Source organism: Hydrogenophaga sp. (assembly GCF_025699295.1).
Classification (GTDB): Bacteria; Pseudomonadota; Gammaproteobacteria; order Burkholderiales; family Burkholderiaceae_C; genus Hydrogenophaga.
Map to the genome: position 1 here is coordinate 1 of NZ_JAILWB010000001.1, position 226393 is coordinate 226393.

Sequence of the window (226393 nt, forward strand, 5' to 3'; positions counted from 1 at the left end):
TTTTGGCCGCAACCCGAAGGGAAGGGGTTGAAAACAGCGCCACTCTTCGTTGCACGCCTAGGCCAGATGCCCAGTCTGGCCGTCGTCGCGCGCCTCGATTGGCGCTGTTTTCAACCCCTTCGCACTGGGAAAAATAGTGTGAACAGGCCCTAGAGCTTCATGCGCAGCAGTCGCTGGAGCGGCTTCCCACGCGGCGAGTGAGGGAACAGCACGCCTGCCAGCTTGCCGGGGTCCAGATTGAAGCTCTCTGCACACGCCGCGACGATGAGCGAATCCAGCGTCAGTGTGGGCCGCAGGTCGCGCCCTTCGAGCAGGTTGCCACTGGCCAGGCCCGGCCAGTCAGCAACGATGCGGCCTCCCTGCACCGCGCCGCCGGCCATCATCGCGACGGCGCCGGTGCCGTGATCGGTCCCGCCGGTGCCATTCGCCGCGACCGTGCGGCCGAACTCGGTGGCCACCAGCACGACGGTTTCAGCCCAGACAGCGCCAAGCCCATCGCGCAGTCCAGCGAGCATGCCGTCCAGGCCCTTGAGTTGAGCCGCCAGGCGCGCATGCTGCCCGCTGTGCGTGTCCCACCCATTGGTCTCGATCATCGCAATCCGTGGACCATCCGGCCGCGCGAGAAAGCCCGCCGCCATGCGGCCCAGTACTGCAGGGTCCTGTCGATTGCCCTCTCCGGCGCTCATGCCACCGGCCATGCCGCGCGCCTCGAGTGCGGAGGACCACAGGGCATGAAGCCTGGCATCGTCGGCGTACAACTGCGCGACCCGCAGGAGCAGATCCTCATTCGCCTTTGGCAGCGCGGAGGGTGCATACGAACTCACTTCGACGGCGCCACGCATTGCCACCGGCACCGAGGGAGAGAAGGCCATGGCCGCCTTGCCCGCTGGGGGCATGGCGCCCAGGAGCCGGTTCAACCAGCCGTCCTTCAGCTGGTAGGGTGCGCTGCCACCGGTTTCAAGAACGTTCTGGCCGTCGAAGTGCGAGCGTTCACGGTAAGGCGAAGCGACGGCGTGAAAGAAGGTCGCATGACCCGCCGCGTACATCTCGCGCATGTTCACCAGCGACGGATGCAGGGCAAAGGTTCCATCGAGCTTCAGCGCGTTTTCGGGGGCAATGGCAAGGCCACCGCGCAGGCTCGCGTAGGCAGGCTCCGCGTAAGGGATGACCGTGTTCAGACCATCGGCTGCGCCGCGCTGGATGATGAAGATGAAACGCCTTTCGGTGCGCGCTTGCGCGAACACCAGACGTGGCACGGCAAGCAGCGCGGTTGCGCCCAGAAAGCTGCGTCGATCGAGGCCCATGCTCATCTCCTGAGAAAGTCCGGGGAAACCAGAAGCAGTGCGAGAGCGGTCGTGCCGCTCTCGGCCCGGGCAATGGCACCGGCCGTGGCCGGACTCAATGCCCCAGGCAGGGCCTTCGGGCCAAGCAGCCGCGCATCGACCCCATTGCCCGCCTGTTCGGCCATCCGCTGTGCGGCTTCCACGCGGCGCAGCAGTGCGTCAGGCGCGGCCCAGGTCCCCTCGATGTCGTCGTACCCGGCTGGAGAACCCGGCCGCCACACTGGCTGCCCCAATTGATTCATCAGATGGATCGCCTGCGTGGCGGGAAGCTCGCGGCGTTCAAGCGCGCGCAGGCTCGAGACCGCCCATTCCCATGGGGCTTTGAACTTCGCGTGGCCGGGCTGCCACGCCTCTGTGGACGCGATCAGCTCGCGGTAGACCGCGGCCAGCTCTCCGTTCGTGCGGGCAAACGTGTCCGACAGGCGCTCCACGAGCGCCGCCGGGGGATCGTCGGCGACGAAGTGGCGTGCAAGCTTGGTCGCGATGTGCCGGGCTGTTTGCGGCGACGTTGCAGCATCGTGAATGATGGCGCGGGCCTGTTGCTCACCGCCCTCTGCGTAGGTGCGTCCCAGCACCGTGCGTGAACCGGGTTCGTGCAAGGCCGGGACAAACCTGAATGTGCCTTGCCCGCCGTCCCGGCTTTCGTCATTGGGCAGCGTCCATCCCGTGAGCGCGCGTGCGAATTCGGTGACGTCTTCCTGCGTGTATCCGCTGCGCACCCCGAGTGTGTGCAGTTCAAGAATCTCCCGAGCCAGGTTTTCGTTGAGCCCGGCGGCGCGTTGCTGGCGGCGCCGGGCCAGCGGACTGCCGGGGCCGGTGGACTGCGCCTGGTCCAGGTACAGCAACATGGCCGGGTGCCGAACGGCCGCCAGGAGCAGATCCTCGAACGTGCCGAGGATATTCGGGCGTATGGCATCCGCCTCAAAGCCCCCCGCGAGTCCGATGACCAGCAGCTTGTCCACCGACACGGCAAAGTGGTTCGCCCAGAAATGAACCAGTCGCTCCATGAATGGCGTGGAAGTCTGGAGAGCACTGTTCATGCGGGCGCCCACGGCGGCCACATAGTCGTCGCGTCCCGCCCGGAGGTAGGCTTCACGGATGCCGCTGCGCTGCCCTTGCGGCGCCTGTCGCGCCTCACGCTGCTGGGTCAGCCACAGGTCAAGCAGCCGGGGCGTTCGCCGCACCGAAGCCCACGGCGCGGGCGCGGCCTCATAGGTGTCGAACTGGGTGAGCAGCCAGCGCCGCGGGTCGGCGGGAATGGCTTCGTCTGGCCGGGCACCGAGGCCGAACCGGTTCAAGGCTATCGCCGGAGCGTGCATACGTTCACCTTGTGACGTCGTGGGTTTCCGCAAGTGCCCAGCCAGTATCCGCGCGTCGAACCTCTGAATTGTGGAAGTTTGATGGAAGTGCGCGCCCAGGGCCGCCGCTGATGGGCGGCCCTGCCCGCGAATCAGTCCGCCGCCGACGCCGCGTGCGGGTTGCCCATGGCCGCGCGCCGCGCCACCTCGCGCTTCGCATACGCCGTGGGCGACAGGCCCGACCACCGGCGAAAGGCGCGGGCGAACACCTTGTCGGACTCGTAGCCCGCGTCCTGCGCCACCTTCGCCAGCGGCTGGTGGCCGGCCTCCAGTTGCTCCGCCGCCAGCGCCATGCGGTGGCCGCCCAGGTAGCCCATGGGCGCGTCACCCACCAGGGTCTTGAAGCGCTCGCTGAAGCGCGAGCGCGACATGGCGGCCTCGCACGCGAGGGCTTCCACGCTCCAGCCGCGCGCGGGTTCGCGGTGCATCGCGGCGATGGCGCGGGCGATGGCGGGGTCGGACAGGCCACGCCACCAGCCGGCCTCGGTGGCGCCGATGGCGCGCAGCAGATGCTCGCGCAGGATGTTGACCAGCAGCAGCTCGCCCATGCGGCTGGCCGAGAGGCGCCAGCCCTGGGGCGAACTCATCGCCCTGCGCGACGACCCGCTGGAGCTGCGCAACCTCTGGGACGACCCGGCCAGCCTGCCGCTGCGGCGCGAACTCATGGAACGGCTGGCGCGCGCCATGCTGTCGGCGGCGGACCAGAGCCCGTATCCGGGGGCTGCGGCGTAGAGAAATCTGCCCGAGGCTTCGGTCACGCGCCGTCGGGCTCCTGCATCCACGCGGGAATGTCTCGCTGGCCATGCAGCACGCGCCACACATCGATGTGGGCCGGGTGCTCGGCGTAGAACACGAGGTATGGGTATCGCGTCAGTGGCCAGACGCGCAGACCTGACAGATTGAGTTCGTGGGCGTAACGCGGGGAGCCAATGGCCGGGTGACGGCCAATGTGAGCGTAGGCCTTCTCCAGCGCGTCGATGAAGCCCGACGCGGCCTGCACGGCCCCCTCACCCAGGTAGTAGGCAATGATCTCGTCAACATCCCGATTGGCTTGCTCACGCGGGATGACTGCCTTGACCTTCATCTCCGGGCGTCGGCTTCGGCGCTCTTGCGCACCCGGTCGCGCAGGCCTGCGAAGTAGCGGGCATCGGCTGGCGCTGCCGGGCTTGACGCCACGCCTGCCATCAGCAAGCCACGCAATTGCAGGCGATCCTGATCCTTGCGGATCAACTCGCGCACGTACTCGCTGCTGGTGCCGTAGCCACGCTGGCTGACCTGTTCATCCACAAAGGACTTCAGGGTGTCGGGGAGAGAGATGTTCATCGTGCTCATGGGGCAAGCGTAGGCAATTTGGCAAAATTTGGCAAGATCCGTATTGCACCACACCGAAAAAGTCCCCCGCCCCACCCAGCCGGGCCCGTCGAAGACCAGGGCCTGTTCACACTATTTTTCCAAGATGCGTTGCGGATCAAGAAGGCCATGCGCAAGGCGCGAAACGCAGCCGGGCCGGTGGCCCGGCGAGGCTTCGCAACGCCGCGCATGGCCTTTTTGGCCGCAACCCCTTCGCACTGGGAAAAATAGTGTGAACAGGCCCTACACCAGCGAACGCAACCAGGCCGCGCAGTCCTGCGAGGCCTGCACCGGCCAGTGCACGGTGAGGGTGGTGTCGCCGCGGCGCACTTCCACGCGGATGTCCTGGCCGCCCGCCGGGGTCTGGCCGAACAGGCGCGCCCAGAAGCCCGGACTTCGTGCGGCACGCGCGGGTGCCATGGCTGCGGCCAGCGGTGCGGGTTCGTGGCGCACGGTGGTGGGCGGTGCCACAGCGGGTGCGGATGAGCCGGCGGCCGGCGTCGCAACGGCAGCTTCCGCCGCCACCGCGAGGGGCTCCACCACCGCCGCACCCGTGCCCGCCAGGCGCGCCGCCGCGTTCACGCCGAACTCGTCCCACATGCGGTCGGCCTTGGTCTTCATCACGCCCAGGCCGAAGGTGCCCATGCGGCCGAGCACGTCCACCTTGACCTTCACGCGCAGTTCGGTACCGCCGCCCTCGCGTTCGGCCAGCCACATCTCGCTGGCCTGCTTGAGCGAACTGGCCACCGAGGCATCCTCGCCCGTGCCCTCGGCGCGCAGGTAGCGCGGCTCGTCGCGTTCGGCGATGCGCGTCTTGAGTTTGAAGCGCGCGCTGATGAAGGCGATCTTCACCTTCATCACGGCGACGTACTCGTCCTCGCTGATGACGTCGATGGATTCCATGCCGGGCACGCAGGCGCCCATGGCGTTCGGGTCGAGCAGCAGGGCCCAGACGCGCGCGGGGGGCGCGTCGAGCAACAGGGTCTTTTCAATTTCCACGCATCTTCTCCGCGGCGTTCAAGATGGATTCGACGATCTGGGTGTAGCCGGTGCAGCGGCAGAGGTTGCCGTTGAGGCCGTGGCGCACCTCGTCTTCGCTGGGCGACGGGTTGTTCGCCAGCATCGCGCACGAGGTCATGAGGAAGCCCGGCGTGCAGTAGCCGCACTGCAGGCCGCCGCACTGCATGAAGCTTTCCTGCAGCGGGTGCAGCTGTTCGCCCTGCGCCAGGCCTTCCACGGTGGTGATGGCGCGCCCCTGCGCCTGCACGGCCAGGCTCAGGCAGGACTTGACGACCTGGCCATCGACCAGCACCGAGCAGGCGCCGCAGATGCCGGTTTCGCAACCGCGCTTGGTGCCGGTGAGGTGCAGGTCGTCGCGCAGGAAGTCGGACAGCAGGCGCCGCGCGGGCACGGTGGCCTGCACAGCCTCGCCGTTGACGGTGAGTTCGATGGGATGCTGGCTCATGGCTTATTCCTCGGGCAGGCCGAACAGGCCGGCGATGTTGCGCTGCGCGACCACACGCACCATGGCGCGGCGGAAGTCGGCGTCGCCGCGCGCGTCGGACACGGGGTCAATGTCGGCCGCGGCGATGGCCGCAGCCTCGGCCGCCACCTCGGGCGTGATGGTCTTGCCGGCCAGAAAGGCCTCGGCGCGCGGCAGGCGCACGGGGATCGGGGTGGAGGCGCCGACGGCGATGCGCGCCTCGGTGCAGACAGCGCCCTGGCGCCGCGCCACCAGCGCCACGCTGACCAGTGGCCGGTGCTCGGCCGCGGTGCGCAGGAATCGCGCGTACCGGCCCGTCGCGTCGGCAGCCATCGCGGGCACGCGGATCTCGCTCAGCAGTTCGTCGGGCTCCAGCGCGGTCGTGTAGTAGTCGACGAGAAAGTCCGGCATGGCCAGCACCCGCTCGCCGCGTGCGCTGCTCAGCACCACCTGCGCGTCCAGCGCCAGCAGGCAGCCCGGCGGGTCGGTGGAAGGGTCGGCGTAGCAGAGGTTGCCGCCGATCGTGCCCTGGTTGCGCACCTGCGGGTTGGCCACGCGCGATGCCATGCTGGCCAGCATGGGCCAGCGTTCGCGCACCAGGGGCGATGCAGCCACTTCGGCATGCGGCGTGAGCGCGCCAATGCGCAGGCCACCCTGCGCGTCCAGCGCGATGCCGCGCAGGTGCTGCAGGCGGCCCAGCGACACCAGGTGCGTGGGCGTGAGCATGCGCTGTCGCATGCCCAGCAGCAGCGCCGTGCCGCCGGCGATCACGCGGCACTCGTCGCCCAGGTCGGCCAGCATGCGGCTGGCTTCGGTCACGCTGGCGGGTTCGAGGAAATCGAAATCAAGCACGCGCGGGCTCCTTCAAGGCTTGCAAGCCCGCCAGCACTTTCTGCGGCGTGATCGGCAGGTCGGTGATGCGCACGCCGACCGCGTCGTACACGGCGTTGGCGATCGCCGGTGCGCCCGGCAGGATGGCGGTCTCGCTCGCGCCTTTGGCACCGTGCGGGCCGTTGGGTTCGTTCGACTCGACCAGCCCGCCGCGCAGCATGGGCACGGCATCGGCGGTGGGCATGTTGTAGTCGGCGAAGTTGCCGTTCATGATCCGGCCGCCTTCGAGCTGCAGCTGCTCGTAGAGCGTCCAGCCCATGGCCTGCACGGTCGCGCCGTTGGTCTGTCCGTGGATGGCCAGCGGATTGAGCGCCTTGCCGCAGTCGTCGCTGACGAAGCTGTCGATCACCGTGACCTGGCCGGTCTGCGTGTCCACCTCGACCTCGACCGCCTGCGCGGCGAAGGAATAGGCCGGCGCGATGTTGCCGTAGACCTGGTCGTCGTGCATCCGGGTCTTTGCATCCCAGCTGCCCAGCACCTGGATGCCCTCGCCGCCGTGGCGCCAGATGTGCTGGCGCGCCACCTCGGCCAGCGTGCGGCGCTGCTGCGGCTGCTCGCGCAGGTGGATGAAGCCGTCGGCCAACACGAGCTGGTCGGCTGGGGCGTCCAGCATCTGCGCGGCCACGGCGAAGAGCTTGTCGCGCGCGGCGTGCGCGGCCACGATGGCGGCGTTGCCCGCGGCCATGGTCACGCGCGAGGCCAGCGAGCCGATGCAGAAGGGTGCGGCGTCGGTGTCGGGCGCCATCACCTGCACGTGCGCCAGAGGCAGCTGCAGTTCGTGCGCAACGATCTGGCTGAGCATGGTCATCGCGCCCTGCCCCATGTCGCCTTCGCTGCAATGCACCATCAGGCGGCCGTCCTCGTTGACCTTGATCATCACGGTGGAGCCGTCCCAGTTTCCGATGGTGCGGTTGCCGCTCACGTGCATGGCCGCGGCCATGCCCACGCCGCGCCGGCGCACGCCGGTCTGCGGCGTGCGCGCGCGCTTGGTGGCCCAACCGATCGCTTCGGTGCACTGGGCGATGCACTCCAGCAGGCCGGTGCTGCCGACCTCCCAGCCGTGCACCGAGGTCTCGCCGCGCCCGATGGCGTTGCGTTGGTGGATCTCCACCGGATCCAGGCCCAGCTGTTCGGCCATGGTGTGGATGTGGCTGTTGAGCGCGAACAGCATCTGCGTGCCGCCGAAGCCACGGAACGCGCCGTGGGGAGGCGTGTGCGTGTAGGCCATGACGGCGTGCGAGCGCACGTTCTTCAGGCGGTGCATGTTGTCGCTGCGCATGGCGCTGACGTGCATGACCTCGGGCGAGAGGCCGCAGTAGGCGCCGCAGTCGGCGACGATGCGCACGTCCTTGGCCACGATCAGGCCGTCGCGCGACATGCCCAGCCTGAGCGTGATGCGCTCGGGCACGCTGGAGCACGCGGCCTGGAAGTCTTCCAGGCGGTTGTTGACCAGGCGCACCGGGCGGCCGGTTTTCAGGGCGAGCAATCCGGCAACGAGCTGGTTGTCGTCCTCGATGATCTTGCCGCCGAAGCCACCGCCCACGGTGGCCGCGAGCACGCGCACGCGCGAGACCGGCAGCTCCAGCACGGCGGCCAGGCGCGCGCGCGCCAGGAACACCGACTGCGTCGACGTCCAGACCTGCAGGCGCCCGTCCGCGTCGATCGACGCCACCGTGGCCATGGGCTCCAGGTAACCGGGGTACTGGGCGTGCGTGGTGTAGGTGGCCTCGTGAACCAGGTCGGCCTGCGCGAAGCCCTCCTCCACGCTGCCGCGCTCGAAACGGATCTCGTGCGCCACGTTGCCGCGGCCCGGGTGCACGCCGGGTGCGGCGGCGTCCAGCGCCTCCTCTGGGGTGAGGATGGCGGGCAGCTCTTCGTACTCGACCTCGATCAGGTCCAGCGCGTCGCGCGCGATCTCGTCCGAGGTGGCGGCCACGGCCGCCACCTCTTCACCGGCGAAGCGCACCACGCCGTCGGCCAGGATGGGCCGCTCCTTGTGGTGCACGCCCCAGCGCGTGGCCGGCGCATCGGCGCTGGTGAGCACCGCCTTGACACCGGGCAGCGCGCGCGCGGCGGCGGTGTCGATGCGCACGATGCGCGCATGCGGGTACGGGCTGCGCAGGATCTTGCCGTGCAGCATGCCGGCGAGCTGGATGTCGCCGGCGTACAGCGCGCGGCCGAGCACCTTGGCGCGCGCGTTGACCTGCGGCGTGTCCCGCCCGAGGGTGGATTCGCTCATGACCGTCAGTCCGCCGTGATGCCGAGCTCTTTGATCAGCTTGCCCATCACCTGGTACTCCGATGCGTTGGTCTTGCCCAGCACATCGGGGGCACCGCCGGCCGGCAATGCGCCGAAGGTGGCCATTTTCTCGATCACGTCGGGCATCTTCAGGATTTCATTGAGGTGGCCATTGAGCAGCTTCACCACCTCGGGTGGTGTGCCCTTGGGCGCGAAGAAGCCGTTCCAGGCGCCAACCACCACGTCCTTGTAGCCCTGCTCGACCAGCGTCGGCACGTTGGGTGCCAGTACGGAGCGCTGCGCGTCGCCGATGGCCAGCGGGATCAACCTGCCCTGTGCAAAGTACTGCGTGACGGGCCCGAGCGTGACCCAGGCAGTGTCCACATGTCCAGCGACCACGTCGTTCACCGATGGGCCAACGCCCCGGTAGGGCACGTGCATGATCTTCGCGCCGGCCGAGCGGTTCAGCCACTCGGCCACCACGTGCATGGGCGATCCGGCACCTGGGCTGGCGTAGGTCAGGGCCTTGCCGCCCTTGGCCGCAGCCACCAGGGCTGGTACGGTCTTCACACCTGCACTGGGATGCGCCACCAGCACCAGCGGCTGCGTGGCGGTCTTGATGATGGGCTCGAAGCCGTTCAGCACGTCGTAGCTGGCCGAAGGCGAGAGCTTGAGCACGAAAGGCGCCGTGGTGAACGGGTTGGGCGTGAACAGCAGCGTGTAGCCGTCCGCCTGGGCGCGACCTACGTACGTGTTACCCACCGTGCCACCGGCACCGGGCTTGTTCTCGATGATCACCGTCTGCTTCAGGCGCTGTGAGAGCTTGTCGGCAAACATGCGCGCCATGGCATCGGTGTCGCCACCCGGCGGGTAGCCCACCACCACACTGATCGGGCGCTCGGGATAGGTCTGGGCGGCCGCGGCTCCCGCGAACAAGGCCGTGCTGGCCAGGGCGGCGGCCATCCACTGTCGACGATCCAATTTCATCTTGCACTCCTGTGACGCTGATTCATGCCAGTTGTCGGGTCCGGTCCGGTCGGCGGTCCGGTGCCGGTCTTGTTTCATATCGGAAACCTATGTTCACAATAGAGACAGATGCATGGTAGATCGGTGTCGTTGATCGATCAACAACGAAAACCCGAGATCTAACACTTTGTTGCAATTTAATTGACTGATCAACGACGGTTTGGCGCCAGGGCGATGCGCAAGACCCCGGTGAGCCGCCAGAATCCCGCCATGCGACACGAACTGAGAGACCACACGCCACTCACCCCGCCCGCGCCACCAGAAGACGGGGCCTGCCCCTGGGCCGACCTGCCGCCCGATGGCGACGCGCTGGCGGTGCACGATTTCCTGACCACCCTGTTCAGCCACACCAGCAACGCGCTGCGCCGCGCGATCACCCTGCCCTACGCGGAACGCTACGAGCTGTCGGTGTCGGAGTGGCGCATCCTCTCGGTGCTCGCGCACGCCGGCACCCTGCCCTTTGCCGATCTGGTGGAGCAGGCGGCGGCCGACAAGGCGCAGGTCAGCCGCACGCTGCGCCTGCTGGACGAGCGCGGGCTGGTGGTGGTCGAAACGCCGGACACAGGCACGAAAAGCCGCAAGGGCCTGGTCTGCCGGATGACGGCCAAGGGCCAGGCGCTGTACGAACAGGTGATGCCCGAGGCGCGGCGCAGCCAGGCGGCGATGATCCTCACGCTCAGCCGCGAGGAACGCAGCACCCTGTACACCGTGCTGGGCAAGCTGCGGCGCCAGTGCGAGGCCGCTGCCGGGAGCTGAAAACCCAGGCGCCGGTGTCGCGCCTCAGATGTCGAGCACGAGCCGCGCGCTCTTGCAGCCCGAGACGCAGACCATCATGGCCTTGTTGGCCGCGCGCTCGGCGTCGGTGAGCACCATGTCGCGGTGGTCGGGCTCGCCTTCGAGCACCTTGGTCTCGCACGAGCCGCAGATGCCTTCCTCGCAGCTGAATGGCACGTCGGCCTTGATCTCGATCAGGCGCCTGTGCAGCGTGGTGTCGGGCGTGACCTCGAAGGTCTGGCCGCTGCGGCGCAGCTCGACCGTGAAGCTGGTCTTCGCATCGTCCGAGGCCGCCACTTCCACCGCGGTGAAGCGTTCGATGTGGGCGTGGCTGTGGCCCAGTGCGGCGCAGGTCTTCTCGAAGCTGTCGAGCATCACCGCCGGGCCGCAGGCGTAGTAGTGCTCGCTGGCTGCGGGCTCGCGCCGGCCCAGCAGGGCTCGGAGGTCGGGCGGTCCGCCCTGCTCATCGTCGAAGTGCCAGGTGACGGGCACGCCCAGGGCCTCGATCTCGGCCACGAAGGCCGCGCTCTTGCGCGAACGCGCGAAGTACAGGAATTCGAAGCTCTTGCCGAGGTCCTTGAGGCGCCGCGCCATGCACAGCACGGGCGTGACGCCGATGCCACCGGCCACCAGCACCGAGTGCGTGGCGTCCTCGTGCAGCGCAAAGAGGTTGCGCGGCACGCTGATGGTGATGCGCATGCCCACGCGCAGTTGCTCGTGCACGCAGCGCGAGCCGCCGCGGCTGGCGCGGTCTTTCAGCACGCCCACCACGTAGCGGTGGCGCTCCTGGCTGTTGTTGCACAACGAGTAGCTGCGCACCATACCGTTGGGCAGGTGCAGGTCGATGTGGGAGCCGGCCGCGAACGCGGGAAACACGACGTCCGGTGCCGGCCGCAGGTCCACGCTGATGATGTCGTCGGCCTCGTACCGCAGCGTGTGGACCCAGGCCTGCAAGGTGGTGATCGTGCTCATCCGGATGATTCTCACACGGCCTTGTCGAGCTGGGCCTTGGCCAGGTTGCGCAGGTGGCGGCGCAGCCTGACGATGCCCATGTCGTGCGCGTACAGGTGCTCGCGCTTGTTGGCGTCGGGCTCCATGTTCTCCACCGCCACGCGGTCCTGCTCGAGCACGTTCCAGTGGCGCTCTTCCAGGCGGTTCTTGTACAGGAAGCGCCAGGTGTCGCGCTGCCAGCCGCTCACGCGGCGGCAGCGCCAGTGGAACACGCCCGAGCTGCGGTTGCTGATGGGCGTGTAGCTGCCGATGATGGTGAAGTTGCCGCCGGGGCCGCCGGTCTTGGGGTACGGGATCTCCAGGCGCATCCAGTGAATGCCCAGGTCCAGCCACTCGGTCCAGTCGAAGTTGACGCCGCGCTGGCCCTTCTTCTCGAAGCAGAAGCCGTTGGGGATGTCGCGGATCTGGAACTCGGCCTGGCTGTCGCCCTCGCTCATGGTGTGCGACTGCTTGTGCAGGTACACGCCGTGCATCGGGTCCATCACGTTGTCCACCACGTAGCGGTAGTCGCCGCCCCACTCGGTGTAGCAGAGGAAGTGCGACCACTCGGGCGAGGTGAGTTCCTCCGGCAGTTGCAGTGCGGGCGCCTCGTCCAGGATGGGGTTGCTGGCGTTGTAGAGAAAGATGGCGCCGGCGGCTTCGGCGGCGTGGAACATGCGCGCGGGGCGCGAGCCTTCGAGCTTGCAGCCCGGGCTGCCGGGCACGCGGGTGACGGTGCCGTCGCAGCGCACTTCAACGCCGTGGTACGGGCAGGCCAGGCGGTCGCCCAGGTTCACGCCCAGCGACAGTGGCGCGCCGCGGTGCGGGCAGTGGTCTTCCAGTGCGTGCACCTGGCCGGTCTGGTCGCGCCAGATGGCGATCTTGTAGCCCAGGCGGCGGATCGAGATCGGGCTGTCCTTGACGAAGCCGGACGGGCAGACCGGGAACCACAGGTCCTTGAGGCCGACTTCGAGGACGGCGTCGACCGGGTCGAGCTGGACATTGATGACAGAGGTATCCATGGACGTTTCTCCTGGCGGATGGGCTTGGGGATCGCTCGGTGGCGCTCAGGCGCCGAGGCGGGCCATTTCCTGCTGGAAGGACGCGGCCGTCCAGCGCTGGCCGTTGGGACCGGAGGGACCCGCGTCATTGAGGTAGTTCACCAGGCCTTCCAGGTCGTGGATGCCCTGGGCGTAGGCGCGCTCGATCGAGTCGCCCAGCAGACCCTCGTAATTGGTCGGCGGCGCGGTGCGCGCCTGGTGGGTTTCGTTGTACAGGTCAGGGGTGCGCATGGCATGTCTCCTTCGGTGTCATTCCGTGGGGGGCTTGGGCTTGTCGGTCATGAACTTGCCGCTGGGCGCGGGCGCGTTCACCTGGCGGCGGGTGTTGCCGTCGATGCCGCCCTTGATGGCCCATTCGGCAAACACGGTCGGGCCGGGCGTGAATTCGCGCGGCTGCCAGTCGGCGGTGAGTTCGTCCTCGTCGGTGTAGTACTCCACCAGGGCGCCGGCCGGGCTCTCGAAGTACCAGAAGATGGCCGAGGAGATCGGGTGGCGGCCCGGGCCGAGTTCGGTGCTCCAGCCGCAGCGCGACATGTGCATGCCGCCGCCGAACACCTCGTGCACGTCGCGCACGGCGAAGGCCACGTGGTTCAGGCCCTTGCGCGGCTCGGGCGGTTGCAGCAGGAACAGGTCGTGGTGGCCGCCTTCGGGTGCACAGCGCAGGAACAGGCCGCGCTCGGGGTAGCGGTCGGAGACGGCGAAGTCCAGCAGCTCGGTGTAGAACGCGCCGGTGGCCTTCAGGTTGGTCACGAAGAACACCACGTGGCCGACCTCGATCGGCGTGGCGCGGTCGTAGGCCGGGCTGCGCTGGTTCACGCGCAGGCGTTCGCTCCAGGTGTTGGTGCGTGCGCAATCGATCGCCACCGGGCGCTTTTTCGTGAGTTGCAGGCGGATCGCCAGGCCATTGGGGTCGGTGCAGCCGACGCGGCCGTCGGCCTCCACGAAACCGGGCCGGTCCTTGAGGCGGCTGCGGTAGCGCGCCAGGCTCTCGGCTGTGTCCACGCCCCAGACCACCTCGCGCAGCGTCGGGTCAGGCTCGACGCCGGCGGGCAGGCCGGGCGTGTCGGAATGGGCCACCACCACGCGGCAGCCGTTGAGCGATTCGAACACCAGTTCCTGCGGCGCTTCTTCCACCAGCGCGAGGCCCCAGTCGAGGAAGAACTGGCGGCAGCGCATCAGGTCGGTGGCGCCGAAGGTGATCTGGTCAATGCCCAATACGCTCATCTGTCGTCCTTGAAGTGCCTGCCCGCTGCGACGGATCAGACGTTTCTTTAGTAAATCCTTGTTTCTTACTTGAAACAGTTTGGATTCTACCGACAAATGCCAAGCATGGGAAGTGGCTTCGCAGAGTAATTTGCTCGGTCTTGTGCCCTGGAGCGCTCGCGGCGCCCGCTCACCCCGACGCCTGTTCAGGCCATGGTTTGCCGGCCGCTGTCGGTGGACAGCCCCTCGGGCCGGTGCACCGGCATGTCCCAGCCGCGCTGCCGGTTCGTCTCGGCCGAGATGTCGATGCGCGGCGCGTGCGTGGTGACGCTGCCGAAGATGGTGGCGAACGAGGCGTCGGCGGCGTCGCGGCCGGTGCCGATGCGCACGAAGCCCATGGGAATGGCCGTGCCCGAGGGATCGAAGATGTACCAGCGGTGGCCGACGTAGGCCTCCACATAGGCGTGGAAATCGGTCGGGCCCAGGGCCGGGTCGGCGCCGAAGTCGATCGCGGTGGTGAAGCGCGCGGGAATGTTGAGCGCGCGACAGAACGCGATCATGAGGTGAGCGAAATCGCGGCACACGCCCTTGTGGTCGTTGAGCGTGTCCAGCGCCGAGGTCATGGAGTTGCTGGTGTTGGACTCGAATTTGACCTGGCTCTGCACCCACTGCTGTATCGCCTGCACGCGGCGGTAGCCCTGCGGCAAATGGCCAAACAGGTTGTTGGCCATGGCGGTCACGCAGTCGGACTGGCAGTAGCGGCTGGGATAGATGTAGGCCAGGGCGTCGGGTGGCAACTGGGCCACCGGCGTCTCGAACACGCTGTCGGGCGACGCCACGTGGTGTTCGATGTCCAGCGTGGCGCGGTAGCGCAGCGTCAGCGAGCCGGGGCTGGCCGTCAGGCGCAGGGTGCGTGTGCGCGTGGCGGGGTCGGTGTGCATCACCAGCGGCACGGGCTGGCTCACCTGCAGTTCCTCCCACACCACGGTCTGCTGCGGCGACTGCGCGGCCTGCACGTTGAAGATGAAATCGGCGCCGGGCGGCTGGATTTCGTACTGGAGATCGATCGCGAGATGAAGGTGGACCATGCAGGGATCATGGGGGCAAACAGCAACCGCGGGTAGACGTATGCTGCAAGACCATGCGCGCGCTGCTGAACACCTTCTCCTGGCAGGAACTGCGGCACCACCCCTGGCGCAACGCCTCGGCGGTGGTGGCCGTCATGCTGGGCGTGGCGCTGGCGTTTGCCGTGCACCTGATCAACGCATCCGCCCTGGCCGAGTTCTCCAGCGCGGTGAGTGCGGTTAACGGCGAGCCCGACGTGGAACTGCGCGCGCGCCAGGGCGCGCTAGACGACCGCCTGCTGGCGCAGGTGGCCGCGCACCCCGGCGTGGCGCTGGCCAGCCCGGTGCTGGAGCAGCCGCTGCGGCTGGCCGCGCCCGACGGCACGCCCGTGGCCGCGAAGCTGCTGGGCGTGGACGCGCTGGTGGTCGCCGGCCTCTCGCCGGCCCTCATGCCGGTGGCCGATCAAGCCCCCGCAGGCGAACCGGGCACGCGGCGCTTCGACCTGTTCGCGCCGGACGCGGTCTTCCTCAACGCGGCGGCGCAGCAGCTGTTCGCGAACCAGACGGCGCTGCCGCTGCCGGCGGGCCTGGCGCTGCCCGCACTGCGCATCGCCGGGCGGGTGAACGCCCCGGGCGCGCCGCTGCTGGTGATGGACGTGGCCGCCGCGCAGGCGCTCACGCAGCGCGTGGGCGAGCTCAGCCGCATCGACCTGCGCCTGGCGCCCGGTGCGCGCGCCGACGAGGTGCTGGCCGCGCTGCAGTTGCCGCCGAACGTGATCGCGCAACGGCCCGAACAGGCCGGCGAGCGCGTGAGCAACCTCTCGCGCGCGTACCGGGTCAACCTCACGGTGCTGGCGCTGGTGGCCCTGTTCACCGGGGCCTTCCTGGTGTTCTCTGTGCTGTCGCTCTCGGTGGCGCGGCGCCAGCCGCAGTTCGCCATGCTGGGCGTGCTGGGCCTCTCGGCCCGAGAACGGCTGCGGCTGGTGCTGGCCGAGTCCGCCCTGCTCGGCCTGCTGGGCAGCGTGATCGGCATCGCGCTGGGCACGGCGCTGGCCGCGCTGGCGCTGCGCCTGCTCGGTGGCGACCTGGGCGGGGGTTATTTCCCGGGGGTCGCGCCACCGCTGCTGTGGAGCCCGCTGGCGGCGGCGGTGTACCTGCTGCTGGGCGTGGCCGCGGCGCTGGTGGGCGGCTGGTGGCCGGCGCGCGCCACCGCGCGCATGGCGCCGGCCCTGGCGCTCAAGGGCCTGGGCGCGCCCACGCCGAGTGGCGCGCGCCGCCACACGCTGGCGCTGGGCCTGGTGGTGCTGGCCGGCGTGCTGGCCTGGGCGCCGCCGGTGATGGGCATCCCGCTGGCGGCCTATGTGTCGGTCGGCCTGCTGCTGGTGGGCGGCATCGCGGCGCTGCCGCTGGCCGTGGGCGCGCTGCTGGACCGCATCGCGCCGCACATCGCGCGCCACGCCCTGCCGGTGCTCGCGGTGGAGCGCGCGCGCCGCCTGCGCGAGACCGCCGCCGTGGCCACCAGCGGTGTGGTGGCCAGCCTGGCGCTGTCGGTCGCGCTCACGGTAATGGTGGCGAGCTTTCGCGACTCGGTCACGCAATGGCTCGACGCGGTGCTGCCCGCGCAACTGTATGTGCGCAGCGCGGGTGGCGTGGGTGACACGAACCACCTGCCGCCGGACTTCGTGGCGGCGGTTGCGCGCGTCGACGGCGTGGCCCGCGTCGACACGCTGCGCGCCACGCCGGTGCAGCTGGACCCCGCGCGGCCCGCCGTGGCTCTGCTCTCGCGCCCGCTGGTGACCGCGCCCGGGCGCGCGCTGGGCCTGCCGCTGGTGGGCAACCCCCTGCCCGTTCCCGACGGCACGCAGGCGGTGCCGGTGTACGTGAGCGAGGCCATGGTGGACCTGTACGGCGCGCGCGCCGGCACCTGGCTGCCCGATCTGGCCCAGGCCTTTGCAGGCCCGCAGGCGCGCGGCGTGCGCTTCTTCGTCGCCGGCGTGTGGCGCGACTACGCGCGCCAGCACGGCAGCGTGGTGATGGACCGCGCCGACTTCGTGCGCCTGACCGGCGACGAGCGCGTGAACGACCTCGCGCTGCACCTGGACGACACCGCCGACGAGAACGCGGTGCGCGAGCGCATCCGCGCGCTGGCCGCGCAGCACGGTGCAGGTGACCGGATCGAATTCGCCTCGGTCGGCCAGATCCGCGCCACCTCGCTGCGCATTTTCGACCGCAGCTTCGCCGTCACCGTGTGGCTGCAGGCGGTGGCCATCGGCATCGGCCTGTTCGGCGTGGCCGCCAGCTTCAGCGCGCAGGTGCTGGCACGCCGGCGCGAGTTCGGCCTGCTGGCGCACCTGGGCCTCACGCGCGGGCAGATCCTGGGCGTGGTCGCACTCGAAGGCCTGGCCTGGACGCTGCTCGGCGCGCTCGCCGGCCTCGCGCTCGGCCTGGCCGTGAGCCTGGTGCTGGTGCACGTGGTCAACCCGCAAAGCTTCCACTGGACCATGGACCTGGTGCTGCCCTGGGCACGGCTGCTCGCGCTGTGCGCCGCCGTGGTGGTGGCCGGCACACTCACCGCCTGGCTGGCCGGCCAGGCGGCGGCTGGCCGCGACGCGGTGCGGGCGGTGAAGGAGGACTGGTGAACCGGTTGCGCCGTCTTCTGCTTGCCTCGGCGGGTGCGCTGGCGCTGCCACACGCCCGCGCCCAGCACCGCCCCGGCTATGCCCTCCAGCCGCGCCCGCTCGTGTTCCCGCGCGACCACGGCACACACAACGAGACGCGCACCGAGTGGTGGTACCTCACCGGCCATGCGACGAACGCGCAGGGTCGCGCGTTCGGCTTCCAGGTCACCTTCTTCCGCAGCCGTGTGGACGGCACGCAGGACTTGCAGAGCCGGCTGGCGGCGAAGCAGCTGCTGTTCGCGCACGCGGCCATCACCGACGTACAGGGCGGCCGGCTGCTGCACGACCAGCGCATCGCGCGCTGGAACGGCGAGCCCCCGGCGCAAGCCGAGCGCGGCGTGTTCGCCAGTGCCGAAGACACGCACGTGGTGCTGCGCGACTGGTCGCTGCGGCGCGCGCCCGACGGCAGCTACGCCGCGCGCGTCAACGGTGACGAACTGCGCATCGAGCTGAGCGCCGTGCCGCAGCAAGCCTGGCTGCTGCAGGGCGAGGACGGTTTCTCGCGCAAGGGGCCCGACCCCGCGCAGGCCAGCTTCTACGTGAGCCAGCCGCAACTGGCCGTGCGCGGCACGCTGGGCGTCAAGGGCGAGCAGTTCCAGGTGAATGGCATGGCCTGGCTGGACCACGAATGGAGCGAGGCCCTGCTGCACCCCGAAGCCGTGGGCTGGGACTGGATCGGCATGAACCTGTTCGACGGCCACTGCGTGACCGCCTTCCAGCTGCGCCGCAAGGACGGCAGCAAGGTCTGGGCCGGCGGCTCCTTCCGCGCCGCAGGCAGCGCGCAAAGCCCGACCGACATCTACCGCTTCCGCCCGGGCGAGGTCGACTTCAAGCCTCAGCGCTGGTGGACCAGCCCGCTCACGCGCGCGCGCTACCCGGTGGAGTGGTTGATCCGCACGCCGGCCGATTTCTACACCGTCAAGGCCGTCATCGACCCGCAGGAACTCGACAGCCGCGCGAGCACCGGCACGGTGTACTGGGAAGGCCTGTCCGACCTGTTCGACAGCAACGGCAAGGCCGTGGGGCGTGGTTACCTGGAGATGACGGGCTACGCGCAGCGGCTGGTGCTGTAAGCGCCGCTGGCGGGGTTCAGCGCTCGCTGAACGCGAGCTGCGCGCCCAGGCCGGCGAAGGCGCCCGAGAAGCCGCGGCGCAGCCAGTCCTGCACGCGCGGCGAGTCGATGACCGCGCGGCGGAACGCATGGGCCAGCAGGCCGTAGACCACGAACACGCCAAAGGTCATGGCCATGAACACGCCACTGAGCAGCAGCAACTGCCCCAGCGGCGCGGCCGCGGCCGGGTCGACGAACTGCGGCAGAAAAGCCAGGAAGAAGATGGTGAGCTTGGGGTTCAGGATGTTGAGCAGGAAAGCCTTGAGCATGAGGCTCGGCGCGCTGCGCTGCGCGCCACCTTCCTGCACCACGAAGGCCGAACGGTCGCGCCAGGTGGCCACCGCGAGGTACAGCAGATAGGCCACGCCCGCGTACTTCAGCAACTGGAACGCCAGCGCGCTGGTGTGCATGACGGCGGCCAGGCCCAGCACCGTGGCCAGCAGGTGGGGCACGATGCCCAGCGTGCAGCCTAGCGAGGCGAACAGACTGGCCCGGCGCCCCTGCACCAATCCCGCGGAGACGGTGAAGACCACACCCGTGCCGGGAATGAGCACGACGATCAGCGAGGTGATCAGGAATTCGAAGGTGATCATGGCGGTTGCTCCTGTGAAGGACCGCCATGGTGCCACAGGCGCTTCAGCGTTGCGCGTCCACCTGCCACTCGCGGAAGAAGCGGATGCGTTCCCCGTGGTCCGGGTGGCTGGCGATGGCGATGGGCAGTGAGGCGCCGCGCGCGCCATCGTCGCTGTCGTCGCCACGGCCCTGCGCGGGTTTGGGCCCCCCTTCGCCGTCTTCCCCGTCTTCCTTCAGCATTCGCTCGAAGAAGACGACCATGGCCGATGGCGGGATGCCGCTGGCGTGCAGCAGCCGCGCGGCATGCGCGTCGGCGCGGCGTTCGGCGTCGCGCGAATAGGCCTGGGTGGCCAGGGTGGCGGGCACGGTGGCAAGGAAACCGCTGGCGTCGCCGAGCACCACGCCCACCAGTGCGCTGATGAGGCTGGCGCGCACCATCAGGTCGAGGCCGTCGCGGTGTTCCACATGGCCGAGTTCGTGCGCGAGCACGCCCACGATGGCATCGGGCTGGTCGTGCAGCAGTTCCACCAGTTCGTCGGTCATGACGATGAAGCCGCCCGGCAGGGCGAAGGCGTTGGCACCGAGCACGGGCGAGGCGTGGAACGCCAGTTCCCAGTGCGGCGCGTCCCCCTGCGGGTAGGCGCGTTCCACCAGCGCGGTGAAGCGCTGGCGCAGATCCTCCTGCTGTTTCTGCGGCAGCTCGCTCGGGCCGAGGAACAGGCGGTCCAGCTGCCGCAGGCTCTGCTGGCCGATGCGGGTGTCCAGCGAGTCAGGCACCTGGTGCGCCAGCGTCTGGCTCAGCCAGGGCACGCCCCAGACCCAGGCTGCCGCGAGGAACACCACCGAACCGGCCATGGCCACGAGCGTGGCGCGCCAGCTCTGCATCCAGCCCACCACGGCGCCCTCGCGCTGGCCGCTGGCCCGCCACCAGGCGTCCCACCCGGCGGCGTCGGCGTGCTGGATCAGGCCACCATCGGGCAGCTCGGTCTGGCGCTGCCCGTGGGTGCGGCGCTCGGGCCAGCGCACACGCGCCAGCGGGTAGCGCCGCTGCTCGCCGTCGGCGGCGTGCAGCAACAGCTCGGCGCCTTCGATGCGCAGCGTGACCGCCCTGGCCCTGGGCGAACGGCCATCGAACCAGTGCGTCTCGATCGGGCCGGCGCCGTCCATCAAAGCCCCATGTCCATGCCGAAGAAGTCGCCGGCGGCATCGCCCAGCACGCCCTTGTTCGACTGTTGCGCGCGCGAGAGCCATTGGTCCACCGGGCCTTGGACTTCCAGCGACAAGGCCTCGAGCTTCACGCGCGCGGCGCGCACCTTGGCAAACGGCCAGTAGAGGCCGAGCGTGACGATGATGAGCAGCCAGTTGACCAGGGTGACGCGGAACAGGTCGCGAAAGCGCAGCGCGCTGGCGAAGGCGATCTTCGGGCTCTGCGTGCCGCTCCACGACAGGTTCTGCAGGCGCGCGCCGAAGTACGGCATGGTGACCAGCGGCAGCAGCAGGTAGGCCAGACCCGCGCCCGTGGCCAGCAGCACGATGCCGAGCACGCCGGGGCGCACCGCGCCACTGAGCACCGCGCGCACGCCGCTCTGGCCACCCATCACGAGGAAAAACAGCGCGAACAGCAGCGCCGCCGCGATTACGCCCACCAGCAGGCTGACCAGGCCGGTCTTGAGGAACAGCAGGTAGAAGCGGCCATTGCCCACGCGCAGCTGCGTGCGCTCCTGCGCGAACGCGTAGCCGCCGTGCTGGTAGCGCTTGATGCGTGCCAGCAGCCAGGGCAGCAGCACGATGAACGCCAGCACAGTGACGCCAATGATCTGCATGCCGCGCTGCGCCTCATCGGGCGCCATCTGCTCGCCCTCCTGCACCGCGGGCAGGAACAGCACGAAGGCCAGCGCGGGCAGGAAGAACGGCAGCAGGCTCAGGTAGGCCGACAACAGATCGCCCTGGAAAGACAGGCGCACACCGCGCCAGCTGGTGTTGCGCAGGCGGAACTGCAGCGAGGCGCGCCAGAGCGCGGGCCACAGCAGCATGAACACCACGACGGCCAGCCAGGCCATGGCGGGCAGGAAGTTCGACACAGCCCAGTAGCCCACGCCCAGCAGGAGGATCAGCAGGTAGCCGCGGAACATCTTCCAGGGGTCGGCGTGAAAGCCCAGCGGGTCGCCACCGACCAGCGTGTTGTTCTGGAAGTAGGCGATGCGCCGCGCGCGCGCGAAGGGCACATAGAGCGTGAAGGTCACCAGCGTGAGCAGCAGGTTGACGATCCAGATGCGGAAGTACTCGCTGCCCGAACCGGTGAAGCGGATGTCGAGCGTCTGCCGTGCTTGCTGCGCGGGCGCATCCACCAGCGCCTCGGTGGGCGCGAAATCGTCCTGTTGTGCCATCCCCATCCCTCTTGAAGTTGAAAATTTTGGGCGCATCCTAGCATTGCCCTGCGCGGCGCACCGGCCACCGCCCGCCCGCCATCCCGAAACCCGGCACACTCTCGCCCATGGCCTCCTCCACCCCTTCAGACCGATCCCCGGCTTCCTCCCCCACATCGCTCGGCGGCCTGCTGCCGTTCATGCGGCCCTACCGCACGCAGATCGGACTGGCCGCGCTGTTCCTGGTGCTCGCGGCGGTCGCCACGCTGCTGTTTCCGGTGGCGCTGCGCGGCCTGATCGACAGCGGCCTGGTGGCCGACGACCGCAGCGCGCAGGCCATGGGCTTGCGTGGCCACTTCCTCGAACTGTTCGCCGTGGCCGTGGCGCTGGGCCTGTTCTCGGCCGCGCGCTTCTACCTGGTGAGCTGGCTGGGCGAGCGCATCACGGCCGACCTGCGCAACGCGGTCTATAGCCATGTGCTGCGGCAGAGCCCGCAGTTCTTCGAGACCACGCAGACCGGCGAGGTGCTCTCGCGCCTGACCACCGACACCACGCTGGTGCAGACCGTGGTGGGTTCGTCGCTCTCCATGGGCCTGCGCAACGGCGTGATGGGGCTGGGCGCGCTGATCATGCTGGTGTGGACCAACCCTTACGTGATGCTGCAGGTGCTGCTGATCATCCTGCTGGTGGTGCTGCCCAGCATGTGGTTCGGGCGGCGGGTGCGCAAGCTCTCACGCGCCAGCCAGGACCGCGTGGCCGATTCCAGCGCGATCGCGGCCGAGGTGCTCAACGCCATTCCCATCGTGCAGAGCTACACCGCCGAAGACCGCGAGGCACGGCGCTTCGGTGATTCGACCGAGAGCGCCTTCCACACCGCCATCCGCCGCTCCAGGGCGCGCGCCGGCATGGTCGCCTTCATCATCATCAGCACCGCCGCGCTGCTGCTCTGGGGCCTGTACCAGGGCACGCAGGCGGTGCTGGCGGGCACGATCACGCCCGGGCATCTGGGGCAGACGGTCGTGTACATCATCATCCTGGCGGGCGCGGTGGCGGTGCTGGGCGAGGTGTACGGCGACCTGCTGCGCGCCGCGGGCGCCAGCGAACGGCTGATGGAACTGCTGGCGAGCGCATCACCCGTGCAGTCGCCCGCGCAGCCGCTGCAGGCACCAGCGCCGCAGGGCGGCAGCGCGCTGGTGTTCGACGACATCAGCTTCCACTACCCCTCACGCCCTGCGCAGCCCGCGCTCAGCGGCTTCACGCTGGACGTGCAACCCGGGCAGACGGTGGCACTGGTGGGCCCCAGCGGCGCGGGCAAGACCACCGTGTTCGGCCTGCTGCTGCGCTATTACGACCCGGCCATCGGCACGATCCGCCTGGACGGCGTGCCGATCCATCAGATGAGCCTGCACGACCTGCGCAACCGCATCGGCATCGTGCCGCAGGACCCGGTGATCTTCTCCAGCAGCGCGATGGAAAACATCCGCTACGGCAAACCCGATGCCAGCGACGACGAGGTGCGCGCCGCCGCCACCGCTGCATTCGCCGAGGAGTTCATCCACAAGCTGCCCGAAGGCTACGACACCTTCCTGGGTGAACGCGGCGTGCGGCTCTCGGGCGGACAGCGCCAGCGCATCGCGATCGCGCGCGCCATGCTGAAGAACCCGCCGCTGCTGCTGCTCGACGAAGCCACCAGCGCGCTGGACGCACAGAGCGAGCGCATGGTTCAGGCGGCGCTGGAATCGGCCATGAAGGACCGCACAACGCTGGTGATCGCGCACCGCCTGGCCACGGTGCAACAGGCCGACCGCATCGTGGTACTCGACCACGGCCGCCTGGTGGAACAGGGCACGCACGCCGAGCTGATCGCCCAGGGCGGCATCTACGCCGGGCTGGCGGCGCTGCAGTTCCAGGCCTGAGCCAGGGAGTCTCTTGGAAAACCTCGACGACTTCATCGCCTTCCTGCGCGTGGCGGAGGCAGGCGGATTTTCTGCGGCCGAACGCACGACAGGCATACCCAAGTCGCGGCTCAGCCGGCGAGTTGCCGAACTTGAACAGAAGCTGGGTGTGCGCCTTGCGCAGCGCTCATCACACGCCTTTCACCTCACCGATGTCGGAGAACAGGTCTATCGGCACGCGCGAGCCATCGCGGACGAGGCGGAGGCGGTGCAGGTGACGGTCAGCGAAACGCAGGTCGAGCCACGCGGCCTGATTCGCGTGAGCTCGTCCTTGCTCACGGGAGAACGCTTCCTGGCCCGCTGGCTGAGCGAGTTCATGGTCCTTCATCCGAAGGTACGCATATCGCTCGATCTCTCAAATCATTTCGTCGATCTTCTGGCTGAACGCTTCGATCTGGCCATCCGCGTCTCTGGTACGCCCCTCGCGGCCGCAGATGTTGTGGCCCGCCAGATCAGCACAGGAAAAATGGTACTGGTCGCGAGCCCGGAAATTCTGGCGCGGCACGGCGTTCCCAGGTCGCCCATCGATCTGGAACGCTTCCCGCTCGTGGCACAAGGCAATGCCGAGAATGTCCGCCCCTGGATGTTCCGGGAATCCGATGGACGCGATCTGACCTATTTTCCCCAGCCGCGGTTCGTCAGCGACAACCTGATCGCCGTGCGCGAAGCAGCACTCGCCGGCGTGGGGGTTGCTCAGATGCCGCTCGAAGCATGCGACGAAGCGCTGCGCCACGGATCGTTGAGCGAACTGTTGCCCCAGCACGCACCTGCGGCCTCGACGGTGTATGCGATCTACCCCAGCCGGCGCGGGGTGACTTCAGCGGTTCGAACCTTGATCGCGTTCCTGGAGGACAGGTTTCAGTCAATGGGTTGAGGGCGTTCCATTTCTGGAACTGCCCATCGCGTTTCTGACGCCTACCCGTTCGGCAGGCACGTGGCTATCGTTCCCCTCCTGATCAAACACGAAAGGGAAACGATCATGAAACTGTCTGGAAAGGTCGCGGTGGTCACCGGCGGGTCGCGGGGCATTGGCGCCGCCATCGCGCGCAAGCTCGCCACGGAAGGCGCCCACGCCGCCATCTTTTGTCGCAGCAATGGAGCGGCGGCTGAATCAACGGTGCGAGCCATCCGGGAAGCGGGCGGCACAGCAAGCCTTGTCCTGGTGGACGTGGCAGATGAGGTTGCGGTTCGATCCGCCATGCGCGACGTCGCCTCGACGTTCGGACGCATCGATGTGCTGGTGAACAACGCCGGCATTTTTGAATCAGCCCCCTTAGGGCAAATCAGCCGACAGTCTTTTCAGGACCAGTTCTCCACAAACGCATGGAGCGTGCTTGCGACCACCCAAGCCGCGCTCGATCACTTTCCTTCAACTGGCGGCGCCATCGTCAACGTCTCCAGCAGTCTCGCAGTCCGGCCCGAGCCAGAAGCAGTGGCCTACTCTGCCAGCAAGGCTGCCGTGGACAGCTTGACACTCGGCTGTGCGATCGAACTGGGTGCGCGCAGCATTCGCGTCAACGCCGTGGCACCAGCGATCACGCGCACAGACATGACGGCGGACATTCCAACCCAACAATTGCAGGACGAAGTGCGCCTTACTCCGCTTGGTCGACTGGCTGAACCGGACGACATCGCCGATGTGGTCGCCTTCCTGTGCTCGAACGACGCACGCTGGATCACGGGGCGAAGCATTCTGGTGGACGGTGGCAGGGTCTAGCGAACGCCTCACGCCAGCTGCCGCAGCTCCCGCAGCGCCACCGACACGGGCGCGAGATCAGGTGCCTGGTCCGCAATGCTTTCGTGCATGGCGTTGATGCGTTCGATCGCCCTGGCGTGGCGCTCCTGCCATGCGGCCAGCGACTGCTGGCTGCTCAGCAGGGACAGGACGAGTTGCCCGGCGATCGAGTAGACGTCGTCGCGCGCGCTGGCGCGCGCCTGGGTCTGCCACAGCGAGTCGGTCGGCAGCTTGCCGATGCGCTGGCGCCAGCGGTCCAGGCCCAGCGTGCTCTCGACCGCGAAGTAGGTGCGCGCGGCCTGCTCCAGCGAGCTGCCCGCCTGGGTCGCGACGTCCACCAGATCGAGCACCGGATACAGGTGGTCGAGCACGGTCAGGTCGTCGGCGAGCTGGGCGTCCACGCCGGCCTGCACCAGACGATCGCTGGCGGCCTTCCACTGCTCGCGCGCGCCCGCCGGAAGCCACTGTTCGACGTGCTGGCGCAGCGTCTGTGCCGCCGGGCGGTACTTGGCGATCAGGGTGGGCAGGTCGCCCTGGCCGCGGTGGCGCAGCATCCAGCGGCTGGCGCGCTGGGTGATGGCGGCGAGCTGCGTGAGCAGGCTCAGTTGCAGTTCGCTGGTGACCTTGAGGTCCAGCGCGTCGATGCGGTCCCAGATCGGTTCGAGCGCGAACACCTCGCGCGCCAGCGTGTAGGCGCTGACCACGTCGGCAGCGGTGCAGGAGGCCTCGTTGGCGAGGAAGTTGACGAAGGTCGCGCCCATGCGGTTGACCACCGCATTGGTCATGTAGGTGGCGATGATCTCGCGCTTGAGCGGGTGCCGCGCGATGAACTCGCCATGGCGCTCGCCCAGGACGGCGGGGAAATACATCGTGAGCACGCGGGCATAGAACGGGTCGTCGGGCAGGCTGCTGGCGCAGAGCTCGTCGAACAGGTTCATCTTGGCATAGGCCATCAGCACGGCGTTCTCCGGGCGGGTCAGGCCCCTGCCCTCGCGCTTGCGTCGGGCCAGTTCGTCGTCGGCAGGCAGGAACTCGATGGCGCGCTTGAGCAGGCCGATCTGCTCGAGCCAGCGCATGAGGTTCTGCTGGCCGTCGAGCAGGTAGACCGGACGCGCGGCCGCGAGTTCGATCTGCTGGGTCTGGTAGTAGTTGTCCTGCAGCACGAGCTGGCCGACCTCGTCCGTCATGCTCGCGAGCAGCTCGTTGCGGCTGTCCTGCGTGAGCGCGCCGGCCTCCTGCACCGCACCGAGCAGGATCTTGATATTGACCTCGTGGTCGGAGCAGTCCACGCCGGCGGAGTTGTCGATCGCATCGGTGTAGATCAGCCCGCCCGCGTGCGCAAACTCGATGCGGCCATTCTGCGTGCAGCCGAGGTTGCCGCCTTCGCCGAACACCTTGCAGCGCAGTTCGTTGCCGTTGACGCGGAAGGCGTCGCCGGCCTTGTCGCCCACCTGCGTGTGGCTCTCGAAACTGGCCTTGACGTAGGTACCGATGCCGCCGTTGTAGAGCAGGTCAACCGGGGCCTTGAGGATGGCGTTGAGCAAATCGTTGGGCGCCATCTCGGTGGCGTCGGTGCCGATCACGGCGCGCGCCTGCGCGCTCAGCGCGATCGACTTGGCGCTGCGCGGGAACACGCCACCACCCTGGCTGATCAGGCGCTTGTCATAGTCGGCCCAGCTGGAGCGCGGCAATTTGAAGAGGCGCTCGCGCTCGGCGTGGCTCGTGGCCACGTCCGGATCGGGGTCGATGAAGATGTGCCGGTGGTCAAAGGCCAGCACCAGCTTGATCTGCGTGGACAGCAGCATGCCGTTGCCAAACACGTCGCCCGACATGTCGCCGATACCGGCCACGGTAAAGGGTTGGGTCTGCGTGTCCACGCCCAGACCGCGGAAATGGCGCTTGACCGATTCCCAGGCGCCGCGCGCGGTGATGCCCATCTTCTTGTGGTCGTAGCCAACCGAGCCACCGGAGGCGAAGGCGTCGCCGAGCCAGAAACCGTATTCCGCGCTCACGCCGTTGGCAATGTCGCTGAAGGTGGCCGTACCCTTGTCGGCCGCCACCACCAGGTAGGGATCGTCCTCGTCGTGGCGCACCACGTCGGGCGGCGGCACGACCACGCCCTTGACCAGGTTGTCGGTGACGTCAAGCAGGCCCGAGAGGAAGGTTTTGTAGCAGGCCACGCCTTCGGCCAGCCAGGCTTCGCGCTCGCTCGCGGGCGGGGCCTTCTTGAGCACGAAGCCGCCCTTGGACCCAACCGGCACGATCACCGTGTTCTTGACCATCTGCGCCTTGACCAGGCCGAGGATCTCGGTGCGGAAGTCCTCGCGCCGGTCCGACCAGCGCAGACCGCCACGCGCGACCTTGCCGCCGCGCAGGTGCACGCCCTCGACGCGGGGCGAGTACACCCAGATCTCGAACAGCGGCCTGGGTTCGGGCACGTTGGGGATGTCGCGCGGGCTGAGCTTGAAACTCATGCAGGACTTGCCGCGCTGGTAGACGTTGGTGCGCAGTGTCGCGTTGATGGTGCTGAGAAACTGGCGCAGCACACGGTCCTCTTCCAGGCTGGCCACGTCGGCCAGCAGGGATTCGAGCGTGTGCACACTGGCTTCGGTGCGCTCGTCGCGGCGTTCGCCCTGCGCCGGATCGAAGCGGATCGCGAACAGCTGTGCCAGTCCCTGCGCAATGGCGGGATTGTTGTTGAGCGTGTCTTCGATGTAGCTCTGGCTGAAGGCGAATCCCAGCTGCTTGAAGTAGCGCACGTAGGCGCGCAGCACGGCAATGCCGCGCGCATCCAGCTCGGTGGTGAGCACCAGGCGGTTGAGTGCATCGCTCTCGACCTCCTGGCGCCAGACCGCCTGGAACAGCTGCTCGAAACGCTCCCGCAGGCGTGCGACGTCGATCGGCTGGGTGAACTGCAGGCCCCAGTCGTGGATCCAGAGGTCCTTCTCGGCCAGGTGGTAGGGATGCTCGTCGATCACCCGCGCACCCATGGATTCCAGCACCGGCAAGGCGTCGGAGAGCACGATCTTGTGCGTGGCGTAGGTCTTGAAGCGCAACTGTCCGCCGCGGCTGTAGAGCTTGAGCGCCAGCGGCTGGGCAGGCCCGAGGCCGTTGAGGATCGCCGCGTCTTCGGCCGCCGTTTCGGCGTCGAAGTCTTCGCGGTAGGCGGTCGGGAACGCGGCCACCAGCGCCTGCAGACCGCTGGCGCCGCGTCCGCTGCGCGCCAGCAGCACGGCGTTCACGCCATCGATCCAGCGCTTGCAGGCCTGGGCCACGCGGGCTTCGAGCTGGGCCACGTCCACCTGGGTGGGCAGCAGGTCCCTGGCGCGCACGATGTAGTGGATGCGCGCAAGCGCACTGTCGGTGAGCATGGGGGTGAACTCCACCGAGGCGGCGTCGAAGGCTTCCGTGAACAGCGCGCCGAGCTTGACGCGCAGCTCGGTGGTGTACACATCGCGCGGCACGTACACCAGCAACGAGGCAAGCCGGCCGAACACGCCCCGGCGCACGAACAGGCGCACGCGCTGGCGTTCCTGCAGGCGCAGGATGCCCATGGCGTGCTGCTCCAGCGTGGCTGCGTCGATCTGCAGCATCTCTTCGCGCGGGTAAGTCTCCAGAATGGCCTGCAGGGCCTTGTGCGCATGGCTGCCATGCACCACGCCAGCGTTGGCCATGACGCGCGCGACGTTCTGCCGCACGACCGGAATCTGCTCCACCGAAGCCGCGTAGGCAGCCGAGGTGTACAGGCCGAGAAAGCGGCTCTCCCCCACCGGCTGGCCGGCGGCGTCCAGGCGCTTGACGCTGATGGCATCGAGCCATGCCGGGCGGTGCACGGTGGAACGGCTCATGGCCTTGGTCGAGAGCACCAGGCCAGGGTCCGACTCGAAACGTTCGATGGGCGTGGCCGGCAGAGGCTGTGCACCCTTCGCCTTGAGCAGGCCCAGTGCGCTGCCGGGCACCGGCACCAGGGCACCACCCTGGAGCTCGAAGTCCTCGGCGGCCAGGAATGTGAAATGCCCCTGCTCCAGCCAGCTCAGGAAGGCTTTGGCTTCATCCGCCACGGCGGCGTCCAGCGCAGTGAACCCGGCATTGAGTACCTGCACGCGCGAGAGCATGGGACGCCAGTCCTGTACCGCCAGGCGCACGTCCTGCAGGGTGTCCAGGATCGTCTGGATCAGGGCAATGCCTTCGGGGTCGGCCACCAGCCGGTCGCACTCGACCAGGATGCACGAGACCACCTGACCTGCACTGCCACCCTGAGGCGCCGCCGCGGCGATCTCGCTGACCTGCCCGTCGGCGTCGCGCACGACGCGCAACAGGGGGTGCACGATCCAGTGCACGGTGCGTCCACTGCGGTTGACCGCCATGCCCACCGAGTCGACCAGGAACGGCATGTCAGGGTGCACGATCTGCAACACGTGTGTGTCGGCCTCACGACCCTGCCCCAGCGCCGACGGTGACAGGCTGCGCACCCGCACTTCGCCCGCAGGCGTGGAGCGCAACAGGGTTTCATGCGCGGTCGCCATCGCCTGCAGCAGGGCCGGATCGCGGTTGCGCATTTCCTCGGGGTCGGCGGCGGCGAAGTAGAGGTCCTGAAAGCTCGGGTTCATGGTCGGTGTCCCGTTGTTGCGGTGTTGGGAGGGAGAGATGCGCGCGATTCTAGGATCGCTCCCGGCACGCGCAGGGCCCCAGAAAAGGATTGCATGGACCCATGCCATGCCATCATGCGCAGAACGCATGATGCCCCCATGACACGGCCTCGGCCAAGAAAAAACCCCGCAAGGCGGGGTTTTGCGGGAGAGCAGGTCTGGCCCTACTGCAGCGTTTCCTTGATCGCCGGCAGCATGGCCAGGGGCAACACGTCGATGCCCTCTTCCAGCAACTCCAGCGCCTCCTGGGGGCTGGCCTGGCCGCGGATGTGGCGGTGCGCGACCTCGCCATGGTGCATGGCACGGGCTTCGTCCGCGAAGCGTTCCCCCACGTCCTCGGACTGCGCCACCACCTCGCGCAGCGCGCGCAGCACGCGCGCCTGCAGGGCCGCCAGCTCCGGGTGGGCAGGCGCCTGGTTGCTCACGACGGCCAAGGCCGTGCCGTCGGCGGGTGCTGCGCCGCCGTCCCGCGCGCGCGCACCCCGCAGATTGAGACGGGGAGCCGAGAGCTTCTTCTCGATGCGCGCATCGCCACACAGCGGACACGTCACCATCCCACGTTCCAGCTGGCTCGTGTAATCGTCTTCGGAGCCGAACCAGCCTTCAAACGGGTGCTGGTGCGCGCATTGCAGGTTGAGGACCTTCATGGAACGGATTGTCCGGCATCCGTCGCGACATTGCCGGGCCTCCATTCCAGAACCCATTCGCCGCGCAGCACATTCTGCAGCCACATCGATCCGATGAGGGTCTTGCAGTCGATCACCTCGCCGCTGAAACACCAGGCCTGCAGCTCGGCCGGGGTGGCGGCGAACACGTCCAGGAACTCGCCCTTGTCGAGCTGGCGCTCGCCGTGTGTGAGCCCGCGCGCGAACCAGATGTCGATGACTTCGTCGGAGTACGCGATGGTGGGGGCGAGCCGCCCGGCAAAGGCCCACTCGCGCGCGGTGTAGCCGGTTTCTTCCAGCAGCTCGCGCTGCGCGCAGGCCAGGCTGCCCTCGCCGGCATCGAACTTGCCGGCGGGAAATTCGGTCATGACCGCCTGCATGGGGTGGCGGAACTGACGCTCCAGGACCACCCGGCCATCGTCGAGCAGGCCGATCACCATCACGGCGCCGGGATGCAGCACGAACTCGCGCGTCGCCTCGCCGCCGTCGGGCAGGCGCACGGTGTCGCGCACCACGTGCAGGAAATGACCCCGCAGCAACTCGGCACGCGCCAACGGGGTCTCCCGCAGGTGGCTTTCGTTGTCGTTCATCCGCGTCGCCGGTACAGGTAGCGATAGACGAAGCCGGGAAATGCCAGTGTGATGAAAAGGGCGCCGGTAGTGGCGTAGAACTCCCATCCCTGAGGCGCGATCTGCCCTGCACGCTGTTCCAGCGCCATGCCCAATCCGCCGACCAGCAGGTACAGCAGTACCAGCTCGGCCGCGCGCATCCACAAGGTCTTGTGGGGCGCGCGCCGGGGCAGCACCGCCAGCCAGCGCTCGTTCACGAAGGGCAGGTTGGCGGCAATGAAGGCGGTGATCAGCACCAGCCAGACGGAGAAGGTGTGTGTCATGGAACGGTGTGTGAGCCGATGACCGCCGGCAAGTTCACCGGTGTTGGCGGACAGGACCTCAGGCGAACAGCTGCGCCACGGCCTGCGCACACAGCGTCATCAGGCCGCCGGGCACAATGCCCAGCACCAGCACCAGGGCACCGTTGAGCGAGAGCACGGAACGCGCGTCGATGCCGGCCTCGATCGCGGCGGTCTGCGTGGGGGCGTCGAAGTACATGATCTTGACCACGCGCAGGTAGTAGAAAGCGCCGACCAGCGACATGACCACCGCGAACACGGCCAGGCCCACATAAAACGCGCCGCTGGAGGCCAGCAGTGCCTGCAGCACCGACAGCTTGGCGTAGAAACCCACCAGCGGAGGCACACCGGCCAGCGAGAACATGCAGATGGCCATGACGCCGGCGTACAGCGGGCTGCGCTGGTTCAGGCCGGCCAGGTCGCTCACGTTTTCCGATTCGAAACCGCTGCGCGACAGCAGCAGGATCACGCCGAAGGTGCCCAGCGTGGTGAGCACGTAGGTGACAACGTAGAACATGGACGAGCCGTAGGCGTTGGCCATGTTGCCGCTGTCCAGTCCATTGCCGCCCTGCACCACGCCGGCCAGCAGGCCCAGCAGCATGAAGCCCATCTGCGCGATGGTCGAGAACGCGAGCATGCGCTTGAGGTTGCTCTGCGCGATGGCGGCGAGGTTGCCCACCAGCAGCGACATGACGGCGAGCACGGCCAGCATCTGCTGCCAGTCCACCGCGAGCGGTTGCAGGCCTTCGACCAGCAGCCGGATCACGATCGCGAACGCAGCCAGCTTGGGTGCGCCACCGATCATGAGCGTGACGGCCGTGGGCGCGCCGTGGTAGACGTCGGGCACCCACATGTGGAACGGCACCACGCCGAGCTTGAAGGCCAGGCCGGCGACCACGAACACCAGGCCCAGCGTGAGCACCTGGGCCGAACCCTTGAGCGTGGCGCCGCCGCCGGCGATGGCCTTGAGCACCTCGGCCACGTCGAGCGAACCGGTGGCGCCATAGACCATGGACAGACCGTAGAGCAGGAAGCCGCTGGCCAGCGCACCCAGCACGAAGTACTTCATGGCCGCCTCGGTGGCCTGCACGTCGTCGCGGCGCAGCGCCACCAGCGCGTAGCTGGAGAGCGTGAGCAGTTCCAGGCCGAGATAGATCACCAGGAAGTTGTGACCCGAGATCATGACGAACATGCCGAGCAGCGCGAACATGGCCAGCGTGAACAGCTCACCGCCGCGCAGCATGTCACGCTGCGCCGAGTAGGCACGGCCATAGACCAGCGTGACCATCACGGCGATGGTGGCAAAGCACTTGAGCCAGTTGCCCATGGGGTCGCTGACGATCATGCCGCCGAAGCCGTCGATGGTGTTGCCCGAAGCCGCCGCAGTGCCCTGCAGCAGCGCGACCACGGCCAGCGTGAGCAGGGTCAGGCCGTAGGTGGCACCCCGCAGCGGCGTCTTCACCGCCAGATCGACCAGCGCGATCACGCAGGCCATGGTCAGCAGAAGAATTTCCGGGTAAGCCGCGACCCAGCTGAGCTTGTCAATCATGTGAGCGTTCTCTTGTATGGCGTGCCCGGGAGGCTCAGTTCAGTTTGGAGATGGCGACGTGGCGCAGCAGTTCGGCCACGGACGCGTCCATCACGTCGGTGAAGGGCTTGGGGTAGACGCCCATGTACAGCACGGCGATCGCCAGCACACCCAGCACCAGGAACTCGCGCTTGTTGATATCGGTCAGCGCCTTGACGTTGTCGTTGCCCACGCTGCCGAGGTAGACACGCTTGTACATCCAGAGCGAGTACGCGGCGCCGAAGATCAGGGCCGTGGCGGCCAGCAGACCGATCCAGAAGTTGGCCTTTACCGCCGCGATGATCACCATCCATTCACCGACAAAACCGGCCGTGCCCGGCAGGCCGCAGTTGGCCATGGTGAACAGCAGCGCGAAAGCGGCGAAGTTGGGCATGGTGTTGACCACGCCACCGTAGTCGGCGATCTCGCGCGAATGCACGCGGTCGTACAGCACGCCGATGCCCAGGAACATCGCGGCCGAGACGAAGCCGTGCGCGATCATCTGCACGATGGCGCCGGAGACGCCGAGGTCGCTGAAGACGAAGAAGCCCAGGGTGACGAAGCCCATGTGCGCGACAGACGAATAGGCCACGAGCTTTTTCATGTCCTGCTGCACCATGGCGACCAGGCCGACGTAGATCACGGCGATGAGCGAGAGCGCGATCATCAGCCAGGCCCATTCGTGCGAGGCATCCGGCAGGATGGGCAACGAGAAGCGCAGGAAGCCATAGGCACCCAGCTTGAGCATGATGGCCGCCAGCACGGCAGAGCCACCGGTGGGGGCTTCGACGTGCACATCGGGCAACCAGGTGTGCACCGGCCACATCGGCACCTTCACCGCGAAGGCTGCGAAGAAGGCGAAGAACAGCAGGGTCTGCGCAGTGCCGCCCAGCGGCAGCTGGTACCAGTCGGCCAGCGCGAAGCTGCCACCGGAGACGGTGTACAGGTAGATCAGGGCCACCAGCATGAGCAGCGAGCCCAGCAGCGTGTACAGGAAGAACTTGAAGGCCGCATAGATCTTGTTCGGGCCGCCCCAGATACCGATGATCAGGTACATCGGGATCAGCGTGGCTTCGAAGAAGACGTAGAACAGCATCGCGTCCTGCGCGCTGAAGACGCCGATCATCAGCCCCGAGAGGATGAGGAACGCCCCCATGTACTGGTTGACGCGGGAAGTGATCGACTCCCAGCTGGCCACGATCACCACCACGTTGATGAAGGCGGTCAGCAGCACCAGCCACAGCGAGATGCCGTCCACGCCCAGGTGGTAGTGCACGTTGAAGTGCTCGATCCAGACGCTCTTCTCGACGAACTGCATCGCGGCGGTGCCGATCTCGAAGCCGCTGTAGAGAGGCACCGTCACGATCAGGCCGGCGATGGCGCCCACCAGCGCGATCCAGCGCACCACGTGGGCCTGGTCGTCGCGGCCCAGGGCCAGCAGCACGACGCCAAAGAGGATCGGCGTCCAGATTGCAAGGCTCAGCAAACCCATCTTTTTATCCCTCTTCTTATTTGGCGAGCCAGACGAAATACGTCATGAACAGCAGCACGCCCACGATCATGAGCAACGCGTAGTGGTAGAGGTAGCCGGTCTGCGCGCGGCGCACCACGGCGGACACCGCGCCCACGATCTTCCAGCTGGCGTTGACCACGCCGCCTTCGATCACGCCACGGTCACCGCCCTTCCACAGGCCGACACCCAAGCCACGCGCGGCCCTGGCGAGCACGTTCTCGTTGAACCAGTCCATGTAGTACTTGTTTTCCAGCACCACCACGATCGGGCGCAGCGCGCGGCCGATGGCGGCCGGCAATGCCGGGTTGATCAGGTACATGTACCAGGCACACACCGCGCCGGCCAGTGCGAGGTACAGCGGCGGCGTGGAGAAGCCATGCAGGGCCATGGCCAGCGGGCCGTGGAAGATCTCGGCGAACTTCGCCATCGCGGGATGGGCCACGGTGTCGATGGTGATCGCATCCTTCAGGAACTCACCGAACAGCATGGGCTGGATCGTCATGTAGCCGATCACCACCGAAGGAATCGCCAGCAGCAGCAGGGGCACTGTGACCACCCAGGGCGATTCGTGGGGCTTGCCGTCGCCATGCCCGTGGTCGCCACCATGGTGGTCATCGTGGTGACCGTGGTGTGCGTCCGGGTTCTGGTCGTAGCGCTCCTGGCCGTGGAACACCAGGAAGTACAGCCGGAACGAGTAGAACGAGGTGACGAACACGCCGGCCAGCACCGCGAAGTACGCGAAACCCGAAGCCGGCAAGTTGCTGAAGTGCACCGCCTCGATGATGCTGTCCTTGGAATAGAAGCCGGCGAACAGCGGCGTGCCGATCAGCGCCAGTGTGCCCAGCAGCGAGGTGATCCAGGTGATGGGCATGTACTTGCGCACGCCGCCCATCCAGCGGATGTCCTGGTTGTGGTGCAGGCCCATGATGACCGAGCCGGCCGCGAGGAACAGCAGCGCCTTGAAGAAGGCGTGGGTCATGAGGTGGAACACGGCCACCGAGTAGGCCGAGGCGCCCAGCGCCACCGTCATGTAGCCCAGCTGCGACAGCGTGGAATAGGCCACAACGCGCTTGATGTCGTTCTGGATGATGCCCAGGAAGCCCATGAACAGCGCAGTGATGGCGCCTATCACCAGGATGAAGTTCAGCGCCGTGTCCGACAGTTCGAACAGCGGGGACATGCGCGCGACCATGAAGATGCCTGCCGTCACCATGGTGGCGGCGTGGATCAGGGCCGAAATGGGTGTGGGGCCTTCCATGGAGTCCGGCAGCCAGACGTGCAGCGGGAACTGCGCGCTCTTGCCCATGGCGCCAATGAACAGGCAGATGCAGATCACCGTGATCAGCAACCAGTCGGTTCCCGGAAAGCCCAACTGGCCGAGTTCGGGTGCCTTGGCGAACACCTCGGCGTAGTTCATGGTGCCGGTGTAGGCCACGATGAGGCCGATGCCGAGGATGAAACCGAAGTCGCCCACGCGGTTGACCAGGAAAGCCTTCATGTTGGCAAAGATCGCCGTGGGCTTGTTGAACCAGAAGCCGATCAGCAGATAGGACACCAGGCCCACCGCCTCCCAGCCGAAGAACAGCTGCAGGAGGTTGTTGCTCATGACCAGCATGAGCATGGAAAAGGTGAACAGGGAGATGTAGGCGAAGAAGCGGTTGTAGCCCTCGTCCTCCTCCATATAGCCGATGGTGTAGAGGTGCACCATCAGCGAGACGAAGGTGACCACCACCATCATCATGGCCGTCAGACCGTCGACCAGGAAGCCGATCTCCATCTTCAGGCCGCCCACCACCATCCAGGTGTAGATCGTCTCGTTGAAACGCGCGCCGTCGATCGCCACGCTCTTGAGCGTCGAGGCTGACAGGATGAACGCGATCAGCACGCCCAGAATGGTGAGCGTGTGCGAGGCGCGGCGCCCGATGATGTTGCCGCCGAAAGTGGTGCCCAGGATGCCGGCGAGCGCCGCGCCCACCAGCGGGGCCAGCGGGACGGCGAGCAGGGTGCTTGCAGAGAGGGTGGTGCTCATGGGGTTCTTGCCTGAGTTCTCGTGTGGGGTGGCCCTGGCCTCATCAACCCTTGAGGGTGTTGAGCTCTTCGACGCTGATCGACGACTTGTTGCGGAACAGCAGCACCAGAATGGCCAGACCGATCGCCGATTCGGCGGCGGCCACGGTCAGGATGAAAAACACAAAGACCTGGCCGTGCATGTCACCCAGGAAATGCGAGAAGGCCACGAAGTTCATGTTCACGGCCAGCAGCATCAGCTCGATGGCCATGAGCAGCACGATGAGGTTCTTGCGGTTGAGGAAGATGCCCACGACCGAGATCGCGAACAGGATCGCGCCCACGGCGAGAAAATGGCCCAGGGTGACAGTCATGGCTTGTTGCTCTCCTCGGTACTGGCCGCATCGCCGGCGGAAACGGCTTTCTGCGTGGCGGCCATCGGCACCACCACCAGCCGGTCGCTGGCGCGCACGTGCACCTGCAGGCTGGGGTTGATGGCCTTGCTGTCCTTGCGCTGGCGCAGCGTGAGCGCGATGGCGGCGATCATCGCCACCAGCAGGATCACGGCAGCCACCTCGATCGGGTACAGGTACTCGGTGTAGAGCAGCACACCAAGTTCACGGGTGTTGGAATAGCCGGCCGCATTGACACCCGCGCCCGCCGCTTCGGGGCTGGACGTGATGGATGGGAAGCCGGCCCAGAGCACCGCAATGAGTTCGGCTGCCACGAACACGCCCAGCAGGGCGGCCAGCGGGAAGTGCCTCCAGAAGCCCTGGCGCACCGCGTCCATGTTGATGTCGAGCATCATCACCACGAACAGGAACAGCACCATTACCGCACCAAGGTACACCAGCACCAGCGTGATGCCGAGGAACTCGGCCTTGAGCAGCAGCCACAGCGCGGCGGCCTGTGAGAACGCCAGCATGAGGTACAGCACCGCATGCACCGGGTTGCGCGCGGTGATCACGCGGTAGCCGGCAAACAGCAGCACCGCGGCGAACAGGTAGAAAAAGCCGGTCTGGTAGTCCATGTCTTGGTTCGGCGTTGAGCGTTCTGCGTTGAGCGTTTCGGTTCGGGAAGGTGAGTGACGCTGAACGCACAACGCTCAGCGCCCGACCTCCATCAGCGGTAAGGGGCGTCGGAGGCCCGGGCGGCGGCGATCTCGGATTCGTAGCGATCACCCACGGCCAGCAGCATCTCCTTGGTGAAGTACAGGTCGCCGCGCTTCTCGCCGTGGTACTCGAAAATGTGTGTCTCGACGATGGAGTCGACCGGGCAGCTCTCTTCGCAGAAGCCACAGAAGATGCACTTGGTCAGGTCGATGTCGTAGCGCGTGGTGCGCCGCGAACCATCGTCGCGCACGTCGGACTCGATGGTGATCGCCAGCGCCGGACACACCGCTTCGCAGAGCTTGCAGGCAATGCAACGCTCTTCGCCGTTTTCGTAGCGGCGCAGCGCGTGCAGGCCACGGAAGCGCGGCGACAGCGGCGTTTTCTCCTCCGGGAACTGCACCGTGATCTTGCGCTTGAACGCATAGCGGCCGGTCAGGGCCATGCCCTTGAACAGCTCCACCAGAAGGAAACTGTTGAAGAAATCGCGAAAGGAGAAAGGGGCAACGGCGGTGGTGGTGGACATGATGGTCATTCGCCCGGTCTTATTTCCAGATGTTCCACGGCGTCTGCATCAGTGCACCCACGAGCAGCAACCAGATCAGCGTGACGGGAATGAAGATCTTCCAGCCCAGACGCATGATCTGGTCGTAACGGAAGCGCGGGAAGGTGGCGCGGATCCAGATGAACATGGACACCACGACGAAGGTCTTGACGCCCAGCCAGATCCAGCCCGGCACCCAGTTGAACAAGGCGCTGTCGATCGGTGGCAGCCAGCCGCCCAGGAACAGCAGCACCGCGAGCACGGACACCAGCCACATGCTGGCGTACTCCGCGAGGAAGAAGATGGCGAAGCCCATGCCGGAGTACTCGACCATATGGCCTGCCACGATCTCGGCCTCGCCCTCGACCACGTCGAACGGGTGGCGGTTGGTCTCGGCCACGCCGGAGATCAGGTAGACAAAGAAGATCGGCAACAGCGGCAGCCAGTTCCACGACAGGAAGTTCAGGCCCATGCCCGCACCGATGCCGCGCGCCTGCGAGGCAACGATCTCGCCCAGATGCAGGCTGCCCGCGGTCATCACGACGACCAGGAAGCAGAAGCCGATGGCAATCTCGTAGCTCACCATCTGCGCCGAGGCGCGCAGCGCGCCCAGGAAGGCGTACTTCGAGTTGGACGCCCAGCCCGCGATGATCACGCCATAGACCTCGATCGAGGTGATGGCCAGCACCACCAGAAGACCGGCGTTCACGTTGGCGATCACGGCTTCGGGGCCGAACGGAATGGCCACCCACGCGGCCAGCGCCGGCATGATGGCCATGATGGGGCCCAGGCGGAACAGGCCGTTGCTTGCCGCGCTCGGGCGGATCAGCTCCTTGGTCAGCAGTTTGAGCGCATCGGCGATCGGCTGCAGCAGACCGAGCGGCCCGACCCGATTGGGTCCGTGGCGCACCTGGATCCATCCCAGCAGCTTGCGCTCCCACAGCGTGAGGTAGGCCACGGCACCCATCAGGGGTGCGAGCACGGCAACGATCTTGATCAGGTTCCAGATGACGGGCCACGCGGCAGTGGTCCACCACGGGGCGGCGATCAGGCCCAGACCGCCGTTGTACATCGCATCGATCACGCAGCGGCTCCTTCCACGGCTTGAGCGGTCCGCGCGTCGGCGGTCAGTTGCAGGGCGGTCGAGCGGCGCACCAGGCCGTCGAGCTGGTAGATGGACGCCACGCACGGTGGCGCGGCAGCCGGACTGGTGTCGACGGTCGCGCTGCCGTCATTGGACAGGCGCGCGCCGTCCACCAGATCGCCCGAACTCACACCGGGCAGGGTCGCCGCCAGCACGGCTTGCGACGAATCGGCGTCGAAGCCGGGCAACTCCAGCAAGTTGCCCAGCACACGCAGCACCTTCCAGCCCGGGCGCGTGTCACCCAGCGGCCGCACGACGGCGTGGAAGCCCTGCAGGCGGCCTTCAGCGTTGACGAAGGAGCCCGATGTTTCGGTGAACGGTGCAATGGGCAGCAGCACATCGCTCACGTCGAGGTTGGTCTTGAACGGGCTGAGCGTGACGACCATGCCACCCGACGCCAGGGCGCCGGTACCTGCGGCAGCGTCAAACGCCGGCTCGGTGTTGAGAAGGATCGTGGCCTTGAGTGCGCCGCCGAGCATCTGGCCAGCGTTCAGACCGCCCTGCCCCGGTACCGCGTTGACCAGTTGCGCACCCACGGTGTTGGCGGCCTCGCTGAGATAGCCCACGCTGGCACCGGTCTGCTGCGCGATCCAGTTCGCCAGCGCCAGCAGGCTCGACGCCTTGCCATGGTGCGCGGCCGCGTTACCCAGCAGAATGGCCTTGCGCTCGCCGCCCAGCAGCGATTTCGCCACCGCACGTTGCGCATCGTTCACGTCGGCGGCGACCGGTGCAGTGGCACCTGTCTCGGCGGCCACGGCCGCTGCGATGCCGGCCAGCGCGGAAACCCAGATCGAGCTGTCGGCCAGCACCACGTGCTTCAGCGGCATGGCCCAGTCCTGCGCTGCGGCGTTGAGCACGTTGACCTGCGCGCCCTTGCGCTGCGCCTGGCGGATGCGCTGCGCAAACAGCGGGTGGTCCTTGCGCAGGTTGGAGCCCACCACGAGCACGCGCTGCAGCGTGGACAGAGCGGCAATCGGCATGCCCAACCAGCGCGCGGCGCCCGCGGTGGCGGTGTTCGAAAAATCCGCGTGGCGCAGGCGGCTGTCGATGTTCTGGCTGCCCAGACCACGCACCAGGGCACCTGCCAGTGCCAGTTCCTCGACCGTGCTGTGCGGGCTGGCGAGTACGCCGATGGCGCCTGCCCCATGCTCGGCCCTGACCTGCCTGAGGCCATTGGCCACGTATTCGAGCGCGGTCTGCCAGTCGACCGTCTGCCACTCACCACCCTGTTTGAGCATGGGCGCGGTCAAGCGGTCTTCGCTGTTGACGGCCTCGTACGAAAAGCGGTCGCGGTCGGCGATCCAGCATTCGTTGACGGCCTCGTTCTCCAGCGGCACCACTCGCATGACCTTGTGGTTTTTCACCTGCACGATCAGGTTGGCACCGGTCGAGTCGTGCGGACTCACGCTCTTGCGGCGTGAGAGTTCCCAGGTGCGCGCGCTGTAGCGAAAGGGTTTGCTGGTGAGCGCGCCCACAGGGCAGATGTCGATCATGTTGCCCGAGAGTTCGGAATCCACCGTGTCGCCGACGAAGGTCTCGATTTCGGCGTGCTCGCCTCGGTGCGACATGCCCAGCTCCATCACGCCGGCCACTTCCTGGCCAAAGCGCACGCAGCGGGTGCAGTGAATGCAACGGCTCATCTCTTCCATCGAGATCAGCGGGCCCACGTCCTTGTGGAACACCACGCGCTTCTCTTCCTCGTAGCGCGAACCGGAGCCGCCATAGCCGACGGCCAGATCCTGCAACTGGCATTCGCCGCCCTGGTCGCAGATCGGGCAATCCAGCGGGTGGTTGATCAGCAGGAACTCCATCACCGACTGCTGGGCCTTGATCGCCTTGTCGCTCTTGGTGCGCACGATCATGCCTTGCGTGACCGGCGTGGCGCAGGCCGGCATGGGCTTGGGCGCCTTCTCGACGTCGACCAGGCACATGCGGCAGTTGGCCGCGATGGACAGCTTCTTGTGGTAGCAGAAGTGGGGCACATAGGTGCCGGCCTTCTCGGCCGCATGCATGACCATGCTGCCGGCGGGCACTTCCACCTTCTTGCCGTCGAGTTCGATTTCGATCATGGTGTTTCTTGTCGTCAGACGGCCTGGGCCGGCGTGTTCGCGGCGTTGATCTTCGCCTCGAACTCGTGCCGGAAGTGTTTGATCATGGCGCGCACCGGCATGGCCGCCGCATCGCCCAGGGCGCAGATGGTGCGGCCCATGATGTTCTCGGCCACGTTGTCGAGCAATGCCATGTCGGCCGGTTTTCCGAGGCCACGATCAATGCGGTCGACCATGCGCCAGAGCCAGCCCGTGCCTTCGCGGCAGGGCGTGCACTGGCCGCAGGACTCGTGCATGTAGAAGTAGGACAGGCGCTTGAGGGATTCGACCATGCAGCGCGAGTCGTCCATCACGATGACCGCGCCCGAACCCAGCATGGAGCCGGCCTTGGCGATGGAGTCATAGTCCATCGTGCACTCCATCATGATGTGCGCGGGCAGCACCGGCGCGGACGAGCCGCCCGGAATCACGGCCTTGAGGGTACGTCCCTTGCGCACGCCACCAGCGAGTTCGAGCAGCTTGCTGAACGGCGTGCCGAGTGGCACTTCGTAGTTGCCCGGTAACTCCACGTCGCCACTGACCGAATAGATCTTGGTGCCACCGTTGTTCGGCTTGCCGCACTCAAGGTAGGCCTGGCCGCCGTTGCGGATGATCCAGGGCACCGCCGCGAAGGTCTCGGTGTTGTTGATGGTGGTGGGCTTGCCGTACAGACCGAAGCTGGCCGGGAACGGTGGCTTGAAGCGGGGCTGGCCCTTCTTGCCTTCGAGCGATTCGAGCAGCGCGGTTTCTTCGCCACAGATGTAGGCGCCGAAGCCATGGGCGGCGTGCAGCTGGAAGTTGAAGCCACTGCCCATGATGGCGTCGCCCAGGAAGCCAGCGGCACGCGCCTCTTCCAGCGCAACCTCGAAGCGGTCGTAGGCCTCGAAGATCTCGCCGTGGATGTAGTTGTAGCCCACGCTGATGCCCATGGCATAGGCTGCAATGGCCATGCCCTCGATCACGATGTGCGGGTTGTAGAGCAGGATGTCGCGGTCCTTGCAGGTGCCCGGTTCGCCTTCGTCCGAGTTGCACACCAGGTACTTCTGGCCCGGGAACTGGCGTGGCATGAAGCTCCACTTGAGGCCGGTCGGAAAACCCGCGCCGCCGCGGCCGCGCAGCGCCGACTCCTTGAGCGTGGCAATGACCTGGTCCTGCGTCATGCCCACGACCGGCGGGTCGCCCGCAGGTGGCGCGCCGTCCTGGCCGAGCACCTTGCGCAGCGCCTGATAGCCACCCCGGGCCACGTAGTCCTTCAACGACCAGTTGCTGCCATCGAGGCCGGCGTAGATCTGCGGCTCGATGTGGCGGCCATGGAAGCAGGTCTGCACACCGGTGGCGCGAAACTGGGCGAGGATCTGATCGGCGTTCATGCTTGTCCTTCCGACGCACGCAGGCCTTCGATCAGCTGATCGAGCTTGTCGTTGCTCATGAAGCTGCACATGTGGCGGTCGTTCACCAGCATCACTGGTGAATCGGCGCAGGCGCCCAGGCATTCGCTCTGCTGCAGCGTGAACAGGCCATCGGCCGTGGTCTCGCCCATGTGGATTCCCAGCTTCTGCTCCAGGTGGTGCAGGGCCTTGCTGCCGTCGCGCAGCTGGCACGGCAGGTTGGTGCAGACGTTGAGCTTGAACTTGCCCAGCGGCTGCTGGTTGTACATGTTGTAGAAGGTCGTGACCTCGTGCACCGCGATTGGCTCCATGCGCAGATAGGCCGCGAGTGCGGCCTCGGCGGCCGTGCTCACGTGGCCCTGCTCCTGCTGGATGATGGCCAGGCAGGCCATCACGGCCGACTGGCGCTGCTCGTCGGGATATTTCGCGACCTCGCGGTCGAAGCGCTGGATCGTCGCGTCCGAAAAGGACACGGGCGTGGCGGCGGTGCTCATCGGTCGATTTCTCCGAAAACGATGTCCATGGTGCCGATGATGGCCACCGCGTCGGCCAGCATGTGGCCACGGGCCATCTCGTCCATGGTCGCAAGGTGCGCGAAACCGGGCGCACGGATCTTCAGGCGGTAGGGTTTGTTGGCACCATCGCTCACGAGGTAGATGCCGAACTCGCCCTTGGGATGCTCCACCGCCGCATAGGCCTCACCCTCGGGCACATGAAAACCTTCGGTGAAGAGCTTGAAGTGATGGATCAGCTCCTCCATGTTGGCCTTCATGGACTCGCGCGAGGGCGCCGCCACCTTGTGGTTGTCGGTGATCACCGGGCCGGGGTTGGCGCGCAGCCACTTCACGCATTGCTCGATGATGCGGTTGGACTGCTTCATCTCCTCCATGCGTACGAGATACCGGTCGTAGCAGTCGCCGGTCTTGCCCACGGGGATGTCGAAGTCCATCTGACCGTAAACGTCATAGGGTTGCTTCTTGCGCAGGTCCCACGCAATGCCGGAGCCACGCAGCATCGGGCCGGTCATGCCCAGATTGAGTGCGCGCTCGGGCGTGACCACACCGATACCGACGGTGCGTTGTTTCCAGATACGGTTGTCGGTCAGCAGCGTGTGGTACTCGGCCAGGTAGGTCGGGAAACGTTTCGTGAAGTCGTCGATGAAATCGAGCAGCGAACCCTGGCGGTTGGTGTTCATCTGCTCCATCGCGCGCGCATTGCGGATCTTGCTGTGCTTGTACTGCGGCATGGTGTCCGGCAGATCACGGTAGACACCGCCAGGACGGAAATAGGCAGCGTGCATGCGCGCACCCGAGACCGCTTCGTACATGTCGAACAGGTCTTCGCGCTCGCGGAACGCGTAGATCAGGATGGTGGAGCTGCCACAGTCGTTGCCGTGCGAACCGAGCCACATCAGGTGATTGAGCAGGCGGGTGATTTCGCTGAACATCACGCGGATGTACTGCGCGCGAATCGGCACCTCGATGCCCAGCAACTTCTCGATCGCCAGGCAATAGGCGTGCTCGTTGCTCATCATGGACACGTAATCGAGACGGTCCATGTAGGGCAACGACTGGATGTAGGTCTTGTGCTCAGCCAGCTTCTCGGTGGCGCGGTGCAGCAAGCCGATGTGCGGATCGGCGCGCTGCACGACCTCACCGTCGAGTTCCAGCACGAGGCGCAGCACGCCGTGCGCGGCCGGATGCTGCGGGCCGAAGTTCAGTGTGTAGTTCTTGATCTCTGCCATGTCGGTTCGCCCTGCCGCTTCAGTGCAGGCCGCCGTAGTTGTCTTCGCGGATGATGCGCGGCGTGATCTCGCGCGGCTCGATGGTCACCGGCTCGTAGATGACGCGCTGTCGCTCGGCGTCATAGCGCATCTCCACATGGCCCGACAACGGGAAGTCCTTGCGGAACGGGTGGCCGATGAAGCCGTAGTCGGTCAGGATGCGGCGCAGGTCGTCATGGCCCTCGAACACGATGCCGTACAGGTCGAACGCTTCGCGCTCGTACCAGTTGGCCGAGGCCCACAGCGACGTGACGGAGGGCAACACAGGGAAGTCATCCTCGGGACAGAACACACGCACGCGCACGCGGTGGTTGTGCGTGACCGACAGCAGATGCACCACGGCGGCGAAGCGCTGTCCTTCCCAGCGCCCCTCGCCATAGGTCTGGTAGTCCATGCCACAGAGATCGACGAGCTGCTCGAAGCACGCCTGCGGCGCATCGCGCAAGGTCCGCATGACGGTCAGGTAGTCGGCGGCGCGCACGACAAGAGTGAGCTCCCCGCGCACCACATCGATGGCCTGGGCCTGGGCACCCAGCAAGGCAGCCAGGGTGTTCTTCAACACCTCTGGCTCGACAGCGTGCGAGGTCGTGGCGGAATCGGTCATGGTCATTCTTTCGGGGCCAAAGGCAAGCGGCGGATCCGGGAAACGGCCCGCTCAGGCGCGGGCGATGGTCTGGGTGCGGCGGATCTTCTGCTGCAGCTGGATGATCCCGTACAGCAGGGCCTCGGCCGTGGGCGGACAACCCGGCACGTACACGTCCACCGGCACGATGCGGTCACAGCCACGCACGACCGAGTAGCTGTAGTGGTAGTAGCCACCACCATTGGCGCATGAGCCCATGGAAAGCACCCAGCGCGGCTCTGCCATCTGGTCATAGACCTTGCGCAGCGCCGGCGCCATCTTGTTGCACAGGGTACCGGCCACGATCATCAGGTCGGACTGGCGCGGGCTGGCGCGAAACACCTCGGAGCCGAAGCGCCCGATGTCGTAGCGTGCAGCTGCCGCATGCATCATCTCGACCGCGCAGCAGGCCAGACCGAAGGTCATGGGCCACAGCGAGCCGGTCTTGGCCCAATTCACCACCGAGTCGTAGCTCGTGGTGACGAAACCTTCCTTGAATACGCCTTCAATCATGTACCGCTCCGGTGCGTTCGTCGCCTGTGTGTACCGATGTCATTCCCAATCCAGCGCACCCTTCTTCCACTCGTAGGCAAACCCCACGGTGAGGATGACCAGGAAGACCACGCCTGCGAAGAAGCCGGTGGCACCAATGTCTGCAAAGGCCACGGCCCAGGGGATGAGGAATGCGATTTCGAGGTCGAACAAGATGAAGAGGATGGCCACGAGGTAGTAGCGCACATCGAACTTCATGCGCGCGTCTTCGAAAGCTTCGAAGCCGCATTCGTAGGGTGAGTTCTTCTCGGCGTCCGGCAGGTTGGGACCCAGGAGATAGCCCAGCACCTGCGGAATGATCCCGACGGCAACACCCACCAAGATGAACAGAAGTACGGGGAGGTATTGTTCGAGACTCATCTTGGTCGATTCCGCTGACACGGCGTGGGACCGTGTTGTTCCAAAGATTGGTGCCGACGGCGAGACTCGAACTCGCACAGCTTTCGCCACTACCCCCTCAAGATAGCGTGTCTACCAATTTCACCACGTCGGCTGGGTCTGCAATGACGGGCTCGCGAGGAATGGTGCGAGCCCTGCTGACAACCCAAGGAGTTTACCCCGAAACCGCCCTGCTTTTTGCAGCGCAGCAGGGGATTTTCATGCGGCGCCGGCCGCCAGGCAGCGCATGCTGCACGCCGCCTCCGGCGGCCCTACTTGGCCGGGATCTGCGCCGCTCCCGTCGCCGGCGCGGTGACGGGAGCGGGAACGTCCGCGGGCGCGGCAGCGGGTGCTGGCGTGTTGCCCGGGATTTGCTGTGCGGCTTCTGCGGGTTGCGTCGCGGGCGCCATGTTGCCTTCGAGCACGCTGCCCGAACTGGGCTCGGTACGCAGATTGCCGAAGTAAGCCAGGCCCAGGGTGCAACCCAGGAACACCGCAGCTAGCACTGCCGTGGTGCGCGAGAGGAAGTTGGCGCCCCCCGATGCGCCGAACAGGCTGGCGGAGCCGGAACCGCCGCCGCCAAAGGCAGCTCCCGCATCGGCACCTTTGCCGTGCTGCATGAGGATCAGGCCGATCATGCCCAGCGCGGAAAGGATCTGCACCGCCAGCAGGATGGTCAACAAAGCATTCATTTCTTTCTCCGGGTATCTGTTGTCGCCGTGTCGCTCAGGACACAACAAGGATTCAAGCAGCCGAGGCCACGATGTGAAGGAAGTCGGCCGCCTTGAGCGACGCGCCGCCGATCAGGCCGCCGTCGATGTCGGCCTGCGCCAGCAGGCTGGCGGCATTCGCCGCGTTCATGCTGCCCCCATAGAGGATGTGCACGCGCTCGGGATGCTGGGTTGCCGCGGCCAGTTGGGCACGCAGCACGGCGTGCACCTGTTGCGCCTGCTCGGGCGATGCGGTCTTGCCGGTGCCGATGGCCCACACGGGCTCGTAGGCCACCACGATTTCGCTGGTGCAATGTGCGACGGCGTGGATCACGGCCGCGAGCTGGCGTTTGACCACGGCCTCGGTCTGGCCGGCTTCGCGCTCGGCCAGGGTTTCACCCACGCAGACGATAGGGGTCACACCGCCGGCAAGAGCGCGCTGCGCCTTGGCGGCCACGACCACGTCGGTCTCGCCATGGTACTGACGCCGCTCCGAATGCCCCACGATGGCATAGCGGCAGCCGAAGTCCTTGAGCATGGCCACCGAGACCTCACCGGTGTAGGCCCCGCTCTCGTGGCTGGAGACGTCCTGTGCGCCCCAGGCGATCGGACTGCCCTGGAGCAATCCGGCCAGTTGTGGCAGATAGGGCGCGGGCACGCACAAGGCCATATCGGATGCGGGTACCTTGCCACCCAATCCGTCGAGCATGGCCTTCACGAGCGCCTCGTTCGCGGCCAGCGAGCCGTTCATCTTCCAGTTGCCTGCGATCAGTTTTCTCATGACGGTTTCTTCTACGAGCTGCTCAGACCCAGCTCAACACGAGCTTGCCCACATGCTGGTTGGATTCCATCAGCGCGTGGGCCTCGGCGGCCTGCGCGGCAGGAAACACCTGGTGGATCACCGGCTGGATGCGCCCTTCGGCCAGCAAGGGCCAGACGTGCGTGCGCAGCGAAGCGGCGATCGCCGTCTTGAACGCCACCGGCCGCGGGCGCAGCGTCGACCCCGTGATGGTCAGGCGCCGGCGCAGCACCAGGCCGGCATTGAACTCGGCCTTGATACCGCCCTGCACCGCGATGATCACCAGCCTGCCGTCCTCTGCCAGGCATTCGATCTCCCGCGCCACGTAGGCACCCGCGACCATGTCCAGAATCACGTCGACCCCTCTCTGGGCGGTGAGTTCGGCCAGTACGGCGACGAAATCCTGGGTCTTGTAGTTGATGGCGTGGTCGGCGCCGAGCTTGAGGCAGGCAGCGCACTTGTCGTCGCTGCCCGCGGTGGCAATCACGCGCGCACCCAGGGCCCTGGCCATCTGGATCGCGGTCACACCAATGCCGCTGGTGCCACCCTGTACCAGCAAGGTTTCTCCCGCCTGCAGGCGGCCACGATCGAACACATTGCTCCAGACGGTGAAGAACGTCTCGGGCAACGAGGCGGCGGCCACGTCGTCCAGTCCCTCGGGCACCGGCAGGCACTGGCCCACGGGGGCCACGCACCACTGCGCATAGCCGCCACCCGCGACCAGTGCGCACACGCGCTCGCCGGCTTTCAGGCCCGCCGCGGCCATGGCCGCCTCATCACCGGACTCGATCACACCAGCCACCTCGAGACCGGGAATATCGGACGCGCCAGGCGGCACCGGGTAGTTGCCGGTGCGCTGCAGCACATCAGGGCGGTTCACGCCCGATGCACTCACGCGGATCAGCACCTCGCCCGCGCCCGGCACCGGCACCGGGCGTTCGCCCAGGCGCAATACCTCCGGCGCGCCAAAGGCGCTGATCTCGACCGCTTGCATGACCGACGGCATCACGGCTGTTGCTGTTGCTGCGCCGCTTGCTCACCACTGTTGCGCTCGGCCAGGGCCTTCATGGACAGCTTGACGCGGCCCTTCTCGTCGGTCTCGAGCACCTTCACCCGCACGACCTGACCTTCGCTCAGGTAGTCGGTGACTTTCTCGACGCGCTCGTGCGCGATCTGACTGATGTGCAGCAGGCCGTCCTTGCCCGGCAGCAGGTTGATCAGGGCACCGAAGTCCAGGATCTTGGTGACCGGGCCTTCGTAGACCTTGCCCACTTCCACTTCGGCCGTGATCTGCTCGATGCGGCGCTTGGCCTCGTCGGCCTTGGCCGCGTCGGTCGAGGCGATGGTGATGGTGCCGTCTTCGTCGATGTTGATCTGCGTGCCGGTCTCTTCGGTCAGCGCGCGAATGACGGAGCCGCCCTTGCCGATCACGTCGCGGATCTTCTCGGGGTTGATCTTCATGGTGAAGAGCTTGGGTGCGAAATTGGACACCTCGGTCTTGGCCTCGCCCATGGCTTCCTGCATCTTGCCCAGGATGTGCATGCGCGCTTCCTTGGCCTGCGCCAGTGCAACCTGCATGATTTCCTTGGTGATGCCCTGGATCTTGATGTCCATCTGCAGCGCCGAAATGCCGTTGGTGGTACCGGCCACCTTGAAGTCCATGTCGCCGAGGTGGTCCTCGTCACCCAGGATGTCGGTCAGCACGGCAAAGCGATTGCCGTCCTTGATCAGACCCATGGCGATGCCGGCCACGTGGGCCTTCATCGGTACACCGGCGTCCATCAGCGCCAGGCAGCCACCACAGACCGAAGCCATCGACGAGGAGCCGTTGGACTCGGTGATTTCCGACACCACGCGCATGGTGTAGGGGAAGTCTTCCTTGCTTGGCAGCGCGGCGATCAGCGCGCGCTTGGCCAGGCGGCCATGGCCGATCTCGCGGCGCTTCGGGGTGCCGAAACGACCGGCTTCGCCGGTGGCGAAGGGGGGCATGTTGTAGTGCAGCATGAAGCGGTCTTCGAACTCGCCGGCCAGTGCGTCGATGCGCTGGGCGTCGCGGTCGGTGCCCAACGTGGCAACCACCAGCGCCTGCGTCTCACCGCGGGTGAACAGGGCTGAGCCGTGGGTGCGCGGCAGCACGCCGTTGCGGATTTCGATGGCACGCACGGTGCGCGTGTCGCGACCGTCGATGCGGGGCTCGCCGGCCAGAATCTGGCCGCGCACGATCCCGGCTTCGATCTCGAACAGCAGGGCTTCCACGGCCACGCTGTCGAACTCCACGCCTTCGGCCTTCAGGCCGGCCATGACGTCGGCATAGGCGGTGCGGCAAGCCTGGGTACGGGCCTGCTTGTTGCGGATCTGGTAGGCGGCTTCGAGCTTCGCCTTGGCCAGGCCTTCGACCTTGGCGATCAGGGGCTCGTCCTTGGCCGGCGGCTGCCAGTCCCAGGCGGGTTTGCCGGCGTCGCGCACCAGGTCATTAATGGCAGCGATGGCAATCTTGCCCATGTCGTGACCATAGACCACGGCGCCCAGCATCACCTCTTCTGACAACTGGTCGGCTTCGGACTCCACCATCAGCACGGCGGCTTCGGTACCGGCGACCACCAGGTCAAGCTGGCTGTCCTTCAACTGGGTCTGGCCCGGGTTGAGCACGTACTCGCCATTCACATAGCCCACGCGCGCGGCGCCGATCGGGCCGTTGAACGGAATGCCGCTGATGGACAGTGCGGCGGAAGTGGCGATCATCGCCGCGATGTCGGCCTGCACTTCAGGGTTCAGGCTGACGACGTGCACGATGACCTGCACTTCGTTGTAGAAGCCTTCGGGGAACAGCGGGCGGATCGGGCGGTCGATCAGGCGGCAGGTCAGCGTCTCGAGTTCGCTGGGGCGGCCTTCGCGCTTGAAGAAGCTGCCGGGGATCTTGCCGGCGGCATAGGACTTCTCGGTGTAATCGACGGTCAGCGGGAAGAAGTCCTGGCCGGCCTTCGCTTCGGTTTTGGCGACCACGGTGGCCAGCACCACGGTGTCGTCGATGTTGACCAGCACGGCACCCGTGGCCTGGCGCGCGACTTCGCCGGTTTCCATCGTGACCTGATGGGGGCCCCACTGGAAGCTCTTGGTGACTTTGTTGAACATGCTCATGGTGTCTCTCCGTTAAACGCCTCCGCCGATGGCGGATGGCTCAGCGTGCAGCGTGGCTGCACAAAACCCGGAGGCACAACCCAGAACACGATGCCATTCCAGAAAGGCTGCGCGGCGCACAACCCGTTTGGAATGACACAGCTTCGCTCTGTTGTCGGGACTCCGGAATCAAAAATGGCGAGCGACAAGCAAAAAACGCCCGAGCCAGCGAACCAACTCAGGCGTTTCGTGCGTCACGGCTGGCCCACTTACTTGCGCAGGCCCAGCTTCTTGATCAGGGCAAGGTAGCGCTCGGCATCCTTGGACTTCAGGTAGTCGAGCAGCTTGCGACGGCGGCTCACCATGCGCAGCAGGCCACGGCGGCCGTGGTGATCCTTGGCATGGGTCTTGAAGTGGGGGGTCAGCTCGTTGATGCGGGCGGTCAGCAGTGCAACCTGCACTTCGGGGCTGCCGGTGTCGTTGGCGGCGCGGGCGTTGGCCGCGACCACTTCGGCTTTGATGGACTGGGCGATCATGTCGGTTTCCTTGGCCAGTTGCCTGGCGTTACGTGCGTCCCGTCGCAGCCGGCAGGCGCCGAACCGGGTTCGGCACCTCAGGCCGCAGCGGGCGTGAAGTTGCCATCCGTGAAGACAGCAACCGGGAATTATAGACCAGAAGGGCCCGGCCAGACCTCAGAGAGCCTGCCAGCGTCGCAGGCGATCCGCCCCCTGCACCAGGCGGTCCGTGTCCCGGCTGGCAAAGCACCAGCGCAACCAGCCAGCCGCCTCGGGGCCGAAGGCACTGCCCGGCGCCAGCCCCAGGCCGGCCTCACGCACCAGGTGCTTGGCGGTCTGCAGGCAGTCGCCATGCCCCTCCAGCCGGAAAAACGCGTACATGCCACCCGACGGCTCGCCCAGGATGACTCCGGGCAGCGCGCGCAGCCGCGGCACCAGCGTGTCGCGGCAGACCCGCAGGTGGGCCACCAGCGCAGGCGTCACCTCCTGGCCACGCTGCAGCGCCACAGCGGCCGCACGCTGCACGAACACCGGCGCGCACGACGTGTTGTATTCGATGAGCTTGCTGAAAGTGGCTGTCAGGGTGGAAGGCAACACCAGCCAGCCCAGGCGCCAGCCGGTCATGAGGAAGCTCTTGGAAAAACTGTGGGCGACGATCACCCGGTCGTCGGGCTGGGCCACGTCCAGAAAGCTGGGCGCCGTGCCATTGGGCGTATCGCCCGCGAAGTACACGCGCTCGTACACCTCGTCGGCCAGTATCCATGTGCCGGTGCGGCGGCAGTGCGCGAGGATGGCGCGTTGTTCGTCGGCGCCGAGCGTCCAGCCGGTGGGGTTGTTCGGCGCGTTGACAACCAGCAACCGCGTGGCCGGGGTGATCGCGGCCAGCAGCGCATCCATGTCGAGCGCCCAGGCGCCGGCCCGCGGCCCGTCGGCCACCACACGCAGCGGCACGCGCCGGACCTGGGCCCCCATGATCAGGGGTTGCGCCACGAGATTGGGCCAGACGGGTGTCACTGCCACCACCTCGTCACCCGCCTGCACCAGCGCCTGCGAGGCCAGCATCAACCCATTGACGCCGCCCGAGGTGACGGCCAGCCTGTCCACCCAGTGGGCCGCGCCTCGCCCGGGATGCAGGCCGTCGGTATAGACCGCCAGTGCCTCGCGCAGCTCAGGCAGGCCCAGGTTCTGCGCGTAGAAGGTCTCACCTGCCTGCAGCGAGGCCATGGCGGCATCGCGGATGAAAGCCGGCGTGACCTCGTCGCTCTCGCCGAACCAGAATTTCAGCACGTCGGGCCGGCCCAGGCCTTCGTTGGCCACCTCGCGGATGCGCGAGGCCTCCAGTTGTTCCACCACGGCTCTCATCGACAGGCTCTCCAGCGGTTTCAGGGTCGCTGCATGGTACAGGTGTGCGGTTGCTCCGCCTGCTGCGCGGAGAGGTTGCGGATGACGCGGAAACCATAGCCCGAACCTTCCACGTCGAACTTCACGCCCGGCGTGCCTTGGCGGTCCATCACCGCCACCGCCAGCGACTGCTGGAACTGGTGGTCGGCGCCACGCATGCGGGCGCGCTGGCCGGCCAGCGTGACGTCCGCCTTCTCCAGCTGGGCCGCGATGGTGGCCGCGTTGACCGGGCCCGTCGCTCCCGCCCGCTCGATGGCCTGCGCGAGCGACTCGATCATCAGCTGCATGCGCATGTGGACGTAATCGTCGGCCGGGTTCGGGAAGCGCTGGCGGAACGCCTTGTAGAAGGCCTCCGATTCGGGCGTGAGTACGTTGGGAAACCAGTCGGCCACGGCGATCACCTTGCCGATGCCAGCCTCGCCCATGGCCGCGGGCGCACCGAGCGCGTTGCCATAGAAGGTGTAGAAGGTGCCATCGAAACCGGACTCGCGCGCGGCCTTCACCAGCAGCGTGAGGTCGTTGCCCCAGTTGCCCGTGAGCACGGCCTGCGCGCCACTGGCCTTGATCTTGGCCGCATAGGGCAGGAAGTCCTTCACGCGCGCCACCGGGTGCAGTTCGTCGCCGACGATCTTCACGTCCGGGCGCTGCGCGGCGAGCTGGCTGCGCGCCTCGCGCAGCACGGCCTGGCCGAAGCTGTAGTCCTGGCCGATCAGGTAGATGTTCTTCAGTTGTTTGTCCTCGCGCAGCACATGCATGAGCGCGCTCATGCGCATGTCAGCGTGGGCATCGAAGCGGAAATGCCAGAAGCTGCACTTCTCGTTGGTGAGCACCGGGTCGACCGCCGAGTAGTTCAGGAACAGCATCTGGCGCCCCGAGTCGCGCTCGTTGTGCTTGTTGATGGCGTCGATCAGCGCGCTGGCGGCCGCCGACGAATTGCCCTGCGTGACGATGGTGATGCCGCGGTCCTGCGCCGAGCGCAGCGCCGACAGGGCTTCCTCCGTCTGCCCCTTGCTGTCGAAGCGCTCGATCACCAGCGGGCGGTTGCCTCCCTGCGAGGCCGGCAGCTTCACACCGCCGCGCGCGTTCACCCGCTCGGTGGCCCAGACCAGGTTGCGGAACACCGCCTCGCCGGTGTTGGCGAACGGCCCGGACAGGCCTTCGATCATGCCGATGCGGATGGGCGCGCCGGCGGCCGGCGCGGGTGCCTGGGCCAGGCTGGTGGCGGATGTCAGGGCGCCCAGCAGCATGGCAACAAGGCTGCGACGGCGCGGCGAAAACAGGGATGGGAACAAGGGTTTCATGGGAGATGGCTCCTGGGTACGGGGGCGCGGAACCCGGATGGCCCGCGTCGGCATGTCACATAAGCGACACCGCCGAGAAGTCTAATTCATAATTACAGAGGATACCCTCCGGGGGTGGTCAGACGGCGCCGGCAACCGGGGCCAGGTCCGCCAGGGGCCAGCGCGGCAGCACGTCGAAGCGGTACCCCTGGTCTTCGTCACCGGCCAGCCCGGCCTGCGCGCGCATGCCGCCGGCCAGCGCGATCATGGCGCCGTTGTCGGTGCACAGGTGCAGCTCCGGGTAGTGCACACGCACGCCCGCCTGGGCGCAGGCGGCGCCCAGCTGTTCGCGCAGCAGCGCGTTCGCCCCCACCCCGCCGGCCACCACGAGGCGGCGCAGGCCGGTGCGGCGCACCGCCGCCATGGATTTTTTCACCAGCACCTCGACGATGGCCGCCTGCACGCCCGCGGCCACGTCGGCTTTCTGCTGCGCGCTCAGCGGGTCGGCCAGATGCGGCGTGGCCGGGCCTTCGGGCCGGGCGTGGGCGAGGCGCTTCACCTGGGTCAGCACGGCGGTCTTGAGGCCGGCAAACGAAAAATCCAGGTCGCCGCTGTGCAGCAGCGGGCGCGGAAATCTGTAGACCAGCGGGTCGCCCTGCTGGGCCAGCCGCGCGAGCGCGGGGCCACCGGGGTACGGCAGGCCAAGCAGCTTGGCCGATTTGTCGAAGGCCTCGCCGGCGGCATCGTCGATGGTTTCGCCCAGCAGCTCGTAGCGGCCCACGCCGTCCACCCGCATCAGCTGGCTGTGGCCGCCCGAGACCAGCAGCGCCACGAACGGAAACCTGGGCGGGTCGGCGCTCAGGAAGGGCGAGAGCAGATGGCCTTCGAGGTGGTGCACGCCGATCACCGGCTTGCCCAGCGCAAAGCCCAGCGCGCAGGCCACGCCCGAACCGACCAGCAAGGCCCCCGCCAGTCCCGGCCCGCGGGTGTAGGCCACCGCGTCCACCGCCGACAACGGCAGCGCGGCCTGCGCCAGCACGGCATCGGTCAGCGGCAGCACGCGGCGGATGTGATCGCGGCTGGCGAGCTCGGGCACCACGCCGCCATAGGCCTGGTGCATCTCGATCTGGCTGTGCAGCGCGTGGCCCAGCAGCCGGGGCGTGTCCGTGCCGCTGGCGTCGACCAGGGCGACGCCGGTTTCGTCGCAGGACGACTCGATTCCCAGTATCAACATCCGGGAAGTGTACGGGCGGCACGCTTGTTGCTCTGAAGGCAAAGGCATTCCCCACGAACGCGTGAACATGACCTCGGGCCTGAAATTCCTCCTTGCCGCCAAACGCTGCGAAATCGCCGAACTGCAGCAGCTTGCGCTCACCAGCGCCCTGGTCAACGTGACCGGGCGCCTGGTGCATGGCCTGCAGCGCGAGCGCGGCCTGTCCAACCTGCACCTGGGCTCGCAGGGCGCGCGCTTCACCGACATGCGCGGCAAGCAGATCGACGAATGCCGGCAGCTGGAGGCCGAGCTGCGGCAGTGCTTCGACAGCCTGGACACGGAGGCCGCGCGCGTGGGCCGCGGCGCGCGGCTGTTCAGCCGCATTGCCTATGTGCTGCAGGGCCTGGATGCGCTGGGCGCCCTGCGCGAGCGCGTGCAGGCGCTGGACTGGACGCCGCGCCAGGCCACCGAGGCCTATGTGCGCCTGATCGCCGGGCTGCTGGCGGTTGTGTTCGAGGCTGCCGACAGCGCCAGCGACCCCGAGATCTCGCGCCTGCTTGTGGCCCTGTTCAACTTCATGCAGGGCAAGGAGTTCGCGGGCCAGGAGCGCGCGGCCGGCTCGGCCTTGTTCGCGGCCGGCCGCGCCGAAGCCGCGGAGCAGCAGCGCCTGCTGCACCTGATCGAGTCGCAGGAACGCTGCCTGCAGGTGTTCACCGAGTTCGCCCACGCCAAGGCGGTGGACCTGTGGGCGCTCAGCCAGGCCAGCGCCACCCTGGCCGAGCTGGAACGGCTGCGCCGCGTGCTCTGCACCGCGACCCACGGGGCACCGCTCAACGTGCAGCTCAGCCAGGCCTGGTTCGACTGCTGCAGCCAGCGCATCGACCGCATGAAGGCGGTGGAAGACCGCCTCGCCCTCGATCTGCTGCGCGCCTGCGAGGAAAAGATCACCGCGGCACAGGCCGAGCTGCTGACCTACGACACGCTCTACGCCTCGCCCGCGCGCGAGGCAGACGCCCTGTCCTTCTTCCGGGACATGGGCGCCCTCAGGCAGGACGCGCAGGCCGCTCCCGCCGCCCTGGGCGCGAGCGCCCAGGGCTATGGCCTCGAGCTGGACCGCTCCATCCTGGAGCTGGTGCAGGAACAGGCGCGGCGCCTGCAGACCATGAGCGAAGAACTCGACACCGTGCGCGCCAGCCTGAACGAGCGCAAGCTGATCGAACGCGCCAAGGGCCTGCTGATGGCGCACCGCCACCTCAGCGAGGAAGAAGCGCACAAGACCATGCGCCAGATGGCCATGAACCAGAACCGCCGGCTGATCGAGGTCGCGGAGACCGTGCTGTCGCTGGCCGAGGTGCTGCCGGAGCGCCATCCCTGAGAGCCGGGAGGACAGCCCGCGTGCTGCAGCGCACAAAACCGGTGCCTGACCCGTTCGGCGCACCAGACTGACGCCCTCCCGCCGTGCCCGTGCGCCTCACGGGCCGCGCGGCAGATCGGTTTTTTCCTTTCATATCAATGAGATCCGCCCAGGGGAAGCAGAAACCCGGACGCTGGCACGCTCCCTGCTTTAAAGGGATCAGCAGGGTCGGAGCCAATGGCGGTTCGGACCCCCGTCTTTCCAGACACGGGACAACGGCGTCCATCTCCAGCTGATCCAGATCGGCCAGGAGATGGGCGCCGTTGTGCTTTGCGGACCACTTTTTTGACCTTCAGCAAGGAGTTCCCCATGGCCTCTTCGTCGCGCACTCTCAATCGCCGCCGTTTCACCACCACCGCCTTGGCCCTGGCCGGCGCGTCGGGCCTGGGCCTGCCGGCCCTGGCGCAAAAAGCCGCCCGACCCGAGAAGGAGTCGCTGAAGTTCGGCTTCATCAAGCTCACCGACTGCGCGCCGCTGGTGGTCGCCTACGAGAAGGGCTACTTCGAGGACGAGGGACTCAATGTGTCCCTGGAGGCGCAGGCCAACTGGAAGGTGCTGCTCGACCGCGTGATCGACGGCCAGCTCGACGGTGCGCACATGCTCGCGGGCCAGCCGCTGGGTGCCACCATCGGCTTCGGCACCAAGGCCGACATCGTGACCGCCTTCAGCATGGACCTCAACGGCAACGCCATCACGGTGTCCAACGCGGTCTGGGCCGAGATGAAGAAGCACCTGCCCATGGAGGGAGGCAAACCGGTGCACCCGGTCAAGGCCGACGCATTGAAGAAGGTCGTGGACGCCTGGAAGAAGGAAGGCAAGACCTTCAGGATGGGCATGGTCTTCCCCGTCTCCACGCACAACTACGAGCTGCGCTACTGGCTGGCAGCGGGTGGCCTGAACCCGGGCTACTACACCGCGAGCGACATCAGCGGCACCAGCAAGGCGGACGTGCTGCTATCGGTGACCCCGCCGCCCCAGATGCCGGCCACCATGGAGGCCGGCACGATCCACGGCTACTGCGTGGGTGAACCCTGGAACCAGCAGGCGGTGTTCAAGGGCGTGGGCGTGCCGGTCATCACCGACGACCAGATCTGGAAGAACAACCCGGAGAAGGTGTTCGGCGTGACAGGCGCCTGGGCCAAGGCCAACCCCAACACGCACATCGCCGTGGTCAAGGCGCTGATCCGCGCCGGCCAGTGGCTCGACGCCTCCATGGCCAACCGCATCGAGGCCGTGAAGATGCTGTCCAAGTCGCAGTACGTCGGTGCTGACGAGGCAGTGATCGCCAACAGCATGACGGGCACCTTTGAATACGAGAAGGGCGACAAGCGCCCATCGCCCGACTTCAACGTCTTCTTCCGCAACTACGCCACCTACCCCTTCTACAGCGACGCCATCTGGTACCTCACGCAAATGCGTCGCTGGGGCCAGATCACGGAAACCAAGCCGGACAGCTGGTACCTGGAAACGGCCAGGAAGGTCTACCTGCCCGAGGTGTACATGCAGGCCGCCAACGCGCTGATCGCCGAAGGCAGGATCAAGGCCACCGACGTGCCCAAGACCGACGGCTTCAAGGGCGTGCAGACGGGCTTCATCGACGGCGTGACCTACGACGGCCGCAAACCGAACGAGTACCTCAACAAGTTCAAGATCGGCCTCAAGGCCGCTGACAAGGTCTGACCATGGAACTCGTGCACAAGCTCCTGGGCAGCGGCATGACCGCCCTGCGCGATCCGCGTGAACTGGGCCGCGCCTTCATGATGTCGGTCGGGGTGCCGGTGGTGGCGTTCGCGCTCTTTCTGGTGCTCTGGTCGGTCACCGCCTCGCGCATCCAGACCAGCCTGGGCGCGGTGCCCGGCCCGGCGCAGGTGGCCGAGCAGGCGGTGGCGCTGGTGAAAGACCACTTTGCCGAGCGCGAGCGCGAGGCCGCGTTCTACGAGCGCCAGGAAAGGCGCAACAAGGAGCGCTTGGCCGAGGACCCGACGTACGAGCCGCGCAACTTCCAGTGGACCGGCAAGCGCACCTACCTGGACCAGATCCTCACCAGCCTGTACACCGTGTTCGTGGGCTTCCTGCTCGCCACCGTGGTGGCCGTGCCGCTGGGCATCCTGGCCGGCACCTCGAAGATCGTGCAGGCAGCGATCAACCCCATGGTCCAGATCTTCCGCCCGGTCTCGCCGCTGGCCTGGCTGCCCATCGTCACGCTCATCGTCAGCGCGGTCTACGTCACCAGCGGCGAGCCGATGTTCCAGAAGTCGTTCCTGATCTCGGCCATCACCGTCACGCTGTGCTCGCTGTGGACGACGCTGATCAACACCGCCATCGGCGTGACCTCCGTCGACCGCGATCTGGTCAACGTCGGCAAGGTGCTGCAGTTGCCCCTGGCCACGCGCGTGCGCAAGATCGTGCTGCCCTCGGCCCTGCCCTTCATCTTCACGGGCATGCGCCTCTCGCTCGGCGTGGGCTGGATGGTGCTGATCGCCGCCGAGATGCTGGCGCAGAACCCCGGCCTGGGCAAGTTCGTCTGGGACGAGTTCCAGAACGGCAGTTCCGAATCGCTCAGCCGCATCATGGTCGCGGTGTTCACCATCGGCCTGATCGGCTTCGCGCTGGACCGCCTGATGCAGTTGCTGCAGCAACTGGCCACGCACCGTTGAACGGCCGGGAGCCCGAACATGAATCTCGCATTGAAAACCCGCCTGATGGACGAAACCGACGTACCGGCCGCGCCGGTGCTCGCCGCGGTGCCCGCCGCCGCCGCGCTGGAACTGCGCGGCGTCTCCAAGTCCTACGGCCTGGGCGCGCAGCGCAGCGCGGTGCTCAAGAACCTGAACCTGCGCGTGGAGGAAGGCGAATTCGTCGCCATCGTCGGATTCTCCGGCAGTGGCAAGACCACGCTGATCAGCCTGCTCGCGGGCTTGATCTCGGCCGACGAAGGCCAGGTGCTCAAGGGCGGCCAGGCCATCACCGGGCCGGGGCCGGACCGCGGCATCGTGTTCCAGAGCTATTCGCTCATGCCCTGGCTGAGCGTGCGCGAGAACGTGGCGCTGGCGGTGGACCGCGTGTTCGCCAGCGAAAGCGCCACCGAGCGGGCCGCCCGCGTGAAGCGCTACGTCTCGATGGTGGGCCTGACCCCGGCCATCGACAAGAAGCCTGCGCAGCTCTCGGGCGGCATGCGCCAGCGTGTTGCGGTCGCGCGCGCGCTCGCCACCGACCCCGACGTGCTGCTGCTCGACGAGCCGCTTTCCGCGCTGGACGCCCTCACCCGCGCCAACCTGCAGGACGAGATCGTGCGCATCTGGAGCGAGGACCGCAAGACCGTGGTGCTGATCACCAACGACGTGGACGAGGCGCTGATGGTGGCCGACCGCATCATCCCGCTGGACCTGGGTCCGGGCGCCACGCTCGGCCCGTCCTTCCGGGTCGACATCGAGCGACCGCGCGACCGCCGCGAGATGAACCATGACCCGCGCTTCCAGCAGCTGCGCGGCGAGATCACCCAGTACCTGATCGGCCTGTCGCACCGCAACGCGGCGCAACAGGGCGCGCAGGTGATCCAGTTGCCCGCGCTCACGCCGCGCGGCTCGGTCGAACAGGCCGCATCGCCCACGCTTGCTGCCCGGCTGGGCCTGCGCCATGCCGCACTGGCCGAGCGCATCGAGGCCTCCATCGCCACGCCCGAGCCGCTGAGCCCCGAGGCGAACCGCGCACCCCGCAGCCACGACGACCGTTTCGTCGAGTTCTCGCAACTGGTCAAGGTCTATCCCACGCCCAAGGGACCGCAGACCGTGGTGGACGGCTTCGACCTGAAGATCCGCAAGGGCGAATTCATCTCCGTCATCGGCCACTCCGGCTGCGGCAAGTCGACCGTGCTCTCGATGATGGCCGGCCTGACCGACATCACCGAAGGCGTGATCGTGCTCGACGGACGCGAGGTGGCCGACGCGGGGCCAGACCGCGGCCTGGTGTTCCAGGCACCCAGCCTGGTGCCCTGGCTGACTGCGTTCGACAACGTGATGCTGGGCGTGGCCCGGGTGTTCCCACACGCCAGCGAGGCCGAGCGGCGCGACACCGTGGGCTACTACCTGAGCCGCGTCGGCCTGGGCAACGCCATGCACAAGATGGCGGCCGACCTGTCCAACGGCATGAAGCAGCGCGTGGGCATCGCGCGCGCGTTCGCGCTCAACCCCAAGATGCTGCTGCTCGACGAGCCCTTCGGCATGCTGGACTCCCTCACCCGCTGGGACCTGCAGGAAGTGCTGATGGAGGTGTGGGCGCGCAGCCAGGTCACCGCGATGATGGTCACGCACGACGTCGACGAAGCCATCCTGCTGGCCGACCGCGTGGTGATGATGACCAACGGCCCGCGCGCGAAGATCGGCCGGATCATGGACGTGCCCCTGCCCCGCCCGCGCACACGCGAGGCGCTGCTGGGCCACCCGCGCTACTACGAGCTGCGCGAGGAACTGATCGGCTTCCTGGAAGACTGCGGCCGGCAGCACTGAGCGGGGCAGCGCGCAAGCACTTGCGCGGCCCCTGCGCCAAAGAGGGGCGCGTCTCCGGCATGGAATTTGCTCAATCTCGAAGAGGCTGACGAAGGCCTCTTCCTGCACGGCCGGCCACCGCCCTGGTGACCGGCCGCCACGCGCCATGCACGCCACCGGCCCGGTTGCCGGTGAACCGCTGCATGGCCGTCCATCCCCTACCCTCTCACTCTTCCCTTGCAAAGGTGCGCGCCATGGCGGGTTTCCGTACGTTCCTGAAAGCAGGCCACAGCCCCACGCTGCTGGCCGCCTTCATCTACTTCACCTATTGCTGCGGCGTCTGGGTCACCAACGGGGCCATGGCCCCCTTCATCAAGGAGTCGCTGGCGCTGAGCCCGGCGCAGGTGGGCCTGATGCTGTCGATCCCGATCTTCGCCGGCGCCCTGATGCGGTTTCCGCTGGGCGTGCTGGCGCAGTACATCGGCCGCAAGAACGCCACTCTGGTGGAGATGGGCGGCATCGCGATCGCGCTGCTGTACGGCTACTTCTTCGTCGACACCTTCAACGATCTGCTTGCCATGGGCGTGCTGCTGGGCATTGCCGGAGCCAGCTTCGGCGTCGCGCTCTCACTCGGCTCGGGCTCGTTCCCGGCGCGCTACAAGGGCCTGGCCATGGGCCTGGTGGGCGCGGGCAACGTGGGCACTTCGCTGTCCGCGCTGCTGGCGCCCCAGCTGGCCCAGGCCTATGGCTGGAAGGCGGTCTACGGCTTCGCCGCGCTGGGCCTGCTGGTGCCTGTTCTGGTGATGATCTTCATCGCCCGCGAGCCCGAGGACGTGGACAGGCACGCCGGCCTGCGCGAGCACGCCGCCTGCCTGTTCGAGAAGGACGGCTGGGCCTTCAGCCTGATCTACGCCATCACCTTCGGCGGCTTCATCGGCCTGACGACCTTCCTGCCGAGCTACTACAACGACCAGTTCGGCGTGAGCAAGGTGCAGGCCGGGCAGCTGACCATGCTCGCGGCCTTCATGGGTGCGGCGCTGCGCATCTTCGGCGGCTGGATTTCCGACCACTGGGGCGGCATCAACACGCTCACCGCGGTGCTGGTGATCATCAGCGTCTCGCTGCTGGCCTGCGGCCTGTCCGGCGGCTCGCTGGTGCTCACCACGCTGCTGCTGATGCTGTGCTTCGCCGCGCTGGGCGCGGGCAACGGTGCCCTGTTCCAGCTCGTGCCGCTGCGCTGGCCGCTGTCCACCGCCGTGGCCGGCTCCATGATCGGCGAGATCGGCGCGCTCGGCGGCGGCCTGGTGCCCAACGCCATGGGCCTGTCGCGTCAGCACACCGGCACCTACTTCTGGGGCTTCGCGCTGTTCGCGGTGCTCGCGCTGCTGGTGCTGCTGATGATGCGCTCGATGCAGATCCGCTGGACCCGCACCTGGGCGGAGAAAGGTGGGCGGGCGCGGGTAGGGTAAGGATGCGCTGCATCCCCAGGGGAGCTTGCCTGCAGCGCGCAGCGTACGGCCGGAGGCTGCAGCAACCGGGGCAATTCACTGCCGGGCGCCAGCCTTCAGCGAGAGTTCGCGCGCCGCCTCCACCAGCCACTGGGCGATGCGATTGACCTGCGCCTCGTCCACGCGCGCACTGGGGCCGTAGACGGCGAGCGACCCCATCACCTTGGAGCCCGCCGAGAAGAAGGGCGCGGCAATGGCCACCGCGCCCTTGATCAGCTCATCCCGGCTGATGGCGTAGCCGACCTCGCGGATGCGTGCCAGTTCGTCCAGGTATGCGGCGCGCTGGTCCTCCGGCACTTTACCCTCCAGGTACCTGGGCACATCGTTCGCGAAGGCCAGGATGACGCGCCCGCTCGCACCCAGGGTCACGCTTTCGCTGTAGCCCACGCCACGCTTGAAACTGAGAGGCTGGTGGCTGGGCAGTTCGGCCACGCAGACGCGTTCACGGCCGTGGTGTACCAGCAGCGCGACCGTCTCACCGGTCCGCTCCCACAGGCTTCGCATCATGGGTTGCGAGAGCTCGGCCAGGTCGAGACCGGAGGCCCAGATGTGGGCGAGGTGGGCCACCGAAGGCCCGAGCTGGAAGCGCTGGGGTTCGCCGGAGGAGACGACGAAACCCCGCAGCTCCAGCGTGCGCAGCAGCCGGTAAAGCGTGGGCCGGCTCAAGGCCACCCGGCGCAGCAGCTCGCTTGCGCTCAAGAGGTGGTCGCCCGGGCGGAAGGCCATCAGGATGTCCAGCGCGCGGTCCACCGCCCGCACGCCGTCATTGCCGTTTTCTGAGGTCACGGTGCACTTTCTCGAGGCAGAAAAGGGCATTCTTGCAGAAAAGCGTCCACCTGATGGACAGAAAGACCATTTTATTGACGGATATCAAGACCCTCAACAAAATGGACATTCGTATCACCAAGCGTACAACTACACACCGGAGCACACCCGTGAACAAGGAAATGTCAGAAACGCTCACCCGTGTCGGTCCCGGCACCCGCATGGGCAACCTGCTGCGGCGCTACTGGGTGCCCGCGCTGATGTCGCGCGAAATACCCGAGGCCGATGGACCACAGGTGCGCGTGCAACTGCTGGGCGAGAAGCTGCTGGCCTTTCGCAACACCGATGGCAAGGCCTGCCTGATCGGCGAGTTCTGCTCGCACCGTGGCGTCTCGCTCTACTTCGGTCGCAACGAGGAGAACGGCATCCGCTGCGCGTACCACGGCGTGAAGTTCGATGGCAATGGCCAGTGCGTGGACGTGCCGTCCGCACCGCAGGCCTGCGCGCGCATGCACATCAAGGGCTACCCCTGCATCGAGCGCGGCGGCATCGTCTGGACCTACATGGGTCCGGCCGACCAGCAGCCCGCACCGCCCGAGCTGGAGTGGTGCACGCTGCCGCCCGAACATGTTTTCGTCTCCAAGCGCCTGCAGTACAGCAACTGGCTGCAGGCCATGGAAGGCGGCATCGACACCGCGCACGTGTCCTACGTGCACCGCTTCGAGGTGGACACCGACCCGATGCACCAGGGCGTGAAGGCGCTGGACTACATCAAGGCCGACGGCAACGTGAAGTTCGAAATCGAGCAGACGCCCTTTGGCCTGAGCCTGTTCGGCCGCCGCAACGGCGAGCCCGACTCGTACTACTGGCGCATCACGCAGTGGCTGTTTCCCTGGTTCACGCTCATCGCACCGTTTGGCGATCACGCGCTGGGGGGTCACGTGTGGGTGCCGATCGACGACCACAACTGCTGGGCGTGGAGCATCAACTGGCAACCCGGTCAGCCGCTGACCGCGGAAGAACGCACCGCCATGGAAGAAGGCAAGGGCATCCACGTCGAGTACGCAGCGCCGGGCAGCTTCATTCCCAGGCAGAACCGCGACAACGACTACGGCATGGACCGCGTGGCGCAACGCGAAGACCGTTCCTACAGTGGCATCTTCGGCTTCTCAGCGCAGGACTATTCGTTGCAGGAGAGCATGGGAACGATCCAGGACCACGAAGCCGAAAAGCTGTTGCCGACGGACAAGGCCATCGTGATGGCGCGCCGCATGCTGCACCAGGCCACGCTCGGCCTGGAAGAAGGCCAGACGCCTCCCGCACTGGACGCGGGCGCGCAGCACGTGCGCCCCGCCGGCGTGCTGCTGCCCAAGGAGCAGGACCCCGTCGAGTGGGCGCGCGAGCACCTCGCGGACGCCACCAAGAAGCCGGTCTTCAGCCTTTGAGACCCCATCCCATTTCCCACGACAGCAACCACAGGAGACTTCCCATGACAAAGCACCTGAAACTCGCGGCAGCGGTCGCGCTCGCGGCCTGCACCGCCGCCTCCGCCTGGGCCCAGACCGAGGCCTCGGACTGGCGCCCCACCAAACCGGTGCGCATCGTCGTGCCCATCGTCGGCAGCACCAACGACGTGCTCGCGCGCCTGATCGGTCCGCGGTTGCAGGAGGCGCTGGGCCAGCCCTTCGTGGTCGAGAACAAGCCCGGCGCGGGCGGCAACATCGGTGCCTACGAGGTGAGCCGCGCCGCGCCGGACGGCCACACCCTGCTGATCGGCTACAACGGCCCGCTGGCGATCAACGTCACGCTGTTCGACAAGATGCCCTACGACCCGACGAAGGACCTCCTGCCCATCACGCTGGCGGTCAAGGCGCCGCAGTACCTGGTGGTCAACCCCGCCACCGGCATCACCAGCGTGCAGGACTTCATTGCCCGGGCCAAGGCCGACCCCGCGAAGTACTCCTACGGCTCGGTGGCCATGGGCAGCGCCTCGCACCTCACCATGGAAATGATGAAGTCAGCGGCCAACTTCCACATGACGCACATCCCGTATCGCGGCGCTGGCCCCGCCGTTGCCGACCTCATCGCAGGCAATGTGCAGGCCGCCTTCTTCGTCCCCGGCAACGTGCAGGGCTTTGTGAAGGAAGGGCGGCTGAAGCTGCTGGCGTCCACCGGTCCGAAGCGTTTCCCGAGTACGCCCGACGTACCCACGCTGGCAGAGTCCGGCCTGAAGGACTTCGAGGCGACGTCGTGGATCGGTTTGCTGGCGCCCGCCGGCACACCTCCCGCCATCATCAACCGCTACCACAGCGAGATGATGAAAATCCTCAATTCACCGGACATCCAGAAGCGGCTCAACGACATGGAGTTCGAGATCGTCGCCAGCACGCCCAGGCAGTTCAGCGACTGGATCGGCACCGAGATCGTGCGCTGGGGCAAGGTGATCAAGGACACCGGTGCCAAGGCGGAGTGAGCGGGCATGAGCGCACACCGACTGGGCGGCAAAGCCGCGCTGATCACGGGGGCAGGTGCCGGAATTGGCGCAGCGGCCGCGGCCCTGTTCTGCCAGGAAGGCGCTGCGGTGCTGCTGGTGGATGCCGACGCGGATGCCCTGGAGCGCACCCGCCAGACCATCGTTCAAGCCCTGCCCGACGCGCGCGTGCTGTGCGTGGAAGCCAACGTGGCTGACGAAGCCGCCGCGCACGCCGCGGTGCAGCGGTGCACTGGAAAGCTCGGTGGCCTGGACGTCCTGGTCAACAACGCTGCCATGCGCAACTACACAGCCGCTGCCGACGCCACGCCCGCCGAGTGGCAGGCGATGGTGGCCGTCAATCTGGTCGGCATGTCCAACTACTGCGCTGCGGCCCTGCCGGCGCTGCGCCAGTCCGGCGCGGGCAGCGTCGTCAACGTGTCGTCCTGCTATGCCGTCACCGGCCGCAAGGGCATGGCGCTGTACGACGCCACCAAGGCGGCGCAGCTGGCCTACACCCGCAGCCTGGCTTTCGAGGAGGCCGTTCACGGCGTGCGTGCCAACGCGGTGTGCCCCGGCTCCACGCTGACCGACTTCCATGTCGGCCGCGCGCTGGGCAAGGGCAAGAGCGTCGAGCAGCTCAAGACCGAGCGCAAGGACACCTCGCTGATCGGGCGCTGGGCTTCGCCGGAAGAGATCGCGTGGCCCATCGTCTGGCTGGCGTCGGGCGAGGCATCGTTCATCACCGGGACCACGCTGATGGTCGACGGTGGCCTGCACATCATGTAGACCCCGGCGCCGTGCCGCCCGCACGACGCCTTCTCGCTCGCAGCTTTCCATGTCTTCCACCATCCTGCAGGCCCTGATCTTCAACGTCCGTCACGAAGCCCCCGGCATCGTCAGTGTCGAACTGCGGCCCGTGGCACCTGCCACCGCATTCCCCACGGTGGAGGCGGGTGCACACATCGATCTGCACCTGGCGCCCGGTCTGGTGCGCAGCTACTCCCTGATCAACCCGGGCGACAGCCACCGCTATGTGGTCGCCGTGCTCAAGGACCGCGCCAGCCGCGGCGGCTCTCGCCATGTGCACGAGCAACTGCGCGTGGGCCAGGTCATCACCGTCGGTGCCCCCCGCAACCATTTCCGGCTGGACGAAACGGCGCCGCGCAGCGTTTTGCTGGCGGGGGGCATCGGCATCACGCCGGTCTACGCCATGCTGCAGCGCCTGGCGAGCTTGCAGCGCCCGGCGCACCTGATCTACTGCGCGCGCAACCGCGCCGACGCCGCCTTCGTGGCCGATATCCAGTCACTGGTGCTCGCCAGTGGCGCGTCCCTTTCTGTCCGGTTTCACTTCGACGACGAGCACGGCGCGCCACCCGACCTGGTGCAGTTGCTTGGGGGTGAGGCAAAAGACACGCACTTCTATTGCTGCGGCCCGGGGCCGATGCTCGATGCGTATGAAAGCGCCTGTGAGCAACTGGGGCAGGCGAATGTGCACCTGGAACGTTTCGCCGCCGCAAAGCAGCCTGCAGCTGTGGCAACTGCGGGCTACTGCGTCGAACTCCGCAAGTCCGGCAGGACCATACAGGTCGCGCCCGGCGTGGCACTGCTCGACGCCTTGCTCGATGCGGGGCTGAACCCGGAATTCAGTTGTCGCGAAGGCGTGTGCGGCGCCTGCGAGACGCGTGTGATCTCCGGCGAAGTGGACCACCGGGACCACCTGCTGACACACCAGGAGCACGCGGCCAACAAGACCATGATGATCTGCGTCTCAAGTTGCCGCTCCGGCAGCCTGGTGCTGGATGCCTGAGGCGCTGCGCGTTCGACCCGTCGCACTTCATCTGGTCTTCTGCGCAGGTACCGGCCCGATGCGCAGCGCGCCGGCCTCCTCCACGAGGAAGTGAGGGCACCATCCGGGAGTGGCCTGGTCCGATCAGCTTGAGCGCTGAGGAACACCCCGGGTGAGCTGACTGAACGGGCACGCGGTGTCCCCTCCCAACTCCGCGACACCTGCCACCTCGAGGCTGGCTTCTTCAGCAACCGCCGCTTCCGGCACCGCATCCCCCCACTTTCGCATCGCTTCCAGAACATCCCGCAGCCCTTCGCCCAGGGGGGTGAGCTCGTAGACGACACGTGGCGGGGTTTCGGCATACGCGGTGCGCGTGACCAGCCCATGGCGCTCGAAGCCTTTGAGACGGTGCGTCAGCGTGTGAGCACTGATGCCGGGCAGCGCCTCCCTCAGCTGGGTGAACCTTCGTGGCCCCTGCAGCAGTTCGCGCACGATCAGCGTGGCCCACGGACCGTCAAGCAGCGTCAGGAACCGGGCGACTCCGCAGCAAGGCGTCTGTTTCTGATGCATGACCGAAGTTTCTCCAATGGTGCATTTGACGTAACCGATGCAAGTATTACACCATCAATACTTCATTAACTGCACCATTGAAAGAAACCTTCATGTCTTATGTGATCCACGGCGCCACCGGCGCCCAAGGCGCCCCGCTCATGTCTCGCCTGCACCTTTCGGGCAAACGCGCGGTCGCCGCCGTTCGCAACACCTCTGTGGTCAGGGATATGCCCGCCGTCGCGGTCGACAATGCGTCGGTGATTTCACTGGCTGCGGCTTACGAGGGAGCCAAGGGCGTCTTCATCCACTTGCCGGTGGTGGCTGAAGCGGATCGCCTGCAGTACGCCCGCAACATCGCGCAAGCCATTGGCCGCGCCAGGCCGCAACGCGTGGTGATCTCCACCAGCGGATGGGTGGTGGACGAACCGGACTCCCCGTTGCAGAACCCGCCCGACAGCGCGATCGCGACGCTGGTTCGCGAGGTTCAGCAAACCGGGGTTTCGCTGGCGGTCGTGGCGCCGCGCCTGTTCTTCGAGAACCTGCTCAACCCTGTCGTGCTGGGGCCAGTGAAGTCGGAGGGCATTCTTCGCTATCCCCTGCGGGCAGACTACCCCGTGTCGTGGAGTTCCCACCTGGACGTCGCCGCGGTCGCCGAACGCCTGCTGCTGGATGCGTCCGTGACCGGTCTGGTCGGCGTCGGCCAGTCGCCTGCCATCACGGGGATGGACCTGGCGGAAGGCTTCTCGCGGTATCTGGGCCGTTCGGTTTCGTTCAGCAGCCTGGCGCCCAAGGCCTTTGGCGACATGATCGCGCCCTTGTTCGGCGCGGGTGCCGCAGCGGGTGTGGTCGCAGGTTACCAGGCGCAAGCACAAGCGTCCGCGAACGCGATCGCTCAGGACACGAGTGCGCAGCGTCTGCTGGGCTTGACGCCTCGCACGCTGCAGCAGTGGCTGGCAGAGATCTCTGCCTGAAATTCGATCGGAGCCGCCGCCGATGGGTCGGCTTGAAGGAGCTCCCTCACCCCACCCCGACCACCAGCACCCAAACCACCAACAACAGATTGAACACCAGACTTACCCCGGCCAGCAGCTTCCACCGCATCGTCGGGTCGCGGTGCAGCAGCGCCGAGGCCGGTGGCACGGTCAGAGGCCTTGAGGCACCCCGCTCCAGCGCCAGCAGGAATTCTTCCGCCGTCTCGAAGCGCAGCGCCCTGTCGCGCGCCACCGCCTTGAGCACCACGTGGTCGAGCCAGATCGGCACTTCCGGGTTGTGGCGGCTGGGCGGCGTGGGGTCGCGGTAGTAGCGGCCCACCTGGTAGGGCAGCACCTCGCCATAGGGCAGCTTGCCGGTGAGCAACTGGTAGAGGGTGACGCCGAGCGCGAACAGGTCGCTGCCGGCGTCCGGCAGTTCGGGTTCGCCCGCGTCGGCCTTGCCCTGCAGTCCCCATTGTTCGGGGTTGACGAAGCTCGGCGTGCCCGCGTGCAGGCGCCGCATGCTGGGCGGTTCGCGCCCGCTCAGGGCCACGCCCAGGTCGAGCACGCGCAGCACGCCGTCGTCACCCTGGTGCAGGTTGGCGGGCTTGATGTCACGGTGGACCACACCCTGGCGGTGCAGGCGGCCCAGCACCCGCAGGGCCTGCATGACCATGGCCACCGCCTGGGCGGGCCCGAACTTCTGCTGGCGCTCCAGCATCTGCTGCAGGGTCTCGCCGCCATGCCAGTCGTACAGCAGGTAGAACGCGCTGCGCGGGCGCCGCGTGGGCAGTTGCTGGTGGATGAAGACCAGGTGGTCGGCAGCACGCGACGACTGCATGCGCCGCGACAGCCAGGCCTCGTGCGCGAGCATGGCGCGCTCGTCCTGGTCGTGCGCGCGGGCCGGGTGCAGGGTCTTGAGCGCGTACAGCGCCTGCGTGGCCGGGTCGCGCACCTGGTAGAGCAGGTTGATGCCGTTGTCCGCCACCGGCGCGGTCACGGTCAGTCCGTCCAGGTTGTCGCCGACCTTCAGGCGCGGCGGCACCGGCAGGGATTCGGCCATGCGGCTGGCGTCCTGCAGGTTGGGGTCGAGCAGGCCGCGCACGCGCACCACCATGGCGGTGAGGTTGTCGCCGCTGCCCGCGGCCAGCGCCGCCGCCACCAGCCGCTCACTGGCCTGCTGCGCGGGCGCGTCGGGCAGGCCGGCACACGCGGCCAGCTGGCGCTCGGGGAGCACACCGTGCACGCCGTCGGTGAGCATCACGAAGATGTCGCCCACCTGCAGGTCTCCCTGCACGTAGTCGACCACCAGGTGGTCCTCCAGCCCCACCGCCCGCAACAGCTGGTGCTGCAGGTCGGGGTGGTGGACCACGTGGTCGTGGGTGAGCAGCAGCGTCTGCCCGTCGCGCAGCAGGTAGCAGCGCGAATCGCCGACGTGGGCCAGCGTGTAGGACTGGCCGCGCAGCACGAGCGCGGTGAGCGTGGTCAGGCCCATGGCCGGCTGGCGCCGCCGGTTCACGCCCGCCAGCCAGGTGTTCTGCGCGCCGATGATGCGGTCCAGCGCCACGGTCGTGTCCCAGGTCTCGGGCGTGCCGTGGTAGTCGCGCACCAGGCTGGTGACGGTGGTCTGCGCCGCTTCCCGGCCCAGCCCGCCCGCGCTCACACCGTCGGCGATGGCCACGATGGAGCCCATGTCGGCCTGCCCGGGCGGCGGCAGCATGGCGGCGCAGAAGTCTTCGTTGGGTTCCTTGCGGCCGGTCTGGCAGACAAAGCCGATGTCGATCTCAAATGCCATGCACCACCTCCAGCAAGAAAGATGCCCAACTTTGGTGCGCTGCAGCAGGCATCAGAGCTTGAGAGTGAATCGGGCATGTCCGAGCAGACCGCCCAAACGCCGCTGATCAAGGCGCAAAGCACAGCCATGGTCCGGGCCATGGCGCGCATTTGCAACGCCGAGCAGAGGTGTTTGGGAGGGATGAGCGGGCATGAACGATTTGCTCTCCAGCTCTCAGCCCATCAGCATCTGCATGCTGCGTTCGTACTGGGCGGACAGCTGCTCGAAGCCTTCGAGCAGGCTTTCGCTGGCGGTCGCGAGGTCTTCCAGCCGCAGCAGGCGGTCGCGGCCCGCCGGGCGGTGGATGTGTGCCGCGCCCGCCAGCACCCGCTGCCAGGCCTGGGTGGCCGCGTCCAGCGTGTCGCGGATGTCGGGCGTGGACAGCGGCAGGCCGTTGAGCAGGCCCAGGCTGTGCTCGAATTCCCGCCGCGCCTCCTCCATCGCCGCCCCCTGCCCCGGCGGGGCCGCATCCTCGCCCAGCAGCTGCATCAGCGCGCACTTGGCAAAGCGCTGGGACAGCATGCGCTGGCGCCCCGCGAGGTTCAGCACCTTCAGCGGCGCGGCGGCACCGGCGCGCTCCAGGCTGGCGGTGAGGCTTTCGGCGTCCTGCAGCAGGCGCTCGGCCAGGCCGTCCACCGCGCCCACCTGTGCTTCTGCAGGCTTGACGAGCACGTCCGCCTTGAGCGCCTGCCAGGTCGCCACCACCCGTGCCAGTTGTTCACCAAAGCTGTCCTGCGACAGGCCCTTGCCCAGCAGCGCGAGGTTGGCGTCGATGCGCTGCACCGAATCCTGCAGCAGCGCCTGTTGCTGGCGCGGCTGCACGCCCGCGAGCAGCAGCAGGTAGAGCTTGACCAGGCGCTGCGACAGCATGCGCAGCTGCCCGGCGCGGTTGACCACCTCGGCGAAATGGGCCGACTGGATGATGTGCTGCGAAACCTGGCCCAGCCGCTGGTTGCTGTGCATGGACGCGGTGCGCAGGATCTGGAAGGCGTCGTCGTCCGACACCTGGCGCGCCTGCATGAGGATGCCCTTGGCGCGCTCGACCACCTTGCGTTCCTCGAAGCGCCGCGACACGTCGTCCAGGCGCTCGCGCAGGCCCTGCTCGTGCCCGAAGCGCGCCTGCGCCAGCTGGATGAGCGGCCGCAGGCGCCGGGCGCTGTAGCCGTCGACCACGTGGCAGTGGATGCCGGCGGCCACCGCGCGCCCGATCTGACCGGCATCGGCATCGCCGGTGAAGAGCAGCACCGGGCGCGGTGCGGTATCGGCCACGGCCCGGGTGGCCTCGAGCAGCGCGGCATCGGGCACGGCGGCCTCGCCGATCAGCAGATCTGGTGCATGGCGCATGACGCACTGCACCAAAGTGCTGCAGCCGTCCAGCACCTCGACCACGTGCAGCCCCACGGCCTGCAGGTCTTCCACCAGCGGCAAGGCGGCCTGCGAACCGCTCCTGAAAACCAGCACAGATGTCATGGAAATCAACGACTTGAGAGTGAAACCGGGGCCCCGCGCGCCGGCTTTGGAACGGGCCGGCGCACCACTGCCCGGGTGGGCCGGAACAGCCCGGATGATATGGCACAGGTTTTGCATGAACCCACGCAACGGGCGTGACGAAGCGCCCTTCCCCCGACAGCGGCGTCGCGGGACCTGTGCACAACGGCGTGCACAGCCACAGACGGCGGCGAGCCCCCTGGCACGCCCCGGCCGGCACCTTTCGCCGGCACAACCGCATTGAACTGCCTCTCACCAGCGCCCGGGCGCCTGCGCATCGCATGTGCGCGGCCCCGTCGCGGATGAGGCGCAGGCATTCGACGATCAAGAGAACCACGAACCGACTGGAGCAGGCGCATGAAGAAATCAAGACTGGTGATGGTGGGCAACGGCATGGCCGGTGTGCGCACGCTCGAGGAACTGCTGAAGATCGCCCCGGACCTGTACGACATCACGGTCTTCGGCGCCGAGCCCCACCCGAACTACAACCGCATCCTGCTCTCGCCGGTGCTCGCGGGCGAGCAGACGCTGGACGAGATCGTGCTCAACGACTGGGCCTGGTACAGCGACCACGGCATCACGCTGCACGCGGGCAAGACGGTCACATCGGTGGACCGCGTCAGGCGCATCGTGCGCGCCGACGATGGCCACGGTGGCGTGATCGAAGCGCCGTACGACCGCCTCATCATGGCCACCGGCTCCAACCCCTTCATGCTGCCGATCCCGGGCAAGGACCTGCAGGGCGTGCTGGCCTACCGCGACATCGCCGACACGCAGGCCATGATCGATGCGGCCACGCACTACAAACACGCGGTCGTCATCGGCGGAGGCCTGCTCGGGCTGGAAGCGGCCAACGGCCTGATGAAGCGCGGCATGGCGGTGAGCGTGGTGCACGTGGCGCCCTGGCTCATGGAACGCCAGCTCGACGACGTGGCCGGCAAGCTGCTGCAGCAGTCGCTGGAGCAGCGCGGCATGCAATTCCTGATCGGTGCGCAGACCGAGGCGTTGCTTCCCGCCGTTCGGACCGAATCCCCAGCAACCGTTCGGGCTGAGCCTGTCGAAGCCCCGCAGGCCCTTCGACAAGCTCAGGGCGAACGGGGTGCCGTGGTGCCCGAACGGGTCGGACGTGTGCGCTTCAAGGACGGCACCGAACTCCCGGCCGACCTGGTGGTGATGGCCGTGGGCATCCGCCCCAACACCGCCCTGGCCGAATCGATGAAGCTGCACGTCAACCGCGGCATCGTGGTCAGCGACACCTTGCAGACCGTGACCGATCCGCGGATCTACGCCGTGGGCGAATGCGCGGCGCACCGCGGCATCGCCTACGGCCTGGTCGCGCCGCTGTTCGAGCAGGGCAAGGTGCTGGCCACGCACCTGGCCGAGTTCGGCATCGGCCGCTACAGCGGCTCGCTCACCTCGACCAAGCTCAAGGTCACCGGCATCGACCTGTTCAGTGCTGGCGACTTCATGGGCGGCGACAGCACCGAGGAGATCGTGATGAGCGACCCCTCGGGCGGCGTCTACAAGAAGCTGGTGATCCAGGGCGACAAGCTGGTCGGCGCCTGCCTGTATGGCGACACGGTGGACGGCAGCTGGTACTTCAAGCTGCTGCGCGAGGGCCGCAGCGTGGCCGACATCCGCGACAAGCTGATGTTCGGTGAATCGAACATCGGCGACACCGGCCACGAGGGCCACAGCAAGGCCGCGGGCATGCCCGACGACGCCGAGGTCTGCGGTTGCAACGGCGTCACCAAGGGCAGCATCTGCAAGGCCATCAAGGACAAGGGCCTGTTCACGCTGGAAGAGGTGCGCAAGCACACCAAGGCCAGCGCGAGCTGCGGCTCGTGCACCGGCCTGGTCGAGCAGATCCTGATGTTCACCGCCGGCGGCGACTACTCGGCCACGCCCAAGCTCAAGGCCATGTGCGGCTGCACCGACCACGGCCACCAGGCGGTGCGCGATGCCATCCGCGAGAGCAGGTACCTCACCACCGCCGAGGTCTTCGCCGGCATGGGCTGGCGCACGCCCAACGGCTGCGCGAGCTGCCGCCCCGCCGTCAACTACTACCTGATCAGCACCTGGCCGAAGGAGGCCAGGGACGATCCGCAGAGCCGCTTCATCAACGAGCGCATGCACGCCAACATCCAGAAGGACGGCACCTACAGCGTGATTCCGCGCATGTGGGGCGGCGAGACCACGGCCGACGAACTGCGCCGCATCGCCGATGCGGTGGACAAGTACAAGATTCCGACGGTGAAGGTCACCGGCGGGCAGCGCATCGACCTGCTGGGCGTGAAGAAGGAAGACCTGCAGAACGTCTGGAACGACATCGGCATGCCCAGCGGCCACGCCTATGCCAAGGCCTTGCGCACGGTGAAGACCTGCGTGGGCAGCGAGTGGTGCCGCATGGGCACGCAGGACAGCACGCAGATGGGCAAGGACCTGGAGCGCGCCATGTGGCGCATGTACGCGCCGCACAAGGTCAAGTTCGCCGTCAGCGGCTGCCCGCGCAACTGCGCCGAGGCCGGCATCAAGGACGTGGGCATCATCGGCGTCGACTCGGGCTGGGAGATGTACGTGGCCGGCAACGGCGGCATCAAGACGGAGGTGGCGCATTTCTTCACCAAGCTCAAGACCGCCGAGGAGGTGATGGAATACACCGGCGCTTTCATGCAGCTCTACCGCCTCGAAGGCTGGTACCTCGAACGCACGGTGCACTACGTCAGCCGCGTCGGGCTGGACTACGTCAAGAAGCGCATCCTGGAAGACGCCGAGGGCCGCAAGGCGCTGTGGGAACAGCTGCAGTTCGCGCTCGATGGCGAGCCCGACCCCTGGTTCGAGCACCAGAAGGCCGCCGTGGACACGCGCCAGTTCATCCCCATCAAGGCCGTGGCCCTCGAAGGGAGCGCAGCATGAGCCACCGCTGGATTCCCATCGCCCGCGTCGACGACATCCCCGTGCTCGGTTCGCGCTGCGTGCAGCGCGAGCACGGCCTGGACGTGGCCGTGTTCCGCAACGACCGCAACGAGGTCTTCGCCCTGCTCGACCGCTGCCCGCACAAGGGCGGCCCGCTGAGCCAGGGCATCGTCTTCGGCACCCATGTGGCCTGCCCGCTGCACAACTGGACCATCGGCCTGGACAGCGGCTGCGCGAAGGAACCCGATGAAGGCTGCACGCCCAGGTTCGCGGTGAAGGTGGAGGACGGCGTGGTGCACCTCGATGCCACCGAGCTGGCGTCCCATGCCACCGACCTCACCCGACCTGTGGCCGGCCCCGCCCGACGTGCCTTGTCCCCTCTCCCCCTGGGAGAGGGCTAGGGTGAGGGCTTTCCCCGTGCCCATTCGCTCCGAAGGAGGCCCTCACCCCGACCCTCTCCCAGGGGGAGAGGGAGGAAAAGCCCTCACGCGATCAACCTGCCCCTACTGCGGCGTGGGCTGCGGCGTGCTGATCGACAGCGTGGGCAGCCAGATCACCGCCGTGCGCGGCGACCCACAGCACCCGGCCAACTTCGGAAAACTCTGCACCAAGGGCCAGACGCTGCACCTCACCGCCACGCCCGCGATCGCGCAGCAGGCGCGCCTGCTGTACCCCATGGTGCGCACCACGCGCGGCACGGCGCCGCAGCGCACCGACTGGAACAGCGCGCTGGACCTCGCGGTCGACCGCTTCGCCGACACGGTCCAGGCCCACGGCCCCGACGCGGTCGGCTTCTACATCAGCGGCCAGTTGCTCACCGAGGACTACTACGCCTTCAACAAGCTGTCCAAGGGCCTGATCGGCACCAACAACGTCGACACCAACTCGCGCCTGTGCATGAGCAGCGCGGTCGCCGGCTACAAGCTCACGCTGGGCGCCGACGCGCCGCCGGCCTGCTACGACGACGTGAACCACGCGCAATGCCTGTTCATCGTCGGCAGCAACGCGGCCTTCGCGCACCCAGTGCTGTTCCGCCGCATCGAGGAAGCGAAGCAGGCCAACCCGGCCATGAAGGTGATCGTGGCCGACCCGCGCCGCACCGACACCGCCGGCTTCGCCGACCTCTACCTGCCGCTGCAACCGGGCAGCGACGTGATGCTGTTCCATGGCCTGCTGCACATCATGCTGTGGGAAGGCTGGACCGACAGCGCGTACATCGCCGCGCACACCACCGGCTTCGATGCGCTCAAGACGCTGGTGCGCGAATACACGCCCGAGCACGTGGCACAGGCCTGCGGCGTGCCGAAGGAAGACCTGTTTACCGCGGCCCGATGGTTCGCTGGCCTTGACGGCCAGGGGTTCGCGGATCGCAAGACCACGCTCAGCCTCTACTGCCAGGGCCTGAACCAGAGCAGCAGCGGCACCGCCAAGAACGCCACGCTGATCAACCTGCACCTGGCCACCGGCCAGATCGGCAAGCCCGGTGCCGGCCCGTTCTCGCTCACCGGCCAGCCCAACGCCATGGGCGGGCGCGAGGTCGGTGGCCTGGCCAACCTGCTCAGCGCCCACCGCGACCTGGCCAATCCGCAGCACCGCGCCGAAGTCGCCGCGCTCTGGGGGGTTCCAGACGTGCCCGGGAAGCCGGGCCTCACCGCGGTGGAGATGTTCCAGGCCGCGGCCGACGGCCAGGTGAAGGCGCTGTGGATCGCCTGCACCAACCCGGCGCAGTCCATGCCCGACCAGGCCACCGTGCGCCGCGCACTGCAGCGCGCCGAGTTCGTCGTCGTGCAGGAGGCCTTTGCCACCGCGGCGACGTGCGACCACGCCGACCTGCTGCTGCCCGCCACCACCTGGGGCGAGAAGGACGGCACCGTCACCAACAGCGAGCGCCGCATCAGCCGCGTGCGAGCGGCCGTGCCCGCGCCCGGCGAAGCGCGGCACGACTGGCGCATCGTGGTGGACTTTGCGCAGCGGCTCGAAACCCGGCTTCGCCCCGGCCAGCCCACGCTGTTCCCCTACGCGGATGCAGAAAGCCTGTGGCTCGAACACCGCGAATCCACGCGCGGGCGCGACCTCGACATCACGGGCCTGAGCTACGCCATGCTGGAACAAGCAGGCCCGCAGCAATGGCCCCTCAAGGCCGGCCAGACGCAGGGGAAGGAACGCCTGTACGCAGACGGCATCTTTCCCACGCCCGATGGCAAGGCCCGCTTCGCCGCCCTGCCCTTCGTGCCGCTGGCCGAGCCGCGCGAATCGCGCTACCCGTTCTCGCTCACCACCGGGCGCCTGCGAGACCAGTGGCACGGCATGACGCGCACCGGCACGCTCGGGCGCCTGTTCGGCCATGTGGCCGAGCCCTCGGTGCAGCTCAACCCGCAGGACATGGAGCGCCGCGGCCTGAAGGACGGCGACCTGGTGCACGTGACCAGCAAGCGCGGCTCCATCCTGGTGCCCGCGCAGGCCAGCGCCGACATCGGCCTGTCGCAGGCCTTCATCGCCATGCACTGGGGCGCCGAATACCTCAGCGGACGCAGCAGCACCGGCCAGCCACTGGCCGGCGTGAACGCGCTCACCACCTCGGCCTTCTGCCCGACCTCGAAGCAGCCCGAGCTCAAGCACGCGGCGGTGAAGGTGCTCAAGGCCGAACTCCCCTGGAACCTGCTGGCCGTGGCCTGGCTGCCAGAGGCCCGGGCTCTGGAGACGCACCATGGCCTGCGAGCCCTGATGGCGGAATTTCCGTTTGCCTCCTGCGTGCCCTTCGCCAACGGCGTGCCGCTGGACGAGGCCCCGGCGCGCGGGCGCAGCGGCGTGCTGTTCCGCGCCGCTGCCCACGAGGTGCCCGGGCCGGGCGTGGTCGAACGCATCGAAGCCTTGCTGGGCCTGGACGGCACCGACGTGCTGCGCTACGCCGACCGCCGCCTGGGCCAGCGCCGCAGCGCGCGCCTGGTGCGCGAGGGCGAATCCACCCGCCTCGAAGGCTTCGTGCTCGCCGGCGACACCCGCGCCGAAATCTGGATCAAGCCGCTGCTGCAGGACGAACTGCCCGCGGCCGCCTACGGCCGCCTGCTGCTCATGCCGGGCGCGAAAGCACCGGTGTCCGTGGTGGCCCGGGGGCGGCAGGTCTGCACCTGCTTCAACGTCGCCGAGGACGCGATACAGGCGCGGCTGCGACGCTGCGACGGCAGCGACACCGAGCGCCTGGCCGCGCTGCAGGCCGACCTGCGATGCGGCACGAATTGCGGCTCCTGCCTGCCCGAACTCAAGCGGCTGGTGCGCGACACCGCCGCGTCGGTGCAGACCGCCTGAAACGGCGGCAACGGGCATATAACGTCAAGTCATCAAACCTGCCCCACAATCGCGCGCCATGGGCATCAGCCAGTACATCAAGGAAATCGGTCGCGGCAAGGACGGTGCCCGCTCGCTCACGCGCGCGCAGGCCACCGACCTGCTGGGCCAGGTGCTGGATGGCCGGGTCACCGACCTGGAAGTCGGCGGCTTCTGCCTGGCCATGCGCATCAAGGGCGAGACGCCCGAGGAGATGGCCGGTTTCCTGGACGCGGCGCACGCGCGGCTGCACCGGCTGCCCGACCATGGCCACACCACCGTGGTGCTGCCCAGCTACAACGGCGCGCGCAAGCTGCCGGTGCTCACGCCGCTGCTCGCGCTGCTGCTGGCGCAGCGCGGCGCGGCGGTGCTGGTGCACGGCACCGCCACCGAGGACCGGCGCGTGTTCGCCTCCAGCGTGTTCGCCGAACTGGGCGTTGCGCCCGCGCGCGACGTGCCCGCGGCCCTGCGCGCCGGTGAGGTGGCGTTCGTGCCCACCGAGGTGCTCAGCCCGGCGCTCAAGCGCCTGCTCGACGTGCGCCGCGCGGTCGGCCTGCGCAACCCGGCGCACAGCCTCGTCAAGCTCATGAACCCCTGCGCCGGCAAGGCCTTCATCGTCGGCAGCTACACCCACCCCGAGTACGCGCACTCCATGGCCGCCACCTGGGCCCTGACCGGCGCGCACGCGCTGCTGCTGCGCGGCACCGAGGGCGAGCCGGTGGCCGATGCGCGCCGCACGCCGCGCATGGAGGTGTTCCGCGACGGCGAACGCACCGAGGTGCAGGCGCAGCAGGACGGCCCGCTGGCGAAGCTGCCTTCGCTGCCCGATGTGAATGCCGCGAACACGGCGGCCTACATCCGCGCCGTGCTGAACGGTTCGTTACCCATTCCCACGCCGATTGCCTTGCAGGTGGAACACATCTTGCGAGAAATGGCCCACCATGAACCCGCAACCCATGCCCTTGCCCTCTGAGTTCCTGCCCGGCACCGTAGCCCTGGTGGGCGCCGGCCCCGGCGACCCCGAACTGCTCACGCTCAAGGCGGTAAAGGCCATCGGCGCCGCGACCGTGCTGCTGGTCGACGACCTCGTGGGCGAAGGTGTGCTGGCCCATGCTTCACCCCATGCGCGCATCGTGCACGTGGGCAAGCGCGGCGGCTGCAAGAGCACGCCGCAGGCCTTCATCGAAAAGCTCATGGTGATGGCCGCGCGCGAAGGCGAAGTGGTGGTGCGCCTCAAGGGCGGCGACCCGTTCATCTTCGGCCGCGGCGGCGAAGAGGTGGAGCACCTGCGCGCCGCCGGCATCGAGGTGCAGGTGGTCAACGGCATCACCGCCGGCCTGGCCGGCCTCACCTCGCTGGGCGCGCCGCTCACGCACCGCGAGCACGCGCATGGCGTGGTGTTCGTGACCGGTCACGCCAAGCCCGGCGACAGCGGCACCGACTGGCAGGCCCTGGCCGCCACCGCGCGCGACGCGAAGCTCACGCTCGTGATCTACATGGGCGTGTCCAGCGCCGCGCAGATCCAGCAGGACCTGCTCACCGGCCTGCCGGCGGGCACGCCGCTGGCCGTGATCCAGCACGCCACCCTGCCGCAACAGCGCCACGCGCTCACCACCCTGGGAGCGCTGCGCGCCACCATCGAGCGCGAGGGCCTGGGCAGCCCGGCCGTGATCGTGGTCGGCGACGTGGTCAGCGGCATCGCCGCCGTGCAGGCCGACGAAGCCTTCGCCCGTACCGCCTGAGCCCCTGCGGCCGAGGCACGCCGCTACACTGCGACACCCGCGCCCGCAGAGGCGTGCCGACGGAGGTGCCCCATGCTCGAAAAACTCAACCGCTTCACCGAAAGCCACGGCGCGCTGCGCCCCGGCCGCGGCCTGGTCACCGGCGTGATCGCGTTCACGCTGGCCATCCTGTGTTTCCTGGGCGTGATGGCCTTCCACTTTCCCCAGTACCTCACCACGCCCGAGCTGCGCAAGCAGTACGACGTGGCGCTGATGCGCCACCTGCTGTTCGGCGCGCTCGTGCTGGCCGGCGGCCTGAGCCTGGTGAACGTGCTGTTCAACCGCGCGCGCTGGCTCTCGGCCTTCGCCTTCGCGCTGGTCACGCTCAGCGCGCTGCTGGGCGGGCACCAGGTCGAGGTAGACCCGAACTTTCCCGACGACACGCCCTACATCGGCATGGACTGGTTCATTCTCGACCTGCTGGGCTCGGCGCTGATCTTCATCTTCATCGAGAAGCTGTTCGCGCTGCGCAAGGACCAGCCGGTGTTCCGGCCCGAGTGGCAGACCGACTTCCACCACTTCATCGTCAACCACATGGTGATCGGCTTCATGCTGCTGGCCACCAACCTGCTGGTGCACAACATCTTCGGCTGGGTGCCGGTGGACGGCGTGCGCGGCTGGATCGCGGCGCTGCCCTTCTGGGCCGCGCTGCCGCTCATCATCCTGGTGGCCGACCTTGCGCAGTACTGGATGCACCGCGCCTACCACGAGGTGCCGCTGCTCTGGCGCCTGCACGCAGTGCACCACAGCACGAAACACATGGACTGGATGGCCGGTTCGCGCCAGCACATCATCGAGACCATCATCACGCGCACCCTGGTGCTCGGGCCCATCTACCTGCTGGGTTTCTCCAAGGAAGTGATCGACGCCTACATCATCGTGGTCGGCTTCCAGGCGGTGTTCAACCACGCCAACGTGAGCGTGCGCCTGGGCCCGCTGCGCTACCTCATCGTCACGCCCAACTTCCACCACTGGCACCACAGCCAGGACCAGGAGGCGCTGGACCGCAACTACGCCGCGCACTACGCCTTCCTGGACCACCTGTTCGGCACCGCCGTCAACAGCCCCCGGGTCTGGCCCGAGCGCTATGGCGTGCTCGGTGACTACGTGCCCAGGGGTTTTCTGAAGCAGCTGGCCTTCCCGTTCACCTGGAAGGGCTGAACGGGTGAACGACACCTGGGACGCCGTCGTCATCGGCGCGGGCGCGGCCGGCCTGTTCTGCGCCGGCATCGCCGGCCAGCGGGGTCTGCGCGTGCTGGTGCTCGACCACAGCGACAAGGTGGCCGAGAAGATCCGCATATCCGGCGGCGGCCGCGCCAACTTCACCAACCGCGAGCTCGACCCGCAGGCGCCGCACAAGCACTTCCTGGGCGCCAACCCGCACTTCTGCCGCTCGGCGCTCTCGCGCTACACGCCGGCCGATTTCATCGCGCTGGTGCAGCGCCACGGCATCGCCTTCCACGAGAAGCACAAGGGCCAGCTGTTCTGCGACCGATCGGCCGACGACCTGATCCAGATGCTGCTGCGCGAGTGCGAAGCCGGCGGCGTGCAGCGCTGGCAGCCCTGCGGCGTGAAAGCCCTGCGCCAGAACGGCGACGGCGTGTACGAGATCGACACCGCGACCCAGGGCACCGTGCGCAGCCGCGCCGTGGTGGTGGCCACCGGCGGCCTGTCGATCCCGAAGATCGGCGCCACCGACTTCGGCTACCGCATCGCGACCCAGTTCGGCCTGCGCCTGCTCGACACCCGCCCCGGTCTGGTGCCGCTGACCTTCGACGGCGAAGGCTGGGCGCCATACGCCACACTGGCCGGCCTGTCGCTGCCGGTGCGCATCGATACCGGTGAGAAAAAGACAAGGATGGCCTTTCTGGAGGACCTGCTGTTCACCCACCGCGGCCTCTCCGGGCCGGCCGTGCTGCAGATCTCCAGCTACTGGCGCGAAGGCACGCCGATCCGCCTGAACCTCGCACCGGACACCGATCTGCCTGCCGCACTGGCCCGCGCCAAGGCCACGTCGCGCAAGCTGCTGGCCAACGAACTGGCGTCGCTCGTGCCGTCCCGCCTCGCCGACGCCTGGGTGCAGCAGGACGCGGACTGGCAGCGCCCGGTGGCCGAGGCGGCCGACAAGGCCCTGGCGCGGCTGGCCGAGCGGCTCGCGCGCTGGGAGATCACCCCAACCGGCACCGAGGGCTACCGCAAGGCCGAGGTCACGCTGGGCGGCGTGGACACGCGCGACCTGTCGTCCCAGACGCTGGAATCGAAACAGCCCGGCCTGTATTTCATCGGCGAGGTGGTGGACGTGACCGGCTGGCTGGGCGGCTACAACTTCCAGTGGGCCTGGGCGTCCGCGCACGCCTGTGCCCAGGCGCTGCCCACCCGCTGAGTTCACCCGCCGGCGCACACCTCCTGCCAGCGCGCCGTCCCCATCCAGTCGCGCAACACCATCTCGCCGCGCGGCGAGAACGTCAGCGCCCGCGTGCCCTGGCCCCGCAGCAGCCAGCCGCTCTCCAGGCAGTGGTGGCAGATCAGGGCGCCCAGCCGGCCCGCAAGGTGCATGCGCCGCTCGCTCCAGTCCAGGCAGGGGCGGCAGTGCAGCCGCCGGCCCCGGCCGTCGTCCCGCGCGGCCTCGGGCGGCAGGCCCAGGCGCTGCAGTGCCGGGGCCGCTGCGTCGGTCACATGGCCCGCAGCCGCCTCGCCGTCGAACACCACCGCGCCCACGTCCTGCAGATGCCCGGCGATGGCCACCCCCAGCCGACCGGCCAGGTGGTCGTAACAGGTGCGTGCGGTGCGCAGCGCCACGTCGCGCGGGCCCACGACCATGCGCCGCTGCGCCGGGGTCGAGGCCGGCGCCGCAAGCTGCATCACGCCTTCGAGCACCCGCGCCACCTCGGTCGACGCCAGCCGGTGGTAGCGGTGCCGGCCCTGGCGCTCCACCCGCAGCAGCGAAGCCTCCACCATCAGCCCCAGGTGGCGGCTGGCGGTGGCCGGGGTCACCCGGGCCACGTCGGCCAGTTCCCGCGCGGTGAGCGCGCGCCCGTCCATCAGGGCCAGCAGCATGGCCGTGCGGGCCGGTTCGCCCACAAGGGCCGCCACATGGGCAATGCGGTTGGTGTTCATGGGCTCCAGTGTGAGGCCAGCGGGGCCGGGCATGGTTCGCTCCACAGCAAAACATCCCGTGCCGGAAAGTCCGCACCATGCGGCATCCGAATCCACCGAAAGCCGCCCATGTCCCTGTCCCTGTCCGTCACCTGCTTCATCCGCTACCAGCTCGACCCCTTCCAGCTCGACGCCTTTCGCGCCTACGCCGAGAACTGGGGCCGCATCATCCCGCGCTGCGGCGGCCATCTCGTGGGCTACTTCCTGCCCAGCGAGGGCACCAATGACGTGGCCTGGGGCCTGATCGGCTTTGACAGCCTCGCGGCCTACGAGACCTACCGCGCGCGCCTGCGCGCCGACGAGGAGGGGCGGGCGAACTTCGAGATGGCGCGCCGGCTGCGTTTCATCCTGCGCGAGGAGCGCACATTCACCGAGGTGGTGGCCGGCACCTTCTCTCGCCCGGCCCTGCCCGTGGCCACCGCAACCCCTGCCTGACTGCGGGCACGGGCCCCTGGCACCGCCCGCGATCGGGCGGCAAAGCCGCCGTGCCGGTAGCCAATTGCCCCGGAATGGCTATAATCCAAGGCTTTGCTGGCAAATCCCCGTCGGCCAATACTAGTTAATGACGGGACATTTTGCGGAAACGACGCCCGGGCCCGATCTTCCCGGCCATCCTCTTTCCGCGCATTCTGGATATCTTTCGCCAATGACGACCATCCGTGTAAAAGACAACGAACCCTTTGACGTCGCCCTGCGCCGTTTCAAGCGCACCATCGAGAAGCTGGGCCTGCTGACCGACCTGCGCGCCCGCGAGTTCTACGAAAAGCCCACCGCCGAGCGCAAGCGCAAGAAGGCCGCTGCCGTCAAGCGCCACTACAAGCGCGTGCGCTCCATGCAGCTGCCCAAGAAGCTGTACTGAGCACGAGCCACCGGGCCTGCTGCCCGGTTGCCCCGAAAGCCCGCTGGAGGACGCTCAGGCGGGCTTTTTTGTTGTCTTCCCTCTCTTGCCACACCCTCCAGGAGCCCCCCATGAGCCTGAAAGACCAGATCACCGAAGACATGAAAACCGCCATGCGCGCCAAGGACAGCGAGCGCCTGGGCACCATCCGCCTGCTCACCGCGGCCATGAAGCAGAAGGAAGTGGACGAGCGCGTGGAGCTGGACGATGCGATGGTCATCGCCATCGTGGACAAGCTGGTCAAGCAGCGCAAGGACAGCATCGAAGCCTTCACCAAGGCCGCGCGCCAGGACCTGGTGGACAAGGAAACCGCCGAGATGGCGGTGCTGCAGGCCTACCTGCCCGCGCGCCTGTCAGCCGAAGAAGTGGCCGCCGAGGTGAAGGCCATCGTCGCCGAACTCGGCGCCAAGGGCCCGGGTGACATGGGCAAGGTCATGGGCGCGGTCAAGGCCCGCCTGGCCGGCAAGGCCGACATGGGCGCCGTCTCGGCCGCCGTGAAGGCGGCGCTGGCGGCCTGAACCTCAGGCCAGGATCATCGCGGTGCCGGCCACGGCCAGCACCGCGCCCAGCCAGGCCCCGGCGGCCGGGCGGCGCCGGTAGACCAGCCAGAGCACCGGCAGGATCAGGATCGGCGTGACCGATGACAGCACCGCCACCAGCCCGGCCTGGCCGTGTTTCATGGCCTGCAGGATCAAAGTCATGCCCAGCGCCATGGCCACGGCCGCGCTGCCGAAGATGAGGGCTGCGTCCTTCGCGCGCAGCGGCGCCAGGGGCCGTGCGCCCGCCCATCCGGTCGTCCACAACAGCCCGTGAGCGAGCAGCGCCATGCTCATGCGCAGGGCCGATCCGGCCACCGCGTCGATGCCGGTCGTCATCAGCGGCTTGAGCATGAGCGTGGCGACCGACTGGCACAGCGCGGCCAGCAGCCCCAGGGCCACGCCCACCGCCAGCCGGCCACGGGTCTGTTCCCAGCCATGCAGTTCGTCGCCACGGCGGCCCCACACGATGGCCAGCATCACCCCACCGACCAGCAGGCTGCTGCCCGCCAGGGCCCAGCCCCACAGGTTCTCGCCGAGAAACAGCCAGGCCAGCACCGCCGAAAACATCGCGTGGGTGGCGAACAGCACGCCCGAGCGCCGCGGCCCCAGACGGTTCATGCAGGCAAAGAGCGCGGTGTCGCCAATGAAGATGCCGATCACGCCCGAGATGGCGAGCAGCCCGAAGGCCGAGGCATCCAGACTGCGCCAGCCGCCGGTGGCCAGCGCGATGCTCCAGAGGATAAGGCTGGCGAACAGCATGCGCCAGCGGCTGAAGGCGAAGGCCCCCAGCCGCTGCGACGCCGGGGCCGAGAACAGCGCCGCCACGGCCCAGCACGCGGCGGCGAGCAGGGCCAGGGCTTCGGGGCGCATCAACTACCGGCAACCTTCATGCGGTTGATCAGGATCGAGCCCGTGGTCTTCGCACCGTAGTTGTAGGCGTCGGCGCCCACGGCTTCGATGCCCAGCAGCATGTCCCGGAGGTTGCCGGCGATGGTGATCTCGTGCACCGGGTAGGCGATCTCGCCGTTTTCCACCCAGAAGCCCGAGGCGCCGCGCGAATAGTCGCCGGTCACGTAGTTCACGCCCTGGCCCATGAGCTCGGTGACGAACAGGCCGCGGCCAAGCTTGCGGAACATGGCGCGCAGATTGTCGCCCGGCTGCGTGAGGCGGCTGCTGAGCGTGAGGTTGTGCGAGCCGCCGGCGTTGCCGGTGGTGCGCATGCCCAGCTTGCGTGCCGAGTAGGACGAGAGGAAGTAGCCCTGCACCTTGCCGGCCGACAGGACCTTGCGTTTCGTCGTGCGCACGCCCTCGTCGTCGAACGGCGCGCTGCCCTTGCCGTTGCGCACGTGCGGGTCTTCGACGATGTCGAGGTGTTTCGCCATCACGCGCTTGCCCAGGCTGTCGTGCAGGAAGGTGGTGTTGCGGTACAGCGCGCCGCCGCTGGTGGCCTGCACGTAGCTGCCAAGCAGGCCGGCGGCCAGCGGCGACTCGAACAGCACCGGGCATTCGGTGGTGGCAATCTTGCGGCCGTTCAGGCGCGCCAGCGTGCGCTCGGCGGCGTAGCGGCCCACGGCCTCGGGCGTGGCCAGTTCACCGGGTGCACGCATGGAGCTGTACCAGTAGTCGCGCTGCATGTTGGCGCCCTTGCCGGCGATGGGCGCCACCGACAGGCTGTGGCGCGAGCTGGCGTAGCCGCCGCTGAAGATGCCGGGCTTGCCGCGCTCGCCGCCGCGCAGGTGGGCGGTGAAGAAGTGCGACTGCTGCGCGGACACGCCCGCGCCTTCGCTGTTGTTGATCTTCCTGCTGGTGGCGAAGGCCGCGGCCTCGCAGGCCAGGGCAATGCGCGCGGCCTCTTCCGAGTCGATGGACCAGGGGTGGAACAGGTCGAGGTCGGGGTAGCTGTCCGCCACCTCGGCCACATCCGGCAAACCTGCCATGGGGTCTTCGGCGGTGAAACGCGCGATGTCGTAAGCGGCTTGCACCGTCTGGCGGATGGCGGTGGCGGAGAAGTCGGAGGTGGAGGCGTTGCCGCGCTTCTGCCCCAGGTAGACCGTGACGCCGAGCGACTTGTCGCGGTTGCGTTCCACGTTCTCCAGCTCGCCCTTGCGCACCGAGACGCTGAGCCCCGCGCCCTCGGACACCTCGGCTGCGGCGTCGACCGCGCCCAGCTGCTTCGCGTGCGATAGCGCCAGGTCGACCAGTTCCTCGAACTGGCTGCGGGCGTACTGGAAACCGGGAAGGGGGAAGCGGGCGCTGGCCACGGGGGCTTGGGAGGGGTTTTTCATGTCGACGGCTATGATACTTGCCGCCCCTCTCGGCCGCTGCCGCTCGCGCAGATGCCCACTTTGAAGTTCACATGTCCCGCAAACCCACCAAAGGCTATTTCGTCCGCGGCCAGTTCGTCGCCCTGGGCAGCGCGCTGGACCAGGAACTCAAGCGCGAGCTCAAGGGCTCCGCGGAGATGAGCAAGACCGACCTGAAGAAATACAGCGACCGCCTGCAGCAACTGGGCGAGAGCCTGCTCACGCTGCGCGCCGATCTGATGCAGCGGCTCGATCTCTCCGAAAAACTGCTCGATGCGGTGGCCGAGGCGAAACGCATCACCAACTTCGAAGGCCGACGCCGCCAGATGCAGTACATCGGCAAGCTCATGCGCGGTGTGGACGAAGACACGCTCACGGCCGTCGAGGCCGCGCTCGACGAGCAGAGCAAGGGCTCGGCCAAGGGCACGCTCTCGCTGCATCAGGCCGAACAATGGCGCGACCGCCTGATCGCCGACGACGAGGCGCTCACCGCCTGGATGCAGCTGGATCCGCAGAGCGACGTGCAGCACCTGCGTGCGCTGATCCGCCAGGCGCGCAAGGACGCGCAGGCCACGCAGGCCCAGGAGCGACCTGGCGAGGCCGTGCGCCATGGCAAGGCCTACCGCGAGATTTTCCAGATCGTCAAGACCACTTTGAACCAGGACGGGGACAACACGCCTGACCCACCCGACGACGAAGACCAGCCATGAGCGACACCCCATCCACCCCGTCCGACCCGGTGCGCATCGGCATCGTGTCCATCAGCGACCGCGCCAGCAGCGGCGTGTACGAAGACAAGGGCCTGCCCGCGTTGCAGGACTGGCTCGCGCGCGCGCTGAAGAACCCGATCACCTTCGAACCGCGCCTGATCCCCGACGAGACCGCGCGCATCAGCGCCACCCTGATCGAGCTGGTGGACGCCGGCTGCGCGCTGGTGCTCACCACCGGCGGCACCGGCCCGGCGCCGCGCGACGTGACGCCCGAGGCCACACTCGCCGTGGCGCACAAGGAAATGCCCGGTTTCGGCGAACAGATGCGCCAGATCGGCCTGGTCTTCGTGCCCACCGCCATCCTCTCGCGCCAGGTCGCGGTGGTGCGAGACAAGAGCCTCATCATCAACCTGCCCGGCCAGCCCAAGGCCATCGCCGAGACGCTCGAAGGCCTGAAGAACGCAGACGGTTCGCAGCGCGTCAACGGCATCTTTGCCGCCGTGCCCTACTGCGTCGACCTGATCGGCGGCCCGTACCTCGAAACCCACGACGAAGTCTGCAAGGCCTTCCGGCCCAAATCCGCCGTGCGCCCCGCGCGCTGAACAACCGAACGAGACCTGCTTCCATGAAGATCGCCAAAGACACCATCGTCACCCTCACCTTCCGCGCCACCGATGCCCGGGGCAAGGTGCTTGAAGACGGCAAGGAACCGCGCGCCTATTTGCACGGCGGCCATGGCAACACCCTGCCGGGCATCGAGAAAGCCCTGGAGGGCCAGGAAAAGGGCTACGCGGCCACGCTGGTGATGCCCCCTGCGGACGCTTTTGGCGAGCGCGATGAAAGCCTCGTGACCACGATTGCCAAGAAGGATTTCCCACCGGGTGTGAAAGTGGGCGGCCAGCTCGAAGGCCACGACGACCAGGGTCGCCACCAGGTGTTCACCGTGACCAAGATCAAGGGCGACACCGTGCACCTCGACGGCAACCACCCGCTGGCGGGCCAGACGCTGACCTTCTCGCTCAAGGTGATCGACGTGCAGCCGGCCAGCGCCGAGGAAATCGCCCACGGCCATGCGCATGGCGCGCACGGCCATCACCACTGACTACTTCCCCACCAGCTGGTTCAGCTTCTCGGCCTCGAAGCATTCCTTGCGCGCCGCGTCCTGCGGCACGCAGTCGCCGTCCCGGGCCTCGGCCAGCTTCTCGATCGCCTGCCACAGCAGCGCGATCTGGTGTTCCTGGCTGGCGGTGCTGTCGATCAGGCCACGCATGGCCTGGGACAGCGGGTCGTCTTCCTGCGTGATGCCATAGGCCTGGAACTTCTGGCCCTGTTCGGTCACGTCAGCACTCTCGCCGGTCTTGCTCGGGATGATGCGCGCCGGAATGCCCACCGCCGTGGCACCCGCGGGCACGGGCTTGATCACCACCGCGTTGCTGCCGATCTTGGCGCCGTCGCCCACCAGGAAGCCGCCGAGCACCTTGGCGCCTGCGCTCACCACCACATCCTTGCCCAGCGTGGGGTGGCGCTTGGTGCCCTTGTAGAGCGAGGTGCCGCCCAGGGTCACGCCCTGGTAGATGGTGCAGCCATCGCCGATCTCGGCGGTCTCGCCCACCACCACACCCATGGCGTGGTCGAAGAACACGCGCTCACCCAGTTTGGCGCCCGGGTGTATCTCGATGCCGGTGAACCAACGTGCCACGTGCGAGATGAAGCGCCCCAGCCATTTGAAACCGTGGTTCCAGCACCAGTGGGCTGGGCGGTGCAGCCAGACGGCGTGCAGCCCGGGATAGCAGGTGACAACTTCCCAGGTGCTGCGCGCGGCGGGGTCGCGGTCCAGCACGCACTGGATGTCGGAGCGGATGCGGTCGAACATGGACGGCAGTCTATCGCTTCGCCTTTTGCGCGACCTGCAGCATGGCCTTGGCAACACCTCGCAGGATGTGGACTTCCTCATCGCTCGGCGCGGCGCGGTTGAAAAGCTGGTTGAGGCGCGGCATGAGCTTCTTGGGCGCGGTGGGGTCGAGAAAGTCCACCGCCACCAGCGCCTGCTCCAGGTGGTCCAGCATGCCGGACAGGGCTTTCGCGTCCGCCTGCGGCCGCTGGGCCACCACCGCCGGCGGGGCAAAACCGCCCAGAGCCAGCCGCCAGTCGTAGGCGATCAGTTGCACCGCCGCGGCCAGGTTGAGCGAGCCGAAGTCCGGCGCGGTCGGGATGCTCAAGGCCACGTGGCAGCGGTAGACGTCCTCGTTGCGCATGCCGAAGCGCTCGGAGCCGAACAGGAAGGCCACGCCCTGCGGCGGCTCGGCCGCACCCAGCAACCCGTCGAAATGCTCGCGCGGCGTGCGCGTGGGCGGGCCGAAGTCGCGTGGTGTCATGGCGGTGGCGCACAGGTGGCTCATGCCCTCGAGCGCTTCGTCCAGGGTGTCCACGATGCGCGCATTCGCGAGCACGTCGTTCGCGCCGCTGGCGCGCTGGATGGTTTCCTCGCGGCGCAGCACGTTGGCCCAGCGCGGCTGCACCAGCACCAGGTCGTCGAAGCCCATGACCTTCATGGCACGCGCGACGCCGCCGACGTTACCGGCGTGGCTGGTCTGGATCAGGACAAATCGGGTGCGCATGCGATACGGGGCGGGGACGGTAAAATCCCGGCTATTGTCGCCGCCCGCATCGCCGGGCTGCGCCGCCCGCTCATCCACTGTCGCGCGCTCCTCCCGGAGAGCGCAAAGGTCCACAATTCATGTCGTCCACACTCCACCCCATGCTCAACGTGGCCATCAAGGCCGCACGCACCGCTGGCACCCTCATCAACCGCGCCGCGCTGGACGTGGAGTCGGTCCGGGTCTCGGTCAAACAGACCAACGACTTCGTGACCGAGGTCGACCAGGCCGCCGAGGCCGCGATCATCGACACCCTGCTCACCGCCTACCCCGACCACGCCATCTGGGCCGAAGAATCGGGCAAGCGCCCGGGCAAGCACGGCGGCGCGGACCATGTCTGGATCATCGACCCGCTGGACGGCACCACCAACTTCATCCATGGCTTCCCGGTCTACTGCGTGAGCATCGCGCTCATGGTGGGCAACCGGCTCGAACAGGCCGTGGTCTACGACCCTTCGCGCAACGACCTGTTCTGCGCCACGCGCGGGCGCGGCGCCTACATGAACGACCGCCGCATCCGCGTGGCCAAGCGCACCACGCTGCGTGACTGCCTACTCTCCACCGGCTTCCCGTTCCGCCCGGGCGACGCCTTCCAGACCTATCTGCAGATGTTCGGCGACGTGATGCCGCGCGTGGCCGGCGTGCGCCGCCCGGGCTCGGCCGCGCTGGACCTGGCCTACGTGGCCGCCGGCTTCACTGATGGCTTCTTTGAAATGGGCCTCTCGCCCTGGGACGTGGCCGCGGGCGCACTGCTGGTCACCGAGGCCGGTGGCCTGGTGGGCAACTTCACCGGCGAATCGGATTTCCTGGAACAGAAGGAGTGCCTGGCCGCCAACCCGAAGATCTACGGCCAGCTGGTCGGCCTCACCGGCAAGTACAGCAAGTTCGCCAGTGCGGGCGACAAGGCCGCCGTGCGCCAGGCGCGGGCGGCTGCCGCCGCAACGGCCCAGGCACTGCTCGCGCAGGACGGCGCCACGGCGGGCGACGACGCGCCTCACTGAGCGCACCGGAGGGTCCGCCTCAGGCCAGTGGCAGGCGCAGCCAGAACGTGGCGCCCTTGCCCGGTGCCGACTCGGCCCAGATGCGCCCGCCATGGCGCTCGACGATGCGCCCCACGATCGCCAGCCCCACGCCCATACCCGGCACGTCACTGCCCGCATGCAGGCGCTGGAAGAGGCCGAACAGCTTGTCGGCATGGGCCATGTCGAAACCCATGCCGTTGTCGCGCACGAAGTAGGCGCGTTTCTCGGGTGCATAGCCCACCACCAGCTCGGGGTGATCGAGGTGGCGCGAATACTTGAGCGCGTTGTCCATCAGGTTGACGAAGACCTGGCGCAGCAAGGTGGCGTCGCCCAGCGCGGGAGGCAAGGTCTCGATGTGGATGCGCGCATGCGCCACCTGCGGCGCCAGGGTTTCCGCCACCGACTGCGCCAGCGCGCCGACATCCACGGGCACGGCATCGAGATCGACGCGCACCACCCGCAGCAGCTCCAGCATGTCGGTGATCATCTGCCCCATGTTGCGCGAGGAGCGCGCGATGCGCTCGAACATGTCGCGTCCCGACGGACTCAGGCGGCTGGCTTCCTCGTCAAGCACGATCGCTGCAAAGCCGTTGACCGAGCGCAGCGGTGCGCGCAGGTCGTGCGCGATGGAATACGAGATCGCTTCCATGTCGCGCATGGAGCGTTCAAGCTGGTCGGTTCTCGCGGCTACCCGCTGCTCCAGGCTGGCATTGAGCGCGCGCACCTGTTCCTGCGCGGCCACGCGCTCGGTGATATCCAGGTGCGTGCCCGACATGAACACCGCGCGGTCCTGGGCGTCGCGCTCGTGCACCCTGCCACGCGTGTTGACCCAGATCCAGTGGCCGGCCTTGTGCCGCATGCGGATGTCGCACTCGTAGAAGGGCAAGGCACCGGCCAGATGCCGGTCGCGGATGTCGTCGGCGCGCTTGAGATCGTCGGGGTGCACCAGGGCCTCCCAGGTCTCGTAGCGCACCGGTTGCAGCTCGGCCAGCGTGTAGCCCAGCATCTCCGCCCAGCGCTCGTTCACCGTGAGCGTGTGATTGATGAGGTTGGTCTCCCAGATGCCGGGGCGTGTGGCTTCGAGCACCCAGGCCAGGCGCTGGCGCTCGCCACGCAAGGCCTCCTGGGCCTCGATGTAGGAAGTGACGTCGGCATAGGTGCGCACCATGCCGCCATCGGGCAGGCGGCGCGAACGGATCTCCAGCGCACGGCCATCGCGCGTGCGGCGCCAGTAGTGCTCGGGCGTTTTCTGGTTCGGCGAGTAACCCACGAACTCCCGCAGGTCCGGTTCCACCCATGCCAGGCCCGGGCCGAAATCACCGCGCTCGCGCTGGTACTGGATGACATCGTCCATGTGCGGCCGTGACTTGAACAGGGCTTCCGGCAGATCGAGCAATTCCAGCATGCGGTGGTTGTAGACGGTGACCCGTCCCTGGGCATCCACCCGGGTCAGCCCCTGGCTGATGCTGTCGAGCGCGATCTGCAAGGCGTTGCTTTTCTCGGCAAGCTGGGCACTGGTGGTTTCCAGCTCCGCGCGGGTGCGCTGCGCATCGGCATGGCCGCGCCAGGCCATCACCAGCTGGCGCACCGCGCCCAGCAAGGGCTGCAGGAACTCGATGTCGTCCTCGCTGTAGCCGCCCGGCTGGTTGGCCAGGCCCACCATGGCCACCAGGCGATCACCCACGGCAAGTGGAACCCCGAGAAACGCCTTCAGCACCGGGTGGCCCGATGGCATGCCACCACCCCGCGGATCGTTGCGCGGGTCGTTGGAAATCACCCACTCGCCCGTGGTCATGGCCGCGCCGAACAGCGTCTTCAGATTGCGGAACTCCATGCCCCCCGCCAGCTGCTGTTCGTGCATGCGACGCGAACTGTCGTCCCATGAAATGTCGGTGATGGCGTGGGTGCGAAGAAAGGGTTGATCCTGGTCGTCGTAGTGGACCTCGCCCACAAAACCGTACGCGCTGCGCGTGACGGACAGGAACGCGTCGAGCAGGCCCTCGAAAGCCTTGCGCTTCTCGTCGGCTTCGATGAACACAGCCTGCGCCAGCCGCACCGCTTCGAGCATGCGATGCTGATGCTCCAGCTTCTGCGCCGCCATGAGCGCGTCGGTGACGTCGGTCGTGAACCCGTGCCAGACCACCGACCCATCGTCTTCTCGCTGCGGCACCGCCTCGACGTTGAACCAGCGCGTGCCCTGAACCGGCAGGCACACCCGGTACGTGTGGCGAAAGACGCCGAGCGTGCGCGCCGACCCGGCCAGCCCGTGCAAGACCCCCGCGCGGTCGTCCGGGTGGATGCGCATGAAGTAGGGTCGGAAGCTTTCGTGCAGGGCTTCGGGTTCGAGTTCGAGCATGCGGCGCACCGCATCACTCACGTAGGAGAAATGGCTGCTGCCATCCGGCCGCAGGCGTGCCTGGTACATCAGGCCGGGTACGTGCGCGGCGATGTTCTGCAACAGCCGCAACTGCTCGGCCAGCCGCTCGCTGGCTTCGCGCTCGGGCGTGATGTCCTGCACCACGCCAAAGTCCGTCTGCGGGTTGCCGGCCACCATGGTCCGGCCGATGCGGGTGCGAAAGCGGCGCTGCTCTCCGTCGGGTCGCGACCAGCGAAATTCAACCTCTCGCCCGTCCATGGCCGCACGGGCCGCGAGCCAGGCCGGCTTGTCTTCGGGGTGAATGCCCGACCGCCCATCCGAGCGGCGGATCACGTCGCTTGGCTCCAGACCGGCGATTTCGTAAAGGCCAGCCGACCAGACAACGTCCTGCTCATTGGGGGCGTTGGTCCAGTGTCCGACGCCAGCCATCTTTTCCATCGCTGCGTGCAGCTCCACCTGTTGCTGCAGGCGCAGGTTGGCCTCGCGCAGCGCCTGCTCGCTCTGCTCGCGGGCCTCCTCGGCCTCGAACTCCCGGGTGGCCTCGGTCAGGTAGACCAGCATCGCGGGCTCGCCCGCCACCTCCATCAAGGTGGTGTGCAGGCGCACGCGGTGCGTCACCCCGTCGCGCAGGCGCAGGTACTGCACCAGGTCGTTCGCGGGCAGGCGGCTCAGATAGCGTTCGCGATCGTCGGTACTGAGCCAGTGCCCCAGTTCGACCGTCGTGCGGCCGATGGCGTCCTCGCGGCGCAGGCCGGTGAGCGCCAGCCAGGCATCGTTCACCGCCAGCAGCCGGCCATCCCGCTGCCGCGCGACGCTCGCGGCCAGCGGCGAGGCGCGGAAAAGGGCCTCGAACGGAAGGTCCGGCGGTTCGGGAGCAGTTTCAGCCATGCGCGCCTGAAAGGGTGGTCGTGGGGGGTATCAAGGCACAAATTGTGCCGGACGGCGCGGAGCAAGCGTCAGGCGGGCGGACTGCTACATTGCATGGCTCACCCCTCACCGGCAGGCGGTCTGAAATAATCCCCGGATGCCCGACACCCCCACACCAGACGGCCGGCCGGACGAACCCGCCGCGAATACCGACGCGCCCCATGCGCTGCAATACCCCTGCGGCGAGCCGCCCGCACCGGGTGAGGTGCGCGAGGTCGCGCCCGGCGTGCTCTGGCTGCGCATGCCATTGCCGTTCGCGCTCAACCACATCAACCTCTGGGCCGTGGCCGACGAGGACGAGCAAGGCACGGGCTGGGCCGTCATCGACACCGGCACGAAAACGCCCGAGGCGCTGGCCGCCTGGCGCCAGCTGATCGCTGCCGACGGCCCGCTCGCTGCCACACCCCAGGGCGCGCGCATCACGCGCATTTTCTGCACGCACATGCACCCGGACCACGTCGGCATGGCGGGCTGGCTCACGCGCAAGTTCCAGTGCCGCCTGTGGATGACGCGACTCGAATACCTGACCTGCCGCACCCTGGTGGGCGACACCGGCCGCGAAGCCCCCGACGAGGCGATTCATTTCTACCGCCAGATGGGCTGGAACGAGGAGGCGCTGGACATCTACCGCACCCGCTTTGGTGGCTATGGCAAGTACATGCATGCGCTGCCCGACAGCTTCCGGCGCCTGAGCGACGGCGAGACGCTGCGCATCGGCGCGCACGACTGGCGCGTGGTGGTCGGGCGCGGGCACTCGCCCGAACACGCCTGCCTGGTCAGCGAAGCACTCGGCGTGCTGGTCTCGGGCGACCAGGTGCTGCCGCGCATCTCGTCGAACGTGAGCGTGTTCCCGACCGAGCCCGACGCCGACCCGCTGGGCGACTGGATCGCCAGCATCGAACACCTGCGCGCCACGCTGAGCGACGATCTGCTGGTACTGCCGGCCCACGGCGAGCCGTTCCGGGGCCTGCACGCGCGCCTGAACCGCCTGGCGCAGGGGCACGAGCGCGGCCTGCAGCGGCTGCGGCGCAGCCTGGCCGAATCGCCCAAGCGCACGATCGACGTCTTCGGGGCGCTGTTCGCGCGTTCGATCGACAACAGTGGCGAGCTGCTGGGCATGGCCACTGGCGAAGGCGTGGCCCACCTCAACCATCTGCTGACCCGGGGCGAGGCCGTGCGGGAGACAGGTGCCGACGGCGTGTACCGCTACCGCATGAAGTGAGCTTGAGCTGGCGCCCCAGCCCGGATCGCTCACGCGTCCGGGTCGCTCAGGGTAACCAGCAGCTGGATGACCTCGGCGCACTCTTCCTCGATGCGCGCGATCCGGCCCATGTCCATGCCGCTGCTGGCGGCGGCGCGAATCGATTCGGTCTGCTCCAGGATGGCGGTCATGCGCTCGAACAGCTCCGAGGTGATGGCGTCGGTTCGTTGTGCCGCGGGGTCCGATGACGGCCGGGGCGCCGGTGCCGACACGGGTGCCGCTGCGGTGGGTTGATCGGACTTGAAGCTGAAGTCACCGTGCGCCGACAGGCTCAGCTCGATGGTTTCCATCTCCGGCGGATTGAGAATCTGGTCGACCCGCTCGCGGATCAGTTGCCGGTCGATCGGCTTGACGAAGAAGTCCACCGCGCCCAGCGCCATCGCCCGCTTGCGGTACACGTCGTCGGAGTGCGAGGTGACCATGATCACCTGGGTGCCGCGGTTCTTCGGGTTGCGGCGCATCTGTTCAATGACCTCGTAGCCGTTCATGTCCGGCATGTCGACGTCAACCAGCATCACGTCGGGTGTGTGGGTGTCGAGCTTCTTGAGCGCATCCACACCCCGCACCGCGAAATGCAGCTGTGCCACGTCCAGCAGCGTGCGCGCCAGCACGTGGACCAGGCTGGGGTCGTCGTCGACGATCAGGATCTTGCGACGCGACGGGGATGCGGCGGAAACGGTGACACTCATGTGAGGCTCCTGGCGAAAGGGCCCAGCGGTGCGCAACACGGGGACGGCCTTGCGCCCCCGGACAGGACGCACTGCCTGGGCATGTCCCGACATGATCGCACCCTGCGCGGGCGGGGTAGGCACCAAAAAGACCGGTGATTGCCCCGCAATCGGGCGCCTTGCGCCTTGCGCCCTGTCCACGCGTGACCGAACGCTGGAAATGAACCGCTGCGGGCTTTCTTATCAGGCCGATGCCCGCCAGCGCAGCGCCCACACTGTTCACGATGAACATCCGCGAACTGCTTCCCGGGCCGGGCCGGGGAGGCCTGAGCCTCACGGTCGTGATCCTGTGCCTCGGCGTCATGGTCAGCGGCATCGCCGCCTATTCGCTCGCCGACCGCGCGCAGGCACAGGCTCGCACCGAGTTCGGGCGCAAGAGCGAACTCATCGCCAACGAGATCATTCAGCGGCTGACCATGCCGACCTACGGCCTCAACGGCGCCCGTGGCGCCTTTGCCGCGAGCCAGCAGGTGCAGCGCGGGGAGTTCGAAGCCTATGTCGCCTCGCGCGACCTTCCCCGCGAGTTTCCAGGCAGCCGCGGATTCGGCTATGTGGAGCGGATCGCGCGTGGCGATCTGGACACGTTCCTGAGCGAGGTCCGCGCAGACGGTGCGCCCGGGTTCGTGCTGCGCCAGTTCCAGGAGAAGGATCGGGACACGCTGTACATCGTGCGCTACATCGAACCCAGCGCGTTGAACCCCGACTCCCAGGGTATCGACCTGGGCAGCTCGGCGGTGTCGCGCGAGGTGATCGAACGCGCCATCACCACCGGAGACACCACGCTCAGCCCGCCCCTGCCGATCACGCGCAATGGTGTGAGGTCGCAGGGCTTCCTGCTGTTCGTGCCGGTGTACACGGGCGCCACGACTCCGCCCACCGAGGCCGAGCGCAAGGCCAGCCTGCGTGGCGTGCTGTATGCGCCCCTGATCGCCAGCGAGCTGTTCGACGAAATCCTGGGGCTGACCAACGACCTGGTGACCTTCGAGCTCTACACGGGTCACGGAGCACCTGCGCCGGAAACCTGGGTGGCCGGTTACCACGTGATCGACCAGGGCCAGGGTGTGGTCACCACCCGCGAGCCGCGGCTGGCCCCTGCCAGCCGGTTCTCGCAGCAGCTTCACATTCACGTGCACGGGCAGCCCTTCACCATCCAGACCAGCAGCACACCGGCTCTGGAGCGTGCGGTGCCGTGGCAGCCCGCGGCGCTGGTGCTGGCCATCGGCCTGCTGCTGACCGCGCTGCTGGCCCGCATGGCGTCTCAATCGGTGCACGCGCGGCTGCGCGCGGAGGCGCTTGCGCGCTCCATGACGGTCGACCTCGAGCGGCTGGCGGTGGTGGCGCGACGCACCTCCGACGCGGTGCTGATCACCGACCTGAACAGGTGCATCACCTGGGTCAACGCAGGCTTCGAGCGCACCAGCGGCTACACGGCCGACGAGGTGATCGGGCGCCGGCCCGGCAGCTTCCTGGAGTCGGAGCGGAACGATCCGGCTGAAGTCGCGCGGCTCAGGCAGGCCATGGAGACCGGTGCACAGTTCAACGGTGAAATACTCAACCGCGCCAGGGACGGGCGTGAATACTGGGTCGAGGTGGAGATCCAGCCGCTGCTGACCGACGGCGGTGAATGGCTGGGCTACATGGCGATCGAGAGCGACATCACCGAGCGCAAGCAGGCCCAGCAACTCCTGGCCAGCTACAGCGAGCGTTTCCAGCTTGCCAGCGACGCCGCCCGGCTGGGTGTCTGGGAACTCGATCTGGGCACGCGCAACGCGATCTGGGACGAGTGGACGTACCGCCTGTACGGGGCCCGACCCGAGGAAGGCGACCCCATGACCATCTGGGCACAGCGCGTGCCGCCCGACCAGCGCGAACGCGTCAAGGCGGTCGTTGCCGAGGCCATTGCAGGTGACGGCCGTTGCTCGATCGAGTTCCACATCCGGCTGCCCGGAGGGGAAGCGCGTTACCTGCAAGCTACCGCCCGCGTCATGCGTGACGCCGGCGAACGCCCGTCGCGCATGGTCGGGGTGATCATCGACGTGAGCGAACGCCGCCGCAACGAGGAGGCCCTGCGCTCCAGCCGCGCCTTCCTCGACCGCGCCGGGCGCATCGGCGGCATCGGTGGCTGGGAACTCGATCTCGCCACGCGCCAGCTTCGCTGGACCGACCAGACCTGTCGCATCCACGACCTCGAACCCGGCCAGACGCCCAGCCTGGCGGGCGCGATCGCCTGCTACACACCCGAGGCGCGCCCTGTGGTGCAGGCCGCGGTGATCCGCGCTATCGAGGAGGACATGCCGTTCGACCTGGAGCTGCCACTGATCACGGCCACGGGGCGGCGCATCTGGGTGCGCGTGGCCGGTGAACTGGATTCGCGCGATGGCGTGCCGGTCAGCCTGACGGGCGCGCTGCAGGACATCACCGCCAGCAAGGAACTCTCCAGCGCACTGCAGCGCTCCAACGACCTGCTCAGCAGCGTGATAGAAAGCCTTCCTTGCGCGCTCAGCGTGGTCGATGCGCAAGGCGTGCTGGCCATGGCCAACACCGAATTCGGCCACCGGTTCGAACTGCCCGAACACCTGCGCCAGCCCGGCTACAGCCGCTTCGAGGACATCGTGCGCTACAGCGCCGAGCGCGGCGACTACGGGCCGGGCGATGCCGAAGAACAGACACGCTCGGTCATTGCCGAGGCCGTGGCCAACGCAACGGTGCAGCAGTTCGAGCGCACCCTGCCCTCGGGCGGTGTGATCGAGGTGCGCCGCGGGCCCCTGGCCGACGGAGGCTTCGTCAGCACCTACACCGACATCTCGGCCCGCCGCGAGGCCGAGGCCCGCGCGCGCCAGTCCACCGAGCTGATGGCCAGCGCACTGGAAGTCACGGGCGCCGGACTGGCGATCTACAACGAGGCCGACGAACTGGTGTTCTGCAACGACCTCTACAAGGCCCTCGACCCCGAAATGGCCGACCTGTTCGTGCCGCATGCGAAGTACGAGGACATCCTGCGCGCCAGCCTGAGGCGGCAGATGCCGCCGCAAGCCGAGGAACGCCCCGAGGAATGGATCGCCCAGCGCGTGCGCGATCACCGGCTCAGCGGCAACTGGGAGCGGCGCCTGCCCGACGGGCGCACGCTGCGCGTGGTGGAACGCCCCATGCCGGATGGCCACGTCGCGAGCTTTCGCTTCGACATCACCGAACTCGTTCAAACCACCGAGGCCGCGCAGGCCGCCTCGCAGGCCAAGAGCCAGTTCCTGGCGAACATGAGCCACGAGATCCGCACCCCGATGAACGCCATCCTCGGCATGCTCACCTTGCTGCGAAAGACCCCTCTCGGGCCGCGCCAGCTGGACTACGCCAGCAAGACCGAGCGAGCCGCCCGTTCGCTGCTGGGCCTGCTCAACGACATCCTCGACTTCTCCAAGGTCGAGGCCGGCAAGCTCGCGCTCGACCCCCACCCGTTCGAAATCGACCACCTGTTGCGCGATCTGGCCGTCGTGCTCTCGGCCAGCGTGGGCGACAAGGAGATCGACGTCCTGTTCGACATCGATCCCGCCATGCCGTCCGCGCTGGTCGGCGATGCACTGCGCCTGCGCCAGGTGCTCGTCAATCTCGCGGGCAACGCCATCAAGTTCACCGAGCACGGCGAGGTGGCCATCTCGCTGCGCGCCAGGCCGGCCGGGTCCGGCGCGGTGCTGCTGGACGTCGCGGTGCGCGACACGGGCATCGGCATCGCGCCGGAGAACCAGCACCGGATCTTCCAGGGTTTCACCCAGGCCGAGTCGTCCACCACGCGCCGCTTCGGCGGTACCGGCCTGGGCCTGGTGATCAGCCAGCGCCTGGTCGCGCTCATGGGCGGCGAGCTGAGCCTGCACAGCGAGCTGGGCCAGGGCACCTGCTTCAGCTTCTCCATTCCGCTGGACCTGCCCTCGCCCCCGGCGGCGCCAGCCAGTCCGCCCGCTCTGCGTCCCAGACCGCTGGAAGTGCTCATCGTCGACGACAACGCGCTCGCGCGAGACACGCTCTCCAGCATGGCCCGCACCCAGGGCTGGACAGTCCAGACGGCGGAGGGCGGCGCCAGCGCCATCGCGCACCTGCAGCGGGCCGGGCAGACCGGGCGGCGGTTCGACGTGGTCTTCATGGACCTGCACATGCCGGGCATGAATGGCTGGGAGGCGGCCCGCCGCATCCGCGACATGCCGCAGCACCACCCGGACACCCTGCTGATCATGGTGACCGCCCACGGCCGCGAACTCACGGAGAAGCGCGAGCTGCTGGAACAGGGTCTGCTTGACGGTTTCCTGATCAAGCCGGTCACCGCCTCCATGCTCACCGATGCGGTCGTGATCGCATCAGGTGACCCCGCGGGCAACGAGGACACCGCTGCGCACGCGACGGCGCACACGCACGCGCTGGAAGGTCTGCGCATCCTGCTGGTGGAAGACAACGAAACCAACCAGCAGGTGGCCTGCGAGCTGCTGGGCGACGAAGGTGCCACGGTGAGCGTGGCCGCCAACGGCAGGATCGCGGTGGATACGCTGGGCGCGGACAGCGCCGCGTTCGATGTGGTCCTGATGGACCTGCAGATGCCCGTGATGGACGGCTTCGCGGCAACCCACTGCATCCGCCAGGAACTCGGCCTGACCGACCTGCCCGTGATCGCCATGACCGCCAACGCCATGGCCAGCGACCGCGACGCCTGCCTGGCAGCGGGCATGAACGACCACGTGGGCAAACCCTTCGACCTCGACGCCCTGATCCAGACCCTGCGGCGGCACACTGGTCACTCGCCCGTCCCGCGCAACGGCCATGCCACGCCGCGCGCCGACGCCACGCTGCCGCCGGCACTGCGCACGCGTGCAGCGGCGGCCGGTGTCGAGATGGACGCCGCGATCCGGCGACTGGGCGGCAGCGTCAAGGCCTACACCCGCTTTCTGGAACGCTTCGCCAGCGAGCACGCCCGGCAACTCGGTGAACTCGATGCCGCCGTGGCGGCCGGCAACTTCAAGAGCGGCGCGCGCGTGGCGCACACGCTCAAGGGACTGGCCGCCACCCTGGGCATCCAGCCCCTGGTGGAACTCAGCCTGCAGGCCGAGCAGGCCCTGGCAGCGGCGCACGACGACGCCAGCACCCGGGAGCCGGTACAAGCCCTCAGGGCACATTCACTGGACGCCGTGCGGGAACTGCTGCAGGCCTTGAAGGCGGCGAGCGGCGCGGTGGCCCCAGCGCCGGACGCGCAGGACACGCCATTGGCCGGCCTGACCCTCCTCGTGGTCGACGACAGCGACATCCAGCTCGACATCGCGGGGCACCTGCTGGTGCGCATGGGCGCGCAGGTCGTCACCGAGGCATCCGGCGAAGGCGCGCTGCAACGGCTGGGCGAGCGCAGCATCCAGGTCGACGCGGTGCTCATGGACGTGCAGATGCCCGGCATGGATGGCCTGGAGGCCACCCGCCGCCTGCGCGCACTGCCCGGCCTGTCGGCATTGCCGGTGATTGCGCTGAGCGCCGGCGACCTGCCCGAGGAGCGCGCCGCCGCCCTGAGCGCGGGCATGACCGGCTTCCTCGCCAAGCCGCTGGACCGCCTGGCGCTGCAGCAAGCGCTGCGCGCGCTCGCGCCCTCGGTCCCCGGCGCACCACCGGCGCCCCCACCGCCCCCGCCGCAGGAAGCGCAGGCCGCGCTCCCGGTGTTCGATCTGCACGCCGCGCTGGACCGCCTGGGCGGCGACGAGGCGCTGCTGGTGCGCACGCTGCGCCGCATGTTCGACGAGTTCGGCTCGCTGGGTCGTGAGAGCTGGCCTGTTCAGATGGACAGCGCGGGCCGGCAGGCTCTGGCCTCCCGCATGCACAAGCTCAAGGGCATCGCCGGCACGGTGGAAGCGCGCGTGCTGCACGCCTCGGCCGACGCCATCGAGCGACTGCTGCGCCAGGACGCGGACGAGGCCACGCTGGCGCCAGCATGGCAGGCACTTGGCCCGGCCATCACCGCGCTGGACCAGGCCACGCACGCGTTGCGTCAGCGCCAGGTGCCTGCGGCGGAGAACACTTCGGCGCACGCGCCTGCGCTCGATGACGCACAGCTGGCATTGTTCCGCCAGATGCTGCAGAACCAGGACCTGGACGCACTGGGCTTCTTTGCCGAACACCTGACCGCACTGCGCCAGCGCCTCGGCATCGACACCACAGAGCGCATCGAGCAACTGCTCGACGGCCTGGGCTTCGAGGAAGCCGCCCAGCTCATTGCGCACCCCGCGGCCGGTTGAACCCGGGGTTGCGCGGCTCGGGGGTTCTGTTCAGGGCTTCTTCTTCGCGCCCCGTTGCGGCGGCACGGGCGCGTCGGGCGCACCACGAGGCTTCGCGCCGCTGGTGGACGCACGCGGCGGAGGCACCGGTGCATCGACCGCCGCGCCCGGGTCTTCCTCGCCCGCCACCGACGCCAGCAGGTCGCTGGTGGCGGCGGGATTCGATGGTGCGGGCGAAGGCGCGGGCAGGCGGATGGTGCGGCTCATGGTGCACGGGTAGGCAAAGGGCGCTCCCGCCATCCTACGCCTGCCAGGGTGCTCCCGCGACCCCCATTCAGGGCGCTTCCCGCATGCAGGCACACCCTCTCCCCGGAAGGATCCTGCTGGCAACAGCGGCCGCCGGCCGGGCCATCCCCTAAGATAGGGTCCCGCCATTGGCCGGGTTGGCCAGCGCGGGTCGGCGGTGATGCCAAACCCCGGAGATCAGGGGCCGGCACCGGCCCGGCACGCACCGATGAACACTGCAATTTCCCCCCTGTCACCGGCTGCGGCCGACCTCTCTGCGCACACGCCCATGATGCAGCAGTACCTCGGCCTCAAGGCCGGGCATCCGGACACGCTGCTGTTCTACCGCATGGGCGATTTCTACGAGCTGTTCTTCGGCGATGCCGAGAAGGCCGCGCGCCTGCTCGACATCACGCTGACGCAACGCGGGCAGTCGGCCGGCCAGCCGGTGGTCATGGCCGGTGTGCCTTTCCACTCGGTCGATACCTACCTGGCGCGCCTGATCAAACTGGGCGAATCGGTCGCCATCTGCGAGCAGGTGGGCGACGTGGCCACGGCCAAGGGGCCGGTGGAGCGCAAGGTGGTGCGCGTGGTCACGCCCGGCACGCTGACCGACAGCGAACTGCTCTCCGACAAGACCGAGGCGGTGCTGATGGCCGTGCACCCGGGCGCACGCACCGGCTGCGGCCTGGCCTGGATGTCGGTCACTCAGGGCATCGTGTTCCTCGCGCAGTGCGCCAGCGACGAGCTGGCCGACTGGGTGGCGCGCGTGGCACCGGGCGAAGTCCTCTACAGCGCCGAGGCCACGCCGGCGTTCGAAAAACACGTGCAGTCGCTGGCCGGCCAGGCCGGCAACAATGGCGCGCGGCTGGTGGCGGTGCTGCGCCCGGCCTGGGCCTTCGACGCGGCGCTGGGCCAGCGCAAGCTGCTGGAACAGTTGCAGGCCGCCAGCCTGGCCGCCTGGGACGCGCAGGACATGCCCGACGCCCACGCCGCCGCATCCGCCCTGCTGAACTACGCCGAGCACACGCAGGGCCGCGCCCTCACCCACGTGGCCAGCCTGCAGGTGGCGCGCAGCGGCGAGCGCATCGATCTGCCGCTCAACACCCGGCGCAACCTCGAACTGGTGCAGACGCTTCGCGGCGAGTCCAGCCCCACGCTGTTCTCGCTGCTCGACGTGTGCTGCACCGGCATGGGCAGCCGTGCGCTGCGCAACTGGTTGCTGGAGCCCCGGCGCGATCGCGGCGAGGCGCGTGCGCGCCTGGCCGCCATCGACACGCTGCGCGGTGGCCTGTGGCAGGGCCTGCGCCAGTCGCTCAAGGGCGCCAGCGACGTGGAGCGCATCACCGCGCGCACCGCGCTGCGCCAGGTCAAGCCGCGCGAACTCGTCGGCCTGGGGCAGACGCTGGAGCGCGCCTTGCAACTGGCCCGCCAGCTCGGAGCACAGCCCGAGGGCAGCCTGTTGCACGGCATTGCCGCCCACCTCACGCCGCCGGCTGGCTGCGCCGGGCTGCTGCGCGCCGCCCTGCTGCCCGAACCCGCCGCGCTGGTGCGCGACGGCGGTGTGATCGCCGACGGCTTCGACGCCGAGCTCGACGAGCTGCGCGGCATCCAGAACCACAGCGACGCCTTCCTGATCGAGCTGGAGCAGCGCGAACGCGCGCGCACCGGCATCGCCAACCTGCGCGTGCAGTTCAACAAGGTGCACGGCTTCTACATCGAGGTCACGCAGGGCCAGGCGGCCAAGGTGCCCGACGACTACCGCCGCCGCCAGACACTGAAGAACGCCGAACGTTTCATCACCCCCGAGCTCAAGGCTTTCGAGGACAAGGCGCTCTCCGCGCAGGACCGCGCGCTGGCGCGCGAGAAATGGCTCTACGAGCAGTTGCTCGACGGGCTGCAGGCTTTCGTGGCACCGCTCACGCAGCTCGCGCGCGCCATGGCCACGCTGGACGCGCTGTGCGCCCTGACCGAACGCGCGCTCACGCTGAACTGGTGCGCGCCGCAGTTCGTCGCCGAACCCTGCATCGAGATCCGCGGCGGCCGCCACCCGGTGGTGGAGGCGCGCCTGAACGAAACCAGCGGCGGCAGCTTCATCGCCAACGACACGGTGCTCGGTCCGAAGCAGCGCATGCAGGTCATCACCGGCCCCAACATGGGCGGCAAGAGCACCTACATGCGCCAGGTCGCGGTGATCGTGCTGCTCGCGAGCATGGGCAGCCACGTGCCTGCGGTCTCGTGCCGGCTGGGCCCGATCGATGCCATCCACACCCGCATCGGCGCGGCCGACGACCTGGCCAACGCGCAGTCCACCTTCATGGTCGAGATGACCGAAGCCGCGCAGATCCTGCACGCCGCCACCCCCGAAAGCCTGGTGCTGATGGACGAGATCGGCCGCGGCACCTCCACCTTCGACGGCCTGGCACTGGCCGGCGGCATCGCCACCCACCTGCACGACAGGTCGCGCGCCTTCACGCTGTTCGCCACCCACTACTTCGAACTCACCGAGTTCCCGGCCAACCACCACGCGGCGGTGAACGTGCACGTGAGCGCGGTGGAAGCCGGTGGCAAGGGCGGTGGCGGCATCGTCTTCCTGCACCAGATCGAGCCCGGGCCGGCCAGCCGCAGCTATGGCATCCAGGTCGCGCGCCTGGCCGGTGTGCCCGCCGGCGTGGTGCAGCATGCGCGCCACGCGCTGGCCGCGCTGGAGGCACAGAGCGATGAAAGCCGCAGCCAGGTCGACCTTTTCGCGCCCCCACCTGCGACACTGGAGCCCGAGACCCACCCCCTGCAGGCCGCGATGCAGCAGATCGACCCCGACACCCTGAGCCCGCGCGAAGCGCTGGAACAGCTCTACACCCTCAAGAAATTGGCCAGTTCCTCATGACTTACTGCGTCGCCGTCAAGCTCAACGCCGGCATGGTCTTCCTCTCGGACTCGCGCACCAACGCGGGCCTGGACCAGATCAGCACCTTCCGCAAGATGATCGTCTACGAGAAGCCGGGCGAGCGCTTCATGTGCCTGCTCTCGGCCGGCAACCTGAGCGTGTCGCAATCGGTGCGCGAGATCCTGCAGGTCGAACAGGTGGTCGATCACGAAGGCGGCGAGCCCATCACGATCTGGAACGCCAGGAGCATGTTCGATGCCGCGCGCGTGCTGGGCGCTGCGGTGCGCCACATCTACGAACGCGACGGCGACTCGCTGCAGCGCGCCGGCGTGGAGTTCAACGTGTCCATGATCTTCGGTGGCCAGATCCAGGGCGAGGGCATGCGCCTGTTCCAGGTCTACTCGGCCGGCAACTTCATCGAGGCCACGTCGGAGACGCCGTTCTTCCAGGTCGGCGAATCCAAGTACGGCAAGCCGGTGCTGGACCGCGTGATCACACCCACCACGCCGCTGGACGAAGCCGCCAAATGCGTGCTGGTGTCGATGGATTCGACGCTCAAGTCCAACCTGTCGGTGGGCCTGCCACTGGATCTCGCGGTCTATGAGGTCAACCGCCTGCAGTCCGACAAGATCACCTGCATCGACGACAACAACCCCTACTTCCGCATGCTGCACAACACCTGGGGCCAGAAGCTGCGCGAGGTTTTCGACAGCATCGAGGACCCGACCTGGAACGGCGGGCACACCGAAGTTCCGCTGCTGTGCGACAACCCGCGCGCGCGGCCGCTGCGCAAGATCACGAACGCGAGCGAAAAGCTGATCTGAAAAAAAGCATGTCGCTGATCATCTTCTCCCACGCCAACAGTTTCCCCGCCAGTACCTACGCCGTTCTTTTCAAGTCCCTGCGCTCGCGTGGTCACACGGTGCGCGCGGTGGACCGTTTCGGCCACGACCCGCGCTACCCCGTCACCAGCAACTGGCCGCACCTGGTGCAACAACTGGCCGACTTTGCCAGCCCCGAGATCGAGGGCCACGGCGACGGCGCCTGGCTGGTGGGGCATTCGCTGGGCGGGTTCCTGAGCCTGATGTGCGCCGCGCGCCACCCCGTGCTGGGTGGTCATCCGGTCAAGGGGGTGCTGCTGATCGATTCACCGGTGCTCGGCGGCTGGCGCGCCCGCACGCTGGAGCTGGTCAAGCGCACGCAGCTGGTGGGCTCCATCTCGCCCGGCAAGGTGAGCCGCGGACGCCGCCGCAGCTGGCCCGACGCGGAGGCGGTCCATGCGCACTTCAGCGGCAAGAAGGCCTTTGCCGACTGGGACCCACAGGTGCTGCGCGACTACATCGACCATGGCACGCGCGACGAGATCGACGCGCAAGGCCATACCCACCGCGTGCTCGCCTTCGAGCGCGAGGTGGAGACCGCCATCTACAACACCCTGCCCCACAATCTCGACCGCCTGCTGCGCCGCCATCCACTGCAATGCCCGGTCGGCTTCATTGGCGGCACGCGATCGCTGGAAATGCAGCAGGTCGGCATGGCCATGACGAACCGCCTGGTGGACACGCGCCACCCCGGGCGCAAGACCCTGGTCGAGGGCAGCCATCTCTTCCCCATGGAGCGGCCACTGGAAACCGCCGCAGCGATCGAATCCACATTGCGTGCGTTGGGTCACGCACCATGAACCACCCGCGGGCAGATACGGACGCGAAGAATGGGCCGGCTCCGGTATAACCACCGCTGCCGTCCAACATGCCCACTGTGCCCGATCCCCTGAAGCCGTCCACCGCGACTGTCCACCCGCTGCAGCGGGTGTGGCAGCGCGTGACGGCCTGGCAACCCGAGCAGCATCCACTGTGGGCGCGCCTGCTGGTGGCCTTTGCGCTGACGCTGCTCGCGGCCTGGATGCGGATCGCGCTGGCGCCCGCCGAGTCCGGTGGCCGCTTCATCACCCTGTCCCTGGCCGCGGCCCTCTCGGCGCTGTATGGCGGCTTTCTTGCCGGCATGTTCAGCACCGTGGTCGGCATGGTGGTGATCAACTTCTTCCTGATCAAACCCTACTTCAGTCTGGTGTTCGAGAACCCGGCCGAGGCGTTCTGGCTCAACCTGTGGCACCTGATCACGCAGCTCGTGGTGGTGGGCTCGATCGCGCTGATGCAGCGCCAGAACCGGAACCTGCACCGGGCCACCGAACTGATACAGCGCGGCAAGCAACAGCTCGAGGACACCTTCGAGCAGGGCGCCACCGGCATGGCCCACAGCTACATCAATGGCGGATGGATCCGGGTCAACCAGACCTACTGCGACATCATCGGCTACACCAAGGCCGAAGTGCTGCAGATGCATTTCCGGGACTTCACCCACCCGGACGACCTGGATCTCGACCTCAGCCAGTTCCACCGCGCGCTCAACGACGAAATCTCGCACTACAGCTTCGAGAAGCGCTACATCCACAAACGTGGCCATGTGGTCTGGGCCTTCCTCACCATCTCGCTGGTGCGCAAGGAATCGGGCGAGGCGGACTACGTGATCGCGGTGGTGCAGGACATCACCGCCCTCAAGCACACCGAACAGGCCCTGCGCACCAGCGAACGCCTGCTGGGTCAGGCACACGAGCTCGCCGGCCTGGCGAGCTGGCAGGCCGATGTCGCCTCCACCCGCTTCGTCACGCTGGCGGGCTCGCACCGGGTGCTCGGCCTGCCCTCCGCCGAGTTCACGGGCGAGCAGTTGCTGGCGCTCACGCACCCTGACGACAAGGAGCGGGCGGCGGCGCTGTGGGCGCTCGCGCTGCAAGGCAAGGCCACGTACCAGCTGGAATACCGTCTGCTGTTCGGTGGCGAGGAGCGCTGGTTCAGCGTGCGCGCGGAATTCGAGCGGGATGCGAGCGGGCGCGCGGTGCGCGCCCTGGGCGTCACGCGCGACATCACCGAGCGCAAGCACAACGAAATGCAGATCCAGCAGCTCAATGCCTCGCTCGAGCAGCGCATCCAGTCGCGCACGGAAGCGCTGAAGGCCGCCTATGACGAGCTCGAGAGCTACTCGTACGCGGTGGCGCACGACCTGCGCTCGCCGCTGCGCATCATCAATGGCTTTGCCCAGGCCCTGCAGGAGGACCACCCCATCCTGGCCGGTGAGAGCCTGCCGCACCTGCAGCGCATCATGGCCGCGAGCAAGAAGATGGGCGAGCTCATCGACGCCCTGCTCACGCTCTCGCAGTTCTCGCGCGGAGAGCTGCAGCGCAAGCCGGTCAACCTCAGCGCCATCGCCACGCGCCTGCTCGACGAGTTCGCGGGCGCCGACCCGCAACGCAAGGTGCGTCGCCAGATCGAGCCTGGCCTGCATGTCATGGCCGACCCGACACTGGTGGAAGCCCTGATGCAGAACCTGCTGCACAACGCCTGGAAGTACACCGCGCAGAAGGAAGACGCCTTCATCCGCGTGTACGCGGAGAGCGTGCAGGGCCAGCGGCGCTTCATCGTCAGCGACAACGGCGCGGGCTTCGACATGGCGCGCGCGGCCAAGCTGTTCCAGCCGTTCCAGCGCCTGCACATGCCGCACGAGTTCAGCGGCATCGGCATCGGCCTGGCCACCTCGCTGCGCATCGTGCAGCGCCACGGCGGCGAACTCCAGGCCAGGGCCGCGCCGGGTCAGGGCGCCACCTTCAGCTTCACGCTCAACACCCGGCTGCTGACCTGAACCCCCGGCCCTGCGGGGCGGTGCAGGCTGCAGCGGGCTGCATTTCACACCGCCCAGGCCGCGTTTCGCGCCACGGCGCGGGCATTCCGTCGCACACGCGTGGCACCACGGCAGCGCCGCCGGCACAGTGCGCTCCATTCCCCACGACGGAGCCCACCATGCAACTCACGCCCCTCATCGCCGTGCACATGACCGCCGCCATCGCGGCCATCGCCATCGGCCCCGTCGCGCTCTGGGCGCGACGGGGCCATGCGGCCAGCCTGCCAGGCCGCCAGCGCCCGCGCCTGCACCGCGCGGCCGGCTACGCCTGGGTCACGCTGATGCTGGCCACCGCCATCTCGGCCATCTTCATCCGCGACTTCCGGCTGCCCAACATCGCGGGCTACACGCCCATCCACCTGCTGGTGCCGCTGGTGTTCGGCAGCCTGTTCTTCTCGTTCCGCTTCCTGCAGCGCGGCGAACTGAATGCCCATCGCCGCGTGATGGTGTGGCTCTACGTGAGCGCCTGCCTGGTCGCCGGCGCCTTCACCCTGGTACCCGAGCGCTACCTCGGCAACCTGCTCTGGCACCAATGGCTCGGCCTGGTCTGAGCCCCACCCTTTTTCCCTCATCCACCTGGAGAACACCATGCACCCCTTGAACACCCCGATGTCTCCCGAAGAACTCGACCGCCTCGCACGCCGCCGCGCCGGCGCCCGCATGGGCTGGTACGTGCATGCGCTCGTGTTCCTCGCCGTCAACGCCATGCTGGCCATGATCTCCTTCTCCAGCGGGCGCCACTGGGCGATCTACCCGGCACTGGGCTGGGGCCTGGGCCTGCTGGTCCATGGCGTGGCCGTGTGGGTCGCACTCGGCGGCGGCGGGCTGCAGCAGCGCCTGGTGGCGCAGGAGCGCGAACGGCTGGTGCGCGAACGCAGCGGCCTGTGAACCCGGCGGCGGCCATGCGGGATACTGCGGCCATGCCACCGTTCAATCCCGCCTTCATCGCGCGCCGCGCCTTCGGCGCCGTGGTGTTCAACACCGTGATCGCGCTGGCCATCACGGCCGTCATGGGAGAACGCTTCGCGATCAACCTGGTGTATTCGCAGTGCATCGGCCTGGGCATCTGGGCCCTGATCGACGGCGGGCGCCATGTGTTGCACCCCAGCGGCTGGCCCGGCGTGGCGCCGATGGCGGTGCTGGTGGTGGGCGCGGTGCTGGCGTCCTACCCGGGCGGCGTCATGCTGGCCAACCTGCTGCTGGGGCGCGAGCTGCTCACGGGCCTGAGCAACTTCCCGCGCGCCACGATCGGCTTCGTGCTCATGTCGCTGGCGGCCGGCGGTTTCGGCGCCTACTACTTCACCAGCAGCGCCATGCTTGCCGGCGCCCGCCTGGCCCGGGAAGAAGCTCTGCGCCAGGCCAGCGAGGCGCGGCTGAAGCTGCTCGAATCGCAGCTGGAGCCGCACATGCTGTTCAACACCCTGGCCAACCTGCGCGCGCTCATCGGCACCGACCCCGACCGCGCCACCGCCATGCTCGACCGCCTCAACGACTTCCTGCGCGCCACGCTCGCCGCCTCGCGCACCGAAGCCACCGCCGGGCGCCACACCCTGCAGGCCGAATTCGACCGCCTGCGCGACTACCTCGAACTGATGGCCGTGCGCATGGGACCGCGCCTGCGCTACCGGCTGGACCTGCCCGAGGCCCTGGCCAGCCAGCCCGTGCCACCGCTGCTGCTGCAGCCGCTGGTGGAGAACTGCATCCGCCACGGGCTGGAGCCCAGCCGTGAAGGCGGCGAGGTTCGCGTCATGGCGCGCCGTGGCGCCGGCGTGCAGGACCTGGAACTGGAAGTGAGCGACACCGGTGTGGGCTGCGCGCCTTCGCCCACACCCGGTTTCGGCCTGACGCAGGTGCGCGAGCGCCTGGCCACCGCCTACCCGGGTCGCGCCGCGCTCGACTGGCAGGCCAGCCCCGGTGGCGGTACCCGCGCGTTGCTCACGCTGCCCCTGCACACGCCCGCCACCACGCCATGAACGCCACCGCCCTGATTGCCGAGGACGAACCCCTGCTGGCCCAGGCGCTGCAGGCCGAGTTGGCGCGTGCCTGGCCCGGCCTGCGCATCGTCGCCACCGTGGGCGACGGCGACGCCGCCGTGGCGCAGGCGCTGGCGGCGCGGCCCGACGTGCTGTTCCTGGACATCCGCATGCCCGGCCAGACCGGCCTGCAGGCCGCCGCCGAACTGGCCGAGGACTGGCCCGACGGACAGCCCTTTCCCGCGCTGGTGTTCGTCACCGCCTACGACGCCTACGCGGTGGAAGCTTTCGAGGCGCAGGCGGTGGACTACGTGCTCAAGCCGGTGCAATCCGAGCGCCTGGCACGCACCGTGCAGCGCGTGCAGCAGGTGCTGGCGCAGCGGCAGCCCGCTGCAGGTGCATTCGACGAGGCCACGCTGGCCCGCCTGCGCGCTTTGCTCGTGGCGGGCGAAGCTCCAGCCGCCACGGCCGCGCCGCGCCTGCAGGTGATCCCCGCGAGCGTGGGCCAGGGCGTGCGCATGGTGCCCGTGGCCGAGGTGATGGTGTTCGAGGCGGCCGACAAGTACGTGCGCGTGCTCACTGCGGACAGCGAGGTGCTGATCCGCACCCCGCTCAAGGAACTGCTGCCGCAGCTGGACCCGGCCGTGTTCTGGCAGATCCACCGCGGCACCGTGGTGCGCGCCGACGCGATCCACAGCGTCACGCGCAACGAGGCCGGGCGCCTGAGCCTGCGCCTGCGCGGCAGGCCAGAAGCGCTCGCCGTGAGCCGGCTCTACGCGGAGCGCTTCAGGGCGATGTGAGGTCGCTCAACGATGGCCGCCGCGATGGCCGTGCCCATGGCCGTGGCCATGGCCGCGCTTGTGCCCATGGCGGCGGTCGTCCCAGCGCGGGCCGTGGCCCCAGTGCGAGCGGTACACCGGGCGCGGCACGTAATACACAGGCGGCGGTGCGTAGTAGATGGGCCGGGGGGCGTAGTAGATCGGGCGCGGCGCGTAGTACACCGGCGGGCTCACGTGGTAGACCGGTGGCGCGTTCGACGCGCCCACGACCACACCCGGCGCATGCACGCCGATGGACCAGTGGATGTCGCCGCGGGCGTGGGCCAGCGAACCCATCGTGGACAGCGCCCAGGCGCCTGCCGCCAGGGTGGCGATGGCAAGGCCTCGGGCGAGTCCCGAGCTGCGGCGCCAGGGGGTTTTGAGGGTCTGCACATTCATGTGGGGCTCCTTGGCAGGGCGTCGGTGCGCCCCGTGCCCTTATTACAGGGAATTCCGCGTTAACCTGTTCCGCATGTACGGTCAAAGTCGTTGCCAGACGTAACGCCCGCCGCTTCTTTACATTGAAATCCGCATGAAACACCCCAGCCCCGCCACCGCCCCCGACGTGCTCCACTTCTGGCTCGGTGACGGTCTGCAGCTCGGCTGGTGTTCGGACGACCGGCGCAGCCTGTGGTTCGGTGGCGGCGCCGCGCAGGACGCGCTGGTGCGCGAGCGCTTTGGCCCGCTGGTGGAACAGGCGATCGACGGCGGCCTGCAGGACTGGGAGCACCCGATCACCCACCGCCTGGCGCTGGTGCTGCTGCTCGACCAGTTCACCCGCAACGTCCACCGGGGCCAGGCACGCGCCTTTGCCGGCGACGCGCGGGCGCAGCGGCTGGTGCGCCAGGCCATCGACAGCGGGCAGGACCTCGAACTCGCACCCGTCGGGCGGGCCTTTCTCTACATGCCACTGGAGCACGCCGAAGACCTGGCCATGCAGCACGAGTGCGTGCGCTGCTTCCAGCGCCTGCTCGACACCAGCCCGCCCGAGCTCCAGGACAAGCTGCGCGGCAACCTGCAGTTCGCCGAACAGCACCGGGACATCGTGGCGCGCTTCGGCCGCTTCCCGCACCGCAACGCCGCGCTCGGGCGCACCAGCACGCCCGAAGAAGTCGCCTTCCTGCAGGACGGCCCGCGCTTCGGCCAGTGAGCGCAGGCAGGCCGCGGGGCCTGTCACCTCAAGGCAGCGCGGAAGTCATACGCTCGTCACGGGCGGTTTCTACAAACGTGGGTTTCCACCACAACACAGAGACTGACCCATGCGCTTCCAGCGGCCTGCCCCCTCCTCACCCCGCCTGCTCACCGTATCCCTGCTCATGGGCGCCGTGCTCGCCGCCTGTGGCGGGGGCAGCGACGCACCCGCGCCCGCACCCGGCCCGGTGGTGGAGGCCACGCCAGCGGGCCTCACCCTGGAGAAGATCGGCGGCTACAGCAGCGGCCAGTTCGGCGTCAGCGCGGCCGAGATCCCGGCCTTCGACGCCGCCAGCCGCCGCCTGTTCGTGGTCAATGCCCAGCTGGGCGCGGTCGACGTGCTCGACCTGAGCGACCCCACGAACCCGGTGAAGATCGCCGTGCTCGACGCCACCGCCGTGCTGGCCGGCGCCGAGATCAACAGCGTGGCCGTGCACGACGGCATCGTCGCCGTGGCGATCCAGGCCCCCGTGAAAACCGACAACGGCCGCATGGCGCTGTACCGCGCGAGCGATCTCGGCCTGATCAGCTCGGTGACCGTGGGCGCCCTGCCCGACATGGTCACCTTCACGCCCGACGGCAACACCGTGCTGGTGGCCAACGAAGGCGAGCCCAGCGACGACTACCAGACCGACCCCGAAGGCAGCATCAGCGTCATCGACGTGAGCACGCCCGCCACGCCGGTGGTGCGCACCGCCGGCTTCACCGCCTTCAACGCCCAGGCCGCCGCGCTGCGCGCTGCCGGTGTGCGCATCTACGGCCCGAACGCCACGGTGGCGCAAGACCTGGAGCCCGAGTACATCGCCGTCTCGGCCGATGGCAGCACCGCCTGGGTGACGCTGCAGGAGAACAACGCCCTGGCCCGCTTGAACATCGCCACGGCCACCGTCACCGACGTGCTGCCGCTGGGCTTCAAGGACCACGGCGTGGCCGGCAACGAGATCGACGCCTCCGACACCGACGGCTCGACCATCAACATCCGCACCTGGCCCGGCGTGCGCGGCATGTACCTGCCCGACAGCATGGCCTCGTACACCGTGGGTGGCCAGACCTACCTCGTCACCGCCAACGAAGGCGACGCGCGCGCCTGGGGCGAGGACAACGCAGACTACTGGAATGGTGACGCCAGCAAGGGTTTTGTCGAAGAGTTCCGCGTCAAGCACCTCGTCAACCGCAACGGCTGGGCGGGCCGCGCGGGCGACGACCTGCCACCGCAGCTCAACGCGCTGGCCGCCGGTGGCCTGCTCAACCCGGCCACCTTCGGCTACTGCGGCGCCATCGACGGCGACCCACTGGGCTGCCGCGCCGACGCCGCGCTCGGCCGCCTCAACATCAGCTGGACCATGGGCTACCGGATGGACGCCATGGGCGCGCCGGTGATGTTCAACGCCGCCGGCGTGCAGGACCCGGCCGGCAACCGCCTCATGTACGACCAGCTCTACAGCTATGGCGGCCGCTCCTTCAGCATCTGGAACGCCAATGGCGGTCTGGTGTGGGACTCGGGCGCCGAGATCGAGAAGTTCCTGGCCAGCGCGGACTGCATGCTTGGCCAGGGCCGCAACATTCCCTGCGCGACGTACTTCAACTCGGGCCACGACGAAGGCAACGCCATGGACAGCCGCAGCGACGCCAAGGGCCCCGAGCCCGAAGGCCTCGCGCTGGGCAAAATCGGCAACAAGACCTTCGCCTTCATCGGCCTGGAGCGCATGGGCGGCGTGCTGGTGTACGACATCACCAACCCCGCCGCGCCCACGCGCGTGGACTACCTGAACACCCGCGACGAATGGGTCACCGACCCGCCGAGCCTGGCCACCGCCGGCGACCTCGGCCCCGAAGGCCTGGCGTTCATCCCCGCCGCACGCTCGCCCAACGGCAAGCCGCTGCTGGTGGTGGGCAACGAAGTGAGCGGCACCACCGCGGTGCTGCAGCTCAACCTGACGTACTGAACGTCAGCCCGACGCCAGCGGCCGCAGCGCCGCTGGCAACCAGCCGGCCAGGCGGGCGTGGATGGCGGCCTCGTGCCGCTGCCACCAGATGCCCAGCGCCACCACGCCCAGCCCCAGCAGCGTGAGCGCAAACGGGAACAACAGGCTGTCCTCGAACACGCGCCAGGCCAGGTAGCCGACGTAGCTGGCCACGCCAATGGCGCCGAGCACGGTGAACACGCGCCGCCCAATGGCCGCGCCCAGAAACACCATCGCCACGTTGATCAGCGCGTACAGGAATTTGTTGAACTCCGATTCGCTCTCGCGCAGGCTCAGGCCGCACCAGAACATGAGGGCGCCGAACAGGTAGAGCCAGAAGGCGAAGTCCTGCCGGTCTTCGGCGTTCGTGGCGGTGCGCGTGCGCAGGTCCACCCACACGGCGATGGCGCAGGTGGCCAGGCCGAACACCAGCGACACGTCGCGCGTGAATGCCCAGTCGAAGCCGTCCTTCTGCATCAGCATGTGCGCCACATCCATGCTGAGGTACCAGATGGTCACGGCCACCGGCATCACCATGAAGGGCAGCTTGAAGCGGTAGAGCAGCACCACGGCGGCGGCCAGCGTGGCGAACTCCAGCGTGAGCCAGCGCCAGTCGATGAAGCGGTGGTAGTCGCGGTAGCTGTCGGGCCCGCCTTCCGGCCACAGGCCGATGCCCGACTGGAACGCCCACACCGCCAGCGGCACCAGGCACGCGGCCAACGTGGCCAGCACACCGGCCGGTGTGCGCAGGCCCTTGTGCAGCAGGTTCTGCGCCACCAGCAGCGCACCCGTGAGGTAACCCACCGCGAGCACGAACACGCCCCAGGCGCCGAACAGTTCCCAGCCCAGCGTCATGAACAGCGTCATGGCGCCAATGGCCAGCATGCCGCCGAAGTAATAGAGCGTGTTGGTGAAGCTGAAGGCCGGGCCGCGGTCGAACGGCGCGGGGTGTGTGGGCATGGCCTGCAGGGCGCCCGCGGCGGCCTCAGCGTCCTCGCGCTCGAGTTCGGCCGCCGTCGGCACCGCAGCGCCCCCACCAGCCACCACGCGCAGCGGGCTGCCCGGCGTGGCCCAAGAGGCCCAGAGCGCGTGCGCCTCGGTCGGCAGGATGGCGCCGCGCTCCACGGCGGCCTCCACGTCGCGCCAGCCGATCTGCACACGCACCGACGGCAGGAACACGTCCTCCGTCTGCGTGATCTCCCACCGCGTGGGCTCGTCGGTGGGCATGGTGTCGGGGTTGTCGCTCTTGTTCATGTCGGTTTCCTCTCTTCCTGTTCGGCAGCACGATACCAGCCCGCCCCCGTTCAAGCGGAGCCTCCTCCCGTTCAGACGGAGCTTCCTTCCGTTTCGGGCCGAGCCGCCTCCCGTTCGGGCTGAACCGCCTCCCGTTCGGGCTGAGCCCCCCTCCGTTCGGGCTGAGCCCCCCTCCGTTCGGGCTGAGCCTGTCGAAGCCCTCACCCACACGTTGGCAAACCCTTCGACAAGCTCAGGGCGAACGGAAGTGAGGCTCAGGGCGACCGGTTTCCTCCCGCAGCAAGCCGCATCAAGCATCAATAGAATGCGACATGAGCTCCACCACCCCCGGCAACAAGCCGAACAACGCCCCCACCGCCGACGGCGAACACAAGGTCAGCAACTTCCTGCGCCAGATCATCGAACACGATCTGGCCGCCGGCACCTACACCCAGCGCCGCTGGGGTGGCAGCCCCGGCGACGCCGCCCACCACGCCGCCGGCCAGCCCGACCCGGCGAAGATCCGCACCCGCTTCCCGCCCGAGCCCAACGGCTACCTGCACGTGGGCCACGCCAAGAGCATCTGCCTGAACTTCGGCCTGGCGCGCGACTACGGCGGCGTGTGCCACATGCGCTTTGACGACACCAACCCCGAGAAGGAAGACACCGAGTACGTCAACAGCATCCTGGACGCGGTGCAGTGGCTCGGCTTCAACTGGGAAGCCAACGGCCAGCAGCACCTGTACCAGGCCAGCGACTACTTCAGCTTCATGTACCGCGCCGCCGAATACCTGGTGGAAACCGGCCACGCCTACGTGGACGAGCAGACCACCGAGCAGATGCGCAGCAACCGCGGCGACTTCGGCAAACCCGGCGTGGACAGCCCCTTCCGCAACCGCACGCCGGCCGAGAACCTGGCGCGTTTTCGGGAAATGCGCGACGGCCTGCACGAAGACGGCAGCATGGTGCTGCGCGCGAAGATCGACATGGCCAGCCCCAACATCAACCTGCGCGACCCGGCCATCTACCGCATCCGCCGCGCCACGCACCACCACACCGGCGACCAGTGGTGCATCTACCCGATGTACACCTTTGCGCACCCGATCGAGGACGCGCTGGAACAGATCACCCACAGCCTGTGCACGCTGGAATTTGAAGACCAGCGCCCGTTCTACGACTGGCTGCTGGAACGCCTCTGCGAAGGCGGCCTGCTGCAAAGCCCGCCGCCGCGGCAGTACGAATTTGCGCGGCTGAACCTGACGTATGTGATCACCAGCAAACGCAAGCTCGCGCAGCTGGTGTACGACCACAAGGTCAGCGGCTGGGACGACCCGCGCATGCCAACAATAGTCGGCCTGCGCCGGCGCGGCTACACGCCCGAGAGCATCCAGCTGTTCGCCGAACGCATCGGCGTGACCAAGAGCGATTCGTGGATCGACTACAGCACGCTCGAAGGCTGCCTGCGCGAAGACCTGGAAAACAAGGCCCACCGCGGCATGGCCGTGCTCGACCCCGTCAAGCTGGTGCTCACCAACTGGGCCGACGTCTTCGGCGCTGACGACCACACCGAAGACTGCACCCAGCCCGCCCTGCCCCACAGCGCCATCGCAGAAGGCCAGACCCCGCCGCCGGACCGCGTGTTCAAGATCGGCAAGGAGGTCTGGATCGAACGCGAAGACTTCGAGGAAGTGCCACCCAAGGGCTACAAGCGCCTGTTCCCCGGCAACGTGGTGCGCCTCAAAGGCGGCTACGTCATCGAATGCACCGGCGTAGGCGCGAAAGACGCGAACGGCCAGGTGACCGAAGTGCACGCCAAAGTGATCCCCGGCACCAAGAGCGGCACCCCCGGCGCCGACAGCGTGAAAGCCAAAGCCGCCATCACCTGGGTGAGCATGGCCAGCGGCGTCAAAGCCGAAGTGCGCCTGTACGACCGCCTGTTTCTGGACGCCCAGCCGGATGCCGGTGGCAAGGACTTTATTGAAGCGCTGAACCCGGACAGCTTGAAGGTGGTGACGGCGTATGTGGAGCCGTCACTGGCTGCGGCGAAACCGGATGAGAAGTTCCAGTTTGAGCGACATGGGTACTTTGTGGCGGATCGGGCGGATCACTTGGCTTCGGGGGGGAAGCCGGTGTTCAATCGGGTTGCGGGGTTGAAGGATAGTTGGGGAAAGTGATATCTGCCAATAGGATCTACTGAAAAAAGGCCGGGACACGTCAATGTCACCGGCCTTTTGCATTACAAGCGCAACCAGAAATAACGGCAACAAGCCAAACATGGCACCAAGAGGAATGTCAACCATTAATCATCAGTGCTGGCCAAAACGCTTGATTGATCGCCATGCTCACAGATTGAGTAGCACTTCGCTTAACACCATCCATTAAAGGTTTATTATAGTTAAAGTCGTAAATGAACTTTGGCTCATCTGAATTCATTCGAATCCCCAAAAAACCATACCACAAGAGCAAATCAATAGTGCGCGCCGCTTGATCTGCGCTAAGGCCGGAATTCGTCAACTTATTCGTGACCTCCACTTCGGAAAGTATCGATGGAGAGGCTACAAATGCATACAACGCACCATCTGCACCAACTGAAACGTCGCGCAGCTCATATCCAATATCGCGCAACAGGTCGGCAGAATATGCAACTACTCCTTTCTCAATATCGCCTCCCTCAATCACCTCATGATTTAAGTTGATCGCAAAACTCTTGCAATGATTTATTAAGTTCAGCAAAAATCTGGGACGCATCAAGGAGCGATCAATCAAGAATTGCGAAGTTTCTTCACCCCTATAGTGGCTAACAAATAAACGCAACCAAGCCGCCTTGAAGTCCAAACCTTCATCCAATCCATTGGATACAATGCGAAGACGCACGAGTTCACGAAGCAAATCAGGATCCGTCCAATCCAATACAACGCTAGCCTCCTTTCCTCGATCGGAAGTCTCCTTGACCAACAATTCGTAGACATCATTTCGCAAAAATACAACTGATCGCACCTTGAGGTCTGAGCTCCCAAACTGTCGCTCGATCTTTCGAGTGGCATCGATAAGAGCTCGAATCATCAGCAAATCCTCATGCTGCAAACCTGAAGTTGGCCAACCATTATCAATATTATCGAACAACAACCACAACACTTGCTTGTTCTCGAGATATTTACCCAACACCCGCTTAAGCTCTTTGACATCGTGTTTGTAGAGCAGTTCGGTAACCTCAGGAGCACTCAAACTGATATTCAAATCGGAACCATATTTCGATTGATATTCAGAATAGATCTTCTCCATCAAAACAGACATGCGCTCAGAAAAATCACCCTCTGAGTCATATCCGTCATTTCGATATAGTTCAGACAGCTTTCGATAACCATCGTACAAACTGTGATCATGCACATGTCGCTGCTTGTCCTTCTGAAGAATCTTGTAGCATATCTCCAATAGCAGTACGTATTCCCAGAACGCAGTGATTGTGTGCTGATACGTACCCTCCGCCAAAAATTGCAGAATCCGCTCTTTGAACTTAATTAGCTTGTAACCGTCCGGTTTCAGGTCAAGAATTATGTTTTGGCTTGGATTCTTTTCTCGTTCAGCGTCTCTAATTTGCAGAAAAATAGCGGACTTGCCGGACCCTTTCCTACCAACGACCAAATGCGCCTCCCCACGCAACGACTTCAAGAACTGATCAGTCTCGAGATAATATCTCTCCAAATCCCGCATCTCATTCTCGGCAGATGTGGCTCCCAAATTTAACTTCTTTATAAAAGATCGCTCATACTTTATTGATGAGTCACCCAACCTCTGAAATGCTTGAGTAACATCTACTGCGAATGCCTCAATTGCTCGATTAACATCATTCGGATGGTAAGTAACTTCAGCAAAATCACGATAATCAAGGGGAACCGGTTCGTCTCCGGACTGAAGAATGCACAAAGCCTTGCCCATCCCATCCGACAATCCCGCCACAAATGCAGCACGCATATTGTGAATACTTGCTCCGGTTGCATTAGATGCCAACAGAGGAACTACAACACCATACGATTGCGCCACCTGCGTTATTGCATCATAAGCAGATAAACGCGGAGCCTCATTTGGATCGAACGTCCTAAATATAAACCCCGCCTTCTTTATTCTCGAAACGATTCGACTGGACCAGTCCGTTTTATTCGGAGTGTCGATTAAGTACACAGGGGCTTTTATATTCAATAAAGCGGATACGTCGAGCGGCTTTGAAGAAGTAGCATTTTGCAGTATTAACGCCATCTCTGCCGAATTCTGGTACTCCTTATACCCTAATGTGTCAAATATCCCCACGTCAGATATTTTCATTCCCCTAGGCTGAATTGCTTTGTTTTTAACAAGCAGCACTCTTTTTGACTTTCCGATTGCATATCCGATCTCATAAGCAACATTAAAGTTGAGTTCAGTAATATCTGCAACCACAAAATCGGCCGACTCAATGTCATTCAACACTTCGGTGGAAATGAAGTGGCCAACAATATCGAGTGCAGTCCAAGTCTTGACAATCACACCGCCGCTTACTTTTCTGCCCTCATCTATTGCACGCTCAATTGTTTGCCCAATCTCTACAGGCGAGGACGCATACGCAAAAAAACCAACTATTTCACTCATGCTCTTATCCTTGAAAGTAGCCATCAAAATCAAATCACTAACACCGTACAACCACTCGAATTAGCACGACATCATTGATGCAAACCGCCCGTCCCCACCCATCCCGATGATCAGCCGGTGCGTGGCCCGCGTGGCACCCACGTAAAACAGCTTGGCCTCCTCGCGTTCGTCTTCGCCCTTCGCGGGCATGTTGCCCGCGCCCACCAGCGCCACCACCGGGAACTCCAGCCCTTTGCTGGCGTGCATGGTCAGCACCTTGATGGTGTCGGCGGCGGGGTCGAAGCTGCCCGCGCCTTTGCGCACCTGGTGCGGCAGGCCGCGCTGGCGCAACACGCCGGCGCATTCGTCCATCTCGCTGTAGTGCCGGCAAATGATGGCCATGTCGCCCCAGGCGTGGCCTTCCTGGTGGGCGGAGCCCAGCAGCTCGGCCACGCGCGTGGCTTCGGCCCGCAGGCTGGGCAGGCGGATGATGAGCGGCGCTTCGCCGTCGCGCCCGCAGCTCACGGGCTTGAGCATGGGGATGCCGTCTTCGTCCTTGTCTTCGGCGGTCAACAGATCGGCGGCCACGAGGCTGGCGGTCTGCAAGATCTGCCGCGTGTTGCGGTAGTTGATCTTGAGGATGGTGGTGCGCCCCTGTGCCTGAATGCCCACGCTCTTGAAGCTGAACTGCTTGCTTCGGCTGCGCTCGTAAATGCTCTGCGCGTCGTCGTACAGCACCAGCAGGCTGTTGGTGGCGGGGTCCACCATCTGCGTGATGAGCTTGAGCCATTCGGGCGCGAAGTCGTGGCCTTCGTCAATCAACACGGCCTGGTATTGCCCGCTGGGAATCTGCTGGCGGTCCACGCCGTTGATCACGCGCTGCACCATGTCGGCCATCTTGGCGCCCACGGGCATGCGGGGGTCGGGCAGGGTCTGGCCAAAGGCCACCAACTGGTCGCGGCACCACTTGTGAAAGTGCACCGCGTGCACGCGGTCGGCAATGCCTTTGGCGGTCATCACGCGGGCGAGCTGCTTGGCCAGCGGCTCGTTGTAGCAAAGCATGAGGATGGGTTTGCTCGCGGCGGTGTGTGCCTTGGCCAAGTGCTCGGCGCGGTAGCCCAGCAGCATGGTCTTGCCCGAGCCGGCCACGCCGTGAATCACGCGGTGCCCGTCGCCCAGGCTGCGGGCCAGCTGCTCTTGCTGAATGTCCATGACCCGCATGACGCTGGGCATCTCGGCGGCTTCGTCGCTGTCGTCAAACAGGGCGCCTTGCACCTGCACGCGCACTTCGGGAAACATGATCCAGCGCACGCGGTCGAGCTGCGGCAACGACATGACGTTGCCGAACGCGTGCGGAAACATGTTCCACAGGCGTTGCTGAAATTGCTCCGGGTCTGTGGACTCGGTCATCTCGTCGGAGCAGATGACGTAGTGCGGCTCAATGGCCTCGCCAAGGCCGGCCATTTCAAACTGCTTGCGCGTGATGCGGGTGAACACCACGCCATGGCCCCAGGGAAATGCCAGCTTGCCTTGGTGGGGCCCGGATGGCTGCACCAGTTGTTCGTCGCGCTCCAGCGCGTTGACGACTTGAATGGCGCAATGCCGCGCTTGCGCCAGCGGGTTGATGACTACCTTCACATGCCCGTCAGGAATGATTTCCCAAGCCTGGCGCGTGGCGCTCTTGATGGTCTCCAGCTTCCAGTCTTTGGTCTCCAGGATCAGCAGCCCACGGCGTGGGTGCAGGATCACAAAGTCGGGGTGCGATTGTTTGGGGCCGACGGGCACGTCGTACCAGAGCAGGTAGTCGTCCTCCAGCTTTTGCTCCAGTCTCTCGGCAAGACGTTTCTCGCCTTGAGTCATGCGCGAAAGGCAAGCGCCCAGTGCAGGTATGAGTGTGGCCATCTAGTTGTAAGTAATTGCGTCCCCGGGGCACATGATGCACGCAATCGAATCGGCCGCAACCCAAAGCCTGCCAGTCGGTGCAACCCAAACTACAACCGCACCCTTCCACCACCTTTCCAAGACCGCTCCCATGCTCGCCAACCTAACCCCCTTCCTCCTCCACTGGGCCCTCACCGCCCTCTCCCTGTGGGTGGCGAGCCATCTGTTCAAGAGCATCTGGTTCTGCAGCGCTGGCGCTCATGCTGTTGGCGAAGGCTGTGGAACGCATCGGCGTACGGGGGTTTGTCGCGCCATCGAGCGCAGTTGTTGCCGCTAGGGTCTTGTGACGACCTCATCGCATATATGTCGAATATATTTGACATTTATTGAGGCCAGTGCTCCACTTGGCCCATGAACCTCACAGACATCGGCCAAATCACCCAAGCTCGCCGGGAGGCTCTCGGCCTTTCGCAGGCGCGACTGGCGCGGCTGGCCGGCTTGTCGCGCGCCACCATCAACCAGCTGGAAAACGGCAATCTGGTGGACCTGGGCGCGGCCAAGCTCATGATGCTGCTGGACCTGCTGGGCATGGACCTGAACGCCCGGCCCCGGGCACCTCGGCCGAAGGCATTGGTGCTGCTGAGCCGGACGGCCAGCGTGAGCTACAAACATGCGCTGCCACCCGGCGCACTGGCCGACGCGCTGGTGGCCGGCACCCTGCCCCCGGCGCTGGTGCCGCAGGTGGCCACGCTGCTGGACGAGGCGCCATTGCCGCTGATTGTGGCCGGTGTGGCGGAAGTGGCCCAACGCACGCACACACCGCCCAAGTTGCTGTGGAAGCACCTGGCGGCTTGGGCACAGGCGCTGCAGTCGCCGCGCGCTGCGTGGGCTTGAGCCCAAGTCGCCAGGAAAACCCTCCGCATGGCCGCATCCACTCAACCGAACACCTTGCCCGAAGGCGTGTGGCAAACCTTGCTGACCCATGCCTTCACACTGGTGGACGAGATCGCCCGGCACGGCATCCGCGACCCGTTCTGGACCTTTGGCGGCGGCACGGTCTTGATGCTGCGGCATGGTCACCGCCTGAGCAAGGACATCGACATCTTCGTGCCCGACCCGCAGTACCTGGGTTTCGTGTCGCCCCGGCTGAGTGATGCGGCCGAGCAGGTCTCTTCGGACTACGTGGAGGGACCGGGCTACGTGAAGCTGTTGCGGCCGGAGGGCGAGATCGACTTCGTGGCCTCGCCCAACCTCACGGCGCACCCCTATGACGAGTGGACGCTTCTGGGGCGCATGGTGAAGGTCGAGACGGCCGCCGAGATCGTGGCCAAGAAGCTGTGGCACCGGGGCGACCGCGCCACCGCGCGGGATCTGTTTGATCTGGCGCTGGAGATAGAGCGAGAGCCCGAAGCGCTCAAAAGTGCGGCGCCCTACCTGACCCGACACAGAGACGCATTCCTGACGCAGATCCAGCAACGGCGCGCGGTACTGGGCGCGCAGTTTGAAGCCATCGATGCGCTCGCCTATAGGCCCACGTACGACGACGCAGTGGAACGCGCGAGCCGATTTCTGAAGCATTTGCCCGCAGCCGCGTGACGCGAAACACACCACACCCCACACCCGTCCCCATGCTCACCAACCTGACCCCCTTCCTCCTCCACTGGGCCATCACCGCCCTTTCCCTGTGGGTGGCGAGCCATCTGTTCAAGGGCATACGGTTCAGCAGCACGGGGGCGCTGGTGGTGTCGGCCCTGCTGCTGGGTCTGGCCAACGCGATCGTGCGGCCGCTGCTGGTGGTGCTGACGCTGCCCCTGACGCTGATCACCTTCGGCCTCTTCCTGCTGGTCATCAACGCGCTGATGCTCATGCTGGTGGCCAAGCTGGTGGATGGCTTCAAGGTGGATGGGTTCTGGACGGCGCTGTGGGCCAGCCTGTTCATCTCGGTGTTGAGCCTGGTGCTCGGCGCCTTCGTGCTGGGTGGCTCGCCCGAGTTCACGATTCAGACCAGCCCGGGGCCTGGGCGGGTCTGGCTTTGAGCTGACTCGCCATGACCAGAACGGTCCAACCGAAGGAGCCTACCGTGGTGGTCATTGCCGGGCCCAATGGGGCAGGCAAGTCCACTGCAGCGCCCTTCTTGCTCAAAGGCGCGCTGGGGGTACTGGAATTTGTGAACGCTGACCAGATCGCGGTGGGGCTCTCGGCCTACGCGCCTGAAACGGTGTCGTTTGAAGCCGGTCGCGTCATGTTGCGACGCCTGCATGAGCTGGCGCAGTCGGGCAGCAGTTTTGCATTTGAGAGCACGCTGTCCAGTCGCACGTTTGCCAAGTTTCTGCGCGACTGCAAATCCCGCGGCTATCGGGTGGTCTTGTTCTACGTCACGCTGCCCAGCTCCGACCTGGCGGTACAACGGGTGGCGCTCAGAGTCAGGTTGGGGGGACACAACATTCCGACCGACGACGTGCACCGACGCTTCAAGCGCAGTTTGAGCAACCTGTTCGAGCTGTATCTACCACTTTCTGATCGTTGGACCGTGCTGGATAATGCCAGCGGACGCCTCGAAACGATTGCTTCCGGAACACCGCGCCGCACCTCTGTGAAAGACTCTGAAAAATGGCTTCTGCTTCGGTCAAACGCCCAGTGACTTCACACCGTCCCCCTCGACCTGCGGGTGAGCAAGCTCGCATTGAGGCTGCCCTCAAGCAGGCTTCGACGCACGCCCGCAAGCAACTTGCGGCACAGGGGCTGAAGTTGCCCACTCAAGGCTGGAAAAGCTCCACGATCCGAAACCCTGCGATCTGAGCACCACGCGACTGGGCGGCTCGCCCGAGTTCACCATCCAGATCAGCCCGGCGCCTGCGCGGGTCTGGCTTTGAAGGGCTGTGCGGCCAGTTGTCCTGTCCTCCGGTATCGTCTCCGCTCATCCTGTGCGCCCCTCCCAAGCCCTTCACCTGCACCGCGATGCCATCCGCCGCATGGCGTACAGCTTTCGCGTGAGCAACCCGCGGATGTTTGGCTCAGTGCTGCATGGCGCCGACACCGAGGACAGCGACCTCGACCTGCTGGTGGACCCGCTGCCGGGCGCCACTCTGCTTGACTTGGGCGGCCTGAAGTTCGAGTTGGAACGACTGATGGGCATTCGGGTGGATGTGCGCACGCCCATGGACCTGCCGGCCAGTTTTCGCGACGAGGTGCTGGCCGAGGCGCGGCCGGTTTGAACGGTTCCCACCGAACTGCTTCTGCGCGCCTTCCCGTGGCATGCACGCGAGATGCGTGCGCACAGGGTGGTTCAGTCCACCCGTTCTCAGTGCAGCGTGTTCGACATGATCTGGTGCATTTCCTGCTCCAGATCCTTCGACGGAATCACCACCATCTGCTTGCCGCCGAACTCCGCGGAGTAGCGCGGCGTTTCGCTGGCGTGTTGATAGGCGTTGCCGAGCCGGTCCAGCAGCCTCTCGACCTGGCCTTGCGACAGGTGGTGTTCCTGCATGAGGTCCTTGAGGCTGCTGACCTTGCCGTCGTGAATCCAGGCCAGGCCGAAGTTCTCGGGGGGTTTGCCCAGGAAGACGAAGGCTTCGTGCGCAGCGGGAACCACTTGCAGCGGGTCGCGCACCTTGTGCGCCAGTTCCTCCAGCGGTGCCTTGACTTCGTCGAGCTTGGCCATCGCGTCGGTGCCGGCCGGCAGCGGCGGGTACGAGGGTTTGCTGCCCAGAATCTTGTCGAGGAATCCCATGTCGTTCTCCTTTCAGAAGAAATGGTGAGAAGAGCCTGGCGACGGGTTGCAAGCCCGGCGCGGGCGGGGAGATGCCGCCAAGCAGTTTCACCTTAGACCATCGGGGCCTGCATTTCAAACCGGATCGATGAAGTGCAGGCGCTTCAAACCCCTTCCGGCAACCTCGCAATCACCTTGATCTCGAACTGGAAGCCGTAGAGCCAGGTCACGCCGATGCCCGTGAGCGTGGGGTGCGGGGCATCGCCCCAGTACTCGCCCACCACTTTCCAGGCGGGTTCGAAATTCGAGGCGGGGTCGACGATGAAGACGGTGACGTCGACCACGTCCTTGAAGGTGCAGCCGGCGGCCGAGAGGATGGCGTTCAGGTTGTCGAACGCCAGCCTCACCTGGGCCTGCAGCTCGGGCTCGGGCGAGCCGTCGGGCCGGCTGCCCACCTGCCCCGAGACGAACAGGAAACCGTTGGACCGGATCGCCGGTGAATAGCGGTTTTTTTCATAGAGCGCCTGGCGCCCGGCGGGAAAGACAACAGCATCGCGTGCAGACATGGAGTACCTCGTTGAGTGAATGGGTCTGAAGGGACTCTAGGCTTTCGCCGCCCGCGGATAAACAGGCCAGTCGCACAATGACTGTTTGAGAAACCCAAACAATCCCTGGGGCAACCGGAGCCGCTGACATGGACCGTTTCGATGCGCTGCAGGCCTTTGCCCGCGTGGTGGAGGCCGGCAGCTTCACCAAGGCGGCGCAGACGCTGCACATGAGCAAGACCACCGTGACGCAGCTGGTGCAGCAGTTGGAGGCGCGACTGCGCGTGAAGCTGCTGAACCGCACCACGCGGCAGGTGAAAGTCACGCCCGATGGCGCCGCCTACTACGAGCGCGTGGTGCGTCTGCTGGCCGATCTGGAGGACGCGGACACCAGCCTCTCCAGCGCCCTGGCCGCGCCCCGGGGCCGCCTGCGCGTGGACGTGCCCAGCCCGCTCGCGCGCCTGATCCTGATGCCGGCGCTGCCGGCCTTCCACGCGCGGTACCCGGAGATCCAGTTCGACATGGGCGTGAGCGACCGGGTGGTCGACCTGATCGGCGACAACGTGGACTGCGTGCTGCGCGGCGGCGAAGTGACCGACCCGTCGCTGGTGGTGCGCCACGTGGGCGATCTGCGCCTGGGCGTGTACGCGGCACCGGGCTACCTGGAACGCGCCGGCACGCCGCGGCACCCGCGCGAGCTGATGGACGACACGCACCACCGCACCGTGGGCTATCTACGCTCACGCAGCGGCAAGGTCGCGCCCATCACCATGCAGCGCGAAGACGAGCAGATCGAAGTGCAGGGCCGCTACGTGGTCGCCGTGGACGACGGCAACGCTTACCTGGCTGCTGGCGTGGCGGGCATGGGCATCCTCTGGCTCCCGCACTACATGGCCGAAGCGCATGTGGAGCGCGGTGAACTGGTGCCGCTGTTCGAAGACGGCTGGCATTTCGATCCGATGCCGATGTACGTGGCCTTCCCACCGAACCGGCATGTCAGCGCGAAGCTGCGGGCGTTCATTGACTGGATGGTGGGGTTGATGGGGGTGCATGCGCCGGTGGTGGGGCGGCGTTGAGGAGTGAGGCGCGGCATCAAGAACGGCTGACCCGTTTCAGCCGAATCTGCACATTGGCAAGCGTCACGCCATCTGGCCGCGTGATCGGCACGTCTCGCACCTCCACGTATTTGAGGCTTCGCACCAACTCGCTGAGCTTTTTGAAGCCATAGTTTCGAGCATCGAATGCTGGAAGGATTTTCCCGATGTGGCTGCCGACGCCGCCCAATGCGGCCCAACCGTCGTCACGCGCATTGGCGTCGATGGCGGCGATCAGAAGGGGTTGCAGTTTGCTCAAGTCTTCAGCGACCTCCTCCTTGGTCTCTACGGGTTCGGCTCTCAGGATTTCCGTGTAAATGAACTTGTCGCATGCCGCCACGAAAGGCTCGGGCGTCTTGCGCTCTCCGAAGCCGTACACGGCCAGTCCGGCTTCGCGGATACGTGTGGCGAGGCGGGTAAAGTCGCTGTCCGATGACACCAGGCAGAACCCATCGACATGACCCGAATGCAGCACGTCCATGGCGTCGATGATGAGCGCCGAATCAGTGGCGTTCTTGCCTGTGGTGTAGCGAAACTGCTGAATCGGTTGAATGGCCATCGTATGCAGCACGTCTTTCCATTTTCCTAGCTGCGGCGTGGTCCAGTCGCCATACGCGCGCTTGATAGTGGCGGTGCCGTAGCGTGACACCTCAGCCAATAGCTCTTGCACAAGCGATGCCTGCGCGTTGTCGGCGTCAATCATCACGGCCAGCCGGTCGTTGCCTTGTTTGGTCGCCATCTTGTCCTCCCTGGTGGATACCTGCTGCATCATGCCGTTGCGACAACAAAACGCAAAGCACACACCAAAGAACCCCGGATTGGGTCCGATCAGACCAAAACTGGGTACGAACCCCACCATGCCCCGCCGCCGCCACCACCACGTCTACGTGATCGAGCTGCACAAGGACGTGCTGCTCGAGAGCAAGTTCCGCAAGAACAACCCGGGCTATGTGGACGGCAGGCCCTGCGTCTATGTGGGCATGACCGGGCTGGATCCTGATGTGCGCTTCGACAAGCACAAGGCGGGCATCCAGGCCAATGTGTACGTGCTGAAGTACGGGCTGCGGCTGTTGCCGGACCTGTACGAAGGCTTCAACCCGATGAAGTACGAGGACGCCGTGGAGAAGGAAATCGAGATCGGCATCGACCTGCGTTCGGCGGGGTTCGGCGTCTGGCAGGCCTGAAGCACAGGCGCTGGCTCAAATCAGTCCCGGGCTTCTTCAAGCGGATCCAGCACGAAGTCGATGGCCGCGCTCACGGCTGCCACCTGCGCCGCAATGCACTGCTCGGCGGTTGCGCGCGGGCTGTCGGGGTACACCTCGGTGGTGGTGGTGTAGCGCGCGCCCGTGATGCCCGGGCACAAACCGATGGCCTTGTACGGATAGCGGATGACGCCGCGCCGGAACAGGGGCGCACCGATGATGCTGCCCTGCGCATCGGCCGGCGCGATGTGCGTGACGCGCTCCACCGCCGAGATGATGGCTTGCTGGAACGCGGGTTGCGGATTCGCTGCGTCGGCCACCAGATAAAAGCCGTCCGGAATGTTGCAGGGCTCGAAGGGTTTGCCATCGCGCGCGGCCAGTGCGGGCCGGAATTCGGATTCGTCGGAATCGGTCGTTTCGTGCAGATCGACGTGGGCGTGGAACTCATCCCGCAGCGGCTGCACCAGGCGCATGAGGGCGGCAGATTCCTGAGCAGGGCTGGGCTCGCGGAACGAGCGGTTCGGGTCGATGGCGTCGAAATTCCAGCGGTGGATGCGCTCGTACGACCACGGGCTCACGCAGGGCACCACCAGCAGATTGGCCCGGCCTGCGTAGACCTGGGCGTGCTGCTCCACAAAGCGCAGCGCGCCGTGCACGCCGCTGGTCTCGTAGCCGTGCACACCACCGGTGACCAGCACAGCCGGCAAGCCAGGCCTCCAGTCGCGGCTGCGCAGAGCGAGCAAGGGGTAGCGTTCTTCGGCATACACCACCTCGCCATAGCTCGATACGTCGAAGCGGGACCGCAGCCGGTGGATGGCGCTCTGGACGTCCTCTCGATGGCTGCGCTGCCGCACCTGCCGCGAACGCCACTCGGCAAGCTCGGCCACACCCCAGGGTTGGCCAGGGGTGCCAATGGGACGGAAGGCAGGTGGGGTCATGAGGGCCTCGATGTGTCTTGGGGGGCTGCAGGTGTGAGCGCAGCTCAGTGCGTTGCGCCGGCTCCCAGCACCTGATCTTCCTGCACCTTCAGCGCGCTGCGCACACATACCCGCAGGCCGCGCACCATGTCGTCCAGCGCCATGTTCGGTGTGCCCTGCTCCGGCAGCCACGGCACGTGCACGAAGCCGCCGCGCGTGCGCCGCAGCTGGCGGTTCGTCGTCAGCGTGTGCATCAAGCCGTAGAACACGTGGTTGCAGACAAAGGTGCCCGCCGTCTGCGAGACCTCGGCGGCAATGCCTTCGTGCTGCAGCGCGGCGAGCATGGCCTTGATGGGCAGGCGCGTGAAGTAGGCTGCGGGTGCGTGCTGTACCACCGGCGTGTCGATGGGCCGGGTGCCCACGTTGTCGGCCATGGGCGCGTCGTTCACGTTGATGGCCACGCGTTCCAGCGACAGCGCGCCACGCCCGGCGGCCTGCCCTACGCAGATGACCAGCGCGGGCGCGTGTTCGCCCAGCAGCGCCTGCAAGGCAGGCAGCGACGCTTCGAACACGGTGGGCAGTTGCGCGGCCACCATCTTGTGACCCAGCACCCGGCGGCCGTGCAGCGCTTTCACGGCCAGCCAGCTGGGATTGAGCGACTCGCCGCCGAAGGCATCGAAACCGGTGAGCAGGACGGTGGGCATCAGCGCCGGGCAACCCGCCCGCGGATGTCGACCAGCTTGGCCTGCAGGCGGCGATGGTTCTCAGGGCCGATGCGCAGCAGGATCTTCTGCCCGGCCGAAAGATCTTCCAGCGCAGGGTCGGCGAACTCGTAGCGCACCCACGGGCGCGTGGAGGGCACCTCGCCCTTGACCTCCACCAGCGTCACGGCCAGTGGCTCGTTGCGCACCGGCGTGGCGATCAGGTGGTCCAGCACCTGCACGAGCCGGTCGTTGAAGTAGCGGCCCGGAAAGCCCAGTTCTTCATACGCCTGCTGGAACAGCGGGTAGAGGCGGCGGTACAGCGCGACGGCTTTCGCGGTGTCCACCGATTCGATCAGCGTCACGAAAGGCGCGTAGCGTTTCGCGTTGTCCGGATGAATGGTTTCCTCCGTGCCGCCGGCACTGCGCTGGGTGCTGAAGCGCTGCGGCGTGGGGTTGACGGGCCAGACCATCACGGGAGCCTGCGCACGCGCCAGGTTGTCCACCGTGGCGACGGCCCGGCGCACAAAGCCGTCGAGCTGCAGGAAGGTGAGCACGTTCCTGCGCGTGAGCAATTCGGTGAGCCGCTCGGTCACGAAGGCGTCTGCGCCGGCATCGGCCAGCGCGGGCAAGGGTGTCTGCTTTTCGGCGCCTTCTTCGGCCACCAGGGTCTCCACCGGGTGCTCGATCGCCGGTGGCGATGGCGCGGGCGGTGTCTCGGGGGAGATCGGGGTCGGCTGCACCGCGGGCGTTTCCACCGGCGCGGTGGCCGCCAGTTCCTCGGGCGGCTTGAAACGTTGCCAGCCCAGGTAGCCGGCCACGATCAGCGCGACCACGATGCCGAGCGCGATGAGGAATGCGGGAAATCGGGAAGTCTGTCGGCGTTGTGTCATGCCTCGTCACCTTGGGGCGGGTTGAGAGGCTTCCCATCCTACACCGCTGTTTTTTCAAGGGCCTGCAGGCGCACATGCGCATCGCTGCCGCGGTCCAGCGGCGCGCTGCGCCTGGCGCTGAGGTAGTGCGCCGTGAAGACGTCGAGCCAGGCGGCCAGCGCTTCGGCGGCGCGTGTCTCGCCCGCCAGTGCCAGGCACATGGCCGCCACTTCCGAGGTGCAGAAGTGGTTGTCACGCGCCGAGCGGCGCAGGCGGTAGTTCGACACCACCTGGTCGGGCTGCAGGCTGAGCACGGGCAGGTGGTCCAGATAGGGGCTCTTGCGGAACATCTTGCGCGCCTCGGACCAGGTACCGTCGAGCAGCACGAACAACGGCTTTCTGCCACCGCCTTGCGCACCGGTGCTCGCCAGCATGGGCTCCAGCGACGTCACCACGCGCTGCGGGGACACGAACTCGCCAGGAAACACCAGGCAGGGCTGCCATTGCGGGTCGGCCAGCAGGGCAGGCAAGCCCGGGTCAACCGCGGTGCGGGACCAGCCGAAGGCCCAGGTATCGGCCACCACGTCGGCCACCAGCCAGCCGGTGTTGCTGGGCTTGAGCGCCTCGATGTCACCCATGATCAGGCACACCCCGGCACGCGTGCGCACCTGCGGGCGCCAGTCGCACACACAGTGGCTGGCCACCAGGCGGCAACGGTCGCAGCGCCCGCCGCCCGAACCCCGGGCCACGAAGGGTTTGGCGCTGGCGGCCAGGCGCGCGCTGCGCAGGCGGTAGACGGCGTGCCCATCGGTGGCCGGAAGCGGTGGAGCGGATGCAGGGAGCATTCCGGGAATGTAGCGACAAGCGCAGGGCTTTTTCTTACATCTCGACACCGCTGCATCACGGCCAGCCGGCCAAGGGGGTGTTTCGTCGCCAGATGGGCTCGCCGGGACTGCGGCGGGCACATGATGCGTGCCGAGACGTCCACATGACACAGAAAGCCCAGCCCACTCCCAAGTCGTCGCGGCGTCGCCGAGCGAGCCGCAAGAAGAAGTCCCACCCCTTGTTGTTCAATGGCATCGGCTCCCTGGTCGCCGGTGTCCTTCTCTGGCTGGTCTCGCTCGCCATGGGCGCGGAGGACAGCACCGCGTATGCGGCCAAGGCTTTGCTGGCACCGGCCTGGATGGGCGTGGTTCTCGGCATCGGCCTGTTGATCGCGCACGGCTTGTCGAAACGCCGCGCCAAGGCCGAAGCGGCCTTGCTGCTGCGACAGCACTCCACCTTTCTTGAGCCCATGCCGCGGTTGCCGCGCCAGCAGAAACCCCACCAGGACAAGGTGCGCTTTGCCGCGCAACCCCGCTCGTCGAGCACAGGTCGATAGAGCGTGACATGCTGCATGCGCAGCGACGGCAGATCTGACAGGGTGCGGCGCCGACCGCCCGCAGCGGTCCGGATAATCCGCGCATGCCCACCACCGAAATAGCCGTCTGGTCCGCCATGCTCGGCGGCTTGCTGACCCTGGCGACAATGGCCCTGGCCGACGTGGTGCGCGGCCGCAACGTGGGGGCCTGGCGCAACCTGATGTTCGTGCTGATCACGGGTGCGAGCTGCGTGCTCATGACCGGCCTGCCCGAGGTCTTCTTCCCCGATCTCTCCGCGCGCATGCTGATGGTGCTCAAGGCCGGGCTCGGACCGCTTGCGGGTGCCATGGGTCTGTATTTCGTGGGCACCTGGCTCGGCGGCGCGCGCGAGGACAACCGCGCGCACCGGCTCACCGCTTTCGGGGGTGCCCTGCTGGTGCCGGTCGCGGTGGCCTTGATGGCCATCGGCAGCCAGATCGATCAGGAACAGTTCCACCTGCTGCTGTTGAGCAGTGCCGTGGTGAACATGGTGCCGGTGCTGGTGGCACTGCGGGTGGCGGTGCGTGCCGCGCAGCTGGGTGACCCGCTGGCGCGCTGGATGGGCTGGGCCCTGGTGTGCCTGGCGTTCACCGTGCTGGGTCACTACCTCAACGGCTTCGGGCAGCTGGGTCTGGGTGGCCAGTTGCTCACCGCCGCGTTCACGGTGCTGTTCTTCCTGATGGCGTCCATGCTGGGCCTGTTCCGCAACCGGCAGTTGCGCGAGCTTGCGCGCCTCTCGCGCCTGGAACAGGGCGCGGACCCGGCCACCGGCCTGCCCACCGGTTCGGCGCTGCTGGCCGACGTGGAGCATGCGTTCTGGCGTGCCGCGCGCCTGCAGAGCGAGTGCTCGGTGGTCTGCCTGTACGTGAGCAACCTGTACGAGCTGGCCGAGTCGGTCGGGCCGGGCGTGGAACACCAGATCCTGGTGACGCTCGCCGCGCGCATTCGCCGCACGGCGGGGTTCCGGTGCATGGTGGGCCTGTACCACCCGCGCTGTTTCGTGGTCGTGTTGTCGGCCAGCCATGAAGAGGCGTCGGCGCGCGCCATCGCCGCGCGCATGGCGCTGACGGCATCGCACCCCATGATCGTGTTCGACGAGCAGCGCGAGCGCCAGCCGTTCCGCCCCCGCGTGGGCCTGGGCATGATCTCGGTCGATCCCGCCACCGCCACGCCGATGGAGGCGATCAACGAGGCCGAGCGCCGTGCGCTGGCCATGGCGGTGGACAACTCGCCCCCGCGCGACAGCGAGCACGGCATCGTGACGCAACCGGCACCGCTGGGTTGAACGCGCCGCGCGCCACGCCACCATGACCGCCCCCCTGCCCTTCAGCCCGGCCGCCGAGCGCAACAAGCAACCCATCCTGGACGTGCTGCGCCGCGTGCTGCCGACGCAGGGCCTGGCGCTGGAAATCGCCGCCGGTACAGGGCAGCACGCGGCCTGGTTCGCCGCCGGTCTGCCGGGCTGGACGTGGCAGCCCACCGACTTCGATACCGATGCCCTGCCAGCCATCGCCGCGCGCGCGGCGGAGCCGGCGCGCAGCGGCCTGGTGTGCGCGCCGCTGCGGCTGGACGTGATGGCGCCGGAATGGCCATTCGAGGCGGCCGCGTTCGATGCGATCTACTGCGCCAACATGCTCCACATCTCGCCCTGGGCCACCTGCGCGGCGCTCATGAACGGCGCGGCGCGGCACCTGACCGCTGACGGCGTGCTGATCACCTACGGGCCGTACCTCGAGGAGGGCGTGCCAACCTCGCCCGGCAACCTGGCGTTCGACGCCAGCCTGCGCAGCCAGAACGCCGACTGGGGCATTCGCCGGCGCGAGGATGTGGAGCAGGTCGCGCAGCGCGCGGGGTTGCGCCTGCGCGAGCGCCACGCCATGCCCGCCAACAACCTGCTGCTGGTCTGGGGCCGGGAACCCTGAGCGCCTCGCGGGCTCCATCCGTCTTCTTTCGTCGATCACGGATTGCCTGCATGCTCAGAAACCTCAAAGACCTGTTCGACAACCTCACGGCCAACCTGATCGCGCCACCAGGCGCCCAGGGCCCCGCCGAGGAAGCACACACCCTGCAACTCGCCACCGCCGTGCTGCTGGTGGAAGTGATGCGCGCCGAGCCCGCGCTGCAGGACAGCGAGCGCGACGCCGTGCTGGCGGCACTGCGCCGCAAGTTCGCGCTGCACGACGACGAGCTGCAGCGCCTGATCGAGCTGGCGCACGACACCGCGCACACCGCCTACGACTACCAGCGCTTCACCCGCCTGCTGAACGAGCGCTTCTCGCAGGAACAGAAGATTGCGGTGGTGGAGGCGATGTGGGAAGTGGCCTTCGCCGACGATCACCTGGACGCGCACGAGCACCACGTCATCAGCAAGGTGGCCGGGCTGCTGCATGTGACGCATGGCGAGTACATCGCGGCCAAGCTGCACGCCCAGGCCGCCATGAAAGGCTGATGGCCGGAGCGCGGCGAGCCGCACAACCGGGTACAGAACTTTGCACGGCCGTCGGGCCGTGTTTACCGGGCGTTCACATGGGGCACGGACCATGGAGTCTCACCAACCCCCAGGAGAACGCTCCATGAAAACCCGAAACCTTGTTGTGTATGCCATCGCCGCCGCCTCGCTCGGCGTGAGCTCCCTGTCTTTCGCGCAAGGCCCGGGCCCGCGCTTCGAGACCGCGCACATGCAGCGCGTGGACGACCGGCGCGATGACCGCCGGGACCACCGGGCCGACAGGCGCGACGACCGCCGCGATTTCCGCAAGGACCGCCACGACGACAGGCGCGATTTCCGCCACTCGCGCAACGACCGCCGCATCTACTACTACAACGCGCGCAGCCCGGAATTCCGCCGTGGTCACTACATCCCCTACGAGTACCGCAGCCGCCAGTACGTGGTGGTGAACCCGCGTTCGCACCGCCTGTATGCGCCGCCGCGTGGCCACCAGTGGGTGCAGGTCGGCAGCGACTATGTGCTGGTGGCTATCGCCACCGGCCTGATCGCCAACCTGATCCTGAACCACTGAAGCCACTCCCCCCAGCAAGGTGTCACGCGCCGCGCATCCGCCAGTCGGGTGCGCGGCGCCCTTCTTCCAGCAAGGCCGGGTGACATTCCCGCGGCACCTGGAGGCCACGCAAAACGCGGCAGAATCGCGCCCATGAACATCCGTCGCCTCACCCTCCCCCTGGTCGCCGCCCTCGCCCTGTCGCTGGCGGCGTGTTCGAAAGAAGAGTCCAGCGGCACGTCCTCGACGACCGCCACGGACAAGGCCCCCATCGCCGCGGCCGAGGCCTTCGACACGCTGGCAGCGCAGGGCAAGGGCTTCACCGCCGGCGCCCTCATGAGCGCGCACACGGTCTACGTGCTGTTCGATCCGCAGTGTCCGCACTGCGGCCACCTCTGGCAGTCGTCGATCCCGCTGCAGGGCAAGGTCAGGTTCGTCTGGCTGCCGGTGGCGATCATGAACGCCAAGAGCGCGCCGCAGGGCGCGGCCATCATGACCGCGGCCAACCCGGTGGAGACCATGAACGCGCACGAGCAGCAACTGCTTGCCGGCCAGGGCGGCATGTCGGCCTCGGCCAGCGTGCCGCCGGACGTGCTGCAGGCGATCAAGACCAACACCGATCTGCTCGAACGTCTGGGCGCGACCTCGGTGCCGTTCATGGTGTCCAAGCACCAGCGCAGCGGCGCCGTCATCACACAAAGCGGCGCCCTGGGCACCGAGGCGCTGGCAGGTTTCCTGGGCATGGGCCAGTAGCACCGCAGCGGCGTCAAAAGCTCCGGTGCGAGGGCCTTGAAACGCCCGTTTTGTCGCTTACCATCGGCGCTTCGAACCGCGTGTTGCGGTGGTCAATGGAGAACCCCATGGGCAAGGAACAGCGCAACGAGAAGATGAGCAAGAAGCCGAAAAAGGACACGTCTGTGCCCAAGGGCCCGGTGTCCTCGGACCGCCCCACGCCACCCGTGACGGCCGTCATGCCGCGTGGCAAGGAAAAGAACAAGTGAGCACCGCGGCATGAAGGCGATCTGGAACGGCGTAACCATTGCCGAGAGCGACGACACCGTGCTGGTGGAAGGCAATCACTACTTCCCCGACAGCGCGCTCAACCGCGACTACGTCAGCTTCAGCAACCACCGCACCAGTTGCCCCTGGAAGGGCCAGGCGAGCTACTACTCGCTGCTGGTCAACGGCGAACTCAACACCGACGCCGCCTGGTACTACCCCGAGCCCAAGCCCGAGGCGGAGATGATCCGTGGCCGCGTGGCGTTCTGGAAGGGTGTGAAGGTCGAGGCCTGAGACCTCGCCCGGGTCCGTGTGGCTGTAAGCATTTGCCCGCGCCCCCGACCAAAGGCCCATGAACCTGACGGGCCTGTTCCTGATCGTGTGCTGCCTTGCCGGCGGCAGGTCCATGGCCATGGACCTGCGGATCGAACCCGCGCTCGAGAGCTGTGGCCTGCAAACCCCACCACCGCCAAAACCACCCGAAGCCGCCGCGCAGCGCATTCCCGACAGCCTGGCCGTGGCCGGTTCGCGCGGACTGGCGTGGGTTTGGCTGGCCGACCCCACGCGGCGCTACCCTCACGTTGCACTGGGCTCGGGTGTGCACGCCGGCAGTGTGCAGGCCCTGGCGAGCCGCCCTGGAGCCGCCGCGCAAACCGTGCGCTACCCCTTGCCGCTCAACCGGGTGTTCGAGGACCGCGTGCCACGCCTGGTCGATCTGGACCAGGATGGCCGTGACGAGATCCTGCTGATCGAAGCCGACGCACTGCGCGGAGCGGCGCTGGTGGTGCTCGGCCTGCGCTGGACGGCCACCGGGCCGAAGCTGTTCGAACAGGCACGAGGCCCCTACGCGGGCAGTTCCTTTCGCTGGCTCAACCCGGTGGGCGTGGCCGATTTCGATGGCGACGGCCAGTTGGACGTGGCCAGCGTGACCACCCCGCACGTGGGCGGTGTGCTCATGCTGCACCATGTGCGCCCGCCCGCGCTGGTGCCGTTCGCCAAAGCGATGGATGTGTCCAACCACCGCATGGGGGCGCTGGAACAGCGCCTGGCGGTGATCGTGCACCAGCCACCGGCACGGCCTGCCATCGTGGTGCCCGACATGACGCGCAAGGCACTGCAGGCGTTGCGCTGGGAAGCGCCTGGCCGCTGGCAGGAGATGCCCGCCGTCTTGCCGATGCCGGGTCTGGTGGAACGGCTGCTGCCCCTGCCGCAGGGTGCCTGCGCCCTGCTCGCCGACGGCAGCCACTGGACGGTGACGTTGCTGCCTTGAGCGGCGCCCGCGTTCAGCGCCGGTCCGGCTTGCGCGGCTTGCTCGCGCGCGCTTTCTTGCGGCCCTGGCGCTCGGCGTCGGCCTGCTGTCCCGCGCTCAGCCACTGCGTGAATTGCTCCGGCGTCTCCAGCGTGATGCGGCCCAGCGCGTTGCTGCGGAAATCGGCGATCACCAGTTCCGCCGCTTTCTGCCAGTTCACCGCACCGCCACCGGCCAGCGCGCCGCGCTTGCGGCCGATGGCTTCCAGCAACGCCTCGTCGGGCATGGCGGCGATGGCTTCGGGTGCGAGGCCCAGCTTGTAGCGCGCCTCCAGCAGACCTGCATACGGCTGCTTGATCTTGCCCAGCAGCTCGAGCGCAACCTCCTGGTCGTCGTAGGCGTTGCGCCCCACCGCGCCACTGGCGGCGAGGTTGAAGCCGCTCTCGGGCACGACGATGCGCGGCCAGAGCATGCCGGGCGTGTCGAACAGGTAGAAATCATCGGCCAGGGCGATGCGCTGCTCGGTGCGGGTCACGCCGGCCTCGTCGCCTGTTTTGGCCGAACGTTTGCCCATGAAGGTGTTGATGAGCGTGGACTTGCCGACGTTGGGAATGCCGCAGATCAGCACGCGCATGGGCTTGACCATGCCGCCTCGCCGGGGCGCGAGTTCGAAGCACGACGCGATGATGGCGCGCGCCGGCGCCGTCACGCTGGCGTCCAGCGCGATCGCGCGGGTGTTTGGCTGCGCGTTGTAATGGGCGAGCCAGAGCGCGGTGCGCGCCGGGTCGGCCATGTCCTGCTTGTTGACCACCTTGAGCGTGGGCTTGCCCGCCGTGAGCTCACCGAGCAGCGGGTTGGCGCTGGAGCCGGGCAGGCGCGCGTCGAGCATTTCGATGACGACGTCGATATCCTTCACGCGCTCGGTGATGGCCTTGCGCGTGAGGTGCATGTGCCCGGGAAACCACTGGATGCTCATGGGAGACGAAAACGCTGTGTGAAAGGGGCAAAGCGGGGATTGTGCCTTGGTGTAATTCCCGGGGTCGGTCGCCATGCCGGTCCCTACAATGAATTCCACATCCATCACCGAGGGGCCCGCATGAGTATCACTGTCAAGATCGATCTGGGCTACGAATTCGACGTCAACGCCAAGGCCGCCGAGGTGTTCGAGGTGCTCTCCGATGTGCCCGAGTCGGTCAGCCACTTCCCCAAGGTGGAAAAGCTCACCGACCTGGGCGATGGCGTCTACCAGTGGGAGATGGAAAAAGTCGGTACCGCGCAGGTGAACATCCAGACCGTTTACGCCAGCAAGTACGTGAGCGACAAGGCGCGCGGCACGGTGAAGTGGACACCCGTCAAGGGCGTGGGCAACGCGCAGGTGGGCGGCAACTGGAAGATCGTGGACAACAAGAAGTCCACCGGCCTGACGCTGGCCATCCAGGGCCAGATCGAGGTACCCCTGCCCGGGCTGATGAAGATGGTGGTGGCGCCGGTGGTCGAGGGCGAGTTCGAGAAGCTGGTCGAGAAGTACATCGCCAACCTGATCAAGCGCTTCGGCGGCGAGGCCTGATCGGAACACCCCCTGCCGCGCTGCGCGCGTCCCCCCTCAAAGGGGGGCGACATCTTGGGCCGGCGGAGCCGGACCCTCGGTGTCCCTGGAACAAGACCCCGTCAGGCGGCGAGGTGCTGCTTGAAGAACGCCAGCGTGCGCTCCCACGCCAACCGGGCCGCGGCCGCATCGAAGCGGGGCGTGGTGTCGTTGTTGAAGCCGTGCTGCGTGCCCGGGTACAGGTGCGCGGTGTAGCGCACGCCGGCCGCCTTGAGCGCTGCCTCGTAGGCGGGCCAGGCGGCGTTGATGCGGTCGTCCATGGCCGCGAAGTGGATCAGCAGCGGCGCCTTGACCTTCGCGGCGGCTTCCGCGGGCGGGTGGTTGCCGTAGAACGGCACCGCGGCCGCGAGATCGGGCAGCTCGGTGGACAGCATGTGCGCGATGCCACCGCCATAACAGAACCCCACCACGCCGATGCGCCCGGTGCCGTCGGGCCGGGCCTTGAGCGCCGCGGCGCAGGCCAGGAAGTCCTGGCGGGTTTTGGTCTGGTCGAGCTGGGCGAACAGCGCACGGGCCTTGTCCTCGTCCCCGGGGTAGCCGCCCAGCGGCGTGAGCGCGTCGGGCGCGAAGGCCAGGTAGCCATCGAGCGCGAGGCGCCGGGCAATGTCCTCGATGTGCGGGTTCAGGCCCCGGTTCTCGTGCACCACCAGCACGCACGGCAGCCGGCCACCCGCGGGCGCCGCCGCGGGCCAGGCGACGTAGGCCTTGATCGCCCCGTAGCCCTGCGGCGAGGGCACGTTCACCGTCTCGGTCTTCAGGCGCGTGTCGTTGGGCGGCACCACCTGCGCGGCGGCAAAGTCCGGGCTGAGCGCGGCCAGCAGGCCGGCGGCGGTCACACCCCCAACGGCGAACTTCGAGGCACGGTCAAGAAACCCGCGCCGGTCGAGATCGCCGTGCACGTAGGCGTCGAAGAGGATCAGCAGTTCCTGGTCGAAGTCGGCGGCAGTCAGGCGGGGTGTCGTCATGGCGGTCTCCTTCGAAAAACCGCAGGATAGGCCCGCCGCGCAACCCCGCGCACAAGGCCCTCTGACTGGTGCGGGCTATGCGCCCGATCAGGCGGTCAGGGCCGTGGCCTGCGTGCGGGGCCGCCCCAGCCGCGCGGGCGAGACGTATTCCTGGCGGTAGATCTCGAAGGGCATGGAGTCGGCCAGTTCGATGGCGCGCTGGTCCTCGATCGACTGGGCGGCCATGGCCTCGTACCGCGCCTGCTGCTTGCTGCTCCAGGGCAGGCCTAGCAGGTGCTGGTGGGTGGCCAGCGACTGCGCGCGTGCGAACGCGACGAAGGAATCGCCGTGCTGTTCGCGCATGGCCTGCAGCACGCGGGCCGAAGGCAGGGTATCGGGCTGCAGCAGCGCCTTGTGCGCCATGGCCACGGCCTCGCTGTGCGCCTGGCCCCCTTCGACAGCATCAAGCGCGGCCGCGATCGGCACCAGTTGCGCGAGCAGCTCGGTGCCCCACTGCACCAGGGGCACGCTCTGACCACCACGCATGAGCAGCAGCCCGGGCTCGCGGCCCCGAGCGGCGGTGAGGTGCTGGTTCTGCGCGAGTTCGCGGATCTCGGCCGGCGTGTCGGGCGGGCTGTCCGAGAGCAGGCAGTGCAGCAGGAACACGTCGAGGAAGCGCAGCGTGGATGCGCCGATGCCGATCGGCTCGAAGGGGTTGAGGTCCATCAGGCGGACCTCGATGTATTCGACGCCGCGCTCGCGCAGCGCGTGCAGCGGCCGCTCGCCGGGGAAGATCACGCGCTTGGGGCGGATGGTGCCGTAGAACTCGTTCTCGATCTGCAGCAGCGTGGTGGCGAGCTGGTTGTAGTCACCGCCCGGGTTGCGGATGCCCACGGCTTCGTAGGCCGGCCAGGGCCGCGTGAGGGCGTCGTGCAGCGAGGCCGCATAGCCTTCGAGGCCGTTGTAGCTCACCGCCAGTGTGGCCTGGGCCTCGCTCTGGTAGCCGAGCCGGCCCATGCGCAGCGAGGTGCCATGCGGCATGTACAGCGTGCCGTTGCCGCCGAGTTTCTGCAGCTCGTGGTCACGGCCTTCGACGAAGGTCGAACACAGTGCCGGCGAAGCACCGAACAGCGTGAGCAGCAGGAAGGCGTGGCGGCGGAAGTTGCGGATGAGGGCGAAGTAGCCGTCGTTGTCCACGCCGGGCAGCGACCAGTTGTAGTGGATGCCCGAGATGGTCTGCATGCGCCGGCCATAGCGGTGCGCCAGGCCCATGCGGTAGACGCTCTTGGCGCGCCCGACGTTGGACGAGCCGTAGCGCCCGATCGGGATGGTTTCGTCAGGGGGCAGGCCGCAGGGCATGCTGGACGCCCACATCATTTCCTCGCCCTGGGCACGCAGGCTGCGCACGGTGTACTGGTGCACCTCGGTGAGTTCGGCCAGGCAGGCTTCGACGCTGCCATGCACACCGGTGATGAGCTCGAGCTGCGACTCGCTGTAGTCGGTGGTGATGTGCGGGTGCGTGAGCGCGCTGCCCAGCGCCGCCGGGTGGGGTGTGAGGGCCAGCCGCCCGTCGGCCTGCGAGCGCAGGCTTTCTTTTTCGAGGCCGCGACGCATGCCGCGCAGGCGCTCCCCCGTGAGGGTGGCCAGCCGTTGTTCTGGAGAGGTCATACAGGCGTCGTGGTTCGGGTCCGGGGCCGGAAGTTACCACGCCGGCGCCATTTCTGCAGGCAGCAGCGGGATCACCTCTGTGCTAGGCATTTCAATGTCGGTTTGCGCGCGCAGCAGCCAGGCCTCGATGGCCGCGGGCTCGTGCAGCAGGCGCAGTTCATCGAACGCTGCCTGCGCCTGGGGGTAGTGCCGGCGCAGGTAGTTCAGCCACTGCTTGAGGCGGCCCGCACGATGGCGGCGCTCCACGCGCGCGCTCACCTGCTGCCAGAACAGCTGAAACAGCGGTGGCAGCACCTTCCACGGCACGCCGCCCTGCCCCTTGATGGCCAGCGCCAGGCCAGGGTCGGTCACCATGCCGCGGCCGATCATCAGGTGCTCGCAACCGGTCACCTCGCGGCAGCGCTGTGCGTCGGCCACGGTCCAGATCTCGCCGTTGGCGATCACCGGGATGCGCAGGTGCGCGGGCAGCGAGGCGCGCACCTCGGCAAGCCGCTCCCAGTACGCGGGCGGGCGATAGCCGTGCGCCTTGGTGCGGGCGTGGATCACGAGTTCGTCGGCCCCGGCGGCGGCGATGGCGTGCGCGCACTCCTCGGCGCGCGCGTCGTCGTTGAAGCCCAGTCGCATCTTGGCCGACACCGGCACCTGCGCGGGCACGGCACGGCGCACGGCGGCGACGATGCGACCGATCAGCTCGGGCTCGTCGAGCAGCACCGCGCCGCCGCGGCTCTGGTTCACCGTCTTCGCGGGGCAGCCGAAATTCAAGTCGATGCCGTGCGGGCCCAGGCCGGCCAGGCGCTCGGCGTTCTCGGCCAGCAAGGTCGGGGCCGAGCCCAGCAACTGGGCGCGCACCGGTACACCGGCGCGCGTGCGCCCACCGTTGAGCAGTTCGGGCACCACGCGGATGAAGGCGCGCTCAGGCAACACGGTGCTGGTGACGCGGATGAACTCGCTCACGCAACGATCGATGCCACCGGTGCGCGTGAGCACGTCGCGCAGGGTGGCGTCGAGCAATCCTTCCATGGGGGCGAGCAGCAGCATGGGGGTATTGTCCTTTGGCCGGACAATGCCCGGATGTTCCTGTGTTTTTCTCCGGCTGGTCCGGTCATCGGCGAGTGGAGTGCCAGCGACACCTCTGGCTGGTGGGGGCATGGCGCTCTGTGGAGCGAAGTCAAGGAGGAGGCGGCTCCAGCCGCCGGGGGACATGAGCGGAACAGGGCGCCGTGCGCCCACCAGTTCGCGAGGTGAACGTGAGCGACCTCACCGTCTTGCACGAAGACGAAAGCATGATCGTCCTGGACAAACCCGCGGGCCTGCTGGCGGTCCCCGGCAAAGGTCCCGACAAGCAGGACTGCCTGAGCGCCCGAGCCCAGGCCCGCTGGCCCGACGCACTCGTCGTGCACCGACTCGACATGGCCACCTCCGGCCTGGTGGTGATGGCGCGCGGCCTGGCGGCACAACGTACGCTCAGCCAGGCATTCGAAACGCGCCAGGTGCACAAGCGCTACACCGCCGTCGTGGCCGGCACGCTGAACAACCCGCAACCCGACAACGCCTGGAACACCATCGACCTGCCCATCACCATCGACTGGCCCAACCGCCCACGCAGCATCGTGAGCAACGAACTGGGAAAGCCCAGCATGACACGCTGGCGCCTGGCCCCCACGCCGACCCAAAGCCCGACGGTGCACACGGGCATCGCGACGCGGGTAGAACTCGAACCCGTGACCGGGCGCACACACCAGCTGCGCGTGCACCTGCAGGCCATCGGCCATGCGATCCTCGGTGACGCGCTGTACGCGGCGCCCGAACAACAGGCGCAGGCACCCCGGCTCCTGCTGCACGCCCACCACCTGGCGTTGCCGCACCCGCAAACGGGCGCGGCGATGCAATTCGAAAGCCCCTGTCCCTTCTGAGAGCTTCCATGCCGCAAACACCTCGACTGCATCTCACCATCCTCACCGGCGCCTCGCGCGGCATGGGCCTGGCCATGGCCATGCAACTGCTCTCACCCACGCGCGAGCTGCTGTGCATCTCGCGCCGCATCAACCCCGCGCTGGCCGACGAGGCCCAGCGGGTGGACGCGCACCTGACCCAGTGGGTGCAGGATCTGGCCGACACGACCGGTGCGGCCGCGCGCCTGCAGACCTGGCTCCAGGGACTGGACGCCGCCGCCTTCGCCAGCGCCACGCTGATCAACAACGCCGGCGTGGTGCCGCGCATCGGCCCGCTCGAACAGTGCCCGCCCGACGAACTCGCCAACGCGCTGCGCGTGGGCCTGGAAGCACCGATGCAGCTCAGCGCCGCCTTCCTGCGCGTCACCGGTGCCTGGGCGGATGCGGGATGGCGCGGCCCGCGCAAGCTGCTCAACGTCTCCTCCGGCCTGGGACGCAGTGCCATGGCCGCGCAGGCGCCCTACTGCGCCGCCAAGGCCGGCATGGACCACTTCACGCGCTGCAGCGCGCTCGACGAAGCGCAACGCGCGCACGGCGCGAAGCTGGTGTCGCTCGCGCCCGGCGTGATCGACACCGACATGCAGACCCACTTGCGCGCGGGCGACCCCGCCGCCTTTCCTGACCGCCAGCGCTTCCTGGAACTCCAGAGCAAGGGCCTGCTCACCTCACCGGAAGACGCCGCCGCGCGCGTGCTCGCCTGGCTGGATCGCCCCGACTTCGGTGCGAACCCGGTGGCGGACGTGCGCGACTGACCACCCCCACCGGAGCATTGCCATGCCCTCCACCGACCCGAGCCGCCGCCGCTTCACCCAGGCAGCCGCCTGCGGACTCGTCACGTTTCCAGCGGTGGTGCTGGCCCAGCCCGCCGGCTTCTGGACCCTGCTGCGCGAAGGTGGCTGCGTGCTGCTGATGCGCCATGCGCAAACCGACCCCGGCGTGGGCGACCCGCCGAACTTCGAGATCGGCAATTGCAGCACCCAGCGCAACCTGAGCGCGGCCGGCCGCGAGCAGGCGCGGCGCGTGGGCGCGGCCTTCGTGCGCGAACGCGTGAAGGTCGACCAGGTGCGCTCCAGCGCCTGGTGCCGCTGCGTGGATACCGCCATGCTGGCGTTCAAGCAGAACACGGTGTGGCCGCCGATCAACTCTTTCTTTGGTTCTGACACGCGCGACGTGCAGACGCGTGCGGTGCTCGACGCGGTACAGGGCTGGCAGGCGCCGCGCAACCTGGTGCTGGTGACGCACCAGGTCAACATCACGGCGCTCACGGGCCAGGGACTGAGCATGGGCGAGATCCTGCTCACCCGTCCTGCCCGCGAAGGGAGCGGCACTCAGTTGCGCGTGCTCGCCCGCCAGACTTTCTGACGCAGCGCAAACCCGCGACGGGCCGGCGGGCTACGATGACGGGCATTGCCATCTACAACAAGGAGATTCCCCATGAGCAGCCGTGAAGTTTTCGTCGTCAGCGCCGTGCGCACCGCCATCGGCACCTTTGGCGGCAGCCTGAAGGACCAGCCCCCCACCGAACTCGGTGCCCTGGTCGTGCGCGAATCGCTCGCGCGTGCCGGCGTGGACGGCATGGACGTGGGCCATGTGGTCTTCGGCCACGTCGTCAACACCGAGCCGAAAGACATGTACCTCTCGCGCGTCGCCGCCATCCACGGTGGCTGCGCCGAAGGCACGCCCGCGTTCAACGTCAACCGCCTGTGCGGCTCGGGCCTGCAGGCCATCGTCTCGGCCGCGCAGGGCATCCTGCTCGGTGACACCGACGTGGCCATCGGCGCGGGCGCCGAGTGCATGAGCCGCGCGCCGTTTGCCAGCCTCAACATGCGCTGGGGTGCGCGCATGGGCGACACCAAGATGGTGGACATGATGGTCGGCGCGCTGCACGACCCCTTCCACACCATCCACATGGGCGTGACGGCCGAGAACATCGCCGCCAAATGGGGCATCAGCCGCGAGGACCAGGACAAGCTGGCCGTGGAAAGCCACAACCGCGCGCAGCGCGCCACCGAGGCAGGTGTGTTCAAGGACCAGATCGTCCCCGTCATCCTCAAGAGCAAAAAGGGCGACGTGGCCTGGGCCACCGACGAGCACTTCCGCCCCAACGCGACGCTGGAAGACATGGCGAAGCTCAAGCCGGTGTTCCTGAAGGAAAACGGTACCGTGACCGCGGGCAACGCCTCGGGCATCAACGACGCGGCCGCCGCCGTGGTGCTGATGGAAGGTGCGCAGGTCAAGGCGCGGGGTGCAAAACCCCTGGCCCGCCTGGTGGCCTACGCACACGCTGGCGTGGACCCGAAATACATGGGCATCGGCCCGGTGCCCGCCACGCAGGCGGTGCTGAAAAAGGCCGGCCTGACGGTGAAGGACCTGGACGTGATCGAGGCCAACGAAGCCTTCGCCGCGCAAGCCTGCGCCGTCACGCGCGACCTCGGCCTGGACCCGGCCAAGGTCAACCCCAACGGCTCTGGCATTTCACTCGGCCACCCGATCGGCGCCACCGGCGCGCTGATCACGGTGAAGGCGGTCCACGAACTGCACCGCATCGGCGGCAAGTACGCGCTGGTGACCATGTGCATCGGTGGCGGGCAAGGTATCGCGGCGATCTTCGAGCGGGTCTGACAACCCGGCGTTGTCTGCGGCCCGGCGCGCCGCCTGCGGTCAGCGCCGGATGGCACACAGGTGGGCAGATGTGGAACCCTTGCAGGCCATGACCTGCAGGGGAGTCCAACTTGTGCCACCGCCGTTTCATCCCGCCCCTCCTGGCCCTGCGCGCCGGCGCGCTGACCGGCTGGCTCGTTCTTGCAAGCGGCGTCGTTCCTGCCCAACCCCTGGAAGAACTGGCGCCGCGTTCGGTCATTGCACCGCACCAACCTCGGCCACCCAATGCCCTGTACCTGAACAACCGGCACATCGCGACCTTCCGCACCACCCTGCTGGGCGATTCACCGACTGACCGGGTGGAACTGGCTCGCGCCGCGCTGGCATCGGCCCTGCGGACCGCTACCGTCCATGCGGTGACGCACAGCACCACGCCGGGTTCCGTGCGCTTCGAGGTGAACGGTCGCACGGTGTTCTTTCTGGTGGCCGCCGACGCGGGCACACCCCGGCCTGAGGCCGCGCTGGCGTCGGCGGCGTTCGAGGTGCGGCAACGGCTGGAGAAAGCGGTGGCGGAAGAGACCGAGCTGCATGACCGCCGGCGCATCGCATCCGACATCGCGATCTGCCTCGCAGCCAGCGTGCTTGCAGGGCTCCTGGTGCGCACGGCGCTGCTGATCCGCCGGCGCATCGGCGAGCGCTTGCTCGCTGCCCTGCGCAGCCCGCAAGCACCCGCCGGCACCATCCGCCTGGCCACCACCTTCTCCGAACACGCCCATCTCACCGGCGGGTTGCTGGCGCACGCCGTGGTCTGGACGGTCGTGCTGCTGATCCTGGACACCTGGATCACCTTCGTCCTGCTGCAGTTCGCCTGGACGCGCCCCTGGGGCGAACTGTCCTCCACCTGGTTGATGGACCTGCTGCGCCACTTCGCCCATTCCGCGGCGGCTGCGGTGCCCGGCCTGGTGGTGGCGGGCTTCATTTTCCTGATCGCACGCATGGTCTCGCGCGCCAACGCAGCCTTCATGCTGCGGGTGGAGCGGGGCCATATCGCGCTGTCCTGGCTCGACGCACACACCGCCCTGCCGACCCGGCGCCTGTGCGACGCCGTGCTCTGGCTGTTCGCCCTGGCCATGGCCTACCCCTACCTGCCCGGGTCCGGGACCAACGCGGTCAAGGCGCTGTCGGTGATGACGGGGCTGATGCTGTCGCTGGGGGCCTCCAGCGTCGTCGGGCAAGCGCTCTCGGGGATCGGCCTGATGTACTCGCGCTCACTGCGCGTGGGTCAGCACGTGAGAATTGGCGATAGCGAGGGAACGGTGGTCGCCATGGGCATGTTCACCACCCGGTTGCACACCGACGCGGGCGAGGAGGTGTGTTTGCCCAACAAGATGATCTTCGGCATGCCGATCCATTACCTGCCAACGGTGTTGAAACATGGCCTGGCCGACCCGCCAGACCACGCAGCTTGACACCGCACGCGCCCGACAACCTTGCGAAAAGCCAGCGCAGCGCGAACGCGTGGCGGCTTCAGTCGCCCTGGAACCCACCGTTGCGATAAGTCACCACCAGCGTGTCGCGCCAGCCCAGGGCATCGTCCTGCAGCGGCTGGATCGGCGTGCTCTCGTGGATCACGCGCGCATCGTCGAGCAGCAGCAGCGACCAGGGCTCGCGCAGCGTGAAGCGCTGACCGCCCGGGCCGCTGGCCTCGAACACGCGACTCTCGCCGCCCTTGATGGCGTGGCGCGCCACCATGAACACGGCCACCAGGTCCACGCCGTCGCGGTGCGCACCTTCGGGCGTGGGGCGACCGATGCCGTCCGTGGTGTCGATGCGGAACGGGTGCGCTTCCACGTACCAGGGCTGCGCGCCACGCAAGGCGCTGGCGGCCTCGCCCAGACGCACCAGCAGGCGGTTCCATACCGGCTGCGCCACCACCTCGGGCTCCATGGGTTCGAACCAGCGCTGCATGCCACCGTGCAGCGCGTTGTATTCCAGCGGCTGCCAGTGCGCGCGGTGCGGCGACTGCTCGACCCGCCCGCCATCGACCACGAAGCAGCTGTGGCGCCGGCTGCGGTAGCGCCCACCGTCCTTCAGGTACGCGTCGGCCGGCAGGTGGTCCCAGCCGGCGTGCAGCGCGGCCAGCTCGGCGGGCGTGGCGGGCAGCCACTCGGCCACGGCCGTTGCGCTCAGCAGCGCGAAACCGGCGGTGTTCAACGCGCTGTGCAGGTCGGACAGCGGCACGTAGGGGGGCTGGAATTCGCTGGTCATGAGGCTGGCCAGTGTAGCGGTGGCGCAGCCGCACACAGCGTGGCGGGGGCATGTCGCAAGAAGGTTTGCGCTGGATCAACGCGGGCCCGCGGCGCCACTGCCAAGCTTCACCCATGCCCTGTCGGGACAGGCGCAAGGAGAAGACGATGGAGATCTCTGAATGGTCGGACGCGCTCCGGCTGGACTTCGTTCCGCTGGACACGCTCAACCGCGAGCTGATCGAGGACCTGGCGCGCGCGCAGCGCGCCGACAATGGCGAGCTGCTTCAGGCCTGGGTGGATCTGGTGGCGCACGTCGCCGCGCATTTCGGACAGGAAGACCGCTGGATGCGCACCACCGGCCATGGCCAGTCGGAGGCACACGCGCTCGAACACCGGGTGGTGCTCAACCTGCTGCGCGAAGGCCTGGCGCAGGCACGCAACGGTCAGCTGGCACCTGTGCGGCAGATGGCGCGCGAACTGGGCACCTGGTTCACGCGGCACACACAATCGTTCGACGCGGCCCTGGCATTGCACCTGCGCAGCCACACGCGCACCTGAGACCCCGTGCAAACCACCCACCCACGAGGTGGCGCGCCACCATGCGAGGAGACAGCACCATGACCGACGATCCGCCACCGCCATCGGTGTTCGACCTGCCACTGGCCTCGCTGCAGGCAGGCGACCCGCTGCGCTGGCTGCGCCAGGGCTGGGCCGACTTCGTGCGCTGCCCGCGCATCGGCCTGTTCTACGGCCTGTGCTTCTTCCTCATGGGCCATGCGCTGCTGGCGGTGTTCCAGGCCGCGCCGGCGTATGTGCTCGCGCTCTCGGCGGGCTTTCTGCTGATGGGTCCGTTCCTCTGCCTGGGCCTGTACGACGCCAGCCGCGCGCTGCAGTCCGGGCACACGCCGTCGCTGCGCGCCTCGCTGCTCGCATGGCGGCCGACCAAGGGCACCATGGCCATCTTCGCCGGTGTGCTTCTGGTGCTGGAGATGCTGTGGGGCCGCGCTTCACTGGTGGTGTTCGCGGTGAGCTTCAACACCCTGCCCGGCAGCGGCCCCCTGCTGGCGCAACTGCTCGACCCGCAGAACCTGGGCTTCCTGGTCACCTACGCGCTGGTGGGGGGCGTCTTCGCCGGCCTGATCTTCGTGACCAGCGCCATCGCCATCCCGATGATCCTCGACCGCGAGGTGGATGCCATCTCGGCGGGCCTGACCAGCATCCGCGCCTGCCTGCAGAACCCGGGCGTGATGTTCTGGTGGGGCACATTGATCACCGGCCTGGTGGTGCTGGCCATGCTGCCCGCATTCCTGGGCCTGTTCGTGGCCGGCCCGCTGGTGGGCCACGCCACCTGGCACGCCTACCGGCAGATCGTGCCGGCGCAGGCCTGAGCCTCAGGCGTTGACGTTCACCACCAGCCGCCCGCGCACCTGGCCGGCCAGGATGTCGCTGCCGGCGGCCATGGCGTCGCGCAGGCCGATCTCTGTCGTGATCGCCTTGAGCTGCGCGCGGTCCAGCTTCTTCGCCAACGCATCCCATGCGGCTTCGCGTCGGGCCATCGGCGCCATCACGCTGTCGATGCCGTACAGCGTGATGCCGCGCAGGATGAAGGGCGCCACGCTCGCGGGCAGGTCCATGCCCTGTGCCAGGCCGCAGGCCGCGACCGCGCCGCCGTAGCGCGTGCTGGCGCAGGCATTGGCCAGCGTGTGGCTGCCCACCGAATCGACCACGGCGATCCAGCGCTCCTTCTGCAGCGGCTTGCCGGGCGCGCTCAGTTCGCTGCGATCGATCACGGTGGCCGCACCCAGCGACCTCAGGTAATCGGCCTCCTGCGGCCGGCCGGTGGACGCCACCACCGTGTGTCCCATGCCGGCGAGCAACGAGATCGCCACACTGCCCACGCCACCGCCCGCACCGGTCACCAGCACGTCACCACTGCCGCTGGCCACGCCGGCATCGGCCCAGTGCTTCTGCAACGCCATCACGCACAGCATGGCCGTGTAGCCCGCGGTTCCCAGCGACATTGCCTCGCGCTCGCTCAGCGTGTCGGGCAGAGCCACGAGCCAGTTGCCTTTGACGCGCGCCATCTGCGCCAGGCCGCCCCAATGGGTTTCTCCGACACCGAAGCCATTGAGCAGCACGCGGTCACCGGCCTTCCACCTGGGATGGTCGCTCTGCGTCACCGTGCCCGCGAAGTCGATGCCCGGCACCATCGGGAAGCTGCGCACCACGGGCGACTTTCCCGTGATGGCCAGGCCGTCCTTGTAGTTCACGGTCGAATAGTCGATGCGCACCGTCACGTCGCCGCTGGCGGGCAGTTGCGCTTCATCAAGCTGCGTGAGTTCGCAGCGGTAGCCCGACTCGGGTTGGGTGATCACGAGGGCATTGAACATGGGAGGGCTCCTAGGATGACGTCATGGGCGCCGACTCGCGCCACAGGCGCACTGTCAACCACCAGGCCAGCACGGCATCGACCAGCGCCATCAGGCTCAGCACCAGCCGCAAGCCGCCGGGTGGGTCGGCGATCTGCAGGTACAGCACGATGCCCGACGACAGCAGCTGCAGGGCCAGCATGAGCCAGAACAGGCCGCGGCGCGGTTGCCAGAGGCGGCGAAAGGCTTCGGTCAGGGACGGCATGCGTTCATTGTGCCGCCATCGTCTTCTGCGCCTCCTGCTCCTGCAGCAGGCGCCACATGACCTTGCCGCTGCCGCTCTTGGGCAGCGCGGCCACGAACTCGACGGTGCGAGGGCACTTGTAGGCCGCCATGTTCTCGCGGCACCAGTCGATCACGCCCTGCTCGCTCGTGCTGCCGCGCGCGGCTTCGCGCAGCACCACCACGGCCTTCACGCTCTCGCCGCGGTAGGCGTCCTGCGTGGCGATCACGCAGGCCTCGGCGATGGCGGGGTGGCGGAACATCAGTGCCTCCACCTCGGCCGGCCAGACCTTGAAGCCGCTGGCGTTGATCATGCGCTTGAGGCGATCGGTGATGAAGAAGTAACCGTCCTCGTCGACCCGGCCCAGGTCGCCGGACCGGAAGAAGCGCTTGCCCTCGAAGGTGATGAAGGCGGCGTCGGTGGCTTCGGGGCGCTTCCAGTAACCGTCGAACACCTCGGGGCCGTGGATGATGATCTCGCCCGATTCGCCCCGCGGCATCTCCTGCAGCGTGATCGGGTCGACCACGCGCGCCTCGGTGCTCAGGAAGGGGATGCCCAGGCACTGCTGCTTGGGGTGGTCGGGCGGGTTGTTGTGCGAAGGCGCGGCGGTCTCGGTCAGGCCGTAGCCCTCCGAATAACGCAGACCGTACTGCTCCAGCAGGCGCTGCGCCACGGCCTGTGGCATGGCCGCGCCGCCACCGCCGACCAGCACCAGGCTGGAGAGGTCGTACTGGTCGAAGCGCGGGCTCGCCAGCAGGTCGATGATCATCGTGGGGATGTTGGTCCAGTGCGTGACGCGCCAGCGCGAGATGAGCTGGCCCGCGAGGTCGCGGTCCCAGCGCGGCATCATGACCATGGTCGCGCCGATGTACACCGCGGCGTGCATGCCGGCCACCATGCCGGTGATGTGGAACATCGGCACCACCAGCAGGCCCACGTTCTCTGAAGTGCTGTGGGTCCACTGGCCCACGGCCACCGCGTTGTGCATCACGGTGCGGTGCGGGTGCATGCAGCCCTTGGGCAGGCCGGTGGTGCCGCTGGTGTAGGGCAGCACGGCGAGGTCGTCCGGGCCGCGGTTGTGCGCCGGCGCGCTGCCGGTGCAGGCCAGCGCATCGGCCCAGTCGCTCACGCTGCCACCGGGCAGCGCGGGCACGGCGTGGCGCGCGCCCAGCCAGTCGGCCCAGGCCGGTGGAATCTCCGCCTTTGGACCGATGGCGTCGCTGTAGTGCGAGACCACGAGGTGGCGCAGGCGTTCGCCCTCGGGCACCTCGCTGTTGGCCTTGAGCAGATCACCAGCGAGATCGGCCGCGGCAATGGCCACGCGCGCGTCGGGGTCGGTGATGTAGTGCTTGAGCTCCTCGGCCCGGTTCATCGGGTTGACCGGCACCACCACCGCGTTGGCGCGCAGGATGGCGAAATGCGCCACCACCCATTGCGGGCAGTTCTGCATCAGCAGGATCACACGGTCGCCGTCCTGCACGCCCTGCTGCCGCAGGTGCGCCGCGAGGCGCTCGGCCTGCTCGTGCAGGTCGCGGTAGGTGAACACGCGGTCGAAGAACACCAGCGCGGGCTTGTCGGGGTAGCGCAGCGCGCTCACCGCAAGGTTGTGCCAGAGCGAGGTGGCCGGCGGGTGGATGCGGTGCGGCAGGCGCGAGGGCCAGAAGCGGTGGTGCGCCCATGGGTCGGGCATGGGCGCCGTACTGGCTGGCGCAGGGGCGGTGGCGGTGGTGCTCATCGCTTGTCTCCGATGTTCTTGATGTCCAACGAAACCAAGCATACGGGCCGCGTCGGGGAACCGGCATGGTGCTTGTCGCGCCCGGGACCGTCGGCGCGCGCGGCGGTGGCACGGAACCTGCGACGCCACACGGGCCGGCGTCCGCACGGGGCCATGCGGGATCGTGACATGAAAAATTTGCATGTCTTTCCCACGTAAACCCCGATCCCCCCTCCAAAAGGGCAGGGATACATTGGTTGCGCCCAGGGCATGCACCCAACAGGTGCAGGCCTCTGCCCGGCAGATGCACTTCCACTACACGAACGGAGAGACCCGATGAAGATGAGTTCCAAGACATTGACTGCCGTGGCCCTGAGCGCGGTCGCCACCCTGGTCAGCCTGCCCGCGCATGCCGGCAAGGATCTCGATGCGATCAAGAAACGGGGTGAACTGATCTGTGGCGTCAGCACCGGTCTGGCCGGCTTCTCCGCCGCCGACAGCCAGGGCAAATGGAGCGGTCTGGACGTGGACGTGTGCCGCTCCGTGGCCGCAGCCGTGCTCAATGACTCCACCAAGGTGCGCTACGTGCCCCTGAATGCCGCACAGCGCTTCACCGCCCTGCAGTCCGGCGAGGTCGACCTGCTGCCGCGCAACACCACCTGGACGCTCACCCGCGACGCCTCGCTCGGCCTGCACTTCACCGGTGTGAATTTCTATGATGGCCAGGGCTTCATGGTGCCCAAGAGCCTGAACGTCAAGAGCGCCAAGGACCTCAAGGGCGCCACGGTGTGCGTGCAGGCCGGCACCACCACCGAACTGAACATGAGCGATTACTCGCGCGCCAACAACCTCAACCTGCGCCCGATCGTGTTTGCCGAGCTGGCAGCCACCAACGCGGCCTACTTCGCCGGACGGTGCCAGGCCTACACCACGGACGCCTCCGGCCTGGCCTCGATCCGCTCGAAGGAAGCGGCCAAGCCCGACGACCACATGATCCTGCCCGAACTGATCTCCAAGGAGCCCCTGGGCCCGGCGGTGCGCCGTGGCGACGATGAGTTCTTTGCCATCGTGAAATGGATCGGCTACGCGCTGCTGGAGGCCGAGGAACTGGGCATCACGGCCGCCAACGTGGACACCATGAAGAAGGACAGCAAGAACCCGAGCGTGATGCGCCTGCTGGGTGGCGGCACCGAGGACACCGGCAAGCTGCTCGGCCTGGACAAGGACTGGGCCGTGCGCGCCATCAAGGCCGTGGGCAACTACGGCGAGAGCTACGAGCGCAACATCACCCCGATCGGCCTGCCGCGTGGCGTCAATGCCCTGTGGAACAAGGGCGGCCTGATGTACCCGATGCCCATTCGCTGATCGCGCAACACGGGCTGACAACGCCGGCGTGGAATTCCTGCCGGCGTTGTCGCATCTGGGGCCAGTGAGCTCCCGACCTCCCACAGGAGACCACATTGAACGCCGCCTCCAAACCTCCACGGCCCGCGTGGTCGTGGCGCAGCCGCGCCGCGCGCGGGCTGATCTACCAGACCGTCGCCCTGCTGCTCATCGGTCTGGGTGTCTGGTTCCTGGCGCACAACACCCAGGAAAACATGCGCATCCGGGGCATTCAGAGCGGCTTTGACTTTCTCGGCGATGCCGCCGGATTCGACATCGGCGAGACCATGATCGAATACAGCCCGAGCCAGACCTACGGCAAGGCCATCTGGGTGGGCGTGCTCAACACACTGCGCGTGGCCGTCATCGGTATCGTGCTCACGACCATCCTGGGTGTGCTGCTGGGCGTGGGACGGTTCTCGCGCAACGGCCTGGTGCGCGGCATCTGCTACGGCTACGTCGAAATCTTCCGCAACGTACCGATCCTGCTGCAGATGCTGATGTGGTACTTGTTCTTTGTCGAGGTGCTGCCCGTGCCTGGCGAGGCGTGGAACGTTGCCAACCTGTTCTACCTGAGCAAGGACGGCTTCGCCTTTCCCCGGCCCATGCAGGGCACAGGCTACCTGGTGATGCTGGCGGGCCTCGTGGCCGGCGTTCTGCTGGCCTGGGTGTGGCGCCGCTGGGCGCTGCGCGAGTTCGAGAAAACCGGCCGCCTGCGCAAGCCGGGCTGGCCCACGCTGGGCATCGTGCTCGGTGGCACCCTGCTCGGCTGGCTGGCCGGCGGCATGCCCAAGCAGTGGGCCGTGCCCGAGGCGGGGCGCTTCATGATCGAGGGCGGTGGCAGTGTCTCGCCCGAGTTCATGGCCGTGCTCATCAGCCTGACCATCTACACCGCCGCCTTCGTGGCCGAGGTGGTGCGCGGTGGCATCCAGTCGGTCAGCCTGGGCCAGAAAGAGGCGTCGGCGGCGCTGGGCCTGGCGCCGCGGCAGACCATGAACCTTGTGGTGCTGCCCCAGGCCATGCGCGTGATCATTCCGCCGCTGACCAACCAGTACCTCAACCTGACCAAGAATTCCTCGCTGGCCGTGGCCGTGGGCTACCCCGACGTGGTCTCGATCGCCAACACCACGCTCAACCAGTCGGGTCGCGCGGTGGAGTGCATCGCCATCATCATGCTGGTGTACCTCAGCACATCTCTGTCCACCTCGGCCTTCATGAACTGGTACAACCAGCGCATGGCCATCAAGGAAAGGTAGCCCCATGCCGGATACCTTCGTGCCCATCGCCGCGCGCCCCTCGCCGGTGCGCACCAGTGGCTTCGTGCCCTGGATCCGCACCAACATGTTCGGTGACCTGCGCAGCAGCATCACCTCGGTCTTTCTGCTCGCGCTGGCGGCCTACCTGCTGCCGCGGCTCTACAACTGGGGCCTGGGCAACGCGGTCTTCAGCGCCAGTGCCGATGCCTGCCAGAGCGTGCGTGGCGCGGGCGCCTGCTGGGGGGTGGTGACGGAAAAATACCGCCTCATCCTGCTCGGGCGCTATCCGTTCGAAGAGCACTGGCGCCCGGTGCTGGCCACCAGCCTCATGGTGGCCGGCCTGATCGCCAGTTGCATCCGCGTGTTCTGGAAACCCTGGCTGGCCGCGATGTGGGTGGCCATCATGGTCGTCTTCTTCGTCCTCATGGGGGGCGGCGTGCTCGGCCTCACGCAGGTGCGCACCGACCTCTGGGGCGGTCTCCCCCTCACGGTGCTGCTGGCCACGATGTCCATCTTCCTGGCCTTTCCACTGTCCATCGCGGTGGCGCTGGGGCGGCGCAGCAACCTGCCGGCCATCCGGTCGGCCTGCATCATCTATATCGAACTCATCCGCGGCGTGCCGCTGATCTCGGTGCTGTTCATGGCCTCGTTCATGTTCCCGCTGTTCATGCCGCAGGGCGTCACCATCGACGTGCTGGTGCGTGTGGTGGTGGGCATCACGCTGTTCGCGGCGGCCTACATGGCAGAGATCATCCGCGGCGGGCTGCAGGCCATACCCAAAGGTCAGCTCGAAGCAGCCGACACGCTGGGCCTGAGCTACTGGCAGACACAGCGCAAGATCGTGCTGCCGCAAGCGCTGGCCATGGTGGTCCCCAGCGTGATGAACAACTTCATCTCGATCTTCAAGGACACCTCGCTGGTGACCATCGTCTCGATGTACGAGCTCACCGGCGCGCTGTCGCTGGCACTCAACTCCGACGTGAACTGGCGCCCGTTCAAGATCGAGGCCTACCTGTTCATCACGGTCGTCTATTTCATCTTCTGTTTCGCCATGTCCCGCTACAGCCTGTGGGTCGAGAAGCAGCTCTCCACCAGCAAGGCGCGCTGAAAGAACCACATGACTGACTCCATCATCCGCTTCGACATGGTCAACAAGTGGTACGGCAACGACTTCCACGTGCTGCGCGACATCGACCTCGACGTGGCCCGGGGCGAGCGCATCGTCATCTGCGGCCCCTCGGGCTCGGGAAAGTCCACGCTGATCCGCTGCATCAACCGCCTTGAAGAGCACCAGCAGGGGCACCTGACGGTGGACGGCATCGAGCTCACCGACGACATCAAGGCCATCGACCAGGTGCGCAAGCTGGTCGGCATGGTGTTCCAGCAGTTCAACCTGTTTCCGCACCTGACCGTGCTGGAGAATCTGACGCTCTCGCCCATGTGGGTCGGAAAGATGCCGAAGAAGGAGGCCGAGGAGCGGGCGATGGCGCAGCTCGAGCGCGTGCGCATCGCCGAGCAGGCCGCCAAATATCCACTGCAGCTCTCGGGCGGACAGCAGCAGCGCGTGGCGATCGCCCGTGCGCTGTGCCTCACGCCCAAGATCATGCTGTTCGACGAGCCCACCTCGGCGCTCGACCCGGAGATGATCAAGGAAGTGCTCGATGTGATGATCGAGCTGGCCAACCAGGGCATCACCATGATCTGCGTGACGCACGAGATGGGCTTTGCCAAGGCGGTGGCCGATCGCGTGATCTTCATGGACCAGGGCCAGATCGTCGAGCAGAACACCCCCGAGGACTTCTTCAACCACCCGAAGAACGAACGCAGCCGCGATTTCCTCTCCAAGATCCTCGGGCATTGACCTGTCTTGCATCGGTCATGGGGCGCTGTCACACTGCGCCCCATGACCGAAAAGCACAAGCTCAGGAAGGTGCAGCGGCTGACCTGGCTGCGCTGGAGCGGCACCACTGCCATGGGCCTGTCGCTGTGGTGCGCCAGCGCCGCACTGGCCTTCGATCTGCAGGGCCATCGCGGCGCGCGCGGCCTGGCCCCCGAGAACACGCTGGCGGGCTTCGAGCGCGCGCTGGCCGTGGGCGTGACCACCCTGGAACTCGACGTGGTGCTCAGCGCCGACGGTGTACCGGTGATCTCGCACGACACCGCGCCCAACCCCGATCTCACGCGCGACGCCAGCGGGCGCTGGCTGCAGGGACGGGGCCAACCCTTTCACCGCCTCACGCTGGCCGAGATCGCTGCCTGGGACGTGGGTCGCATCAACCCGGCCAGCCGCTACGCACGTGACTTCGCGCAGCAGGTGCCCAGGGACGGTCAGCGCATACCCACGCTGGCCACGTTGTTCGAGCGCGTGCGCCAGCTCGGTGCCCGCCACGTACGGTTCAACATCGAGCTCAAGCTGCACCCGCAGCGCCCGGACGAGTCACCTTTGCCGGAAGCCTTCGTGCAGGCCGTGCTGGAGGTGGTGGCCACGCATGGCATGACCTCGCGCGTGGGGCTGCAGAGCTTTGACTGGCGCATCCAGAAGGTGGCTCGCCGTCTGGCACCCGGCATGCCACTGGCCTATCTCACGGCGCAACTGCCGCGCTTCAACACCTTGCGCGACGGCGAGTGGACGGCGGGCCTTCGGCTGGCGGAGCATGAGGATGCACCGGCCATGGTCGCCGCAGCTGGCGGCAAGCTGTGGTCGCCCCACTTCAGTGATCTCAACCAGCAGGTGCTGCAGCGCGCCCGGGCGCTGGAGCTGCGCGTGATTCCCTGGACGGTAAACGATCCCCAGGACATGGCCCGCCTGATCGACTGGGGCGTGGATGGGCTCATCACCGACTATCCGGACCGCCTGCGAGACGTCATGGAACAGCGCGGCATGGTGCTGCCGCCCACCGTCGCTGTGCCGCAAATGCAGGCCCGCTCCGCCGCACCGGCACCGGCGCCAGAACCCGTGCCATTCGGCGTGGCGCCCGACCTGCGCTGAGCCAGGCACCACCACCGCTCACCGCGGAGGCGGCGCGTCCCAGGCGGTGGTGTCCAGGTCCAGATCGGCGAACTGGCGCGTGTCCAGCACCGGGCGCTCGATGCCGGCCGCGAGCTGCGCGCGGTAGTCCTGCAGCAGGCGCATGGCCACCGGGAACAGCATCAGGATGGCCATCAGGTTCACCAGCGCGAGCAGGCCCATCAGCGGGTCGGAGAAGAAGAACACCGAGGTCGCGCCCGGCGCGCTGGCGCCCAGGAACACCACCACCACGATCGCCACGCGCAGCACATGCAGGGCCATGGGCTTGCCGGTCAGCTCGGTCAGGGCCGCCTCGCCCAGGTAGTAGTTGTAGATGATGGAGCTGAAGGCGAACAGCAGGATCGCGAAGGTCAGGTAGTACTGCGACCACGCACCAAAGTGCGAGCTCAGCGCCTGTTGCGTGAGCACGATGCCGTCGACATCGGTGGCGCCGGGCACATAGGCCGGGCTGAGCAGGATGACGAAGGCGGTGCACGAGCAGATCACGATGGTGTCCAGGAACACCGAGAGCGACTGCGTGATGCCCTGACTGATCGGGTGCTTCACGTAGGCCGTGGCAGCCACATTGGGCGCGGAGCCCAACCCCGCTTCGTTGGAGAACAGACCGCGGCGCAGGCCCTGCGCAATCGCCGCGCCCATGCCGCCGCCCACGGCCTCCTCGATGCCGAAGGCGTTGCTGACGATCATGGCCAGCACGCGCGGGATCTCCGCGATGTTGATCACCATCGCCAGCAGCGCCATGGCCATGTAGCTCAGCGCCATGATGGGGATGAGGATGTCGGACACCTTGGCGATGCGGCGGATGCCGCCGTAGACGATGAAGCCCGTCACCACGGCCAGGAACACGCCCGACCAGATGCGATCAACCCCCATGCTGTTGTTCACGGCGCCCGCGAATGTGTTGCTCTGGAAGGCGTTGAATCCGAAGGCGAACGAGGCCATGAGGCAAACGGCGTACAACACGCCCAGCCAGCGGTAGTGCGGCCCGAGGCCGTGCCGGATATAGCTCGCGGGGCCACCCCGGTAGGTGCCGTCGGCGGTGCTGCGTTTGTAGACCTGGGCCAGTGTGCATTCGACCAGGCTGGTGGCCATGCCGATCAGCGCGATCGCCCACATCCAGAACACCGCTCCCGGGCCGCCGAGCGTGATGGCCACCGCCACGCCGGCGATGTTGCCACCGCCGACGCGCCCGCCCAGCGAGACGAACAGGGCCTGGCGCGCACTGATCTGGTTCGGATCGGCGTGCTCGTTCTTTGGCGCGAGCACGCGGAACATGCGGAAGAAGTAGCGGAACTGGACGAAGCCCGTCAGTGCCGTCATGAAGATGCCGAAGACCACCAGGATGGGGATCAGGGCCCACCCCCAGGTGAGGTTTTCAAGTGTGGAAAACAGCTGCGTCAAGAACGACATGTCGACTCCTCCTGAAAAGTAGAAATAAATACTAACGGTGATGGCGGCCGCAAGACCAGAGCAGATAACGGGCCAACCGACGAAAGGCGACCATCCGTCCGACGGCTGTAAGCACGCCCGCCTGGCGTCGACACACCTGCACGCGCCACTACCGGAGAACGTCATGAACCGCCAACCATGCCGCGCGCTGCTGCTGCTCCCCGTGTGCGTCACCAGTGCGGTGCTGGGCACATCTGCCTCGGCCCAGAACTGCGAAGCACGCTCCGGCCCGAAGCCGCCGGCCGTGGTCGAGCTATACACCTCCGAAGGCTGCAGCTCCTGCCCGCCGGCCGACCGCTGGCTCTCCACCCTGAAGACGCAGGACGGCGTGCTGGCCTTGTCCTTTCATGTCAATTACTGGAACCACCTCGGCTGGCGCGACCCTTTCGCCACCCCCGAGACCACCGCCCGGCAATACCGCCTGAAAGAGGCGCTGGGCGGCAAGTACGTGTACACACCGCAGGTCGTTCTCAATGGCCGCGACCACCGCGGCTGGGGAGGCCAGGGCGCGCGCGACCTCACGCCCCTGCCCTCCGCGGCCGCACCCGGCCTGCGCCTGGTCCGCGAGGGCAACCAGGTCACGGCACAGCTGGCGGCGAGCCCCGCACACACCACGCTGGCGGGCTACTGGGCCGTGCTGCAGGACGGGCTGGTGAGCAAGGTCACGCGCGGCGAGAACGCGGGCGAGAGCCTGCGCCACGACCACGTCGTGAGCCTGTACCAGCCCGTCGAGCCCTGGCCGGCGGATCAGGCTCACAGCGCACGGCTCAACCTGCCCGCGGGTGGCAACGCGCGCGTGGCATTCGTGGTGACCGACCCCGGCCTGACGCGGCCGGTGCAGGCGCTGGTGCTGCAATGCACCTCATGAAGCGCGGAACCATCTGAACGGCGCCGTATCATTCACACGCCATGCGCCACATCGTGCTCGCCCTCATGATCGCCCTGCTGCCCGTTCGCGGCTGGATGGGCGACGCCATGGCGGTGGCGATGCTGGCCGCGCCGGTTCAGACCATGACGCAGACCGCGCACACCACCGCCATGCCCTGTCCCGACCACGCCAAGGCGACTCCGGCAGCGGGTGCGGTGCACGACGGGATGGCGGAGGCTGGTGACGGCAGTGACAGCCACCACGCGCACCAGAGCTGCGACGTCTGCAACGGCCCGGCCATGGCGCACCGAGCCGGTACCGCTGTGACAGCGACACCGGTCCACGGCGTGCTGGCTCCGCCGGCCGAGCGCTTCGCGAGTTCCGAGCCGCGGCGCGGCATCAAACCACCCATTTCCTGAGTTCACACACCCGAGGTGCGTCCGCCGCCGCCCGAACAGGGCGCGCAACGGGCGCTGATTCGTGTTCTCAGGAGATATCCATGATTGTTTCAGGGCGAGTTCCGCCACACCGTCCCGGCCCGCTGCGCGCCGGCCTGCTCATCGGCCTGGCTCTGGCGCTGTCCACCACCCAGGCCCAGCCACTGGACGCGCTCGACGCGGCCAATCCGGACCACCCCTCACACCCGCCGCCCGCGCTGGCCTTGCCGGCCGCGGGTGACACCGGCCCGTCCGCACCACCCGGGGACATCGCCCAGGCCCGCGCCATCTGGCAGCGTGCCAACCAGCGTGTGGCCGAGTTCCCGCGCGGCCACATCGATCTGCTGCGGTGGGAGGCACGCCAGCCGGGCGATGCCCCTGTGGCAAGCGACGCGGGCACGGCCCCGGCCCTGGACTTCACCCAGGCCTTGCGGCTCTCGCTGCGGCATCGGCCCGAGCTCTTCACCCACGCCGACATGAACCCGCTGGCGCGCGCCCGGGTGCAGGTGGCCTACGCCGGCCATGTGCGCGACCTGCGACGCACCTGGATCGATGCCGTGGCCACGCGCCAGAGCGAGCGCCTGCTCGGGGAGGCGCTGGACGCCGCCCGCACCGGCAGCGAACTCGGCCAGCGCATGGTGGACGCGGGCAACTGGAGCCAGGCCCGGCAACTGCGCGAGCAACTGATCGAGGCCCGCGCCTGGCAAGCCTACGCCGATGCGCACGGCACGGCCCTGGCCACGCAGGAACGGCTGGCGCAACAACTCGGCATGTGGGACGCCCAGGCGGCGCGCAGACTTGCCGACCAGTTGCCCACCAGCCTGCCCGAGCCACCCGCACAGCTCGCTCCCGGCGAGGGTTTGAGCGAAGCCACGCTGGAAGCCGCCGTACTGCGCAGCGACCTCGCGCTGGCACAACAACGGCTGCAAACCCGGCGCGACATCGTCGCGCTGGTGCCCGCATGGCGTCAATCCTGGAACGATGCGGTGGACGCCGCGCTGGACGCGCTGTCCGGGCCGGACCCGGGCGCCACGCCACCACACATCGACAACCTGAGCCTGCTGCGCGACCACACCCTGCAGCGCGCGTCGAGCGCCGAGGCTGCGTTGCTGCGCCAGGCGAGCGAGCGCCGCTCGATGGCGCGCCAGGCCTGGGCCGCGCTGCAGTTGCGCCACGCCAGCGCACGGCACGCCCAGGATGCGGTGGTCGCGCTGCAGGCCGCGCTGGCGCAGGAAACGCTGCTGCGCTACAACGGCATGCTGCAGAGCAGCTGGGAGCTGCTGGCCAGCGCGCGCGACCGCCTGGCCTCGCTCGACGCAGCGGTGCAGGCACGACGCGGCTACTGGCTCGCGCACGCCGACTGGCAGGCGCTGCTCGCTGGCACGGGTTACGCAGGCCCCGACACCCCCACCACTTCGGGCACCGGCACAGCCGCCGCCGCAGGACACTGACATGCACACCCCACTCAACCGACGACATTTTTTTGCTGGTGCAGCCGCCACCGCGGTGGCCGCCACCAGCGTGAGCCGCGTGGCACTCGCTGCCATCCCCGAGGCCGTGCAACAGACCTCGGCCGACACCGCGCCGCCCTGGACACCACCGGGCGTGACAGGCGCAGGCCGGCCCTACCACCCGGTGGTCACGCTCAACGGCTGGACCCTGCCCTGGCGCATGAACAAGGGCGTCAAGGAATTCCACCTGGTGGCCGAACCCGTGGTGCGCGAGGTGGCGCCCGGTTTCCTGGTCAACATGTGGGGCTACAACGGCCAGAGCCCGGGCCCCACCATCGAGGTGGTGGAAGGCGACCGCGTGCGCCTCTACGTCACCAACCGCCTGCCCGAACACACCACCATCCACTGGCACGGCCAGCGCCTGCCCAATGGCATGGACGGTGTAGGCGGCCTGAACCAGCCGCAGATCCCCGTGGGCAAGACCTTCGTCTACGAGTTCGTGGCGCGCCGGCCCGGCACCTTCATGTACCACCCGCATGCCGACGAGATGGTGCAGATGGCCATGGGCATGATGGGCTTCTGGGTCACGCACCCGAAGCAGAAGCATGCGCTGATCGAAGACGTGCAGCGCGACTACTGCTTCCTGCTCAACGCCTTCGACGTCGAACCCGGCAGCATGACGCCGCAGGTCAACACCATGCTGGAACAGAACATCTGGGCCTGGAACAGCCGCGTCTTCCCCGGCATCACACCGCTGGTGGCACGCCTGGGCGAGCGCGTGCGCGTGCGCGTGGGCAACCTGACCATGACCAACCACCCGATCCACATCCACGGCATCGAGTTCGAGGTCACGGGCACCGACGGCGGCCCCACGCCCCGGGGATCGCGCTGGCCCGAAGTCACAACCGACGTGGCGGTGGGCCAGATGCGGCAGATCGAGTTCGTCGCCGACGAACCGGGCGACTGGGCGATGCACTGCCACAAGAGCCACCACACCATGGGCGCCATGGGCCACGGCGTGCCGACCATGATCGGCGTGGACCACCGCGGCCTGGTCAAGCCCTTGCAGCGTGCCGTGCCCGATTACATGGTGATGGGTGAGCGCGGCATGGCCGACATGGGCGAGATGCAGATGGAGCTGCCCGCCAACACCTTCCCCATGATGACCGGCACCGGCCCCTACGGCCCGATCGAGATGGGTGGCATGTTCACCACGCTCAAGGTGCGCGCCGACCAGAAGGCCGGCGACTACAGCGACCCGGGCGACTACGTCATGCCGCCGGGCACGCAGGCCCGCCTGGTCGACACCGGGCAGGCCCCTGCAGCCAGCCGCCCGGACACGCCCTCGCAACCCGCGGCCGCCACCGCCCGCAAGCCGGCCAACCCCCACCAACACTGAACCCCGGAGTTCCCATGACCACACCCCACCCCAAGCGCCGCCACCTGATCGCCCTGCCGCTGGCCCTGGCGCTGCCCCGCACCTTCGCGCACGGCGAGAAGCCCCACGCCACCACCGCCCCGGTGGTGAAGGAACAGAAACCCTGGGGCATCGCGGGCGACGCCGGCGCTGTCACGCGCACGGTGGAGATCCGCATGACCGACGACATGAAGCTCACGCCCAGCCGCCTGGAGGTGCGAGAAGGCGAAACCCTGCGCCTGCGTGCCGTCAACAAGGGCAAATTGATGCACGAGATCGTGATCGGGACCCCCGCCGAGCTGCAGGCCCATGCCGAGATGATGAAGAAGCACCCCGGCATGGAGCACGACGAGCCCTACATGGCGCACGTGCCACCGGGCAAGACCGGCGATGTGATCTGGACCTTCAACCGCGCGGGCGACTTCGAATTCGCCTGCCTGATCGCCGGCCATTTCGATGCCGGCATGCGCGGCACCATCCGCGTCACACCCCGAACCTGAACCCCACAAGGAGCACACCATGAAAAGACGACATCTCCTCGGCACGGCGATCGGCCTGGCCCTCGCAGGCGGCACCGGCGCGTTCGCGCAAACCGCGCTGCCGCCCCTGCAGGTCTGGAAAGACCCCAACTGCGGCTGCTGCAACGACTGGGTCGCGCTGCTGCGCGCCGACGGTTTCCAGGTCCAGATGCACGACAGCGGCAACACCGCGGTGCGCCAGCGCCTGGGCCTGCCCGCGAAGTACGGCTCGTGCCACACCGCCCTGGTCGGCGGCTACGTGGTCGAAGGCCATGTGGCACCGGGCGAAATCCGCCGCCTGCTGACCGAGAAGCCGAAGGCCCTGGGGCTGGCCGTGCCGGGCATGCCCGTGGGCAGCCCCGGCATGGACGGCCCGATCTACGGCGGCCGCCGCGACGCCTACGACGTGCTGCTGGTGCAGCGCGACGGCAGCGCGCAGGTGTTCCAGCGGCACGCCGCCGGCATGTCGCAGGACGCCTTCAAGCGCACCGCGGGCGAAGCCACGGGTGCCGGGGCCCTGAGCGAGGCCGAGGTGCGCAAGGTCGACCGGGCCGCCGGCAAGATCACACTCAAGCACGGCGAGATCCCGAACCTGGACATGCCACCCATGACCATGGTGTTCCAGGTGGCCGACCCGGCCCTGCTCGCCACCGTGAAAGCCGGCGACAAGGTGCGCTTCAGCGCCGACAAGGTCAAGGGCGCCTACACCGTCATGCGCATCGAACCGGTGCGCTGAACCGGCGACGTGCCGGGGACTTGACATGGATCAAACCCCGGGCGTTTTCAGATCGCCAGGGCGGCTTGCGCCTTGCAGTTCCCGCAACGCACGCCGATGGAAAGGTGAGATCGACCACTTCACCTTTGCGAGCCCCTTCCATGCGCCACAACCTGCCCGTCACCGGAAACGAGTTCGTGATCCCCGAGGGGGTCACGCTTGTCTCCACCACCGATCTGCAAAGCCGCATCACCTACTGCAACCCGGCCTTCGTGGCGGTGAGCGGCTTTGACCGCGACGAGCTGCTGGGTCAGCCGCACAACCTGGTGCGCCATCCCGACATGCCCGCCGAAGCCTTTCGCGACATGTGGACCACCCTGGCCTCGGGCTCGCCCTGGTCGGCCCTGGTGAAGAACCGGCGCAAGAACGGCGACCACTACTGGGTGGTGGCCAACGCCACGCCCATGGTGGAGAACGGCCAGGCGGTCGGCTACATGTCGGTGCGCACACGACCGACCCGGGAACAGGTGCAGCAGGCCGAAGCCCTGTACGCCCGCATGCGCGCCGAACACGACAGCGGACGCATCGCGCTGGCCCTGCACCGCGGTCAGCTGGTGCGCACCGGCCTGCCCGGGCGCCTGCGGAAACTGGTGCGACCCACGCTGGGCAAGCGCATTGCCCTGTCCCTGCTCGGCGTGGCCACCGTCGGCGTGGTGGCGGGTCACATCGCGGCTACATCCACCGGCGCGGCGCAGTTGGGTGCGGCAGCGGCTCTGCTCGCGCTGACCGCCGCGGCCGCGGTCCTGCTGCGTCGCCAGGTGCTCGCGCCCTTGAACCAGGCCGTGGGTTTTGCCAACCTCATGGCGGCCGGCGACCTGTCGGCGAGCTGGCAGGGCCGCGCGGGTGGCGAGTTTGGCGAACTCGCGAAGGCGCTCAACCAGCTCAACGTGAACCTGCAGGCCGTGGTGTCCGACGTGCGCCGCGAAGTCGAGGGCGTGCAGGTCGCCTCCGGCCAGATTGCCGCGGGCAACCAGGACCTGTCCTCGCGCACCGAGTCGCAGGCCAGCAGCCTGGAGCAGACCGCCGCCTCCATGGAGGAACTCAGCAGCACGGTGCAGCAAAGCGCCAACGCCTCGCGCGAGGCTACCGAGCTCTCGCTACATTCGGCCAGCGTGGCGCGCGCGGGCAACGAGGCCATGGCCCGCGTGATCCACACCATGGACGACATCAGCCAGTCGTCGAACCGCATCGGCGAAATCATTGGTGTGATCGACGGCATCGCCTTCCAGACCAACATCCTCGCGCTCAATGCGGCCGTGGAGGCCGCGCGCGCCGGTGAACAGGGGCGTGGCTTCGCGGTGGTGGCCGGCGAGGTGCGCAACCTCGCCCAGCGCACCCTGGAGGCGGCCAAGGAGATCAAGGTCCTGATCAGCACGTCGAGCGACAAGGTCGCTACGGGCAGCCGCCTGGTGCACAGCACCGGCAAGACCATGGCGGAGGTGGTGAGCGCGGTCGAACAGGTCCAGACCCTGATCACCGGCATCCACGGCGCCACGCAGGAACAGGCCTTGGGGCTGTCCCAGATCAACCAGGCCGTGGGCCATCTCGACTCGGTGACGCAGCAGAACTCTGCCATGGTCGAGGAACTGGCCGCGGCCGCGAGCGCGCTGCAGGCGCAGTCGCAGGTCATGAACGACGCGGTGCGGGTATTCCGCCTGGTGCCCCGCGCACCCGCTCGGGCCTGAGGTCCGAACATCCGGTCCCGCCGGTCGCCCGGGTGCGGCGTGCTAATGTCTCGCCATGCCCAAGACCCTGCGCTACACCCTGCTCTCGCTGCGCGAGATGCTGCTCTCTGCAGGCCCGTTCGCCCTGCTCACGATCGCCTTGCTGGGCCTGACCTACTGGTGGCTCAACCCCACCCCGCCCAAGCGCGTGGTGCTGGCCACCGGCCCCGCGCAAAGCGCCTACGATGAATTCGGCAAGCGCTACGCGGAGGCACTCGCACGCTACGGCATCACGGTCGAGCTGCTTGCTTCGGAGGGTTCGTCGGCCAACCTGGAGCTCCTGCGCACCGGCCAGGCCGATCTGGGCTTCGTGCAGGGTGGTACCGCCGACATCGGCTACGACGACGAGGGCTCCATCGTCTCGCTGGGCAGCCTGTTCGTCGAGCCACTCTGGATGTTCTACCGGGAAGACGCGGCCAGACGCCTGCAGAAGAACCCCACCGTGAACAAGCTGGCCGAGCTCAAGGGCTGGCGTGTCAACGTGGGCACGCCCGGCAGCGGTGTGCCGCGCCTGTTCACCACCCTGCTCGATGTCAATCGTGTCGACGCCTCGCAGCTCACGCTGAGCAAGCTGGAACAGACCCCGGCCACAGTGGCCTTCCTCAACGGCGACATTGATGCCGTGGTGTTCGCGTCGGCGCCCGAATCGGTAATGGTGCAGATGCTGTTGCAGACGCCCGGCGTGAAGCTGCTGGACTTCGCCCAGAGCGAGGCCTATTCGCGCCGCTTCGGCTATCTCACGCCGGTGGTGATGCCGCAGGGCGTGGTGGATCTGGCGGCAAACATTCCGGCGCGCAATGTGCGCCTGGTGGCATCCACCACCAGCCTGCTGGCGCACAGCGACACGCACCCTGCCATCCTGCAACTGTTCGCCCAGACCGCCACCCAGCTGCACAGCGGCGCGAGCTGGTTCAGCCGTGCGCGCGAATACCCCAGCCTGGAGCACAGCGAGGTGCCGATCTCGTCCGAGGCGCAACGCGCCATCAAGAATGGCGCGCCCTTCCTGCAGCGCTATCTGCCGTTCTGGCTGGCCAATCTGATCGAGCGCGTGTGGCTGGCCATGGGCCTGATCATCGTGCTGGCCCTGCCGCTGTCGCGCATCGTGCCGCCGCTCTACGCCTTTCGCATCCGCTCACGCGTGTTCCGCTGGTACGCCGAGTTGCGCGACATCGAACAACAGCAGGAGAGCGATCAGGGAAGCAGCGTGCAGGCGTTGCTGGAGCAGCTCGACGCGATGGAATCGAAGGTGGAGAAGATCGTGGTGCCGCTGTCGTACACCGACGAGCTCTACGCCCTGCGCAACAACATCCACCTCGTGCGCAAGAAACTGCTCAGAAAAACCTGAGCCGCGCAGCGGTGGAGCGTGGGGGCCACCGACCCGGCGCCGGGCCGCCCCAAGCCGGGTCAGCCCCCCTGGGGGGCAGCGACCCGCGCAGCGGTGGAGCGTGGGGGCCCTGCCCTACTTTTCTGCCATGGCGCTGTTGAGCCAGGCCTGGCGCGCCACCTCGTCGAGCGCCTCATCCACCACGCCATGATCGGCCACCACGCGCAGGCGCCGCTGTTCCAGCAAGCGCTCGAGACCGCGCTTGGTCATGGACAGGGAGCGGCCATTGCCACCGGTGAACAGGAACAGCGTGCCATGCGGGCTGGCCCAGGTGAGCTGCCAGCGCATGGCCTGACCGTCCTGCAGGATGTCGACCCAGGTGCCCACCGGCAACTCTGATGTGCGCTGCACCGCCATCTCGGCCTTGAGATCGGCCCAATCGCGCTGCAAGGGCTGGGTGTCCAGAAAGGCCGGCTGCGTCGTCGTGGGAGGCGCGTCCGGCAGCGAGTCTTCCATGAAGCAGGTATCGCGCACCTCGTTGCGCTGCATCCACGGCTCGTCATCCAGCTCGGGCTGGATGCTGGGTTGTTCGTCGGCGGGTGGTTCGTTGCGCTGCGTCTTGTAGGCCGCCTCGTGCAGGCCCATGAGTGCCTGGAAAAACGCCTCCGCCTGCTCGCGCGGATAGTCGATGGAATCGAGCCCCTCGCGCAACGTGCGCAACACACCCGGGATGACCTTGACCAGGCGCGGCCGGTTCAGGCTGGCCAGCGCGAGCTGGCTGGACCACAGCAGGTCCGGCAGGATGTCGGTATAGCGCATGGCCGCGGATTCGCCGGGCGCCGCATCCGTGCTCTCCAGACGCGCCTGCGCCACCACCTGCGACCAGGGGCCGGTCAGGAAACGCCGCACCACGCCGGGCGACTTGTCAAAATCGTTTCGGCCCCGCATTTCAGTAGCCACCCGCTCGGCCAGCAGGTTGCGCTGTTCCACACGCACCAGCGTCTGAACCGCCAGGCCACGGGCCTGGACCTGCGCGGGCCCCACTGCGGCGGCCTGCGAGCGCTGGAACTCCTCAAGTTGCGCGGGAAACCGCGCGGCCAGATCTGCGCCCGGCTTGAGCAGCGCGCGCACGACACCGCGCGTCTGGTTGGAAAAAGCCGCGAAACCGGGATCCTGCTCGCTGGTGAACGCCAGGCCTCGCGCGATGATCGCGTCGAGCAGGCGGCGCGCCGGGTTCTGCTTGTCAGCGAAGAAGCGGGGTTCGGTGCGCGCGAGTTGCAGCAGGGCGGGCTTCATGTCCTGCAACAGGCTGCGCACCGGCGCGAGAAGGCGCTCGTCGGCGGCGATGCGCTTGAGCATGAGGGTGACCACCTCGCTGGCGAGCGTGCGCACCATGGCATTGCCTGAACCGGACGCACCGCCGTCGCTCGGGCCGTCGTCGCCCTGGTCGAGGTTGCCCACCAGCAGCTGGTGCAGATGGTCCAGCGTGAGCAGCGCGTCGTTGCCCAGCATCTCGTGTGCCGGCACCGAATCCGGGTGGGCAGCGTCCGGCGCGGCGGTGCCCGGCGTCGTGCGGCTGGTGGCGGTCTGCGTCACCACGTAACCGGCGGGCTTCACCCCGGCGCGTTCCATCTGCCGGGAGAGGTTCGCGTACATCTCGCGCAGCGCCTCGCCCAGCGACATCGCGCCCACCTGCAACCATCGCGAACGCACTGCAGCTTCCACGTGCAGTCCCTTGAGCGCCTTCATCAGCGCGGCCACAACCACTTCGGACCGCAAGGGGTTGGCGTCGGGATTGACGACGGCCAGACCTTGCGCGCCATTGAGCAGCGCGGTCAGCGTCACCAGTTCCTCGTCCACCGCCATCTTGACGACCTGCTGTACGCGGGCCAGCTCCACGGTCTCCTGTACCTGGTCGTCTCCCATGAGTTCGAGTTCGTCGAAACTCACCGTCGGGGAACGGCGCGAACCGGTACCGGTGTGAGGCAGCGCGTTCTCCATCGACTCGGCGAAGGCCGCCAGAAATCGCGTGGCCACCAGGTCGCGGTGTGATTCGAGCGTGGTGCGGGCCTGCATCAGCACCTGCTTTTCGCTCAGCTGGCTGGCGGAGAACTCACGGTCCTTGATGGCGGCATGCAGTTTGTCCAGCCAGCGCGGCACCCACTCGCGGGTCAGGGCAAGTGCGTCTCGCAGACAGGCGTCAAAGGCCTGGGTGTCGCTGGCGTCCATGCAGACGGGCTCTCTCGTGTGCGGTTGGAATGAAAATGTCGGCCGAATGCCTGACATTGTGGCCAACAGGGTAACCCTGTAAAAGCGGAAAAGAAACCCGGAATTCCCGGCAGTTCAAGGCTTCGCCATCAGCGCCTGCCAGCCCGCAGCCCCCAGTTCGCGCAGGGTTTGCAGGTTGCGCTCGACGATGGCGTCGGCGTCGCCACCCTCGGAGGCCACCGCGCGCTCGACGCTGTCCTCGCGCAGCAGGTGCAGCGTCGGGAAGGGTGCGCGGTTGGTGGCGTTGGTCACGTCGTCGGCCTCGGTGCCTTCGAACTGGAACAAGGGGTGAAAGGGTGCCACCTGCACCACACCTTCGAGTTCGTGCTCGGCCACCACGTCGTCCACGACGTTGAGGAAGTCGTTGAACACCTCGAAGTCGGGGAACAGCGTGGGGTGTACCAGCAGGGTCGTGTCGATCTCCTCGGCCGGCGTGTTCACCAGCAGGTCGAGCTCGCGATCGAGGTCGTCCAAAAATGCATCGAGGTGGCGCGCCTGGCTGACCACGATGCGCACCTGGTTCTTCACGTACACCGAACGCGCGAACGGGCACAGGTTCAGGCCGATCACGGCCTTCTCGATCCAGCGGCGGGTGACGGCTTCGACGTCCGGCATCACTTCAAGGCTTTGAAACGCATGCGCCTGGGCTTGGCTCCCTCTTCGCCCAGGCGTTTCTTCTTGTCGGCCTCGTACTCCTGGTAGTTGCCGTTGAAGAACACCCACTGGCTGTCGCCCTCGGCCGCCAGGATATGGGTGGCGATGCGGTCGAGGAACCAGCGGTCGTGGCTGATGACCAGCGCGCAGCCGGCGAATTCGAGCAGCGCGTCTTCGAGCGCGCGCAGGGTTTCCACGTCCAGGTCGTTCGAGGGTTCGTCCAGCAGCAGCACGTTGCCGCCTTCGGCCAGGGTCTTGGCCAGGTGCAGGCGCCCGCGCTCACCGCCGGAGAGGCTGCCCACGCGCTTCTGCTGGTCGCCACCGGAGAAATTGAAGCGGCCGCAGTAGGCGCGGCTGGGCATCTGGAACTTGCCCACGGTGATCATGTCCAGGCCGCCGGAGATGTCTTCCCACACGGTCTTGTCGCCGTCCAGGCCTTCGCGGCTCTGGTCGACGAAGGCCATCTTAACGGTCTGGCCGATCTTGACTTCGCCGCTGTCGGGCTGTTCCTTGCCGCTGATGAGCTTGAACAGCGTGGACTTGCCCGCGCCGTTGGGGCCGATGATGCCGACGATGGCGCCAGCCGGGATCTGGAAGCTCAGGTTGTCGATCAGCAGGCGGTCGCCAAAGCTCTTGCTGACGTTCTTGAACTCGAACACCTCGTTGCCCAGGCGTTCGGCCACGGGAATGAAGATTTCGTTGGTCTCGTTGCGCTTCTGGTATTCGACGTCGCTCAGTTCCTCAAAACGCGCCAGGCGCGCCTTGCTCTTGGCCTGCCGGCCCTTGGGGTTCTGGCGCACCCACTCCAGTTCCTTTTTCATGGCCTTGGTGCGCGCGTCCTCGGTGCGCTGCTCCTGCTCCAGGCGCGCCTCCTTCTGTTCCAGCCAGGTCGAGTAGTTGCCCTTGTAGGGAATGCCATGGCCGCGGTCGAGTTCGAGAATCCACTCGGCGGCGTTGTCCAGGAAGTAGCGGTCGTGGGTGATGGCCACCACGGTACCGGGGAAGCGGGCCAGGAACTGCTCCAGCCAATCCACCGATTCGGCGTCCAGGTGGTTGGTGGGTTCGTCGAGCAGCAACATGTCGGGCTTGGACAGCAGCAGGCAGCACAGGGCCACGCGGCGCTTCTCGCCGCCGGAGAGCACGCCCACCCTGGCGTCCCAGGGCGGCAGGCGCAGCGCGTCGGCGGCAATTTCGATCTGGTGCTCGCTGTCGGTGCCGGCGGTGGCGATGATGGCTTCGAGCGTGGCCTGCTCGGCGGCCAGGGCGTCGAAGTCGGCATCTTCCTCGGCGTAGGCTGCGTACACCTCGTCCAGGCGCTTCTGGGCGGCGCGCACTTCGCCCAGGCTGGCTTCGACCGCCTCGCGCACGTTCTGCTCGGGATCGAGCTGCGGCTCCTGCGGCAGATAGCCGATACGGATGCCCGCCATGGGAATCGCTTCGCCCTCGATCTCCTTGTCGATGCCGGCCATGATCTTGAGCAGCGTGGACTTGCCCGAGCCGTTGGTGCCGAGCACGCCGATCTTGGCGCCAGGGAAGAACGAAAGAGAGATGTCCTTGAGGATCTGGCGCTTGGGCGGCACGATCTTGCCGACCCGGTTCATTGAAAAGACGTATTGAGCCATGAGAGTTTTGCCTGAGAAATCTGCGCCTGAAAGGGGCGCCAAGCCTTCGATTATCGGCGCATGCGACAATACAGCCTGTCGGGCACTTCAGTTGGCCCGGCACCAGCACTTGGCTGGGGTGTGCGCAAAGCCTTTGCGGCCACCGACTTCCTGAATCCATCTGCCCCAGACTGACCGGGCGCCGCAGCCAAACAGGCCGCGGCACCCGGAGTGGCCGATGCCCCCAGCGCCCTGGACGGGCGCCTCTATCTACATGACCTTTGACGATCTGAACCTGGCCCCGGCCATCGTGCAAGCTGTGCGCGAGCACGGCTACGAAACCCCCACCCCCATCCAGGTGGAAGCGATCCCCGCCGTGCTGGCCGGTCGCGACCTGCTCGGTGGCGCCCAGACGGGCACCGGCAAGACCGCCGCTTTCACCCTGCCCATGCTGCAGCGCCTCTCCAGCACCGAGCGTGCCAAGAGCCGCTTCGGCGGCGTCGGCATCCGCGCCCTGGTGCTCACCCCCACACGCGAACTCGCGGCGCAGGTCGAGGAATCGGTGCGCGTCTACGGCAAACACCTTTCGCTGACCTCCACCGTGGTCTTCGGCGGCGTCGGCATGAACCCGCAGATCAACGCCATGAAACGCGGCGTGGACATCCTGGTCGCCACCCCCGGCCGACTGCTGGACCTCCAGCAGCAGGGCTTCCTGGACCTCTCCACGGTGCAGATGCTGGTGCTCGACGAGGCCGACCGCATGCTCGACATGGGCTTCATCCACGACGTGAAGAAGATCCTGGCGCTGGTGCCGAAAGAAAAACAGAGCCTGCTGTTCTCGGCCACCTTCAGCGACGAGATCCGCGACCTCGCCAGCGCGCTGCTCAAGGACCCGCTGCACATCCAGGTGACGCCGCGCAATACCACGGTGCAGCGCATCACCCAGGTGATCCACCCCGTCGGCCGCGGCAAGAAGAAGGCCCTGCTGGTGCACATCATCAACCAGCACAACTGGAGCCAGGTGCTGGTGTTCACGCGCACCAAGTTCGGCGCCAACAACGTCGCCGAGTACCTGACGAAGAACGGCATCCAGGCGATGGCGCTGCACGGCAACAAGAGCCAGGGCGCGCGCACGCAGGCACTGGCCGGCTTCAAGAGCGGCGAGATCCGCGCGCTGGTGGCCACGGACATCGCCGCGCGCGGCATCGACATCGACGAGCTGCCGCACGTCGTGAACTACGAGATCCCCAACGTCTGCGAGGACTACGTGCACCGCATCGGCCGCACCGGCCGCGCGGGCAACAGCGGTGAAGCCATCAACCTCGTGAGCCTGGATGAAGAAGGTTTCATGATGGAAATCGAGCGCTTCACCAAACAGCAGATCCCGGTGCAGATCTTCCAGGAGTTCATGCCCGAACCCGGCGAGAAGGCCGAGCCCATCGCCATGGGCCGCCAGACCATCTGGGGCGGCGCGGGCAAGCCGCCCAGCCGCGAGGTGATGGCCGCGGCCGCCAAGGCCGCGCGCACGGAGATGCTGCAGCGCGTGCGCGAGAAGCGGGCCGGCGAGCCGCAGGGCCGGGGCAACGGCGGCGGCGGCGGTGGCCAGCGCCAGCGCCCGGCCGGTGACGGCGGTGATGCCCCGCGCGGCGAAGGCCGCCGCAGTGGCAATGGTGGTGGCCAGCGCGCCAACGGCAACGGTGGAGGCGGCAACGGCCAGCCCCGCCACGGTGGCCAGCGCAATGGCAACGCGCAGGGCCACCGCCCGCCGCGCGACGACCGTGGTCCGCGCGACGACCGTGGTCCGCGTGAAGACCGTGGCCCGCGCGAGGACCGCGAGCCGGGTGCCGAGCGCCAGCCCGGCCCGAACGCCCACCTGGGCAGCCTGCGCATCAAGGAACCCCGTCCGCGCGCGGCCAGCCCGGGTGGCCAGCCCGATCCGCTGCGCACCAGCATCGACGCCATGCGCACCGGCAACCGCGGCGGCAAGGGCAAGGGCGGTGGCCAGCGCGGCAACGCAGGCGGCGGTGCCGATCCGCTGCGCACCAACTACGGCCGCATTCGCTGAACTACAGTGCGGTCATGCCAGCTGACCGCACCACCCTCCCGCCCGACGCCCCGTCTGCCCTGCCCGGCAACGGGGCGTCGCCACGTTGGGCCACGCTCATGGTGGCCACCTGCAACGTGCTCAACCTGGCGCAGGCCGGCCGGCACTTCTACAACGGGCAGGACCCGTACAGCCAGGCCGAGTTCGAGCGCAAGGTCACCTGGCTGGGTGAACGCTTCAAGGCACTCAACGCCGACGTGATCGCGGTGCAGGAGGTCTGGGATGAACTCGCCCTGCGCGCGGCGGTGGCGCGCAGCGGCCTGCAGTACGGTTTCGTGGCGGTGCCTGGCGCGGAGAATGGCCCGGGCCAGCCGGGCGCACAAGGCACGCCCCGGGTGGGCATCGTGACGCGTCTCAAGGTGGAGTCGGTGGAGTCGCTGACCGACTTTCCCTCCGCCGCCGTGGTGCAGGTGCCCGGCCTGGGCCTGCACACCCGCTTCGAGCGCCCGCCTCTGGTCGCCACCCTGCGCCTCAAGCACGGCCAGGCGCTGTGCGTGATCACCGCGCACCTCAAGAGCAAGCGGCCGAAGTTTCTCGAAGACGCGGCCGGCAAGATCAACGAAGACACCGACGATCCCGCGGTCCAGGCCCTGGGTACCCTGCGCTCGCTGATCATGCGCGCAAGCGAAGCGCTGGCCCTGCGCCTGAAGGTGGTGGAACTGCTGCACCGCACGCGGCTGCCGCTGGTGCTCATGGGCGACCTCAACGACAGCCCGCACAGCGTGACCACGCAGCTCATCGCCGCCACCTCGCAGGTGGCCTACGACAAGGGCGCGCGCGACCACGCGCTGTTCAGCGCCTGGGACGTGCAGGGCGAAGCCGCGCTGCGCCGCGACGTGGCGTACTCGCACATCCACCAGGGCTACCCGGAGGTGCTGGACCAGGTGCTGGTGAGCGAGGAATTCGTGGCCACCAGCCGCGCAGCCATCGGCGACGTGCGGCGCGTGGAGGTGTTCAACGACCACCTGTTCGAGGGCCGCGACCGCAGCCGCAGCGACCACGGTTTCGTGCGCGCGCTGCTGCGGCTGCGCCTGCCCGACCTGCCGCCGTCAGTGAACTGAGTCGGGCGCCGGCGCACCGGCTTCGCGGATGCGCCGCGCCAGGTGCGCCAGCGCTTCCTCCACCTGGTCGACCAGCACCAGGCAGAGGTCGCCCGGCTGCAGCCGCGCCAGCGCAGTGTCGATGGCGACGAACTCACCGCGAATCTCCAGCACCTCGCGCGCGCGGCTTGCGTCGGCCAGGCCCTGGCGCAGCAGGGCCAGCACCTCGCCGTCCTCCCGCCCGCGCTGGCAGGCGTCCTCGAACAGCAGCACGTCGTCGAAGGCCGTGCCGAGGATCGCGGTCTGCTCGCGGATGTCCTCGTCGCGGCGGTCACCCGCGCCGCTGATGACCACGCTGCGCCGGCGCGCCGGCATGGCGTTGACCGCGTCGACCAGGGCGCGCATCGCGTCGGGGTTGTGGCCATAGTCGGCGATCACGGTGGCGCCCCGGTAGTCCATCAGGTTGAAGCGGCCGGGTGCGTTGTCGGCGTCGTTGGAGAAGCTCGCCAGGCCGCGAACGATGGTGTCCCAGTCCAGCCCCGCGCACCAGGCCGCGCCGATCGCGGCCATGACGTTGTCCTTCTGGAAACCGATGGTGCCCCCGCGCGTGATCGGTACACCCTGCAACGGGATCTGCACGCGCCAGCTGCCTTCGGTGACGAGGATGCGATCGCCCTCGACGCAGATCGTGCGCCGGCCCTGGACACGGTGCGCGGCGAGCACGGGATGGTCGTGGTCCTGCGCGAAGAACACCACGCCGCCCGGGCACTTGGGCGCCATGGCCGCGACGATGGGGTCGGCCGCGTTGAGCACCGCGTAGCCCGTGGGCGCGACGTTCATGACGATCACGCGCTTGAGCACCGCAAGGTCCTCGACCGTGGTGATGTAGTTCAGGCCCAGGTGGTCGCCGGCGCCGACGTTGGTGACCACCGCCACCAGGCACTGGTCGAAGCCCAGGCCTTCGCGCAGCATGCCGCCGCGCGCCGTTTCGAGCACGGCGGCGTCCACATCCGGGTGCAGCAGCACGCTGCGCGCGCTCTTCGGGCCCGAGCAGTCGCCGCTGTCGATCTGCCGGCCGTCGACGTACACGCCGTCGGTGTTGGTCATGCCCACGCGCAGGCCGCTGGTGGCCATGAGGTGCGCGATCAGGCGCGTGGTGGTGGTCTTGCCGTTGGTGCCGGTCACGGCCACCAGCGGAATGCGGCCGTCATCCCCCGGCTCGAACATGTGCGCCACCACCGCGTCCCCCACCGGGCGGCCCTTGCCGTAGGACGGCGAGAGGTGCATGCGCAGGCCGGGTGCGGCGTTGACCTCGACCACGCCACCGTGCTGCTGCTCCAGCGGCACGTGCACGCTCTCGCACACCACGTCGACGCCGCAGATCTCCAGACCCACGGTCTGCGCGGCCGCCACGGCGCGCGCGGCCACGTCGGGGTGCATGTCGTCGGTCACGTCGGTGGCAGTGCCACCGGTGCTCAGATTGGCGTTGTTGCGCAGCACCACGCGCCGCCCCATCTCGGGCACCGATTCAGGCGTGAGGCCCTGCACGCCCAGGCGCGCGCGCGCGATGTCGTCGAAGCGAATTCTGGTGAGCGAGGTGGCGTGGCCCTCGCCGCGCAGGGGGTCGGCGTTGACCAGGTCGACCAGCTCGCTCACCGTGTGCTCGCCGTCGCCGATGACGTGCGGCGGGTCGCGCCGCGCCGCGGCCACCACGCGGTCGCCCACCACCAGCAGGCGAAAGTCGCTGCCGGGCAGGTACTTCTCGACCATCACCTCGCCGATCTCGGCCGCGGCGCGGTGGGCGATGTCCAGGTGGTCGCGCGAGACGATGTTCACCGTGACCCCCTTGCCCTGGTTGCCATCCTGCGGCTTGACGACCACCGGCAGGCCGATCTCCAGCGCCGCGGCCCAGGCGTCGTCCGCGTCGCCGACCGGGCGGCCCTCGGGCACCGGCACGCCAGCGGCGGCCAGCAGGGTCTTGGTGAGGTCCTTGTCCTGCGCGATCGATTCGGACACCGCGCTGGTGGTGTCGACCTCGGCGGCCCAGATGCGGCGCTGGCGCGAACCCCAGCCCAGCTGCACCAGGCTGCCCGAGGTCAGGCGCCGGTAGGGAATGTTGCGCGCCACCGCGGCGTCCACGATGCAGCCTGTGCTCGGGCCCAGGCGCACGTCTTCGTCGAGCGCGCGCAGGCGGGCGATGGCGGCCTCCACGTCGAAGGTGCGCGGCTCGCCCGCGGCCACCACCTCGAGCAGCTCGCACGCGAGGTCGAAAGCCAGCCGGCCCACCAGCTCCTCGGTGTACTGCGCCACCACCTGGAACACGCCGGGCTCCAGCGTGGCCGCGGTGCGGCTGAAGGTGACCGGGCAGCCCGCCTGGGCCTGCAGTGCCAGCGCGGTGTCTTCCAGCACGTGGGCGAGCGAGAGGCGCTCCTGCAGCGGGTTGCTGGGCTTGAGCGCACCCACGGCCGGGAAGAGTTCGCGCAGGCGCTTCTCGAAGCCTTCGAGCGCGTGCAGGTCCAGCTCGTGCGGCGCGCAGGAGACGATGGCCTCGATGCAGGTGTGGCGGCTCCAGAGATTGGGGCCGCGCAAGGTCCGGATGCGGGAGACGTCCATGACGAAGACCGTGTAGGGGTTGGGCGAAGGAAGGGGTGGGGGCTCAGTGCGCGGCGTGCGGCACGGCCGGCTCGGCCACGGCGCCACCAAGGCCCGAGGTCTCGATGCCTGCGGCCATCAGCTCCGGCGACACGGCCAGCGCCCAGGCCGCGGCCACGGCGGCCATCAGCGTGTGCTCGCCGAGCGTGGCCACCAGCTGCTGCGTGACGGGGGCGTCCAGGCGCACGCGGTGCGACTTGCGCGTCCCGTCGGCCAGCACCAGCGCGCCGTGCGACGCCGAGACGGACACGGTGCGCGCGCCGGCGGCGCAGTGCCGCGCCAGCGCGGGCGACTCGGCGTCGCGCCCGTACAGGATCACCTCGCCATCGCACAGGCCGGCCATCTCCGCCACGCGGGGTTCGTCGGCGTTGAGCACGGCCACGCCGTCGGGCAGCACCACGTCCACCTGAGTGCGCAGCACGCGGTAGAGCTGGTCGACGTCGTGCACGTCGTGCCGCTCCAGGCCGGGATGGAGGTCCAGGTCGGTCACCACGCCGACGGCGCAGCGGTCGCAGGCCAGGCCGTCGTCCAGGATGGCGGCGGCGCCGTTCTCCAGCACGACCGCATCCACCTCGCGGTTCATCAGCAGGCGCTGGCCCGCCACCCAGTGGGCGCTGGGCCGGGCGTCGACCCGCCGGTTGCCCAGGTAAAGCCCGTCCTGGCAGGCCAGGCCCACCTGGCGCCCGCTCAGGTGCAGCAGCCAGGCGACCAGACGCGCGACGGCGTTGCCATGGCGCGAGCCGGCCACGCCCACCACGGGCACGCGGCCGTTGCCGCCGTCGTCGAACAGGTGGTCGACGATGGCACGCCCCACCGGGCGCGGGTGGCCGGCGGCCGGCTTGAGGTGCATCAGCAAACCGGGGCCAGCGTTGACTTCCACCACTGCACCGCCCTGTGCCTGCAGCGGTTGGCCGATGTCCTGTGCCACCACGTCGACGCCCGCCACGTCCAGCCCCACCACGCGCGCGGCCAGTGCCACGGCGAATGCCACTTCGGGGTGGACGTCGTCGGTGCAATCGATCGCCACATTGCCGTTGCGCTGCACCAGCACGCGCCGGCCTTCGGCGGGCACGGCGTCGGGCGTGAGGCCCTGGCGCTGCAGGTCGAGCATCACCACCTCGTCGTCGAACACGTCGATGCGGTTGAGCGGAAAGTCCTCGGTCAGGCCACGGCGCGGGTCGCTGTTGATCTGCCGGTCGATCAGCTGCAGCACGGTGCTGCGGCCGTCGCCGGTGATCCAGGCGCTCTCGCCGCGGGCGGCGGCCACCACGCGGCCACCCACCACCAGCAGGCGGTGTTCGTCGCCCGGCACATGGCGTTCCACCAGCACCTCGCTGCCGTGCTGGTCGGCCAGCGTCCAGGCGGCCTCCACGTCGGCGCGGTTGTTCAGGTCCAGGCTGACGCCGCGCCCGTGGTTGCCGTCCGAAGGCTTCACCACCACGGGCAGGCCGATGTCTTCGGCGGCTTCCCAGGCGGCCTGCGCGCTGGCGGCCACCGCGCCCTCGGGCACGGGCACGCCACAGGCCTGCAGCAGCGTCTTGGTCAGGTCCTTGTCGCCCGCGATGCCACCGGCAATCGCGCTGGTGCGGTCGGTCTCGGCGGTCCAGATGCGGCGCTGGCGCCGGCCGTGCCCGAGCTGGACCAGGTTGCCGTCGTTGAGCCGCAGGTGCGGAATGCCCCGGTCGGTGGCTGCGGCGACGATGGCCGCGGTGCTCGGGCCCAGGTAGCTGCGGTCGATCTGGTGCACGATGCGCGCCACGGCCGCCGCCACGTCGAAGGCGGTGGCGTCGCCCTCGCGCCGGGCGATCGCCGCGCACAGCAGGGCGTGGGCCTCGGCCAGCGCGGCGCGCGCCACGGCCTCATCACGCGCGCGGAACACCATGCGGTAGACCCCGCGCCGGCTGGTCTCGCGCGTCTGGCCAAAGCCCGTGGGCATGCCCGCGAGGTTCAGCAGTTCGATGACGACATGTTCAAGGATGTGGCCAGCCCAGGTGCCTTCGCGCAGGCGCTCGATGAAGCCGCCGCGCTCGCCCACGCCGCAGTGGTGCTCCTCCAGCGCCGGCAGCCAGGCAATCAGGCGATCGGTCAGCCCGGGCAGCTTGTTCGAAGGGAAGTCTTCCAGATCGCCGAGGTCCAGCCAGACCTCGAGCACCGGACGGTAGGTCCAGATGTTGGGGCCGCGCAGGTAGTTGATGCGCAGCAGCGTGATGTCGTTTTTCGGGCTCATGTCTCCGGCCGGACGCGTGTTGGGAACGACCGGATTCACCACCGGCCTGGGTTCGAAAGAACTTGGGTGCCTTTAGCGAAGGACCACCCTGCATCGGTGAAAATGCACGGCTCCCTGGCGGGAGCAGGCCCATTCTCGCGGTCGACGCCACGCGGTCATCTTCACCATGCCTTCACGCTTTCCAGCTGAATCCTCAGCCTCAGGAGCCGACCCTGCACCGGACGCCTTGCGTCCCGCGTCAACCCGGCTGGGGGGCGATGATAGCGCCGTCGCCGCCTTGCCGCTGGACTTGGACAGCGATTTACATTTCCACCCCCGCACGCTGTTGTTAACCCGTCAAAGCCTGGTACTGGACGGGCAGGCCTGGCCGCTGGCCGCCGGCATGGAACTGCGCCTGAGCGACCACGCCGGCGTGGGCACGCTGGAGCTGCTGGACGCGCATGGGCGCCTGGCCGTCTGGCGCTTCACGCTGGGCGTGCAGAACCAGGCGACGCGGCTGGTGGAACAGTTCCAGCGCGTGCTGGCCCGGCACACGCTGGCGCCCGGCGAGCCCGAGGCAGCGGCGGCCCGCACCTGCCCGCAATGCCATGCCAGTCTCCCGGACGACAGCGACGAGTGCCCGGCGTGCGCCCAGGAAACCCCCCAGCCCCCGCCTTCGACCTGGGTGCTGCTGCGGCTCTGGCGTTTCGCGCGGCCCTACCGCTGGTCGCTGCTCGCGGGCTTCGCGCTCACGCTGGCGTCCACCGCCGCCACCCTGGTGCCGCCCTACCTGACCATCCCGCTGATGGACCGCGTGCTGATCCCGTTCCAGAACGGCGAACGCATCGACACCAGCCTGGTGCTGGCCCTGCTGGGCGGCCTGCTCGGCTCGGCCCTGCTGGCCTGGGGCCTGGGCTGGGCGCGCACCTGGCTGCTGGCGCTGGTCTCCGAGCGCATCAGCTCCGACCTGCGCACCGCCACCTTCGACCACCTGCTGCAGCTCTCGCTGGACTACTTCGGCAGCAAGCGCACCGGCGACCTCATGGCGCGCATCGGCAGCGAAACCGACCGCATCAGCGTGTTCCTGTCGCTGCACGCGCTGGACTTCGCCACCGACGTGCTGATGATCGGCATGACCTCGGTGATCCTGTTCTCCATCAACCCCTGGCTGGCGCTGGTGACGCTGCTGCCCCTGCCCTTCATCGGCTGGCTGATCCACCTCGTGCGCGACCGGCTGCGCACCGGCTTCGAGAAAATCGACCGCGTCTGGGGCGAGGTCACCAATGTGCTGGCCGACACCATTCCCGGCATCCGCGTGGTCAAGGCCTTCGCGCAGGAAGGGCGCGAAGCGCGGCGTTTTCGCCAGGCCAACGAACACAACCTGGCCGTCAACGACCGCCTGAACAAGACCTGGTCGCTGTTCACGCCCACGGTCACGCTGCTCACCGAATTCGGCCTGCTGGTGGTGTGGGCCTTCGGCATCTGGCTGGTCAGCCAGAGCGAGATCACGGTCGGCGTGCTCACCGCCTTCATCGCCTACATCGGGCGCTTCTATGGCCGGCTCGACTCGATGAGCCGCATCGTCTCGGTCACGCAGAAGGCGGCCTCGGGCGCCAAGCGCATCTTCGACATCCTCGACCACGTCTCCAACGTGCCCGAGCCCGCGCAGCCCGTGCCGCTGCCGCGCGTCGAAGGGGGCCTGCGCATGGAAGGCGTGAGCTTCCGCTACGGCAGCCGCACCGTGATCCGCGACCTGAGCCTGGAGATCCACCCGGGCGAGATGATCGGCCTGGTCGGCCACAGCGGCTCGGGCAAGAGCACCCTGGTCAACCTGCTGTGCCGCTTTTACGACGTGAGCGAGGGCGCGATCCGCGTCGACGGCATCGACATCCGCCGCGTCGGCGTGGCCGACTTCCGGCGCCACATCGGCCTGGTGCTGCAGGAGCCCTTCCTGTTCTTCGGCACCATCGCCGAGAACATCGCCTACGGCAAACCCGGCGCCACGCGCGCCGAGATCGTCGCCGCCGCGCGCGCGGCTCACGCGCACGAATTCATCCTGCGCCTGCCGCAGGGCTACGACTCGCTGGTGGGCGAACGCGGCCAGGGCCTTTCGGGCGGCGAACGCCAGCGCATCAGCATCGCGCGCGCGCTGCTGATCGACCCGCGCATCCTGATCCTGGACGAAGCCACGTCATCGGTCGACACCGAGACCGAGAAGGAAATCCAGAAGGCGCTGGACAACCTGGTGCAGGGGCGCACCACCATCGCCATCGCGCACCGCCTGTCCACCTTGCGCAAGGCGGATCGCCTGGTGGTGATGGACCGCGGCGAGGTGGTCGAGATCGGCCCGCACGACGAACTCATGGCCCTGCGCGGCGCCTACTGGCGCCTGTACGAAGCCCAGGCGCGCAAGGAACAGGAAGCCGCCGCCCTGCTCGACAACGACGCCACGCCCGAGGACGACGACGCATGAACGAACCCGCCACCCCCGGCTGGCACCTGCAGCGCAACGCCTTCGGCCGCCTGGTGCTCACGGACGCGCAAGGTCTGAACCACGTAGGCGTGGTCCCCGTGCGCGCCTTCCCCATCGACGCACCCGACGAAGGGCTGTCCCTGCTCGGCGCCGACGGCCACGAACTGGCCTGGGTGGAGCGCCTGTCGGCGCTGCCCGCAGCGCTGCGTCAACTGCTGGAAGAAGAACTCGCGCAACGCGAGTTCACGCCGGTGATCCAGCGCATTCGCGCGGTCTCGACCTTCTCCACCCCCAGCACCTGGGAGGTCGACACCGACCGCGGACCGACGAACTTCGTGCTGCGCAGCGAAGACGACATCCGCCGCCTCGAAGGCCAGGCCCTGCTCATCCTGGCCAGCCACGGCGTGAGCTTCGCAGTGCGCGACCGGCTGGCACTCGACCACCACTCGCGCCGGTTGCTGGACCGGTTTCTGTAGACGCCCTCTGGTGGGGTGCGCCGAACTTTCAGCATGTATTGCGCGCCGCTACACTGAACACATGGATGCGCTGATCCAATCCCATCGCGAAGAACTTCTGTCGCTGGCACATCGCCGCGGCATTACCAGCGTGCGCGTCTTCGGCTCCATGGCCAGGGACGAGGCGCGTGCGGACAGCGATGTCGACCTGCTCGTGACGCTCGCCCCCGGCACCAGCGCGCTCGCGCTCGGGGGGTTGTTGCTCGACGCGCAGGATCTGCTGGGCCGCCACGTGGATGTCGTCACCGAAGCCAGCATCCACCCGGCGCTGCGCGACCGGGTGCTCGCCGATGCGGTGGCCTTGTGACGCCAGGGCCTGAAAGCGACCGCGTACTGCTCGCTCACATGCGCTAGTGCATTGAGCGTATCCATGAGTACGCCGCAGGTTCCAGGGCCCGATTCGAGACTTCGCGCCTGGTCCAGGACGCGGTGATCCGCAATCTCCAGACACTCACCGAGTCAAGCCAGCGCCTGTCCAACGACATCAAGGCCACCGAACCCCAGATACCCTGGCGTGAACTGGCCGGCTTTCGCAACGTGATCGTGCACGGGTACCTCGGAATGGACCTCGTGGCCGTCTGGCTTGTCGTGGAGCAAGACCTGCCGCCGCTTGCCGCCGCCATCGACCGCATGGTGGCCCGCTCAGGGAACCGGCATTGAGATGATGGGCCCGGACCCGCAGCCCTGTGCCGGTCCGACTCCCTGGCGGTCGTAAAGCAGTTAGCACGAGTGTCTCGGTTGGGCCCATAGCGGACCTTTTTCTAGCCAAGCCGGACGCTTCAAACGCCGCCGGTGAAGTGGAAGAAGTAGAACGGAAAAACGGCTAGCGAACTCAGCGCAACGCCTACAGCGCCGACGCGCCATGACGGCCGACGAAGCGCAACAAGCCAAGCACCTAACACTGCCAGCAGCACTGCACCGGGAAAGAGCAAGTAGTACCGAATCTGTGCGGCGTTCGGATAGCCAAGAATATCGTTGGTGCTGACCCTATGAATGCCTGCCGCCCCAATTGCTAGCACCAATAGCCAAATGATAGATGCGACAACGGTGCATAAATGTGCATTCTTCATCTCGCCCCTTTCATGTCCGCTTCTGGCCGATCCGGGACATCCTAGCCGAGCCGGTACCCAGCCCCCGTCACCCCCGCACAAACAAAGTCACCAGCGGCTCGTCGCCCACCTGCCGGCTGCGGTGGCCGTGCAGCGTGGGGTTGAACGTGGCGCCTTCAGGCAGGGTGTCGGCCGAATAGAAGTGCTGGCCCGGGTGGAAGGCGCGCCAGCTGCCGTCCTGCAGGCCGATTTCCATGCAGCCCTGCAGCACGAACAGCCACTGCGGCGCGCCGGTGCAGTGGAATTCGCTGCGAAAACCCACCGGGCTCTCGCGCAACTGGTAGCCGCCCGAGGGCAGGAGCGGCGACAGGCGCGCCGCGGGCGTGCCTTCGGTCAAGGGGACGGCGGCGTCGCGAAACTTCGCGCGGCCGTCGGCGTCGGTGTACAGCACCACCTGGGGGAATGTGTTCAAGGCCGGCTCCTCATTTGATGGCCGTTTGTACACCGTTGGCCCGCGCCAAAGCAGCGGGGGGCTGCCGGCTTTCGCCAGCAGCCCCCCGGGGGATGGATCGGGCCGGGCGTGTGGCGCCCGGCCGCTCACGCGGTGGTTCAGCCGCCGTTGGCGCGGCGCGATTCCACCAGCCCGGCACGCACGTCTTCACGCGACTGGCCCTGCGCCAGAACCGGCTGCGGGTAGCGGTTGGGGTACAGCTGGTTGAGGCGCTGGCCGGTTTCGCCGGCGGCGATCAGGTCACCGGTGCGGATGGCTTCGGCCAGCTCGGCCTTGACCTGTTCGCGGGTCTTGCCCTGTTGGGCGACCGCGGGCTTCGGGTAGAGGCTGGGGTTGATCTCGTTGAGACGCAGGCCGATTTCGCCGGCAGCGATCAGGTCACCGGTGCGGATGGCTTCAGCAAGTTCGGCCTTGACCTGTTCGCGGGTTTTGCCCACGGTGGAGGTGTCGGCCGCCAGTGCGTGGCCGGCAACGAGGGTGGAGAGGGCGATGGCGACAACAGAGAGACGGGATTTCATGACAGTTTCCTTGGAGGGGGTTGAACATGCCGGTCGGTCCGTTGTGCGGTCTGCCGGCTTCGATGCCTCAGCGGAGGGTTTGCGTGCATCGATGGGGTGAACTGTAGAGTTTCTGATTCAGAAGAAAAACAGCTCAAGAAGGACAACTATGTTTCTCATTCAGCAATAATCGAGGCTTTTCACACCGGGGAAACCCTTGGGGGAGCTCAACCATGGACCGTCTTGCCTCCATGCGCGTTTTCCAGAAGGTCATCGATGAAGGCGGCTTTGCAGCCGCCGCGCGGGCCCTGGAGATGTCGCCCGCCGTCGTCACGCGGCTGGTGGCCGACCTGGAAGACCACCTCGGCACGCGCCTGCTGCACCGGACCACGCGGCGCGTCTCGCTCACCGACGCGGGTGAGAGCTACCTCGATCGGGTGCGCGTGATCCTGCAGGACCTGGACGAAGCCCATGCGCTGGTGAGTTCGCAGACCAGCGATCTGGCCGGCGTGCTGCGCCTGCTGGCGCCACCGGTGCTGGCCACGCACGTGCTCGCCCCGCTGGTGAGTGGCTTCCGGCAGGCCTACCCCAAGATCCTGCTCGACATCGACGTCGAGTCGCACCGCGAGCCCCCCGTGCAGGACTACGACATCACGCTCATGGGCACGCAGGCATCGTTCGACGCCAACGTGATCGCGCGCAAGGTGCTCTCCAGCGTCACCGTGCTGCTGGCCTCGCCCGATTACCTGCGGCGCAGGGGCACGCCGGCGCGGCCCGAGGACCTGGCGCAGCACGACTGCCTGCGCTACAAGCCCGCAGGGGGTCGCACGCGCGGATGGCGGCTGCTGCACGAACACGAAACCGAGCGCTTCGTCGACATCGAGGTGCAGCCGGTGCTGTGGGCCAACCACACCGACACGCTGATGCACGCCGCGCTCGACGGCGCAGGCATCACCGCCACCACCATCGAACTGGCCGCGCCTCTGATCCAGAACGGTGACCTGGTGCGCGTGCTCAACCCCTGGATCACCGACCGCCTCACCATGTACGCGGCCCTGCCCAGCCGCAAGTTCATGCCGCGCCGCACCGAGGTGTTTCTGGACTACCTGATCACGCAGACCCGCACCCGCGTGAACAGCGCGCTGGCCACCTGCAGCAGCTGCTGACGCAAGTCGTTACACAAAAGCGCGGCCGCCTCAACCCCGTTGAGGTGTTTCGTTCGTTTCAGCAGGCTCCATCCACTGTTCCGGAGCCCGCATGAAGCCCTTTCCCACCTTCCGCCTCGCCCTGACCTGCGCCGCCGCGCTCGCGGCCCTGTCCACCCTGCCCGCCCACGCCGTGGGCAGGCTGGCCGACATCCAGCTGATCGACCGCGACAGCGGCGAGACGCTCACCGTGCACCGCCACCGCGGCGAACACTGGGTGGCCGGGCGCCCCGGTGCCCGCTACGCCGTGTCGGTGCGCAACAGCACCGGTGCGCGCGTGCTGGGCGTGGTCTCGGTCGACGGCGTGAACGTGATCTCGGGCGAGACGGCCGCCTGGCAACAGACCGGCTACGTGCTCGCGCCCTGGCAGCAGCACGCCATCACCGGCTGGCGCAAGAGCGACGCCGAGGTAGCGGCCTTTCACTTCACCACCTCGGGCGCGTCGTACGCCGGGCGCACCGGCCGCCCTGCCCACGTGGGCGTGATCGGCGTGGCCGTGTTCCGCGAGAAGCCCCTGCCACCGCCGCCGCCCGCCGTGCTGCCCTGGCCGTCCTCGCCAAGCGACGAGGCCGCGCCGCACAGCCGCTCGGACGCGAGCGCTTCGGGCGCTGCGGACACCACCAGCGAGGCGCAAGCCGAAGGCGAGGCCCCGCGCGAACGCGCCGAATCGCTCGCCGCGCGCCGCCTGGCACCAGCGGCGCCGCTGCCCGCGCCGCGCCTGGGCACCGGCCACGGCGCGCGCGAACACGCCCCGGTGACCCACACCACTTTCGAGCGCCGCCGCGAGCGCCCCGACGAGATCATCCGCATCCGCTACGACAGCCGCGAGAACCTCATCGCCATGGGCATCATCCCCACGCAGGCCGTGCCGCCGCGTCCGAACCCGTTTCCCGGTGCGGTGCAGCCGGGTTATGCACCCGACCCGGCTTGAGGGTGCTCCCAACATAATCGCGTGCATGACCGATGAGGCCGCACCCGCCGACGAAACGCTGATGCAGGCCTTTGCCACCGGCGACGCACGCGCCTTTGAAACCCTGTACGACCGCCACGCCCTGCCCGTGTGGCGTTTCGTGCAGCGCAGCGTGCACAACGCCGCGCTGGCCGACGACCTGGTGCAGGACGTGTGGTTCTCGCTGGTGAACCAGGCCCCCCGCTACGAACCCCGGGCGCGGTTCCGCACCTGGCTGTTCACGCTCGCGCAACACCGCCTGGTCGACCACTGGCGCACCCACAAGGCACACGCCAGCCTGGATGCCGAGACCGGGGACGGCGCGGCCCTGGCCGACACGCTGGCGGCCGATTCGGGCTTCGGCCCCGTGCGGCAGCTGCAGTCGCGCGAACAGGCCCAGGCCCTGCTCGATGCACTCGCCGCCTTGCCCGCACCGCAGCGCGAGGCCTTCCTGCTGCAGGCCGAAGGCGGGCTGAGCCTGGCCGAGATCGCGCAGGCCACGGGCGTGAACGCCGAGACCGCCAAGAGCCGCCTGCGCTACGCGCGCGAGCGCCTGCGCCAGACACTGGAGGCTTTGGCATGAAGCCCGACCACAACCAGCACCGCCCCGACGACGAGCTGCTGCGGCGCTACCACGAGGCCAGCGCGCACGACACCTTGCGGCCCGCGCCCGCCCTGCGCGATGCCGTGCTGGCCCGCGCACGCGCCGCCGCGCAAGACCGCGGCGCACCCGGCAGCGGCAGGCCCACCGCCGCCAACGACGGCGCCTGGCGCTGGCGCGCCTTCGGCGGCCTGGCCGTGCTGGGCCTGGCCACGCTGGTGGTGCTGCAGTTCGATCGCGGAGCACCCGAAGAACGCGAGACCGCGCTCGGCCAGCCACCCGCGCCCCAGGCCGTTCCGGCCGCGCCTGCCGTTCCGGCCCCGGCCGATACGGCCACGGCGGCGCGCGAAGTCGCGCCACCCGCACCCGCACCGCAGATACAGGACACCGAATCCGGCGCGAGCGCACCAGCCGGCATCGCCGCCGCGCCGCGCGCCCGCGCGCTGGAACGCGGCGAGGCGCCCACGCCTTCACCCGACACGACCCTGCTGGCCGCAGCGGCGCGGGGCACGGTCGCCGAAGCACGCGCCGCACTGGAGCGGGGTGCGCGCGTCGACGCCGTGAATGCGAACGGCCGCACCGCGCTCATGGCCGCTGCGCAGCGCGGCGACGCACCCCTGGTGCGCCTGCTGCTTGATGCCGGCGCCGACCCACTGCACACCGACCGCGACGGCCTGCGCGCGGCCGACCTGGCGCGGCAGGCGGGCCACGGCGCGCTGCTGCCGCTGCTCGAAGAAGGCCGCGCGCGCTGAGCCCGCCCGCTACCATGCGCGCATGAACACTCCGACCACCCCTTCCTCCTCCAGCGTGCATTTCGGTCACCAGGGCCGCGTCGTCATCGTCACCGGCGGCGCCCAGGGCATCGGCGAAGCCTGCGCGCGCCGCTTCGCGCGCGAAGGCGCCCAGGTCGTCATCGCCGACGTGGCCGACGCGCCCGGCCTGGCGCTGGCGCGCGAGATCGGCGCGACCTATGTGCATTGCGACGTGGGCGACAAGGCCGACGTCGATGCCGTGGTCGCGCAAGCGCTGGCTGCGCACGGGCGCATCGACGTGCTGGTCAACAACGCCGGCATCTTCAAGGCCTCGGATTTCCTGGCCATCACGGAAGACGATTTCGACGCCGTGCTGCGCGTCAACCTCAAGGGCTCGTTTCTCATGGGACAGGCCGTCGCGCGCGCCATGGCGCAGGCCGGTGGCGGCGGCAGCATCGTGCACATGAGCTCGGTCAACGGCGTGCTCGCGATTCCCAGCATCGCCAGCTACAACGTCAGCAAGGGCGGTATCAACCAGCTCACGCGCGTGATGGCGCTGGCCCTGGCCGACCAGGGCATCCGCGTCAACGCGGTGGCGCCCGGCACCATTGCCACCGAACTGGCGGCGCAGGCTGTGCTCACGAGCGAGGAGGCGAAGAACAAGATCCTCAGCCGCACGCCCATGAAGCGCCTGGGCGAACCGTCCGAAATCGCCGACGTGGTGGCCTGGCTGGCCAGCGACGCGGCCAGCTACGTGACGGGCGAGATCGTCACCGTCGACGGCGGGCGCATGGCACTGAACTACACCGTTCCCCTGTGAGTGCGCCCGCCCGCCGCACGCAGGGGGAACTCTGTGTACGCCGCGCACCTCCATCGAAACAGGCAGCACGGCGCGCAAGCGGGCCCTGCTGACGCCCGGTCCGCACGATGCGGCTGATTTTTTGTGAAGCCGACACCTTGCTGAATCCCCTCTCCACCCGGACGCTGGCCGCCTTTCTGATCGCGTGCGGCCCGACGTTCGCGCAAACCCCCGCTGCAGCACCGCCCGTGATCGTGGCCACCAGCACACAGGCCCAGGACGATTTCGTGCTCACGGTGCCTGGCAGCGGCACGGCGCGCCAGTCGGTGGTGCTGTTCCCGGCGGTGCCGGGCGAGGTGGCCGAGGTGGGTTTTCGCCCGGGGCAGACGGTGCGCGCCGGGCAGGTGCTGCTGCGCCTGGAAGACCGCGCCCAGCGGCTGGCCGCCGACCTGGCGTCCGCCCGCGTGGACGCGGCCCGGGCCCTGACCTTGCGCCATGAGGGCACCCGCGGCACCGGAGCCGTGCCCGAGAGCGTGGTGGACGAGGCCCGAGCGGCGTTGCGCCTGGCCGAGATTGAACTCGCGCAGGCCCGCGAAGCCGTGGCCGACCGCGTGGTGCGCGCACCGTTTGGCGGTGTGGTGGGCCTGGCCGCGGTGGAGCGTGGCGACCGCATCAGCACCGAGACCGCCTTGACCACGCTGGATGATCGCCGCGTGCTGTTCATCGACTTCGAGATCCCCGAGCCCTATCTGGGGCGCGTGAAGATCGGCCAGGCCGTCGTGGCCGCGAACCCGGCCTACCCGGGTCGTGCGTTCAAGGGCCGGGTGGCCGAGATCGACAGCCGCATCGACCCCGTCTCGCGCAATGTGCGCATGCGCGCCGCCGTTCCCAACACCGACGACGTGCTGCGCCCGGGCATGTCGTTTCAGGTCCAGCTGGATCTGACGGGTGAAGCGCGCGTGAGCGTGCCCGAACTGGCCCTGCAATGGGACCGCGACGGACCGTTCGTCTGGGTGGTGCGCGATGACCGATCAGCGCGTGTTCCCGCGCGTCCGCTGCGCCGGGCCGAAGGGCGCGTGCTGGTCGATGGCGAGCTCAAGCCGGGTGAATCGGTGGTGGTGGAAGGTGTACAGCGCCTGCGCGAGGGGATTGCGGTGCGCGTGATCGGCAACGGCGGCGGCGCTGCGCGCACCCGACCATGACCGAAGACCGCGCCAACGACTTGCCGGCGCTGGCGATCCGCCGGCCCTGGCTGGTGATCGTGATCAACCTGCTGATCGTCATCGCCGGCTTCGGCGCCTGGCTCGGCGTGGACGTGCGCGAATTGCCCAACATCGACCGCCCGATCGTCGCGGTGCGCGCCGACTGGCCCGGCGCCGCGCCCGAGACGCTCGACGCCGAGGTCACGCGCGTGCTCGAAGGCGCGGCGTCCCGGGTGCCCGGCGTCTACCTCGTGCGCTCCGCCAGTGAAGAGGGCAACCTGCGCGTCATCATCGAATTCAACCCCGGGGTGGATCTGGTGAGCGCGGCCAACGACGTGCGCGATGCCGTCGCGCGGGTCGAGAGCACGCTGCCCGAGGGCCTTGAAGGCCTGACCATCGTCAAGGCCGATGCCGATGCCGTGCCGGTGATGCAACTGGCGGTGTCCAGCAAGACGCTCCCCGTGGATGAGCTCTCGCGGGCGGTGGAAGAGCGGATCGAGCCCGAGCTGATTTCGGTCGAGGGCGTGGCCGACATCACCGTCTTCGGCAGCCGCCAGCGCGTCATGCGCGTGCGCATCGACCCGCTGAAGCTCGCGGCCTACAACGTGTCGGTGAACGACATCGCCACCCTGCTGCGCGGCGCGCGCGTCGACGTGCCGGCCGGCAGTCTGGAGTCGGCCAACCAGGAGGTGCTGGTGCGTGCCAATGCCTCGGTGGCCACACCGGAGCAGATGCGCGCCCTGCGCGTGCGCCCCGACCTCGCGCTGGGCACGGTGGCCGACGTGTACTACAGCCCGGCCGACGCCAGCTCCTACGTGCGCCTGGACGGAATGTCCGTGGTGAGCCTGGGCGTCGTGCGCCAGGCACAGTCCAACAGCGTGAGCATCTCCGAGGGCGTTCGGGCCGTGGTGGAACGCGTCAACCGCGATGGCGGCGACCTGCAGATCGGCGTGGTTTCGGATGACGCCACCTTCATCAGCGGCGCGATCCGCGAGGTGTTGCTGAGCCTGCTGCTGGCCGTGGCCATCGTGGTCGCGGTGGTGGGCGCCTTTCTGGGGCAGTGGCGCGCCACCATGGTGCCGGTGGTGGCGATTCCGATCGCGCTCATCGGCACGCTCGCGGCCATCTGGTTGCTGGGTTTCTCGGTCAACCTGCTCACGCTGCTGGCGCTGCTGCTGGCCACCGGCCTGGTGGTGGACGACGCCATCGTCGTGCTGGAGAACATCCAGCGCCGGCGCGGCCAGGGCCTGGGCCCTCGTGCGGCTGCGGTGCTGGGCACGCGCGAGGTATTCTTCGCGGTGGTGGCCACCACCGCCACGCTGGTCGCGGTGTTCGTGCCGATCTCTTTCCTGCCCTCGGCGGCGGGTCGCCTGTTTGCCGAGTTCGGCTTCGTCATGGCCATCGCGGTGGCCATCTCCTCCTTCGTCGCGCTCTCGCTGGGCCCGATGATCGCCTCGCGCCTGCCCGTTGAACGCGCACCCGGCCCGGTGTGGCGCCGGCTCTCAGACTGGGGCACGCGCGCGGTGACCACCTACGAACGCTGGCTGGCCGGTGCGCTGCGCCACGCCTGGTGGGTGGCCGGCACCTGCGTGCTGCTGGCCGCCGCAGCAGTGGGGCTCTACACGCAGCTGAACCAGGAGCTCACGCCGGTGGAGGACCGTGGGGTGCTCTCCATCCGCCTGGACGGACCCGACGGTGTGGGCCTGTCCTACATCGACCGCCAGCTCGAGACCGCGCTGGCCGCCGTGACACCGCTGCAGGACGAAGGGCTCGTCGCGAACATCTTCACCATCACGGGCCGCTTCGACCCCCACCGCGCCCAGATCATCGCGCCGCTGGTGGACTGGGGCGCGCGCGACCTCAGCCAGGCGCAGCTCACGGCGCGCGTGCAGCGCCAGCTCGACGACCTGCCCGGCGCGCGCGTGCGCATCCGCGGCGGCAACAGCCTCGGCGTGGGTGGCGGCGACGGCAGCGTGCAGATGGCCGTCACCGGCGACAACTACAACCGCATCGCCGATGCCGCCTACGCATTCGCCGCGGCCATCGAACGCGAGCTGCCGGGCCTGCGCGACGTGCGCGTGAACTACACCGCTTCGCAGCCCCAGATCTCGATGCACATCGACCGCGAGCGGGCCTCCGAACTGGGCGTGTCCGTCGATGGCCTGGACGTGGTGTTGCGTTCGCTGGTCGATGGCACCGAGGTCACCGACCTCACGGTCAACGACCGCAACGTGCCGGTGATCCTGGAATCGAACGCGCGTGGCGCAACCGATCCGCAGGCCTTGCTGGGCTACAGCGTGCGCGCCACCACGCCCGAGGGCGAGCGGCTGGTACCGCTGTCGCAGTTCGTGCGCTTCGAGGAAACGGCCATCCCTTCCGAACTCGAACGCCTGGGCCAGCGCCGTGCAGTGCAGCTCAGCGCCATCACGGCCGCGGGCGTGCCGCTGCAGGACGCGGTGGACGACCTGCGCACGCTGGCGCGCGCCGAGCTGCCCGAGGGCATGGGCCTGCTGTTTCGCGGCGACGCCGCCACGCTGGAGCAGACCGGGCGCGACGTGGCCATCACCTTCGCCATCGCGCTGGTGGTGGTGTTCCTGGTGCTGGTGGCGCAGTTCGAGAGCGTCACCAGCGCGGCGGTGGTGATCATCACCGTGCCGTTCGGCCTGGCGGCGGCCGTCTTTGCCATGGCCTTGAGTGGCACCTCGATCAACATCTACAGCCAGATCGGCCTGCTGCTGCTGGTGGGCGTGATGGCCAAGAACAGCATCCTGATGGTGGAGTTCGCCGACCAGCTGCGCGACGCCGGGCGCAGCGTGCTGGAAGCCGCGCAGGAGGCCGCAGCCACCCGCCTGCGCCCGATCATGATGACCATGGCCTCGACGGTGCTGGGCGCCCTGCCGCTGGTGCTGGGCAGCGGGCCCGGCGCCGAATCGCGCGCCTCGATCGGCTGGGTCATCTTCGGCGGGCTGTCGCTGGCCGCGATCTTCACCCTGTTCCTCACGCCCGTGGTCTACCTCGGGCTGGCCCGCTTCGCCCGACCGCGCGCCAGCCAGGGCGAGCGCCTGGCCACCGAGATGAAGCAGGCCGCCGCGCAGCAGACGGAGGAGTTCTCATGAACGCCCCCCTGCATCGCCTGGGCGCGGTGGCGCTGGTCCTGAGCCTGCTCGGTTGCGGGACCATCGCACCGCAGGTTGAGCCACCCGAAGCGCCCACGCTCGGCATCACCGCCGCCGACCGCTTTGCCGCCGCGCCCGACGGCGGGACGGCGCCCACCGAAGCCGACCTGCGCTGGTGGAACCGCTTCAACGACCCCGCGCTGGCGCACTGGGTCGAGCGCGCCCTGGCCAACAGCCCGGACACAGCCATAGCGCGCGAGCGGGTCGTGCAGGCGCAGGCATTGCTGCGGGGCACCAGCGCCCGGCGCAGCCCGCTCATCGGCGCGCAGGCCGCGGTGGACGCCCGCAGCCGGCGCGCCAGCGGCGAACGCGCGCTCGACCCGAGTGCCGCACTCACGCTGGACTGGGACCTCGATCTCTGGGGCGGCCTGCGCCAGGCTGAACAATCGGCGGCGGCCTCGCTGCTGCAGGCAGAAGACCTGGCCCAGGCGGCGCGCCTCTCCGTTGCCGGCCTGACGGCCCGCGCCCATGTCGCCTGGCAGGAGGCCCGGCTCGACGAGCAGTTGCTGGCCGACGGGCTGGCACTGCAGCGCGAGGTGCTGCGCGTGGTGGACGTGCGGGTGCGCGCGGGACTGGCACCCCGGCTCGACCTGGACCGCGCGCAAAGCGAAGCAGCGACGCTGGAAGCCGACGCGGCCGATGCCGGCGTGCGCGTGCGCCAGACGGCCGCGGCACTGCAGGTGCTGGCAGGTGTTCGTCCGCAGCCCATGGCCGGTACCACCGCGCAACTGCCGTTGCTGCAAGGCGCGGCCCCGGTGGCGCGGCCGATCGACCTGCTGCGCCTGCGCCCCGACCTGCGTGCGGCCGAGCGCGGCCTGGCGGTGGCTGCGGCCGACCTGGGCGTGGCGCGGGCCGACCTGTACCCCCGCCTGCGCCTGCCCGGCGCGATCACGCTCACCTCCGGCGGACTGGGCGGTGGCGTGCTCGACATCGTGACCGCCACGCTGTCCGCGGTGCTGGAGGTGGCGCTGTTCGACGGCGGGGAACGCAGCGCCAGCGTGGACGCCGCGCGCTCGCGCATGGCCGAGGCCGGCGAGGTCTACCGCCAGACCCTGCTGCAGGCCCTGCAACAGGCCGAAGCGGCCCTGGTCGCGGCGCAAGGCACGGCAACCCGCATGCGCGCGCTGGAGCGCGGCAACGCCGCTGCCCTGTCGGCCGTGGAACAGGCCCGCACGCTCTACGCCAACGGCCTGGTCGGTTTCCTCGACGTGCTCGAAGCCCAGCGCAGCGCGCTCGACACGCGCCGCGCACTGCTGCGCGCCCGGGCCGACGCGACCCGCCAGGCCATCGCGACCTTCGAGGCCCTGGGGCTGATCGATCCGGGCGAGCAGTCGCTCAGGCCGGCTGCAGCCGCCGCGCCACCGGCGCCTCGCGAATCGGCAGGTGGATGAGCGCCGCCCCCACCGCCAGCACGATGTCGATGTACCAGACCCAGTCGTAACTGCCCGTGGCCTCGAACACCTGGCCACCAAGCCAGGCGCCGAGGAATCCGCCCACCTGGTGCGCCAGCATCACGATGCCGAACAGCATGGCCATGTTGCCGGTGCCGAAGAACTTGGCCACCAGCCCCACCGTGGGCGGCACGGTGGAGAGGAAGGTCAGCCCCATCACGGCGGCGAAGGTGAGCATCACGGCCTCGGTTTTGGGTGCGAGCAGGAACACCAGCACGGCCAGCGCGCGCGTGGCGTACACCAGCGAGAGCAGCGACTTCATGCGCCAGCGGCCCACCGCCCAGCCCATCGCCAGGCTGCCGACGATGTTGAACAGGCCGATGACGCCCAGCGCCCAGGCACCCACCGGCGCCGGCAGGCCGCACGCGGCAACCACGCCGGGCAGGTGCGTGGCGAGAAAGGCCACGTGAAAGCCGCAGACGAAGAAGCCAGCCGACAGCATCAGGTAGCTCGGGTTGCCCAGGGCCTTGCGAATGGCTTCGCCCGCCGGCAAGGCCACCGCCGCGGGCGTGGTACCAGCGGCAGCCGCCGGGCCGGGGCCGCGCAGCACCCAGGCCGCCGGCAGCGCCAGCAGCACGATCAGGCCGAGCGCCTGCATCGCACCTGCCCAGCCCAGTCCCAGCGTCAGTGCGGCGGCCAGGGGCGCCATGAGGAACTGGCCGAACGAGCCACCCGCGTTCACGATGCCGGTGGCCATGCCACGGCGCGCGGCCGGGATCAGGCGCGCGGTGGCCGCCATCAGCACCGAAGGCCCGGCCATGCCGGCGCCACCGGCCGAGAGCACGCCGATGGCCACGATCAGGCCCCAGGTGCTCGTCATGAGCGGCGTGATGTAGGTGCCCAGCGCCACCAGCAATACCCCTGCAAGCAGCACGCGCCCGGCACCGATGCGGTCGGCAATGGCGCCCGCGAACGGCTGCGTCAGGCCCCACCAGAGCTGGCCGAAGGCGAAAGCCAGGCTGATGCTGCCCACGCCCAGACCGGTGGCGGTGTTCAGCGGCGAAAGGAAGAAACCCATGGTCTGGCGCGTGCCCATGGTGAGCGCGAACGTGCCGGCCGCGGCCAGCAGCACCAGCCACCACACATAGGGAACGCGCGCGGGCGCCGGGGTCGAGGTCGAGGTCTCAGTGGTCATGGTTGTCTTCCTCGTGAAATGCGGCCAGCCCCTGATCCAGCAGCTCGTGCAACGCCAGCACCGTGGCCGCGCCGAGCTTGTCGTTGAGGGCCACCTGGGCCGCCTTCCAGCGGCGCTGCGCCTGGCGGCGCATCTCGCGCCCGGCGTCGGTGATGTGCACCGTGCGGCTGCGCGCGTCGGCGCCCTCTCCCATGGCCAGCCAGCCCGCGGCGATCATCGGTTGCAGGTTGCGCGTGAGGGTGGAGGCGCCCATGTCCATGCGCCGCGCCAGGTCGCCGGGCGCCAGCGGCCCGAGCCTGTCCACATGCGTGAGCAGCGAGTACTGCGTGATCTTCAACCCCACGCCAGCGAGGTGCTGGTCGTAGTGCTGGGTCACGCGGCGCGTGAGCTGGCGCAGCTTGAAGTTGGTACAGCCCACCGGAGTGGTCGGTGTCGCATGCGTGTCGGCGTTCATGAATTGATTGTATCTACAATATTTGTATCAGCAATCAATTAGAGGAACTGAAATGACTGCCGAAGAAACCCTGGCGCAATGGAACCAGCAGTACGACACCGTGGTGCAACGCCTCAAGGCCGGTGCCGGCGTGGGCCTGGCCAACCCGGCCGACCTTGCCGGGCTCTCCGGCCTGCAGCAGATGCAGGCCATGCTCGACGGCCGCCTGCCCTACCCCCACATTGCGGACACGCTGGACTTCTCGCTGGTGGAGGTCGGCGAAGGCCGCGCCGTCTTCCAGGGCCAGCCGCAGCTCAAGCACTACAACCCGCTGGGCACAGTGCACGGTGGCTGGTACGCCACCCTGCTCGATTCGGCGCTGGGCTGCGCAGTGCACACCGTCATGCCGGTGGGCCGCGCCTACACCACGGCCGAGCTGGGGGTGAACATCGTGCGCGCGGCCTCGTTCAAGAGCGGCCCGCTGCGCGCCATCGGCACGGTGGTGCACGCCGGGCGCCAGCTGGCGACGGCAGAAGCGCGCATCGTCGGCCCCGACGGCAAGATCTACGCCCATGCCACGACCACCTGCCTGGTTTTTGAAGTGCCGTCAAAATAGCGCGCATGAGACTTCTTCACACCATGTTGCGCGTAGGCAACCTCCAGCGCTCAATCGATTTCTACACCCAGGTGCTGGGCATGCAGTTGCTGCGCACCTCCGAGAACCCCGAGTACAAGTACTCGCTGGCCTTCGTGGGCTACGAGGGCAATCCGGCGCAGGCCGAGATCGAGCTCACCTACAACTGGGGCACCGAGCACTACGAGCTCGGCACGGCCTACGGCCACATCGCGCTGGGCGTGCCCGACGCCTACGCGGCCTGCGAGAAGATCAAGGCGGCCGGCGGCAACGTCACGCGCGAGGCCGGCCCGGTCAAGGGCGGCACCACCGTCATCGCCTTCGTGACGGATCCCGATGGCTACAAGATCGAGCTGATCCAGCGCGCCGAGAAGGAAGCCGGCCAGGGTTTGCGCTGAAGACCCGGTCTGCGCCCACAAAAAAGCCCGGCACATGCCGGGCTTTTTTTGTTGCGGGGCCAATGGCGCTCAGGGCGCGATCATCACTTCCACGCGGCGGGCCTCGGCGTTGTTGCCGCTGCCCGTGGTCTGCTCGGGCTTCTTCAGCTCCATCGCGTTTTCGGCCACACCCGCTCCCACCAGGGCGTCGCGCACCACCATCGCACGCTGCCTGGCCAGTTCGGCATTGAAGGCCGGGTCGCCCGTGGCGTCGTGAAAGCCGGAAATCACCAGCTTCCCGCCGGCCTTGGCGGCGTTGATGGCCTCACCCAGCGCATCGAGCGCGCCCGAGGCCAGGTCGGCCTTGCCGGACTCGAAGTAGAACTTCACCACCCCGTTCTCCACCACGACGCTGGCGTCGTCGCCCAAGGGCGCGGCGGCCGGTGCGGCAGCAGGGGCGGTGACAGGCGTTGCCATGCCGGACGATGTCTTGGCGCCCCCGCGCGACTGCTGCACGCCGATGCCCACGGCCAGACCGACGGCCAGCACCACGGCGGCCATCAGCACAAAAGCCATGACGCGGATTTCGGGTTCGTCGTCCTGAGAAGACATGGATCACACTCCGTGAAGAATAATGAGAAGGAACTGGACAAAGATTGTAGATGGCCGACCGTGACACCCTGAAGGCGCGAACCGCCCACGACCCTGCCTTGCGAGATGGCGCGCGCATGATGGCCGAGACGCTGGCCCAGTGGCGCGCGCAGGGACCGCGGCCCGACCTCTGGGTGTTCGCCTACGCCTCGCTGGTCTGGCGACCGGAGTTCGAAGCGGCCGAACAGCGCCCGGCGCGCGTGCGCGGCTATCACCGCTGCCTGGAAATGTGGAGCCGCGTCAACCGCGGCACCTATGAGTGCCCCGGCCTGGTGTTCGCGCTCATGCCCGGTGGCAGTTGCGCCGGGCTGGCGCTGCGCGTGCCGCACGCGCAGGTGGAGGCGCTGATGCCGGTGCTGTGGGCGCGCGAAATGCCCAACCCGGTGTACGACCCGAAGTGGTTGCGCTGCGAGACACCACAGGGTCCGGTGCGCGCGCTGGCGTTCACGCTCTCGCGCCACAGCCCGAGCCACACCGGCACCCTGAGCGACGAGCGCTACCGCGAAATCTTCGCGCGCTCCTGTGGGCGCTATGGCACCACGCTGGACTACGCGCGCCAGACCTTCGAGGGCCTGCTGCACCACGGCATCCACGACCGCGCTTTGCGCAAGTTGCTGCTGCTGGCCGGCGACCCCATGGTCAAGCCCGACCCCCACCCCGCTCCTATACTGCCCGCATGAACATCGCCGACCTGCGCAAGAGCTACGAAAAGGCCGAACTCAGCGAATCGGCCTCGCACGCCGACCCGTTGCAGCAGTTCGACCAGTGGCTCAACGAAGCCATCCAGGGTGAGGTGCCCGAACCCAATGCCATGACCCTGGCCACCGTGGGATCGGACCTGCGCCCGAGCACGCGCGTGGTGCTCGTCAAGGGGTATGACGAACGCGGCATCGTCTGGTACACCAACTACCAGAGCCGCAAGGGCCGCGAGCTGGCGGGCAATCCCTTCGCCGCGCTGCAGTTCCACTGGGTCGAGCTCGAGCGCGTGGTGCGCATCGAAGGCGTGGTGGAGAAGGTCAGCGACGAGGAAAGCGACGCCTACTTCCACAGCCGCCCGCTCGACAGCCGTATCGGCGCCTGGGCCAGCCCGCAAAGCGAGGTGATCGACAGCCGCACGGTGCTGGTGACCAACGCGGCGAAGTACGGCGCACAGTTCCTGCTCAAGCCGCCGCGCCCGCCGCACTGGGGCGGTTACCGCCTCAAGCCGGACAACTGGCAGTTCTGGCAGGGCCGCAAGAGCCGGTTGCACGACAGGCTGCGATACACCGCCCAGGCCGATGGCGGATGGCTGCGCGAGCGGCTCGCGCCCTGAGCACACGCCCTGGTTTCTCAGGCGGCCGGCGGCCGGCGCTGCAGGCCTTCCAGCAGCTTGCGAAAGCTCGCCACCGCCTTCCTTGAGGTTTCACCGGGATCGGCGGAGCTTGCGATCCAGGTGGCCGCGTGGCTGCTGGCGCCATTGATCAGGTGCGCCAGCGCTTCCGGGTCCGCATCGACGAGCACACCTTCGGCCTTGAGCGAGGCCAGGCTCTCGGTCAGCGCCGCGATGCACCCCTTGGCGGTGTGCCGTTGCGAGATGTCGCCCAGCACCGCCGGGCCATCGCGAAACATGATGCGCTGGATGTCGGGCTCGAGCGCCATCTCGACGTAGGCGATCCACTCGTCCACCACGCCTTGCCAGCGGTTCGGCGCGCGGGCGGCGATCGCGCCCAGGCGCACGGTCATCTCGGCATCGATCTCGTCGATCACGGCCTGCAGAAGACCTTTCTTGTCACCAAAGTGGTGGTACAGGGCACCCCGGGTCAAGCCCACGGCGGCTGTGAAGTCGTCCATCGACGCAGCGGCGTAGCCGACGGTGCCAAACGCCTGACGCGCGGCCGCAATCAGCTTGGCGCGCGTCTCGGCAATCATTTCCTGACGCGGTTTTCGCATTCGCACCTCCATACCCACACATACGACGCGTATATCAGTTGATATACGCGTCGTATGCAAATAACATACATACGCCACGTATTTTAACGCTTCAACCCTTTCCAGGAATTGTTCAGATGTCGAACCCGTACGCAAGAATCTTCAGCGAACCCGGCGCCAGGGGTTTCTCGGCCGCGGCCTTTTTCGGCCGGCTTCCCCTCGCCATGGCGCCCATCGGCATCGTTGCCATGCTCTCCCAGGCCCTGGGCGAGTACTGGCTGGCCGGGGCCGTATCGGCCATGTATGCGCTCACGAATGCATTTCTTTCGCCGCAGATCTCCCGACTGGTCGACCGGTTCGGCCAGACCGCGGTCGCCCTGCCGGCGACCGCCATCTCGGCGGTTTCCTTTCTTCTGCTGATGCTGGCGGTCAACCAGGGCTGGCCGACCTGGACGCTGTTCGCCGCCGCGATCGGCGCAGCCGCGATGCCCAGCATCTCTGCCATGGTTCGCGCGCGCTGGAGCGAGCTGTTCCGGGGCCGGCCAGAGCTCAACACCGCCTTCGCCTTCGAATCGGCGGCCGACGAGCTGATCTACATCGCCGGCGCTTCTCTCTCCGTCGGCCTGGCCGCAGCACTCTTTCCCGAAGCGGGTGTGCTCGCATCGACCACCTTCCTGGTGCTCGGCACGGCAGCCTTCCTGTTGCAGCGCAAGACCGAGCCCAAGGTGCGACCCCTTGACCCCCATGGCCCGCAAGGCTCCGCCATCCGGCTGCGCGCGGTGCAGATCGTCACGCTGACGCTGGTTTTCGTGGGCGCGATCTTCGCGACGGCGGAGGTCAGCGCCATCGCCATCACCAAAGAGCTCGGCCAGCCCGGCGCCGCCAGCATCGTGATCGGCGTCTATGCCCTCGGGTCGTTCGTGCTGGGTCTGGTGATGGGCGCGCTCCCGTTGAAGCTGCCGTTGCAGCGACAACTGCTGATCGCCGTCAGCGTGCTGGCGGTCACCGCAGTGCCGCTCCTTGCTGCCGGTTCCTCGGTCGCCCTGCTCGCGGTCGCCGTGTTCCTGAGTGGTGTTGCGGTGTCCCCCACCTTCATCACGGCCTTTGGTCTCATCGAGCGCCGCGTGCCCGAGTCCATGTTGACCGAGGGCGTGACCTGGGTCATGACCGGCATCGGCATCGGCATGGCGCTGGGCGCCTTCACCACGGGCTGGGTGGTGGACCACTTCGGCCCACGCAACGGCTTCTGGGTCTCCGTGATGGCGGGTGCCGCCGCCGTCCTGACCGTGGCACTGGGTCAGCGCACGCTGGCCGGTGAGAGCGCCACGCCTGCGACCTGCCCTGACACCGCGCTGGCCAAGTGACGCAAGAAGCCGTTCAGCCGCGCTGCGGCTGGCAGGGCTCAATGGGCTGCCCGGCCACCGCGTCCAGGGCTTCCCTGGACACCCGCCCCGGCGCGATCTCGTGCAGCGGCACGAGCACGAACGCGCGGTCCCCCATGCGCGGATGCGGCACGGTGAGCGTCGGCGACTGAATGCGGGACTCGCCGTACAGCAGGAGGTCCAGATCCAGGGTGCGCGGGGCGTTGCGGTAGGGGCGTTCGCGGCCCGCCGCCTGCTCCAGGGCTTGCAACGCGTCGAGCAGCGCGGGCGCGGTGAGCGTGGTGGCGATTTCGACCACGGCATTGATGTAGTCCGGGCCGCTGGAGTCGATGGGGGCGGTACGGTACAGGCGGGACGCCCGCAGCACGCGGATGCCGGGCAATCCGGCCAGCGCGGCCAGTGCCTCGCGCAAGGCCTGTCCGGCATCGCCCAGGTTGGCGCCCAGGGCCACGAAGGCGGTGACCTCGGCGCGCGGCGCGGGCATCACGCGGCCTCGTGGGCTGCCCGCGTCAGTCGCTGGCTTCGCCACCACCGCCCGCGCCGCCTTCGGTGCGGCTGGCGTCGCCGGGCTTGCGGCGGCGGCGGCGGCGTTTCTTGGCCGGGGCCGTGCCGTCCGCGGGAGCGGCCAACGCTTCATCGCCCTGCGCCTGGCCACCGGCATCGCCGTCGTCGTCCGTGGCGCGGAAACGTGGATCGGCCTCGGGCGCATGGGCCGGGTGGTCTTCATCGGTGCGCTTCACGCGCCGTGCCTTGCCGGCGCCCGGGCGGGCCAGGTTCTCGCGGCGCTGTGCATCCACCATGTCCTCGCGCATGTCGTCGCTGGCCATGCTGAAGGTTTCCCACCAGTGGGAGAGTTCTTCCTCCACCTCGCCCACCTGCGCGCGCAGGCGCAGGAAGTCGAAACCGGCGCGAAAACGCGGCTGCTCCACCAGCGTGAAGGGTGTGGTGCCCACGCGCTTGTCGAACCGCGGCTGCATCATCCAGATCTCACGCATGTCCGCGCCGAGCTTGCCGCGGCCCGATACGTCGCCGATGCGCGCCTCGAAGGCGTCGTCCACCGCGTCCTGCAGCGCCGCGAAGGGCGGCGGCGGGCGCTGGCCGGGTCGAGGCGTCAGGCGCTGGCTCCAGCCCTTGCGCACGTCGGCCCAGAGCACGCAGGCCAGCAGGAAGCTCGGCGCCACCGGCTTGCCTTCGCCCACGCGGCGGTCGGTGTCCTGCAGCGCGAGCTTGACGAATTCGTCGTCCGCGCGCTGCACCACCACGTCCAGCAGCGGGTAGATGCCGGTGCCCAGGCCCACGGCCTTGAGCTGCGCCACGCTGGCCAGCGCGTGGCCGGTCTGCAGCAGCTTGAGCATTTCATCGAACAGACGGCTCTGCGGCACGTCGGCCAGCAGCGTGTGCGACGAGGCCAGCGGTGCCAGCGTCTTGGCGTCGAAGGTGAAGCCCAGCGCATTGAGCTTGGCTGCGAAACGCACGGCGCGGATGATGCGCACCGGGTCCTCGCGGTAGCGGGTGGCGGCATCGCCGATCATGCGCAAGGTGCGCTTCTTCGCGTCGCGGATGCCGTGGTGGAAGTCGACCACGGTCTGCGTTTCCGGGTCGTAGTACATGGCGTTGATGCTGAAGTCGCGCCGCGCCGCGTCCTGCTCGATCGGGCCCCAGACGTTGTCACGCAGCACGCGCCCGCTGGCGTCGACCGCGTGCTTCATGCCCGCGAGCTCGCCTTTGCTGGTGCGCTCGTTGCCGGCCACCTGCTCGGCCGCGGCAGCGTCCATGTAGGCACGGAAGGTCGAGACCTCGATCACCTCGTGCTCGCGCCCGCGGCCGTACACCACGTGCACGATGCGGAAGCGCCGACCAATGATGAAGGCGCGCCGGAACAGGCCCTTGACCTGTTCGGGCGTAGCGCTGGTGGCCACATCGAAGTCCTTGGGCCGCAAGCCCAGCAGCAGGTCGCGCACGGCACCACCCACCAGGTAGGCCTCGAAGCCGGCCTGCTTGAGCGTGTGCACCACGTCGAGCGCGCGCTGGTCCACCAGCGAACGGTCGATACCGTGCACGCTGGCCGGCACGTCCTCGCGCTTGCCGAACGGGTTGGCGCGGCGGCCGCCGGGGGTGGCGCTGGTCTTGCCCAGCAGCCGGTCTATGAATTTCTTGATCATTCGAATAGGTTCAATGTGCGCCAGCCCCGCTCGAGGGCGACGGCGCTGAGCCGGGCATCCGGGTTGGTGGCCACGGGCTCGTGCACTTTTTCCAGCAGCGGCAGGTCGTTGATGGAGTCGCTGTAGAAGGTGCTGTGCCCCACGCGCGACCAGTCCAGCCCGCGTGCAGCCAGCCATTGTTCCACACGGGCGATCTTGCCCTCGCGGAAGGAGGGCGTGCCGCGGATCGCACCTGTCGGCTCGCCCTGGGCGTCGCGCTCGAGCTCGATGGCGATCAGCTCGTCCACGCCAAAGGCCCGGGCGATCGGGCCGGTGACGAATTCGTTGGTGGCGGTGACGATGACGACGGTGTCGCCAGCGTCCTGGTGGCGGCGCAGCAAGGCGCGCGCGGGCTCTCCCATGGCCGGGGAAATGACCTCGTGCATGAAACGCTCGTGCGCCTTCTGCGCCACCGCCAGGCCCCGTTCGCGCACCGCCTCGATGGCGAAGCGCACGTAGCGGTGGATGTCGAGCGTGCCGGCCCTGTAGTCGTTGTAGAAGCCGTCGTTGGCCTGCGAGAAGACCTGCGCATCGCGCCAGCCGAGTTTGACGGTGAATTCGCCCCAGGCGTAGTCGGAATCGAGCGGGATCAGGGTGTGGTCCAGGTCGAACAGGGCCAGTCTCATACGTTCATTCGTCTTCCAGCATGGATTTGATCAGCGGGATGGTGATGGCGCGCTGGGTGCGCAGCGCGTAGCTGTCGAGCTGGTCGAGCAGCATCATCAGGCTGGAGAGGTCGCGCGAGAAGCGGCGCAGCATGAAGTCCATCACCTCGTCGCCGAGGAACACACCGCGGTCATCAGCGGCGCGGCGCAGCACCGCGCGGCGCTCGGTTTCGCCCAGCGCCTGCAACTGGAACACGTGGCCCCAGCCCAGGCGGGTGCGCAGGTCTTCGCGCAGCCGCAGGTCAGCCGGCGGGCAGGTGGCCGCGGCCAGCACCCAGCGCGAGGGCCCATGGGCCGGGCTCTGGGCATTGACGAACCAGTTGAAGGCCGCGGCCTGCTGGGCCGCGGTGTACAGGTGGCAGTCGTCGAGCAGCACTGCGTCCCACTGGTCGTCGAAATCCACCGGGTCGTGCGTGCCGGCGTCGAGCCAGCCCACGCGGCCTCCCTGCTCGCGCAAGGCTTCGCTCACGGAGCGCAGCAGGTGTGTCTTGCCACAGCCACTCTCGCCCCAGAGAAAGGTGGGCACGGGCGAGCGTGTGGGGTTGCCCGTCCACAAGCGCAGGTGTTCCACCGCGGCCTCGTTGCCGGCGCCCACGAAGTTGGACAGCGTCGGCAAGGGCGCAAAACCGATGTCCAGTGCGAGCTGCTTCATGGGAAGCGGTCCGGTGCCCATGCCTCAGCAGACTCCGGATGGGATGGTGCGCCGTCTCACGACCGCGATCGCGGCCCGCAGCGGGGCTCGGATCAGGTGAACGTTCAGTGGCATGAGGCGAGGCTGGGCGAAGTGGGCAGGGTTGCCGGGGCGAACCCTTAAAATCTGGGGCAAATTCTATCGGGCCGCCTTCAGGGTACCCGAAAGCCCCCACCCTCCCCGCGTCCAGCCCACCGAACCGCCCCGCCCTGCGACGGGGCCGCCCTCACATGACCTCCCCCTCCACCCCCCTTTCGTACAAAGACGCCGGCGTTGACATCGACGCGGGCGATGCCCTGGTCGAGCGCATCAAGCCGCTGGCGAAGAAGACCATGCGCGAAGGCGTGCTGGCCGGCATTGGCGGCTTCGGGGCGCTGTTCGAGGTGCCCAAACGCTACAAGGAGCCGGTGCTGGTGAGCGGCACCGACGGCGTGGGCACCAAGCTCAAACTGGCGTTCGAATGGAACATGCACGACACCGTGGGCATCGACCTGGTGGGCATGAGCGTGAACGACGTGCTGGTGCAGGGCGCCGAGCCGCTGTTCTTCCTCGACTACTTCGCCTGCGGCAAGCTCGACGTGGACACGGCGGCGGCCGTGGTCGGCGGCATCGCCAAGGGCTGCGAGCTGTCGGGCTGCGCGCTGATCGGGGGCGAAACCGCCGAGATGCCCGGCATGTACCCGGCGGGCGAATACGACCTGGCCGGCTTCTGCGTCGGTGCGGTGGAGAAGTCGAAGATCCTCACCGGTCAGGGCGTGCAGCCCGGCGACGTGGTGCTGGGCCTGGCCTCGCACGGCTTGCACTCCAACGGCTTCTCGCTGGTGCGCAAGTGCATCGAGCGCGCGGGCACCGATCTGCCCGCCACGCTGGACGGCCAGCCGTTTCGCGAAGCCATCATGAAACCGACCCGCCTCTACGTGAAGAACGTGCTGGCCGCGCTGGCCGCGCACCCGATCAAGGCGCTGGCCCACATCACCGGCGGCGGCCTGCTGGAGAACATCCCGCGCGTGCTGCCCGAGGGCACGGCGGCGCATCTGGTCAAGGGCAGCTGGCCGCAGACCGAGCTGTTCGCCTGGCTGCAGAAGACCGCCGGCATCGACGACATCGAGATGAACCGCACCTTCAACAACGGCATCGGCATGGTGGTGGTGATCGCCGCCGACCACGCCACGGCCTGCGCGGCCACGCTGCGCGGTCTGGGCGAGACGGTGTACGAGATCGGCCAGATCGCGCCGCGTGGCGACGAAGCGGCCGTGGTCGTGGCCTGATGTCCTGATCTGATCGGTTTCAGTCCGGCGCCGCATGGCGCTTTTCGACCACCTTGCGGACAATGGGGCCCTTTGGAGCACCCCCATGCACCCGCCGCCACCCGACACCTCCACCGCGTCTTTCAGCGTCGCGATCCTGGCCTTCGACGAGGTCGAGGCGCTCGATTTCGCTGGCCCCTACGAAGTGTTCACCACCGCGAGCCGCGTGCATGCGCGGCAACAGACTGCGGGCGCGCCGGCCCTGTTCGAGGTGCGCAGCGTGGCACGCTCACTGTCGCCGGTGCGGGCACGTGCCGGCCTGCGGCTGTTGCCCGACACCGATTTCACGGGCATTGGCCAGCCCGACGTGCTGGTGGTGCCCGGCGGCGTGATCGACCAGCCGCTGCGATGCGCGGCCACGCTGGCCTGGCTGCGCCAGGCGCACCCGCGCAGCCGCATCACCGCCTCGGTCTGCACCGGTGTGTTCGCCCTCGCGGCGGCGGGCGTGGTGAGCCGCGAACGCGTCACCACACACTGGGAAGACATCACCGACTTGCGCACGCAGTTCCCCGCGTTGCAGGTGGAGGAGCACGTGCGCTGGATCGACAACGGCCACACGGTCAGTTCGGCCGGCATCAGCGCCGGCATCGACATGAGCCTGCACCTGGTGGCGCGCCTGGCCGGCGATGCCCTGGCGCGGCGCACCGCGCGGCAGATGGACTATCGATGGCAGACGGCATGACGAGTGCACCCATCGCGGTGCATTTCGTGCTGCTCGACGACGGCGTGCTGCTCGACTGGGCCGGGCCTGCCGAGGCCCTGCGCGCGGCCAACGATGCCCTGGCGCGCCAGGGCCGTTCACCCGCGTTCACGCTGCATGTCGTCGGACCGCAGGCGCGCTGTCGCACGTCGGTGGGGGCGTACGTGAGCGGCATCGATGCGCTGCCACCACTGGCCGATGCGACGGGGGGGTGCCACTGGGTGGTGCTGATCGGGCAGACCGGCGCGCGCGTCGAACTCGGCAGCCCGCAGGCCCGGGCCACCCTGGCCTGGCTGGCCAGCCTGCCCTTGATGCCGGGTCGCCTCGAACTGGTGTGCGTCTGCGCCGGTGCGGTGCTGGCCGCGCGCGCCGGGCAGCTCGCGCACCGGCAGGCCACCACGCACCACCGACACCTGGATGAGTTGCGTGCAGCCGAGCCGCGCTGCGAGGTGCTGGTCAATCGCGTGTTCGTGGCCGACGGGCCGGTGTGGACCAGTGCGGGCGTGACCACCGGCATCGACCTGATGCTGCACCGCATTGCCGGCGTGTGCGGGCCAGCGCTGGCCGCCGACGTGGCGCAAAACCTTGTGTTGGCGCTGCGGCGCGGGCCGAACGATCCCGAGCTCTCCCCTTTCCTGCGCCACCGCCAACATCTGCATGCCGCGCTGCACCGAGTGCAGGATGCGGTGAGCCAGCAACCGCAGCGGGACTGGTCTGTCGCGCGCATGGCCGAAGTGGCCTGCACGTCACCCCGTCACCTCACGCGCCTGTTCGTCGAGCACGCGGGCATCGCGCCCCTGCAGTACCTGCGCCGCCTCAGGCTGGATCTGGCCGACGCCGCGCTGCAATCCGGCCACAACGTGACACAGGCCGCCGCCCTCGCCGGCTTCGGCTCCGACACCCAGTTGCGCCGCGCCTGGCACCTGCTCGGCAAGGCGGGTTCACCCTCGCGGCCGGGCCGTTGAGGCGCCGGACTGCTACAGCAGCGCCTCGGACGGCAGCACATGCACCCCGGGCGTGGCCGCCAGTGCGGCCTGGAGCAAGTGCCGGGCAATGCGGTCGGCCGGCACCACCCGGTAGCGTCTGGGCAGCAGCGGCTGCACGAGCCTGGACACCTGCACCGCCAGTTGCTCCAGCGGCCGGCTTTCCTGCCGCTGGCCGGCGATCAGGCCCGGGCGCACCAGCGTGAGCGAGGGGTAGCCCACCGCCTGCAGATCGCGCTCGGTCTCGCCCTTGGTGCGCGAATAGAACACGCGCGATGCCACGTCGGCCCCCAGGGCGGAGTTGAAGGCATAGGCCCGCGCGCCATGGCGGCGCGCAAGGTAGGCCACCTCCAGTGGGTGGTCGTGGTCGACCTTGTAGAAGGCGGCCTGCGAGCCGGCCGCGCGGATAGTCGTTCCCAGGGTGCAGACCACGGCGTCCACCGCCCACCAGTCGGCCCCTTCGGGCAGGCGCCAGAAATCCACCACAGGGTTGAGCAACTTCGGGTGCGCTGCGAGGGGCTTGCGCGTGGGCGCGACGACACGTGCCACCGCATCGCTGGCCAGGGCCTGCTGCAGCACATGGCTGCCCACCAGTCCGGTGGCGCCCACCAGCATCAGTTGTTTCATCAGTTGAGCGCGCGGCGCAGTTCCTGCAGGCGCTGGGTGATGGCTTCGCGGTCCAGCGCGTCGTCGGTGTGGGCCACGTAGTTCTCGAGATCGGCCACGGCCAGGCGGGCGTCGCCCATCTCGGCCCAGGCCAGGCCCCGGTCGCGGTACTCGACCCAGGCATCGGGCAGCAGGATGAGCAGCCGGTCGAGCACCGCGATCAGGCGCGGCCAGTCTTCCTGCGCATGGTGGATTTCCTTGAGGTTGCGCAGCAGCCGCGCGAGGATGTCGCGCGGCGTGGCGGCCTGCAGGTACAGCCCCACGGGCACGTCGAAGTCGTCCACCAGGCCGTTGCGCCGCTTGTAGGGCTCCAGCCGCTCGGACAGGTCTTCGCGGCTGAGCGACTGGCCGGTGAACGGATCGATCACCACCTGGCCGTTGGGCAGGTTGACCTTGACCATGAAGTGCCCGGGAAAGTTCACGCCGCGCGCCTTCAGGCCCATGCCCTGGGCCAGCTCCAGCCAGAGCACGGCCAGCGTGATCGGGATGCCGCGGCGCGTGCGCAGCACCGCGTTGAGAAAGCTGTTGTCGGGGTCGTAGTAGTTGTTGACGTTGCCGCCAAACCCCATGTCGCGGAAGAAGAACTGATTGAGCGTGCGCAGGCGCTGCAGCGGGCCGGCGTCTGACGCGCAGCGCCGGCGCACGCGCGCGAGCATCTGGTCCACGTCACCCAGCACCTGCTGCACGTCCAGATCGGGGTATTCGTCCTGCGCGATGGCGGTGGCCGCCTCGAACAGCGGCAGCGCCTCGTCGTCACCCACCAGGGCGGCGAAGTAGCCCAGGGGGGTGGGCGCGGGGTATTCGTACGCGGTGGGCATGGTGGCTATCGTCCGGAATCCGCAGGTTACGTCATTTTCGGACGAACTGCCTCAGGTTCAAACCGGCCAGCAGCAGCGCCAGGAAATACACCAGCACGCCCCCCAGCACGCTCAGCGTGAGCAGGCCCACGCGCTGCAGCGCCCGGCCATCGAAAGCCAGCCAGTTCACCTGGGCGGTAACCCACATCAGGAACACTGCCAGCAGGGCACTGGCCGCCACCACCTGCATGCCGAAACGCGCCCAGCCCGGCAACGGCCGGTAGGCACCTCGCCGCAACAAGCCCACCAGCAGGAACAACGCATTGACCATCGCACCGATGCCGATGGCCAGGGCCAGGCCGGCGTGGCCGAACCGGGGCACCAGCACCACGTTGAGCAACTGGGTGAGCACCAGCACACCGATGGCGATCTTCACGGGTGTGCGGATGTCCTGGCGCGCGTAGAAGCCGGGTGCCAGCACCTTGATCGCGATCAGCCCGACCAGGCCCGCGCCGTAGCCCATGAGTGCGGTCGCGGTGCGTTGCACATCGGCCGCGGTGAAGGCGCCGTAGTGGTACAGCACCGCCACCAGCGGCTGCGCGAAGGTGAGCAGCGCCACCGCGCAGGGCACGGCAAACAGCACCACCAGGCGCAGCCCCCAGTCGAGCAGGCCGCTGTAGCGCTCGGCATCCTCGCCCGCCTTGGCGGCCGCCAGCTGCGGCAGCAGCACCACGCCCAGGGCCACGCCCAGCATGGCCGTGGGGAACTCCATCAGGCGGTCGGCGTAGGTCAGCCAGCTCACGCTGCCGGTGGCCAGGTGCGAGGCGATCTGCGTGTTGATCAGCAGCGATATCTGCGCCACGCTCACGCCCAGCAGCGCGGGCAGCATGAGCGTGGTGACGCGGCGGGTGCCCGGGTGGTTCCACGCCGCCTTCACGCCTGACCAGCGCAGGCTCACGCGCGGCACCAGCCCCAGGCGGCGCAAGGCCGGGATCTGCACGCCCAGCTGCAGCGCGCCGCCCAGCAGCACACCACCGCCCATTGCATATATGGGTTCGATGCCGAGCGAGCTGAACCAGGGCGCGCCCCAGCCTGCCGCACCGATCATGGCCACGTTGAGCAGCACTGGCGTGGCCGCGGGCACCGCGAAGCGCTTCCAGGTGTTCAGGATGCCAGCCGACAAGGCCACGAAGGACATGAAGGCGATGTAGGGGAACATCCAGCGCGTCATGAACACGGCAGCGTCGAAACCGGCGTCATTCAGGCCACTGGCCATGGCCCAGACCAGCGCCGGGGCACCCAGCACGCCGAGCACGCAGGTAAGCGTGAGCGCCCAGGCCAGCACGGTGGCGATCTGGTTCACCAGCACGCGGGTGGCGTCATCGCCCTCCTTCTCGCGCACGCCCGCCAGCACGGGCACGAAGGCCTGGCTGAACGCGCCCTCGGCGAACAGCCGGCGCAGCAGGTTGGGGATCCGGAAGGCGACGTTGAAGGCGTCGGTGAGGGCGCTGGCCCCGAAAGTCGCCGCCATCAACAGCTCGCGCACAAGGCCGGTGATGCGGGACGCCAGGGTCAGGAGCGAGACAAGGGAGGCGGACTTGAACAGGGTCACGCGGCGAGTGTAACGACCGCCCCAGGCTGCCCTGCCTGGGGCCGGCAGCCCGGCGCCGGCGCAGCCCGGCGGGCCTCGCTCGACGCCCTTGCCGCGCGCCTGGGCCGTGCTAAAATTGCGGGCTTTGCTGGCATCATCCCCAAACACTGAAGGAAACTCACCATGGCAACCAAGCCGAAGAAAAAGAACCCCCGTCTGGCGTCTGGCCGCAAGCGCGCCCGCCAGGACGTCAAACTCAATGCAGCCAACACCTCGCTGCGCTCCAAATACCGCACCGCCGTCAAGAACGTTGAAAAAGCCGTTCTGACCGGCGACAAGGCCAAGGCCACCGAACTGTTCGCCAAGATGCAGCAAGTGGTCGACATCGTGGCCGACAAGGGCATCTTCCACAAGAACAAGGCCGCACGCGACAAGAGCCGCCTGTCTGCCAAAGTCAAGGGCCTCGCAGCAGCCGCTGCCTGATCCCAACCGGTCTGGCCTCGCCAGACCACCAGCCCGGGCCAACAGGCCTGCCGTTTGAAACGGGTGCGCTGCCAGCAAAAGCAAAAAAGCCGTCGTTAGACGGCTTTTTTGTTGTCCGGCCCGAATGGGACTCAGCTTTTGGCCGGAGGGAGGTCGGGCAGGAGGCAGGCTTCAGCCACCTGCAGGCCGTTGTCGCGCGCGAAGTTCATGCAGAAGTCCCAGGCCATGGGCTCGGCCTCGCGCAGGTCCACATGCACCACCACGCATTTCACGCCGTTGATGGTGTTGGGCACGCACCAGGGGGAATAGCTCAGGTGGCTGCCGGGCTGGGCGCCGCCCGGGCGAAACGAGCTCATTACCCCGGCCAGGCGTTCGGCCCAGTCACTGGGGCGGAAGGTGCGTCCGTCCTTCGTGACACCCTGGATGAAGACTTGTTTGGCGGACGGTGAAACCATTCGGGGAAAAGCCTTCGGATGGAGGGCCTGACTGGAGGGAAACCATCCGCGGACGGAGGATCGCTCGCCGGGCTGGGCAGCAGGTATTCTATCTTATATAAGACCTGAACCAAGGGATAACCCGGGTTCCAGGGCGGGAGCCGGAACGCATCTCAGCGATGCCCAATCAGCAAGGATGATGCCCGCTTGCTGCGCCTAAAATCGCCCTTCAACGGCTCAACCTTCGTTGAGCCGCTGTCTTTTTGGCCCCTCCTCTTTCCCTTCCTTCCCGGAGCCCCGCATGAACGCCGCCCTCAAGCCCGTCGCCTCGCCCCACGTGATGAACACCTACGGTCGCCTGCCGATCGCGATGTCGCATGGCCGAGGCTGCCGTCTGTGGGACACCGACGGCAAGGAGTACCTGGACGCGCTGGGCGGTATCGCCGTCAACACCCTGGGCCACGGCCACCCCAAACTGGTGCCCGCCCTGCAGGACCAGATCGCCAAACTGATCCATTCCAGCAACTACTACCGCGTACCTGACCAGGAACGGCTCGCACAGATGCTGGTGGAGCGCTCGGGCATGAGCAACGTGTTCTTCTGCAGCACCGGCCTGGAGGCCAACGAAGCCGCCCTGAAACTGGCCCGCAAGTACGGCCACGACAAGGGCATTGAGCGCCCCGAGATCGTGGTCTATGAGAAAGCCTTCCACGGTCGCTCCATCGCCACCCTGTCGGCCACCGGCAACCCCAAGGTGCAGGCCGGTTTCGGCCCGCTGGTGGAAGGCTTCATCCGCGTGCCGCTCAACGACATCGAGGCACTCAGGAAGGCCACGGCCGGCAACCCCAACGTGGTGGCGGTGTTCTTCGAGACCATCCAGGGCGAAGGCGGCGTGAACCCGATGCGCGCGCAGTACCTGAAGGACGTGCGCGCGCTGTGCGACGCCAACGACTGGCTGCTGATGATCGACGAGGTGCAGTGCGGCATGGGCCGCACCGGCAAGTGGTTCGCCCACCAGTGGGCCGGCATCGTGCCCGACGTGATGCCGCTGGCCAAGGGCCTGGGCTCGGGCGTGCCGATCGGCGCGGTGGTGGCTGGCCCCAAGGCGGCGAACATCTTCCAGCCGGGCAACCACGGCACCACCTTCGGTGGCAACCCGCTGGCCATGCGCGCCGGGGTCGAAACCATCCGCATCATGGAAGAAGACGGCCTGCTGGAGAACGCCGCGCGCGTGGGGGAACACCTGCGCGCCGCGCTGGAGAAAGGCCTGGCCGGCAAGCCCGGCGTGAAGGAGATCCGCGGCCAGGGCCTGATGATCGGCATCGAGCTGGACCGCCCCTGCGGCGTGCTCACCCAGCGCGCGGCCGACGCCGGCCTGCTGCTCTCGGTCACGGCCGACAGCGTGATCCGCATGGTGCCGCCGCTGATCATGACCACGGCCGAGGCCGACGAGGTGGCGGGCATCCTGCTGCCGCTGATCCACGCCTTCCTGGCCGAATGAACCCGACCGCCATGACGAAGATTCCGCACTACCTGCAGTTCAAGGACCTCGACGCCGCCGCCTACGCCTACCTGTTCGAGCGCGCGGCCTTCATCAAGCGCAAGTTCAAGGCGGTGGAAAAATACCAGCCCTTCGCCGACCCCGACCGCACGCTGGCCCTGATCTTCGAGAAGGCCAGCACGCGCACCCGCGTGAGCTTCGAGGCCGGCATGTACCAGATGGGCGGCTCGGTGGTGCACCTGACCACCGGCGACAGCCAGCTCGGCCGCGCCGAACCCATTGAAGACAGCGCGCGCGTGATCAGCCGCATGGTCGACATCGTGATGATCCGTACCTACGAGCAGGCCAAGATCGAGGCCTTCGCCGCGCACTCGCGCGTGCCCGTCATCAACGGCCTGACCAACGAGTTCCACCCCTGCCAGATCCTGGCCGACATCTTCACCTTCATCGAGCAGCGGGGCTCCATTCAAGGCAAGGTCGTGGCCTGGGTCGGTGACGGCAACAACATGGCCAACACCTGGCTGCAGGCGGCCGAGCTGCTGGGCTTCACGGTGCACGTGAGCACGCCGGGCGGCTATGAGGTGGACCCGGTGCTCGCCGGCATCACCAACCCGGCTTGCTACAAGGTCTTCAAGGACCCGCGCGAGGCCTGCGCCGGCGCCCACCTGGTGACCACCGACGTCTGGACCAGCATGGGCTTCGAAGCCGAGAACGAAGTGCGTCGCGCGGCTTTCAAGCGCTGGTGCGTGGACGAGGACATGATGCGCGTGGCCCAGCCCGACGCGCTCTTCATGCACTGCCTGCCCGCGCACCGCGGCGAAGAAGTGAGCGCCGAGGTCATCGACGGCCCGCAGTCGGTCGTGTGGGACGAGGCGGAGAACCGCATGCACGTGCAGAAGGCGCTGATGGAATACCTGCTGCTCGGCCGACTGGGCTGATGCAGGCCCTGCTCGACGCGATCGCGCGCATCGAACCTTCGGTCGATGCCGGACGCGTCTTCCATGGCCGCGGTGGTCTGCACCCGGGCTGTGAGCAATGGGCGCTGGACGCGTTCCCGCCGGTCTGGGTGCTCACCAGCTTCCAGCCGGTGGACGACGCGACACTCGCCACGCTGCATGAAGCCTTCACCGCCCGCTGGAACAAGGTGGCCCCTGGCGAAGCGCTGAACTGGGTGTTCCAGTGCCGGCACGAGGGCCGCACCGAGACCCGCCTGATGGCCGGCACCGTGCCCGAGCCGCACGTGGTCAGCGAGCGCGGCGCGCGCTACCGGGTGCACGTGCTCAAGGGTCAGAACCACGGCCTGTTCCTCGACATGGCCGAAGGCCGCCAGTGGGTGCGCGAGCACGCGGCGCAACGCAAGGTGCTCAACCTGTTCGCCTACACCTGCGCGTTTTCGGTGGTGGCGCTGCAAGGCGGCGCCAGACAGGTCGTCAATGTCGACATGAGCGGCGGCGCCATGGCCATCGGCCAGCAGAACCATGCGCTCAATGCCCTGCACAACGGCGCGAGCTTCCTGACCCACGACATCTTCAAGACCTGGGGCAAGATCACGCGCGGCGGCCCCTACGGCCTGGTCATCGTCGACCCGCCCAGCTTCCAGAAAGGCAGTTTCGTTGCCACCAAGGACTACCAGCGGCTCATGCGCCGGCTGCCGGACCTCGTGATCCCGGGCGGCCAGGTGCTGTTGTGCCTGAACGCGCCCGAGCTGGACACGGCCTTCCTGCAGGAACAGATGAAGGAAGCCGCGCCCGAGCTGATCTTTGAACAGCGGCTGGCCAACCCAGCTGCCTTTGCCGACGCCGCGCCCGAGCGCGCGCTCAAGGTGCTGCTGTACCGGGCGCCGCCCCTCGCACCGAAGCCCGCATGAGCGCCTGCACCACATGCGGCGCCTGCTGCGCCTGTTTCCGCGTCGACTTCTCGGCGCACGAGGGCGAGGACATGGGCGGCCCTGTGCCTGCCGGCCTGGCGGTGGAGGTGAACCAAAGCACCCTGCGCATGCGCGGCACCGACCACTCGCCGCCGCGCTGCGCGGCCCTCACCGGCCAGATCGGCCACAAGGCGCTCTGCGGCATCTACGAATGGCGCCCCTCGCCCTGCCGCGAGTTCGAAGAAGGCAGCGAAGCCTGCGCCCGTGCGCGCCAGCGCCACGGCCTCCCCGCGCTCGACGGCGCGATTTGAGTCCGCTATTTGCTTCAGGCCTCAACTATTTTCGAGGCCTGTTGGGATTAACCGACACCACGGATTTTTTCAGGGTGCTACCTTCAACGCACCATGAAAAAACTCTGGGACATCTCCCCGCCAGTGCACGCCGGCGCCCCGGTCTTCCCGGGTGACACGGCCTACTCGCAGCAATGGGCCACCACCATCGGCCCGGGCTGCCCGGTCAACGTCAGCGCGATCACGCTCTCGCCGCACGTGGGCGCGCACGCCGACGCTCCGTTGCACTACGACGCGCAAGGCGCGGCCATCGGTGCCGTCTCGCTCGACGCCTTCATTGGACCCTGCCGCGTGATCCACGCCATCGGCTGCGGCCCGCTGATCAAGCCCGAACATATCGCGCACGCGCTCAACGGACTGCCACCGCGCGTGCTGGTGCGTGTGTACGAACGCCAGCCGCAGGATGCGTTCGACAACGCCCTGCCCGCCTTCGCGCCCGAAACCGTGGAGCAACTCGCCGACCTGGGTGCGCAACTGATCGGCATCGACAGCGCCAGCATCGACCCGGCCGACAGCAAGACGCTGGAGAGCCACCAGACGATCCGCCGGCGCGGCCTGCGCGTGCTGGAGAACCTGCTGCTCGACGACGTGCCCGAAGGCGACTACGAGCTCATCGCCCTGCCTCTGAAACTCACCACCGCCGACGCCAGCCCCGTGCGCGCCGTGCTGCGGGAACTGTCATGACCCTCACCCTGCAAGACTGCCGCGCGCTCGACGCGCAAGACCCGCTGCGCGCCCTGCGCAACCTGTTCCACATCCCCGAAGGCACGATCTACCTCGACGGCAACTCGCTCGGCGTGATGCCGCGCAGCGCGCCCGCACGCGTGGCCGACGTGGTGGCGCGCGAATGGGGCAACGACCTGATCCAGAGCTGGAACAAGAACGGCTGGTTCGCCCTGCCGGCAAAGGTGGGCGACAAGATCGCGCGCCTGATCGGCGCCGCGCCAGGCACCGTGGTGGCCACCGACAGCACTTCCGTCAACCTCTTCAAGGTGCTCAGCGCCGCCATGCACCTGGCGCAGGCCGACAGCCCGGGCCGCAAGCGCATCGTGAGCGAGCGCAGCAACTTCCCGACCGACCTCTACATCGCCGAAGCGCTGTGCCGCGAGCGCGGCTTCGAGCTGGTGCTGATCGAGCCCGAGGACATCGCCGCCGCGCTCACGCCCGAGGTTGCGGTGCTCATGCTCACCCACGTGAACTACCGCACCGGCGCCATGCACGACATGGCTGCCGTGACCGCCGCCGCGCACGCCACCGGTGCGCTCATGCTGTGGGATCTGGCGCACAGCGCGGGCGCCGTGCCGGTGGACCTGACGGCCGCGGGCGCCGACTACGCCGTTGGCTGCGGCTACAAGTACCTGAATGGCGGCCCGGGCGCGCCCGCCTTCGTGTGGGTGAACCCGCGCCACACCGACCGCTTCTGGCAGCCCCTGGCCGGCTGGTGGGGCCACGCCACGCCGTTTGAATTCACACCCGACTACAAGCCCGCCGCCGGCATCACGCGCTACCAGTGCGGCACCCAGCCCATGATCAGCCTGGCCGCACTCGAATGCGGCGTGGACACCCTGCTGGCCACCGAGGCGCACGGTGGCATGGCCGCGCTGCGTCGCAAATCGCTCGCGCTCACCGACTTGTTCATCTCGCTGGTGGACGAGCGCTGCCACGGCCACGGCATCGGCCTTGCCACGCCACTGGACCACGCGCAGCGCGGCTCGCAGGTCTGTCTCACAATGGACCGCCCCCACGCTCCGCCGCTGCGCGGGTCGCTGCCCCCCGAGGGGGCGCCCGCCGCCTTGGGGCGGCCCGGCGGTGGCGGAGGCTCCGTCGCCTACGCCATCGTGCAGGCCCTCATCGCGCGCGGCGTGGTCGGCGACTTCCGCGCCGGCGATCCTTCGACAGGCTCAGGACGAACCGGCAGTCCGGACATCCTGCGCTTCGGCTTCACACCGCTCTACATCGGCTTCGAAGACGTGTGGCACGCGGCCGAGCACCTGCGCGACGTGCTCGAAACGGGTGAATGGCAACGCCCCGAGTTCAACCAGAAACACGCGGTGACCTGAACGCAAGGCCGAGTCGAGCACACACACACCGTTCGGGCTGAGCCTGTCGAAGCCCTCACCACACAGTTCCCCCTTCGACAGGCTCAGGGCGAACGGGACCGCGACATGCCCAAACCCGAAGACATCGTGCGCCAGGAAGGCGCACAGCTCGACTTCAGCCGCGACATGAGCTACGGCGACTACCTGCAGCTCGACAGCATCCTGAATGCGCAGAAGCCGCTCTCGCCCGCGCACGACGAGATGCTGTTCATCATCCAGCACCAGACCAGCGAACTCTGGATGAAGCTCATGCTGCACGAGCTGCGCGCCGCCATCGCGCACATCGCACAGGACGAGCTGCAACCCGCCTTCAAGATGCTCGCGCGCGTGAGCAAGATCATGGAACAGCTGGTGCACGCCTGGGACGTGCTCGCCACCATGACGCCGCCCGAATACAGTGCGCTGCGCCCCTACCTCGCGCAGTCCAGCGGCTTCCAGAGCCACCAGTACCGCTGCATCGAATTCGCGATGGGCAACAAGAACGCCGCCATGCTCAAGCCGCACACGCACAGCCCCGAACGGCTGGCCAAGGTGCAGGCGGCCTTTGAAGCCCCATCGCTCTACGACGAAGCCCTGCGCCTGCTCGCGCGCCGCGGCTTCAGCGTGCCCGCAAGCCACACCCAGCGCGACTGGACCCAGCCCTATGAAGCCAGCGACGCCGTCGAACAGGCCTGGCTGCAGGTCTACCGCAACCCCAGGGACCACTGGGACCTGTACCAGCTCGGCGAAGAACTCACCGACCTGGAAGACGCCTTCCGCCTCTGGCGCTTCCGCCACGTGACCACGGTGGAACGCGTGATCGGCTTCAAGCGCGGCACCGGCGGCACGGGCGGCGTGAGCTACCTGCGCAAGATGCTGGACGTGGTGCTGTTTCCGGAGATCTGGCGCTTGCGGACGGATCTTTGAGCGGGAGGTGCCCGGTGTTCCGGGTACGAACAGGGACGGGCATACCCCAAAAATAGGGGGGAGTATCCGGTCATACCGTTTATCATTCCGCTCGTCGGTCGCATTTCCGCATCGGGCTCGCCTCGTGCTTGAAGATTTCGGACGATACCGTCCTCCACTCCTCTGTACAGAACCCATGCCATGTCCACCCAGATGCAGCGACCCTCCGCCCGTTTCCTGATGGTTCCTGCCGTTGCTGCGGGTCTGGTTGTGGCTTCATGGACGGGCATGGCCGTCGCTCAGGACAAGGTAACGGTCGGTTATGTGAAGAACGTCAAGGGCACGGCAACGGTCACCACGGACGGCCAGGTGGTCGAGGCGCAGCCCGGCACCCCGCTGCACCAGGGCAGCGCGCTCAAGACCGATGCTCAATCGAGCATGGGCGTCATGTTCAAGGACAACACCATGATGTCCTTCGGGCCGAGCACGGTGCTCACTGTCGATGAATACCTGTACGAGCCAAGCGAAGGCAAGCTCAAGCTGGGCGCGCGCATGGGCAAAGGCACGCTGAATTACGTGTCGGGCGTGATCGCCAAACTGCAACCCGAAGCCGTAACCATCAAGACCCCGACGGGCATGATCGGCGTGCGCGGCACGCAATTCCTGCTCAAGGTCGCGGAAGAGTGATCATTTGGCGTTGAACACGATCCTGTCACCCCGTTCGTTCTCCGCCAACCTCGCGCAATACAACGCCACCAGCGGGTCGCCGGGGTAGTTCTCCCGCAAACGCTCGAAGCGCTCCTGCGCGTGCGCCTCCCCGTCACGCGCCGCTTCGTAGGCCGCCTGATACATCGCGGTGGGCGCATACCCCTGAGGAAGCGTGTCGGGCAGTGGTTCAAACACCTGCAGCGCCTTCTTTTTGCCTTTGAGCACCAGATGGCCCACCGGTCTGGCCGACACGTGGGCGCAGGCCGACAGCGTGGCCTCCGACGCACAGATCAGCGTGCCCAGGTGTTTGTTCACACTCTCCAGGCGTGCCGCGGTGTTCACCGGGTCGCCGAGCGCACGGTAATCGAAGAGCGCGTTCCCGCCGAAGTTGCCCACGATGACCTCGCCCGAGTGCACGCCGAACCGGGTGTGCCCGAACGCAATGCCTTTGCCCTGCAAGTCCCGCGCATAGGCCGTGGCGAAGGCGTGCATCTCCATCGCACAGTCCAGTGCGTGCTGCGCATGGTCGGGCTGCACAACGGGGGCGGAAAACATGATGGCCAGGGCGTCACCCACGATGCGGTCCAGCGTGCCCTGGTGGCGGAAGGCAATGGAAATCATTTCTTCGAGATAGCCGTTGAGCAGGGTGACCGCGGCCGCAGGGTCGATGTCCTCCATCAGACTCGTGAATCCCGCCAGGTCGGTGAAGACGAAGCTGCAATGCTGGCGCTTGCCGCCCAGCTCCAGCTGGCCGGGGTTGTTCATCAGGTACTCCACCCGGTTGGGTGACACATAACGGGAAAACGCCTCTTTGACCCAACGCTGCTGGCGCTCGCTCCAGAAATGCCGGCACAGACTGGCCAGAGCGAACGCCATCGCCCATGCGAGCGCGGGCGTGAAGCTGTCCAGCAGCAGGCGGTGGTTCAAAAATGCCGACCACCCTCCCCACAACACCCCCACCACCAGCGCCAGCGACATGGCGGCCGCCCACAACGAAGGCACGAAAACGCCGATCCAGACCACCGCCACACAGCCCAGCACCACGGCGAGCACCTCGGCCGCCCCGGCCCAGCTGGGCCGGGTCAGGTAGTGTTCCGAAAGCACCTGCTCCAGTGCTTGCGCATGCGCCTCGACGCCGGGCATCACGCGCCCGAGCGGGTTGAAGCGCAGGTCCATCAGGCCTTGTGCCGAACTGCCCACCAGCACGATGTGCCCGTCCAGCAGCGCGGGATCGGCCTCTCCAGCCAATACCTTCCACGCCGGCACATAGCGCTGAGGCTGCTCGGTGGTGTAGTGCAGCCACATCTCGCCCCGCGCATTGGTGGGCACGGTCGCCTGGCCGATGCGCACCTGCGCCAGGGCTGGTGCGTCGCCCTCGGCGCGCCGGAGGATGTAGTTGTCAACACCCTGGGCCACCCGCAGCAGCTCGGCGCTCAGGCCTGGCACGGGCGCGCCTGCCAGAGCCAGTGCCATGGGCACGCGGCGCACCACGCCATCGCCATCCGGCATGAAGGTCAGAGCGCCGCTCCCGCTGGCCACCGCATCAAGCACCGGCAGCGGCGGCACCGCCGCGGCGAACGCGTGCAGTGCCTGGGGACTCGGCTGACCCACCCACACGTAGCGATAGGGAGCCTTTGGAACGGCCTGCTGCGGCTGCTGCTGTGCCGCCGCATCGCTGCGCAGCGCAAAACCCAGCACCACGTTGTGCGCGGCAATGGCCTGGGCAAAGGTGACATCGTGATCCGGCAGCGCTTCCAGCGAACGCGCTTGTGCGGGCGACAAGGCCCACTCGGCGGAGACGCGTGCGGGCGAGGTGCGATCCGGCTCGGCGAACACCACGTCGAAGCCGATGGCCGCGGCTCGCTTGGCCCCCAGCTGTTCGACCAGTTGCGCCAGTTTGTTGCGCGGCCAGGGCCATTGCCCGATCTTCTCCAGGCTCGCTTCATCGATGTCGACGATCCTGACCGGCATCGCCTCGTAGGTGCGAGGTTGCCATCGCTGGTACTGGTCGAAGCCCTGATGCCGGAGCGTCTGCAGCGCCAGCGGGTCAGCAAGCACCAGCGTCAGGCCGAGCACCGCCATTGCGACACTGAGCAACGCGGCGACCGAACGCAGGGACAGCTTGCTTTTCATGCATCAGGCCGATGCAGTGCTCACGCCTCCCGGATACCCCACGCCTGCTTCTCGGCGAGGCTGAGGGCGCCGAGGACCTCACGCGCATGGGCGTCGCCTTGCGTGACGATGGCAGAAAAGCGCGCCCATTGCAGGAACCCGAACTTGAACAGCGCGGGATTGAAGTACAGATCGGTCTGCCGGCGCGACTCCGACTGCCGCGAAACGCTGTACAGCACCGACACATTGAGCAGATACGACACCAGCGACGGGACGCGGTAACGCTGCCTGGCACGAGGCTTGAGCCGATCGAACAAGATTTGCCACGCGCTGGGCATCTCATCGAACTCGAGCCGCCTGGCACGCCGGGCGCTGAGGTCTACACCGATCACCTTGCCGACCCCGCGCATGTTTCTCATGACATCGGCCGGGAAGTTGTTGAACGTGCCACCATCGCAGAAAAGTTCGCCGTCCATCACGACCGGCGGCAGCGCGCCGGGAATCGCGATGCTGGCGCGCAGCGCGCGACCCAGGTCCCCTTTGTGCAACTGCATTTCACTGCCCTGGGAGTAGTTGCTGGCGATGCAGAAGTAGCCTTTCCACAGATCGACGATGTCGACCGGACCACCCATCAACGAGGCAATGGAGCGCTCGACAATGGCGCGTATCCGCCGGCCCTTGATCAGCGAAATCAGGGGCAGCATGTTGTAGTCGCCCGTGGGGTTGATCTTGAACGCCTGCTTGAGGACATCGATCGTCTTCGGAATGCCCCGGTCCGCCGCAATGGCGGCGGCCATCACCGCGCCCATGCTGGTGCCACCCACGCAATCGATTTCAATGCCCAGATCGTCCAGCGCCTGCCAGACACCCAGGTGAGCAAAGCCACGCGCGCCACCGCCCGCGAGCACCAGTCCCACTGCGTTGCGGCTCAACAGGCGTGCCAGCCGTGCGATGTCGCCATCGAGTTCGGCGCGCAGGTTCACGTGGCCGGTGACGGGTCGGCGTTCGACCCATCGCCGCATCCCCAGCGGCGACTGCGTGCTTGCTGGATGCAGCAGCACCAGCGTTTCCGCCACCTCGCTGCGCTGCGGTGGATCGACCATGCAGGCCTGCTCCACCGGATGGATGGCGGCGGGCTGCGTCGCATCCGCCAGCAGCAGCACCTCGTCGCTCAGGCTGATGCACAGCTCGGTCCATTCGTTCGGCTCGCTGTCCGCCACCATCAGCACGAAGTCGTGCTCGGCCTCCAGGTCTTCCAGCACTTCGGCGGCTACACGCGATGCAACGGTGGACGAATCCACCCAGCAGGCGCGGCCGAACTGTGCCAGCGCCTGCGTGAGGCGCCGGGCCATGCCGGCGGCGTCGACGGCATCAGTGATGGGCAGCAGCGTCACCGTCACGGGCGGAGGCAAGGGGCGCCGGTCGTGCTGGGTCTGCAGGCGCTCGATGATCTTCTTCGTGAGGGCAGTGGACACCCGCGGGTTGCGCGCCACCAGCGCGGTGAAGTGCGCCTTGTCCAGCCGCACCACCACGGTCCTGCGGATGGCCACCACCGTCGCCGACCGTGGGGCATCGGTGTACAGGCTAATTTCCCCCGTGA

General features: G+C 67.9%; 208 protein-coding genes, 1 tRNA gene and 3 pseudogenes (1 of these 212 cut by a window edge). 113 read left to right on the plus strand and 99 right to left on the minus strand.

Annotated elements, in window-relative coordinates; translation table 11 throughout:
• Positions 1–149 precede the first annotated feature (149 nt).
• The 3 genes from K5880_RS00005 to K5880_RS00015 form a co-directional block, all read right to left on the minus strand.
• On the minus strand, positions 150–1310 hold the full coding sequence (locus tag K5880_RS00005; protein WP_297646991.1) for a DUF1501 domain-containing protein: 1161 nt from the start codon (positions 1308–1310) through the stop codon (positions 150–152).
• Positions 1307–2662: a DUF1800 domain-containing protein gene (locus tag K5880_RS00010; RefSeq protein WP_297646994.1), complete on the minus strand. Its 1356-nt coding sequence runs from the start codon at positions 2660–2662 to the stop codon at positions 1307–1309. The genes K5880_RS00005 and K5880_RS00010 overlap by 4 nt, the downstream gene beginning before the upstream one ends.
• 131 nt (positions 2663–2793) lie before the next feature.
• Positions 2794–3249, minus strand: a complete 456-nt coding sequence (locus K5880_RS00015) for an AraC family transcriptional regulator (protein WP_297646996.1) — start codon at positions 3247–3249, stop codon at positions 2794–2796.
• Here K5880_RS00015 and K5880_RS00020 point away from each other — a divergent pair.
• A complete protein-coding gene (locus tag K5880_RS00020) occupies positions 3248–3433 on the plus strand; it encodes a hypothetical protein (protein WP_297646999.1) in 186 nt (61 codons plus the stop codon). The two genes, K5880_RS00015 and K5880_RS00020, sit on opposite strands and share 2 nt — an antisense overlap.
• A 22-nt stretch (positions 3434–3455) precedes the next feature.
• On the opposite strand, the gene K5880_RS00025 is transcribed toward K5880_RS00020, so the two are convergent.
• The 7 genes from K5880_RS00025 to K5880_RS00055 form a co-directional block, all read right to left on the minus strand.
• The gene (locus K5880_RS00025) at positions 3456–3785 is read right to left on the minus strand and encodes a type II toxin-antitoxin system RelE/ParE family toxin (protein ID WP_297647001.1); all 330 of its coding nucleotides are present in this window, start codon (positions 3783–3785) and stop codon (positions 3456–3458) included.
• Positions 3782–4033 (minus strand): type II toxin-antitoxin system ParD family antitoxin, encoded by a 252-nt coding sequence (locus K5880_RS00030; RefSeq protein WP_297647004.1) that lies wholly within the window; start codon positions 4031–4033, stop codon positions 3782–3784. The genes K5880_RS00025 and K5880_RS00030 overlap by 4 nt, the downstream gene beginning before the upstream one ends.
• 261 nt (positions 4034–4294) lie before the next feature.
• Positions 4295–5050 (minus strand): SRPBCC family protein, encoded by a 756-nt coding sequence (locus tag K5880_RS00035; RefSeq protein WP_297647006.1) that lies wholly within the window; start codon positions 5048–5050, stop codon positions 4295–4297.
• On the minus strand, positions 5040–5516 hold the full coding sequence (locus K5880_RS00040) for a (2Fe-2S)-binding protein (RefSeq protein WP_297647008.1): 477 nt from the start codon (positions 5514–5516) through the stop codon (positions 5040–5042). The genes K5880_RS00035 and K5880_RS00040 overlap by 11 nt, the downstream gene beginning before the upstream one ends.
• A gap of 3 nt (positions 5517–5519) precedes the next feature.
• Entirely contained in the window at positions 5520–6386 is an 867-nt protein-coding gene (locus K5880_RS00045; RefSeq protein ID WP_297647010.1) for a xanthine dehydrogenase family protein subunit M, read from the minus strand.
• Positions 6379–8664, minus strand: a complete 2286-nt coding sequence (locus K5880_RS00050) for a xanthine dehydrogenase family protein molybdopterin-binding subunit (RefSeq protein WP_297647012.1) — start codon at positions 8662–8664, stop codon at positions 6379–6381. The genes K5880_RS00045 and K5880_RS00050 overlap by 8 nt, the downstream gene beginning before the upstream one ends.
• A 5-nt stretch (positions 8665–8669) precedes the next feature.
• Positions 8670–9650, minus strand: coding sequence for a tripartite tricarboxylate transporter substrate binding protein (locus K5880_RS00055; RefSeq protein WP_297647015.1), 981 nt, complete (start codon positions 9648–9650; stop codon positions 8670–8672).
• A 249-nt stretch (positions 9651–9899) separates the two neighbouring features.
• Here K5880_RS00055 and K5880_RS00060 point away from each other — a divergent pair, with 249 nt between their 5' ends.
• Positions 9900–10445, plus strand: a complete 546-nt coding sequence (locus tag K5880_RS00060; RefSeq protein WP_297647018.1) for a MarR family winged helix-turn-helix transcriptional regulator — start codon at positions 9900–9902, stop codon at positions 10443–10445.
• Positions 10446–10469: 24 nt separating this feature from the next.
• On the opposite strand, the gene K5880_RS00065 is transcribed toward K5880_RS00060, so the two are convergent.
• From K5880_RS00065 to K5880_RS00085, 5 genes are all read right to left on the minus strand, one after another.
• Positions 10470–11435: a PDR/VanB family oxidoreductase gene (locus K5880_RS00065; RefSeq protein WP_297647020.1), complete on the minus strand. Its 966-nt coding sequence runs from the start codon at positions 11433–11435 to the stop codon at positions 10470–10472.
• A gap of 11 nt (positions 11436–11446) precedes the next feature.
• Positions 11447–12475 (minus strand): aromatic ring-hydroxylating dioxygenase subunit alpha, encoded by a 1029-nt coding sequence (locus tag K5880_RS00070; protein ID WP_297647022.1) that lies wholly within the window; start codon positions 12473–12475, stop codon positions 11447–11449.
• 45 nt (positions 12476–12520) lie between these two features.
• Positions 12521–12745 carry a recombinase-like helix-turn-helix domain-containing protein gene (locus tag K5880_RS00075; RefSeq protein ID WP_297647025.1) on the minus strand — a complete coding sequence of 75 codons (225 nt, stop codon included), beginning with the start codon at positions 12743–12745 and terminating at the stop codon, positions 12521–12523.
• 18 nt (positions 12746–12763) lie between these two features.
• Positions 12764–13738, minus strand: a complete 975-nt coding sequence (locus K5880_RS00080) for a VOC family protein (RefSeq protein ID WP_297647028.1) — start codon at positions 13736–13738, stop codon at positions 12764–12766.
• A gap of 185 nt (positions 13739–13923) precedes the next feature.
• Positions 13924–14805, minus strand: a complete 882-nt coding sequence (locus tag K5880_RS00085) for a transglutaminase family protein (RefSeq protein WP_297647031.1) — start codon at positions 14803–14805, stop codon at positions 13924–13926.
• A gap of 53 nt (positions 14806–14858) precedes the next feature.
• Between K5880_RS00085 and K5880_RS00090 the strand changes: the two genes are divergently transcribed.
• Both K5880_RS00090 and K5880_RS00095 read left to right on the plus strand, forming a co-directional pair.
• Entirely contained in the window at positions 14859–17420 is a 2562-nt protein-coding gene (locus tag K5880_RS00090) for an ABC transporter permease (protein WP_297647033.1), read from the plus strand.
• A gap of 38 nt (positions 17421–17458) precedes the next feature.
• Entirely contained in the window at positions 17459–18532 is a 1074-nt protein-coding gene (locus tag K5880_RS00095; RefSeq protein ID WP_297647764.1) for a carotenoid 1,2-hydratase, read from the plus strand.
• Positions 18533–18548: 16 nt separating this feature from the next.
• Here the strand turns inward: K5880_RS00095 and K5880_RS00100 are convergent, their stop codons facing one another.
• From K5880_RS00100 to K5880_RS00110, 3 genes are read right to left on the minus strand one after another with little or no spacing between them, the layout of a single operon-like run.
• Positions 18549–19163, minus strand: a complete 615-nt coding sequence (locus K5880_RS00100; protein ID WP_297647036.1) for a LysE family translocator — start codon at positions 19161–19163, stop codon at positions 18549–18551.
• A gap of 43 nt (positions 19164–19206) precedes the next feature.
• Complete coding sequence (locus K5880_RS00105; RefSeq protein ID WP_297647038.1) at positions 19207–20310, minus strand: M48 family metallopeptidase; 1104 nt, start codon at positions 20308–20310, stop codon at positions 19207–19209.
• Positions 20310–21530: a YjgN family protein gene (locus tag K5880_RS00110; protein WP_297647041.1), complete on the minus strand. Its 1221-nt coding sequence runs from the start codon at positions 21528–21530 to the stop codon at positions 20310–20312. The genes K5880_RS00105 and K5880_RS00110 overlap by 1 nt, the downstream gene beginning before the upstream one ends.
• Positions 21531–21637: 107 nt before the next feature.
• On the opposite strand from K5880_RS00110, the gene K5880_RS00115 reads away from it, so the two are divergent.
• From K5880_RS00115 to K5880_RS00125, 3 genes are all read left to right on the plus strand, one after another.
• Complete coding sequence (locus tag K5880_RS00115) at positions 21638–23425, plus strand: ABC transporter transmembrane domain-containing protein (protein ID WP_297647044.1); 1788 nt, start codon at positions 21638–21640, stop codon at positions 23423–23425.
• A gap of 13 nt (positions 23426–23438) precedes the next feature.
• Positions 23439–24338, plus strand: a complete 900-nt coding sequence (locus K5880_RS00120) for a LysR substrate-binding domain-containing protein (RefSeq protein ID WP_297647046.1) — start codon at positions 23439–23441, stop codon at positions 24336–24338.
• Positions 24339–24443: 105 nt separating this feature from the next.
• The gene (locus tag K5880_RS00125; RefSeq protein WP_297647049.1) at positions 24444–25181 is read left to right on the plus strand and encodes a glucose 1-dehydrogenase; all 738 of its coding nucleotides are present in this window, start codon (positions 24444–24446) and stop codon (positions 25179–25181) included.
• An 8-nt stretch (positions 25182–25189) separates the two neighbouring features.
• Here the strand turns inward: K5880_RS00125 and K5880_RS00130 are convergent, their stop codons facing one another.
• The 27 genes from K5880_RS00130 to tsaD all read right to left on the minus strand — a co-directional run bounded on the left by K5880_RS00130 (position 25190) and on the right by tsaD (position 55173).
• On the minus strand, positions 25190–29809 hold the full coding sequence (locus tag K5880_RS00130) for an NAD-glutamate dehydrogenase (RefSeq protein WP_297647051.1): 4620 nt from the start codon (positions 29807–29809) through the stop codon (positions 25190–25192).
• A gap of 203 nt (positions 29810–30012) precedes the next feature.
• Positions 30013–30495, minus strand: a complete 483-nt coding sequence (locus K5880_RS00135) for a DUF1178 family protein (protein ID WP_297647053.1) — start codon at positions 30493–30495, stop codon at positions 30013–30015.
• On the minus strand, positions 30492–31103 hold the full coding sequence (locus K5880_RS00140; RefSeq protein WP_297647056.1) for an NUDIX hydrolase: 612 nt from the start codon (positions 31101–31103) through the stop codon (positions 30492–30494). Before K5880_RS00140 ends, K5880_RS00135 begins: the two co-directional genes overlap by 4 nt.
• Positions 31100–31405, minus strand: a complete 306-nt coding sequence (locus K5880_RS00145; protein ID WP_297647058.1) for a DUF2818 family protein — start codon at positions 31403–31405, stop codon at positions 31100–31102. Before K5880_RS00145 ends, K5880_RS00140 begins: the two co-directional genes overlap by 4 nt.
• Before the next feature lie 58 nt (positions 31406–31463).
• The gene (nuoN, locus tag K5880_RS00150) at positions 31464–32972 is read right to left on the minus strand and encodes an NADH-quinone oxidoreductase subunit NuoN (RefSeq protein WP_297647061.1); all 1509 of its coding nucleotides are present in this window, start codon (positions 32970–32972) and stop codon (positions 31464–31466) included.
• 34 nt (positions 32973–33006) lie between these two features.
• Positions 33007–34482 (minus strand): NADH-quinone oxidoreductase subunit M, encoded by a 1476-nt coding sequence (locus K5880_RS00155; RefSeq protein ID WP_297647064.1) that lies wholly within the window; start codon positions 34480–34482, stop codon positions 33007–33009.
• A 16-nt stretch (positions 34483–34498) separates the two neighbouring features.
• Positions 34499–36532: an NADH-quinone oxidoreductase subunit L gene (nuoL, locus tag K5880_RS00160; protein WP_297647067.1), complete on the minus strand. Its 2034-nt coding sequence runs from the start codon at positions 36530–36532 to the stop codon at positions 34499–34501.
• Between the two features lie 43 nt (positions 36533–36575).
• Complete coding sequence (nuoK, locus tag K5880_RS00165; RefSeq protein ID WP_204735475.1) at positions 36576–36884, minus strand: NADH-quinone oxidoreductase subunit NuoK; 309 nt, start codon at positions 36882–36884, stop codon at positions 36576–36578.
• The gene (locus tag K5880_RS00170) at positions 36881–37540 is read right to left on the minus strand and encodes an NADH-quinone oxidoreductase subunit J (protein WP_297647072.1); all 660 of its coding nucleotides are present in this window, start codon (positions 37538–37540) and stop codon (positions 36881–36883) included. Before K5880_RS00170 ends, nuoK begins: the two co-directional genes overlap by 4 nt.
• A 92-nt stretch (positions 37541–37632) precedes the next feature.
• Complete coding sequence (nuoI, locus tag K5880_RS00175; protein ID WP_297647075.1) at positions 37633–38145, minus strand: NADH-quinone oxidoreductase subunit NuoI; 513 nt, start codon at positions 38143–38145, stop codon at positions 37633–37635.
• A gap of 19 nt (positions 38146–38164) precedes the next feature.
• Positions 38165–39247 (minus strand): NADH-quinone oxidoreductase subunit NuoH, encoded by a 1083-nt coding sequence (gene nuoH, locus K5880_RS00180; protein ID WP_297647077.1) that lies wholly within the window; start codon positions 39245–39247, stop codon positions 38165–38167.
• Entirely contained in the window at positions 39244–41376 is a 2133-nt protein-coding gene (nuoG, locus tag K5880_RS00185) for an NADH-quinone oxidoreductase subunit NuoG (protein WP_297647080.1), read from the minus strand. The genes nuoH and nuoG overlap by 4 nt, the downstream gene beginning before the upstream one ends.
• Before the next feature lie 14 nt (positions 41377–41390).
• Positions 41391–42764 carry an NADH-quinone oxidoreductase subunit NuoF gene (nuoF, locus tag K5880_RS00190; RefSeq protein WP_297647083.1) on the minus strand — a complete coding sequence of 458 codons (1374 nt, stop codon included), beginning with the start codon at positions 42762–42764 and terminating at the stop codon, positions 41391–41393.
• Positions 42761–43276 carry an NADH-quinone oxidoreductase subunit NuoE gene (gene nuoE, locus K5880_RS00195; protein ID WP_297647085.1) on the minus strand — a complete coding sequence of 172 codons (516 nt, stop codon included), beginning with the start codon at positions 43274–43276 and terminating at the stop codon, positions 42761–42763. The genes nuoF and nuoE overlap by 4 nt, the downstream gene beginning before the upstream one ends.
• Positions 43273–44526 carry an NADH-quinone oxidoreductase subunit D gene (locus K5880_RS00200; protein WP_297647088.1) on the minus strand — a complete coding sequence of 418 codons (1254 nt, stop codon included), beginning with the start codon at positions 44524–44526 and terminating at the stop codon, positions 43273–43275. Before K5880_RS00200 ends, nuoE begins: the two co-directional genes overlap by 4 nt.
• A gap of 19 nt (positions 44527–44545) precedes the next feature.
• The gene (locus tag K5880_RS00205; RefSeq protein WP_297647091.1) at positions 44546–45169 is read right to left on the minus strand and encodes an NADH-quinone oxidoreductase subunit C; all 624 of its coding nucleotides are present in this window, start codon (positions 45167–45169) and stop codon (positions 44546–44548) included.
• A 51-nt stretch (positions 45170–45220) separates the two neighbouring features.
• Entirely contained in the window at positions 45221–45700 is a 480-nt protein-coding gene (locus tag K5880_RS00210) for an NADH-quinone oxidoreductase subunit B family protein (protein ID WP_056273769.1), read from the minus strand.
• 39 nt (positions 45701–45739) lie between these two features.
• Positions 45740–46099 (minus strand): NADH-quinone oxidoreductase subunit A, encoded by a 360-nt coding sequence (locus K5880_RS00215; RefSeq protein ID WP_297647094.1) that lies wholly within the window; start codon positions 46097–46099, stop codon positions 45740–45742.
• Positions 46100–46147: 48 nt separating this feature from the next.
• Positions 46148–46232 (minus strand) — tRNA-Leu (locus K5880_RS00220).
• Between the two features lie 157 nt (positions 46233–46389).
• Positions 46390–46809 carry a preprotein translocase subunit SecG gene (gene secG, locus K5880_RS00225; protein ID WP_297647097.1) on the minus strand — a complete coding sequence of 140 codons (420 nt, stop codon included), beginning with the start codon at positions 46807–46809 and terminating at the stop codon, positions 46390–46392.
• Positions 46810–46861: 52 nt separating this feature from the next.
• Positions 46862–47608, minus strand: a complete 747-nt coding sequence (gene tpiA / locus K5880_RS00230; protein ID WP_297647100.1) for a triose-phosphate isomerase — start codon at positions 47606–47608, stop codon at positions 46862–46864.
• A 22-nt stretch (positions 47609–47630) separates the two neighbouring features.
• Complete coding sequence (locus K5880_RS00235) at positions 47631–48620, minus strand: NAD(P)H-quinone oxidoreductase (protein ID WP_297647765.1); 990 nt, start codon at positions 48618–48620, stop codon at positions 47631–47633.
• Positions 48621–48631: 11 nt separating this feature from the next.
• Complete coding sequence (pnp, locus tag K5880_RS00240) at positions 48632–50764, minus strand: polyribonucleotide nucleotidyltransferase (protein WP_297647103.1); 2133 nt, start codon at positions 50762–50764, stop codon at positions 48632–48634.
• 248 nt (positions 50765–51012) lie between these two features.
• Positions 51013–51279 (minus strand): 30S ribosomal protein S15, encoded by a 267-nt coding sequence (gene rpsO, locus K5880_RS00245; RefSeq protein WP_066270399.1) that lies wholly within the window; start codon positions 51277–51279, stop codon positions 51013–51015.
• Positions 51280–51435: 156 nt separating this feature from the next.
• Complete coding sequence (locus K5880_RS00250; protein ID WP_297647113.1) at positions 51436–52620, minus strand: pyridoxal phosphate-dependent aminotransferase; 1185 nt, start codon at positions 52618–52620, stop codon at positions 51436–51438.
• A gap of 20 nt (positions 52621–52640) precedes the next feature.
• A complete protein-coding gene (locus K5880_RS00255; protein WP_297647767.1) occupies positions 52641–53906 on the minus strand; it encodes a branched-chain amino acid ABC transporter substrate-binding protein in 1266 nt (421 codons plus the stop codon).
• Between the two features lie 172 nt (positions 53907–54078).
• On the minus strand, positions 54079–55173 hold the full coding sequence (gene tsaD, locus K5880_RS00260) for a tRNA (adenosine(37)-N6)-threonylcarbamoyltransferase complex transferase subunit TsaD (protein WP_297647116.1): 1095 nt from the start codon (positions 55171–55173) through the stop codon (positions 54079–54081).
• Positions 55174–55240: 67 nt separating this feature from the next.
• Between tsaD and K5880_RS00265 the strand changes: the two genes are divergently transcribed.
• The 5 genes from K5880_RS00265 to K5880_RS00285 all read left to right on the plus strand — a co-directional run bounded on the left by K5880_RS00265 (position 55241) and on the right by K5880_RS00285 (position 62519).
• The gene (locus tag K5880_RS00265; RefSeq protein ID WP_297647118.1) at positions 55241–56527 is read left to right on the plus strand and encodes a nitrate regulatory protein; all 1287 of its coding nucleotides are present in this window, start codon (positions 55241–55243) and stop codon (positions 56525–56527) included.
• Positions 56528–56875: 348 nt separating this feature from the next.
• Complete coding sequence (locus K5880_RS00270; RefSeq protein WP_297647121.1) at positions 56876–58246, plus strand: CmpA/NrtA family ABC transporter substrate-binding protein; 1371 nt, start codon at positions 56876–56878, stop codon at positions 58244–58246.
• Between the two features lie 2 nt (positions 58247–58248).
• Positions 58249–59223: an ABC transporter permease gene (locus K5880_RS00275; RefSeq protein WP_297647123.1), complete on the plus strand. Its 975-nt coding sequence runs from the start codon at positions 58249–58251 to the stop codon at positions 59221–59223.
• Between the two features lie 18 nt (positions 59224–59241).
• Positions 59242–61071: a nitrate ABC transporter ATP-binding protein gene (locus K5880_RS00280; RefSeq protein ID WP_297647124.1), complete on the plus strand. Its 1830-nt coding sequence runs from the start codon at positions 59242–59244 to the stop codon at positions 61069–61071.
• A gap of 233 nt (positions 61072–61304) precedes the next feature.
• Entirely contained in the window at positions 61305–62519 is a 1215-nt protein-coding gene (locus tag K5880_RS00285; protein ID WP_297647127.1) for an MFS transporter, read from the plus strand.
• 75 nt (positions 62520–62594) lie between these two features.
• Here K5880_RS00285 and K5880_RS00290 read toward each other — a convergent pair whose 3' ends face one another.
• The gene (locus tag K5880_RS00290) at positions 62595–63344 is read right to left on the minus strand and encodes an IclR family transcriptional regulator (RefSeq protein WP_297647130.1); all 750 of its coding nucleotides are present in this window, start codon (positions 63342–63344) and stop codon (positions 62595–62597) included.
• Positions 63345–63493: 149 nt separating this feature from the next.
• Between K5880_RS00290 and K5880_RS00295 the strand changes: the two genes are divergently transcribed.
• Genes K5880_RS00295 through K5880_RS00310 form a run of 4 tightly spaced genes read left to right on the plus strand, consistent with a single transcriptional unit; the run spans position 63494 to position 67603 of the window.
• The gene (locus K5880_RS00295) at positions 63494–64768 is read left to right on the plus strand and encodes an aromatic ring-hydroxylating dioxygenase subunit alpha (protein WP_297647133.1); all 1275 of its coding nucleotides are present in this window, start codon (positions 63494–63496) and stop codon (positions 64766–64768) included.
• A gap of 44 nt (positions 64769–64812) precedes the next feature.
• Positions 64813–65796: a tripartite tricarboxylate transporter substrate binding protein gene (locus K5880_RS00300; protein ID WP_297647136.1), complete on the plus strand. Its 984-nt coding sequence runs from the start codon at positions 64813–64815 to the stop codon at positions 65794–65796.
• Between the two features lie 6 nt (positions 65797–65802).
• On the plus strand, positions 65803–66582 hold the full coding sequence (locus K5880_RS00305) for an SDR family oxidoreductase (RefSeq protein ID WP_297647139.1): 780 nt from the start codon (positions 65803–65805) through the stop codon (positions 66580–66582).
• Between the two features lie 49 nt (positions 66583–66631).
• Entirely contained in the window at positions 66632–67603 is a 972-nt protein-coding gene (locus K5880_RS00310) for a PDR/VanB family oxidoreductase (RefSeq protein WP_297647141.1), read from the plus strand.
• 123 nt (positions 67604–67726) lie between these two features.
• Here K5880_RS00310 and K5880_RS00315 read toward each other — a convergent pair whose 3' ends face one another.
• Positions 67727–68152 (minus strand): helix-turn-helix domain-containing protein, encoded by a 426-nt coding sequence (locus tag K5880_RS00315; protein WP_297647144.1) that lies wholly within the window; start codon positions 68150–68152, stop codon positions 67727–67729.
• A gap of 92 nt (positions 68153–68244) precedes the next feature.
• Between K5880_RS00315 and K5880_RS00320 the strand changes: the two genes are divergently transcribed.
• Entirely contained in the window at positions 68245–69105 is an 861-nt protein-coding gene (locus tag K5880_RS00320) for an NmrA family NAD(P)-binding protein (RefSeq protein WP_297647147.1), read from the plus strand.
• A 46-nt stretch (positions 69106–69151) separates the two neighbouring features.
• Here K5880_RS00320 and K5880_RS00325 read toward each other — a convergent pair whose 3' ends face one another.
• Both K5880_RS00325 and K5880_RS00330 read right to left on the minus strand, forming a co-directional pair.
• Positions 69152–70900, minus strand: coding sequence for a bifunctional protein-serine/threonine kinase/phosphatase (locus K5880_RS00325; RefSeq protein ID WP_297647149.1), 1749 nt, complete (start codon positions 70898–70900; stop codon positions 69152–69154).
• Positions 70901–71113: 213 nt separating this feature from the next.
• Positions 71114–72409 carry a type IV pili methyl-accepting chemotaxis transducer N-terminal domain-containing protein gene (locus K5880_RS00330; protein ID WP_297647152.1) on the minus strand — a complete coding sequence of 432 codons (1296 nt, stop codon included), beginning with the start codon at positions 72407–72409 and terminating at the stop codon, positions 71114–71116.
• A gap of 375 nt (positions 72410–72784) precedes the next feature.
• Here K5880_RS00330 and nirB point away from each other — a divergent pair, with 375 nt between their 5' ends.
• The 7 genes and pseudogenes from nirB to K5880_RS00365 all read left to right on the plus strand — a co-directional run bounded on the left by nirB (position 72785) and on the right by K5880_RS00365 (position 82831).
• Entirely contained in the window at positions 72785–75343 is a 2559-nt protein-coding gene (gene nirB / locus K5880_RS00335) for a nitrite reductase large subunit NirB (protein WP_297647154.1), read from the plus strand.
• Positions 75340–75744 carry a nitrite reductase small subunit NirD gene (gene nirD / locus K5880_RS00340; RefSeq protein ID WP_297647157.1) on the plus strand — a complete coding sequence of 135 codons (405 nt, stop codon included), beginning with the start codon at positions 75340–75342 and terminating at the stop codon, positions 75742–75744. The genes nirB and nirD overlap by 4 nt, the downstream gene beginning before the upstream one ends.
• 85 nt (positions 75745–75829) lie before the next feature.
• Positions 75830–78649, plus strand: a pseudogene (locus tag K5880_RS00345) (molybdopterin-dependent oxidoreductase); the annotation flags it as partial.
• A 58-nt stretch (positions 78650–78707) separates the two neighbouring features.
• On the plus strand, positions 78708–79640 hold the full coding sequence (ybiB, locus tag K5880_RS00350; protein ID WP_297647160.1) for a DNA-binding protein YbiB: 933 nt from the start codon (positions 78708–78710) through the stop codon (positions 79638–79640).
• Positions 79624–80409 (plus strand): uroporphyrinogen-III C-methyltransferase, encoded by a 786-nt coding sequence (cobA, locus tag K5880_RS00355; RefSeq protein WP_297647770.1) that lies wholly within the window; start codon positions 79624–79626, stop codon positions 80407–80409. Before ybiB ends, cobA begins: the two co-directional genes overlap by 17 nt.
• A 72-nt stretch (positions 80410–80481) precedes the next feature.
• Entirely contained in the window at positions 80482–81609 is a 1128-nt protein-coding gene (locus tag K5880_RS00360; RefSeq protein ID WP_297647163.1) for a sterol desaturase family protein, read from the plus strand.
• Between the two features lie 4 nt (positions 81610–81613).
• On the plus strand, positions 81614–82831 hold the full coding sequence (locus tag K5880_RS00365; protein WP_297647165.1) for an NAD(P)/FAD-dependent oxidoreductase: 1218 nt from the start codon (positions 81614–81616) through the stop codon (positions 82829–82831).
• A gap of 2 nt (positions 82832–82833) precedes the next feature.
• Here K5880_RS00365 and K5880_RS00370 read toward each other — a convergent pair whose 3' ends face one another.
• Entirely contained in the window at positions 82834–83565 is a 732-nt protein-coding gene (locus K5880_RS00370) for a winged helix-turn-helix domain-containing protein (protein WP_297647773.1), read from the minus strand.
• A 120-nt stretch (positions 83566–83685) separates the two neighbouring features.
• On the opposite strand from K5880_RS00370, the gene K5880_RS00375 reads away from it, so the two are divergent.
• The 3 genes from K5880_RS00375 (at position 83686) to K5880_RS00385 (ending at position 85020) form a co-directional block, all read left to right on the plus strand.
• Positions 83686–84039 (plus strand): NIPSNAP family protein, encoded by a 354-nt coding sequence (locus K5880_RS00375; protein WP_297647776.1) that lies wholly within the window; start codon positions 83686–83688, stop codon positions 84037–84039.
• A gap of 211 nt (positions 84040–84250) precedes the next feature.
• Positions 84251–84463 (plus strand): 30S ribosomal protein S21, encoded by a 213-nt coding sequence (gene rpsU, locus K5880_RS00380; RefSeq protein ID WP_056273869.1) that lies wholly within the window; start codon positions 84251–84253, stop codon positions 84461–84463.
• Between the two features lie 110 nt (positions 84464–84573).
• On the plus strand, positions 84574–85020 hold the full coding sequence (locus K5880_RS00385; protein WP_297647168.1) for a GatB/YqeY domain-containing protein: 447 nt from the start codon (positions 84574–84576) through the stop codon (positions 85018–85020).
• Between the two features lie 3 nt (positions 85021–85023).
• Here K5880_RS00385 and K5880_RS00390 read toward each other — a convergent pair whose 3' ends face one another.
• Complete coding sequence (locus K5880_RS00390) at positions 85024–85911, minus strand: DMT family transporter (RefSeq protein ID WP_297647171.1); 888 nt, start codon at positions 85909–85911, stop codon at positions 85024–85026.
• Positions 85911–87326: a metalloprotease PmbA gene (gene pmbA, locus K5880_RS00395; protein WP_297647174.1), complete on the minus strand. Its 1416-nt coding sequence runs from the start codon at positions 87324–87326 to the stop codon at positions 85911–85913. Before pmbA ends, K5880_RS00390 begins: the two co-directional genes overlap by 1 nt.
• Before the next feature lie 71 nt (positions 87327–87397).
• Between pmbA and yjgA the strand changes: the two genes are divergently transcribed.
• From yjgA to K5880_RS00410, 3 genes are read left to right on the plus strand one after another with little or no spacing between them, the layout of a single operon-like run.
• Positions 87398–88054: a ribosome biogenesis factor YjgA gene (gene yjgA / locus K5880_RS00400; protein ID WP_297647177.1), complete on the plus strand. Its 657-nt coding sequence runs from the start codon at positions 87398–87400 to the stop codon at positions 88052–88054.
• Positions 88051–88656: a molybdopterin adenylyltransferase gene (gene mog / locus K5880_RS00405; protein ID WP_297647180.1), complete on the plus strand. Its 606-nt coding sequence runs from the start codon at positions 88051–88053 to the stop codon at positions 88654–88656. Before yjgA ends, mog begins: the two co-directional genes overlap by 4 nt.
• Positions 88657–88679: 23 nt before the next feature.
• Positions 88680–89156, plus strand: coding sequence for a peptidylprolyl isomerase (locus K5880_RS00410; protein ID WP_297647183.1), 477 nt, complete (start codon positions 88680–88682; stop codon positions 89154–89156).
• On the opposite strand, the gene cysE is transcribed toward K5880_RS00410, so the two are convergent.
• Both cysE and K5880_RS00420 read right to left on the minus strand, forming a co-directional pair.
• Entirely contained in the window at positions 89157–89927 is a 771-nt protein-coding gene (gene cysE / locus K5880_RS00415) for a serine O-acetyltransferase (protein ID WP_297647186.1), read from the minus strand. It abuts the gene before it with no gap.
• Positions 89928–89937: 10 nt separating this feature from the next.
• Positions 89938–90672 carry an RNA methyltransferase gene (locus K5880_RS00420; RefSeq protein ID WP_297647189.1) on the minus strand — a complete coding sequence of 245 codons (735 nt, stop codon included), beginning with the start codon at positions 90670–90672 and terminating at the stop codon, positions 89938–89940.
• Between the two features lie 119 nt (positions 90673–90791).
• Between K5880_RS00420 and K5880_RS00425 the strand changes: the two genes are divergently transcribed.
• Positions 90792–91712: an inositol monophosphatase family protein gene (locus tag K5880_RS00425; RefSeq protein ID WP_297647192.1), complete on the plus strand. Its 921-nt coding sequence runs from the start codon at positions 90792–90794 to the stop codon at positions 91710–91712.
• A gap of 19 nt (positions 91713–91731) precedes the next feature.
• Here K5880_RS00425 and K5880_RS00430 read toward each other — a convergent pair whose 3' ends face one another.
• Positions 91732–94998: a PAS domain-containing protein gene (locus K5880_RS00430; RefSeq protein ID WP_297647195.1), complete on the minus strand. Its 3267-nt coding sequence runs from the start codon at positions 94996–94998 to the stop codon at positions 91732–91734.
• 136 nt (positions 94999–95134) lie between these two features.
• Here K5880_RS00430 and K5880_RS00435 point away from each other — a divergent pair, with 136 nt between their 5' ends.
• Positions 95135–96259: an MBL fold metallo-hydrolase gene (locus K5880_RS00435; RefSeq protein WP_297647197.1), complete on the plus strand. Its 1125-nt coding sequence runs from the start codon at positions 95135–95137 to the stop codon at positions 96257–96259.
• Positions 96260–96288: 29 nt separating this feature from the next.
• On the opposite strand, the gene K5880_RS00440 is transcribed toward K5880_RS00435, so the two are convergent.
• Complete coding sequence (locus tag K5880_RS00440) at positions 96289–96987, minus strand: response regulator (RefSeq protein WP_297647200.1); 699 nt, start codon at positions 96985–96987, stop codon at positions 96289–96291.
• A gap of 263 nt (positions 96988–97250) precedes the next feature.
• On the opposite strand from K5880_RS00440, the gene K5880_RS00445 reads away from it, so the two are divergent.
• Entirely contained in the window at positions 97251–103280 is a 6030-nt protein-coding gene (locus tag K5880_RS00445; RefSeq protein WP_297647202.1) for a response regulator, read from the plus strand.
• 30 nt (positions 103281–103310) lie between these two features.
• Here the strand turns inward: K5880_RS00445 and K5880_RS00450 are convergent, their stop codons facing one another.
• Positions 103311–103526 (minus strand): hypothetical protein, encoded by a 216-nt coding sequence (locus tag K5880_RS00450; RefSeq protein ID WP_297647205.1) that lies wholly within the window; start codon positions 103524–103526, stop codon positions 103311–103313.
• Between the two features lie 247 nt (positions 103527–103773).
• Here K5880_RS00450 and mutS point away from each other — a divergent pair, with 247 nt between their 5' ends.
• From mutS to K5880_RS00490, 8 genes are all read left to right on the plus strand, one after another.
• Entirely contained in the window at positions 103774–106431 is a 2658-nt protein-coding gene (mutS, locus tag K5880_RS00455; protein ID WP_297647208.1) for a DNA mismatch repair protein MutS, read from the plus strand.
• On the plus strand, positions 106428–107255 hold the full coding sequence (locus K5880_RS00460; protein WP_297647210.1) for a proteasome-type protease: 828 nt from the start codon (positions 106428–106430) through the stop codon (positions 107253–107255). Before mutS ends, K5880_RS00460 begins: the two co-directional genes overlap by 4 nt.
• Positions 107256–107263: 8 nt before the next feature.
• Positions 107264–108112, plus strand: a complete 849-nt coding sequence (locus tag K5880_RS00465) for an alpha/beta hydrolase (RefSeq protein WP_297647213.1) — start codon at positions 107264–107266, stop codon at positions 108110–108112.
• A 77-nt stretch (positions 108113–108189) separates the two neighbouring features.
• A complete protein-coding gene (locus K5880_RS00470) occupies positions 108190–110124 on the plus strand; it encodes a PAS domain S-box protein (protein WP_297647215.1) in 1935 nt (644 codons plus the stop codon).
• A 158-nt stretch (positions 110125–110282) separates the two neighbouring features.
• Positions 110283–110714 (plus strand): DUF2306 domain-containing protein, encoded by a 432-nt coding sequence (locus K5880_RS00475; protein WP_297647218.1) that lies wholly within the window; start codon positions 110283–110285, stop codon positions 110712–110714.
• A 37-nt stretch (positions 110715–110751) separates the two neighbouring features.
• Positions 110752–111051 (plus strand): 2TM domain-containing protein, encoded by a 300-nt coding sequence (locus K5880_RS00480; protein ID WP_297647221.1) that lies wholly within the window; start codon positions 110752–110754, stop codon positions 111049–111051.
• A 32-nt stretch (positions 111052–111083) separates the two neighbouring features.
• Positions 111084–112136 (plus strand): histidine kinase, encoded by a 1053-nt coding sequence (locus K5880_RS00485; protein ID WP_297647223.1) that lies wholly within the window; start codon positions 111084–111086, stop codon positions 112134–112136.
• Complete coding sequence (locus tag K5880_RS00490) at positions 112133–112936, plus strand: LytTR family DNA-binding domain-containing protein (RefSeq protein ID WP_297647227.1); 804 nt, start codon at positions 112133–112135, stop codon at positions 112934–112936. Before K5880_RS00485 ends, K5880_RS00490 begins: the two co-directional genes overlap by 4 nt.
• 6 nt (positions 112937–112942) lie before the next feature.
• Here K5880_RS00490 and K5880_RS00495 read toward each other — a convergent pair whose 3' ends face one another.
• The gene (locus K5880_RS00495; RefSeq protein ID WP_297647229.1) at positions 112943–113353 is read right to left on the minus strand and encodes a hypothetical protein; all 411 of its coding nucleotides are present in this window, start codon (positions 113351–113353) and stop codon (positions 112943–112945) included.
• A 133-nt stretch (positions 113354–113486) separates the two neighbouring features.
• Here K5880_RS00495 and K5880_RS00500 point away from each other — a divergent pair, with 133 nt between their 5' ends.
• Positions 113487–114104 (plus strand): DUF924 family protein, encoded by a 618-nt coding sequence (locus tag K5880_RS00500; RefSeq protein ID WP_297647232.1) that lies wholly within the window; start codon positions 113487–113489, stop codon positions 114102–114104.
• Between the two features lie 109 nt (positions 114105–114213).
• On the plus strand, positions 114214–116091 hold the full coding sequence (locus K5880_RS00505; protein WP_297647235.1) for a choice-of-anchor I family protein: 1878 nt from the start codon (positions 114214–114216) through the stop codon (positions 116089–116091).
• Positions 116092–116094: 3 nt separating this feature from the next.
• Here the strand turns inward: K5880_RS00505 and K5880_RS00510 are convergent, their stop codons facing one another.
• A complete protein-coding gene (locus tag K5880_RS00510) occupies positions 116095–117363 on the minus strand; it encodes a DUF2157 domain-containing protein (RefSeq protein WP_297647238.1) in 1269 nt (422 codons plus the stop codon).
• 311 nt (positions 117364–117674) lie between these two features.
• On the opposite strand from K5880_RS00510, the gene K5880_RS00515 reads away from it, so the two are divergent.
• Positions 117675–119516, plus strand: coding sequence for a glutamine--tRNA ligase/YqeY domain fusion protein (locus tag K5880_RS00515; protein ID WP_297647241.1), 1842 nt, complete (start codon positions 117675–117677; stop codon positions 119514–119516).
• Positions 119517–119634: 118 nt separating this feature from the next.
• On the opposite strand, the gene K5880_RS00520 is transcribed toward K5880_RS00515, so the two are convergent.
• On the minus strand, positions 119635–121965 hold the full coding sequence (locus K5880_RS00520; protein ID WP_297647244.1) for a hypothetical protein: 2331 nt from the start codon (positions 121963–121965) through the stop codon (positions 119635–119637).
• Between the two features lie 60 nt (positions 121966–122025).
• Positions 122026–123846 carry a 3'-5' exonuclease gene (locus K5880_RS00525; protein ID WP_297647246.1) on the minus strand — a complete coding sequence of 607 codons (1821 nt, stop codon included), beginning with the start codon at positions 123844–123846 and terminating at the stop codon, positions 122026–122028.
• Between the two features lie 390 nt (positions 123847–124236).
• On the opposite strand from K5880_RS00525, the gene K5880_RS00530 reads away from it, so the two are divergent.
• The 5 genes from K5880_RS00530 (at position 124237) to K5880_RS00550 (ending at position 127040) form a co-directional block, all read left to right on the plus strand.
• A complete protein-coding gene (locus tag K5880_RS00530; protein WP_297647249.1) occupies positions 124237–124719 on the plus strand; it encodes a helix-turn-helix domain-containing protein in 483 nt (160 codons plus the stop codon).
• Between the two features lie 27 nt (positions 124720–124746).
• Positions 124747–125421 carry a nucleotidyl transferase AbiEii/AbiGii toxin family protein gene (locus tag K5880_RS00535; RefSeq protein ID WP_297647252.1) on the plus strand — a complete coding sequence of 225 codons (675 nt, stop codon included), beginning with the start codon at positions 124747–124749 and terminating at the stop codon, positions 125419–125421.
• Positions 125422–125453: 32 nt separating this feature from the next.
• Complete coding sequence (locus K5880_RS00540) at positions 125454–125861, plus strand: phage holin family protein (protein ID WP_297647255.1); 408 nt, start codon at positions 125454–125456, stop codon at positions 125859–125861.
• A gap of 11 nt (positions 125862–125872) precedes the next feature.
• A complete protein-coding gene (locus tag K5880_RS00545) occupies positions 125873–126466 on the plus strand; it encodes a zeta toxin family protein (protein WP_297647257.1) in 594 nt (197 codons plus the stop codon).
• Positions 126467–126749: 283 nt separating this feature from the next.
• Positions 126750–127040, plus strand: a complete 291-nt coding sequence (locus K5880_RS00550; RefSeq protein WP_297647259.1) for a nucleotidyltransferase family protein — start codon at positions 126750–126752, stop codon at positions 127038–127040.
• A gap of 86 nt (positions 127041–127126) precedes the next feature.
• Here the strand turns inward: K5880_RS00550 and K5880_RS00555 are convergent, their stop codons facing one another.
• Together K5880_RS00555 and K5880_RS00560 are read right to left on the minus strand one after the other, a co-directional pair.
• Positions 127127–127555, minus strand: coding sequence for a hypothetical protein (locus K5880_RS00555; RefSeq protein WP_297647261.1), 429 nt, complete (start codon positions 127553–127555; stop codon positions 127127–127129).
• A gap of 143 nt (positions 127556–127698) precedes the next feature.
• A complete protein-coding gene (locus K5880_RS00560; protein WP_297647265.1) occupies positions 127699–128100 on the minus strand; it encodes a RidA family protein in 402 nt (133 codons plus the stop codon).
• Between the two features lie 128 nt (positions 128101–128228).
• Between K5880_RS00560 and K5880_RS00565 the strand changes: the two genes are divergently transcribed.
• Positions 128229–129155, plus strand: coding sequence for a LysR family transcriptional regulator (locus K5880_RS00565; protein ID WP_297647267.1), 927 nt, complete (start codon positions 128229–128231; stop codon positions 129153–129155).
• Between the two features lie 16 nt (positions 129156–129171).
• On the opposite strand, the gene K5880_RS00570 is transcribed toward K5880_RS00565, so the two are convergent.
• Positions 129172–129912 carry an NYN domain-containing protein gene (locus K5880_RS00570; RefSeq protein ID WP_297647271.1) on the minus strand — a complete coding sequence of 247 codons (741 nt, stop codon included), beginning with the start codon at positions 129910–129912 and terminating at the stop codon, positions 129172–129174.
• A 118-nt stretch (positions 129913–130030) separates the two neighbouring features.
• On the opposite strand from K5880_RS00570, the gene K5880_RS00575 reads away from it, so the two are divergent.
• Complete coding sequence (locus tag K5880_RS00575; RefSeq protein ID WP_297647274.1) at positions 130031–130357, plus strand: hypothetical protein; 327 nt, start codon at positions 130031–130033, stop codon at positions 130355–130357.
• Positions 130358–130377: 20 nt separating this feature from the next.
• On the opposite strand, the gene K5880_RS00580 is transcribed toward K5880_RS00575, so the two are convergent.
• The 4 genes from K5880_RS00580 to K5880_RS00595 are packed head-to-tail and all read right to left on the minus strand — an operon-like array spanning position 130378 to position 133710.
• Complete coding sequence (locus K5880_RS00580) at positions 130378–131313, minus strand: M14 family metallocarboxypeptidase (RefSeq protein ID WP_297647276.1); 936 nt, start codon at positions 131311–131313, stop codon at positions 130378–130380.
• 44 nt (positions 131314–131357) lie between these two features.
• A complete protein-coding gene (gene pcp / locus K5880_RS00585) occupies positions 131358–131996 on the minus strand; it encodes a pyroglutamyl-peptidase I (protein ID WP_297647279.1) in 639 nt (212 codons plus the stop codon).
• Positions 131996–132886 (minus strand): DUF3014 domain-containing protein, encoded by an 891-nt coding sequence (locus K5880_RS00590; protein WP_297647282.1) that lies wholly within the window; start codon positions 132884–132886, stop codon positions 131996–131998. Before K5880_RS00590 ends, pcp begins: the two co-directional genes overlap by 1 nt.
• Positions 132887–132924: 38 nt before the next feature.
• Positions 132925–133710, minus strand: a complete 786-nt coding sequence (locus tag K5880_RS00595) for a tRNA-uridine aminocarboxypropyltransferase (RefSeq protein WP_297647284.1) — start codon at positions 133708–133710, stop codon at positions 132925–132927.
• A gap of 143 nt (positions 133711–133853) precedes the next feature.
• Here K5880_RS00595 and K5880_RS00600 point away from each other — a divergent pair, with 143 nt between their 5' ends.
• The 9 genes from K5880_RS00600 to K5880_RS00640 all read left to right on the plus strand — a co-directional run bounded on the left by K5880_RS00600 (position 133854) and on the right by K5880_RS00640 (position 139533).
• The gene (locus tag K5880_RS00600) at positions 133854–134246 is read left to right on the plus strand and encodes a hypothetical protein (protein ID WP_297647287.1); all 393 of its coding nucleotides are present in this window, start codon (positions 133854–133856) and stop codon (positions 134244–134246) included.
• An 83-nt stretch (positions 134247–134329) separates the two neighbouring features.
• Positions 134330–135550 (plus strand): diguanylate cyclase, encoded by a 1221-nt coding sequence (locus tag K5880_RS00605; RefSeq protein ID WP_297647290.1) that lies wholly within the window; start codon positions 134330–134332, stop codon positions 135548–135550.
• Positions 135551–135572: 22 nt separating this feature from the next.
• On the plus strand, positions 135573–136187 hold the full coding sequence (locus K5880_RS00610) for a DUF938 domain-containing protein (protein ID WP_297647293.1): 615 nt from the start codon (positions 135573–135575) through the stop codon (positions 136185–136187).
• 50 nt (positions 136188–136237) lie between these two features.
• On the plus strand, positions 136238–136714 hold the full coding sequence (locus K5880_RS00615; RefSeq protein WP_297647295.1) for a TerB family tellurite resistance protein: 477 nt from the start codon (positions 136238–136240) through the stop codon (positions 136712–136714).
• A 124-nt stretch (positions 136715–136838) separates the two neighbouring features.
• A complete protein-coding gene (locus tag K5880_RS00620; RefSeq protein ID WP_297647297.1) occupies positions 136839–137285 on the plus strand; it encodes an RcnB family protein in 447 nt (148 codons plus the stop codon).
• Between the two features lie 132 nt (positions 137286–137417).
• On the plus strand, positions 137418–138017 hold the full coding sequence (locus tag K5880_RS00625) for a thioredoxin fold domain-containing protein (RefSeq protein WP_297647300.1): 600 nt from the start codon (positions 137418–137420) through the stop codon (positions 138015–138017).
• A gap of 107 nt (positions 138018–138124) precedes the next feature.
• Complete coding sequence (locus K5880_RS00630) at positions 138125–138265, plus strand: hypothetical protein (protein WP_297647303.1); 141 nt, start codon at positions 138125–138127, stop codon at positions 138263–138265.
• A 10-nt stretch (positions 138266–138275) separates the two neighbouring features.
• Positions 138276–138557, plus strand: coding sequence for a DUF427 domain-containing protein (locus K5880_RS00635; RefSeq protein WP_297647306.1), 282 nt, complete (start codon positions 138276–138278; stop codon positions 138555–138557).
• 58 nt (positions 138558–138615) lie between these two features.
• Positions 138616–139533: a VCBS repeat-containing protein gene (locus tag K5880_RS00640; RefSeq protein WP_297647309.1), complete on the plus strand. Its 918-nt coding sequence runs from the start codon at positions 138616–138618 to the stop codon at positions 139531–139533.
• Positions 139534–139546: 13 nt separating this feature from the next.
• Here K5880_RS00640 and ylqF read toward each other — a convergent pair whose 3' ends face one another.
• Positions 139547–140488 carry a ribosome biogenesis GTPase YlqF gene (gene ylqF, locus K5880_RS00645; RefSeq protein ID WP_297647312.1) on the minus strand — a complete coding sequence of 314 codons (942 nt, stop codon included), beginning with the start codon at positions 140486–140488 and terminating at the stop codon, positions 139547–139549.
• Between the two features lie 120 nt (positions 140489–140608).
• On the opposite strand from ylqF, the gene K5880_RS00650 reads away from it, so the two are divergent.
• On the plus strand, positions 140609–141079 hold the full coding sequence (locus tag K5880_RS00650) for an SRPBCC family protein (RefSeq protein WP_297647314.1): 471 nt from the start codon (positions 140609–140611) through the stop codon (positions 141077–141079).
• Positions 141080–141180: 101 nt separating this feature from the next.
• Here K5880_RS00650 and K5880_RS00655 read toward each other — a convergent pair whose 3' ends face one another.
• The 3 genes from K5880_RS00655 to K5880_RS00665 form a co-directional block, all read right to left on the minus strand.
• Positions 141181–142083 (minus strand): dienelactone hydrolase family protein, encoded by a 903-nt coding sequence (locus K5880_RS00655; RefSeq protein WP_297647317.1) that lies wholly within the window; start codon positions 142081–142083, stop codon positions 141181–141183.
• 87 nt (positions 142084–142170) lie between these two features.
• The gene (gene gshA / locus K5880_RS00660; protein WP_297647320.1) at positions 142171–143730 is read right to left on the minus strand and encodes a glutamate--cysteine ligase; all 1560 of its coding nucleotides are present in this window, start codon (positions 143728–143730) and stop codon (positions 142171–142173) included.
• Positions 143731–143763: 33 nt separating this feature from the next.
• Positions 143764–144768, minus strand: a complete 1005-nt coding sequence (locus K5880_RS00665; RefSeq protein WP_297647323.1) for a tRNA-dihydrouridine synthase — start codon at positions 144766–144768, stop codon at positions 143764–143766.
• A 245-nt stretch (positions 144769–145013) separates the two neighbouring features.
• Between K5880_RS00665 and K5880_RS00670 the strand changes: the two genes are divergently transcribed.
• The 5 genes from K5880_RS00670 (at position 145014) to K5880_RS00690 (ending at position 149752) form a co-directional block, all read left to right on the plus strand.
• Positions 145014–145643, plus strand: coding sequence for an RluA family pseudouridine synthase (locus K5880_RS00670; protein ID WP_297647779.1), 630 nt, complete (start codon positions 145014–145016; stop codon positions 145641–145643).
• 8 nt (positions 145644–145651) lie between these two features.
• Positions 145652–146434, plus strand: coding sequence for an SDR family NAD(P)-dependent oxidoreductase (locus tag K5880_RS00675; protein WP_297647326.1), 783 nt, complete (start codon positions 145652–145654; stop codon positions 146432–146434).
• Positions 146435–146456: 22 nt separating this feature from the next.
• A complete protein-coding gene (locus K5880_RS00680) occupies positions 146457–147044 on the plus strand; it encodes a histidine phosphatase family protein (protein ID WP_297647329.1) in 588 nt (195 codons plus the stop codon).
• 72 nt (positions 147045–147116) lie between these two features.
• On the plus strand, positions 147117–148304 hold the full coding sequence (gene bktB / locus K5880_RS00685) for a beta-ketothiolase BktB (RefSeq protein ID WP_297647331.1): 1188 nt from the start codon (positions 147117–147119) through the stop codon (positions 148302–148304).
• A 110-nt stretch (positions 148305–148414) separates the two neighbouring features.
• Positions 148415–149752 carry a mechanosensitive ion channel domain-containing protein gene (locus tag K5880_RS00690; protein WP_297647333.1) on the plus strand — a complete coding sequence of 446 codons (1338 nt, stop codon included), beginning with the start codon at positions 148415–148417 and terminating at the stop codon, positions 149750–149752.
• Between the two features lie 58 nt (positions 149753–149810).
• Here the strand turns inward: K5880_RS00690 and K5880_RS00695 are convergent, their stop codons facing one another.
• Positions 149811–150551, minus strand: a complete 741-nt coding sequence (locus K5880_RS00695; protein ID WP_297647336.1) for a 2OG-Fe dioxygenase family protein — start codon at positions 150549–150551, stop codon at positions 149811–149813.
• A gap of 146 nt (positions 150552–150697) precedes the next feature.
• On the opposite strand from K5880_RS00695, the gene K5880_RS00700 reads away from it, so the two are divergent.
• Both K5880_RS00700 and K5880_RS00705 read left to right on the plus strand, forming a co-directional pair.
• On the plus strand, positions 150698–151090 hold the full coding sequence (locus tag K5880_RS00700; RefSeq protein ID WP_297647339.1) for a hemerythrin domain-containing protein: 393 nt from the start codon (positions 150698–150700) through the stop codon (positions 151088–151090).
• Between the two features lie 59 nt (positions 151091–151149).
• A complete protein-coding gene (locus K5880_RS00705; RefSeq protein ID WP_297647341.1) occupies positions 151150–151920 on the plus strand; it encodes a DUF2189 domain-containing protein in 771 nt (256 codons plus the stop codon).
• Positions 151921–151923: 3 nt separating this feature from the next.
• On the opposite strand, the gene K5880_RS00710 is transcribed toward K5880_RS00705, so the two are convergent.
• Genes K5880_RS00710 through K5880_RS00720 form a run of 3 tightly spaced genes read right to left on the minus strand, consistent with a single transcriptional unit; the run spans position 151924 to position 154874 of the window.
• Positions 151924–152922, minus strand: coding sequence for an MDR family oxidoreductase (locus tag K5880_RS00710; protein ID WP_297647344.1), 999 nt, complete (start codon positions 152920–152922; stop codon positions 151924–151926).
• 10 nt (positions 152923–152932) lie between these two features.
• Complete coding sequence (locus K5880_RS00715) at positions 152933–153166, minus strand: hypothetical protein (RefSeq protein ID WP_297647347.1); 234 nt, start codon at positions 153164–153166, stop codon at positions 152933–152935.
• 4 nt (positions 153167–153170) lie between these two features.
• Positions 153171–154874 carry a long-chain fatty acid--CoA ligase gene (locus tag K5880_RS00720; protein ID WP_297647782.1) on the minus strand — a complete coding sequence of 568 codons (1704 nt, stop codon included), beginning with the start codon at positions 154872–154874 and terminating at the stop codon, positions 153171–153173.
• 360 nt (positions 154875–155234) lie between these two features.
• On the opposite strand from K5880_RS00720, the gene K5880_RS00725 reads away from it, so the two are divergent.
• From K5880_RS00725 to K5880_RS00745, 5 genes are all read left to right on the plus strand, one after another.
• Positions 155235–156263: an amino acid ABC transporter substrate-binding protein gene (locus K5880_RS00725; protein WP_297647350.1), complete on the plus strand. Its 1029-nt coding sequence runs from the start codon at positions 155235–155237 to the stop codon at positions 156261–156263.
• Positions 156264–156358: 95 nt separating this feature from the next.
• Positions 156359–157537 (plus strand): amino acid ABC transporter permease, encoded by a 1179-nt coding sequence (locus K5880_RS00730; RefSeq protein WP_297647353.1) that lies wholly within the window; start codon positions 156359–156361, stop codon positions 157535–157537.
• Between the two features lie 4 nt (positions 157538–157541).
• Positions 157542–158645 carry an amino acid ABC transporter permease gene (locus tag K5880_RS00735; protein WP_297647356.1) on the plus strand — a complete coding sequence of 368 codons (1104 nt, stop codon included), beginning with the start codon at positions 157542–157544 and terminating at the stop codon, positions 158643–158645.
• Between the two features lie 9 nt (positions 158646–158654).
• Entirely contained in the window at positions 158655–159398 is a 744-nt protein-coding gene (locus K5880_RS00740; RefSeq protein ID WP_297647359.1) for an amino acid ABC transporter ATP-binding protein, read from the plus strand.
• A gap of 42 nt (positions 159399–159440) precedes the next feature.
• Complete coding sequence (locus K5880_RS00745) at positions 159441–160526, plus strand: glycerophosphodiester phosphodiesterase (RefSeq protein WP_297647362.1); 1086 nt, start codon at positions 159441–159443, stop codon at positions 160524–160526.
• 18 nt (positions 160527–160544) lie between these two features.
• Here K5880_RS00745 and K5880_RS00750 read toward each other — a convergent pair whose 3' ends face one another.
• On the minus strand, positions 160545–161975 hold the full coding sequence (locus K5880_RS00750) for an alanine/glycine:cation symporter family protein (RefSeq protein ID WP_297647364.1): 1431 nt from the start codon (positions 161973–161975) through the stop codon (positions 160545–160547).
• Between the two features lie 163 nt (positions 161976–162138).
• Here K5880_RS00750 and K5880_RS00755 point away from each other — a divergent pair, with 163 nt between their 5' ends.
• The 9 genes and pseudogenes from K5880_RS00755 to K5880_RS00795 all read left to right on the plus strand — a co-directional run bounded on the left by K5880_RS00755 (position 162139) and on the right by K5880_RS00795 (position 170549).
• Positions 162139–162882 carry a thioredoxin family protein gene (locus K5880_RS00755; protein ID WP_297647367.1) on the plus strand — a complete coding sequence of 248 codons (744 nt, stop codon included), beginning with the start codon at positions 162139–162141 and terminating at the stop codon, positions 162880–162882.
• A 41-nt stretch (positions 162883–162923) separates the two neighbouring features.
• The gene (locus K5880_RS00760; RefSeq protein WP_297647370.1) at positions 162924–163301 is read left to right on the plus strand and encodes a hypothetical protein; all 378 of its coding nucleotides are present in this window, start codon (positions 162924–162926) and stop codon (positions 163299–163301) included.
• 80 nt (positions 163302–163381) lie between these two features.
• Positions 163382–164770: a hypothetical protein gene (locus K5880_RS00765; protein WP_297647373.1), complete on the plus strand. Its 1389-nt coding sequence runs from the start codon at positions 163382–163384 to the stop codon at positions 164768–164770.
• Between the two features lies 1 nt (position 164771).
• The gene (locus K5880_RS00770; protein WP_297647375.1) at positions 164772–166169 is read left to right on the plus strand and encodes a copper oxidase; all 1398 of its coding nucleotides are present in this window, start codon (positions 164772–164774) and stop codon (positions 166167–166169) included.
• Positions 166170–166183: 14 nt separating this feature from the next.
• Positions 166184–166687, plus strand: coding sequence for a cupredoxin family protein (locus K5880_RS00775; RefSeq protein WP_297647378.1), 504 nt, complete (start codon positions 166184–166186; stop codon positions 166685–166687).
• Positions 166688–166706: 19 nt separating this feature from the next.
• A pseudogene (locus K5880_RS00780) lies at positions 166707–167150 on the plus strand (DUF411 domain-containing protein); the annotation flags it as partial.
• Positions 167151–167243: 93 nt separating this feature from the next.
• Positions 167244–167441 (plus strand): annotated as a pseudogene (locus K5880_RS00785) (copper-binding protein); the annotation flags it as partial.
• 140 nt (positions 167442–167581) lie between these two features.
• Positions 167582–169165, plus strand: coding sequence for a PAS domain-containing methyl-accepting chemotaxis protein (locus K5880_RS00790; RefSeq protein ID WP_297647381.1), 1584 nt, complete (start codon positions 167582–167584; stop codon positions 169163–169165).
• Between the two features lie 55 nt (positions 169166–169220).
• Positions 169221–170549, plus strand: coding sequence for a TAXI family TRAP transporter solute-binding subunit (locus tag K5880_RS00795; protein ID WP_297647384.1), 1329 nt, complete (start codon positions 169221–169223; stop codon positions 170547–170549).
• A 114-nt stretch (positions 170550–170663) separates the two neighbouring features.
• Here the strand turns inward: K5880_RS00795 and K5880_RS00800 are convergent, their stop codons facing one another.
• The 3 genes from K5880_RS00800 to ettA all read right to left on the minus strand — a co-directional run bounded on the left by K5880_RS00800 (position 170664) and on the right by ettA (position 175072).
• The gene (locus K5880_RS00800; protein WP_297647387.1) at positions 170664–172757 is read right to left on the minus strand and encodes a DUF1631 family protein; all 2094 of its coding nucleotides are present in this window, start codon (positions 172755–172757) and stop codon (positions 170664–170666) included.
• 114 nt (positions 172758–172871) lie between these two features.
• Positions 172872–173411 carry a DUF1415 domain-containing protein gene (locus tag K5880_RS00805; RefSeq protein WP_297647389.1) on the minus strand — a complete coding sequence of 180 codons (540 nt, stop codon included), beginning with the start codon at positions 173409–173411 and terminating at the stop codon, positions 172872–172874.
• A complete protein-coding gene (gene ettA / locus K5880_RS00810) occupies positions 173411–175072 on the minus strand; it encodes an energy-dependent translational throttle protein EttA (RefSeq protein WP_297647392.1) in 1662 nt (553 codons plus the stop codon). Before ettA ends, K5880_RS00805 begins: the two co-directional genes overlap by 1 nt.
• A gap of 253 nt (positions 175073–175325) precedes the next feature.
• On the opposite strand from ettA, the gene K5880_RS00815 reads away from it, so the two are divergent.
• Together K5880_RS00815 and K5880_RS00820 are read left to right on the plus strand one after the other, a co-directional pair.
• Positions 175326–177116, plus strand: a complete 1791-nt coding sequence (locus tag K5880_RS00815; RefSeq protein WP_297647787.1) for a DEAD/DEAH box helicase — start codon at positions 175326–175328, stop codon at positions 177114–177116.
• A gap of 98 nt (positions 177117–177214) precedes the next feature.
• Positions 177215–178216, plus strand: coding sequence for an endonuclease/exonuclease/phosphatase family protein (locus K5880_RS00820; protein WP_297647790.1), 1002 nt, complete (start codon positions 177215–177217; stop codon positions 178214–178216).
• Here the strand turns inward: K5880_RS00820 and cphA (K5880_RS00825) are convergent.
• Both cphA (K5880_RS00825) and cphA (K5880_RS00830) read right to left on the minus strand, forming a co-directional pair.
• The gene (gene cphA, locus K5880_RS00825; protein WP_297647395.1) at positions 178205–180808 is read right to left on the minus strand and encodes a cyanophycin synthetase; all 2604 of its coding nucleotides are present in this window, start codon (positions 180806–180808) and stop codon (positions 178205–178207) included. The genes K5880_RS00820 and cphA (K5880_RS00825) overlap by 12 nt on opposite strands.
• Positions 180809–180851: 43 nt before the next feature.
• Positions 180852–183074 carry a cyanophycin synthetase gene (gene cphA / locus K5880_RS00830; protein WP_297647398.1) on the minus strand — a complete coding sequence of 741 codons (2223 nt, stop codon included), beginning with the start codon at positions 183072–183074 and terminating at the stop codon, positions 180852–180854.
• Positions 183075–183240: 166 nt separating this feature from the next.
• Here cphA (K5880_RS00830) and K5880_RS00835 point away from each other — a divergent pair, with 166 nt between their 5' ends.
• The 4 genes from K5880_RS00835 to K5880_RS00850 all read left to right on the plus strand — a co-directional run bounded on the left by K5880_RS00835 (position 183241) and on the right by K5880_RS00850 (position 186701).
• Positions 183241–185526: an ABC transporter ATP-binding protein gene (locus K5880_RS00835; RefSeq protein ID WP_297647400.1), complete on the plus strand. Its 2286-nt coding sequence runs from the start codon at positions 183241–183243 to the stop codon at positions 185524–185526.
• Positions 185523–186002 carry a DUF1854 domain-containing protein gene (locus K5880_RS00840; RefSeq protein WP_297647402.1) on the plus strand — a complete coding sequence of 160 codons (480 nt, stop codon included), beginning with the start codon at positions 185523–185525 and terminating at the stop codon, positions 186000–186002. The genes K5880_RS00835 and K5880_RS00840 overlap by 4 nt, the downstream gene beginning before the upstream one ends.
• A gap of 61 nt (positions 186003–186063) precedes the next feature.
• Positions 186064–186348, plus strand: coding sequence for a nucleotidyltransferase family protein (locus tag K5880_RS00845; RefSeq protein WP_297647404.1), 285 nt, complete (start codon positions 186064–186066; stop codon positions 186346–186348).
• Positions 186349–186407: 59 nt separating this feature from the next.
• Positions 186408–186701, plus strand: a complete 294-nt coding sequence (locus tag K5880_RS00850) for a HepT-like ribonuclease domain-containing protein (protein ID WP_297647793.1) — start codon at positions 186408–186410, stop codon at positions 186699–186701.
• A 119-nt stretch (positions 186702–186820) separates the two neighbouring features.
• On the opposite strand, the gene K5880_RS00855 is transcribed toward K5880_RS00850, so the two are convergent.
• The 3 genes from K5880_RS00855 to K5880_RS00865 form a co-directional block, all read right to left on the minus strand.
• Positions 186821–187111, minus strand: a complete 291-nt coding sequence (locus K5880_RS00855; protein WP_297647405.1) for a hypothetical protein — start codon at positions 187109–187111, stop codon at positions 186821–186823.
• Between the two features lie 67 nt (positions 187112–187178).
• Positions 187179–187562, minus strand: coding sequence for a hypothetical protein (locus K5880_RS00860; RefSeq protein ID WP_297647407.1), 384 nt, complete (start codon positions 187560–187562; stop codon positions 187179–187181).
• 137 nt (positions 187563–187699) lie between these two features.
• Positions 187700–188119: a DUF4148 domain-containing protein gene (locus tag K5880_RS00865; RefSeq protein WP_297647409.1), complete on the minus strand. Its 420-nt coding sequence runs from the start codon at positions 188117–188119 to the stop codon at positions 187700–187702.
• Between the two features lie 212 nt (positions 188120–188331).
• Between K5880_RS00865 and K5880_RS00870 the strand changes: the two genes are divergently transcribed.
• From K5880_RS00870 to K5880_RS00905, 8 genes are all read left to right on the plus strand, one after another.
• Positions 188332–189264, plus strand: a complete 933-nt coding sequence (locus K5880_RS00870) for a LysR family transcriptional regulator (protein ID WP_297647412.1) — start codon at positions 188332–188334, stop codon at positions 189262–189264.
• 91 nt (positions 189265–189355) lie between these two features.
• Complete coding sequence (locus tag K5880_RS00875) at positions 189356–190234, plus strand: hypothetical protein (protein ID WP_297647415.1); 879 nt, start codon at positions 189356–189358, stop codon at positions 190232–190234.
• 25 nt (positions 190235–190259) lie between these two features.
• Positions 190260–190835 (plus strand): RNA polymerase sigma factor, encoded by a 576-nt coding sequence (locus K5880_RS00880; protein ID WP_297647419.1) that lies wholly within the window; start codon positions 190260–190262, stop codon positions 190833–190835.
• Entirely contained in the window at positions 190832–191605 is a 774-nt protein-coding gene (locus K5880_RS00885) for an ankyrin repeat domain-containing protein (RefSeq protein ID WP_297647422.1), read from the plus strand. The genes K5880_RS00880 and K5880_RS00885 overlap by 4 nt, the downstream gene beginning before the upstream one ends.
• Before the next feature lie 22 nt (positions 191606–191627).
• Positions 191628–192425, plus strand: a complete 798-nt coding sequence (locus K5880_RS00890; RefSeq protein ID WP_297647425.1) for an SDR family NAD(P)-dependent oxidoreductase — start codon at positions 191628–191630, stop codon at positions 192423–192425.
• A gap of 137 nt (positions 192426–192562) precedes the next feature.
• On the plus strand, positions 192563–193606 hold the full coding sequence (locus K5880_RS00895) for an efflux RND transporter periplasmic adaptor subunit (protein WP_297647427.1): 1044 nt from the start codon (positions 192563–192565) through the stop codon (positions 193604–193606).
• Positions 193603–196722, plus strand: coding sequence for an efflux RND transporter permease subunit (locus K5880_RS00900; RefSeq protein ID WP_297647430.1), 3120 nt, complete (start codon positions 193603–193605; stop codon positions 196720–196722). Before K5880_RS00895 ends, K5880_RS00900 begins: the two co-directional genes overlap by 4 nt.
• On the plus strand, positions 196719–198173 hold the full coding sequence (locus K5880_RS00905; protein ID WP_297647432.1) for an efflux transporter outer membrane subunit: 1455 nt from the start codon (positions 196719–196721) through the stop codon (positions 198171–198173). The genes K5880_RS00900 and K5880_RS00905 overlap by 4 nt, the downstream gene beginning before the upstream one ends.
• Here K5880_RS00905 and K5880_RS00910 read toward each other — a convergent pair.
• Both K5880_RS00910 and K5880_RS00915 read right to left on the minus strand, forming a co-directional pair.
• Positions 198118–199368, minus strand: a complete 1251-nt coding sequence (locus K5880_RS00910) for an MFS transporter (protein ID WP_297647434.1) — start codon at positions 199366–199368, stop codon at positions 198118–198120. The genes K5880_RS00905 and K5880_RS00910 overlap by 56 nt on opposite strands.
• A complete protein-coding gene (locus K5880_RS00915; RefSeq protein WP_297647436.1) occupies positions 199358–199822 on the minus strand; it encodes a MarR family winged helix-turn-helix transcriptional regulator in 465 nt (154 codons plus the stop codon). Before K5880_RS00915 ends, K5880_RS00910 begins: the two co-directional genes overlap by 11 nt.
• A gap of 52 nt (positions 199823–199874) precedes the next feature.
• Between K5880_RS00915 and K5880_RS00920 the strand changes: the two genes are divergently transcribed.
• Together K5880_RS00920 and gloA are read left to right on the plus strand one after the other, a co-directional pair.
• Positions 199875–200417 (plus strand): PaaI family thioesterase, encoded by a 543-nt coding sequence (locus tag K5880_RS00920; protein ID WP_297647438.1) that lies wholly within the window; start codon positions 199875–199877, stop codon positions 200415–200417.
• Between the two features lie 5 nt (positions 200418–200422).
• A complete protein-coding gene (gene gloA / locus K5880_RS00925; protein WP_297647440.1) occupies positions 200423–200833 on the plus strand; it encodes a lactoylglutathione lyase in 411 nt (136 codons plus the stop codon).
• Between the two features lie 69 nt (positions 200834–200902).
• Here gloA and K5880_RS00930 read toward each other — a convergent pair whose 3' ends face one another.
• Positions 200903–201424, minus strand: a complete 522-nt coding sequence (locus K5880_RS00930; RefSeq protein ID WP_297647442.1) for an OmpA family protein — start codon at positions 201422–201424, stop codon at positions 200903–200905.
• A gap of 116 nt (positions 201425–201540) precedes the next feature.
• Between K5880_RS00930 and K5880_RS00935 the strand changes: the two genes are divergently transcribed.
• Complete coding sequence (locus tag K5880_RS00935; RefSeq protein ID WP_297647796.1) at positions 201541–202143, plus strand: gamma-glutamylcyclotransferase; 603 nt, start codon at positions 201541–201543, stop codon at positions 202141–202143.
• Complete coding sequence (pdxH, locus tag K5880_RS00940) at positions 202140–202775, plus strand: pyridoxamine 5'-phosphate oxidase (RefSeq protein ID WP_297647445.1); 636 nt, start codon at positions 202140–202142, stop codon at positions 202773–202775. Before K5880_RS00935 ends, pdxH begins: the two co-directional genes overlap by 4 nt.
• A 17-nt stretch (positions 202776–202792) precedes the next feature.
• Here the strand turns inward: pdxH and K5880_RS00945 are convergent, their stop codons facing one another.
• On the minus strand, positions 202793–203392 hold the full coding sequence (locus K5880_RS00945) for a TetR/AcrR family transcriptional regulator (RefSeq protein WP_297647448.1): 600 nt from the start codon (positions 203390–203392) through the stop codon (positions 202793–202795).
• Positions 203393–203508: 116 nt separating this feature from the next.
• Here K5880_RS00945 and K5880_RS00950 point away from each other — a divergent pair, with 116 nt between their 5' ends.
• Entirely contained in the window at positions 203509–204735 is a 1227-nt protein-coding gene (locus K5880_RS00950) for an MFS transporter (protein ID WP_297647451.1), read from the plus strand.
• Between the two features lie 13 nt (positions 204736–204748).
• On the opposite strand, the gene folK is transcribed toward K5880_RS00950, so the two are convergent.
• The 4 genes from folK to hda are packed head-to-tail and all read right to left on the minus strand — an operon-like array spanning position 204749 to position 208271.
• A complete protein-coding gene (gene folK, locus K5880_RS00955) occupies positions 204749–205237 on the minus strand; it encodes a 2-amino-4-hydroxy-6-hydroxymethyldihydropteridine diphosphokinase (RefSeq protein WP_297647453.1) in 489 nt (162 codons plus the stop codon).
• Between the two features lie 25 nt (positions 205238–205262).
• Entirely contained in the window at positions 205263–206915 is a 1653-nt protein-coding gene (gene pcnB, locus K5880_RS00960; RefSeq protein ID WP_297647456.1) for a polynucleotide adenylyltransferase PcnB, read from the minus strand.
• Entirely contained in the window at positions 206912–207580 is a 669-nt protein-coding gene (locus tag K5880_RS00965) for an HAD family hydrolase (RefSeq protein WP_297647459.1), read from the minus strand. Before K5880_RS00965 ends, pcnB begins: the two co-directional genes overlap by 4 nt.
• 4 nt (positions 207581–207584) lie before the next feature.
• The gene (hda, locus tag K5880_RS00970) at positions 207585–208271 is read right to left on the minus strand and encodes a DnaA regulatory inactivator Hda (RefSeq protein ID WP_297647461.1); all 687 of its coding nucleotides are present in this window, start codon (positions 208269–208271) and stop codon (positions 207585–207587) included.
• A gap of 269 nt (positions 208272–208540) precedes the next feature.
• On the opposite strand from hda, the gene purM reads away from it, so the two are divergent.
• From purM to K5880_RS00985, 3 genes are all read left to right on the plus strand, one after another.
• Positions 208541–209578, plus strand: a complete 1038-nt coding sequence (gene purM, locus K5880_RS00975) for a phosphoribosylformylglycinamidine cyclo-ligase (protein WP_297647463.1) — start codon at positions 208541–208543, stop codon at positions 209576–209578.
• An 85-nt stretch (positions 209579–209663) separates the two neighbouring features.
• Positions 209664–210299: a DJ-1/PfpI family protein gene (locus tag K5880_RS00980; RefSeq protein ID WP_297647465.1), complete on the plus strand. Its 636-nt coding sequence runs from the start codon at positions 209664–209666 to the stop codon at positions 210297–210299.
• Complete coding sequence (locus tag K5880_RS00985; RefSeq protein WP_297647467.1) at positions 210296–211282, plus strand: helix-turn-helix domain-containing protein; 987 nt, start codon at positions 210296–210298, stop codon at positions 211280–211282. The genes K5880_RS00980 and K5880_RS00985 overlap by 4 nt, the downstream gene beginning before the upstream one ends.
• Before the next feature lie 12 nt (positions 211283–211294).
• Here K5880_RS00985 and K5880_RS00990 read toward each other — a convergent pair whose 3' ends face one another.
• Genes K5880_RS00990 through murJ form a run of 3 tightly spaced genes read right to left on the minus strand, consistent with a single transcriptional unit; the run spans position 211295 to position 214375 of the window.
• Positions 211295–211927: an NAD-dependent dehydratase gene (locus K5880_RS00990; protein ID WP_297647469.1), complete on the minus strand. Its 633-nt coding sequence runs from the start codon at positions 211925–211927 to the stop codon at positions 211295–211297.
• Positions 211927–212784 carry a tetratricopeptide repeat protein gene (locus K5880_RS00995; RefSeq protein ID WP_297647471.1) on the minus strand — a complete coding sequence of 286 codons (858 nt, stop codon included), beginning with the start codon at positions 212782–212784 and terminating at the stop codon, positions 211927–211929. Before K5880_RS00995 ends, K5880_RS00990 begins: the two co-directional genes overlap by 1 nt.
• A gap of 31 nt (positions 212785–212815) precedes the next feature.
• Positions 212816–214375, minus strand: coding sequence for a murein biosynthesis integral membrane protein MurJ (gene murJ, locus K5880_RS01000; protein ID WP_297647473.1), 1560 nt, complete (start codon positions 214373–214375; stop codon positions 212816–212818).
• A 162-nt stretch (positions 214376–214537) separates the two neighbouring features.
• Here murJ and rpsT point away from each other — a divergent pair, with 162 nt between their 5' ends.
• Positions 214538–214837, plus strand: coding sequence for a 30S ribosomal protein S20 (gene rpsT / locus K5880_RS01005; protein ID WP_159592314.1), 300 nt, complete (start codon positions 214538–214540; stop codon positions 214835–214837).
• A 131-nt stretch (positions 214838–214968) separates the two neighbouring features.
• Here the strand turns inward: rpsT and K5880_RS01010 are convergent, their stop codons facing one another.
• Positions 214969–215292: a DUF3579 domain-containing protein gene (locus K5880_RS01010; protein WP_297647477.1), complete on the minus strand. Its 324-nt coding sequence runs from the start codon at positions 215290–215292 to the stop codon at positions 214969–214971.
• 280 nt (positions 215293–215572) lie between these two features.
• Here K5880_RS01010 and K5880_RS01015 point away from each other — a divergent pair, with 280 nt between their 5' ends.
• The 8 genes from K5880_RS01015 to K5880_RS01050 all read left to right on the plus strand — a co-directional run bounded on the left by K5880_RS01015 (position 215573) and on the right by K5880_RS01050 (position 222660).
• Positions 215573–216772 carry an aspartate aminotransferase family protein gene (locus K5880_RS01015; protein ID WP_297647479.1) on the plus strand — a complete coding sequence of 400 codons (1200 nt, stop codon included), beginning with the start codon at positions 215573–215575 and terminating at the stop codon, positions 216770–216772.
• Positions 216769–217710 (plus strand): ornithine carbamoyltransferase, encoded by a 942-nt coding sequence (gene argF, locus K5880_RS01020; RefSeq protein ID WP_297647481.1) that lies wholly within the window; start codon positions 216769–216771, stop codon positions 217708–217710. Before K5880_RS01015 ends, argF begins: the two co-directional genes overlap by 4 nt.
• Positions 217710–218639, plus strand: a complete 930-nt coding sequence (locus K5880_RS01025; protein ID WP_297647483.1) for a class I SAM-dependent methyltransferase — start codon at positions 217710–217712, stop codon at positions 218637–218639. The genes argF and K5880_RS01025 overlap by 1 nt, the downstream gene beginning before the upstream one ends.
• On the plus strand, positions 218636–218950 hold the full coding sequence (locus K5880_RS01030) for a YkgJ family cysteine cluster protein (RefSeq protein WP_297647485.1): 315 nt from the start codon (positions 218636–218638) through the stop codon (positions 218948–218950). The genes K5880_RS01025 and K5880_RS01030 overlap by 4 nt, the downstream gene beginning before the upstream one ends.
• A gap of 93 nt (positions 218951–219043) precedes the next feature.
• Positions 219044–219673 carry an arylformamidase gene (kynB, locus tag K5880_RS01035; RefSeq protein ID WP_297647487.1) on the plus strand — a complete coding sequence of 210 codons (630 nt, stop codon included), beginning with the start codon at positions 219044–219046 and terminating at the stop codon, positions 219671–219673.
• Positions 219670–221049, plus strand: a complete 1380-nt coding sequence (gene kynU / locus K5880_RS01040) for a kynureninase (RefSeq protein WP_297647489.1) — start codon at positions 219670–219672, stop codon at positions 221047–221049. Before kynB ends, kynU begins: the two co-directional genes overlap by 4 nt.
• 105 nt (positions 221050–221154) lie before the next feature.
• Complete coding sequence (kynA, locus tag K5880_RS01045; protein ID WP_297647491.1) at positions 221155–221994, plus strand: tryptophan 2,3-dioxygenase; 840 nt, start codon at positions 221155–221157, stop codon at positions 221992–221994.
• Positions 221995–222174: 180 nt separating this feature from the next.
• Complete coding sequence (locus K5880_RS01050) at positions 222175–222660, plus strand: FecR domain-containing protein (RefSeq protein ID WP_297647493.1); 486 nt, start codon at positions 222175–222177, stop codon at positions 222658–222660.
• Here K5880_RS01050 and K5880_RS01055 read toward each other — a convergent pair whose 3' ends face one another.
• Positions 222661–224814 carry an adenylate/guanylate cyclase domain-containing protein gene (locus tag K5880_RS01055; RefSeq protein WP_297647495.1) on the minus strand — a complete coding sequence of 718 codons (2154 nt, stop codon included), beginning with the start codon at positions 224812–224814 and terminating at the stop codon, positions 222661–222663.
• A gap of 20 nt (positions 224815–224834) precedes the next feature.
• A protein-coding gene (locus K5880_RS01060) for a patatin-like phospholipase family protein (RefSeq protein WP_297647497.1) crosses the window boundary here: on the minus strand, positions 224835–226393 show its 3' portion. It continues 493 nt past the right edge of the window; the window shows 1559 of its 2052 coding nt (coding positions 494–2052); the start codon falls outside the window, past its right edge; the stop codon is at positions 224835–224837.

What these genes read in the sequence shown, in the direction of transcription:
- K5880_RS00135 (WP_297647053.1), bottom strand. Translation starts at nt 30,495, where the DNA reads ATGAAGGTCCTCAACCTGCAATGCGCGCACCAGCACCCGTTTGAAGGC.
- K5880_RS00370 (WP_297647773.1), bottom strand. Translation starts at nt 83,565, where the DNA reads ATGAACACCAACCGCATTGCCCATGTGGCGGCCCTTGTGGGCGAACCG.
- K5880_RS00005 (WP_297646991.1), bottom strand. Translation starts at nt 1,310, where the DNA reads ATGAGCATGGGCCTCGATCGACGCAGCTTTCTGGGCGCAACCGCGCTG.
- K5880_RS00385 (WP_297647168.1), top strand. Translation starts at nt 84,574, where the DNA reads ATGAGCCTGAAAGACCAGATCACCGAAGACATGAAAACCGCCATGCGC.
- K5880_RS00075 (WP_297647025.1), bottom strand. Translation starts at nt 12,745, where the DNA reads ATGCGCACCCCTGACCTGTACAACGAAACCCACCAGGCGCGCACCGCG.
- K5880_RS00605 (WP_297647290.1), top strand. Translation starts at nt 134,330, where the DNA reads ATGCCCACCACCGAAATAGCCGTCTGGTCCGCCATGCTCGGCGGCTTG.
- K5880_RS00705 (WP_297647341.1), top strand. Translation starts at nt 151,150, where the DNA reads ATGACCGACGATCCGCCACCGCCATCGGTGTTCGACCTGCCACTGGCC.
- K5880_RS00600 (WP_297647287.1), top strand. Translation starts at nt 133,854, where the DNA reads ATGACACAGAAAGCCCAGCCCACTCCCAAGTCGTCGCGGCGTCGCCGA.
- K5880_RS00080 (WP_297647028.1), bottom strand. Translation starts at nt 13,738, where the DNA reads ATGAGCGTATTGGGCATTGACCAGATCACCTTCGGCGCCACCGACCTG.
- K5880_RS00715 (WP_297647347.1), bottom strand. Translation starts at nt 153,166, where the DNA reads ATGCCGTCCCTGACCGAAGCCTTTCGCCGCCTCTGGCAACCGCGCCGC.
- K5880_RS00650 (WP_297647314.1), top strand. Translation starts at nt 140,609, where the DNA reads ATGAGTATCACTGTCAAGATCGATCTGGGCTACGAATTCGACGTCAAC.
- K5880_RS00275 (WP_297647123.1), top strand. Translation starts at nt 58,249, where the DNA reads ATGGAACTCGTGCACAAGCTCCTGGGCAGCGGCATGACCGCCCTGCGC.
- hda (WP_297647461.1), bottom strand. Translation starts at nt 208,271, where the DNA reads ATGAAGCAGCTCGCACTGGACATCGGTTTTGCGCCCTTGCCGACGCTG.
- K5880_RS00765 (WP_297647373.1), top strand. Translation starts at nt 163,382, where the DNA reads ATGATTGTTTCAGGGCGAGTTCCGCCACACCGTCCCGGCCCGCTGCGC.
- K5880_RS00655 (WP_297647317.1), bottom strand. Translation starts at nt 142,083, where the DNA reads ATGACGACACCCCGCCTGACTGCCGCCGACTTCGACCAGGAACTGCTG.
- K5880_RS00555 (WP_297647261.1), bottom strand. Translation starts at nt 127,555, where the DNA reads ATGGGATTCCTCGACAAGATTCTGGGCAGCAAACCCTCGTACCCGCCG.
- K5880_RS00520 (WP_297647244.1), bottom strand. Translation starts at nt 121,965, where the DNA reads ATGAGTGAAATAGTTGGTTTTTTTGCGTATGCGTCCTCGCCTGTAGAG.
- K5880_RS00535 (WP_297647252.1), top strand. Translation starts at nt 124,747, where the DNA reads ATGGCCGCATCCACTCAACCGAACACCTTGCCCGAAGGCGTGTGGCAA.
- nuoI (WP_297647075.1), bottom strand. Translation starts at nt 38,145, where the DNA reads ATGTCCACCACCACCGCCGTTGCCCCTTTCTCCTTTCGCGATTTCTTC.
- pcp (WP_297647279.1), bottom strand. Translation starts at nt 131,996, where the DNA reads ATGCCCACCGTCCTGCTCACCGGTTTCGATGCCTTCGGCGGCGAGTCG.
- K5880_RS00320 (WP_297647147.1), top strand. Translation starts at nt 68,245, where the DNA reads ATGTCTTATGTGATCCACGGCGCCACCGGCGCCCAAGGCGCCCCGCTC.
- K5880_RS00580 (WP_297647276.1), bottom strand. Translation starts at nt 131,313, where the DNA reads ATGACCCCACCTGCCTTCCGTCCCATTGGCACCCCTGGCCAACCCTGG.
- cobA (WP_297647770.1), top strand. Translation starts at nt 79,624, where the DNA reads ATGCCCTTGCCCTCTGAGTTCCTGCCCGGCACCGTAGCCCTGGTGGGC.
- nuoN (WP_297647061.1), bottom strand. Translation starts at nt 32,972, where the DNA reads ATGATTGACAAGCTCAGCTGGGTCGCGGCTTACCCGGAAATTCTTCTG.
- K5880_RS00255 (WP_297647767.1), bottom strand. Translation starts at nt 53,906, where the DNA reads ATGCTGCTGGGCGCCCTGACATCCGCCACCAGCCTGGCCCAGGCACCC.
- K5880_RS00835 (WP_297647400.1), top strand. Translation starts at nt 183,241, where the DNA reads ATGCCTTCACGCTTTCCAGCTGAATCCTCAGCCTCAGGAGCCGACCCT.
- K5880_RS00620 (WP_297647297.1), top strand. Translation starts at nt 136,839, where the DNA reads ATGAAAACCCGAAACCTTGTTGTGTATGCCATCGCCGCCGCCTCGCTC.
- K5880_RS00740 (WP_297647359.1), top strand. Translation starts at nt 158,655, where the DNA reads ATGACTGACTCCATCATCCGCTTCGACATGGTCAACAAGTGGTACGGC.
- folK (WP_297647453.1), bottom strand. Translation starts at nt 205,237, where the DNA reads ATGCCCGCGCCGCGCGCCGAGGTCACCGCCTTCGTGGCCCTGGGCGCC.
- K5880_RS00155 (WP_297647064.1), bottom strand. Translation starts at nt 34,482, where the DNA reads ATGGGTTTGCTGAGCCTTGCAATCTGGACGCCGATCCTCTTTGGCGTC.
- K5880_RS00130 (WP_297647051.1), bottom strand. Translation starts at nt 29,809, where the DNA reads ATGAACCCGAGCTTTCAGGACCTCTACTTCGCCGCCGCCGACCCCGAG.
- K5880_RS00680 (WP_297647329.1), top strand. Translation starts at nt 146,457, where the DNA reads ATGCCCTCCACCGACCCGAGCCGCCGCCGCTTCACCCAGGCAGCCGCC.
- K5880_RS00265 (WP_297647118.1), top strand. Translation starts at nt 55,241, where the DNA reads ATGACCTCGGGCCTGAAATTCCTCCTTGCCGCCAAACGCTGCGAAATC.
- K5880_RS00085 (WP_297647031.1), bottom strand. Translation starts at nt 14,805, where the DNA reads ATGGTCCACCTTCATCTCGCGATCGATCTCCAGTACGAAATCCAGCCG.
- secG (WP_297647097.1), bottom strand. Translation starts at nt 46,809, where the DNA reads ATGAATGCTTTGTTGACCATCCTGCTGGCGGTGCAGATCCTTTCCGCG.
- tpiA (WP_297647100.1), bottom strand. Translation starts at nt 47,608, where the DNA reads ATGAGAAAACTGATCGCAGGCAACTGGAAGATGAACGGCTCGCTGGCC.
- ylqF (WP_297647312.1), bottom strand. Translation starts at nt 140,488, where the DNA reads ATGAGCATCCAGTGGTTTCCCGGGCACATGCACCTCACGCGCAAGGCC.
- K5880_RS00040 (WP_297647008.1), bottom strand. Translation starts at nt 5,516, where the DNA reads ATGAGCCAGCATCCCATCGAACTCACCGTCAACGGCGAGGCTGTGCAG.
- kynB (WP_297647487.1), top strand. Translation starts at nt 219,044, where the DNA reads ATGAAAAAACTCTGGGACATCTCCCCGCCAGTGCACGCCGGCGCCCCG.
- K5880_RS00090 (WP_297647033.1), top strand. Translation starts at nt 14,859, where the DNA reads ATGCGCGCGCTGCTGAACACCTTCTCCTGGCAGGAACTGCGGCACCAC.
- K5880_RS00875 (WP_297647415.1), top strand. Translation starts at nt 189,356, where the DNA reads ATGAAGCCCTTTCCCACCTTCCGCCTCGCCCTGACCTGCGCCGCCGCG.
- K5880_RS00210 (WP_056273769.1), bottom strand. Translation starts at nt 45,700, where the DNA reads ATGATTGAAGGCGTATTCAAGGAAGGTTTCGTCACCACGAGCTACGAC.
- K5880_RS00305 (WP_297647139.1), top strand. Translation starts at nt 65,803, where the DNA reads ATGAGCGCACACCGACTGGGCGGCAAAGCCGCGCTGATCACGGGGGCA.
- yjgA (WP_297647177.1), top strand. Translation starts at nt 87,398, where the DNA reads ATGTCCCGCAAACCCACCAAAGGCTATTTCGTCCGCGGCCAGTTCGTC.
- K5880_RS00330 (WP_297647152.1), bottom strand. Translation starts at nt 72,409, where the DNA reads ATGACATCTGTGCTGGTTTTCAGGAGCGGTTCGCAGGCCGCCTTGCCG.
- nuoF (WP_297647083.1), bottom strand. Translation starts at nt 42,764, where the DNA reads ATGAACGCCGATCAGATCCTCGCCCAGTTTCGCGCCACCGGTGTGCAG.
- K5880_RS00915 (WP_297647436.1), bottom strand. Translation starts at nt 199,822, where the DNA reads ATGAACGCCGACACGCATGCGACACCGACCACTCCGGTGGGCTGTACC.
- K5880_RS00815 (WP_297647787.1), top strand. Translation starts at nt 175,326, where the DNA reads ATGACCTTTGACGATCTGAACCTGGCCCCGGCCATCGTGCAAGCTGTG.
- K5880_RS00930 (WP_297647442.1), bottom strand. Translation starts at nt 201,424, where the DNA reads ATGTCTTCTCAGGACGACGAACCCGAAATCCGCGTCATGGCTTTTGTG.
- K5880_RS00920 (WP_297647438.1), top strand. Translation starts at nt 199,875, where the DNA reads ATGACTGCCGAAGAAACCCTGGCGCAATGGAACCAGCAGTACGACACC.
- K5880_RS00590 (WP_297647282.1), bottom strand. Translation starts at nt 132,886, where the DNA reads ATGACACAACGCCGACAGACTTCCCGATTTCCCGCATTCCTCATCGCG.
- K5880_RS01010 (WP_297647477.1), bottom strand. Translation starts at nt 215,292, where the DNA reads ATGGTTTCACCGTCCGCCAAACAAGTCTTCATCCAGGGTGTCACGAAG.
- pmbA (WP_297647174.1), bottom strand. Translation starts at nt 87,326, where the DNA reads ATGAAAAACCCCTCCCAAGCCCCCGTGGCCAGCGCCCGCTTCCCCCTT.
- K5880_RS00880 (WP_297647419.1), top strand. Translation starts at nt 190,260, where the DNA reads ATGACCGATGAGGCCGCACCCGCCGACGAAACGCTGATGCAGGCCTTT.
- K5880_RS00635 (WP_297647306.1), top strand. Translation starts at nt 138,276, where the DNA reads ATGAAGGCGATCTGGAACGGCGTAACCATTGCCGAGAGCGACGACACC.
- nuoG (WP_297647080.1), bottom strand. Translation starts at nt 41,376, where the DNA reads ATGATCGAAATCGAACTCGACGGCAAGAAGGTGGAAGTGCCCGCCGGC.
- K5880_RS00945 (WP_297647448.1), bottom strand. Translation starts at nt 203,392, where the DNA reads ATGCGAAAACCGCGTCAGGAAATGATTGCCGAGACGCGCGCCAAGCTG.
- K5880_RS00465 (WP_297647213.1), top strand. Translation starts at nt 107,264, where the DNA reads ATGTCGCTGATCATCTTCTCCCACGCCAACAGTTTCCCCGCCAGTACC.
- K5880_RS00805 (WP_297647389.1), bottom strand. Translation starts at nt 173,411, where the DNA reads ATGCCGGACGTCGAAGCCGTCACCCGCCGCTGGATCGAGAAGGCCGTG.
- K5880_RS00010 (WP_297646994.1), bottom strand. Translation starts at nt 2,662, where the DNA reads ATGCACGCTCCGGCGATAGCCTTGAACCGGTTCGGCCTCGGTGCCCGG.
- K5880_RS00285 (WP_297647127.1), top strand. Translation starts at nt 61,305, where the DNA reads ATGGCGGGTTTCCGTACGTTCCTGAAAGCAGGCCACAGCCCCACGCTG.
- K5880_RS00430 (WP_297647195.1), bottom strand. Translation starts at nt 94,998, where the DNA reads ATGGCTGAAACTGCTCCCGAACCGCCGGACCTTCCGTTCGAGGCCCTT.
- K5880_RS00755 (WP_297647367.1), top strand. Translation starts at nt 162,139, where the DNA reads ATGAACCGCCAACCATGCCGCGCGCTGCTGCTGCTCCCCGTGTGCGTC.
- K5880_RS00020 (WP_297646999.1), top strand. Translation starts at nt 3,248, where the DNA reads ATGCGGCTGGCCGAGAGGCGCCAGCCCTGGGGCGAACTCATCGCCCTG.
- K5880_RS00840 (WP_297647402.1), top strand. Translation starts at nt 185,523, where the DNA reads ATGAACGAACCCGCCACCCCCGGCTGGCACCTGCAGCGCAACGCCTTC.
- K5880_RS00965 (WP_297647459.1), bottom strand. Translation starts at nt 207,580, where the DNA reads ATGAGACTGGCCCTGTTCGACCTGGACCACACCCTGATCCCGCTCGAT.
- K5880_RS00495 (WP_297647229.1), bottom strand. Translation starts at nt 113,353, where the DNA reads ATGAATGTGCAGACCCTCAAAACCCCCTGGCGCCGCAGCTCGGGACTC.
- K5880_RS00140 (WP_297647056.1), bottom strand. Translation starts at nt 31,103, where the DNA reads ATGAACGACAACGAAAGCCACCTGCGGGAGACCCCGTTGGCGCGTGCC.
- K5880_RS00610 (WP_297647293.1), top strand. Translation starts at nt 135,573, where the DNA reads ATGACCGCCCCCCTGCCCTTCAGCCCGGCCGCCGAGCGCAACAAGCAA.
- pnp (WP_297647103.1), bottom strand. Translation starts at nt 50,764, where the DNA reads ATGAGCATGTTCAACAAAGTCACCAAGAGCTTCCAGTGGGGCCCCCAT.
- ettA (WP_297647392.1), bottom strand. Translation starts at nt 175,072, where the DNA reads ATGGCTCAATACGTCTTTTCAATGAACCGGGTCGGCAAGATCGTGCCG.
- kynA (WP_297647491.1), top strand. Translation starts at nt 221,155, where the DNA reads ATGCCCAAACCCGAAGACATCGTGCGCCAGGAAGGCGCACAGCTCGAC.
- K5880_RS00445 (WP_297647202.1), top strand. Translation starts at nt 97,251, where the DNA reads ATGAACATCCGCGAACTGCTTCCCGGGCCGGGCCGGGGAGGCCTGAGC.
- argF (WP_297647481.1), top strand. Translation starts at nt 216,769, where the DNA reads ATGAACCCGACCGCCATGACGAAGATTCCGCACTACCTGCAGTTCAAG.
- K5880_RS00205 (WP_297647091.1), bottom strand. Translation starts at nt 45,169, where the DNA reads ATGACCGATTCCGCCACGACCTCGCACGCTGTCGAGCCAGAGGTGTTG.
- K5880_RS00105 (WP_297647038.1), bottom strand. Translation starts at nt 20,310, where the DNA reads ATGGACGGCGCCGGCCCGATCGAGACGCACTGGTTCGATGGCCGTTCG.
- K5880_RS00545 (WP_297647257.1), top strand. Translation starts at nt 125,873, where the DNA reads ATGACCAGAACGGTCCAACCGAAGGAGCCTACCGTGGTGGTCATTGCC.
- K5880_RS00235 (WP_297647765.1), bottom strand. Translation starts at nt 48,620, where the DNA reads ATGCAAGCGGTCGAGATCAGCGCCTTTGGCGCGCCGGAGGTATTGCGC.
- K5880_RS00890 (WP_297647425.1), top strand. Translation starts at nt 191,628, where the DNA reads ATGAACACTCCGACCACCCCTTCCTCCTCCAGCGTGCATTTCGGTCAC.
- bktB (WP_297647331.1), top strand. Translation starts at nt 147,117, where the DNA reads ATGAGCAGCCGTGAAGTTTTCGTCGTCAGCGCCGTGCGCACCGCCATC.
- K5880_RS00560 (WP_297647265.1), bottom strand. Translation starts at nt 128,100, where the DNA reads ATGTCTGCACGCGATGCTGTTGTCTTTCCCGCCGGGCGCCAGGCGCTC.
- K5880_RS00170 (WP_297647072.1), bottom strand. Translation starts at nt 37,540, where the DNA reads ATGGACTACCAGACCGGCTTTTTCTACCTGTTCGCCGCGGTGCTGCTG.
- K5880_RS00615 (WP_297647295.1), top strand. Translation starts at nt 136,238, where the DNA reads ATGCTCAGAAACCTCAAAGACCTGTTCGACAACCTCACGGCCAACCTG.
- K5880_RS00145 (WP_297647058.1), bottom strand. Translation starts at nt 31,405, where the DNA reads ATGACACACACCTTCTCCGTCTGGCTGGTGCTGATCACCGCCTTCATT.
- gloA (WP_297647440.1), top strand. Translation starts at nt 200,423, where the DNA reads ATGAGACTTCTTCACACCATGTTGCGCGTAGGCAACCTCCAGCGCTCA.
- rpsU (WP_056273869.1), top strand. Translation starts at nt 84,251, where the DNA reads ATGACGACCATCCGTGTAAAAGACAACGAACCCTTTGACGTCGCCCTG.
- K5880_RS00710 (WP_297647344.1), bottom strand. Translation starts at nt 152,922, where the DNA reads ATGTTCAATGCCCTCGTGATCACCCAACCCGAGTCGGGCTACCGCTGC.
- K5880_RS00300 (WP_297647136.1), top strand. Translation starts at nt 64,813, where the DNA reads ATGACAAAGCACCTGAAACTCGCGGCAGCGGTCGCGCTCGCGGCCTGC.
- K5880_RS00325 (WP_297647149.1), bottom strand. Translation starts at nt 70,900, where the DNA reads ATGGCATTTGAGATCGACATCGGCTTTGTCTGCCAGACCGGCCGCAAG.
- K5880_RS01025 (WP_297647483.1), top strand. Translation starts at nt 217,710, where the DNA reads ATGCAGGCCCTGCTCGACGCGATCGCGCGCATCGAACCTTCGGTCGAT.
- K5880_RS00990 (WP_297647469.1), bottom strand. Translation starts at nt 211,927, where the DNA reads ATGAAACAACTGATGCTGGTGGGCGCCACCGGACTGGTGGGCAGCCAT.
- K5880_RS00270 (WP_297647121.1), top strand. Translation starts at nt 56,876, where the DNA reads ATGGCCTCTTCGTCGCGCACTCTCAATCGCCGCCGTTTCACCACCACC.
- cphA (WP_297647398.1), bottom strand. Translation starts at nt 183,074, where the DNA reads ATGAGCCCGAAAAACGACATCACGCTGCTGCGCATCAACTACCTGCGC.
- K5880_RS00795 (WP_297647384.1), top strand. Translation starts at nt 169,221, where the DNA reads ATGCCCAAGACCCTGCGCTACACCCTGCTCTCGCTGCGCGAGATGCTG.
- K5880_RS00675 (WP_297647326.1), top strand. Translation starts at nt 145,652, where the DNA reads ATGCCGCAAACACCTCGACTGCATCTCACCATCCTCACCGGCGCCTCG.
- K5880_RS00480 (WP_297647221.1), top strand. Translation starts at nt 110,752, where the DNA reads ATGCACCCCTTGAACACCCCGATGTCTCCCGAAGAACTCGACCGCCTC.
- K5880_RS00110 (WP_297647041.1), bottom strand. Translation starts at nt 21,530, where the DNA reads ATGGCACAACAGGACGATTTCGCGCCCACCGAGGCGCTGGTGGATGCG.
- K5880_RS00995 (WP_297647471.1), bottom strand. Translation starts at nt 212,784, where the DNA reads ATGCCCACCGCGTACGAATACCCCGCGCCCACCCCCCTGGGCTACTTC.
- K5880_RS00525 (WP_297647246.1), bottom strand. Translation starts at nt 123,846, where the DNA reads ATGGCCACACTCATACCTGCACTGGGCGCTTGCCTTTCGCGCATGACT.
- K5880_RS00215 (WP_297647094.1), bottom strand. Translation starts at nt 46,099, where the DNA reads ATGAGTCTCGAACAATACCTCCCCGTACTTCTGTTCATCTTGGTGGGT.
- K5880_RS00595 (WP_297647284.1), bottom strand. Translation starts at nt 133,710, where the DNA reads ATGCTCCCTGCATCCGCTCCACCGCTTCCGGCCACCGATGGGCACGCC.
- K5880_RS00065 (WP_297647020.1), bottom strand. Translation starts at nt 11,435, where the DNA reads ATGAGCACGATCACCACCTTGCAGGCCTGGGTCCACACGCTGCGGTAC.
- nuoK (WP_204735475.1), bottom strand. Translation starts at nt 36,884, where the DNA reads ATGACTGTCACCCTGGGCCATTTTCTCGCCGTGGGCGCGATCCTGTTC.
- K5880_RS00750 (WP_297647364.1), bottom strand. Translation starts at nt 161,975, where the DNA reads ATGTCGTTCTTGACGCAGCTGTTTTCCACACTTGAAAACCTCACCTGG.
- nuoL (WP_297647067.1), bottom strand. Translation starts at nt 36,532, where the DNA reads ATGAGCACCACCCTCTCTGCAAGCACCCTGCTCGCCGTCCCGCTGGCC.
- nuoE (WP_297647085.1), bottom strand. Translation starts at nt 43,276, where the DNA reads ATGAGCACCGCCGCCACGCCCGTGTCCTTTTCGGACGCGACGATCCAG.
- K5880_RS01015 (WP_297647479.1), top strand. Translation starts at nt 215,573, where the DNA reads ATGAACGCCGCCCTCAAGCCCGTCGCCTCGCCCCACGTGATGAACACC.
- cysE (WP_297647186.1), bottom strand. Translation starts at nt 89,927, where the DNA reads ATGTTCGACCGCATCCGCTCCGACATCCAGTGCGTGCTGGACCGCGAC.
- K5880_RS00515 (WP_297647241.1), top strand. Translation starts at nt 117,675, where the DNA reads ATGAGCTCCACCACCCCCGGCAACAAGCCGAACAACGCCCCCACCGCC.
- nirB (WP_297647154.1), top strand. Translation starts at nt 72,785, where the DNA reads ATGAAGAAATCAAGACTGGTGATGGTGGGCAACGGCATGGCCGGTGTG.
- K5880_RS00200 (WP_297647088.1), bottom strand. Translation starts at nt 44,526, where the DNA reads ATGGCAGAGATCAAGAACTACACACTGAACTTCGGCCCGCAGCATCCG.
- cphA (WP_297647395.1), bottom strand. Translation starts at nt 180,808, where the DNA reads ATGGACGTCTCCCGCATCCGGACCTTGCGCGGCCCCAATCTCTGGAGC.
- K5880_RS00725 (WP_297647350.1), top strand. Translation starts at nt 155,235, where the DNA reads ATGAAGATGAGTTCCAAGACATTGACTGCCGTGGCCCTGAGCGCGGTC.
- K5880_RS00420 (WP_297647189.1), bottom strand. Translation starts at nt 90,672, where the DNA reads ATGCGCACCCGATTTGTCCTGATCCAGACCAGCCACGCCGGTAACGTC.
- K5880_RS00570 (WP_297647271.1), bottom strand. Translation starts at nt 129,912, where the DNA reads ATGGCGACCAAACAAGGCAACGACCGGCTGGCCGTGATGATTGACGCC.
- K5880_RS00865 (WP_297647409.1), bottom strand. Translation starts at nt 188,119, where the DNA reads ATGAAATCCCGTCTCTCTGTTGTCGCCATCGCCCTCTCCACCCTCGTT.
- K5880_RS00450 (WP_297647205.1), bottom strand. Translation starts at nt 103,526, where the DNA reads ATGAGCCGCACCATCCGCCTGCCCGCGCCTTCGCCCGCACCATCGAAT.
- K5880_RS00985 (WP_297647467.1), top strand. Translation starts at nt 210,296, where the DNA reads ATGACGAGTGCACCCATCGCGGTGCATTTCGTGCTGCTCGACGACGGC.
- K5880_RS00390 (WP_297647171.1), bottom strand. Translation starts at nt 85,911, where the DNA reads ATGCGCCCCGAAGCCCTGGCCCTGCTCGCCGCCGCGTGCTGGGCCGTG.
- K5880_RS00310 (WP_297647141.1), top strand. Translation starts at nt 66,632, where the DNA reads ATGTCTTCCACCATCCTGCAGGCCCTGATCTTCAACGTCCGTCACGAA.
- K5880_RS00440 (WP_297647200.1), bottom strand. Translation starts at nt 96,987, where the DNA reads ATGAGTGTCACCGTTTCCGCCGCATCCCCGTCGCGTCGCAAGATCCTG.
- K5880_RS00490 (WP_297647227.1), top strand. Translation starts at nt 112,133, where the DNA reads ATGAACGCCACCGCCCTGATTGCCGAGGACGAACCCCTGCTGGCCCAG.
- rpsT (WP_159592314.1), top strand. Translation starts at nt 214,538, where the DNA reads ATGGCAACCAAGCCGAAGAAAAAGAACCCCCGTCTGGCGTCTGGCCGC.
- K5880_RS00280 (WP_297647124.1), top strand. Translation starts at nt 59,242, where the DNA reads ATGAATCTCGCATTGAAAACCCGCCTGATGGACGAAACCGACGTACCG.
- kynU (WP_297647489.1), top strand. Translation starts at nt 219,670, where the DNA reads ATGACCCTCACCCTGCAAGACTGCCGCGCGCTCGACGCGCAAGACCCG.
- mutS (WP_297647208.1), top strand. Translation starts at nt 103,774, where the DNA reads ATGAACACTGCAATTTCCCCCCTGTCACCGGCTGCGGCCGACCTCTCT.
- K5880_RS01055 (WP_297647495.1), bottom strand. Translation starts at nt 224,814, where the DNA reads ATGAAAAGCAAGCTGTCCCTGCGTTCGGTCGCCGCGTTGCTCAGTGTC.
- K5880_RS00665 (WP_297647323.1), bottom strand. Translation starts at nt 144,768, where the DNA reads ATGCTGCTGCTCGCCCCCATGGAAGGATTGCTCGACGCCACCCTGCGC.
- K5880_RS00670 (WP_297647779.1), top strand. Translation starts at nt 145,014, where the DNA reads ATGATCGTCCTGGACAAACCCGCGGGCCTGCTGGCGGTCCCCGGCAAA.
- K5880_RS00030 (WP_297647004.1), bottom strand. Translation starts at nt 4,033, where the DNA reads ATGAGCACGATGAACATCTCTCTCCCCGACACCCTGAAGTCCTTTGTG.
- K5880_RS00735 (WP_297647356.1), top strand. Translation starts at nt 157,542, where the DNA reads ATGCCGGATACCTTCGTGCCCATCGCCGCGCGCCCCTCGCCGGTGCGC.
- K5880_RS01050 (WP_297647493.1), top strand. Translation starts at nt 222,175, where the DNA reads ATGTCCACCCAGATGCAGCGACCCTCCGCCCGTTTCCTGATGGTTCCT.
- K5880_RS00060 (WP_297647018.1), top strand. Translation starts at nt 9,900, where the DNA reads ATGCGACACGAACTGAGAGACCACACGCCACTCACCCCGCCCGCGCCA.
- K5880_RS00540 (WP_297647255.1), top strand. Translation starts at nt 125,454, where the DNA reads ATGCTCACCAACCTGACCCCCTTCCTCCTCCACTGGGCCATCACCGCC.
- K5880_RS00845 (WP_297647404.1), top strand. Translation starts at nt 186,064, where the DNA reads ATGGATGCGCTGATCCAATCCCATCGCGAAGAACTTCTGTCGCTGGCA.
- K5880_RS00575 (WP_297647274.1), top strand. Translation starts at nt 130,031, where the DNA reads ATGCCCCGCCGCCGCCACCACCACGTCTACGTGATCGAGCTGCACAAG.
- K5880_RS00980 (WP_297647465.1), top strand. Translation starts at nt 209,664, where the DNA reads ATGCACCCGCCGCCACCCGACACCTCCACCGCGTCTTTCAGCGTCGCG.
- ybiB (WP_297647160.1), top strand. Translation starts at nt 78,708, where the DNA reads ATGGGCATCAGCCAGTACATCAAGGAAATCGGTCGCGGCAAGGACGGT.
- K5880_RS00885 (WP_297647422.1), top strand. Translation starts at nt 190,832, where the DNA reads ATGAAGCCCGACCACAACCAGCACCGCCCCGACGACGAGCTGCTGCGG.
- K5880_RS00410 (WP_297647183.1), top strand. Translation starts at nt 88,680, where the DNA reads ATGAAGATCGCCAAAGACACCATCGTCACCCTCACCTTCCGCGCCACC.
- K5880_RS00360 (WP_297647163.1), top strand. Translation starts at nt 80,482, where the DNA reads ATGCTCGAAAAACTCAACCGCTTCACCGAAAGCCACGGCGCGCTGCGC.
- K5880_RS00695 (WP_297647336.1), bottom strand. Translation starts at nt 150,551, where the DNA reads ATGACCAGCGAATTCCAGCCCCCCTACGTGCCGCTGTCCGACCTGCAC.
- K5880_RS00905 (WP_297647432.1), top strand. Translation starts at nt 196,719, where the DNA reads ATGAACGCCCCCCTGCATCGCCTGGGCGCGGTGGCGCTGGTCCTGAGC.
- K5880_RS00050 (WP_297647012.1), bottom strand. Translation starts at nt 8,664, where the DNA reads ATGAGCGAATCCACCCTCGGGCGGGACACGCCGCAGGTCAACGCGCGC.
- K5880_RS00530 (WP_297647249.1), top strand. Translation starts at nt 124,237, where the DNA reads ATGAACCTCACAGACATCGGCCAAATCACCCAAGCTCGCCGGGAGGCT.
- K5880_RS00100 (WP_297647036.1), bottom strand. Translation starts at nt 19,163, where the DNA reads ATGATCACCTTCGAATTCCTGATCACCTCGCTGATCGTCGTGCTCATT.
- K5880_RS00025 (WP_297647001.1), bottom strand. Translation starts at nt 3,785, where the DNA reads ATGAAGGTCAAGGCAGTCATCCCGCGTGAGCAAGCCAATCGGGATGTT.
- K5880_RS00070 (WP_297647022.1), bottom strand. Translation starts at nt 12,475, where the DNA reads ATGGATACCTCTGTCATCAATGTCCAGCTCGACCCGGTCGACGCCGTC.
- K5880_RS00855 (WP_297647405.1), bottom strand. Translation starts at nt 187,111, where the DNA reads ATGAAGAATGCACATTTATGCACCGTTGTCGCATCTATCATTTGGCTA.
- K5880_RS00055 (WP_297647015.1), bottom strand. Translation starts at nt 9,650, where the DNA reads ATGAAATTGGATCGTCGACAGTGGATGGCCGCCGCCCTGGCCAGCACG.
- K5880_RS00475 (WP_297647218.1), top strand. Translation starts at nt 110,283, where the DNA reads ATGCAACTCACGCCCCTCATCGCCGTGCACATGACCGCCGCCATCGCG.
- K5880_RS00510 (WP_297647238.1), bottom strand. Translation starts at nt 117,363, where the DNA reads ATGAACAAGAGCGACAACCCCGACACCATGCCCACCGACGAGCCCACG.
- K5880_RS00250 (WP_297647113.1), bottom strand. Translation starts at nt 52,620, where the DNA reads ATGAGAGCCGTGGTGGAACAACTGGAGGCCTCGCGCATCCGCGAGGTG.
- gshA (WP_297647320.1), bottom strand. Translation starts at nt 143,730, where the DNA reads ATGACCTCTCCAGAACAACGGCTGGCCACCCTCACGGGGGAGCGCCTG.
- K5880_RS00500 (WP_297647232.1), top strand. Translation starts at nt 113,487, where the DNA reads ATGAAACACCCCAGCCCCGCCACCGCCCCCGACGTGCTCCACTTCTGG.
- K5880_RS00790 (WP_297647381.1), top strand. Translation starts at nt 167,582, where the DNA reads ATGCGCCACAACCTGCCCGTCACCGGAAACGAGTTCGTGATCCCCGAG.
- K5880_RS00630 (WP_297647303.1), top strand. Translation starts at nt 138,125, where the DNA reads ATGGGCAAGGAACAGCGCAACGAGAAGATGAGCAAGAAGCCGAAAAAG.
- K5880_RS00900 (WP_297647430.1), top strand. Translation starts at nt 193,603, where the DNA reads ATGACCGAAGACCGCGCCAACGACTTGCCGGCGCTGGCGATCCGCCGG.
- K5880_RS00125 (WP_297647049.1), top strand. Translation starts at nt 24,444, where the DNA reads ATGAAACTGTCTGGAAAGGTCGCGGTGGTCACCGGCGGGTCGCGGGGC.
- K5880_RS00435 (WP_297647197.1), top strand. Translation starts at nt 95,135, where the DNA reads ATGCCCGACACCCCCACACCAGACGGCCGGCCGGACGAACCCGCCGCG.
- purM (WP_297647463.1), top strand. Translation starts at nt 208,541, where the DNA reads ATGACCTCCCCCTCCACCCCCCTTTCGTACAAAGACGCCGGCGTTGAC.
- K5880_RS00015 (WP_297646996.1), bottom strand. Translation starts at nt 3,249, where the DNA reads ATGGGCGAGCTGCTGCTGGTCAACATCCTGCGCGAGCATCTGCTGCGC.
- K5880_RS00505 (WP_297647235.1), top strand. Translation starts at nt 114,214, where the DNA reads ATGCGCTTCCAGCGGCCTGCCCCCTCCTCACCCCGCCTGCTCACCGTA.
- K5880_RS00935 (WP_297647796.1), top strand. Translation starts at nt 201,541, where the DNA reads ATGATGGCCGAGACGCTGGCCCAGTGGCGCGCGCAGGGACCGCGGCCC.
- K5880_RS00800 (WP_297647387.1), bottom strand. Translation starts at nt 172,757, where the DNA reads ATGGACGCCAGCGACACCCAGGCCTTTGACGCCTGTCTGCGAGACGCA.
- K5880_RS00870 (WP_297647412.1), top strand. Translation starts at nt 188,332, where the DNA reads ATGGACCGTCTTGCCTCCATGCGCGTTTTCCAGAAGGTCATCGATGAA.
- K5880_RS00565 (WP_297647267.1), top strand. Translation starts at nt 128,229, where the DNA reads ATGGACCGTTTCGATGCGCTGCAGGCCTTTGCCCGCGTGGTGGAGGCC.
- K5880_RS00625 (WP_297647300.1), top strand. Translation starts at nt 137,418, where the DNA reads ATGAACATCCGTCGCCTCACCCTCCCCCTGGTCGCCGCCCTCGCCCTG.
- mog (WP_297647180.1), top strand. Translation starts at nt 88,051, where the DNA reads ATGAGCGACACCCCATCCACCCCGTCCGACCCGGTGCGCATCGGCATC.
- K5880_RS00950 (WP_297647451.1), top strand. Translation starts at nt 203,509, where the DNA reads ATGTCGAACCCGTACGCAAGAATCTTCAGCGAACCCGGCGCCAGGGGT.
- K5880_RS00770 (WP_297647375.1), top strand. Translation starts at nt 164,772, where the DNA reads ATGCACACCCCACTCAACCGACGACATTTTTTTGCTGGTGCAGCCGCC.
- K5880_RS00700 (WP_297647339.1), top strand. Translation starts at nt 150,698, where the DNA reads ATGGAGATCTCTGAATGGTCGGACGCGCTCCGGCTGGACTTCGTTCCG.
- K5880_RS00820 (WP_297647790.1), top strand. Translation starts at nt 177,215, where the DNA reads ATGGTGGCCACCTGCAACGTGCTCAACCTGGCGCAGGCCGGCCGGCAC.
- K5880_RS00720 (WP_297647782.1), bottom strand. Translation starts at nt 154,874, where the DNA reads ATGCCCGACCCATGGGCGCACCACCGCTTCTGGCCCTCGCGCCTGCCG.
- K5880_RS00745 (WP_297647362.1), top strand. Translation starts at nt 159,441, where the DNA reads ATGACCGAAAAGCACAAGCTCAGGAAGGTGCAGCGGCTGACCTGGCTG.
- K5880_RS00910 (WP_297647434.1), bottom strand. Translation starts at nt 199,368, where the DNA reads ATGACCACTGAGACCTCGACCTCGACCCCGGCGCCCGCGCGCGTTCCC.
- nirD (WP_297647157.1), top strand. Translation starts at nt 75,340, where the DNA reads ATGAGCCACCGCTGGATTCCCATCGCCCGCGTCGACGACATCCCCGTG.
- K5880_RS00640 (WP_297647309.1), top strand. Translation starts at nt 138,616, where the DNA reads ATGAACCTGACGGGCCTGTTCCTGATCGTGTGCTGCCTTGCCGGCGGC.
- K5880_RS01030 (WP_297647485.1), top strand. Translation starts at nt 218,636, where the DNA reads ATGAGCGCCTGCACCACATGCGGCGCCTGCTGCGCCTGTTTCCGCGTC.
- K5880_RS00775 (WP_297647378.1), top strand. Translation starts at nt 166,184, where the DNA reads ATGACCACACCCCACCCCAAGCGCCGCCACCTGATCGCCCTGCCGCTG.
- pcnB (WP_297647456.1), bottom strand. Translation starts at nt 206,915, where the DNA reads ATGATCAAGAAATTCATAGACCGGCTGCTGGGCAAGACCAGCGCCACC.
- K5880_RS00115 (WP_297647044.1), top strand. Translation starts at nt 21,638, where the DNA reads ATGGCCTCCTCCACCCCTTCAGACCGATCCCCGGCTTCCTCCCCCACA.
- K5880_RS00760 (WP_297647370.1), top strand. Translation starts at nt 162,924, where the DNA reads ATGCGCCACATCGTGCTCGCCCTCATGATCGCCCTGCTGCCCGTTCGC.
- K5880_RS00485 (WP_297647223.1), top strand. Translation starts at nt 111,084, where the DNA reads ATGCCACCGTTCAATCCCGCCTTCATCGCGCGCCGCGCCTTCGGCGCC.
- K5880_RS00315 (WP_297647144.1), bottom strand. Translation starts at nt 68,152, where the DNA reads ATGCATCAGAAACAGACGCCTTGCTGCGGAGTCGCCCGGTTCCTGACG.
- K5880_RS00425 (WP_297647192.1), top strand. Translation starts at nt 90,792, where the DNA reads ATGTCGTCCACACTCCACCCCATGCTCAACGTGGCCATCAAGGCCGCA.
- K5880_RS00460 (WP_297647210.1), top strand. Translation starts at nt 106,428, where the DNA reads ATGACTTACTGCGTCGCCGTCAAGCTCAACGCCGGCATGGTCTTCCTC.
- rpsO (WP_066270399.1), bottom strand. Translation starts at nt 51,279, where the DNA reads ATGATCGCCCAGTCCATCAAAGCCGAAGTGGTCGCGGCCAACGCCCGC.
- pdxH (WP_297647445.1), top strand. Translation starts at nt 202,140, where the DNA reads ATGAACATCGCCGACCTGCGCAAGAGCTACGAAAAGGCCGAACTCAGC.
- tsaD (WP_297647116.1), bottom strand. Translation starts at nt 55,173, where the DNA reads ATGTTGATACTGGGAATCGAGTCGTCCTGCGACGAAACCGGCGTCGCC.